160 protein-coding genes, 1 tRNA gene and 2 pseudogenes are annotated in these 171,927 nt (G+C 57.5%); 58 read left to right on the top strand and 105 right to left on the bottom strand.

The window, feature by feature from the left end:
- Positions 1-635: zinc ABC transporter ATP-binding protein ZnuC (znuC, locus tag CBW22_RS21425; protein WP_088517813.1), on the top strand; the 635-nt coding region annotated here is incomplete at its 5' end.
- Positions 632-1,417: a zinc ABC transporter permease subunit ZnuB gene (gene znuB, locus CBW22_RS21420; protein WP_088517812.1), complete on the top strand. Its 786-nt coding sequence runs from the start codon at positions 632-634 to the stop codon at positions 1,415-1,417. The genes znuC and znuB, both read left to right, overlap by 4 nt.
- 6 nt (positions 1,418-1,423) lie before the next feature.
- Here the strand turns inward: znuB and ruvB are convergent, their stop codons facing one another.
- The 6 genes from ruvB to aspS all read right to left on the bottom strand — a co-directional run bounded on the left by ruvB (position 1,424) and on the right by aspS (position 6,968).
- A complete protein-coding gene (gene ruvB / locus CBW22_RS21415; protein ID WP_021509970.1) occupies positions 1,424-2,428 on the bottom strand; it encodes a Holliday junction branch migration DNA helicase RuvB in 1,005 nt (334 codons plus the stop codon).
- A gap of 8 nt (positions 2,429-2,436) precedes the next feature.
- Positions 2,437-3,051 carry a Holliday junction branch migration protein RuvA gene (gene ruvA / locus CBW22_RS21410; protein ID WP_021509969.1) on the bottom strand — a complete coding sequence of 205 codons (615 nt, stop codon included), beginning with the start codon at positions 3,049-3,051 and terminating at the stop codon, positions 2,437-2,439.
- Positions 3,052-3,205: 154 nt separating this feature from the next.
- Entirely contained in the window at positions 3,206-3,733 is a 528-nt protein-coding gene (gene ruvC, locus CBW22_RS21405) for a crossover junction endodeoxyribonuclease RuvC (protein WP_021509968.1), read from the bottom strand.
- A gap of 37 nt (positions 3,734-3,770) precedes the next feature.
- Positions 3,771-4,514, bottom strand: a complete 744-nt coding sequence (locus CBW22_RS21400) for a YebC/PmpR family DNA-binding transcriptional regulator (protein WP_021509967.1) — start codon at positions 4,512-4,514, stop codon at positions 3,771-3,773.
- A gap of 241 nt (positions 4,515-4,755) precedes the next feature.
- On the bottom strand, positions 4,756-5,187 hold the full coding sequence (gene nudB / locus CBW22_RS21395) for a dihydroneopterin triphosphate diphosphatase (protein ID WP_088517811.1): 432 nt from the start codon (positions 5,185-5,187) through the stop codon (positions 4,756-4,758).
- Positions 5,187-6,968, bottom strand: coding sequence for an aspartate--tRNA ligase (aspS, locus tag CBW22_RS21390; protein ID WP_058757509.1), 1,782 nt, complete (start codon positions 6,966-6,968; stop codon positions 5,187-5,189). Before aspS ends, nudB begins: the two co-directional genes overlap by 1 nt.
- A 230-nt stretch (positions 6,969-7,198) precedes the next feature.
- On the opposite strand from aspS, the gene CBW22_RS21385 reads away from it, so the two are divergent.
- The 3 genes from CBW22_RS21385 to cmoB all read left to right on the top strand — a co-directional run bounded on the left by CBW22_RS21385 (position 7,199) and on the right by cmoB (position 9,792).
- Positions 7,199-8,020 carry a DUF72 domain-containing protein gene (locus tag CBW22_RS21385; RefSeq protein WP_088517810.1) on the top strand — a complete coding sequence of 274 codons (822 nt, stop codon included), beginning with the start codon at positions 7,199-7,201 and terminating at the stop codon, positions 8,018-8,020.
- Positions 8,021-8,098: 78 nt separating this feature from the next.
- Positions 8,099-8,827 carry a carboxy-S-adenosyl-L-methionine synthase CmoA gene (cmoA, locus tag CBW22_RS21380; RefSeq protein ID WP_058757507.1) on the top strand — a complete coding sequence of 243 codons (729 nt, stop codon included), beginning with the start codon at positions 8,099-8,101 and terminating at the stop codon, positions 8,825-8,827.
- Complete coding sequence (cmoB, locus tag CBW22_RS21375; protein WP_088517809.1) at positions 8,824-9,792, top strand: tRNA 5-methoxyuridine(34)/uridine 5-oxyacetic acid(34) synthase CmoB; 969 nt, start codon at positions 8,824-8,826, stop codon at positions 9,790-9,792. Before cmoA ends, cmoB begins: the two co-directional genes overlap by 4 nt.
- A gap of 3 nt (positions 9,793-9,795) precedes the next feature.
- On the opposite strand, the gene CBW22_RS21370 is transcribed toward cmoB, so the two are convergent.
- The 3 genes from CBW22_RS21370 to cutC form a co-directional block, all read right to left on the bottom strand.
- The gene (locus CBW22_RS21370; protein WP_088517808.1) at positions 9,796-10,416 is read right to left on the bottom strand and encodes a LysE family translocator; all 621 of its coding nucleotides are present in this window, start codon (positions 10,414-10,416) and stop codon (positions 9,796-9,798) included.
- A gap of 45 nt (positions 10,417-10,461) precedes the next feature.
- Positions 10,462-11,310: a hypothetical protein gene (locus CBW22_RS21365; protein WP_088517807.1), complete on the bottom strand. Its 849-nt coding sequence runs from the start codon at positions 11,308-11,310 to the stop codon at positions 10,462-10,464.
- 168 nt (positions 11,311-11,478) lie between these two features.
- On the bottom strand, positions 11,479-12,231 hold the full coding sequence (gene cutC, locus CBW22_RS21360) for a copper homeostasis protein CutC (RefSeq protein WP_021509959.1): 753 nt from the start codon (positions 12,229-12,231) through the stop codon (positions 11,479-11,481).
- Positions 12,232-12,316: 85 nt separating this feature from the next.
- Here cutC and CBW22_RS21355 point away from each other — a divergent pair, with 85 nt between their 5' ends.
- Positions 12,317-13,456, top strand: coding sequence for a MalY/PatB family protein (locus tag CBW22_RS21355; RefSeq protein WP_088517806.1), 1,140 nt, complete (start codon positions 12,317-12,319; stop codon positions 13,454-13,456).
- Here CBW22_RS21355 and CBW22_RS21350 read toward each other — a convergent pair.
- The gene (locus tag CBW22_RS21350; protein ID WP_058757503.1) at positions 13,453-14,013 is read right to left on the bottom strand and encodes a VOC family protein; all 561 of its coding nucleotides are present in this window, start codon (positions 14,011-14,013) and stop codon (positions 13,453-13,455) included. The two genes, CBW22_RS21355 and CBW22_RS21350, sit on opposite strands and share 4 nt — an antisense overlap.
- A 313-nt stretch (positions 14,014-14,326) precedes the next feature.
- On the opposite strand from CBW22_RS21350, the gene CBW22_RS26840 reads away from it, so the two are divergent.
- A complete protein-coding gene (locus CBW22_RS26840; RefSeq protein WP_007889544.1) occupies positions 14,327-14,449 on the top strand; it encodes a hypothetical protein in 123 nt (40 codons plus the stop codon).
- A gap of 166 nt (positions 14,450-14,615) precedes the next feature.
- A complete protein-coding gene (argS, locus tag CBW22_RS21345) occupies positions 14,616-16,346 on the top strand; it encodes an arginine--tRNA ligase (RefSeq protein ID WP_088517805.1) in 1,731 nt (576 codons plus the stop codon).
- A gap of 57 nt (positions 16,347-16,403) precedes the next feature.
- Here the strand turns inward: argS and flhE are convergent, their stop codons facing one another.
- Genes flhE through flhB (CBW22_RS21330) form a run of 3 tightly spaced genes read right to left on the bottom strand, consistent with a single transcriptional unit; the run spans position 16,404 to position 20,042 of the window.
- Positions 16,404-16,811: a flagellar protein FlhE gene (gene flhE / locus CBW22_RS21340; protein WP_088517804.1), complete on the bottom strand. Its 408-nt coding sequence runs from the start codon at positions 16,809-16,811 to the stop codon at positions 16,404-16,406.
- Positions 16,811-18,898, bottom strand: coding sequence for a flagellar biosynthesis protein FlhA (flhA, locus tag CBW22_RS21335; RefSeq protein WP_021509954.1), 2,088 nt, complete (start codon positions 18,896-18,898; stop codon positions 16,811-16,813). The genes flhE and flhA (CBW22_RS21335) overlap by 1 nt, the downstream gene beginning before the upstream one ends.
- On the bottom strand, positions 18,891-20,042 hold the full coding sequence (gene flhB / locus CBW22_RS21330; RefSeq protein ID WP_088517803.1) for a flagellar biosynthesis protein FlhB: 1,152 nt from the start codon (positions 20,040-20,042) through the stop codon (positions 18,891-18,893). The genes flhA (CBW22_RS21335) and flhB (CBW22_RS21330) overlap by 8 nt, the downstream gene beginning before the upstream one ends.
- Before the next feature lie 641 nt (positions 20,043-20,683).
- Between flhB (CBW22_RS21330) and CBW22_RS21325 the strand changes: the two genes are divergently transcribed.
- The 8 genes from CBW22_RS21325 to CBW22_RS21290 all read left to right on the top strand — a co-directional run bounded on the left by CBW22_RS21325 (position 20,684) and on the right by CBW22_RS21290 (position 29,682).
- Complete coding sequence (locus CBW22_RS21325) at positions 20,684-21,175, top strand: SH3 domain-containing protein (RefSeq protein WP_176428162.1); 492 nt, start codon at positions 20,684-20,686, stop codon at positions 21,173-21,175.
- 85 nt (positions 21,176-21,260) lie between these two features.
- On the top strand, positions 21,261-22,472 hold the full coding sequence (gene icmH, locus CBW22_RS21320) for a type IVB secretion system protein IcmH/DotU (RefSeq protein WP_058757499.1): 1,212 nt from the start codon (positions 21,261-21,263) through the stop codon (positions 22,470-22,472).
- The gene (gene tssM / locus CBW22_RS21315) at positions 22,472-24,586 is read left to right on the top strand and encodes a type VI secretion system membrane subunit TssM (RefSeq protein WP_021509950.1); all 2,115 of its coding nucleotides are present in this window, start codon (positions 22,472-22,474) and stop codon (positions 24,584-24,586) included. Before icmH ends, tssM (CBW22_RS21315) begins: the two co-directional genes overlap by 1 nt.
- A 13-nt stretch (positions 24,587-24,599) precedes the next feature.
- Positions 24,600-25,298: a type VI secretion system-associated protein TagF gene (gene tagF / locus CBW22_RS21310; RefSeq protein WP_058771215.1), complete on the top strand. Its 699-nt coding sequence runs from the start codon at positions 24,600-24,602 to the stop codon at positions 25,296-25,298.
- Positions 25,299-25,331: 33 nt separating this feature from the next.
- The gene (tagH, locus tag CBW22_RS21305) at positions 25,332-26,462 is read left to right on the top strand and encodes a type VI secretion system-associated FHA domain protein TagH (RefSeq protein WP_088517802.1); all 1,131 of its coding nucleotides are present in this window, start codon (positions 25,332-25,334) and stop codon (positions 26,460-26,462) included.
- Complete coding sequence (locus CBW22_RS21300; protein ID WP_058771213.1) at positions 26,459-27,235, top strand: PP2C family protein-serine/threonine phosphatase; 777 nt, start codon at positions 26,459-26,461, stop codon at positions 27,233-27,235. The genes tagH and CBW22_RS21300 overlap by 4 nt, the downstream gene beginning before the upstream one ends.
- Positions 27,236-27,249: 14 nt before the next feature.
- Positions 27,250-28,200 (top strand): hypothetical protein, encoded by a 951-nt coding sequence (locus tag CBW22_RS27065; RefSeq protein WP_058757494.1) that lies wholly within the window; start codon positions 27,250-27,252, stop codon positions 28,198-28,200.
- Positions 28,201-28,266: 66 nt separating this feature from the next.
- Positions 28,267-29,682 carry a serine/threonine protein kinase gene (locus CBW22_RS21290; RefSeq protein ID WP_058771211.1) on the top strand — a complete coding sequence of 472 codons (1,416 nt, stop codon included), beginning with the start codon at positions 28,267-28,269 and terminating at the stop codon, positions 29,680-29,682.
- Between the two features lie 2 nt (positions 29,683-29,684).
- Here the strand turns inward: CBW22_RS21290 and CBW22_RS21285 are convergent, their stop codons facing one another.
- The gene (locus CBW22_RS21285; RefSeq protein WP_021508695.1) at positions 29,685-30,356 is read right to left on the bottom strand and encodes a gamma-glutamylcyclotransferase; all 672 of its coding nucleotides are present in this window, start codon (positions 30,354-30,356) and stop codon (positions 29,685-29,687) included.
- A 238-nt stretch (positions 30,357-30,594) separates the two neighbouring features.
- Positions 30,595-30,825, bottom strand: a complete 231-nt coding sequence (gene chaB / locus CBW22_RS21280) for a putative cation transport regulator ChaB (protein WP_021313035.1) — start codon at positions 30,823-30,825, stop codon at positions 30,595-30,597.
- A 369-nt stretch (positions 30,826-31,194) separates the two neighbouring features.
- On the opposite strand from chaB, the gene chaA reads away from it, so the two are divergent.
- Complete coding sequence (chaA, locus tag CBW22_RS21275; RefSeq protein ID WP_021508693.1) at positions 31,195-32,286, top strand: sodium-potassium/proton antiporter ChaA; 1,092 nt, start codon at positions 31,195-31,197, stop codon at positions 32,284-32,286.
- 751 nt (positions 32,287-33,037) lie between these two features.
- On the top strand, positions 33,038-33,727 hold the full coding sequence (locus tag CBW22_RS21265; protein ID WP_088517800.1) for a hypothetical protein: 690 nt from the start codon (positions 33,038-33,040) through the stop codon (positions 33,725-33,727).
- A 298-nt stretch (positions 33,728-34,025) separates the two neighbouring features.
- Here the strand turns inward: CBW22_RS21265 and kdsA are convergent, their stop codons facing one another.
- Genes kdsA through hemA form a run of 6 tightly spaced genes read right to left on the bottom strand, consistent with a single transcriptional unit; the run spans position 34,026 to position 39,332 of the window.
- Entirely contained in the window at positions 34,026-34,880 is an 855-nt protein-coding gene (gene kdsA / locus CBW22_RS21255) for a 3-deoxy-8-phosphooctulonate synthase (protein WP_021509944.1), read from the bottom strand.
- Between the two features lie 27 nt (positions 34,881-34,907).
- A complete protein-coding gene (gene sirB1 / locus CBW22_RS21250; protein ID WP_021509943.1) occupies positions 34,908-35,717 on the bottom strand; it encodes an invasion regulator SirB1 in 810 nt (269 codons plus the stop codon).
- The gene (locus CBW22_RS21245; protein WP_058757490.1) at positions 35,714-36,112 is read right to left on the bottom strand and encodes a SirB2 family protein; all 399 of its coding nucleotides are present in this window, start codon (positions 36,110-36,112) and stop codon (positions 35,714-35,716) included. The genes sirB1 and CBW22_RS21245 overlap by 4 nt, the downstream gene beginning before the upstream one ends.
- 9 nt (positions 36,113-36,121) lie before the next feature.
- Positions 36,122-36,952 (bottom strand): peptide chain release factor N(5)-glutamine methyltransferase, encoded by an 831-nt coding sequence (gene prmC / locus CBW22_RS21240; RefSeq protein ID WP_058757489.1) that lies wholly within the window; start codon positions 36,950-36,952, stop codon positions 36,122-36,124.
- Positions 36,952-38,034, bottom strand: a complete 1,083-nt coding sequence (gene prfA / locus CBW22_RS21235; protein WP_058780680.1) for a peptide chain release factor 1 — start codon at positions 38,032-38,034, stop codon at positions 36,952-36,954. Before prfA ends, prmC begins: the two co-directional genes overlap by 1 nt.
- A gap of 41 nt (positions 38,035-38,075) precedes the next feature.
- Entirely contained in the window at positions 38,076-39,332 is a 1,257-nt protein-coding gene (gene hemA / locus CBW22_RS21230) for a glutamyl-tRNA reductase (RefSeq protein WP_021509939.1), read from the bottom strand.
- Positions 39,333-39,548: 216 nt separating this feature from the next.
- On the opposite strand from hemA, the gene lolB reads away from it, so the two are divergent.
- The 4 genes from lolB (at position 39,549) to CBW22_RS21205 (ending at position 43,509) form a co-directional block, all read left to right on the top strand.
- A complete protein-coding gene (lolB, locus tag CBW22_RS21225; RefSeq protein ID WP_021509937.1) occupies positions 39,549-40,175 on the top strand; it encodes a lipoprotein insertase outer membrane protein LolB in 627 nt (208 codons plus the stop codon).
- Positions 40,172-41,029 carry a 4-(cytidine 5'-diphospho)-2-C-methyl-D-erythritol kinase gene (ispE, locus tag CBW22_RS21220; protein WP_088517799.1) on the top strand — a complete coding sequence of 286 codons (858 nt, stop codon included), beginning with the start codon at positions 40,172-40,174 and terminating at the stop codon, positions 41,027-41,029. The genes lolB and ispE overlap by 4 nt, the downstream gene beginning before the upstream one ends.
- Before the next feature lie 137 nt (positions 41,030-41,166).
- The gene (gene prs, locus CBW22_RS21210; protein WP_006118899.1) at positions 41,167-42,114 is read left to right on the top strand and encodes a ribose-phosphate diphosphokinase; all 948 of its coding nucleotides are present in this window, start codon (positions 41,167-41,169) and stop codon (positions 42,112-42,114) included.
- 225 nt (positions 42,115-42,339) lie between these two features.
- On the top strand, positions 42,340-43,509 hold the full coding sequence (locus tag CBW22_RS21205; RefSeq protein ID WP_058780682.1) for a GGDEF domain-containing protein: 1,170 nt from the start codon (positions 42,340-42,342) through the stop codon (positions 43,507-43,509).
- Here CBW22_RS21205 and ychH read toward each other — a convergent pair.
- Positions 43,506-43,784: a stress-induced protein YchH gene (gene ychH, locus CBW22_RS21200; protein ID WP_021509933.1), complete on the bottom strand. Its 279-nt coding sequence runs from the start codon at positions 43,782-43,784 to the stop codon at positions 43,506-43,508. The genes CBW22_RS21205 and ychH overlap by 4 nt on opposite strands.
- Before the next feature lie 261 nt (positions 43,785-44,045).
- Between ychH and pth the strand changes: the two genes are divergently transcribed.
- The 3 genes and pseudogenes from pth to CBW22_RS21185 all read left to right on the top strand — a co-directional run bounded on the left by pth (position 44,046) and on the right by CBW22_RS21185 (position 46,845).
- A complete protein-coding gene (pth, locus tag CBW22_RS21195) occupies positions 44,046-44,633 on the top strand; it encodes an aminoacyl-tRNA hydrolase (RefSeq protein ID WP_021509932.1) in 588 nt (195 codons plus the stop codon).
- 107 nt (positions 44,634-44,740) lie between these two features.
- Entirely contained in the window at positions 44,741-45,832 is a 1,092-nt protein-coding gene (gene ychF, locus CBW22_RS21190) for a redox-regulated ATPase YchF (protein WP_021509931.1), read from the top strand.
- 398 nt (positions 45,833-46,230) lie between these two features.
- Positions 46,231-46,845: pseudogene (locus tag CBW22_RS21185) on the top strand (Fic/DOC family protein).
- A gap of 427 nt (positions 46,846-47,272) precedes the next feature.
- Here the strand turns inward: CBW22_RS21185 and uxuR are convergent.
- The 4 genes from uxuR to uxuA all read right to left on the bottom strand — a co-directional run bounded on the left by uxuR (position 47,273) and on the right by uxuA (position 52,263).
- Positions 47,273-48,049 (bottom strand): Uxu operon transcriptional regulator, encoded by a 777-nt coding sequence (gene uxuR, locus CBW22_RS21180; RefSeq protein WP_088517798.1) that lies wholly within the window; start codon positions 48,047-48,049, stop codon positions 47,273-47,275.
- Between the two features lie 74 nt (positions 48,050-48,123).
- On the bottom strand, positions 48,124-49,542 hold the full coding sequence (uxaC, locus tag CBW22_RS21175) for a glucuronate isomerase (RefSeq protein WP_088517797.1): 1,419 nt from the start codon (positions 49,540-49,542) through the stop codon (positions 48,124-48,126).
- Positions 49,539-51,020 carry a fructuronate reductase gene (locus tag CBW22_RS21170; RefSeq protein ID WP_088517796.1) on the bottom strand — a complete coding sequence of 494 codons (1,482 nt, stop codon included), beginning with the start codon at positions 51,018-51,020 and terminating at the stop codon, positions 49,539-49,541. Before CBW22_RS21170 ends, uxaC begins: the two co-directional genes overlap by 4 nt.
- 64 nt (positions 51,021-51,084) lie before the next feature.
- Positions 51,085-52,263, bottom strand: a complete 1,179-nt coding sequence (gene uxuA, locus CBW22_RS21165; RefSeq protein WP_088517795.1) for a mannonate dehydratase — start codon at positions 52,261-52,263, stop codon at positions 51,085-51,087.
- A gap of 364 nt (positions 52,264-52,627) precedes the next feature.
- On the opposite strand from uxuA, the gene CBW22_RS21160 reads away from it, so the two are divergent.
- From CBW22_RS21160 to CBW22_RS21150, 3 genes are all read left to right on the top strand, one after another.
- Positions 52,628-53,929, top strand: a complete 1,302-nt coding sequence (locus CBW22_RS21160; RefSeq protein WP_058771183.1) for an MFS transporter — start codon at positions 52,628-52,630, stop codon at positions 53,927-53,929.
- An 11-nt stretch (positions 53,930-53,940) separates the two neighbouring features.
- Positions 53,941-56,334: a glycoside hydrolase family 31 protein gene (locus tag CBW22_RS21155; protein ID WP_088517794.1), complete on the top strand. Its 2,394-nt coding sequence runs from the start codon at positions 53,941-53,943 to the stop codon at positions 56,332-56,334.
- A gap of 415 nt (positions 56,335-56,749) precedes the next feature.
- The gene (locus CBW22_RS21150) at positions 56,750-57,001 is read left to right on the top strand and encodes a hypothetical protein (protein ID WP_141097340.1); all 252 of its coding nucleotides are present in this window, start codon (positions 56,750-56,752) and stop codon (positions 56,999-57,001) included.
- Between the two features lie 209 nt (positions 57,002-57,210).
- On the opposite strand, the gene fliR is transcribed toward CBW22_RS21150, so the two are convergent.
- The 13 genes from fliR to fliF form a co-directional block, all read right to left on the bottom strand.
- Positions 57,211-57,987 (bottom strand): flagellar biosynthetic protein FliR, encoded by a 777-nt coding sequence (gene fliR / locus CBW22_RS21145; protein ID WP_088517792.1) that lies wholly within the window; start codon positions 57,985-57,987, stop codon positions 57,211-57,213.
- A 2-nt stretch (positions 57,988-57,989) separates the two neighbouring features.
- Positions 57,990-58,259, bottom strand: a complete 270-nt coding sequence (gene fliQ / locus CBW22_RS21140; RefSeq protein WP_058757477.1) for a flagellar biosynthesis protein FliQ — start codon at positions 58,257-58,259, stop codon at positions 57,990-57,992.
- Between the two features lie 7 nt (positions 58,260-58,266).
- Positions 58,267-58,944 (bottom strand): flagellar type III secretion system pore protein FliP, encoded by a 678-nt coding sequence (gene fliP, locus CBW22_RS21135; RefSeq protein WP_254919552.1) that lies wholly within the window; start codon positions 58,942-58,944, stop codon positions 58,267-58,269.
- A 53-nt stretch (positions 58,945-58,997) separates the two neighbouring features.
- Positions 58,998-59,351, bottom strand: coding sequence for a flagellar biosynthetic protein FliO (gene fliO, locus CBW22_RS21130; RefSeq protein ID WP_088517790.1), 354 nt, complete (start codon positions 59,349-59,351; stop codon positions 58,998-59,000).
- Positions 59,351-59,731, bottom strand: a complete 381-nt coding sequence (gene fliN, locus CBW22_RS21125) for a flagellar motor switch protein FliN (RefSeq protein WP_088517789.1) — start codon at positions 59,729-59,731, stop codon at positions 59,351-59,353. Before fliN ends, fliO begins: the two co-directional genes overlap by 1 nt.
- Before the next feature lie 7 nt (positions 59,732-59,738).
- Entirely contained in the window at positions 59,739-60,731 is a 993-nt protein-coding gene (gene fliM / locus CBW22_RS21120; protein WP_088517818.1) for a flagellar motor switch protein FliM, read from the bottom strand.
- Between the two features lie 5 nt (positions 60,732-60,736).
- On the bottom strand, positions 60,737-61,237 hold the full coding sequence (locus CBW22_RS21115) for a flagellar basal body-associated FliL family protein (protein ID WP_088517788.1): 501 nt from the start codon (positions 61,235-61,237) through the stop codon (positions 60,737-60,739).
- A 131-nt stretch (positions 61,238-61,368) separates the two neighbouring features.
- Positions 61,369-62,403, bottom strand: coding sequence for a flagellar hook-length control protein FliK (locus CBW22_RS21110; RefSeq protein ID WP_088517787.1), 1,035 nt, complete (start codon positions 62,401-62,403; stop codon positions 61,369-61,371).
- Positions 62,394-62,849, bottom strand: a complete 456-nt coding sequence (fliJ, locus tag CBW22_RS21105; protein ID WP_088517786.1) for a flagellar export protein FliJ — start codon at positions 62,847-62,849, stop codon at positions 62,394-62,396. The genes CBW22_RS21110 and fliJ overlap by 10 nt, the downstream gene beginning before the upstream one ends.
- Entirely contained in the window at positions 62,846-64,237 is a 1,392-nt protein-coding gene (gene fliI, locus CBW22_RS21100) for a flagellar protein export ATPase FliI (protein ID WP_088517785.1), read from the bottom strand. The genes fliJ and fliI overlap by 4 nt, the downstream gene beginning before the upstream one ends.
- Positions 64,234-64,941 (bottom strand): flagellar assembly protein FliH, encoded by a 708-nt coding sequence (locus CBW22_RS21095; RefSeq protein WP_088517784.1) that lies wholly within the window; start codon positions 64,939-64,941, stop codon positions 64,234-64,236. The genes fliI and CBW22_RS21095 overlap by 4 nt, the downstream gene beginning before the upstream one ends.
- Positions 64,928-65,914, bottom strand: a complete 987-nt coding sequence (gene fliG / locus CBW22_RS21090) for a flagellar motor switch protein FliG (RefSeq protein WP_058757469.1) — start codon at positions 65,912-65,914, stop codon at positions 64,928-64,930. Before fliG ends, CBW22_RS21095 begins: the two co-directional genes overlap by 14 nt.
- Positions 65,911-67,590, bottom strand: coding sequence for a flagellar basal-body MS-ring/collar protein FliF (fliF, locus tag CBW22_RS21085; protein WP_088517783.1), 1,680 nt, complete (start codon positions 67,588-67,590; stop codon positions 65,911-65,913). Before fliF ends, fliG begins: the two co-directional genes overlap by 4 nt.
- Before the next feature lie 240 nt (positions 67,591-67,830).
- Here fliF and fliE point away from each other — a divergent pair, with 240 nt between their 5' ends.
- The 8 genes from fliE (at position 67,831) to CBW22_RS21045 (ending at position 74,898) form a co-directional block, all read left to right on the top strand.
- Complete coding sequence (gene fliE, locus CBW22_RS21080; protein ID WP_058757467.1) at positions 67,831-68,157, top strand: flagellar hook-basal body complex protein FliE; 327 nt, start codon at positions 67,831-67,833, stop codon at positions 68,155-68,157.
- Positions 68,158-68,272: 115 nt separating this feature from the next.
- On the top strand, positions 68,273-69,133 hold the full coding sequence (locus tag CBW22_RS21075) for a CheR family methyltransferase (RefSeq protein ID WP_088517782.1): 861 nt from the start codon (positions 68,273-68,275) through the stop codon (positions 69,131-69,133).
- On the top strand, positions 69,130-70,176 hold the full coding sequence (locus CBW22_RS21070; RefSeq protein ID WP_088517781.1) for a protein-glutamate methylesterase/protein-glutamine glutaminase: 1,047 nt from the start codon (positions 69,130-69,132) through the stop codon (positions 70,174-70,176). Before CBW22_RS21075 ends, CBW22_RS21070 begins: the two co-directional genes overlap by 4 nt.
- A 29-nt stretch (positions 70,177-70,205) precedes the next feature.
- Positions 70,206-70,595: a chemotaxis response regulator CheY gene (gene cheY, locus CBW22_RS21065; protein ID WP_058757464.1), complete on the top strand. Its 390-nt coding sequence runs from the start codon at positions 70,206-70,208 to the stop codon at positions 70,593-70,595.
- Between the two features lie 2 nt (positions 70,596-70,597).
- The gene (gene cheZ / locus CBW22_RS21060; protein ID WP_088517780.1) at positions 70,598-71,239 is read left to right on the top strand and encodes a protein phosphatase CheZ; all 642 of its coding nucleotides are present in this window, start codon (positions 70,598-70,600) and stop codon (positions 71,237-71,239) included.
- Positions 71,240-71,255: 16 nt separating this feature from the next.
- Positions 71,256-72,401: a flagellar biosynthesis protein FlhB gene (flhB, locus tag CBW22_RS21055; protein WP_088517779.1), complete on the top strand. Its 1,146-nt coding sequence runs from the start codon at positions 71,256-71,258 to the stop codon at positions 72,399-72,401.
- Positions 72,401-74,500, top strand: coding sequence for a flagellar biosynthesis protein FlhA (flhA, locus tag CBW22_RS21050; protein WP_088517778.1), 2,100 nt, complete (start codon positions 72,401-72,403; stop codon positions 74,498-74,500). Before flhB (CBW22_RS21055) ends, flhA (CBW22_RS21050) begins: the two co-directional genes overlap by 1 nt.
- Positions 74,497-74,898 (top strand): flagellar protein FlhE, encoded by a 402-nt coding sequence (locus CBW22_RS21045; RefSeq protein WP_254919551.1) that lies wholly within the window; start codon positions 74,497-74,499, stop codon positions 74,896-74,898. Before flhA (CBW22_RS21050) ends, CBW22_RS21045 begins: the two co-directional genes overlap by 4 nt.
- Before the next feature lie 53 nt (positions 74,899-74,951).
- Here CBW22_RS21045 and CBW22_RS21040 read toward each other — a convergent pair whose 3' ends face one another.
- Genes CBW22_RS21040 through fliD form a run of 3 tightly spaced genes read right to left on the bottom strand, consistent with a single transcriptional unit; the run spans position 74,952 to position 77,140 of the window.
- Positions 74,952-75,290 carry a flagellar protein FliT gene (locus CBW22_RS21040; protein ID WP_088517777.1) on the bottom strand — a complete coding sequence of 113 codons (339 nt, stop codon included), beginning with the start codon at positions 75,288-75,290 and terminating at the stop codon, positions 74,952-74,954.
- Positions 75,283-75,690 carry a flagellar export chaperone FliS gene (gene fliS / locus CBW22_RS21035; protein WP_058757458.1) on the bottom strand — a complete coding sequence of 136 codons (408 nt, stop codon included), beginning with the start codon at positions 75,688-75,690 and terminating at the stop codon, positions 75,283-75,285. Before fliS ends, CBW22_RS21040 begins: the two co-directional genes overlap by 8 nt.
- A gap of 49 nt (positions 75,691-75,739) precedes the next feature.
- Positions 75,740-77,140 (bottom strand): flagellar filament capping protein FliD, encoded by a 1,401-nt coding sequence (gene fliD, locus CBW22_RS21030; RefSeq protein WP_088517776.1) that lies wholly within the window; start codon positions 77,138-77,140, stop codon positions 75,740-75,742.
- Positions 77,141-77,485: 345 nt separating this feature from the next.
- On the opposite strand from fliD, the gene CBW22_RS21025 reads away from it, so the two are divergent.
- Positions 77,486-78,595 (top strand): FliC/FljB family flagellin, encoded by a 1,110-nt coding sequence (locus CBW22_RS21025; protein WP_088517775.1) that lies wholly within the window; start codon positions 77,486-77,488, stop codon positions 78,593-78,595.
- Positions 78,596-78,603: 8 nt separating this feature from the next.
- On the opposite strand, the gene CBW22_RS26410 is transcribed toward CBW22_RS21025, so the two are convergent.
- The 20 genes and pseudogenes from CBW22_RS26410 to flgB form a co-directional block, all read right to left on the bottom strand.
- Complete coding sequence (locus tag CBW22_RS26410) at positions 78,604-78,759, bottom strand: hypothetical protein (protein ID WP_176428161.1); 156 nt, start codon at positions 78,757-78,759, stop codon at positions 78,604-78,606.
- A 468-nt stretch (positions 78,760-79,227) separates the two neighbouring features.
- The gene (locus CBW22_RS21020; RefSeq protein ID WP_058757455.1) at positions 79,228-79,734 is read right to left on the bottom strand and encodes a chemotaxis protein CheW; all 507 of its coding nucleotides are present in this window, start codon (positions 79,732-79,734) and stop codon (positions 79,228-79,230) included.
- A gap of 32 nt (positions 79,735-79,766) precedes the next feature.
- Positions 79,767-81,713, bottom strand: coding sequence for a chemotaxis protein CheA (gene cheA, locus CBW22_RS21015; RefSeq protein ID WP_088517774.1), 1,947 nt, complete (start codon positions 81,711-81,713; stop codon positions 79,767-79,769).
- A 14-nt stretch (positions 81,714-81,727) separates the two neighbouring features.
- Complete coding sequence (motB, locus tag CBW22_RS21010; protein ID WP_088517773.1) at positions 81,728-82,645, bottom strand: flagellar motor protein MotB; 918 nt, start codon at positions 82,643-82,645, stop codon at positions 81,728-81,730.
- Positions 82,642-83,529: a flagellar motor stator protein MotA gene (gene motA / locus CBW22_RS21005; RefSeq protein WP_088517772.1), complete on the bottom strand. Its 888-nt coding sequence runs from the start codon at positions 83,527-83,529 to the stop codon at positions 82,642-82,644. The genes motB and motA overlap by 4 nt, the downstream gene beginning before the upstream one ends.
- 36 nt (positions 83,530-83,565) lie before the next feature.
- Positions 83,566-84,141 carry a flagellar transcriptional regulator FlhC gene (gene flhC, locus CBW22_RS21000; protein WP_058757451.1) on the bottom strand — a complete coding sequence of 192 codons (576 nt, stop codon included), beginning with the start codon at positions 84,139-84,141 and terminating at the stop codon, positions 83,566-83,568.
- Between the two features lie 10 nt (positions 84,142-84,151).
- Positions 84,152-84,493 carry a flagellar transcriptional regulator FlhD gene (flhD, locus tag CBW22_RS20995; RefSeq protein ID WP_088517771.1) on the bottom strand — a complete coding sequence of 114 codons (342 nt, stop codon included), beginning with the start codon at positions 84,491-84,493 and terminating at the stop codon, positions 84,152-84,154.
- Positions 84,494-84,954: 461 nt separating this feature from the next.
- A complete protein-coding gene (locus CBW22_RS20990; protein ID WP_088517770.1) occupies positions 84,955-85,683 on the bottom strand; it encodes an RNA polymerase sigma factor FliA in 729 nt (242 codons plus the stop codon).
- 135 nt (positions 85,684-85,818) lie between these two features.
- Positions 85,819-87,441 (bottom strand): methyl-accepting chemotaxis protein, encoded by a 1,623-nt coding sequence (locus CBW22_RS20985; RefSeq protein WP_088517769.1) that lies wholly within the window; start codon positions 87,439-87,441, stop codon positions 85,819-85,821.
- Positions 87,442-87,485: 44 nt separating this feature from the next.
- Positions 87,486-88,409: a flagellar hook-associated protein FlgL gene (flgL, locus tag CBW22_RS20980; RefSeq protein ID WP_088517768.1), complete on the bottom strand. Its 924-nt coding sequence runs from the start codon at positions 88,407-88,409 to the stop codon at positions 87,486-87,488.
- Between the two features lie 26 nt (positions 88,410-88,435).
- On the bottom strand, positions 88,436-90,076 hold the full coding sequence (flgK, locus tag CBW22_RS20975) for a flagellar hook-associated protein FlgK (protein WP_088517767.1): 1,641 nt from the start codon (positions 90,074-90,076) through the stop codon (positions 88,436-88,438).
- 81 nt (positions 90,077-90,157) lie between these two features.
- On the bottom strand, positions 90,158-91,096 hold the full coding sequence (gene flgJ / locus CBW22_RS20970; RefSeq protein WP_088517766.1) for a flagellar assembly peptidoglycan hydrolase FlgJ: 939 nt from the start codon (positions 91,094-91,096) through the stop codon (positions 90,158-90,160).
- Entirely contained in the window at positions 91,096-92,196 is a 1,101-nt protein-coding gene (locus CBW22_RS20965; protein ID WP_088517765.1) for a flagellar basal body P-ring protein FlgI, read from the bottom strand. The genes flgJ and CBW22_RS20965 overlap by 1 nt, the downstream gene beginning before the upstream one ends.
- 10 nt (positions 92,197-92,206) lie before the next feature.
- Positions 92,207-92,833, bottom strand: a pseudogene (locus CBW22_RS20960) (flagellar basal body L-ring protein FlgH).
- Between the two features lie 107 nt (positions 92,834-92,940).
- The gene (gene flgG / locus CBW22_RS20955; protein WP_058757442.1) at positions 92,941-93,723 is read right to left on the bottom strand and encodes a flagellar basal-body rod protein FlgG; all 783 of its coding nucleotides are present in this window, start codon (positions 93,721-93,723) and stop codon (positions 92,941-92,943) included.
- Between the two features lie 23 nt (positions 93,724-93,746).
- Positions 93,747-94,481: a flagellar basal body rod protein FlgF gene (locus tag CBW22_RS20950; protein ID WP_058757441.1), complete on the bottom strand. Its 735-nt coding sequence runs from the start codon at positions 94,479-94,481 to the stop codon at positions 93,747-93,749.
- 8 nt (positions 94,482-94,489) lie between these two features.
- Entirely contained in the window at positions 94,490-95,692 is a 1,203-nt protein-coding gene (flgE, locus tag CBW22_RS20945; protein ID WP_088517764.1) for a flagellar hook protein FlgE, read from the bottom strand.
- Between the two features lie 30 nt (positions 95,693-95,722).
- Positions 95,723-96,388: a flagellar hook assembly protein FlgD gene (locus CBW22_RS20940; protein WP_088517763.1), complete on the bottom strand. Its 666-nt coding sequence runs from the start codon at positions 96,386-96,388 to the stop codon at positions 95,723-95,725.
- A gap of 9 nt (positions 96,389-96,397) precedes the next feature.
- A complete protein-coding gene (gene flgC, locus CBW22_RS20935; RefSeq protein WP_058757438.1) occupies positions 96,398-96,802 on the bottom strand; it encodes a flagellar basal body rod protein FlgC in 405 nt (134 codons plus the stop codon).
- Positions 96,803-96,810: 8 nt separating this feature from the next.
- Positions 96,811-97,221 carry a flagellar basal body rod protein FlgB gene (gene flgB / locus CBW22_RS20930; RefSeq protein WP_088517762.1) on the bottom strand — a complete coding sequence of 137 codons (411 nt, stop codon included), beginning with the start codon at positions 97,219-97,221 and terminating at the stop codon, positions 96,811-96,813.
- A gap of 230 nt (positions 97,222-97,451) precedes the next feature.
- Between flgB and flgA the strand changes: the two genes are divergently transcribed.
- The 5 genes from flgA to gap all read left to right on the top strand — a co-directional run bounded on the left by flgA (position 97,452) and on the right by gap (position 101,074).
- On the top strand, positions 97,452-98,141 hold the full coding sequence (flgA, locus tag CBW22_RS20925; protein WP_088517761.1) for a flagellar basal body P-ring formation chaperone FlgA: 690 nt from the start codon (positions 97,452-97,454) through the stop codon (positions 98,139-98,141).
- Positions 98,142-98,207: 66 nt separating this feature from the next.
- Positions 98,208-98,495, top strand: coding sequence for a flagellar biosynthesis anti-sigma factor FlgM (flgM, locus tag CBW22_RS20920; protein ID WP_058757435.1), 288 nt, complete (start codon positions 98,208-98,210; stop codon positions 98,493-98,495).
- Between the two features lie 5 nt (positions 98,496-98,500).
- Complete coding sequence (locus CBW22_RS20915) at positions 98,501-98,956, top strand: flagella synthesis protein FlgN (protein ID WP_088517760.1); 456 nt, start codon at positions 98,501-98,503, stop codon at positions 98,954-98,956.
- 49 nt (positions 98,957-99,005) lie between these two features.
- Positions 99,006-99,986 carry a GlxA family transcriptional regulator gene (locus CBW22_RS20910; RefSeq protein ID WP_058757529.1) on the top strand — a complete coding sequence of 327 codons (981 nt, stop codon included), beginning with the start codon at positions 99,006-99,008 and terminating at the stop codon, positions 99,984-99,986.
- Positions 99,987-100,063: 77 nt separating this feature from the next.
- Complete coding sequence (gene gap, locus CBW22_RS20905) at positions 100,064-101,074, top strand: type I glyceraldehyde-3-phosphate dehydrogenase (protein ID WP_058757433.1); 1,011 nt, start codon at positions 100,064-100,066, stop codon at positions 101,072-101,074.
- A gap of 38 nt (positions 101,075-101,112) precedes the next feature.
- Here the strand turns inward: gap and CBW22_RS20900 are convergent, their stop codons facing one another.
- Positions 101,113-101,907, bottom strand: coding sequence for a helix-turn-helix transcriptional regulator (locus CBW22_RS20900; protein WP_088517759.1), 795 nt, complete (start codon positions 101,905-101,907; stop codon positions 101,113-101,115).
- A gap of 86 nt (positions 101,908-101,993) precedes the next feature.
- Between CBW22_RS20900 and CBW22_RS20895 the strand changes: the two genes are divergently transcribed.
- Positions 101,994-103,169, top strand: a complete 1,176-nt coding sequence (locus CBW22_RS20895; RefSeq protein ID WP_088517758.1) for a YbfB/YjiJ family MFS transporter — start codon at positions 101,994-101,996, stop codon at positions 103,167-103,169.
- 5 nt (positions 103,170-103,174) lie between these two features.
- Here CBW22_RS20895 and phoA read toward each other — a convergent pair whose 3' ends face one another.
- The gene (gene phoA, locus CBW22_RS20890; protein WP_088517757.1) at positions 103,175-104,581 is read right to left on the bottom strand and encodes an alkaline phosphatase; all 1,407 of its coding nucleotides are present in this window, start codon (positions 104,579-104,581) and stop codon (positions 103,175-103,177) included.
- Positions 104,582-104,826: 245 nt separating this feature from the next.
- On the opposite strand from phoA, the gene CBW22_RS20885 reads away from it, so the two are divergent.
- A tRNA-Ser gene (locus tag CBW22_RS20885) sits at positions 104,827-104,914 on the top strand.
- Positions 104,915-105,641: 727 nt separating this feature from the next.
- Positions 105,642-106,202, top strand: a complete 561-nt coding sequence (hxlB, locus tag CBW22_RS20875) for a 6-phospho-3-hexuloisomerase (protein WP_088517756.1) — start codon at positions 105,642-105,644, stop codon at positions 106,200-106,202.
- 160 nt (positions 106,203-106,362) lie between these two features.
- Here the strand turns inward: hxlB and CBW22_RS26405 are convergent, their stop codons facing one another.
- The 3 genes from CBW22_RS26405 to CBW22_RS20865 all read right to left on the bottom strand — a co-directional run bounded on the left by CBW22_RS26405 (position 106,363) and on the right by CBW22_RS20865 (position 108,581).
- Positions 106,363-106,500, bottom strand: coding sequence for a hypothetical protein (locus tag CBW22_RS26405; protein ID WP_021509915.1), 138 nt, complete (start codon positions 106,498-106,500; stop codon positions 106,363-106,365).
- A 196-nt stretch (positions 106,501-106,696) separates the two neighbouring features.
- Entirely contained in the window at positions 106,697-107,704 is a 1,008-nt protein-coding gene (locus CBW22_RS20870) for an XdhC family protein (RefSeq protein WP_088517755.1), read from the bottom strand.
- Positions 107,705-107,882: 178 nt separating this feature from the next.
- Positions 107,883-108,581: a response regulator gene (locus CBW22_RS20865; protein WP_088517754.1), complete on the bottom strand. Its 699-nt coding sequence runs from the start codon at positions 108,579-108,581 to the stop codon at positions 107,883-107,885.
- A gap of 226 nt (positions 108,582-108,807) precedes the next feature.
- Between CBW22_RS20865 and CBW22_RS20860 the strand changes: the two genes are divergently transcribed.
- On the top strand, positions 108,808-109,428 hold the full coding sequence (locus tag CBW22_RS20860) for a response regulator transcription factor (RefSeq protein WP_088517753.1): 621 nt from the start codon (positions 108,808-108,810) through the stop codon (positions 109,426-109,428).
- 32 nt (positions 109,429-109,460) lie between these two features.
- On the opposite strand, the gene CBW22_RS20855 is transcribed toward CBW22_RS20860, so the two are convergent.
- From CBW22_RS20855 to tssH, 21 genes are all read right to left on the bottom strand, one after another.
- Positions 109,461-109,790: an Hpt domain-containing protein gene (locus CBW22_RS20855; RefSeq protein ID WP_088517752.1), complete on the bottom strand. Its 330-nt coding sequence runs from the start codon at positions 109,788-109,790 to the stop codon at positions 109,461-109,463.
- A gap of 69 nt (positions 109,791-109,859) precedes the next feature.
- A complete protein-coding gene (locus CBW22_RS20850; protein ID WP_088517751.1) occupies positions 109,860-110,486 on the bottom strand; it encodes a response regulator transcription factor in 627 nt (208 codons plus the stop codon).
- 526 nt (positions 110,487-111,012) lie between these two features.
- Positions 111,013-111,504, bottom strand: a complete 492-nt coding sequence (locus tag CBW22_RS20845; protein ID WP_088517750.1) for a type VI secretion system baseplate subunit TssE — start codon at positions 111,502-111,504, stop codon at positions 111,013-111,015.
- Between the two features lie 14 nt (positions 111,505-111,518).
- A complete protein-coding gene (locus tag CBW22_RS20840) occupies positions 111,519-112,301 on the bottom strand; it encodes a type VI secretion system accessory protein TagJ (RefSeq protein WP_088517749.1) in 783 nt (260 codons plus the stop codon).
- 18 nt (positions 112,302-112,319) lie between these two features.
- Positions 112,320-112,958 carry a TagK domain-containing protein gene (locus CBW22_RS20835; protein WP_176428160.1) on the bottom strand — a complete coding sequence of 213 codons (639 nt, stop codon included), beginning with the start codon at positions 112,956-112,958 and terminating at the stop codon, positions 112,320-112,322.
- A gap of 166 nt (positions 112,959-113,124) precedes the next feature.
- On the bottom strand, positions 113,125-113,388 hold the full coding sequence (locus tag CBW22_RS20830) for a PAAR domain-containing protein (RefSeq protein ID WP_088517747.1): 264 nt from the start codon (positions 113,386-113,388) through the stop codon (positions 113,125-113,127).
- A 65-nt stretch (positions 113,389-113,453) separates the two neighbouring features.
- On the bottom strand, positions 113,454-115,844 hold the full coding sequence (locus CBW22_RS20825; protein WP_088517746.1) for a type VI secretion system Vgr family protein: 2,391 nt from the start codon (positions 115,842-115,844) through the stop codon (positions 113,454-113,456).
- 43 nt (positions 115,845-115,887) lie between these two features.
- On the bottom strand, positions 115,888-116,562 hold the full coding sequence (locus tag CBW22_RS20820; RefSeq protein WP_088517745.1) for a hypothetical protein: 675 nt from the start codon (positions 116,560-116,562) through the stop codon (positions 115,888-115,890).
- Between the two features lie 15 nt (positions 116,563-116,577).
- Positions 116,578-116,943, bottom strand: a complete 366-nt coding sequence (locus tag CBW22_RS20815) for a type VI secretion IcmF C-terminal domain-containing protein (protein WP_088517744.1) — start codon at positions 116,941-116,943, stop codon at positions 116,578-116,580.
- 165 nt (positions 116,944-117,108) lie between these two features.
- Positions 117,109-120,345 carry a type VI secretion system membrane subunit TssM gene (gene tssM / locus CBW22_RS20810; RefSeq protein ID WP_088517743.1) on the bottom strand — a complete coding sequence of 1,079 codons (3,237 nt, stop codon included), beginning with the start codon at positions 120,343-120,345 and terminating at the stop codon, positions 117,109-117,111.
- Between the two features lie 10 nt (positions 120,346-120,355).
- Positions 120,356-121,714, bottom strand: a complete 1,359-nt coding sequence (gene tssL / locus CBW22_RS20805; protein ID WP_088517742.1) for a type VI secretion system protein TssL, long form — start codon at positions 121,712-121,714, stop codon at positions 120,356-120,358.
- On the bottom strand, positions 121,714-123,060 hold the full coding sequence (gene tssK / locus CBW22_RS20800) for a type VI secretion system baseplate subunit TssK (RefSeq protein ID WP_088517741.1): 1,347 nt from the start codon (positions 123,058-123,060) through the stop codon (positions 121,714-121,716). Before tssK ends, tssL begins: the two co-directional genes overlap by 1 nt.
- Before the next feature lie 3 nt (positions 123,061-123,063).
- A complete protein-coding gene (tssJ, locus tag CBW22_RS20795) occupies positions 123,064-123,633 on the bottom strand; it encodes a type VI secretion system lipoprotein TssJ (RefSeq protein ID WP_088517740.1) in 570 nt (189 codons plus the stop codon).
- Positions 123,634-123,724: 91 nt separating this feature from the next.
- Complete coding sequence (locus CBW22_RS20790; RefSeq protein ID WP_088517739.1) at positions 123,725-124,210, bottom strand: Hcp family type VI secretion system effector; 486 nt, start codon at positions 124,208-124,210, stop codon at positions 123,725-123,727.
- A gap of 184 nt (positions 124,211-124,394) precedes the next feature.
- A complete protein-coding gene (gene tssC, locus CBW22_RS20785; protein ID WP_088517738.1) occupies positions 124,395-125,882 on the bottom strand; it encodes a type VI secretion system contractile sheath large subunit in 1,488 nt (495 codons plus the stop codon).
- Between the two features lie 31 nt (positions 125,883-125,913).
- On the bottom strand, positions 125,914-126,447 hold the full coding sequence (tssB, locus tag CBW22_RS20780; RefSeq protein ID WP_088517737.1) for a type VI secretion system contractile sheath small subunit: 534 nt from the start codon (positions 126,445-126,447) through the stop codon (positions 125,914-125,916).
- 75 nt (positions 126,448-126,522) lie between these two features.
- The gene (locus CBW22_RS20775) at positions 126,523-127,119 is read right to left on the bottom strand and encodes a fimbrial protein (protein ID WP_176428159.1); all 597 of its coding nucleotides are present in this window, start codon (positions 127,117-127,119) and stop codon (positions 126,523-126,525) included.
- Positions 127,104-129,563 carry a fimbria/pilus outer membrane usher protein gene (locus CBW22_RS20770; protein ID WP_176428158.1) on the bottom strand — a complete coding sequence of 820 codons (2,460 nt, stop codon included), beginning with the start codon at positions 129,561-129,563 and terminating at the stop codon, positions 127,104-127,106. Before CBW22_RS20770 ends, CBW22_RS20775 begins: the two co-directional genes overlap by 16 nt.
- A gap of 239 nt (positions 129,564-129,802) precedes the next feature.
- Entirely contained in the window at positions 129,803-130,555 is a 753-nt protein-coding gene (locus tag CBW22_RS20765; RefSeq protein ID WP_088517734.1) for a fimbrial biogenesis chaperone, read from the bottom strand.
- A gap of 94 nt (positions 130,556-130,649) precedes the next feature.
- Positions 130,650-131,201, bottom strand: a complete 552-nt coding sequence (locus CBW22_RS20760) for a fimbrial protein (protein ID WP_176428157.1) — start codon at positions 131,199-131,201, stop codon at positions 130,650-130,652.
- Between the two features lie 97 nt (positions 131,202-131,298).
- Entirely contained in the window at positions 131,299-133,956 is a 2,658-nt protein-coding gene (gene tssH, locus CBW22_RS20755) for a type VI secretion system ATPase TssH (protein ID WP_088517815.1), read from the bottom strand.
- 544 nt (positions 133,957-134,500) lie between these two features.
- Here tssH and tssF point away from each other — a divergent pair.
- The 8 genes from tssF to CBW22_RS20715 all read left to right on the top strand — a co-directional run bounded on the left by tssF (position 134,501) and on the right by CBW22_RS20715 (position 144,263).
- Positions 134,501-136,381 carry a type VI secretion system baseplate subunit TssF gene (tssF, locus tag CBW22_RS20750; protein ID WP_088517733.1) on the top strand — a complete coding sequence of 627 codons (1,881 nt, stop codon included), beginning with the start codon at positions 134,501-134,503 and terminating at the stop codon, positions 136,379-136,381.
- Positions 136,381-137,406, top strand: coding sequence for a type VI secretion system baseplate subunit TssG (gene tssG, locus CBW22_RS20745; RefSeq protein ID WP_088517732.1), 1,026 nt, complete (start codon positions 136,381-136,383; stop codon positions 137,404-137,406). The genes tssF and tssG overlap by 1 nt, the downstream gene beginning before the upstream one ends.
- Before the next feature lie 51 nt (positions 137,407-137,457).
- Positions 137,458-138,555, top strand: coding sequence for an ImpA family type VI secretion system protein (locus tag CBW22_RS20740; protein ID WP_088517731.1), 1,098 nt, complete (start codon positions 137,458-137,460; stop codon positions 138,553-138,555).
- A 2-nt stretch (positions 138,556-138,557) separates the two neighbouring features.
- Positions 138,558-139,544, top strand: coding sequence for a fimbrial protein (locus CBW22_RS20735; protein ID WP_088517730.1), 987 nt, complete (start codon positions 138,558-138,560; stop codon positions 139,542-139,544).
- A 17-nt stretch (positions 139,545-139,561) separates the two neighbouring features.
- Positions 139,562-140,896, top strand: coding sequence for a GlcNAc-transferase family protein (locus CBW22_RS20730; protein ID WP_088517729.1), 1,335 nt, complete (start codon positions 139,562-139,564; stop codon positions 140,894-140,896).
- Entirely contained in the window at positions 140,890-143,109 is a 2,220-nt protein-coding gene (locus CBW22_RS20725) for an OmpA family protein (RefSeq protein ID WP_088517728.1), read from the top strand. Before CBW22_RS20730 ends, CBW22_RS20725 begins: the two co-directional genes overlap by 7 nt.
- 18 nt (positions 143,110-143,127) lie before the next feature.
- Positions 143,128-143,601, top strand: coding sequence for a DcrB-related protein (locus CBW22_RS20720; RefSeq protein ID WP_088517727.1), 474 nt, complete (start codon positions 143,128-143,130; stop codon positions 143,599-143,601).
- A gap of 62 nt (positions 143,602-143,663) precedes the next feature.
- Entirely contained in the window at positions 143,664-144,263 is a 600-nt protein-coding gene (locus CBW22_RS20715; protein ID WP_088517726.1) for a helix-turn-helix transcriptional regulator, read from the top strand.
- A gap of 142 nt (positions 144,264-144,405) precedes the next feature.
- Here the strand turns inward: CBW22_RS20715 and phoH are convergent, their stop codons facing one another.
- The 5 genes from phoH to putP all read right to left on the bottom strand — a co-directional run bounded on the left by phoH (position 144,406) and on the right by putP (position 150,796).
- Entirely contained in the window at positions 144,406-145,194 is a 789-nt protein-coding gene (phoH, locus tag CBW22_RS20710; protein ID WP_058757427.1) for a phosphate starvation-inducible protein PhoH, read from the bottom strand.
- 574 nt (positions 145,195-145,768) lie between these two features.
- On the bottom strand, positions 145,769-147,049 hold the full coding sequence (gene efeB / locus CBW22_RS20700) for an iron uptake transporter deferrochelatase/peroxidase subunit (protein WP_088517725.1): 1,281 nt from the start codon (positions 147,047-147,049) through the stop codon (positions 145,769-145,771).
- A 2-nt stretch (positions 147,050-147,051) separates the two neighbouring features.
- On the bottom strand, positions 147,052-148,170 hold the full coding sequence (efeO, locus tag CBW22_RS20695; protein ID WP_088517724.1) for an iron uptake system protein EfeO: 1,119 nt from the start codon (positions 148,168-148,170) through the stop codon (positions 147,052-147,054).
- A 51-nt stretch (positions 148,171-148,221) separates the two neighbouring features.
- Positions 148,222-149,055, bottom strand: a complete 834-nt coding sequence (gene efeU, locus CBW22_RS20690) for an iron uptake transporter permease EfeU (protein ID WP_021509909.1) — start codon at positions 149,053-149,055, stop codon at positions 148,222-148,224.
- Positions 149,056-149,311: 256 nt separating this feature from the next.
- The gene (gene putP / locus CBW22_RS20685; protein WP_088517723.1) at positions 149,312-150,796 is read right to left on the bottom strand and encodes a sodium/proline symporter PutP; all 1,485 of its coding nucleotides are present in this window, start codon (positions 150,794-150,796) and stop codon (positions 149,312-149,314) included.
- A 446-nt stretch (positions 150,797-151,242) separates the two neighbouring features.
- Here putP and putA point away from each other — a divergent pair, with 446 nt between their 5' ends.
- Positions 151,243-155,187 (top strand): trifunctional transcriptional regulator/proline dehydrogenase/L-glutamate gamma-semialdehyde dehydrogenase, encoded by a 3,945-nt coding sequence (putA, locus tag CBW22_RS20680; protein ID WP_088517722.1) that lies wholly within the window; start codon positions 151,243-151,245, stop codon positions 155,185-155,187.
- A 155-nt stretch (positions 155,188-155,342) separates the two neighbouring features.
- Here putA and CBW22_RS20675 read toward each other — a convergent pair whose 3' ends face one another.
- The 8 genes from CBW22_RS20675 to CBW22_RS20640 form a co-directional block, all read right to left on the bottom strand.
- The gene (locus tag CBW22_RS20675; protein WP_058774543.1) at positions 155,343-156,425 is read right to left on the bottom strand and encodes an acyltransferase family protein; all 1,083 of its coding nucleotides are present in this window, start codon (positions 156,423-156,425) and stop codon (positions 155,343-155,345) included.
- A 412-nt stretch (positions 156,426-156,837) separates the two neighbouring features.
- Positions 156,838-157,590: an L-cystine ABC transporter ATP-binding protein TcyN gene (gene tcyN / locus CBW22_RS20670; protein ID WP_021509905.1), complete on the bottom strand. Its 753-nt coding sequence runs from the start codon at positions 157,588-157,590 to the stop codon at positions 156,838-156,840.
- On the bottom strand, positions 157,587-158,255 hold the full coding sequence (gene tcyL / locus CBW22_RS20665) for a cystine ABC transporter permease (protein ID WP_058757420.1): 669 nt from the start codon (positions 158,253-158,255) through the stop codon (positions 157,587-157,589). The genes tcyN and tcyL overlap by 4 nt, the downstream gene beginning before the upstream one ends.
- Entirely contained in the window at positions 158,255-159,055 is an 801-nt protein-coding gene (gene tcyJ, locus CBW22_RS20660) for a cystine ABC transporter substrate-binding protein (RefSeq protein ID WP_021509903.1), read from the bottom strand. Before tcyJ ends, tcyL begins: the two co-directional genes overlap by 1 nt.
- Positions 159,056-159,203: 148 nt before the next feature.
- On the bottom strand, positions 159,204-160,190 hold the full coding sequence (locus CBW22_RS20655) for a D-cysteine desulfhydrase (protein ID WP_088517814.1): 987 nt from the start codon (positions 160,188-160,190) through the stop codon (positions 159,204-159,206).
- 131 nt (positions 160,191-160,321) lie between these two features.
- Entirely contained in the window at positions 160,322-160,825 is a 504-nt protein-coding gene (fliZ, locus tag CBW22_RS20650) for a flagella biosynthesis regulatory protein FliZ (RefSeq protein ID WP_031280184.1), read from the bottom strand.
- A 49-nt stretch (positions 160,826-160,874) separates the two neighbouring features.
- Positions 160,875-161,597, bottom strand: a complete 723-nt coding sequence (locus CBW22_RS20645; RefSeq protein WP_021509900.1) for an RNA polymerase sigma factor FliA — start codon at positions 161,595-161,597, stop codon at positions 160,875-160,877.
- 143 nt (positions 161,598-161,740) lie between these two features.
- On the bottom strand, positions 161,741-162,709 hold the full coding sequence (locus CBW22_RS20640; protein WP_088517721.1) for an HNH endonuclease signature motif containing protein: 969 nt from the start codon (positions 162,707-162,709) through the stop codon (positions 161,741-161,743).
- Positions 162,710-163,029: 320 nt separating this feature from the next.
- Here CBW22_RS20640 and rfbA point away from each other — a divergent pair, with 320 nt between their 5' ends.
- From rfbA to rfbD, 3 genes are read left to right on the top strand one after another with little or no spacing between them, the layout of a single operon-like run.
- Positions 163,030-163,896, top strand: coding sequence for a glucose-1-phosphate thymidylyltransferase RfbA (gene rfbA, locus CBW22_RS20635; protein WP_088517720.1), 867 nt, complete (start codon positions 163,030-163,032; stop codon positions 163,894-163,896).
- A 1-nt stretch (position 163,897) separates the two neighbouring features.
- The gene (gene rfbC, locus CBW22_RS20630) at positions 163,898-164,446 is read left to right on the top strand and encodes a dTDP-4-dehydrorhamnose 3,5-epimerase (RefSeq protein WP_021509897.1); all 549 of its coding nucleotides are present in this window, start codon (positions 163,898-163,900) and stop codon (positions 164,444-164,446) included.
- The gene (gene rfbD, locus CBW22_RS20625; RefSeq protein ID WP_088517719.1) at positions 164,431-165,312 is read left to right on the top strand and encodes a dTDP-4-dehydrorhamnose reductase; all 882 of its coding nucleotides are present in this window, start codon (positions 164,431-164,433) and stop codon (positions 165,310-165,312) included. The genes rfbC and rfbD overlap by 16 nt, the downstream gene beginning before the upstream one ends.
- 32 nt (positions 165,313-165,344) lie before the next feature.
- Here the strand turns inward: rfbD and CBW22_RS20620 are convergent, their stop codons facing one another.
- The 4 genes from CBW22_RS20620 to CBW22_RS20605 all read right to left on the bottom strand — a co-directional run.
- On the bottom strand, positions 165,345-166,496 hold the full coding sequence (locus tag CBW22_RS20620; RefSeq protein ID WP_088517718.1) for a DegT/DnrJ/EryC1/StrS family aminotransferase: 1,152 nt from the start codon (positions 166,494-166,496) through the stop codon (positions 165,345-165,347).
- Between the two features lie 184 nt (positions 166,497-166,680).
- Positions 166,681-170,193, bottom strand: a complete 3,513-nt coding sequence (locus CBW22_RS20615) for a glycosyltransferase (RefSeq protein ID WP_088517717.1) — start codon at positions 170,191-170,193, stop codon at positions 166,681-166,683.
- Between the two features lie 170 nt (positions 170,194-170,363).
- Positions 170,364-171,296: a flagellin N-terminal helical domain-containing protein gene (locus CBW22_RS20610; protein ID WP_088517716.1), complete on the bottom strand. Its 933-nt coding sequence runs from the start codon at positions 171,294-171,296 to the stop codon at positions 170,364-170,366.
- A 239-nt stretch (positions 171,297-171,535) separates the two neighbouring features.
- Positions 171,536-171,927 (bottom strand): flagellin (locus CBW22_RS20605; protein WP_254919550.1); only part of this gene is annotated, 392 nt, incomplete at its 5' end.

Raw genomic sequence — 171,927 nt, 5'->3', positions numbered from 1 at the left:
CCGGCAAGTCCACGCTGGTGCGCACGGTACTCGGCCTGCTCGCGCCAGACAGCGGCAGCGTCCGCCGCGCGCCGGGGCTGCGTATTGGCTATGTACCGCAAAAGCTGCACATCGATCCGACGCTGCCGATCAGCGTTGAGCGCTTTATGCGTCTGACGCGCGGCAGTCGCCGTGACGATATTCTGCCGGCGCTGAAGCGGGTGCAGGCCGGCCATCTGCTGCAGTCACCGCTGCAAAAACTGTCTGGCGGCGAAACGCAGCGCGTGCTGCTGGCGCGCGCCCTGCTCAACCAGCCGCAGCTGCTGGTACTGGACGAACCGACGCAGGGCGTGGATGTTAACGGCCAGGTGGCGCTCTACGACTTGATCGATCAACTGCGACGCGAGCTCAACTGCGGCGTGCTGATGGTCTCGCACGACCTGCATCTGGTGATGGCAAAGACCGACGAAGTGCTGTGCCTCAACCATCACATCTGCTGTTCCGGCACGCCGGAAGCCGTCTCGCAGCACCCGGAATTTATCGCCATGTTTGGCCCGCGCGGCGCACAGCAGCTGGCGATCTATCGCCATCACCATAATCACCGTCACGATTTACAGGGACGCATTGTTCTGCGCAAAGGAAACGGCCCGTCATGATTGAACTGTTATTACCCGGCTGGCTGGGCGGCGTATTGCTGGCCCTGGCGGCCGGTCCGCTCGGCTCTTTTGTCGTCTGGCGCCGCATGTCCTATTTTGGCGATACCCTCGCCCACGCCTCTCTGCTCGGCGTGGCGTTTGGTCTGCTGCTGAATGTGAACCCCTATTATGCGGTGATTCTGGTTACCGTCTGTCTGGCGCTCGGGCTGGTGTGGCTTGAGCGACGCCCGCATCTGGCGATCGATACGCTGTTAGGGATTATGGCGCACAGCGCGCTGTCGCTGGGTCTGGTGGTGGTCAGTCTGATGCAGGGCGTACGCGTTGATTTGATGGCCTATCTGTTTGGCGATTTGCTGGCGATCACCCCGGACGATTTGTCGCTGATGGCGAGCGGCGTGGCAATCGTGCTGGTGGTGATGGCGTGGCAGTGGCGTTCGCTGCTGTCGATGACCATCAGTCCGGAGCTGGCGCAGGTAGACGGCGTAAACATTCAGCGTACCCGCCTGATGCTGATGCTGGTAACCGCGCTGACCATTGGTGTGGCGATGAAATTTGTTGGCGCGCTGATCATTACTTCACTGCTGATCATTCCGGCCGCCACGGCACGACGCTTCTCGCGTTCGCCAGAACAGATGGCCGGCTTTGCGGTGCTTATCGGCATCATAGCCGTCACCGGTGGCCTGACCTTCTCTGCCAGCTACGACACCCCGGCCGGTCCGTCGGTGGTGCTGTGTGCTGCGGTACTGTTCATTATCAGCATGGCAAAAAAACCGGCGGCGTGACGCCGGTTACTCTTCGCGGCTGATGCCGAAATGCTTATAGGCGTGCTGCGTGGCCATCCGGCCGCGTGGCGTGCGCTGAATAAAGCCCTGCTGGATCAGGAACGGTTCGATAACGTCCTCGATGGTTTCACGCTCCTCACCAATCGCCGCCGCCAGATTATCCAGCCCCACCGGACCGCCCATGAACTTGTCGATGATCGCCAGCAGTAGCTTGCGGTCCATATAGTCGAAGCCCTGATTGTCCACATTGAGCATATCCAGCGCGCTGGCGGCCACTTCGCCACTCATGTTGCCACTGGCGCGCACTTCGGCGAAGTCACGTACACGGCGCAGCAGGCGGTTGGCGATGCGTGGCGTACCGCGCGCACGGCGCGCCACTTCCAGCGCGCCCTCTTCGCTCAGCGTCAGCCCCAGGCAGGCGGCGCTGCGTCCGACGATGTGCTGCAGATCCGGCACATTGTAGAACTCCAGGCGCTGCACAATCCCAAAGCGATCGCGCAGCGGTGAGGTGAGTGAGCCTGCGCGGGTGGTAGCGCCAATCAGAGTGAACGGCGGCAAATCCAGTTTGATCGAGCGCGCTGCAGGTCCGTCACCGATCATGATATCCAGCTGATAATCTTCCATCGCCGGATACAGCACCTCTTCCACTACCGGTGACAGGCGATGAATTTCATCGATAAACAGGACGTCGTGCGGTTCAAGGTTGGTGAGCATCGCCGCCAGGTCACCGGCCTTTTCCAGCACCGGACCGGACGTGGTGCGCAGATTGACGCCCATCTCATTAGCCACGATGTTGGCCAGCGTGGTTTTACCCAGCCCGGGCGGACCAAAGATCAGCAGGTGGTCCAGCGCATCGCCGCGCAGTTTGGCGGCCTGGATGAAAATCTCCATCTGCTCGCGCACCTGCGGCTGCCCGACATATTCCGTCAGCAGTTTGGGGCGAATAGCGCGGTCGAGGCTCTCTTCCTCAGTGAAAGAACTGCCCGAGACCAGGCGGTCGGCTTCAATCATGCATTACCTCAAATAGCAGCGCGCAGGGCTTCGCGAATCAGGGTTTCACAATCCGCATCTGGTTTGCCAACCTTGCTGACCATACGGCTGGCTTCCTGCGGTTTATAACCCAGCGCTACCAGCGCCGCAACTGCTTCAGCCTCGGCGTCGTTGTTATCCTGCTGTGCCGACGGTGTGGTCAGGGTAAACGCCGAGTCGCCACCAAACAGGTCGCCGTGCATGCCTTTGAAGCGATCTTTCATCTCAACTACCAGACGCTCAGCGGTTTTCTTGCCCACGCCCGGCAGCTTCACCAGCGAGGCGATCTCTTCGCGCTCCACCGCCGTGACAAACTGCTGCGCTGACATGCCGGAAAGAATCGCCAGCGCCAGTTTGGGCCCGACGCCGTTGACTTTGATCAGCTCACGGAACAGCGCCCGCTCCTGCTTACTGTTAAACCCGAACAGCAGCTGTGCATCTTCCCGCACCACAAACTGGGTGAAGATAATCGCTTCCTGGTTGATGTCCGGCAGCTCGTAAAAGCAGGTCATTGGCAGGTGCACTTCGTAACCCACACCGTGCGCCTCAATCAGCACCAGCGGTGGCTGTTTTTCCAGAATAATGCCTCGTAAACGACCAATCACCTGAGCAATTCCTTAGTGTATGTGTAAGCGTCTGAATCATCGGCCTCCTGCCACACCGCGCTCAACCGCGCGCCTGCTGGAGGTAAAATGTCGGCTATGTATATCATAAAAAAGGCTGGATGCATATCCAGCCTATTGAATGGCCACGCTTTTGCTAACCGGATCGCAAACGTCCGCGCGTCAGCACCAGTTTGCTGTCGCTCATGCGCGCCGCATTCTGGCTGACGTGGCAATGGGTGATGGCGATGGCCAGCGCATCGGCGGCATCCGCCTGCGGATTGGCCGGCAGTTTGAGCAACGTGCGCACCATGTGCTGCACCTGGCTTTTTTCCGCGCTGCCGATGCCGGTTACCGTCTGCTTCACCTGACGGGCCGCATACTCAAACACCGGCAGATCAAGGTTGACTGCTGCGACAATTGCCGCGCCACGCGCCTGACCCAGCTTGAGCGCCGAGTCCGCGTTCTTCGCCATAAACACCTGCTCAATGGCGAAGTAATCCGGCGCGAACTGGGTGATGATTTCGCTGACGCCAGCGTAAATCAGTTTGAGGCGGGAAGGCAGATCGGTGACGTTAGTGCGGATACAGCCGCTGCCCAGATAGCTGAGCTGGCGGCCGGTCTGGCGGATGACACCGTAGCCGGTGACGCGCGAGCCGGGGTCAATCCCGAGTATTATCGCCATAGCGCGTCTCCGTATTGCAGGGGTTTGCGTAACGCCATTACAGCGTTTCCGCTACCTCATCAGAAATTTCACCGTTATGGTAAACTTCCTGCACATCATCACAATCTTCCAGCATGTCGATCAGACGCAGCAGTTTAGGAGCCGTCTCGGCATCCAGTTCCGCTTTGGTTGATGGAATCATCGACACTTCAGCACTGTCGGCTTTCAGACCGGTGGCTTCCAGTGCATCGCGCACGCTGCCCAGCTCTTCCCACGCGGTAAAGACGTCAATCGCGCCATCGTCATAGCTCACGACATCTTCTGCACCGGCTTCCAGCGCCGCTTCCATCACGGCATCTTCGTCCTGGCCTGGCGCGAAGGAGATCACGCCTTTCTTGCTGAACAGGTAAGATACCGAACCGTCGGTGCCGAGGTTACCGCCGGTTTTGCTGAAGGCGTGACGCACTTCGCCCACGGTACGGTTACGGTTATCACTCAGACACTCCACCATGACCGCAGAGCCGCCCGGACCGTAACCTTCATAGATGATGGTTTCCATGTTGCTGTCATCTTCACCGCCGACGCCGCGCGCGATAGCACGGTTCATGGTGTCACGCGTCATGTTGTTGGACAGGGCTTTGTCCATCGCTGCGCGCAGACGCGGGTTGGAGCCGGCATCGCCACCGCCCAGCTTGGCCGCTGTCACCAGCTCGCGAATGATTTTGGTGAAGATTTTACCGCGCTTGGCGTCCTGAGCCGCTTTGCGGTGCTTTGTATTCGCCCATTTACTATGTCCAGCCATCTTACATATTCTCCGATCTTTAACAGGGTGCAGGCTATCTTGCTGGCAATCTTGTTCCCCGGCAGTGCGCGCAATCCTCACGTACTCATGTACGCTCCGGTTGCTGTGCGCTGGCGGTGAACAACCTTGCTGCGCCGATGACGCCTGACTGTTCTATTTTAGCGGTGCAAATCTTTCGACTTACACCGTATGTCTGTAATTTAACGATAAAACCACCGGAAAAACGCGCGGTGGCGGGCATTCAGATAAATTCGTCGATTGCCTGACGATTACTCCACGAGCGGGTTAGTGCGGCAGCGGCGGCCGGTGTCAGCCACTGGGCGGCAAGGTGCTCGCTCAGCACTGGCTGGCGTTCGGCGGGCAGCGCCAGCCGGAACCAGTGTTCCCGGTTATGCGTGATGCCCGGCGCATAGCGATGGCGATAGTGCGGAAAGATCTCAAACTCAATCTGTTTGTGGCAATCTTCCAGCACCAGCCCCTCGGCGACGATATCAATCGCCAGCTCTTCAGCCACTTCGCGCTGCGCCGTTTGCGCCGGCGTTTCGCCCGGCTCCAGGCTGCCGGTAACCGACTGCCAGAAGCTGGGGTCATCGCGCCGCTGCAGCATTAACACCCGGCCGGTATCTTGCGCAAAAATCACCACCAGCACCGATACCGGGTGTTTATAGCCCATTATTTCGTCTCTGGAGTGACTTTCTTCGGCGCGATCTGGATACCGAGGTCCGCCAGCGCCGCCGGATTGGCTTCGCTTGGTGCTTCGGTCATCAGACAGGCCGCCGCGGTGGTTTTCGGGAACGCAATCACATCGCGGATATTGTCGGTGCCGGTCAGCAGCATGGTCAGACGGTCAAGACCGAATGCCAGACCTGCGTGCGGCGGGGTACCGAACTTCAGCGCATCCAGCAGGAAGCCAAACTTCTCACGCTGCTCTTCTTCGCTGATGCCCAGAATGCTAAACACCGTCTGCTGCATATTGCCGCTGTGGATACGCACTGAACCGCCGCCCACTTCATAACCGTTGATCACCATATCGTAGGCGTTAGCCACCGCCTGCGTCGGATCGGCCGCCAGCTGTTCCGCCGTCAGCGCTTTTGGCGAGGTGAACGGATGGTGCATCGCCGCCAGGCCGCCCTCGTCGTCCTCTTCGAACATCGGGAAGTCGACCACCCACAGCGGGGCCCAGGCTTTATCATTGGTGATTTGCAGATCACGGCCCACTTTCAGGCGCAGTGCACCCAGCGCATCCGCCACCACTTTGGCACGGTCGGCGCCGAAGAAGATCAGGTCGCCGTCCTGCGCGTCGGTACGCTGCAGAATAGCTTCAACGATCTCCGGCGTCAGGAATTTGGCCACCGGGCTCTGCACACCGTCGAAACCGCTGGCGCGCGCATTGATCTTCATCCACGCCAGACCTTTAGCACCGTAAATGCCAACAAAGCTGCCGTATTCGTCGATTTGCTTACGCGTCAGCGCGGCACCGCCCGGCACGCGCAGCGCCGCGACGCGACCTTTCGGGTCGTTTGCCGGGCCGGCGAACACCTGGAATTCAACGCTTTTCAGCAGGTCAGCAACGTCCACCAGCTCCATCGGGTTACGCAGGTCTGGCTTATCGGAGCCGTAACGGTTCATCGCTTCGGCGAAGGTCATCTGCGGGAAGTCACCGAGGTCGACGCCTTTGATGTCCAGCCACAGCTCACGGATCATCTGCTCCATCACGCTGCGCACCTGCTCAGCGCTCATGAACGAGGTTTCCACGTCGATCTGGGTGAACTCCGGCTGACGGTCTGCGCGCAGGTCTTCATCACGGAAGCATTTGACAATCTGATAGTAGCGGTCAAAACCAGACATCATCAGCAGCTGTTTAAACAGCTGCGGTGACTGCGGCAGCGCGTAGAATTTACCTTTGTGCACCCGGCTCGGCACCAGGTAGTCACGCGCGCCTTCCGGCGTGGCTTTGGTCAGCATCGGGGTTTCGATGTCGAGGAAGCCTTCACCGTCCATAAAGCGGCGCACGAAGCTGGTAATTCTGGCACGGGTTTTCAGACGCTGCGCCATTTCCGGACGACGCAGGTCGAGGTAGCGATAGGTCAGACGCGCTTCTTCGCTGTTGGTCTGGTTAGAGTCCAGCGGCAGCGGTTCTGCGCGGTTGATGATGTTCAGCTCATGGGCGAACACTTCGATGTCACCGGTGGCCATGTCGCTGTTGCGGTTTTTCTCTTCACGCGCACGCACAGTACCGGTGATCTGGATACAGAATTCATTACGCAGTTCAGACGCCAGCTGGAAAGCCTGCTGATGATCGGCATCGAAAAACACCTGCGCGATGCCTTCGCGGTCACGCATATCGATAAAAATCAGGCTGCCGAGATCGCGACGGCGATTGACCCAGCCGCAGAGAGTAACTTGCTGACCCACATGAGACAGATTGAGCTGTCCGCAATATTCTGTACGCATAACGTATCCTTTTAACTTCGCCGCTGCTGCCAGACAGCATCAGGCCGCGTAACCTTCTGAGATGCTGCCGCAAAAAAGGCGGCTATTATAATGGAAAATGGCAGGCAGGATAAGCAGATCCCGCGCAAAGCGGACAAATCGTCAGCGTTTGCCGCGCGATCGGTTCCTGCCCGTGGCAAAACCGGGTAACGTACGGCGCATTTTCCGCGCCACAGCAGGCAGGAGCAGTTTTGACACTTCGTATTGGATTACCGCAATGGCAGCACGCCAACTGGAGAGTATTGGGTATCGAAACCCTGGCGGATTACGCCCGGCTGTTCGGCTGCGTCGAAGGCAACACCACGCTTTACGCGCTGCCCAAACCGGAAGTGGTGCAGCGCTGGTATGACATGACTGACGACGCTTTTCGCTTCTGCTTTAAATTTCCTGACACCATCAGCCACAAAGCGGCGCTGAAGAACTGCGATGAGCTGGTGAATGAGTTTCTGCGCCTGCTGGATCCGCTTAGCCAGCGCATCGGCCAGTACTGGCTGCAGCTGCCCGCCGCCTTTTCACCGGCGCAGCTGACAGATTTATGGGCGTTTCTCGATCGCCTGCCGCGCAGCTTTCACTATGGCGTGGAAGTGCGCCATGCGGCCTTTTTTGCCAAAGGCGAGGCCGAGCGCGCGCTGAATCGCGGCCTGCATCAGCGCGGGGTTAATCGGGTGATTCTCGACAGCCGTCCGGTGCACGCCTCTGACTCGCTCAGCCCGGCCGCCGTGCATGCGCGCGCGCAAAAGCCGCGCGTGCCGACGCATGCGGTGCGCACTGCCGGACAGCCGATGGTGCGCTTTATCGGCAGCGACAGCGTGGAGGAGAGCCTGCCGCTGTTTGATGTCTGGCAGCAAAAACTGGCGGACTGGCAGCACGACAGCGACCCGCTGCTGTTCATCCACACGCCGGATATGGGCGCGGTGTTTCCGCTGCTGCAGGCGCTGTGGCCGCAGCTGCAACAGCTGGAGCCGACGCTGCGCCCGCTGCCCGCCTGGCCACAGCAATCCAGCCTGTTCTAAACGCAGGGAAACGGGTGCAGCCTGCGGCAGTTTCTGCCAGAATAGCGCCCTTTCCGTTTTCTCTCCGGATAATTCATTATGTCTGACCGCGATACGCTATTCTCCGCGCCCATCGATAAACTGGGCGACTGGACCTTTGACGAGCGCGTGGCTGAAGTCTTTCCCGATATGATTCAGCGCTCGGTGCCGGGTTACTCCAACATCATTTCGATGATTGGCATGCTGGCAGAACGCTTTGTGCAGCCCAACAGCCAGGTTTACGATCTCGGCTGCTCGCTGGGCGCGGCCACGCTGGCGGTGCGCCGCAATATTCAGGCACCGGGTTGCCAGATTATTGCCGTCGATAATTCGCCGGCGATGGTGGAACGCTGCCGCCGTCACATCGACGCCTTCCGCGCTGCTACGCCGGTGCAGGTGCTGGAAGCGGATATCCGCGATATCCACATCGAAAACGCCTCACTGGTGGTGCTCAACTTTACCCTGCAGTTCCTTGAGCCGGACGCGCGCCTGACGCTGCTGCAGAAAATCGCTGCCGGCCTCAATCCGGGCGGTGCGCTGGTGCTGTCGGAAAAGTTCAGCTTTGAAGATGCCGACGTCGGCGAACTGCTGTTCAACATGCACCACGACTTTAAGCGCGCCAACGGCTACAGCGAGCTGGAGATCAGCCAGAAGCGCAGCATGCTGGAGAACGTGATGCTGACGGACAGCGTGGAAACGCACAAAGCCCGTCTGAAAAGCGCTGGCTTTGCCCATGCCGAGCTGTGGTTCCAGTGCTTTAACTTTGGCTCACTGGTGGCGTTGAAATGATTGATTTTGGCCGTTTTTATCAGCAAATCGCCACCGGTCCGCTCGCCAGCTGGCTGGAAGTGTTGCCGGCGCAGGTCGCCGCCTGGCAGCGTGAAAACCTGCACGGACATTTTCGCAACTGGGAGAAGTCGGTCGACAATCTGCCGCTGCTGGTGCCGCAGCAGCTCGATCTGCTGCACAGCGTCAGCGCGCAGCATGACGCGTTAACCGCTCGCCAGCGCGCCGGCATCGAAAAGCTGCTGCGTAACCTGATGCCGTGGCGCAAAGGGCCGTTTTCGCTCTACGGCTGCGACATCGACACCGAATGGCGCTCCGACTGGAAGTGGGACCGCGTGCTGCCGCATATCTCTTCGCTGGCGGGTCGAACCGTGCTGGATGTGGGCTGCGGCAGCGGTTATCACATGTGGCGCATGATTGGGGCCGGCGCGCAGCTGGTGGTCGGTATCGATCCGATGCAGCTGTTCCTGTGCCAGTTCGAAGCGGTGCGTAAGCTGCTGGGTGACGATCGCCGTGCGCATCTGCTGCCGCTGGGCATTGAGCAACTACCGGCGCTGCAGGCGTTCGATACCGTGTTCTCCATGGGCGTGCTCTATCACCGACGTTCGCCGCTCGACCATCTGCTGCAGCTGAAAAATCAGCTGGTCAGCGACGGCGAACTGGTACTGGAGACGCTGGTGATTGAAGGCGATGAAAACGCGGTGCTGGTACCGGGTGAACGCTACGCGCAGATGCGCAACGTTTACTTCATTCCGTCTGCGGCGGCGCTGAAAAACTGGCTGGAGAAGTGCGGTTTTGTCGATGTGCGCATCGCCGATTACGCCATCACCTCGGTGGAAGAGCAGCGTCGCACCGACTGGATGACCAGCGAATCGCTGGCGGAGTTCCTCGATCCGCACGACAGCAGCAAAACGATTGAAGGCTATCCCGCCCCACTGCGTGCCGTGCTGGTGGCGCGCAAACCGTAACGCTTAACGCCGCGACAGCGCCAGCTTCGCGGCGAAACCAATAAACACGCAGCCGGTCAGGCGATCCATCACTTTTAACACTGCCGGACGGCGCAGATGATCAGCAAAGTACTGGCTGCCGCTAATCAATACCGCATTCCACGCTAAGCCAATCACCATGTGGGTGAGCGCCATCAGCGTGCACCACAGCGCCACCGATCCGCCGGCCGGGATAAACTGCGGCAGAAAAGTGACGTAAAAAACTCCGACTTTGGGATTGAGCAGGTTACCGGTCAGGCCACGCGCGAAGCAGGTCAGATAGCGCTCTTCCCGCTTTTGCCCCTCCTGCCCGCTGGCCACCGTGCTGCGCGGGTTAAGCAGCAGTCTGACGCCGAGATACAGCAGGTACACGGCACCGATGCCTTTCAGCAGGTTATAAGCCATTTCCGAAGCCAGCAGCAGCGCGCCTAAGCCCAGCCCGACCGCCACGCCCCACACCAGACAGCCGAGCGTAACGCCCAATGCCGTCGCCGAGGCACGCTGCCAGCCCTGCGCAGCCGCTGAACGCAGCACCAGCGCGGTATCGAAGCCGGGCGTCAGCGTAAGCAGGGTAATGGCGAAAAGGAATGAAATAATCAGTGTCATGATGGGCTCCCGGGTTGTGCACAGAACAGCATACGCGACGGCGCATCAATTGTCCGTCGCCGGACGATCCCAGTACTGATATTTGTAGGCCGAACTCAGATGCCGCTCAATGGTGCCTTTGGCAAACACTTCGGTCTCATGCAAATAGCTGAGCGTGCAATTGCCTACCTCATCCCACAGCTGGCACTCATCCACCGATCGCAAAGTGCTGACCGGCGTGGTCGAGGTGCCGTGCAGCCGCAGTTCGCGCCACTGATTATCGTAGCTGTAGGTCTCTTTGCTGCGCGCGCTGGTAGATGCCACCACCAGCCCCTGCGGATTCCAGCGCCAGGTATTCTCGCCGTTGGTCAGTTCATCGCTGCCGCGCGCAATACTTTTTTCCAGCCGGAAGTGTTTATCGTAGCGGTAAGTGGTATCAGTAAAGCCCTCTTTCCCCATGCTGGTAAATTTGTCCGAGGCGCTGATGATGTTGCCGTGTTGCCCCATCTGCCAGCTGATGGTGCCCTGCCGGTTATCCACCACCTCCTCTTTGCCCGCGCGGGTCACTTTAACCAGATAAGCATAGTCAGCCACCCAGCCGCGCTGCACGCGCGCGATATGCTGCTCCATGCTTAGCACCACGTTGCCTTCGCTTTTGTCATAGGTGATGTCAGCCACCATCAGATCGCCGCACTGGTCAAACTGCCCGAGCACGCGCTTCTGCGAGTTGACGTCTTTACCAAACTCCCCGGCCACCACCTGGCGCACCGCGCCTTTGGCGTCGCCGCCCAGCATAATCCAGTTGTTGCTGCTGGTGATGTTTTTGCTCAGCGGCGGGCAGGTGCTGCTGGCGGCCAGCGCCGCGCCGGCAACGGGGAACAGCAGAATCACAACAGCATAAGGGAGGGATTTCATCAGCGTTATCCGCGCGTTAAGCCATAGAGTAATCAAAGCATCTTTTTCACCAATGCGCTATTCATGGCGAAGCGGCAGACAAAAAGAACCCCAGCAAGGAACTGGGGTTTGGTACTTGCAAACATCACGTCAGGTTTTCGGCGTGCTGCGCGGCAAAATTGGTACGGGTCAGGCGACCCGGTCAACGCTCATCTGCATCATGCTCTTCATGGCTTCGACGACATCGCCATCGACACAGGAGCGGCTGAATTCATCGGTTTCCGCTTCAGAACACATCGAGACACCGGCTTTACGGTAGCGCATCGGTGACGCGACGGCGCGGCTGGCGGAGCTGTGGACTTCCTGCAATCCGCTGTCGAGGAACTTTTGCAGATTGCTGAGGCGCACGCCTGCCCCTGCCATAATGATTGGACCGGTGCTGTATTCATTTAGTTCCCGTAATAATGCAATTCCGGTTTCAGCGCTCTGCTGCTGACCGGAAGTCAGAATGCGGGCGATCCCTAAATCAGTCAGCACCTCCAGCGAACGCTTCGGGCTGTGGCACAAATCAAAGGCGCGATGGAAGGTCACCGCCATGCCGTCGCACAGCGCCATAATCTGCTGCATGCGTACCGTGTCGACGTGCGCATCTTCGTCCAGCATGCCAATCACCAGGCCAGGAAAACCCAGCTCGCGAATGCGCGCTACGTCCGATTTCATCACCTCAAATTCGCGTGCGGTGTAACAAAAATCGCCGCCGCGCGGCCGCACGATTGGGTGGACCGGAATGGTCAGTTCACGTTGTGCGGCTTCCAGCATACCCGCCGAAGGTGTCAGTCCGCCTTCACGCGGAGCACTGCACAGCTCCACGCGATCGGCACCGGACGCCTGCGCAGTCATTGCGCAGTCGATGCCATAGCAACAAATTTCCAGTTTCGTCATACCTTGCTCCTTTTCATGACTGCTGGCTCGGGAGGAGTGCATCAGTTAGTCTGCTCATTCAGACAGTTTACGTGGAAAGCGCACTATGGCATTCGATTTTGATCAAGGGATAGACCGTCGTCACAGCGATAGTTTGAAATGGCACAAATATGGTGATCGCGATGTGCTGCCTTTGTGGGTTGCCGACACCGATTTTCGCTCGCCGCCGTGCATCATTGAGGCCATTAAACAGCGTGCCGACCACGGTGTTTTCGGCTATGGCGCGACGCCGCACGGTTTGATTGATATCACTATTTCCCGCTTAGCCCAGCGCTATGGCTGGCAGATTGAGCCGGAATGGATTGTGTTGCTGCCGGGCGTGGTGAGCGGCCTGAATTTATCGGTCCGGGCATTTACCGAGTCGTCGCAGAGCACCGTGGCACCGACGCCGATTTATCCGCCGTTTCGCGCGGCGGCGCGGCTGGCGCAGCGCGCTCAGGTCAATCTGCCATTGCAGTTACAGCAGGATCGCTGGGTGATGCAGCTGGATGACAGCCAGATGCAGGGTAACGAGCGCCTGCTCATGCTGTGCAATCCGCAGAATCCGGGCGGCACAGTCTACCGCCGTGATGAGCTGGAGGCGCAGCTGGCCTTTGCCCAACGCCACGATTTGCTGGTGTGCTCCGATGAAATCCATTGTGACTTGCTGTTAACGCCTGGCGTACAGCACATTCCGTTTGCCTCGCTGAGCGAAGACGCCGCCCAGCGCAGCATTACCCTGATTTCGCCGTCTAAAACCTTCAACATCGCCGGGCTGGGTGCGTCCATGGCCATTATCCCTCATCCCGAACTGCGGAAACGCTTTAAGCAGGTGCGTGAAGGCATCGTACCGGGTGTGGATATTCTGGCGCTGGTAGCGGCGGAAGCCGCATGGCGCGGCGGTGATGCGTGGCTGGCAGACCAGCTGGCTTACCTGCGCGCCAATCGTGACTGGCTGGTGCAGCAGGTGAATGCGCTGCCGGAACTCAGCATGGTCGCGCCAGAGGCCAGCTACCTCGGCTGGATTGACGCCAGCCAGCTGGATGTCGCCAGCCCGGCGCTGTATTTCGAAAAACACGGTCTCGGTTTCTCGCCGGGCCGTGATTTCGGCGACGATCGCTTCGTGCGCTTCAACTTTGGCTGCACGCACGCCACCCTGCAGCAGGCGATATCGCGCCTGCAGCAGGCGGTGGCAGCGCGGCGCTAAGCCTGTTCGCTGGCAACGATCTCCTCCAGCCGCCACGGATGAAACTTGATGGTAGTTTGCCCGTCCGTCACCGCTAAGGTCGGATTGGGCAGACGTTCATTTTCGCCCTGCGGCGTGCTGGTTTTAAACGCGATGCCCGGCTGCGTCAGCGCCTCGTCTGCCAGCAACGCCATCGCACGCATGCCCAGCGTTTCCGGCTCGCCGCGCAACACAATTTCCACATGCTCCCAGCCTTCATGGCGATACAGCTTCTCACCGGGCCACGGCAGCTCGATCACATCCACCTGCCAGCCCGCGATGCGCAGCGGCTGATGCAGCTTAAACAGGCAGATCGGCCGTCCATTAATCATCGCTTCGGAAAACTGCTCGCCGATTTGCAGTAAGCCGGCTTTCCAGCGTTCTGCCGTGGCGAACTGATGACAGCGCACCGCCACGTGGTCTGCCTCGTGCTGCGTAAGGTCAAGGCCGAGGCGTGCCGCAAAGTGTTGCAAAGCCTGTTCAAATCGGGACAGGTCTTGTTTTAAGTCACTCAGTTCTGAAGGAAAATCCAGATTCATACGTTAAATACCTCAAACTCAGTTCAGATCTTTTAATCAATAAAAAAAAAGGGCTGCCGCAGCTTTCGCTTGACAAAATGCTCGGATTCATCCGATTTCACGCCAAAAACCTTCAAAAACCGCATAAATCGCCCCTCTCTTTCGGATTAATCGCGTAATCAGGTCCACACGTTACTTTATAAAAGTGCCCTAACCAACTGTTATTATTAATAATAGTTAATACAATGAGATAACTCTTATTTACCCGCCAATCAATTGCAGTAGCTGACCCTTTCTTATAAATTTGGGTTTCACAACTACAAGGAATGGCCCTATGTCTATGCTCATTGTTGTCGCGGTCCTGATAGCCTTGATGGGATTTGCAATTTCCCGCCACTGGAAGGTGCGTGAAGACAAAAGCGTTAAAAATCCCCGTCGCCACCCGCGCCGCCGTTAATCGGCGCGCGGGCCTGCGTCCACCGGCAGCCATAACCGATTGCTGACGCACCCCAACATTTCACGTATACTTCCCCTCTTATTTTTTCCGTCCCGACACGCACGCGGGATGACGACATCGGCTCGCCCTCAGCTGGCGGGCCTTTTCAGCATATGAAGGTAACGCGGTGAATATTCAGGCTCTTCTTTCCGATAAAGTCAGTCAGGCGATGGTGGCGGCAGGCGCACCGGCCGATTGCGAACCGCAGGTTCGTCAGTCTGCAAAAGTGCAGTTCGGCGATTACCAGGCGAACGGTATCATGGCCGTGGCGAAAAAGCTCGGTCAGGTGCCGCGCCAGCTGGCTGAACAGGTAGTTCAGCATCTGGATCTGGCTGGTATCGCCAGCAAAATCGACATCGCCGGTCCCGGCTTTATCAACATCTTCCTCGACCGCCAGTGGCTGGCACAGCAGGCCGCGCAGGCGCTGCAGCTGCCACGCCTGGGCGTCAGCGAAGTGACACCTCAGACTATCGTGATTGACTACTCGGCGCCCAACGTGGCGAAAGAGATGCATGTCGGTCATGTGCGATCCACCATCATCGGTGATGCCGCGGTGCGCACCCAGGAGTTCCTCGGTCATGACGTCATCCGCGCTAACCACGTCGGTGACTGGGGTACACAGTTTGGCATGCTGATCGCCTATCTGGAGAAGCAGCAGAACGAGCATCATGAAGATATCGCGCTGGCTGATCTGGAAGCCTTCTACCGCGAAGCGAAACGCACCTATGACGAAGACGAAGCCTTCGCCGAGCGCGCCCGCGGTTACGTGGTGAAACTGCAGGGTGGCGACGAATATTGCCGCGCCATGTGGAAGAAGCTGGTGGATATCACCATGAGTCAGAACCAGCAGGTGTATGACCGCCTTAACGTCACCCTGACGCGTAAGGATGTGATGGGTGAAAGCCTGTATAACGACATGCTGCCGGGCATCGTCGCCGATCTGCGCGAAAAAGGGCTGGCGGTGACCAGCGAAGGCGCCACCGTGGTCTTCCTTGATGAGTTTAAAAACAAGGAAGGTGAACCGATGGGCGTGATCATCCAGAAGAAGGATGGCGGCTATCTCTACACCACCACCGATATCGCCTGCGCCAAATATCGCTATGAAACGCTGCATGCCGATCGCGTGCTGTACTACATCGATTCCCGCCAGCATCAGCATCTGCAGCAGGCGTGGACCATCGTACGCAAAGCGGGCTACGTGCCGGAGTCGGTGCCGCTGGAGCACCATGCGTTCGGCATGATGCTGGGCAAAGATGGCCGTCCGTTCAAGACGCGCAGCGGTGGCACCATTAAACTCTCCGATCTGCTGGATGAAGCCGTTGAGCGCGCCCATGCGCTGGTCAGCGAGAAGAATCCGGAGATGAGCGCGGCAGAGCTGAAAGAGCTGGCGGAAGTGGTCGGCATCGGCGCGGTGAAATACGCCGACCTGTCGAAAAGCCGCACCACCGATTACATCTTCGACTGGGACAACATGCTGGCGTTTGAAGGCAACACCGCGCCGTACATGCAGTATGCCTACACGCGTGTGCTCTCAGTATTCCGTAAAGCGGGCATTGAGGCAGACAGCCTGCACGGTGATATCATCCTGACTGACGAGCGCGAAGCGCTGCTGGCGACCCGTCTGCTGCAGTTTGAAGAGACCATCACCCAGGTCGCGCGCGATGGCACGCCGCACGTGATGTGTGCTTATCTGTACGATCTGGCCGGTCTGTTCTCGGGCTTCTATGAACACTGCCCGATTCTCTCCGCGGAAGAGGAAAACGTACGCAACAGCCGTCTGCAGCTGGCTGCGCTGACGGCGAAAACCCTGAAGCAGGGGCTGGATACGCTGGGCATCAAAACCGTCGAGCGAATGTAAGCCTAAAAAAACCCGCTGCGGCGGGTTTTTTATTGGCTATTGGCTATTTGCTATTTGCTATTGGTAATTGACCATCACTTCACTGCTCACCACCCGCAGGCCGGGCGGCAACGCGCCCTGCCCCTGAAATCCGAAAGCCAGATGCAGCGTTTCATCGGCTGCCACGTTGGCGAGGCCGCGCGTGCTGCCGCTGGCGCCGTCCAGCTCCACGCAGCGCTGACTGGCGCACAGCCGCACCAGCAGACCGGATGGCGCCGGGCGGCTCAGCGTGTAGCGCCAGTTCACCAGCGAAATAGTCCCTGGAGCCGCCGAGGGCGCTTTAAGCGCCGGCGACAGCAGCCAGTTGCCGCGCACGCCGAGGCTCGGGCCGCTGGCGCTGGCCTGCCACGCACCGCTGGCGGCTTTGCCCGTTAGCGGCAGCGTCAGCAGCGCCGCCAGCAGCCATGAGAGCGTCACTCCGCGCATTATTTGCCGCCTATGGTTGCAGTCATGCGGATTTGCCGGTTATCGGTCAGCTCCATATTAGACAGCACCACCAGCTGCGGCAGGTTGCGGCGCAGGAAGCGCGCCAGCAGCGCCCGCAGCGGATGGTTAACCAGCAGCACCGGCGGCGCACCGGTCATCTCCTGCTGCTGCAGCGCGGCCTGCGCCTGCATCAGCAGTCGATCGGCAAGACCCGGTTCCAGACCGCCACCACCCTGCAGTGCCTGCAGCAGCAGACGCTCCAGTGTGGCATCCAGTCCAATGACCTGCACTTCGCCGTTGCCCGGGAACCACTGCTGGGTAATCGCGCGGCCCAGCGCGACGCGTACCACACTGGTCAGTTCCTGCGGATCGTTCTGCACCGGCGCATGTTCGGCCAGCGTTTCGATAATGGTGCGCATGTCGCGGATCGAGACGCGCTCGGTCAGCAGATTTTGCAGCACTTTATGCAGCGTGGTCAGGGTAATGACGCCCGGCACCAGATCTTCCGTCAGCTTTGGCATCTCCTGGGTGACGCGGTCCAGAAGCTGCTGCGCTTCCTGACGCCCAAACAGCTCGCTGGCGTACTGGCCGATCAGGTGATTAAGGTGGGTCGCCACCACGGTACTGGCTTCCACTACGGTGTAGCCCTGAATCTGTGCCTGCTCTTTCAGCGCGCTGTCGATCCAGATGGCCGCGAGGCCAAACGCCGGGTCCACCGTCGCTTCACCCGGCAGCGTGCCCGCCGCCGTGCCCGGGTTGATCGCCATCCAGCGTCCCGGATAAGCATCGCCGCTGCCAATCTCCACGCCCTTCATCAGGATGCGATAGCGCGCCGGCGGCAGCTCCATGTTGTCACGAATGTGCACCACCGGCGGCAGGAAGCCAACCTCCTGCGCCACCTTTTTACGGATACTGCGAATACGCCCGAGCAGCTCGCCGTTTTGCAGATGATCGACCATCGGAATCAGGCGATAGCCCACTTCCATGCCGAGCGAATCTTCCAATTGGACGTCGGTCCACGAGGCTTCGACCGTGGCCGGCGTCTCCTGCGTTTTCACCACGCTGGAGGCTTCACTTTGCTTCTTCGGCTGCATTTCGCGGCCGCGCAGCCACCAGGCCAGGCCGAGCAGCGCCGCGGTGAACAGCAGGAACACAAAGTTCGGCATGCCGGGCACCAGGCCCAGCAGGCCAATCACGCCGGCACTCAGCATCAGCACGCGTGGATTGTTAAACAGCTGGCCCACCATCTGTTCGCCGACGTCCTGATCGGTGCTGACGCGGGTAACGATGACACCGGCAGCGGTAGAGATCACCAGCGCCGGGATCTGCGCCACCAGGCCGTCACCGATGGTCAGCAGCGTATAGGTTTCCCCGGCGTGGCCGAGATCCATACCGTGCTGCACCACGCCCACCAGCAGGCCGCCGATCACGTTGATCACCATGATCAGGATGCCGGCGATGGCGTCGCCGCGCACAAACTTACTGGCACCGTCCATTGAGCCGTAGAAGTCCGCTTCCTGGGTCACCTCGGTGCGCCGGCGTTTGGCTTCGTCTTCACCAATCAGGCCGGCGTTCAAATCGGCATCGATCGCCATCTGCTTGCCGGGCATACCATCCAGCACGAAACGCGCGCCCACTTCGGCGATACGTCCGGCACCTTTGGTGATGACCATGAAGTTGATGATCACGAGGATGATGAACACCACGATACCAATGGCGAAATTACCGCCGACGAGGAAGTGACCAAAGGCTTCAACCACGCGCCCGGCGGCATCAGCACCCGTATGCCCTTCCAGCAGGATGATACGCGTTGAGGCGACGTTCAGCGCCAGACGCAGCAGCGTTGAGAACAGCAAAATGGTCGGGAAGGCAGCGAATTCCAGCGTGCGCTGGGTGAACATCGCCACCAGCAGCACCATGATGGACAGCGCAATGTTGAAGGTAAACAGCAGGTCAAGGATGAACGCCGGCAGCGGCAATACCATCATCGACAGGATCAGCATGATCAGCACCGGACCAGCCAGCACCTGCCATTGCGTGTCTTTAAAATTGCCCGGTAAACGCAGCTTTTCGGCCAGATTAGCCATGGTTGGTGTTCTCTCCTGCAAAGTCCATCTCTGCCGGGACCGGCAGATGTTTTGGTTCGTTTGGAATCAGGCCGCCTTCGCGCTTCCAGCGTCGCAGCTGCCAGACCCACGCCAGCACTTCGGCCACGGCGGCATAGAGCGCGCCGGGAATAAACTGGCCAATTTCCGTATGACGATAGAGCGCACGCGCCAGGGGCGGCGCTTCCAGAATTGGTACGCGGTGCTCTTTTGCGATTTCACGAATGCGCAGGGCAATGTCACCGGCGCCTTTGGCAATCACTTTCGGCGCACTCATCTTGCCTTCCTGATACTGTAGCGCCACCGAGTAGTGCGTCGGGTTAGTCACGATGACGTCCGCCTTCGGCACGTCGGCCATCATGCGGCGGCGGGCGGCGGCACGCATCGCCTGGCGGATACGCCCTTTAACGTGCGGATCGCCTTCGTTCTGCTTGTGTTCATCGCGAATTTCCTGGCGCGTCATGCGCAGCTTTTTGAAGTAGCTGTAGAGCTGCCAGAACACGTCAAAGCCAACCATCGGGATCAGTCCCAGCATCACCAGCGCACAGCTGATGGCGGTCATCGACAGGCCATGCTGCAGCGCATTCACCGGCGATTCGCTCATCAGACGCAGCATCTCCTGCCAGTGACTCCACAAATACCAGCCAGCCACCAGCGCCACCAGCACCGCTTTGAGGATCGCCTTCACCAGTTCCGCCCACGTCTGACCGGAGAACATGCGCGCAATGCCCGGTAACGGGTTGAGCTTTTTGAAATCGAATTTGATGGATTTTCCGCTGATGTTGATTCCGCCCAGAATCATCGGCGCGGCAATGGCAACAATCACCAGCCCGGCCATCAGTGGCAGCAGCGCGATCACCGCCTGCATCACCAGGTTGCCGATGTGCGAGACGATAATTTTATCGTCGTTGACCATGCCGTGGTCAAAGCGGAAGCCGGTGGCCACCATGCTGGCCAGCCGTTGCGCCATATTGTGGCCGCCCAGCCAGATGATCAGCAGCCCGGCCAGCAGCATCAGTACCGAAGTCAGCTCGCGCGAACGCGGAATCTGCCCCTCCTGCCGTGCTTTCTCAAGTCGGTGGGGGGTGGGCGATTCTGTTTTGTCCTCGTTGCTCTCTTCAGCCACGACATACCTCAGCTGGCAGGAATTCTGAGCATAGGATGCCAAAACCCTTCGGGTCTAAAGCGCGGATTAAGCGAGAAAAAGATGGGTTTATTTAGCCATAAGTGAAATCAGGCCCTGCGCTAACCTGGTGCGGGCCAATCACCAGCGCACGGTTCCGCGACCTTTGCTGCTCATTACGGATTAAGTGGCGCAGCCAAGCAAAAGCCGTGCCGGACTGGCTGGGTTAATGACACGGCTGCGCCCGGAAATTCCGAAAATCATAAAATTGTTTCGCCGCGCAATCTTTTTTTATCTGAAAAAATAGATAAATCTTATTTACCAATTCCCCTAAGCACCATCAGGGGGCAAATGTCGCGCCGCACGCCAGCCGCGCTTGCTTACGCAAATAAATTAATGCAGCTTATCTATCGTCCCAGCCAGAACGATCGCGGCGTGCCGTTAAGGCGTTTTTTCGCCCGGTAGCACGGGATTTGCCGCGGTGCAATGGTTTGAATTCTCAAAAGTCTTAGGTAGACTTAAGTCAGCACTATCTTTCTGTAATTTGACTGTTTTTTAGTGGCCTTCTCACTGCATAATCTGCCCGCCCGCTGAGTGCGTGCCGGATACAACTCTGCAGCGATACTGATGAAAATTTGAGGATCATGGTGAATAAGAGTCTCTTGCTAACGCTGCTGGCGGCTTTAACGCTGGCGGGATGTAAAGCGCCTCCACCGCCCGTGACGGATGACACCCTGGTCACCAGCGAAGTGAACGGCGTAAAACTGGTTCATCGTCATGCAGTGGCAGCACCCGGTGAATTTACCCCGGTGAATGAGAGCTTTCGCGCGCTGTATGCCGCCTCTGTGATGACCCTGCCGGATTACAGCGGCAAAGTGGTGCGTTATCTGGATAACGCCCAAACCTTTGAGGTGCTGGGTCGCGTCGAGCACAACTGGCTGGCGATTGCAGAAGAACCCAGCGGTCAGCTGATTGGCTACGTGCCCCCCAAAGCTGGCGTGGAGAGCAGCCGCTATGACGCCACGCTGCGCAGCGACCGGCCGCGTCCCCGTCGTACTAAACAGGTCTGCGTGGCCGTGGGCGGCGCCAGTAAAGCATGCCGCACCAATGATACCGCGACCTGGATCTTAGACTGATGATGCAATCCGGCGCATATTGCCCGCAGCACACCGCTGCTTTGCGGGCTAACCGTTCCGTTATTGCCAGGATAATCGAGATTTAATGACTCAGGACTCCCTTGCCCGCGATGGCATTGTCGCGGGCAACGATAACCTTTTGCTGAATGCCGCAGCCCCGATTCTGAATGCCGTCGTGCGTATACGGCAGGCGGCGACGCATGACGATCCCGCCGGCCTGCGTCAGCTGCTGATTGAAGAGATCCGCCAGTTCGAGCAACGCTGCAAGCAGGCGGGTTTGCCGTTTGAGATGATCATCGGCGCACGCTACTGCCTGTGTAGCGTGCTGGACGAAGCGGCGGCGCAAACCCCATGGGGCACGCGCGGCGTCTGGTCCGGCAATGGCATGCTGGTGACCTTTCATAACGAAAGCTGGGGCGGCGAAAAAGTGTTCCAGCTGCTGTCACGCGTGTCGCAAAGCCCGCAGCAGCATTTATGGCTGCTGGAAGTGATTCACTACTGCCTGCTGCTGGGCTACGAAGGGCGCTATCGCGGCAGCGACAGCGGACGCGCACAGTGTGAAGGCATCCGTAAACGGCTGGCGCAGCTGATTGCGGAAACCCGCCCGGCGGCACCACCGCGCGCGCCGCTGGTGGAAGTGCATCCGCTGGTCAGCACCCTGACGCGACCGATGGTGCCACTGTGGGCCTGCGTCACGCTGGCTACGCTGATTGCCTGTTTGATCTACAGCGGGCTCAACTGGCGGCTGGGCAATGCGGCCGAACCGCTGCTGCGCGCCATCTATCAAACCCCGCTGCCGCAAATCATGCCGGGGCGCCGCCCCACCTCACCGCAGGCACTGCTCGATCTGCATCAGCGTCTTAACGACGTGATTGCCGCAGGCCAGCTGGAAGTGAGCGACGGTGCCTTTGGCAGTAAAGTGATCATCCCTGCGGACAAGCTGTTTGCGCCGGACGGTACGGTGGTGAACCAGGTTGGCCGCGCGCTGCTGGCGCACGTAGCCAGCGCGATGAAGACGGTAAAAGGCACGGTGCTGGTATCGGTCTATACCGATAATCGTCCGGTGGATGGCCGTTTCGCCTCCAGCTATGAATTCTCCTTCGCTCGTGCCCGTGCCGTTACGCAACTGCTGAATACGCAGCTGGCGGACGGTCACAGCGTTAAAGCCGAAGGCCGTGGCGACAGCAATCCGCTCTTACCCAATGACAGCAATGAAAACCGCGCCCGCAATCGCCGGGTGGAGATCACCCTGTTTGCGGCACCGGAAACCCTCGGCAATCATCAGGGAGGCCAGTGATGCGCGCATCACTCCAACATCTGTTAACCCATCGCCTGCTGTGGGGCCTGATTGGCGTCACGGCGCTGAGCTGCGTGCTGTGGATGCTCGGTCCGCTGTGGAGCTGGGGCGATACCCGTCCACTGGAGCCGGTATTCCCGCGCCAGCTGGCGGTCGGTCTGCTCTATTTCTGCTGGGTGCTGTTCCAGTTTATTCCCGCCATCTGGCGCGGCTGGTTTAACAGCAAACTGCTCAATCGCCTGCAGGAAATGAGCCACGAAGAAGCGTCCGATCGCCAGGCGACCGAGACGCTGCTGACCCAGCGCTTCAGTGAAGCAGCGCTGCGGCTGAAACGCACCCAGTTTGGTCGCCGGCATCAGAAAAGCTGGCTGGCGCGTTTTCAGAGTCACTATCTGTATCAGCTGCCGTGGTACGTGATGATAGGCGCGCCCGGGGCCGGTAAAACCACCGCGCTGCTGAATGCTGGCCTGGAGTTTCCGTTAACTGACAGCCTCGGCAAAGAGGCGGTACGCGGCGTCGGCGGCACGCGTCACTGCGACTGGTGGTTCACAGACAGCGCAGTCTTAATCGACACTGCGGGCCGTTACGCACTGCAGGAGAGCCAGCGCGCGCGCGACGGCGCCGAGTGGCATAACTTCATTAAATTGCTAAAGCGCTACCGCACGCGCCAGCCGATCAACGGCGTGATCATGACCATCAGCGTGGCCGACCTGCTGACCGATTCCGCCGAGGCACGTCACGCCCAGGCCAGCGCGCTGCGCAGCCGCATGGTCGAGCTGCATCAGCAAACCGGCATTCACTTCCCGGTGTATGTGATGGTCACCAAAACCGACCTGCTGAAAGGGTTTATGAGCTTTTACGGCAACCTGAGTAAGCCGCAGCGCGATGCCATCTGGGGCTTCACCTTTCCGTGGGAACCGGGCAAGCCGCACAAAGATGACTGGCACCGCAGCTTTAGCGAGCGCTTTCAGCAGCTGGAGCAGCGTCTGCAGCAGCAGCTGGCCGACGTGATGGCCGGCGAGCGCGATCTCACCCAGCGCGCCGACAGCTTCCTGTTCCCGCAGGAGTTCAGTTCGCTGCGTCCTTTACTTAACGAATATCTCGACGTGGTGTTTTCCCGCCATCAGGATGAGATTGCCTGGTCGGCGCGCGGGCTGTTCTTCACCAGCGGTACCCAGGAAGGCCTGCCGTTTGACCGCATCATGGGCGAACTCAACCGCAAGCTACAGCTGCCACACACCGGCGAGTCGAGCCTTGCCGCGTGGGACAGCGTTAACCGCAGCAATCCGATTCCGGGTACCAAAGGCCAGAGCTTCTTTATTCGCGACCTGTTAAGCGACCTGGTGTTCCGCGAAAGCGGCCTCGCCGGCAGCAACCGCCACTGGGAGTATCGTAACCGGCTGCTGCACTGGATCGGTTACGGCGCGCTCACCGGCGCGCTGGTGCTTCTCTCCGGTTTATGGCTCACCAGCTACGTGCAGAACCAGCGTTATCTCGATCAGGTCGCGGCGCGTATCGGGCCGATTACAGCGCAAAGTCAGCAGGTTATTCATCAGCCAGCCGATAATATTTTTGATCTGCTACCCTTCTTAAATAACCTGGTGAAACTGCCGCTGTCGGCGCATTTTTCTCTCGACAATCCACCGCTTACCATGCGCGCTGGACTGTATCGCGGTAACCAGGTGAGCGATGCCGCATGGGTGCTTTATCAAAATGCGCTTAAGTCTTTACTGCTGCCGCGCGTGGCCCAGCAAATTACCAACCTGCTGCGTGACGATCCCGGCACCGACAATGACTACAGCCGCAATGCGCTGCGCGCTTATCAGATGCTGTATCAGCCGCGTAACTATGACGGCGAATTTCTGCGCGGCTGGCTGATGCAAAATCTGCAGCGCACGCTGCCGGACAATGTCAGCGCGCGCGATCTGCAGCAGCTTGACTGGCACCTTAGCCAGCTGCTCGATCAGCAGATTCAGTCGTCGCCTTATGCGCGCGACAATGCGCTGATGATGCGTAAGCTTGCGGAAAATCTGAAAAATGCCGGTCAGAATGGCCGTATGCTGGCGGTTGCGCCACACACCGTATCGCAGCGATTGACCGGACACAGTGAGTAATGGTGAGGTAACCATGGCGAGTTACACCGCGCCGGGCTGGTATGGCAAATTACCGGCCACCGGTGATTTTCTGCGCCAGCGGCTCAGTGAAGCCACGGTGACGCCGTGGAGCCACTGGTTTCAACAAGGCTTAATCCACTGGCATCAGCAGGAAGAGGCCAGCACGCAACAGTTTTTACGCGCGCCGGTATGGAATTTTGTCCTGCCGCTATCGCCGCTGCGCCAGCAGGTGCAGCTGGGCTGTCTGCTGCCCTCGTGCGATCGCGTCGGCCGTGCGTGGCCGCTGCTGGCGCTGCACAGCATCCCGCTCAGCGCGTGGCATGCTTCACAGCTGGCGATCTCCGGCGACTGGTATCAGGAACTCGGCGCGCTGCTGTGGCAGGCGGTGCGCGATCGCCACAGCCCGGACGCGCTTGAGACGCAGATTCAGCAGCTGGCTCCGCTGCTGCTGCCGGATAAGCAGCGCAGCGACATCATGGATGTGATTGGTTTTGACGATTTGCCCTGCACCCTGAGCTGGCGTGAAGTGGCCGACCGTTTTGATCCCCAACAGCACATTAGCTACTGGTGGAGTAATCGCAGTGACGGCTTTGCCCACGCCACGCATAAACACAGTGGCCCGCTCACCGCGCAACTTTTTTCGTTATTGTTTAACCCGGCGGCGGGTGCCCAGCCGGGACGTAATGGCCTCTATCCACCGATGTTTGAGTAGGCCAGTGCGCTTGCCTTGTTAACGGGATGACTCATGCAATTTACCATTGTGCAGTGCAATACGGATGTGCCCGCCAAAACCGTCGCGTTTAGCCCGCCTGGCGGGACTATCGGCCGCAGCCAGGATAACGACCTGGTGCTGCCCGACGAATCGCGCGCTATCTCGCGCCTGCAGGCGCTGGTGCACCTGTCGCCAGACGGCGAGTGCCGCCTGACCAACCAGGGCAGCGTCACTTCGGTGGTGCTGAACGGCGTGGCGCTACAACGCGGCTCGCAGGTGCGGCTGCGCCATGGCGATACGCTGCAGATTGGCGAATATGGCCTGGAAGTGCGCGACCCGGCGTGTCAGAACGCACCGCAGGATGATCCGCTGGCGTTTTTTGCTGACAGCGCCGCCGATCCGCTGGGTATGCAGCAGGACGAAAACGTGCCGGAACCGGAAGTCCTGCCACAGAGCGACAGTCCGCGTCACGAACGCCGCCCGGACGCGCGCCTGGCGATCGATCCGCAAAGCGATGCGCCCGTGATGCCAGCCGTGCTGGCAGGCGCCGATCAGGACAAACTGATCGCCGCGCTGCTGGAAGGTATGGGCCTGAATAATGGTCACCAGACGCCGATCACCGAAGAGCAGATGCGCGTCACCGGCCGCATGCTCAGCCTGTTTTCGCAGGGTACGGTTGCCCTGCTCTCTTCGCGCTCCATCCTCAAGCGCGGCGTGAAAGCCGACATGACGATGATCCTTAACGAAGCCAACAACCCGTTTAAAATTCTGCCTTCCGGCAAAACCGTGCTGATGCAGATGTACCAGAGCCAGATGCCTGGCTTTATGCCACCGGAAGCAGCGGTGCGCGATGCGCTGGTGGATTTACAGGCGCATCAGCTGGGGATGATTGCCGGCATTCGCGCCATCATTGCCGCGATGCTGCAGTCGTTTAATCCGCAGCGTCTGGAAGAGGAAGCGCGCAAAGACGGCGTGCTGCCTAAGATGCCGTTCAGCGGCGGACGCAAAGCGGCGCTGTGGGACTATTTTCTCCGCCACTATCAGCGCACCGCGGGCGAGATTGAAGATGACTTCCACACCTTGTTTGGTGAAGCCTTTCTGCATGCCTACGACATGGAAGTGAATCAGTACAAAGATTCCCAGACGCGGACCGAAGACGCATGAAGATGAAGTTTGCCAGCCGCTGCCAGCAGGGTATGCGTGACGAAAACCAGGATCGCACCGGTGCCGAAGTCGATGAACAGAAAGCCTGTTTTCTGGTGTGCGACGGCGTGGCCGGTCTGCCCGGCGGCGATTATGCCGCCCAGCTGGTGCGCGATACCCTGCTGACGCAGCTGCAGCAAAGCGACACGTTCACGCCGGAGAGTACGCGCGCGGCGATAGAAAAGTGTCAGCAAACGCTGGTCAGCGCCCAGGGGAACAATCCGAATTTTTCGCGCATGAGTACCACCCTTGCTGCCCTGTTTATTGACCGCACAACGCAGCGCGCATGGTGGGCGCACGCCGGTGATAGCCGGGTTTATCACTTCCGCCACGGGGTGCTGCATCAGGTGACGCGTGACCACAGTCTGGCGCAGCAGCTGCGCGAAGCCGGCTATGAAAATACCGGCATTAACAGTAATTTACTTTATAATGCGCTGGGTATTGAGCCGGCCCGACCGGCCACCTTTAGCGAGGTGATTGAGCTGACCGATGGTGATGCATTTCTGGTCTGTACCGACGGTTTCTGGCTCAACCTCACCACCGACGAAATGGAACAGGCACTGCGCATGGTAAACGCCTGCGAAGAGTGGCTGGCATTGATGGAACAGGCCGTAAACCGCAGTGTTAAAAGCGACAATCTCAGCGCTCTGGCAATCTGGATTGGCGAACCGCAGGACGCGACGCTGCTTTATTCCCAGGCTGATGCGGCACGTTTTCTGCCGTCACGTTATTGATTGCAAGGATCATTATGAAACTGTGGTTGCCGGGCGTTGCCGCCCTGTTACTGGCCCTGAATGCGCAGGCGGAAGATTACCGGGTGGTCTACTCGCCCAGCCTGTCGCTGGAAGTCTATATCGATAACGTTGCCAGTAATGCGCCCGACGACTGGTGTAAAGAGACGCTGCCGCTGCGCATCGTGTCCGGTAAAAGCAGCGACACCAGCATTCTTACCAGCTTCCTGCCGCGCGTCGGTACGCTGCTGGCGAACCAGTGCGGCCTGCTGGATGAGATCCCCTGGCAGATGACCAGCAAAGAGGGCAGCGTGCTGGCTAACGGCAGCGCGGCAAAACTGCAGAACTGGCGGCCGATCATCCTCAACGACGCGACCGCCAGCGCCAGCGCCAATACCGCAGCGCCGCTGGATTTATCGCGTCCGGCCGACAGCACGCCGCTGCAGCACTTCGCCCTGCCCGGCGGCTGCCATTTCCGTACCTGGTGGGATGAAAACGGCGGTTCGCTGTTTATCCCTGAGAACCCGCAGCAGCATTGCTCAACCGAGGGCTGGCTGGAAGGTCCGGCGGCGATGACGCTGCTGAGTGACGGCAAAACGCGCAGCCAGACGGTAACCTTCCTGCAGGGTTATCCCATCGCCGATCTTACGCTGACCCGCACGCCGCTGGAGGTGGTAGCGGTGAACAAACAGCGCATGATTGTCACGCGGCCCGATGCCAGCGATAGCTGGCTGGTGCTGCCGTTTGATGCTCAGCAGCACGTCTGGCGCTTCAGCGGTACGCTGCTGATTAAAATGGATAAAAACACCGGCACGGATAGCGAAGCGGTGAAATCGCGGGTTGATAGCTTACGCGGCATCTGGTCGCCGCAGTTTATGCCACAGCAAAAAGTGACTGTGTTACTGATTGACACCCTGCACGCCGATCTGGCCGATCCGGCAATTGGTGCCTGGCGTAACATTAATTAATTAGCGGTTGTTGCCCACCGTCACCGGCGTGACGGGGCGCTACAGGACGTGTTCAGAGAGCTCACTATGTCGGCAAACGAAAATCATACCCCCAATGCCCTGCCTGCGGGCTACCGGTTTAACGAGTTTGAAATCAAGGAAGTGATCGGCGGCGGCGGCTTTGGCATTGTCTATCGCGCCTGGGATCATCAGCTGGAACGCACCATCGCCATCAAAGAGTACATGCCGGTGTCACTTGCAGTACGCGGTGCGGATCTGGCGCTGGAACTGCGCGGCGAGCGCTTCCAGAAACTGTTTAATGCCGGACGCAACAGCTTTATTCAGGAGGCACGGCTGCTGGCGCGCTTCAATCATCCCGGTCTGCTGCACGTCCTGCGCTTCTGGGAAGAGAACGGCACGGCTTACATGGGCACGCTCTACTACAGCGGCATGACGCTGAAAGAGTGGCAGCTCACCAGCCCGGACAGCATTGACGAAGCGTGGATTCGCCGTCTGTTACCACCGCTGTTTGGTGCCATTAACACTATTCACACCGCCGGTTACCTGCATCGTGATATTTCGCTCGATAACATTCAGATTCAGGAAAACCAGCTGCCGGTGCTGCTCGACTTTGGCTCGGCGCGCAAAGAGATTGGCAACCTGTCGGATGAAACCGAGATCATGCTCAAGCCGGGCTTCGCGCCAATTGAGCAGTACAGCGAAGAGGGAGAAGTCGAACAGGGACCGTGGACCGATATTTACGCGCTGGGCGCGGTGCTGCATACGCTGATCACCGGCCACGCGCCGCCGGTCAGCGTGGTGCGCTGCATTGAAGATAACTACCAGCCGCTGGTGGAGCGCAAGCCTGAGGGGTATTCGCTGCCGCTGCTGCACGCGATCGACTGCGCGCTGGCGATGAAGCCGGAAGACCGGCCACAAAGTATTGATGCTTTTGCCCGGCTGATCGATCTGCCGGTGAGCGATGTCGAAGCGCTGGTGACGACCTTCCCGGTGACCGCGGAGAGCCAGCCCGTGCCGGAGCCGGTAGCGGCCGTGCCGGAACCGCAGGTAATGGCGGTTAATCATGCCGCCGCCGCGATTGAACCGGTAACGCCGCGCAATGTGCGCCGTTTGTCGCCTGCCCTGCTGGCTGCCGCTGCCGTGGCGTTGCTTGCCGTGGTGGTCGTGGTGTGGAAAGCCAATCGCCCGAGCGACGCACCGCCGGTGGCGGCCAGCAGCGCCCCGGCGGCGACCCCATCAGCGGGCAGCGCGCCCGCCAGCAGCGCACCAACCATGGCGACGGTTTATCTGCAGTTGCAGGCAGGGGAAAATATCGTGCTGAACGGCGAAGCGAAGGATGTGAAACCCGCCAGCAGCGGTTTCGCCTCGCTGAATCTGGCGGCAGGCAGCTATCGTATTGAAGTGCATCACGGCAGCCAGGTGCGCAGCCAGATGCTGACGATTAACCAGCCGGGCACCTGGCTGATTAATCCGGGTAATTGAGGTTAGCCGCGCGCGGCGCTCTGCTGCAGCGCGCGCACTTCGGCCGCAAGGCGCGTTAACGCCTCTTCCTGCATGCCGCGTTTGCCCAATTCCTGTTCCAGCGAGAACAGATACTGCGCGTTGCTGCCGAGCGGACCGCTGGCCTGAGCGATCAGCGGAGCAATGGTGCTGCGGCAGGAGTCGGCTTCATACAGCGGATGACGCGGATCCATGATAAACACCAGCGCCGTAACCGTGCGGCCATCCTCCAGCGTCAGTTCACACCAGGTGGGCAGATAGCAGCCGGTGATCATTTCCCGTTTCCACAGCAGCTCAAGCTCTTCATGCAGGCGCGCTTCCGGCAGGCGAAACGCCAGACCGCTGGTAGAACCGCCCTCTTTCAGCGCCAGCATCCGTCCCGGTGCGGCAACGGTGCCGCGTCCGGCGGTCAGCCGCAGGCAAAAAGCACGATGCCAGCCCTCAAGCCGTCCGGTCGCCACCTCTTCCGCTTCAAAGACCGGGTTCCACATCAGGGAACCGTAGCCGAAGATCCACACCGGGCTTTGATCGGGACGACAGGCAAGCGTGGCGCAGAGCGACGCGGCGCGCTTCTCACAGCTCCACAGCAGCGCTTCGTCAATATCACCAAATGAAGTTTTGCAATCCGCTTTTAGTAAGAATTCCCGGGTTAACACTGCGATCTCCTCTACTGCGCTGACCTTCCTGTCGATATAGCTCCCTGAATCTGCGATTTTACAGGCGGCGCCCGCGGCGTCGACTTAAGACAAGACAGTAATGCATTTGCCATAAACGTTTCAAGATTGACCCCGATCACAAAGGGGAAATTATCTGTAAATAGCATCGGCTGCCTGGCAGGATTCTTGAACGAAGCGCGGAGAAGTGTGAAGCGGGCCGCAGTGGCCCGCGCGGGAGCTAGTGTTTAGGATGCCACTTGTCGTCCTCGCCTTTGGCGTACTCTTTTTTGACCGCCGCCCAGGCGACTTTGTGTGCCACCTGCTCGCGCGATTCATCACCGCGACGATCGTCTTCATCTTTATACTGATCCCAGGCGCTGTTAAACGCCTTTTGGTAGATGGTTTGCGCATGGCCCGGCAGCACGTGGCGCACGCTGTCCGGCAGTTCCCGGTTCGATGAATAAGGCATAGTTCCTCCTGTTTCAGGTTCCCTGTATAAGTCTGGAAGAGAACGGCAAAAACGCAAACCTGCTATTTCATACTTCTGCCAGCAAATAAGGCGGGTAGTGAGGATAAGGCCAGATGATTCAGTTCTGTTCTTCCTCCTTTCACGCAGAATAGATGAGAAACACGCACTATTAACCTGCTGATGAAAAGGGCTAATTTGCTGATTAACGCGAATTTCTCTTCGTTCAGAGAAAAATGACAAAAAGTAAAAACGCGTAAAAAATCTGCGTGAGCAGTGGTGAAAAGTTACACTGCGCTTCGTCAGATGAGTCACTATATTTATCAGGCAGCAATTGCCTGTTTTTGTTCTTTTTGCCGAAGAGGATGGCGCATGGCTGGACATGAGAAGACCCGACACAGCGAGTATTCGCTGATTTTCCCGATTCTGGCGCTGGCGGTGCTGAGCTTTTTTGGCGGCCAGACAGCGCTTCTGCCGGTGATCGGCATCAATTTGCTGGCGCTGGTAGCGATTTTAAGCAGCGCCTTCAGCGTAGTACGTCACGCCGACGTTCTGGCGCACCGGTTAGGTGAACCCTACGGCTCGCTGATCCTCAGCCTGTCAGTGGTAATTCTGGAAGTGAGCCTGATTTCGGCGCTGATGGCGACCGGCGATGCAGCGCCCGCGCTGATGCGCGATACGCTCTACTCCATCATCATGATCGTTACCGCCGGACTGGTGGGCTGTGCCCTGCTGCTTGGCGGGCGTAAATTTGCCACCCAGTACGTTAACCTGGCCGGCGTGAAGCAGTACATGATCGCCATTTTCCCGCTGGCAATTCTGGTGCTGGTGTTTCCTAATGCCCTGCCCGGCGGCAATTTCACCACCGCGCAGGCGCTGATCATTGCGGCGATCTCTGCGGCGATGTACGGCGTATTCCTGCTGATTCAGACCAAAACCCACCAGAGCCTGTTTGTTTACGAGCATGAAGATGAGAGCGATGATGGCGACCCGCACCACGGCAAACCTTCCGCGCACAGCTCGCTGTGGCACACCGCGTGGCTGATTGTGCATCTGATTGCGGTGATCAGCGTGACCAAGATGAACGCCAACTCGCTGGAAATGCTGCTGACTGAAATGAACGCGCCGGAGCAGTTTACCGGTTTCCTCGTCGCGCTGCTGATTCTGTCGCCGGAAGGTCTGGGCGCAATCAAGGCGGTGCTGATGAATCAGGTGCAGCGCGCGATGAACCTGTTTTTCGGTTCGGTGCTGGCCACCATTTCATTGACGGTGCCGACGGTGACCATTATCGCCACCCTGACCGGTCAGCAATTGATTTTCGGCCTTGAGCCGCCGCATATGGTGGTGATGAGCGCGGTGCTGATTCTGTGCCACATCTCGTTCTCCACTGGCCGCACCAACGTGCTCAACGGCGCAGCGCATCTGGCCCTGTTTGCCGGTTATCTGCTGACGATTATGCTGTGATGTTAAATGAAGTGGTCGCCATGAATGGCGACCCTACAGCGCAGGGTGCGCATTCATGCGCATCAGGAGAATCGGTCGCCATAAATGGCGACCGCACAACGCAGGGCGCGCGTTCATGCGCATCAGGTGAATCGGTCGCCATGAGCGGCGACCGTACAACGCAGGGTGCGCATTTATGCGCACCTGGATAGAGATATCTTTACGGCTTAATAACAGCCGTTAGCACATCTGGCCCTGCCAGCTATTTGCTAAAAATTAAGCCTTAAATCGAATAGTTTATTGCTAATTTTCTGTTTACCCGAAGAAGTTAAAATATTCACTGCATGTACTCTGGCTGCCAGTCGTTGTTTATGATTGCCTGTAAACAATCCATACGTCAATTGACTTACATTATTTTCAGCCCCGACACCGTATCAAAATGCTGCTTGTACATTAAAACCTTACCGCTTAGCGATGGACGCTATCAGCTTTAATGTCAACCATGAGAGAAAAGCAGATAATAAAATAGTTGCGATGATCAACGCATCAATGGTCGATAAAAAAATATGAAAAGGGTTCACTAATTTACCTAACAGCATATACGATGATTCGGAAAGGAATCTGAACATGATCTCAGGAATAACAATTGCGTAGCCTAATGTTAAGACAATGAGTAATAGTATCCGTTTCATTTCATGTATGCTCCTTGCAACAAGATGTGATGAGTATATAATCGTTTCTTAAGGATTTCTACAGTAAGGGATGATTAACCATGTCGTATCTGAAATTGAAGCTTCAGGCCGATCGTACCATTGCACTAAATTTTGAAAAAGCACTGGCGCAACTGCGTGAAGAAACGCGAACCGCCAGTACCACGGTTGCCTCGGGAATCGAAAGAGCTAGCTGGTATGGTTCCTGCGTTTTTGATGATTACAAAGATGTATGTAAGCGACTGAGAAGTGAAGATGTTCGTATGTTTTCAGCTCTGCCACAGGTTTTTTCACGACATGATGTCATCCTTGATATGGTTGAAATCTACTTCAGAAAAAAACTTGCGCGTCTCAGTGAACATAATGTTCAAAATCTGGTGCGCCAACTTGCTGAAAAGGCAGCTAATTATACAAGCGGTAAAGCTTCAAAACTCACCATTTCATTTCTTATCGCGCGCATAGTTACCGAATCTAAAGTTTTTAAGAGTTCGCTGGTTGATGTAATTGACCGGACTTCGCTTTATAGTGTCACAGTTTTAAAATTTTATGGGAAAATACAAATCGCTGCAACAGCAGCTCAGCATTTGAAATTTGCGGATCCGGAATATTATTTCGATCTGTATCAACAGAAATTAGAAATGCTTTATTATCTCATAGAGCCTGAAATGTCTAAAATTATTTACTTAAACAAATCCGGCTCAACAAATGATGAGCAAATACTGGCATTAGTAGAACGGTTACTGACAAAATGAAACGAATCTTTTCCTGGTTCTATGCATGGTTAAGTCAGTCTTTTTTTTCACTAATACCGGTGATTGCGGCGGTAGCAGGTGGAATACTTTTGACAGCGCTTTTCCCTCATTATGGGCTGTTATTGACTCTACTCTGGGTCATTGCCATGGGTGCTATCTACGTGAAATATTTTAGATGGTTTTGACGGTCAATTTCAGTTGATACTTTATGTAATCCCTTCGTTGTTAGCGCCTGCGACAGAATTTACCATTCTATTACAAAGGCACCCGCGGGTGCCTTTGCTGTTGCTATGACAAATCAGTTACTGGTATCCAGCTCCGGAAAACTTTTAACCAGATCGTCAATCGCTTTCATCTGCGCCAGGAACGGTTCCAGCTTATCGAGCGGCAGCGCGGACGGGCCGTCGCATTTGGCGCTATTCGGTTCCGGGTGCGCTTCGATGAACAGACCGGCGATGCCTACCGCCATGCCCGCACGCGCCAGTTCGGCAACCTGCGCACGACGACCGCCAGAGGCCGCGCCAAATGGATCGCGTGTCTGCAGCGCATGGGTGACGTCAAAAATCACCGGGCTGTTGTTAGTGACTTTCTTCATCACGTTGAAACCGAGCATATCAACCACCAGGTTGTCATACCCGAAGTTACTGCCGCGGTCGCACAGAATCACCTTGTCGTTGCCGCCTTCGGCAAACTTATCGACGATATTGCCCATCTGGCCCGGGCTGACGAACTGCGGCTTCTTCACGTTGATTACGGCACCGGTTTTCGCCATCGCTTCCACCAGATCGGTCTGACGCGCCAGGAAGGCCGGCAGCTGAATCACATCCACCACGTCGGCGACCGGCTGCGCCTGCCAGCTTTCGTGCACGTCAGTGATTATTTTCACGCCGAACGCCTGCTTCAGCGCCTGGAAAATTTTCATGCCTTCATCGAGGCCAGGGCCACGGTAAGACTTGATGGAAGAGCGGTTGGCTTTGTCAAAAGAGGCTTTGAACACATACGGAATGCCGAGCTTGTCGGTTACCTTCACGTAATGTTCGCAGATGCGCATGGCGAGATCCTGGGATTCCAGCACGTTCATGCCGCCGAAGAGAACAAATGGCAGATCGTTTGCGACCTTGATATCGCCGATACTCACTACTTTCTGTGTCATGCCCTTTCCTTAAATGTCGGGGGACGCTTAGTGCAGCGTCACCTGTTTCTGTTCAATTGCGTGGATCTGCACTTTAATCATCTCGCTGACCGGGTCTTCAGGACACTGTTCAACGAAATAGGTCAAATCGGTCAGTGCGATATGCTCGCACTCCAGCTGGGCGTAAATCAAACCGCGGTCGCGAATCTCATAGGGATCGTCCGGGTCGATTTGCAGCAGCACCTGGCTGACGTTGAGCGCCAGCTCCATCTGCTTCTCATCCATCAGCGCCGCTTTCAGCGTGTCGAGCATTTTGCGCATCACGCTGACGGTTTTCGCTTCGTCGAGGTCGTCAGAATAGAGCTTTGCCGTCGGGCTGATGTTGCCCTTCAGCCACACTTCCAGCGTATGGGTGTCGAGCGTCTCACCGTTAAACGGATTGATCAGCCACATTTCACCGTCGAGCCAGTCGGCACGCAGAATCAGCTGCGTCGGGAAAATCACCGGCATCAGCGGCAGCTCAAGCTCATCCGCAATGTGCAGCAGAATCACGCCGAGCGATACCGCCGTCCCCTGCCGGCTCTTCAGCACTTTATCGATCCACAGCGCGTCTGACAGATTGTAGACGCCGCTGGCACCGCCAAAGCCCCACTGCTGGTAAAACAGATCGAGCAGCTTCTCCAGCTGCAGATCCGCATCCTGTTCGCTACTGACATAGCGCCGCGCCTCTTCAACCAGGTCAGCCAGCTGCTGCTGGACGGAAGGCGCGGAAAAATCATTGCGTATGGCGCAGGTCGCGCCAATCACCGCTTCACTTAACGGTGTTTCACTGTAATCAAGTTGCACTGGCGAGGTCATACTATCCCCAATAACGGCATTTTGGTCATCGCCAGTTTAATCACCAGTAATAATGCGACCACGGCGACTAAACAGGCGACCCAGCGGGTCGCCATGCTGCGCGGGCGACGACTCAATGCCACGGAACCTAAGGCGATGTAGATGATAACCGCTAACAGCTTCTCCGTCAGCCAGCTTCCTTGTGGGGTAAACGGATAAAAGTGGGTAATCAGCACCAGCAGTGCACCGCTGAGCAGCAGGAATGTATCGTTGATGTGCGGCGCAATGCGCACCCAGCGGCGCTGCAGCAGGGCAGATCCGGTGGTCAGCCAGTAAAAACGCAGCAGAAACAGTGTGATGGTGATCGCGACTGTCAGCAGATGGAAATTTTTAATCAGCGGATACCAGCTGGCCATAGTGCTTCCTTAAGTAAGTTGTCCAAGCGTGACGCGCGGATTGCCGCCGTAATCCTCAACGGTGGTGACCGCCTGAAAGCCATTACGGGTTAGCAGCGCGCGTACAGCCTCGCCCTGCTGCCAGCCGTGTTCCAGCAGCAGCCAACCCTGCGGCTGCAACCAGTGCGGCGCGCGTTCAATGATTAATCGTAAATCCGCCAGCCCGGCCTCCTCCGCTACCAGCGCGCTGAGCGGCTCAAAACGCACGTCGCCCTGCTGCAGATGTTCATCGGCGGCATCAATGTAAGGCGGATTGCTGACAATCAGATCGAAACGTTGGGCGGGCAGATCGTCGAACCAGTGGCTGAGCACAAATCCGGCGTTGGTGAGGTGCAGGCGCTGGGCGTTATCCTGCGCCAGCGCAACCGCGGCGGCGATGCGGTCGCAGCCGGTAATCTGACAATCGGGCCGCTCGCTGGCCAGCGCCAGCGCAATGGCGCCGGTGCCGGTACCGAGATCGAGCACCGCGGAGGGCGTCGCGGGCAGCCGCAGCAGCGCCTGCTCCACCAGCACTTCGGTATCCGGACGCGGAATCAGCGTGGCATCACTGACGCGCAGCGGCAGCGACCAGAACTCGCGTTCGCCCACCAGATGCGCAATCGGCTCACCGCGCACGCGGCGTGCCAGTAACGTCTCCAGCTGTGCCAGTTGCGCATCATCGAGCGGGCTGTCATCAAACGCTATCAACCAGCTGCGCGACTTGCCGGTGACAAAACCCAGCAGAATCTCCGCGTCGCGCTTCGGGCTATCGCCTCCGCACAACGCAGCCTGCGCCTGCTGCAGCCAGCGCCGGACGTTCATCACTCCTGCCCGGCCAGTGCGGCCAGCTGGTCAGCCTGATACTCCTGCACAATCGGCTCGATCAGCGTATCCAGCTTGCCTTCCATGGTTTCGTCGAGGCGGTAGAGCGTCAGGTTAATGCGGTGATCGGTGACGCGCCCCTGCGGGAAGTTATAGGTACGGATTCGGTCGGAACGGTCGCCGCTGCCCAGCAGGTTACGCCGCGTTGAGGCTTCCGCCGCCTGGCGCTTCGCCATTTCCGCTGCGTGAATGCGTGCACCCAGCACCGCCAGCGCTTTGGCTTTGTTTTTGTGCTGCGAGCGCTCATCCTGGCACTCCACCACGATGCCGGTTGGCAGGTGGGTGATACGGATCGCCGAATCGGTGGTGTTAACGTGCTGACCACCCGCGCCAGAAGAGCGGAAGGTGTCGATTTTCAGATCGCCCGGATTGATGTCCGGCAGTTCGGCTTCCGGCAGCTCCGGCATCACCGCCACGGTACAGGCGGAAGTGTGAATGCGCCCCTGCGATTCGGTTTCCGGCACGCGCTGCACGCGATGACCGCCGGATTCAAACTTCATGCGACCGTAAGCCCCGTCACCGGTGATACGCGCAATCACTTCTTTGTAGCCGCCATGCTCGCCATCGTTGGCGCTCATGATCTCCACCTGCCAGCGGCGCGCTTCGGCATAACGGCTGTACATACGGAACAGATCGCCGGCGAAAATCGCCGCTTCGTCGCCACCGGTACCGGCACGCACTTCGATAAAGCACGGACGTTCATCGTCGGGATCCTTCGGCAGCAGCAGCACCTGAAGCTGCTGTTCCAGCACCTCGCGCTTGTCGCGCGACAGCTTTAACTCTTCCTGCGCCATGTCGCGCATTTCCGCATCGTCGAGCAGCATTTCAGCCGTTTCGACATCTTCCTGCACCTGCTGCCATTCGCGGAAACAACGGGTGACGTCGCTCAGCTGGGCATATTCACGTGATAACGCGCGGAAACGGTCCTGATCGCCAATTACGCCGGCATCGCCCAGTAACGCTTCAACTTCTTCATGGCGTTCCTGCAGCGCTTCCAGCTTGGCAACAATCGAGCTCTTCATCTAATAGAGGGTATCCCAGTGATAGGTCGTGACAGACCAGATTACTCTAAACCGAGGCTGTCACGTAAGATCTGCAGGCGTTCGCTGTCGCCGTCGCGCGCGGCCTGCTGCAGTGATTTGGTTGGTGCATGAATTAAACGGTTGGTGAGCTTGTGTGCCAGCTCCTGTAAGACTTTTTCGGCATCAGCACCCTGACGCAACGCCGCCAGCGCGCGATCCTGCAGCTCGGCGCGCACGTCGTCAGCCTGCGCGCGGTATTCGCGGATGGTCTCACCGGCGCTTTGCGCGCGCAGCCAGGCCATGAATTCGCCGCTCTCCTGCACCACAATGCTTTCCGCCTGCACCGCCGCCGCTTTGCGCTGCGCCATGTTCTGCTCGATGATCGCCTGCAGATCATCCACGCTGTACAGATAGGCGTTAGCCAGCTTGCCCACTTCCGGCTCGACATCGCGCGGCACGGCGATATCCACCAGCAGCATAGGCTGATTGCGGCGCGCCTTCAGCGCCCGTTCCACCATGCCTTTGCCAATAATCGGCAGCGGACTGGCGGTGGAGGAGATAATGATATCGGCATCGGCCAGGCGGGTTTCGATATCGGCAAGGCCAATCACTTCGGCGCCGACTTCGTCCGCCAGCAGCTGCGCGCGTTCGCGCGTGCGGTTGGCGATCATCAGTTTGCGCACGCTGTGTTCGCGCAGGTGACGCGCCACCAGTTCGATGGTTTCACCGGCACCGACCAGCAGCACGTTAACGCTGCTGAGTGATTCGAAAATCTGACGGGCTAAGGAGCAGGCAGCAAAGGCGACCGACACCGCGCTGGCGCCGATTTCGGTTTCGGTGCGCACGCGCTTGGCTACCGAGAAGGTTTTCTGGAACATGCGTTCCAGCTCGCTGCTCAGCGCATGGTCGCGCGAGGAGTCAGCATGGGCTTTTTTGACCTGACCGAGAATCTGTGGCTCGCCCAGCACCAGCGAGTCGAGTCCGCTGGCCACGCGCATCAGGTGGCTGACCGCCGCGTTGTCCTGATGCCAGTACAGGCTGTTGCGCACGTCCTCTTCACGTAAGTCGTGATACTCGCACAACCAGCGCACCAGCTGCTCCTGCAGATCGGTCTGCTGCTCTACGCTGAGGTAGAGTTCCGTCCGGTTACAGGTAGAAAGCACCACCCCGCTCTGCACCATCGGCTGAGACAGCAAGCTGTTCAGCGCCTGGTCCAGCGTGTCTGGCGTGAACGAAACACGTTCGCGCAGCGCAACAGGTGCGGTTTTGTGGTTGATTCCGAGAGCAAGCAGCGTCATGGTGATTCGGGTTGGGAAGTCCCAATAATTGTCAGGTTTTGTGCTGCGCATTCTACAAGATGCAACAGATCAAGAAAAGCCATACAAAGCCTATGACTGTAATAAGATTAAACTGATCGTGCGCAATTATCCTGACATCGCCATTGACGGCACAGAGACGGATGGTTAGCGTTACCGGTTACGACGTAAAAACGTGTCTGAGGAGACGACCACGTGATGCATTTGCCCCCGCGCCAGCTGTTGCGCCTTTTGCCCCTTGCCAGCGTGTTGCTGGCTGCCTGTAGCATCAACAAACCCCAGCAAGGTCCCGGTCCCAGCACGACATCGCCGCAGTGGCAGCAACATCAGCAGGCGGTAGCGAAAATTACCCAGTACCAGACGCGCGGCGCGTTTGCCTATCTGTCGGATAAGCAGAAGGTTTATGCCCGCTTCAACTGGCAGCAAACTGCTGCAGACCGTTACCGTCTGCTGCTGACTAACCCGCTCGGCAGCACGGAACTGCAGCTCGACGCGCAGGGTTCGGTGGTACAGATTGTCGATAACAAAGGCAAACGCTACGTCAGCAACGACGCGGAGAAGATGATTTCCCAGCTCACCGGCATGGATATTCCGCTGGCGAACCTGCGTCAGTGGATGATGGGTCTGCCAGGCGACGCCAGCGACTATCAGCTGAACAACAACTATCAGCTGCAAAGCCTGACCTACAGCCGCAACGGCCAGCAGTGGAAGGTGAATATCAGCGATTACGACAGCAAGGTGAACCCGCCGCTGCCGGCCAACCTCGAACTGACCGAAGGCGGTCAGCGCATCAAACTGCGCATGGATAGCTGGACCACACAATGATCACCACCTGGCCCGCGCCGGCAAAGCTCAACCTGTTTCTCTACATTACCGGCCGTCGTGCAGACGGCTACCACAATTTGCAGACGCTGTTTCAGTTTCTCGATGTTGGCGACACCCTGGAGATTACCCCGGATCACAGCGGCAGTATCACCCTGCTGACGCCGCTCGACGGCGTGGCCGATGAAGACAACCTGATCGTGCGCGCGGCGCTGGCGCTGCGTGCCGCAGCGGCGGACAAAGGCACGCTGCCGCCGCAGGCCGGTGCCCGGATCGCGCTGCAGAAGCGCCTGCCGATGGGCGGTGGTCTGGGCGGTGGTTCGTCAGATGCGGCGACGGTGCTGGTGGCGCTGAACCATCTGTGGCGCACCCAGCTCAGCGTGGATGAGCTGGCTACGCTTGGCGTGCGTCTCGGTGCCGATGTGCCGGTATTTGTGCACGGCCATGCGGCGTTTGCCGAAGGGGTCGGCGAGCAATTGCAGCCCGCGTTTCCGGCGGAAAAATGGTATCTGGTGGCCCATCCTGGCGTCAGCATCGCCACCCCGGATCTGTTTCGCGATCCTGAACTGACGCGCGATTCACCAATACGCACATTAGATGAACTGTTGCAGCGTCCTTTTCACAATGATTGTGAAGCGGTAGCAAGAAAACGTTTTCGTGAGGTTGATGCGCTGCTTTCCTGGCTGCTAGAATACGCGCCGTCGCGCCTGACAGGGACCGGCGCTTGTGTGTTTGCTGAATTTGACACCGAGTCCGCTGCTCGTCAGGTGCTGGAGCTTGCCCCGAAATGGATGTGCGGATTTGTGGCGCGTGGGCTTAATCTCTCGCCGTTACAGCGTACCCTTTCCGGGCTCTAAGCGTAAACGTGACAGTGTCACCCTGTTCCAGACACTGCACGTGACGCATTAACACACCCGTATGAACAGGCTCAAATGTATTCGCCGGTTATTTTTGAGCGGTTCATTCTCTGGACGCCAAGCCTGAGGTTCTTCTCGTGCCTGATATGAAGCTATTTGCTGGTAACGCCACCCCGGAACTAGCACAACGTATTGCCAACCGCCTTTACACCAGCCTCGGAGACGCCGCTGTCGGCCGTTTCAGCGATGGCGAAGTAAGTGTACAGATTAATGAAAATGTACGCGGTGGTGATATTTTCATCATCCAGTCCACCTGTGCCCCCACCAATGATAACTTGATGGAGCTGGTTGTGATGGTCGACGCACTGCGTCGGGCTTCTGCTGGTCGTATTACTGCTGTAATCCCTTACTTTGGCTATGCCCGTCAGGACCGCCGTGTGCGTTCTGCCCGCGTGCCAATTACCGCCAAAGTTGTGGCTGATTTCCTCTCCAGCGTCGGCGTGGACCGTGTACTGACGGTTGACCTGCACGCTGAACAGATCCAGGGCTTCTTTGATGTCCCGGTGGATAACGTGTTCGGTAGCCCGATTCTGCTGGAAGATATGCTGCAGATTGGTCTGGAAAACCCGATTGTGGTTTCGCCGGACATCGGTGGCGTAGTGCGCGCTCGCGCTATCGCCAAACTGCTCAACGACACCGACATGGCCATCATCGACAAACGTCGCCCGCGTGCGAACGTGTCGCAGGTGATGCACATCATCGGTGACGTTGCCGGTCGTGACTGCGTACTGGTCGACGATATGATCGACACCGGCGGTACGCTGTGCAAAGCGGCTGAAGCACTGAAAGAGCGCGGCGCGAAACGCGTGTTCGCTTACGCCACTCACCCAATCTTCTCTGGCAACGCGGTGGAAAATCTGCGCAAGTCAGTGATTGATCAGGTGATTGTTTGCGACACCATTCCGCTGTCGGAAGAGATGAAGTCACTGCCTAACGTGCGTACGCTGACGCTGTCTGGCATGCTGGCCGAAGCCATTCGTCGTATCAGCAACGAAGAATCGATTTCGGCGATGTTCGAACATTAATTGTTCGCGAAAAACCGGGCGCCCTGCCCGGTTTTTTATTGCCTGTGCGCAGAGTAACATCCCGATAAAGCCGCTTCCGCCGCCACTATTTGCGCGATAAATGGCCTCAAAATCCGCCAATCTCCCCGCCTTCCACTCTTTTTATCAGACAAGCGCATCCGGGCTTTAGCGGTCCAGTGATTAGTGATATTTTTCACCACACTTTTGCTGAGAACTCCGACCACCATGCCACTCGACATTTATACGTTGTTTATTTGCGAGCTCTACGTGCTGGGGTTTCTGAGCATTATTTTGATTTTTGCCTGGGTCGGGGCGCAGTACGATCGGGTGCTGGGTTTTACCACCCTGACGCTAATACTGACGCTTGCCGCCGTGCTGCTCAGTAGCCTGCGCAGCGCCGGTTTGCACTTTTTGCCGGTGGCAGTCGGGAATGTCATCATGCTGCTGGCCTACGGCACCCTGCTCAACGCCTTTCGTACTTTTTGCCGCCTTCCACTCGGTTTTTGCTGGATCACTGGCGCGCTACTGTGGGCGCTGCTTTGTGCCTTTCCGCAGTTCTATCACGGCCAGCCGAAACGCGTGCTGGTCATGTGCCTGCTGTGCATCATCTTTACCGCCGCGCTGATTCGTCTGCTGTGGCAGGCGCGCGCCACGCTGACCGTCACTTTCTGGCCCGCGCAGATACTGCTGTGGATCCACTTACTGTTCCATCTGGCACGCATTTTCCTTGACGATGCGGTAGCCACCCCCGTGCCGGGTGCCATTGGCGGTTCCGGCTTTTCGGTGTATGTGATTCTGGAGTCGATCCTCTTCGTCATCGGCCTGACCTTCACTATCCTGGCGATGGTTAATGAGCGGACGCAGATCGCCCATAAGCTGGCGTCGCTGCACGATCCGCTTACCGGCGTCTGGAACCGGCGCGCGCTATTTGAAGCCGCAGAAAAACTGCTGCTGCGCCACGCACGTTTGCCGCAGCCCTATATTTACAGTGCAGTGCTGTTCGACCTCGATCATTTTAAAAGCATTAACGATCGCTATGGCCATCAGCAGGGGGATCGGGTGCTGGTCGATTTTTGTCAGGTGGTAAAAGCGTTAATGCCGGTTGAAGGTCAGTTTGCCCGGCTGGGCGGTGAGGAATTTGCCGCGTTGCTTCCTGGCGACAGTGAGCAGGCGCAGCGCATATGTGAGCGTATCCGGCTGGCGACACAGCTGTCGCTACCCAACGACATCGGTTATACGGTGAGCATTGGCTTTGCCACTGCCAGCCAGCGGCATCAGGCGTTTCCCGCCCTGCTGGCGCTGGCTGATGAAGCCTTGTATCGCGCTAAAGCCGCCGGACGTAACCGCGTCGAAGGTTATCAGACGCCGCAGGCGGCAATGGCGGAAGCCGGTTAGTGCGTTGAGTGGTGATCGCGACGGCAGCGTTTGTCACCGTAGTGACGCAGCCAGTAGTAGCGGTCTTCTACCCTCTCCCGCCCGCTGACGCGTGCGCCGACCAGCCACAGGAGCGCACCCACGAAAATACTGAACATCGCTCCATGCGCGAGGAACTGTGGCAGGTTGACCGACGGCAGCTGGTTAATGATGGAATAACCCACCCCGAGCACCATGGTTAACAAGCCGAGACACATCAAACCATTACCGACGGTGCGGCAGTGTTGACGTTTCATGATTCACCTCCATCCTTTTCAGCAACGCAGAAAACAGCACGTTTGGTTAACTGGTCATAAGTTTAGGCAATGGCTGGCGGTTAAGATGCGTACAGGATCACACATCCTTCACAATGTCTGACAAAACTTTACCGCCAGCACCTTGATTTCGATAGAAATTGATTAGTCACCTCAGGTCATTAATCTGCCATTACGCCCTTTGTCATCCCCGCCGGCAGGCAGTAAACTATCGCCCTTTCGCAGCGAGACAGGATAAACATCGTGAGCAGCATTAAACTGATTGTGGGGCTGGCCAATCCCGGCGCTGAATACGCGGCAACGCGCCATAACGCTGGCGCCTGGTATGTGGATTTACTTTGCTCGCGCCATAATCAGTCTCTCAAAGAGGAGCCGAAGTTTTTCGGCTACACCGCGCGCCTGTCGCTGGCCGGCGAGGATGTGCGCCTGCTGGTGCCCACCACCTTTATGAACCTGAGCGGCAAAGCGGTGGCGGCGATGGCGACGTTCTATCGCATTACGCCGGAAGAGATTCTGGTGGCACACGATGAAATGGACCTGCCGCCAGGCGTGGCGAAATTCAAACAGGGCGGCGGCCATGGCGGTCATAATGGCCTGAAAGACATCATCAGCAAGCTCGGTAATAACAACAATTTTCATCGCCTGCGCGTCGGTATCGGCCATCCGGGCGATCGTAACAAGGTCACCGGATTTGTGCTCGGCAAGGCACCGGCCAGCGAGCAGAAGCTGATTGACGAGGCGGTCGATGAAGCGGTGCGCTGCACCGAGCTGTGGCTGAAAGAGGACAAGATCAAGGCGATGAACCGCCTGCACGCCTTCAAAGCCAGCTAAGCCAATTCCCGCGCCGCCGCAGGTAATTCTGTGTATAATGCGCGAAAATTTTTGAATCAGTCGGCGCTGTCTGCCAGCGCTGCACACTCAGTGAGAAAGGTAAGATCATGGGATTTAAATGCGGTATTGTGGGCCTGCCGAACGTCGGTAAATCCACCCTGTTCAACGCGCTGACCAAAGCGGGTATCGAAGCAGCCAACTTTCCGTTCTGCACCATCGAGCCCAACACCGGCGTGGTGCCGATGCCTGACCTGCGCCTCGATCAGCTGAGCGAGATTGTTAAGCCACAGCGCGTGGTGCCAACCACCATGGAGTTCGTGGACATCGCCGGTCTGGTAAAAGGCGCGTCCAAAGGTGAAGGCCTGGGCAACCAGTTCCTGACCAACATCCGCGAAACTGAAGCCATCGGCCACGTAGTGCGCTGCTTTGAAAACGACAACATCATCCACGTCTCCGGTAAAGTAAACCCGGCGGAAGATATTGATGTCATCAACACCGAGCTGGCGCTGTCGGATCTCGACACCTGCGAACGTGCCATTCAGCGCTGCCAGAAGAAAGCCAAAGGCGGCGACAAAGATGCTAAGGCGGAACTGGCCGCGCTGGAGAAGTGCCTGCCGCATCTGGAAAACGCCGGTATGCTGCGCTCGCTGGCGCTGGACGCCGATGAGAAAGCGGCGATCCGTTACCTCAGCTTCCTGACGCTGAAGCCGACCATGTACATCGCCAACGTCAATGAAGACGGTTTCGAGAACAACCCGTACCTCGACCAGGTGCGCGCGATTGCTGAAGCTGAAGGCTCAGTGGTGGTGCCGGTATGTGCGGCAGTGGAATCGGACATCGCCGAGCTGGAAGATGAAGAGCGCGACGAATTCATGGCTGAACTGGGCCTGGAAGAGCCGGGCCTCAACCGCGTGATCCGCGCTGGTTACGCCCTGCTCAACCTGCAGACTTACTTCACCGCAGGCGTGAAAGAAGTGCGTGCCTGGACCATCCCGGTTGGTGCCACCGCACCGCAGGCAGCCGGTAAAATCCACACCGACTTCGAGAAAGGCTTTATCCGCGCTCAGACCATCGCATTCGAAGATTTCATCACATACAAAGGTGAACAGGGCGCGAAAGAAGCCGGCAAAATGCGTTCAGAAGGTAAAGAGTACATCGTGAAAGATGGCGATGTGATGAACTTCCTGTTTAACGTTTAAATAAAATGTGCCGTCTCATGAGGTTTCACCGAGCCTCATAGAGAGCGCAAAAACTATAAAATCCATGCAATTGCGTGGATTTTTTATTACATGATTTTTACGGAGAGGGATAAATCGTCAGCGCCAGTCACATCGCACTCTTTACGGCGGCTGGTCAAAATCTCGGCTGCGGCGCTACTTATAGCTCCCCTTACCGAACCACAGTACCTGTTTGATCGAAACGGGCAACCGGGCTGATGCTATTGAGGTACAGCCTGGCTGCAACCAACGGTAATCCCTGGATATACAGCAATTTAACTTATCCTGATGAACGAAAGGTTTCGAGGCAGGAGTGGCTGATAAACCTGATGGACCTAAATATACTTACGCTTCATTTGTCATTATTACAGAGCGCACTCATGAGCCGATACCATGTTGCTGGCAGTGAAGGTAAGTTTGAAAAAGACTCTGGCGAGCAGGTCATGGCCAATAAGCTGGGACTCACCGATTCCACTGAGATGAACGAGGCAGAACTTGTTCTGTTAGAACAACTCTACCAGTGAGTTTTTGAAGAAAACTTTCCCGAAGGAAAACTTAACGTCGCGCTACTAAAAAGCTGGCATCGTCGCTGGCTGGGTAACATCTACGCGTGGGCTGGACAAGAAAGAACGGTCAATATTAGCAAGGGTGGTTTTATGTTTGCGCCCTCTGCACAATTGCCAAAACTGCTGAACGAATACAACAAGTATCTTGCGCATTACACGCCCTGTAACGACATGGACGAAGAAGAACTCATCATCGCTATCGCCGTTACCCATGTCGAGCTGATACTTATACATCCCTTTAGAGAAGGAAACGGACGTTTGTCGCGGCTGTTAGCTGATGTCATGGCGGTTCAGGGAGGATACAAACCGCTGGATTATCAAAGCTGGGAGCAAAATAAAACCCAGTATATTTCGGCTATTCATGCTGGGATGTCAATGGACTACGCACCAATGAAATACTGGGTCAGTCGGGCATTGAGAAGGCACTAAGCCAGGCGAAGATGCGCGAATTTTTTACGCGCGGCTTCAAGTGAGGCCTCGACGCTAGCTGAGGACTGGCCGGTTTCAACAGCCGTTGAGGTTGCTACTGAACGAATGATATCGGAGCGAGAAGGTTTAGCATAACCTGAGTGCGCTTTTTTTCTGTTGTTGGTCATTAAGCCCTCTCTACATCAGTGCAGTTGCGTAAGACACCATAGCCTCAAGAGTATATCAAAGCTTTGAACCAACATCACGTTCCCTCCTGGCTCGGCAATCTGATGTGCCATCAGGCTTCAAACAATCTCATGAGCCCGGTAAATAAACCCCACGCAAGGCGATGAATCGCGCCGCTACGGCTATTATGCGAATTGCGGTTTCATTGACTAAATGGCAGCAACGCGGCCGCGCGAATGTTTTCTGAAGCAGCTACGCCTGGCTAATTATCCGATCCGTTAGTGGCATACAGCGGCCATGACTCAAACAGGTAGCCGTCGAAATCAATGTCGTCCACATCGGAGAACTCCAGCAGCAGCTGCTTGACGTTTTCCAGGTGCTGCCACATCGCCTGTTTCGCCGCGCGCGCGTCTTTCTTGATTAAGGCGGCGAGGATCTTTTTATGATCGTCGAGCCACTTTTTGCGGTAGTTGGTGTTGATCAGATGCCGGTGCAGCTGGCTCCACATCACATTATCTTCACGCCACTGCCAGGATTGTTTGAACAGCTCCACCAGCATGCTGTTATGCGTGGCTTCGGCAATCGCCAGATGGAAATTACGATCGCCGTTTTCACTGTCGTTTACCGCGCCTGACGCCAGCTCACTCTCTTCCAGCGCCAGCGCCTGGCGCATTTTGATGATGTCTTCACGCGTCGCCTGTAACGCAGCGAATTCGGCGATATTGCTCTCCAGCAGCTGACGGGCCTGCAGCATCTCAAACGGACCGGCCGCATTGCAGGCGGTTTGCGCAGCGGCACGCGGTGCCGGCGTGTCGTTGATCACATAAATGCCTGCGCCACGCCGCACTTCAATCAACCCTTCCAGCTCCAGCATAATCAGCGCCTCACGCACCAGCGTGCGCGTGACGTTCAGCAGCATCGCCAGTTCACGCTCTGGCGGCAATCGCTCGCCAATCGCGTACTGTTTCTGCGTAATCATGTTGCGAAGCATCTCGCCCACTTCCTGATAGGGTCGCTGTGCTGAAGCTTGTGGTTTCATAACGCTCTTTTCTGCTGGTTCAGACATTAGGCCGCCAAATTTTCTACCCTGCACTATAACACAGGGCGTGATTTTCACCGTGGGTTAAGGCTGAAGTAGCGTCGGGCGTTATGGAAGCAGATATCCTGCAACATCGCGCCCAGCGCGGCTTCATCGTGCGGCACAATGCCGTCACGCACCCACTCGCCAAACAGATTACACAGAATGCGGCGGAAGTATTCGTGCCGCGTATAAGAGAGAAAACTGCGCGAATCGGTCAACATGCCAACGAACTGGCTGAGCAGCCCCATCTGCGCCAGCTGCTCCAGTTGCCGCAGCATCCCGTCACGCTGATCGTTGAACCACCAGCCAGAGCCGAACTGCATCTTGCCCGCCATGCCTGCGCCCTGAAAGTTACCCGCCATGGTAGCCAGCACTTCGTTGTCACGCGGATTGAGGCAGTAAAGAATGGTTTTTGGCAGCTGGTCATTGGTGTCCATCGCGTCCAGCAGGCGCGCCAGCGGCCAGGCAACAGGATGATCGCCGATGGAGTCGAAACCGCTGTCCGGGCCGAGCTGACGGAACATGCGCGTGCTGTTATTGCGGATCGCACCGATATGTAATTGCATCGCCCAGCCACGGCGGGCATACTCCGCGCCCAGCCACACCAGCACAGCGGTGCTGAACTGCGCAATCTCCAGCTCGCTCAGCGCCGTACCGCTGCGGCGTCTGGCAAGAATGCCATCCAGCACGCTGTCGGCTGGCACCGCAGCATAGCGCAGCGTTTCAATGCCGTGGTCGGCGGCGCGGCAGCCATGGGCGGAAAAGTGGTCCAGACGGCGCAGAAGCGCCACACGCAGCGCATCAAAGCTGTCGATACTGACATCCGCGGCGGCTTCCAGCCGGGTCAGGTAATCAGTGAATCCTTCCAGTTCAATCTTGAAAACCCGGTCCGGACGCCAGCTCGGTGCCACCTCAATATCAAAGCTGCTGTCTTCAGCTATCTCACGATGATACTGCAGGGAATCAACCGGATCGTCGGTGGTGCCCACCATGCGGACATTCATCTGGCGCATAATACCGCGTGCGGAAAATTCAGGCGTGGCCAGCTTCTCCGCACACTCATGCCAGATGCGTGGTGCGGTTTCTGGTCCAAACAGCGTGTCTGTGATACCGAACGGCCGGCGCAGCTCCAGATGCGTCCAGTGATAGAGCGGATTGCCGAGCGTTTTTGGCACGGTCTGCGCCCAGGCGAGATATTTATCATAATCGCTGGTGGTGTTACCGGTGATCAATGATTCCTCTACGCCCGCCGCGCGCAGTGCGCGCCATTTGTAGTGATCGCCCTCCAGCCAGATTTGTCCGAGGTTGGCAAACTGCCGGTCTTCTGCAATCTCCTGCGGATTGAGGTGGCAGTGGTAATCATAGATCGGCATCTGCGCCGCCACGTCGTGATACAGGCGGCGCGCCACCTCGCTGTGCAACAGAAAATCGTCATCCATAAAACGCTTCATTTGGCCTCCGGATTGAGGGATGCAACCGCGGCTCTGGCACCCTGCTGGCACAGGCGGTCATAGGTGTGTTGCAGGGCGGCAACAAAGGCCGGATTGGCGGGTAAGTCGTCCGCGAAGATCTCGTTAATGCCCAGCAGCGCCTGCACGCGGGCGGGACCTGAAGGGGACTGCTGATTAATCCGCTCAAACTTAGCCACCAGCGGATCAGCCACCGGGTAGCGCTCGCCCTTTTCGTCTTCGCCGAGGATATAACGCATCCAGCCCGCGATGCCGAGCAGCAGATGCCGGCCGTCACTGCCGTGGTGCAGATGATAACGCAGCGAATCCAGCATGCGCTGTGGCAGTTTCTGACTGCCATCGCTGGCAATTTGCGCCGTGCGATGGCGCAGCGACGGATTACTGAAGCGCTCAAGCAGTTGATGTGCATATGCGTTCAGATCGCTGCCGGCCGGCATCGTCAGCGTGGCACGCTGTTCAGTCAGCATCAGCGACAGCGCGGCCTGACGGTAAGCGGGCAGCTGCATGGTCTCAGCGATAGTTTCACAACCGCCGAGGTAACCGAGATATGCCAGAAACGAGTGCGTGCCATTCAGCAGACGCAGTTTCATCAACTCGTAGGGGGCGACATCCGGAACAAATTGCGCACCAACGCGCTGCCAGTCGGGACGTCCCGCCACGAAATTATCTTCGATCACCCACTGACGAAACGGTTCGCAGGCGACACCGCAGGGATCGGCGATGCCCAGCAGCCCGGTAATCTCGCGCTGCGTCTCTTCCGTCACGGCCGGCACGATGCGGTCAACCATGGTGCAGGGAAACGTGACCTGTTGCTCAATCCATGCCGCCAGCGCCGCATCCTGCCGTTGTGCCAGGCCGATGACCGCAGCCCGCGCGACGTGGCCGTTATCACGCAGATTGTCGCATGACAGCACGGTAAAAGGCGTTAACCCGGCTTTACGCCGCAAGCGCAGCGCCTCAACGATAAAGCCAATGGCAGATTTCGGCTGCCGGGGATGGGCCAGATCGTGCACGATCAGCGGATGAGTGCTGTCCAGTTCCCCGGTTGCGCCATGAGTGCAGTAGCCTTTTTCGGTTATCGTCAGCGAGACGATGGCGGTTTCCGCGCGGGCAAGCGCGTTAAGAATGCCGTCACAACCGTCCAGCGCCGGGTGCAGCGCGGAGTGCACGGAACCAATGATTTTGACGTCATGACGCGTCGCACCTTGCTCGGTGACGCTGTAGAGCAAATTCTGCGCGCGCAATTGTTCCACCAGCTGTCTGCCGCTGGCCGACATCAGATTGACCTCGCAAATGCCCCAGTCGCTGTCGCTTATCTCCAGCAGATGGTGCTGATAGAGCGCCTGATGCGCGCGATGAAACGCGCCGCAGCCGATGTGCACGATGCGCGGCACCAGCCGCTGCTGCTGCCATGCGGGCCGCGCCACTTTAATGCTGGCGTCGGCAAGGTTGTGTTGCATGTGAACTCCTCAGTGTCCGGCGCGACTGCGCGTCCGCCGGGCAAGCGGTACAGGGCGACCGGCGTCAGAAAAAGGCGCGGTGTATCGCCAGCTCAACGCCACGAATCTCAGCCAGACCTTTCAGCCGGCCAATCGCGGAATAACCCGGGTTAGTTTTCTTATGCAGATCGTCCAGCATCTGATGCCCGTGGTCGGGCCGCATCGGGATCAGGTCTTCCTGCCCCGCATTACGACGGCGCTGCTCCTCTTCGGCAATCGCTTTGATCACCGCAAACATATCGACATCGCCGCCAAGGTGCGCGGCTTCGTGAAAGGTTTTGGGGTTGGCTTCACGCCGGGTTGAGCGCAGATGGGCAAAATAGATGCGCGGCCCAAAACGTTTCACCATGCCGGCTAAATCATTTTCCGCCAGTACGCCGTAGGAGCCGGTACACATCGTGAAGCCGTTGGCCGGGCTGTCGATGGTGTCGATCATCCACTGCAGGTCGTCGGCATTGGAAACGATACGCGGCAGGCCGAGGATCGGGCGCGGCGGATCGTCCGGATGTACCGCCATGCGAATACCGACCTCTTCAGCGACCGGGATAATGCCGCGCAAGAACGTGGCAAAGTGCTCGCGCAGCCGGGCTTTGTCGATGCCGTCATAGCGCGCCAGCTGAGCACGGAACTGCGCCAGCGTATAGCCCTCTTCCGCGCCGGGTAATCCGGCGATGATGTTACGCGTCAGCCGCAGCTTGTGCTCTTCGCTCATGCTGGCGAAGCGCGCAGCAGCCTGGGCTATCTCGTCAGCGGTGTAATCATTTTCTGCGCCCTGACGCTGCAGGATATGCAGCTCAAATACCGCAAATTCAATCTGATCGAAGCGCAGCGCTTTCGCGCCATCCGGCAGCTCGAACGCCAGGTCGGTGCGCGTCCAGTCCAGAATCGGCATGAAGTTGTAGCACACGGTGTGGATGCCGCACTGCGCCAGATTGCGCAGCGACTGCTGATAGTTGCTGATCCACTTTTGGCACTGCCCGCTGCCGGTTTTGATCTCCTCATGGATCGGCACACTCTCCACCACCGACCAGACCAGCCCGGCCGCTTCAATCATCGCTTTGCGCTGCAAAATCTCCTCCACCGGCCACACCTCGCCGTTCGGGATGTGATGCAGGGCAGTCACAATGCCGGTAGCGCCCGCCTGTCGGGCATCGGCGAGTGAAACGGGATCGTCAGGGCCATACCAGCGCCAGGTCTGCTTCATGTCGTTCTCTCCTGCGGGCCTGAGCATCACTCTCAAAGCCCTTCCATTTTGGTTGACCAATTTTACAAGCGAAGCGCTTTCTGAGTCGTAAAAAGTGCCTGCGCAGCGTCAAATTCAGCTTTTCACCGGCGGAAGTCAACCTGATAAATGATTTTGGTTAACCAGATCACAAATACCGCATCAGGCTGGCGACCACCTGGCCTAACTGTGGTTCACTCCCGGCGGATAGTTAAAACAGGACGCATCACGCCACGCCCGGCAATCAAGGGCCAGGGGTTATGCGCTGGCCGGTATGGACTCCACCTCCGGCCAGGCAGTCACAGACGTTGCTCACACATGCTGTTAATAATGAATGGAGAATCCGATGAACCGCAGTTTGAACCCAGGGATTGCCGCAACCGGCACGAAACGCGTCATCCGTCATCTGCGCTGGTGGGTGCTGGTGCTGTTTCTCGCCGGTGTCACCGTCAACTACATTACCCGTAACTCGTTAGGCATTCTGGCACCCGAGCTGAAAACCAGTCTCGGCATCACCACAGAACAATATTCATGGATAGTCGGCGCTTTTCAGCTGGCTTATACCTTCTTTCAACCGATCTGCGGCTGGCTGATTGACGTCATTGGCCTCAAACTCGGCTTCTTGATCTGCGCCACCATCTGGGCGCTGGCCTGTCTGTTCCATGCCGGCGCCGCCAGCTGGTTGCACCTGGCCATTTTGCGCTTTGTCATGGGCGGAGCTGAAGCGGCCGCCACGCCGGCTAACGCCAAAGTGATTGGTGAATGGTTCCCGAAAAAAGAGCGTCCGATTGCGGCCGGCTGGGCCGGCGTCGGCTTCTCGATTGGCGCTATGCTGGCGCCTCCCATCATCTACTTTGCCCACGCCTCGTTCGGCTGGCAGGGCGCATTCCTGTTTACCGGCTGTCTGGCTCTGGGCTGGGTGGTGCTGTGGTGGCTGTTGTATCGCGATCCGGAACGTAACCCGAATCTCAGCAGCGATGAGCTGGCCTTTATTCGTCAGGATAATGAGCCACCGGCGGTCAAACTGCCCTTTTTCAAAGCCCTGAAAACCGTCTCCAGAAACAAGCGTTTTTACGGTATCGCCATTCCCGCTTTTATGGCTGAACCGGCATGGGGCGTGCTGAGCTTCTGGGTACCGCTCTATCTGGCAAAAGACCTGGGAATGGACCTGAAACAGATTGCCATGTTCGCCTGGCTGCCGTTCCTCGCGGCGGATCTCGGCAGTGCAGCCAGCGGCTACCTGACGCGCATCTATACCCGGCTGTTTGGCTTCAGGCAGGTAAATTCCGTTGTCGCCAGCTCGGTCACCGGCGCCTTTCTGATGCTGTCGCTGGCACTGGTGGCGATGACCAAAGACCCCTATGTCGCGATTGCCCTGATCTCAATTGGCGGTTTTGGTCATCAGATCATCTCCTGCATGTTAAGTGCGCTGGTGGTGGAAAAATTTGATAAGGGCCAGATGGCCACGGTGAATGGCATGCGCGGCTCGTTTGCCTGGATCTCCAGCTTCCTGTTTTCGCTGGTGATTGGCGTGACGGCTGACAAAATCGGCTTTAACCCGCTGTTTGTCGCCATGGGCTTCTTTGACCTGATCGGTGCAGTCTTCCTGATTGCGTTTATTGCTGAGCGTCGTTCAGCGACCCAATGAAGTAGGTAACGATGAAAACCTTAAAAAACTGGTCTTTAGCCCATTCTGATCGTCACCATGTGGTGCTTAACGTTGATGGCAAACACCATCTGTGCCTGTACGTGCTGGAAAAAGGTCTGTTCCGCGTGGTGATCAAGCGCCACGGCAACTACAGTCTGGACCGCACCTGGAGCATTGCGCCGGAACAGGATGTTCCGTGGGAAGGGCGTCCGCGCGACAGCCTGGCCGGGTTTAGCCTGCCCGGCTTTACGCTGGAGGAAGAAGCCAATTGTCTGACCATCAGTACCGACACGCTGCGCGTGATAGTGCGTCAGCCGCTGGCGCTCGAGTGGCAGTACCGTGATGCCGCTGGCCACTGGCAACTGCTGACCGGCGATCGCCCCACCAGCGCCTATCAGATCAACGCACACGGCGACGGCGTGGCGCACTATCAGCGCCGCATGGCGGACGACCGCTACTACGGTCTGGGCGAAAAAACTGGCGATCTGCAACGCAACGGCAAACGCTATGAGATGCGTAATCTGGATGCTATGGGTTACAACGCCTCCTCCACCGATCCGCTGTACAAACATGTGCCCTTCACCCTCACGCGGCGTAACGACGTCAGCTTTGGCCTGTTCTACGATAACCTCAGCACCAGCTGGTTCGATCTGGGTAACGAGCTGGATAACTATCACCAGCCGTATCGCCGCTGGCAGGCGGAGAGCGGCGATATCGATTACTACCTGTTTGTCGGTAAGCGGGTGCTGGATATCACCAAAACCTTCGTACGCCTGACCGGCAAAACGCTGTTCGGCCCCAAATGGAGTCTGGGCTACAGCGGCTCGACCATGCATTATACCGATGCGCCGGATGCGCAAAACCAGCTGATGAACTTCATCCGCCTGTGCGAAGAGCACGCTATTCCGTGCGACTCTTTCCAGCTCTCCTCGGGTTATACCTCGATCAATAACAAGCGCTATGTGTTCAACTGGAACTACGACAAAGTGCCGCAGCCGGAAGCGATGAGTCAGGCGTTTCACGATGCCGGGCTGCGCCTGGCGGCCAACATCAAACCCTGCCTGCTGCAGGATCACCCGCGCTATGAAGAAGTCGCGGCTCAGGGACTGTTTATCCGCGATTCGGAAGACGATGTGCCAGAGCGCTCGGTGTTCTGGGATGATGAAGGATCGCACCTCGATTTCACCCATCCGCAAACGGTGGCCTGGTGGCAGGAGAACGTCACCCGTCAGCTGCTGGAAAAAGGCATCGACGCCACCTGGAATGATAACAACGAGTATGAAGTCTGGGACGGCGAAGCGCGCTGCCACGGCTTCGGTACGCCGATTGCCATCAAGCATATTCGCCCGGTGATGCCGCTGCTGATGATGCGCGCCTCGATGGAGGCGCAACAGCGCTTTGCCCCCGAACAGCGACCGTTCCTGATTTCGCGCTCCGGCTGCGCCGGGATGCAGCGCTACGTGCAAACCTGGAGCGGCGATAACCGCACCAACTGGACCTCGCTGCGCTACAACATTCGCATGGGCCTCGGCATGAGCCTGTCCGGCTTGTATAACGTCGGTCACGACGTCGGCGGCTTCTCGGGGGATAAACCCGACGCGGAGCTGTTTGTGCGCTGGGTGCAGAATGGCGTCATGCATCCGCGCTTCACCATTCATTCGTGGAATGACGATCACACCGTGAATGAGCCGTGGATGTATCCTTCGGTCACGCCCGCGATTCGGGCGGCCATCGCGCTGCGCTATCGCCTGCTGCCGTATCTCTACACGCTGCTGTGGCAGGCGCATGCGGACGATGAACCGATGCTGCGCCCGACGTTCCTCGATCATGAACACGATGCCCAGACCTTTACTGAGTGTGATGAATTCCTGCTCGGGCGCGATCTGCTGGTCGCCAGCGTAGTGGAACCCGGCCAGCGTGAACGCCGCCTGTGGCTGCCCGACAACCAGACAGGCTGGTATGATTTCGCCACGCAGCAGTGGTACAGCGGGGGTCAGTGGATCACCTTGCCTGCGCCCCTGGAAACGCAGCCGCTGCTGGTGCGCGCAGGTACGGCACTGCCACTCAGCGAGCGTATTGCTCACGTCAACGCGGCCGCAGACGATCGTCGCACGCTGCAGCTTTATCCATTGCAGGGCAAAGGCGTTAGCCACGGCGAACTGTTCGAAGATGATGGCGAATCCTGGGGCTATCAGCAGGGCAATGCGCTGTGGCTGCAGTGGGAAATGCGCTGCGAAGCCACAGCCATTCACCTTACGTTGCGGCGCAAGGGTGACTATCAGCCGGCATGGCAAACGTTGCAGATTGCCCTGCCCGCCGGTGAACAACGTGCGCTGTTTATCGATGGTGTCGCCGCAGGCGCTGCGTCAGCCGACGTGACGCTGGCGCAGATTTCCCGCAGCTGATAAACCACAAGAGCGCACCGATGTCGGGTGCGCCTGATTAACTTCAGCCCGTTCTTCTCTCCCTCAGCGGCTTACACCACCACGCTATCTGCCCGTTTTCTGTCCCGACGTTATCCCGCTAATAAATCTATCCGGTTTAATACGCTTATTTCACCGCCCTGCTCACCCGATTAATCCTGGTTGCTTACTAATATAATCGCTGCGCTTAATGCAGGCATAAGCGTTTACTGCTGAGGCGATTGCGTAAAACATGACGACGCACTGGCTAAGCCATCGCAATAATATGCCTTAACACGGAAACGCCGCGGTTTAAGCAATATTCAACTGTGGCGCGCTATTAGTCATTAAGTCAACATTAACCGGGTAATTCCCGACTTCTCAAAGGGCCTCTGTGATGAAAAGATTGCTGTTACCGATGATAGCTTTACTTACCAGCCACGCCACCCTTGCCGCCGACGGTCAAATCACGTTCGTCGGCGCGATTGTTGAACCCTCCTGTGATTATGCCGTGACGCGCAGCGTCTCGCTGAACTGCACGCGCGAAGGGATTAAAAAGAGCGAAACCCTGCAGGTTAATCAGGCGACACGAAAGCTGCCTTACGCATTAGGCACAGCGCAGATTACCCGCCAACGCGGCCTGAACTTCCTGGTGGTCGAATATAATTGATGCCGCTATGGCATATTAATTCTGTACCTGATATCGCAACCCCGGTTATTTCACTCGCAACGGATTGCTTCACCCCATTCATTCATGTAAACGCTGAACAGCCTCTGTAATTAGCCCTGGATTGTCCCCCTGCCTATTAACGTAGCGCCAGTACGCAGATTGCCATTGAGCAAGGCGAACGATTGCGCGATTAATTACGCCGAACAGACTCAGCGCAGTCCCTGCACCAGCAGCACCAGCCGGGCAAAGTTCTCGCCCATCAGCGCCTCGAACCACGGACCGATCGCGCCAGTGATCACCCACAGCGCTACCAGGCCGCTGGTCAGCGTGAGCGGAAAACCCACTACAAAGATCGACAGCTGTGGCGTAAAGCGGTTGAGCACGCCGAGCGTCAGGTTGATACACAGCAGCACCATCATCACCGGCAGGCACAGCATCAGCGCGGAGGCGAAGATGGCGGCGGCCGAGGTACTGAGCCAGAGAAAGATCTGGCCGTTGAACGGGGCATCACTGATCGGCAGGGCAACAAAGCTATCGGTCACGATACGCAGCATCCACAGGTGCCCGTTGAACGTCAGAAACAGCAGCGTCACCAGCACATTCAGCAACCGGGCGATGATCGGCATGCTGCCGCTGGAAGGATCGAAGAAGGTAGCAAACGACAGGCCCATCTGCAGGCCGATGACTTCACCGGCAATGCGCACCGCCACGAACATAAACTGAATGCTGAAGCCCATCGCGACACCGATCACCAGCTGGCGCAGCGCCAGCCACAGGCCGTTTAACGAAAACAGCGGCACCGGCTGCGGCGGCAGCTCACCGGCTACCAGTAAGGTGATCAGCAGCGCCAGGCCGATTTTGGTTTTGCGATCGATGCCCTTCTCGCTGAATACCGGCGCGGCGTGAAACAGCGCCAGCAGGCGCACAAACGGCCAGAAATAAATATTGACCGCGTCTGTGAGGCTCTCCATCGGCAGCGTCAGCATGGTCAACCAATCAGGTACGGCAGGCTGCCAAACAGGGTGCGGGTATAATCGAGAAACAGATTCAGCATCCACGGACCGAGCGCGATACCGGTGGCAACAATCGCGAGGATTTTCGGGATAAACGACAGCGTCATCTCGTTGATCTGCGTCGAGGCCTGAAAGATGCTCACCAGCAGACCAGTGAACAGCGCCACCAGCATCAGCGGCGCGGCGATCAGCAGCGCCACTTTGATCGCCTCATGGCCAAGACTCATAATACTTTCGGGCGTCATGCGTTCCTCAACTAAAAAAACTTTTCGCCAGCGAGCCCAGCAGCAGCGGCCAGCCATCCACCAGCACAAACAGCATCAGCTTAAACGGCAGCGAAATAGTCGCCGGTGGCACCATCATCATGCCCAGCGCCATCAGCACGCTGGCCACCACCAGGTCGATAATCAGAAACGGAATGAAGACCGTAAAGCCAATCTGAAAGGCGGTTTTCAGCTCGCTGGTGACAAATGCCGGCAGCAGCATACGCAGCGGCACATCTTCACGGCTGGCAAAATGGCTTTGCTTCGCCATATTGGCGTAGAGCGCCAAATCCGACTGCCGCGTCTGCTGCAGCATAAATTCACGCAGTGGCTGTACGCCCTTTTGCAGCGCGGTTTCCATGCTGATTTGGCTGGCGGAGAGCGGCTGCCAGGCTTCATCGTAGATGCGATTGAACACCGGCGACATCACATAAAACGTGAGAAACAGCGCCAGCCCGAGCAGCACCTGATTGGGCGGTGCCGACTGGGTGCCCAGCGCATTGCGCAGCAGGCCGAGCACGATAATGATGCGGGTAAAACCGGTCATCAGCAGCAGCATCGCCGGCAGGAAGGTGATGCCGCTCAGCAGCACCAGCGTTTCCACCGGCAGCGACCAGCTCTGCTCGCCGGCGCGCGTCAGCACCAGATCGCCATTCGCCGCCAGCAGCGGGCGCGAGGCAAGGAGTAAACTTAACGCCAGCGCGCGCGTGCCCCAGCGTGTCACGCCTGGCGCCCTTTCAGCAGGTCACCGAGCGTGCTGCGAAAATCCACCGCGGCGCGCGACGGCTGCACCTCTGCCTGCGGTTTGTCAAAACTGGCGAGGCAGCTGATCTGACCGGCGCTGACACCAATCAGCAGCTGACGGTCGTGCATCTCCACCACCAGCAGCCGTTCGCGCTGGCCGACAGTATGGCGTTCTGTAATCTGCAACGTGGCGCTGGCCTGCGGCAGACGGCGCAGCGCACCGCTGCGGCGCAAAATCCAGCCCGCGCCAATGATCAGCAGTACGATCAGCGCCAGCGTGCCGCCCACCTGCATAATTAAATTACCCGCCAGAGGTTCACTCGCGTTCATCAGCGGCTCAGCCTGTTCATGCGTTCGGATGGCGTGATGATCTCGGTGATGCGGATGCCGAAATTATCGGACACCACCACCACTTCGCCCTGTGCGATCAGATAGCCATTAATTAAAATATCCAGCGGTTCCCCCGCCAACCCTTCCAGCGTTACCACCGAGCCCTGACTCAGGCGCAGCAGCTCTTTAATGGTCATTTTGGTGCGCCCCAGCTCCACGGTCATTTTGACCGGAATATCGTGGATCAGCTGGAGCTCATCGGAAACGGTCGCGCTGCTTTTGCCTGCCGGCGCGTCGGCCACCGGCTGCTCGTTCATCGCCGCCGCCCAGAGATCGTCTGCGGAGAGGTCAGCGCCAGGCACATTGAGGCTGTCATTCATGGGACGGTTATCCTTTCTTCAAAACGGTAAAACGCGAGTTCAGCATCTGTTCGATCTGCAGCGCATAGTGCTGTTCGATGCAGCCATAGCGGGCGCTGAACACCGGCACGTTATCCACGCTGGCCTCGACGCTGTTGCGGCGTTCAAACGGAATCACATCGCCCACCTGCATATTCATCACGGCCGACAGGCGGGTCGGAATCTCCGCCATGTTCACCACCAGTTCCAGCGCCGATTCCCGCACCTGCGAGGCCAGCAGCGTGCGCCACTGCGCATCTTCCATCACCGAGTTATCCAGCGGCGGGTTGGTGAGCAATTCGCGCAGCGGCTCAATCATGCTGAACGGAATACAAATATCGAAGCTGCCGTGCAGGGACCCAATTTCCACGTGGAACGGCGTGGTCACCACAATATCGTTGGGTGAAGAGGTGATATTGGTGAACTTGACCTGCATTTCGGTACGAATATATTCGGTTTTGATATTAAACAGCGTACTCCACGCACTCTCATAACCGCTCAGCGCCATATTCAGCAGGCGTGAAATCACCCGCTGTTCGGTCGGGGTGAATTCCCGGCCGTCGGCTTTGGTGGGAAAACGCCCATCACCGCCGAACAGATTATCCACCGCCATAAACACCAGGCTGGGTGAAAAGACAAACAGCGCCGAGCCGCGCAGCGGATGCAAATGCACCAGATTAAGATTGGTCGGCACCGGCAGGTTACGCGCAAATTCCAGATAAGGCTGTAAAGTGATCGCGCCGACGGTAATATCGAGGCTGCGCCGCAGCAGATTAAATAATCCCATGCGAAACTGGCGGGCAAAGCGCTCGTTAATCATCTCCAGCGACTGTAAACGTTCGCGTATTACCCGACGCTGTTTATTAGGATCGTACGGCTTAATGCCATCGTCGCGGGTCTGGGCAGCGCGGTCATCGTCCTCACTGCCGCCGCCGTTGAGCAGACGGTCAATTTCAGCCTGAGAGAGCAAACTGTCAGACATGGACATTACCGGATAATAAATTCATTTAATAAAATATCGCTGACCTGTAGCTGCTGGCCGGATGTAATGGGCTGCGCCAGCGACTGCGCAATACTGTTTAACAGCGACTGTTTGCCTTCGGCGCTGACCAGCTGATCGGCACTGTGCTGGGTCAGTAATAAATTAATGCGGCTGCGAATCTCCGGCAGCACTTTTTCCGCCAGACTTTTGGACTCTTTATTTTCCACCCGCATGGTCAGGCCAATATATATCACCCGATTATCGTTTGGCGTAACCGGCTTCAGGCTTACGGTAAAGGTTTTCAGCGGCACATACAGCGGTTCGGCGGGCGGAAGATTTTTTTCCGCCGGTGCGCGATTATTTTGTCCGGCCAGCGTGCCGCTAAGCTGTTTAAATTCCACCAGCAAATAACCCGCCATGCCACAGGCAGCCAGCGCCGCAATCAGCGCAATAATCATGACGGGCGAGCTTTTACGGCCGGCTGCCGGCGTTTTAGGGTTAACCATGAATAAAAGTGCCTTTTAAATAGCGGTCAGAATATGAATCAGTGCGGCCGCTATTGTATTACAGCGACCGTCGCGGCTTATACCGGGATAAAATTTCATTCCTGAGCGCTATTCGCCGCTTGATAACGCCGCTAGACGAAGGTGCTGATCGCGCCTGTCGCGGCGCGATTAACGCTCAGCGTTGCGGACGTTAATCCGGCGCTGTCCGCGTCACCCTCGGGCGGGCGCGCGGAATCTGGCGAAGCGCTGGTGTGCGGCTGTGGCTGCTGCTCAAAGTTGCCGGTGCTGACGCTGCTCTCACCGAGCTGAATACCACTCTCCGCCAGCGCATGGCGCAGCTGCGGCAACGTTGCCTCCAGCGCGGCGCGCACCTGCGGATGATCGCTGAGCACCAGCAGCTGCGCCTGATCCTGCTGCAATCGCAGCGACACCTGCACAGTACCGAGGTCTTCCGGGTGCAGCTTCAGCTCGGCGCGGTGGACGCCCTGCTGCACCATCACCTTCAGCTGCTGACCGATGGCCTGCTGCCAGGGTTCACTGCCCGGCGCGGCCTGCAGCTGAGCACGCAGCACCGGTTCCGCCGCAGGCGCACCGTCGCTGGTGGCGCGCGTCGCGCCGGGCAGCGCCGTCAGCGCAGGCGCGCTGTCCGGGCTGATCACGTCGCGCAGCGGCACTGCGTCACGGGTGTCAGTTACCGTCATCGGGTCAGGTGACCACGGCGTCGTGGGCGGTGCTGGCGTATTGTCTGCTGCCAGCGGGTGTGCGGCTGCGCTGTCAGGATTCATATCCGGCGTCGCGCGCGCCACCACCGGCAAGCGCATGCTCTGTGGCGCCGGCACTGACGCTTCGGTGCTCGCTGGCGTCGGGTGTTCGGTGACGGCTGAGGCCGCAGGCAACTGCGCCACCAGCTGTTGCAGTACGCTGGCATCCAGCTGGGCTGGTACTGGCAGCGGTGCGTCTTCCGCTTCGGCACCCTCTTCCGTGATGCGCGCAGGCGTTAACGACGACGCGACCTCAGGCAGTGCCTGCGGCAACACCGTCGTCTCCGGGCTGCCCAGCCGTTGCGTCAGGAGGGCGGAAAACGCCGCATCAGGCGCTTTGCCCGTCGCACCGCGACCGGCCAGATTACCCGGCGTCAGCAGCGTGAGCAGCGGCATCACAGGCATGTTTCACCGCCTTTATTGCCGGCGCGCTGGGCAAACTCATCCATCAGCTTCTGCTCCTGCCGCTGCAGCCGCTGCGCCTCACGTTGCGTCGCGCGCGCCTGCAGAGTTTCATAGGCGTTAAGGCGCCGTTTTTCCTGGCTCCACAGCACACGGCTCTGACTTACCCGATGCTGGCAGTGCGTAACCTGCTGCACCTGCTGCCCCACCACCTGGTTAAGCGAATGGATAAACGACTGGTGGTTGATCAGATCGGCGATACACATGCCGGCACCGGTAACCTGCTGCTGCAGCGCCTGCTGGTATTCGCGTTCATAGTTTTCCAGCTGGGTGAGCTGCTGCGTCGCCTGCTGCCAGTGCTGCTGCGCTTCGCCCAGCGCCTGCACCCGCTGCTGCACTTTTTTCTCCGCCTGCTCACGCAGAAAATCCATCGGATTGAGCGTACTCATGGTGTTACCTCATCATGCACCGGAAGGTCCGGGAAAAGCTGGTCAAGCTGCGCGCGGGCGCTGGCCAGATCGCAGCGCTGATCGATACCCTGATGCAGCAGCGCTTCCATCTGCGGATAGAGCGCAATGGTCTGGTCGAGCAGCGCATCGCTGCCGCTGACGTAAGCGCCGACGCTCACCAGATCGCGATTACGCTGCCAGCTGGACAGCATCTGCTTAAAGCGCCGCACCTGCTGAAAACGCTGCGGCGAAATCAGGTCGGTCATCGCGCGGCTGATTGACGCTTCAATATCAATCGCCGGATAGTGACCGGCCTCGGCCAGCCGCCTTGACAGCACGATATGGCCGTCGAGAATGGCGCGCGCCGAGTCGGCGATCGGGTCTTGCTGATCGTCGCCCTCGGTCAGCACGGTATAGAACGCGGTGATCGATCCGCCGCCAGCCAGACCGTTACCGGTGCGCTCCACCAGCGCCGGCAGGCGGGCAAACACCGACGGCGGATAGCCTTTGGTGGCCGGCGGTTCACCGATGGCCAGCGCAATCTCGCGCTGCGCCATGGCATAGCGCGTCAGGGAATCCATGATCAGCAGCACGTTGAGGCCGCGGTCGCGAAAATCTTCGGCGATGCGCGTGGCGTAGGTGGCACCCTGCATACGCAGAATCGGTGACACATCAGCCGGTGCGGCGATCACTACCGCGCGCTGACGACCGTCGGCACCGAGAATATTTTCGATGAAGTCTTTGACTTCGCGGCCGCGCTCGCCGATCAGCCCGACCACAATCACATCGGCGGTGGTAAAACGCGCCATCATGCCGAGCAGCACGCTTTTCCCGACGCCGGAGCCGGCAAACAGCCCCATGCGCTGGCCGCGCCCGACGGTAAGCAGCGCGTTAATGGCGCAGACGCCGACGTCGAGCACGGTCTTAATCGGGTCGCGCAGCAGCGGATTGAACGGCGGCGTATAGAGCGCGCCGCGCGGTGCATCCCGTGGCGCAGGCAAGCCGTCGAGCGGCTGACCGCTGGCATCCAGCACCCGGCCCAGCAGCGCCGGGCCCAGCGGCAGCTGTTTGCCGTCAAATGCGCTGGTGCCATTCTCCGCCGGCCACAGCGCGGCACCCGGCACGATGCCGTCCACCTGCTCCAGCGGCATCAGGTAAAGCAGTTTTTCTTTAAAGCCCACCACCTCACAGGCGACGCTGTCGGTGCCGCTGGCGCTGCGGCGTTCAACCTGGCACACCGCGCCAATCGGCAGTTGCAGGCCGACCGCTTCCATCACCAGCCCGGTAGCACGCGTCAGCCGGCCGCACTGGCGCACCGGGGTGAGCTGCTGCAGCTGCGCCTCGCGCCGGTCCAGCACCTCCAGCCACTGGCTAATGTACGCACTCATGGCACCAGATCCTCACGGCTTAACTGACACAGCGCCTGCCAGCGCCGCTCCAGCGTGGCATCCAGTTCGCCTTCGGCCCAGGTAAGGCGACAGCCCCCCGGCAACATGCTGTCGTCCGTGCGGATCTCCCAGCGCAGCGCCTGGCACGACGCGGCAAGGTACTCCTGCACCCACGGCAAATCCTGCGGATGGATCGCCAGCACGGCATCCTGCTGCAGCCAGCGATCTTCCTGTAAATAGCGGCGCAGCTGGTCGCTCAGCAATGCCGGATTGGCTACCAGACTGTCGCCGACAATCTGGCGCGCCGCCGCCAGCGCGTGCTGCAGCAGGCGGGCCGGAATCAGTTTGTTGATCTGCTCCAGCGTGGCCTGAAAACTGGCCAGCAGCGCGCGCGCCTGCTCGCCCTGCGCCTGCAGATCCGCCTGCGCCTTTGCCAGCCCCTGCGCGTAACCGGCTTGCTGCCCCTCCTGAAAACCGGCCTCATAGCCCTGCGCGTGGCCCTCTTCGCGCCCGCGCCGCTGACCGTCACTCAGGCCCTGCTGCTGCGCCTGCTGCCGCAGCTGGCGCAGTTCGGCCTCCAGATGTTCCGCGGCGGGTGCATCGGCGGGAGGCTGCAGCGGCGCGCTCACGCTCTCCGGCGTCAGATCCGCCAGCAGATTGTCCGGCTGCCAGCGCGTCCACGTCGGTCGATCAGACGTAGGCATCGTCGTTGCCTCCCAGCATGATTTCGCCTGACTCGGCGAGGCGGCGCACAATCAGCAGAATATTTTTCTGCTCGGCTTCCACTTTCGACATGCGCACCGGCCCGCGTGATTTGAGGTCGTCGCGCATGATATCGGACTGACGTTTCGACATATTGCGGAAGAACTTCTCGCGCAGCGGCGCGTCGGCGCCTTTCAGCGCGACAATCAGCGATTCGTGATCCACTTCCTGCACGATGCGCTGGATGCTGCGGTCTTCCACGTCCACCAGATTTTCGAACAGGAACATTTCGTCGATGATTTTCTGTGCCAGCTCCTGGTCGAAGTCGCGCACCGCATCGATCGCCGCCTCTTCCTGCTGGGCTTTCATCAGATTCAGAATCTCCGCCGCCGGGCGCACGCCGCCCAGCTTGCTGCGCTTCAGGCTCTGGCCGTGCAGCAGGTTATTAAGCACTTCGGTCAGCTCCTGCAGCGCCGCCGGCTGCACGCCGCCAAAGGTGGCGATACGCAGCATGATGTCGTTGCGCGCGCGTTCATCGAACTTGCTCAGCACATCGGCCGCCTGGCTGCGGTTGAGGTGCACCAGAATGGTGGCGATGATTTGTGGATGTTCGTCGCGGATCAGCTCCCATACGCCCTGCGGCTCCATGATATTGAGGGTTTCGATGCCGTTACCGCTGTCGGACGAGTCGAGGATGTCATCCAGCAGGCTGGAGGCGCGTTCGACACCCAGCGCTTTGATCAGCACGTTGCGCAGATATTCGCTGGTGTTGAGGCTCAGCGCCGCGTATTCGCTCGACTCCTGGCTGAACTCGCGCAGCACCTGCGCAATCTGCTCATGGGTAAACCCGCCGAGATTGAGCATCGCGCTGCTGATCTGCTTCACCTCATGGGTATTGAGATATTTAAAGACGTTGGCCGCCAGTTCGTCACCGAGGGTGAGCATCACAATGGCGCTTTTTTCTGAGGCATTCATGACGGAGTGCGTTCCTTATTCATCCACTGGCGGATCACCAGCGCGATTACGCGCGGCTCCTGCTGCGCCAGATCGCGCAGCTGCTGAGCGGTAATTTCGGTCTCGACGCGCTGCGCGCTTTTCTGCTGTTCGTCGCGTTCAGCGCGCCGCTGCGCGGCATGCTCCTGCTCATGGCGCGCCTGTTGTTCCAGCGCCAGCCGCTGCTGCTGCACATCGTGATGACGCTGCAGCGCGGGCTGCACCGCTTTGCGCCACAGCAGCCATGCCACCAGCGCCACCAGCAGATAACGTCCGGCTGAGATCAGCAGATTGATCAACGCCGGCTCCTGCCACAGCGGCACGCGCTGTGCGTCATCCTGCTCGCTGAACGGGGAGTTCACGATATTGACGCTGTCGCCGCGCGTTGCCGAGAAGCCCATCGCTTCTTTCACCAGCGCGGTAATCTGCGCCACCTGCGCGTCGCTCAGCGCCACGCTCTCTGCCTCGCCGTTTTTGGCCGGCAGAAAGTTCACCACCACCGCTGCCGATAACCGCTCAATGCGCGCGGCGCTGCTGCGCGTATGGGTCAAGGTACGGTCGAGTTCAAAGTTGGTGGTATCGTCGTGGCGATTGTTGTACGGCTGTGCCGGCAGCACGGTGGCGGTGCTGCTGCTCTCTTTTTTGTCGCCGCTTTTACTCTCTTTAGCCGGTGGATTGTTGATTGGCAGGCTGACCGGCGGCGGCGGCTGGTTACTTAACGCGCCCGGTACGCCGCCCACCGGCTGGCCATTGCCCTGCTCGGCGCGGCTGCTCTGACGGCTGCGGATCGCCATTTTTTCCGGTGCGCTGTTCGGCTGATACTGCTCGTTGGTCTGCTCCTGCGTGGTGAAATCCAGCTGGGCGGTCACCTGCGCGCGCACGTTGCTGCTGCCCACCAGCGGGGCCAGAATGGTCTGGATGCGCTGCTGATAATCGGCTTCGATCGCCTGCGTGAACTGACGCTGCGAGGTCTGCACCGCCTGGCTGCCGCTCTGCGTCAGCAGCTTGCCGCGCTGATCGACCACCGTCACCTGCTCAACATTGAGCGCCGGCACTGCACTGGCAATCAGATGGGTGATGGCGCTGACCTGGCTATCGTCCAGCGTGCGGCCATTGTTCAGATGCACCGTGACAGCGGCAGACGGCGGCGTTTGCTCATGCAGAAACAGCGACGGTTTAGGGATCGCCAGGTGCACGCGCGCGCTGCGCACCGGCCCCAGCGCTTCGATGGTGCGCGCCAGTTCGCCCTCCAGCGCGCGCTGGAAATTCACCTGCTCGCTGAACTGGCTGATGCCAAACTTCTCCTGATCCAGCAGCTCAAAGCCGACCGCGCCCCCTTTGGGCAGGCCGAGCTGCGCCAGTTTGAGACGCACTTCATGCACCTGCGCTTCCGGCACCATGATCGCCCCGCCTTCACGGCTGAACTGGTAAGGCACGTTCATCTTGCTCAGTTCGCTGATAATCGCGCCGCCGTCCTCATCGCTGACCTGGCTGAACACCACGTGATACTGCGGGGCCCGTGCCCAGAAAAAGGTCGCCATGGTGAGCGTTATCGCCAGCGCCACGCTGAACGCCAGCACCAGTTTCGGGCTGGTACGCAGGCGGGCCAGCAGCGCGCTAATGGCAGGAGGTGTATGTGCTTTTATATTGGCATTCATGCCGAAACCCTGTGTAAAACAACGCAAACCATTGCGGTATTGCGTAACAGCACCACAATTCAGCGTAAGTCCGGTGAAGGGAAATAATCTGGTGCCTATTATGGTTTAAGCGCGTGTTTTTTTAAGCAGTAATAAGCTTAAACTTCTGTCGGCTTATCGCATTTTTCCCATTCGACAACGCGGTGTTAGGATTTTATCGTCAAATAAAAGGTTTATTTCCGGCATACAGGAATTAAAGGCATGTCCTTTTCAGCAATGCAATCGGTAGTCAGTCAAATTCAAAGCCAGGCAGCACAGCTGGCTGAACCGTCGCGCCGCGCGCCGGACGCGCCCGCCAGCGGTGTGCCGGCCTTTGGCGACGCGCTCGCCAGCAGCCTGCAGCAGCTTAATCATTTGCAGGCAGACGCAAAGCAGCAGAGTCAGCGCTTTATGCTGGGCGATGCCGGTGTGGAATTAAACGATGTGATGATCAGCGGGCAAAAAGCCGCGATGGCATTAACCTTTGGTATACAAATGCGCAATAAGATGGTCAGCGCTTACCAGGAAATAATGAATATGGCGGTGTAAGTCACCGTCATTATTTCGCCAGTAATGTCACCCAGGCACGCTTATTCATTCTCCACTTTTAACGCAGCAGCTTATTAGCCAAGGCTGATATTCTCCGCCTGCGGGTAGGTTTTTCATGACCGATATAAATACCCTGAAACTCAGTCCGGTTCAGCATCAGGTTAAGACCGCACTGACCGACCGGGAACTGTCTAAGATTAGCGCGCTGATTTACCAGCGCGCCGGCATTGTGCTGAGCCCGCAGAAGCGCGACATGGTATATAACCGGCTGTCGCGGCGACTGCGCGAGCTGCGTCTCGCCTCTTTCACCGCCTATACCGACCGGCTGGAAGCGGACAGCCACAGCGACGAGTGGCAGGTGTTTATTAACGCGCTGACCACCAACCTGACCTCCTTTTTCCGCGAAGCCTACCATTTTCCGCTGCTGGCCGAGCACGCCCGCCAGCGCGGCGGCAGCTATAACGTGTGGTGTACCGCCGCGTCCACCGGCGAAGAGCCCTGCTCCATCGCCATGACGCTGGACGCCGTGCTGGGCCGTCCGCTGGCCGGGCCGCGCGTGTGGGCCACCGATATCGACACCGAAGTCCTGCAGCGCGCCCAGGCAGGCATTTATCGTCTCGCCGATATCCACAGCCTGACCGCTGAGCAAAAAAAGCGTTATCTGCTGCGCGGCACCGGCATCAATGCGCAACAGGTGAAGATACGTCAGGAGCTGCTGAGCCAGATTCACTATCAGCCGCTTAATCTGCTCAGCGCGCAGTGGGAGATTCCCGGCCCGTTCGACGCCATCTTCTGCCGCAACGTGATGATCTATTTTGATCAGCCGACGCAGGAAACGCTGATGCGGCGCTTCGCCACCCTGCTGAAACCGGGTGGTTTGCTGTTTGCCGGCCACTCCGAACATTTTAACCAGCTCAACGGCCCGTTCCGCCTGCGCGGTCAGTCGGTGTATTGCCTCGCCGGAGCGCGCGGATGAATAAAATCAAAGTGCTGTGCGTGGATGACTCCACGCTGATTCGCAACCTGATGACGCGCATCGTCGACCAGCAGCCGGACATGGAGATGGTGGCGACCGCCGCCAATCCGCTGATCGCCCGCGAGCTGATCAAGCGGTACAACCCGGATGTGCTGACGCTCGACGTTGAGATGCCGCACATGGACGGGCTGGAGTTTCTGCAGCGCCTGATGCGCCTGCGGCCCATGCCGGTGATCATGATCTCTTCGCTTACTACGCAGGGGTCAGAAACCACGCTGACGGCACTGGAGCTCGGTGCGGTGGATTTTATCGCCAAGCCGGAACTGCGCCAGCCGGGCAGCATGGCGCTCTACAGCGAGCTGGTGTGCGAGAAAATCCGCGCGGCCGCTCAGGTGCGGCTGCGCCGCCAGGAATCGCTGCCGCCCGCCGCACCGGTGATCATGCCGTTACGCGCCGCGCGCGACACGCTGTTTGCCATTGGCTCCTCCACCGGCGGCACTGAAGCGCTGCGCCGCGTGCTGACCACCCTGCCCGCCGACTGCCCCGGCATCGTCATCGCCCAGCACATGCCGCCCGGTTTTACCCGCTCGTTTGCCCAGCGGCTCAATCTGCTGTGCCACATCACGGTGAAAGAGGCCGAGGATGGCGAAACGGTGCGGCCAGGCCATGCCTACATCGCGCCGGGCGATTATCACCTGACGCTGGCGCGCAGCAGCGGCCACTATCAGCTTGCCCTGAATCAGCAGCCGGCGATCAACCGCCATCGCCCGTCGGTGGACGTGCTGTTTCACTCGGTAGCCAGCGTGGCTGGCAAACGCGCCGTCGGTGCCATTCTTACCGGCATGGGATCGGACGGCGCGCGCGGCCTGCTGGCGATGCGTCAGGCCGGCGCCTGGACGCTGGCACAGAGTGAAAAAACCTGCGTGGTGTTCGGCATGCCGCGCGAGGCAATTGCCCTTAATGCTGCCTGCGAAGTCGTTGACCTGCCGCAGATTGGACAACAGCTGCTTAACCGCGCCGGCGCTGTGCCGCAGGCGCGATAACCCGTTAATTGATTGAGAGGAATAACTTCATGGCCAACCCCCACCTGCGTTTTTTAGTGGTAGATGATTTTGCCACCATGCGCCGCATTGTGCGCAACCTGCTGCAGGAGCTGGGCTACAGCAATATTGACGAGGCGGAAGATGGCCAGGATGCGCTGAACAAGCTGCGCGGCGGCAATATCGATTTCGTCATCACCGACTGGAACATGCCCAACCTCGACGGTCTGGAGCTGCTGACCGCTATCCGCAACGACGCCGCCATGCGCACCATGCCGGTGCTGATGGTGACCGCCGAAGCCAAGAAAGAGAACATCATCGCCGCCGCGCAGGCCGGTGCCAGCGGTTACGTGGTGAAGCCGTTCACCGCCGCCACGCTCGAGGAAAAACTCGGCAAAATCTTCGAAAAACTTGGGTGGTAACGATGGAAGGGGCACAAAACAAAGAAGCCACCGATAACTTCAAAGAGATTTTTTCCCGTATCGGACAACTGACGCGCCAGCTGCGCGACAGCGTGGCCAACCTCGGTCTCGATCGCGCCATCATGGAGGTGGCCGAAGCGATTCCGGACACGCGCGAGCGTCTCAACTATGTGGTGGGCAAAACCTCGCAGGCGGCGGATCGCGCGCTGACCAGCGTCGAGATCGCCCGTCCGCTGCAGGTGGAGCTCGGCGAGCGTGCCAGCGCCCTGAGCGCGCGCTGGGATGCCTGGTTTGACGAGCCGCAGCCGCTGTCGCAGGCGCGCGAACTGGTGATCGACACCCGCGCGTTTCTCGCCGCTACGCCGGAAATTACCCGGCAAACCAACGAGCAGCTGATGGCGATCATGATGGCGCAGGATTTCCAGGATCTCACCGGTCAGGTGATTCAGAACATGATGACGCTGATTGAGAGCGTCGAGAACGAACTGATTCAGGTGCTGATTGAGAACATGCCGGAGATTCTGCCAAGTGCCATGCTGCATAACACCAGCCTGAAGAATGGCCCGCAGATCGATCAGTCACGCGCCGGCGTCGTGGCGACCCAGGAGCAGGTGGATGACCTGCTGGATTCCCTCGGGTTTTAAGCGTTCGGGTTGAAACATGGCAGACGAGAGCGACGTCGAAAAAACCGAAGACCCCACGCCCCAGCGGCTGGCAAAGGCACGGGAAGAAGGACAGATCCCGCGCTCGCGCGAGCTGACCTCGGTGCTGTTGCTGCTGGTGGGCTGGGGCTTGTTGCTGTTGGGTGGCGAGCGGCTGGCGCATCAGCTGCTGGCGCTGTTACAGCAGGGTTTACAGATTGAGCGCGCCAGTGCGTTCGACCCACAGCAGATGCTGCTGCAGGCTGGTGCGCTACTTAAGCTGGCGCTGCTGGCCATGCTGCCGCTGGCGGCCGGTCTGTTGCTCACTGCCCTGTGCGCCCCGGCCCTGCTCGGCGGCGTGACGCTGAGCGCGAAAGCCATCAAGCTGGATGTCACCCGCCTGTCGCCGCTGAAAGGCCTGAAGCGCATGCTGTCGGCGCAAACGCTGAGCGAACTGCTGAAAGGCGTGCTGAAAGTGACGCTGGCGGCGGTGGCCTGCGGCGTGTTTCTGCTGGCCAACAAAAACGCCTATATCCATTTGCTGTGGCAGCCCCCCGGCAGCGGCGTGCACGACGGCCTGCGCCTGCTGTCGCGCTGCCTGCTGCTGGTGGTACTGGCCGCGCTGCCGATGGTCGGCTACGACATCTTCTGGCAGCTAATCAGCCACCTGAAAAAGCTGCGCATGAGCCGCCAGGAGATTCGCGACGAATTCAAACAGAGCGAAGGCGACCCGCACGTGAAAGGACGCATTCGCCAGATCCAGCGCAACGCCGCGCGCAGCCGCATGATGGCCGATGTGCCAAAAGCGGACGTGATCGTCAACAACCCGACGCACTATTCGGTGGCCCTCGCCTACAGCGAAGACAAGATGGCCGCGCCGGTGGTGCTGGCAAAAGGTGCGGGCGAAATCGCGCTGCGCATCCGCGAAGCAGCCAGCGCACATGCCATCCCGATGCTGGAAGCGCCGCCGCTGGCGCGGGCGCTGTATCGCCACTGCGAAATCGGTGAAGCCATCCCCGCCAGTCTGTATACCGCCGTGGCGGAAGTGCTGGCCTGGGTCTACAGCCTGCGCCGCTGGCGTAAAGGCTACGGCCTGGCGCCGCAAACCCCTGCTAATCTTCCGGTGCCCGCGGCGCTGGATTTTGCCCGTGAGAACCCTGAGTGATGTCCAGTTTAACCACCAAACTTCGCCTGCCCAATCTGCGCCAGACACAGTGGCAGATCCTCGCCGGTCCGGTGCTGATCATGACCATCATGGCGATGATGATTCTGCCGCTGCCGCCGTTTGTGCTGGATCTGCTGTTTACCTTTAACATCGTGCTGTCGCTGATGATCCTGCTGGTGGCGATGTTCACCCAGAACACGCTGGATTTTTCCGCCTTCCCTACCGTGCTGCTGTTTTCCACGCTGCTGCGGCTGGCGCTGAATATCGCCTCGACGCGCGTGATTCTGATGAACGGCCATACCGGCGACAGTGCGGCCGGTCAGGTAGTGGAAGCGTTCGGCCACTTTCTGGTGGGCGGCAATTTCGCCATCGGCATTATCGTGTTCGTTATTCTGATCATCATTAACTTTATGGTGATCACCAAAGGCGCCGGACGTATTGCCGAAGTCGGCGCGCGCTTTGTGCTGGACGGCATGCCCGGCAAGCAGATGGCGATTGATGCCGACCTGAACGCCGGCATTATCGGCGAAGAGGAGGCGCGCCGCCGTCGTCAGGACGTCACGCAGGAGTCGGATTTTTACGGTTCTATGGACGGTGCCAGCAAATTTGTGCGCGGCGACGCCATCGCCGGGCTGCTGATCATGGCCATCAATATTCTCGGCGGGCTGGTGATTGGCGTCGGCCAGCACGACATGAGCTTCGGCGATGCCGCCACGACTTATACCCTGCTGACCATCGGCGACGGCCTTGTGGCGCAGATCCCCGGGCTGATCATCTCTACCGCCGCCGGCGTGATTGTGACGCGCGTGGCCAGCGAGCAGGATGTCGGCGAACAGATGGTCAGCCAGCTGTTCCGCAATCCGCGCGTAATGGTGCTGGCGGCCGGGGTGATTGGTCTGTTGGGGATGATTCCGGGCATGCCGAACCTGGTGTTTCTGCTGTTTACCGCCGCGCTGCTGGCGCTGGCGTGGTGGCTGCGCGGCAAAGAGGGCCAGCCGGATGCCGCCGCGCAGGATAAAGCGCAGCGTGCCGCTGAGGCGAAAAGCGCCGAGGCGGCGCAGGTGAGCGAAGCCTCCTGGTCGGATGTGGAGATCGAAGATACGCTGGCGCTGGAGGTCGGCTACCGGCTAATCCCGATGGTCGACAGTGACCAGCAGGGCCAGCTGCTGACGCGTATTCGCGGCATCCGCAAGAAATTCGCCCAGGAACGCGGTTTTCTGCCGCCGTCGGTGCACGTGAAAGATAACCTCGATTTGCCGCCCACCCACTACCGCATTCTGCTCAAAGGTGTCGAAATTGGCCGCAGCGAAAGCTTCCCGGATCGCTGGATGGCGATCGATCCCGGCTGCGCCGAAGGTGACATCGCCGGGACGCCGTGCCAGGAACCGGCGTTTGGTCTGCCGGCGGTGTGGATTGATGAAGTGATGCGCGAGCAGGCGCAGACGCTTGGCTACACCGTGGTCGATCCCAGTTCGGTGATCGCCACTCACCTCAACCAGCTGATCGCCACCCACGTCGAGGAGCTGTTTGGCCGGCAGGAGGCGCAACAGCTGCTGGATCGCCTGACCAAAGAGATGCCAAAGCTGGTTGAGGATCTGATCCCCGGCGTGATCTCACTCACCACCTTCCATAAGGTGCTGCAGAATCTGCTGACCGAACAGCTGTCGATTCGCGACATGCGCACCATCATCGACACGCTGGCCGAATTTGCGCCGCAGCTGAGCGATGCCGACGACTTAACTGCCCAGGTGCGGGTGCGGCTCGGCCGCGCCATCACCCAGCAGTGGTTCCCGGGGAATGATGAACTGCAGGTGATTGGCCTGGATCTCAATCTTGAGCGCCTGCTGATTCAGGCCACGCAGAACGGCAGCCCGATCGAGCCCGGCATCACGGAAAAGCTGATCAAACACACGGAGAAAGCCATCCTGCAACAGGAAGCGATTGGGGCACCGCCGGTGCTGCTGGTGAATCAGCCGCTGCGTCTGATGCTGTCGCGCTTTTTGCGCCGCGTATTCCCGCAACTGGCGGTGCTGGCCAGCCAGGAGATCAGCAGTAATCGCAGCGTGCGCATGACCTATCTGATTGGCGGTCCGGAGTGAAAAAGCGCGCCCTGCTGCTGCTGATCAGCGCGCTGCCGTTCGGCGCACAGGCCGCCGGGTCGTGGCAGGCCACGCGGGCGGGTGGTCAGCTGCAGGTTGGCGGTCAGCTGCTGACCACCCCCGAACTGCGCGCACCGCGCGCGCTGCCGCCTGCGGCCAGCGTGACGCAGCTCAGCTGGCGGATTACGCTGCTGCGCGCGGCACCGCCGGGACTGGGTATTAAGCTGTGCAGCGTGGATCGCTGTCTCAGGCTGGAGGGATTACAGGGTACGCTGCGGCCTGGTGCGCACTTTGCGGCGGCCGGTCCGTTTCGCTTTGTTTATAGCGTGGCCAGTAAAGGCGCGCTGTTACCGCAGGTGCAGATCGTCAGTAATCAGCTGACGGTGAATTATCGTTAAGCAACAAGACGCTTTATCAGCCGCTTTAAACGGCAGATAAAACGCCCTGCGCGTTAGTGCATGCGTGTGGGCAACAGGCTGGCATACGCCTGGGTACACTGTTTGCCGCGTCCCAGCGCCACCATCTCCTGCTTCAGCGTCGTCAGCCGCTGGCTCAGCGCCTGCATCATCTCGTTTTCATTATCCAGCAGCGTTTGCAGAATTTGCTTCAGCTCTTCACGCTCGCACGCTTCCAGCGTCGGCTGGTGCTGCATCAGCTGATTGAGCTGCACCACATAGTTTTCTGCCAGCCGGGAGAAGTCCTGCCAGCTGCCCTGACGCGCCATCTCCAGCAGCGACAGGTTCAGTAAAAAAATCTGTTCATATTCAGATGTCAGTCGGGAATTAGCCATGGCGGGTCGCTTTTACCTTGGGTTCAATCTCTTTCCAGGTGCGGGAAAGCGTGGCGATAACGTCAATCGCGGCGGGCAATTCTGCCGCTGAATGGGTGAGATTGGCTTTCAGCAGGGTGCGCGAGACGTAGTCGTACAGACTCTCCAGCTGCTGAGCGATTTCGCCACCGACCTCATGATCCAGCGCCGGGCGCAGACCGTTATCGATGATATTGATGGCGCGCGACAGCATTTCGCCGCGCCGCGCCACGTTGCCTTTCTCAAAGTAGATGCGCGCGCGCTGCATGGCGTTGAGCGCGCCATCCAGCAGCATGGTAATCAGTTGATGCGGTGACGCGCCCGCCAGCTGTGTTTCCAGATCCAGGCGCGCATAGCTGTGCCGTCCGGCCGGTGAATACATAATGACTCCGTTATCTGACCGACGGCGCCGTGCGCCGCCGCGGAAGCTATCACAGGGTGGCAATCACCGAGGAGAGCTGGTTACTCATACTGTTCATCTGCGCCATGGTCTTTTCCAGCGCGATAAACTGCTGCCGATAGCGCTCGACGTTTTTGTCGATCAGCGCCTGGGTACGATCAATCTGCTCCTGCATGCGCTTGACCTGCTCATCCAGTCCATCAGTGGCCAGCTTGATCGCGCCTTTATCCTTTGAGGTGCCATCGCCGAGGTACTGATCGAAGATGGCGTTGAGCTGGCCGGCGATGCCGTTTTTTTCGCCCCGCCCCATGAACATTTCGCCGATCGCTTCGGGATGATCGGCCACCGCCGCATCGAGTTTTTTCTCGTCGAGGCGCATTTCGCCGCTGGCGGTGTCGATAGTGATGCCAATATCGGCCAGCGACGACACCTCTGCCGTGCCCTCACCCACCACGCCGTTAATCGAGGTGCGGATTTCACTCATCATGCCGCGCAGCATGATGTCGCCCATCAGCACGCCGTTGCTGCCGCCGCCGTCTTTTTTCGCGCCGTCCTGGTCAAACTTGCTGGCAGTGCCCACCAGTTTTTGCAGCGCGTTGTACTGCTCAACGAAGCTCTTCAGCGTAGTTTTGATGGCGCTGTTATCTTTGGTCAGGGTGAGCTGTTCGCCTTCCACCTGATCTTTGGATTTGGCCTTGAGCTCCAGCGTCACGCCATCGATGATGTCGGAGATATTGTTGCTGGAGCGGGTGTATTTGATGCCGTCGACGCTCAGTTCGGCGTTTTTGGCCGCGACTTTCTCTTCGATGCTGCCGGTCTGGGTATTGAGCAGGCCATCGAGCTTATCGTCGCCGGTCACCGCAACTGACATCCTGCCGTCTTCTCCGGATTTCTTCGCGGTGAGCACCAGCTGGTAGCCATCATCGGTGCGCTGCACCGAGGCCGTGACGTCGCCATCGGCGTTATTGATTTTTTTGGCGATCTGCTCCAGCGAAGTTTCATCTTTGCTCAGCTCGATATCCAGCTTTTCACCGTCACCGGTGGTGATGGTCAGGGTGCGTGTTGCCTCATCGCCGCCCAGCAGCTGATCCTTTTTCTCCTGCCCCGCCGTCGCCAGTTTGTGCGCGGCGGCCAGCTCGTGGACCACCACTTTATGGGTGTTGGCGCTGGCACCTTTACCGAGCGTCACGGTGAAGGCGTCGTTTTTGCCCGGCGTCAGCGTGCTGAAGCCGTTATCGGTCAATCCCTTTACGCTGTCTTTTAATTTATCCAGCGCGCTGCTGATTTGCCCCCACGCGGATATTTTGCCCTGATAATTGGTTTGCAGAGTGGCGTAAGGTTTTAATCGGGTCAGCTCTGCCTGCTGGATCTGTTCCAGCATTGCGCCGGTATCAATGCCAGAGCCGATACCGAGCGATGAGAAGCCTGCCATATGATTCTCCCTATAATCGAGGTGTGCAGCAATTCGCTGTGTCTATTAAGGACATCGGGGATTGCGCCAATAAGTTTAATTTTTTCCCTTTCGCCTGCACATAAAAATTCACCGCCGCCACAGAGTCGTGCGCTTATCCGGCTATTAATTTTTCACCACCAAAAACAAAGCGCTTAATTAGCGCCAGAAGTGTGCGTATTTCGCAGGTTTGATACAGCGTGCAATTTTTTGCTGAAAAAATATTTTAGGGAATTCATCCAGCACCGATGGAATAGGTAAGCGTCAGCGCGACGCATTGTATTTTCTCAGCACGTTGTGGTTATTTTAATTCAATAAGGAAACATCATGGCCCAGGTCATTAATACCAACGCACTCAGCATGGTTGCTCAGAACAACCTGAACAAATCTCAGGGCTCTCTGGGCACCGCGATCCAGCGCCTCTCTTCCGGTCTGCGTATTAACAGCGCCAAAGACGATGCTGCCGGTCAGGCCATCAGCAACCGTTTCACCGCCAGCATCACCGGTCTGTCACAGGCATCACGTAACGCCAACGACGGTATCTCCATCGCGCAGACCACTGAAGGTGCGCTGAATGAGGTGAACGATAACCTGCAGAATATCCGCCGTCTGGCGCTACAGGCGCAGAATGGCACCAACTCTGAGTCTGACCGTAAGTCAATCCAGGAAGAGATCAGCTCGCGCCTGTCAGAAATCAACCGTATCTCTGAGCAGACCGAATTCAACGGCGTGAAAGTGCTGGGCGAAGATCAGTCTCTGAAGTTCCAGGTAGGCAAAAACGATGGCGAAACCATTGAGATCAACCTGAGCAAAATGAACACCGAAACCCTCGGCCTGGACAAGCTGGATATCTCGAAACTTTCTAACTCGACCAAACTGGCGGCAGGTACCACGCTGAAAGGCAAAGCGGGCGCTGACGACGTGGAAGTGAAGCTGGATGACGCCACGCTGAAAGCGGCGAAAGATGCAGCCTTCACCGCCACCGGTTCAGGTGATATCTATAAATACACCGACGATGCGGGTAAAGATGTATTTGTGGCGATTGGTAAAGATGATAAAGGCGCTGATGTGGCCACTGTCATGACGCCAACGTTTGATGCCGCGGGCACCGTGACCTTCGCGAAAGGCGCCGATGCAACTGAAGAGCAAATTCAGCTGGCTGCACCAAGCACGCTGAAAGACCTGGATGACGCGCTGGCACAGGTTGATACCCTGCGCTCACACCTGGGTGCGACACAGAACCGTTTTGCCTCGGTGATCACCAACCTCGACAGCACCGTGACCAACCTGGCAGAATCCCGTTCACGAATTCTGGATGCGGACTTCGCCTCAGAAGTTTCCACCATGAACCGCGCCAACATCCTGCAGCAGGCAGGTACCTCAGTACTGGCGCAGGCCAACCAGGTACCGCAGAACGTGCTGTCTCTGCTGCGTTAATCACTGATTTACCTGACGGTGCGCATGAATGCGCACCCTACAAAAATACGGTCAGCCGCCATTGGATCGCCATTCATGGTGATCACCAAAAACACGGCCAGCCGCCGTTGGGTCGCCATTCTGGTGATCACCAAAAACACGGCCAGCCGTTGCTGGGTCGCCATTTATGGCGACCATCAATAAACACCGCAATCCCCTGTAGGGTCGTCATTTATGGCGACCGTCAATAAACACCGCAATTCCCTGTAGGGTCGCCATTTATGGCGACCGTCAGACACCCGTCTGATTGGCTAAAAAACGCTGCCCGCGATAATCCGCCGGCAGCCTTTTTTTATGCCGCAAACTGCACGGAATGATGGGGGAGCGGTTACCCGTGCGGTTGCAAGGGCGCCGCAGCGCTGAGGTTTTTACGTCACGCCAGGAGATTCCCGCAGGACGCGGGAATCAGGCCGGGCCGGTCAGGATGACCGATACCGGCCGGTCCGTCCGGCGTGGCGGGAAAACCGCAGGTACCGCGCAGCGGCGCGAGGAGTTGCCCGGCAAGCGCACGGGTAGCCACTCCCTTACCCGACAGACATAAAAAAAGCCGCAACGCGATTACACGCTGCGGCATCAAAGTCAGCCTATCTTAATCAGGCCTGCGCGTTATCTGCCAGGCGCGCAATAATCTGCATCTCTTCGCTATTTAACAGCTTCTCAATATCCACCAGAATCAGCATCCGCTCATTGAGCAAACCGAGACCCAGCAAATATTTGGTCGACAGCGTGGCAGAGAAATCCGGCGCCGGACGAATCTGCTCATCATTTAACGCCAGCACGTCCGACACGCCATCAACCACAATGCCGACAATACGCTCGTGCAAATTCAGCACGATAATCACCGTATCCTGATTAATATCCGCCGCACCGAGCTGGAATTTCACACGCAGATCGACAATCGGCACAATCACGCCGCGCAGATTGGTCACGCCGGTAATAAACTCCGGCGCGTTAGGAATGCGCGTAACGCGATCGTAACCGCGAATCTCCTGCACCTTTAAAATTTCAATACCGTACTCTTCATTGCCGAGGGTAAAAATCAGATATTCGTGACCCATCTTATTATCGACCACCAGCTTATCTGTACCGACCAGATTCATTGCGTGCTCCCGCATTCATTTTTCATTCAGGCTTAACCGTGTTTGTGTTCGAGTTTCTGACTTTTTGCCAGCGTCGACAGACCGACGACATCGAGGATTAGCGCCACGCTACCGTCGCCGAGAATGGTGGCGGCGGAAACACCCGGCACTTTGCGATAGTTCATTTCCAGGTTCTTCACCACCACCTGATGCTGGCCAATCAGCTGATCCACCAGCAGCGCATAGCGGCAGCCGGCGCTCTGCACTATCACCGCAATCTTGTCGCGCGTCTGGCGCGGCGCACCGGGGATCGCAAACACCTGCTTCAGCTCAATCAGCGTCAGGTACTCACCGCGCACCTGCAGCAGCTGCTCATCGCCCGCCAGGCGGTTGAGCATGCTGTCAGACGGACGCAGCGACTCCATCACGCTGCTGAGCGGCAGCACATAGACTTCATCGCCAACCATCACCGACATGCCGTCAAGGATCGCCAGCGTCAGCGGTAAAATAATGCGGATGGTGGTACCGCGATCGGCTTCGGAATGCACCTCGACATGCCCGCCCATCGCCAGAATGTTACGGCGCACCACGTCCATGCCGACGCCGCGTCCGGAGACATCGGTCACCTGCTCGGCGGTCGAGAAGCCAGCGGCAAAAATCAGCATCCACACTTCTTCATCACTGGCATTATCACTGATGCTCAACCCCTGTTGGTGGGCGCGCGCCAGGATCTTCTCGCGGTTCAGCCCGGCGCCGTCATCGGTCACCTCAATGACAATATTGCCGCCGTGATGCTCCGCTGACAGCGTCAGGTTACCTTTCGCCGGTTTACCCTTCTGCACGCGCACCTCAACCGGCTCGATGCCGTGATCGAGGCTGTTGCGCACCAGATGCGTGAGCGGATCGATGATGCGTTCAATCAGGCTCTTATCCAGCTCGGCGGAACCGCCCTTCAGCGTCAGCTCGATCTCTTTCTGCAGCTTACCGCCGAGGTCGTGCACCAGACGCGGAAAACGGCTGAACACGTACTCCATCGGCATCATGCGCACCGACATAACCGACTCCTGCAGATCGCGCGCGTTGCGCTCCAGCTGGCCGATACTGCTGAGTAATGCATGATGATGCGCCGGATCAAGCACCCCGGACAGCTGCGACAGCATCGCCTGGGTAATGATCAGCTCGCCGACCTGATTGATGATCTGATCGACCTTCTCCACCGCCACGCGAATACTGCCTGATTCGGCGGCAGCGGCGCGCGGTGCGGCTGTTGCCTGGCGTGCGCTGACCGTCTCCGCCACCGCGCTGGCCGGCGCGCTCAGAACCGGGGCAGCCGGTTCCGCTTTGACGCTGACGCTGATTTGTCCGGCGTCCAGCACAAAGCACAGCACCGCGCTGATCTCCTCCGCCGACGCCGTGCTGCGCAATTCAACCTGCAACTGCGTGTCACTACTATCCTGCTGCACCACCGCACCGAGGTGCGCCAGCTCTTCCAGCAGCAGCGCCTGTTCGTTTTGCGCCACCTCGCGCAGCGTCACCACCAGCGTCTGCTCATCAGCGCCGGACGGTGCCACGACCGTGACCGGCTGCGGCTCAACCGCCGCGACCGGCGGCTGTTTATCCGCCAGCGCAATCTGGCGCAGCGCTTCGCAGATGGCGTGAAAACTGGCCTGATCGGGCTGTTGCGAGGCTTTATACGCATCGAGCTGACTTTGCATAATGTCTTTGCTTTCCAGAAACAGATTGATGATGTTGCTGGTGAGCGACAGCTTGCCCTGCCGCGCGTCATCCAGCAGGTTTTCCATGATGTGCGTGGTTTCCTGCAACACGGTAAAACCAAAGGTGCCGGCGCCGCCTTTGATGGAGTGCGCGGCACGGAAAATCGCGTTAAGCATCTCTTTGTCAGGCGCCGCCACGTCAAGCAACAGCAGATGTTGTTCCATATCTGCCAGCAGCTCGTCGGCTTCTTCAAAGAAGGTTTGGTAAAAATCACTGACGTCCATTCGGGGTAACCTGTTTACTGTTCAGAGGCGGGCATGGGTTGCGGTGAAATCGCGGGTGATAGCGTGCGCAGCGTGGCAGCGACCTGCGGATCAACCGCAGCCGCGCTGTCTTCCGCCACGATGGCGCGCGCTTTGAGCGCGCTGAGCACCAGCAGGCTGATGCGCCGGTTAGTGGGATCATCCGGCGGCAGATCGCTCAGGCTCAGCATGCTGGCGCTGCCAATCACGCGTAAAAATTTCTGGCTGGCCAGGCCGGCGGCTACCATCACCCGGCGCGAGGCATTGGCGCGATCGCTGGAGAGCTCCCAGTTGCTGTAACCGGCCTCGCCGCCGCTGTAGGGCAGTGAATCGGTATGACCGGTCACGCTAATCTGGTTGGGGATGGCATTCAGCACCGGCACAATCGCCTGCAGAATGCCGCGCATCCAGGGTTCAACCTGCGCCTGGCCAATGCGAAACATCGGCCGATCGCGGGTATCGACAATCTGAATCAGCAGGCCATCCGTCGTCAGCGAGAGACGTAAGTTGGAGGTATAAGGCGTCAGGCGCGGGTCCTGCTGCATCAGCGCCTGCAGCTGCTCAAGGCTGTGCTGCAGCGCCTGCTGTTGTTGCTGCTGGTCAATCTGCTCCAGCTTATAACGCAGCGCCTCGCCCTCCTGCTTCATCGGATCTTCTCCGCCGCCGGGGATGGCACTGCTGCTCAGGCTGGCTTTGTCACCGTGCGACAGCGCCACTTTCAGCGGCGTTTTGAAATAGTCGGCGATGCCCTGACGCTGCTCCGGCGTCGCGGTGGAGAGCAGCCACATCACCATAAAAAACGCCATCACCACCGTCATAAAGTCGGCGTAGGCGATTTTCCAGGAGCCACCGTGATGGGCGTGTTTCTTCGGTTTGCGCTTGCGCACCACGATGATGGGAGGCGGGGAATTCATGATTTTTCTTCCGCACTGCCGCTATCACTAAACTTCACCTGCTGGACATGTTCTTCCAGCTCGACAAAATCCGGACGCTCGGTGGAGAACAGCGTCTTGCGGCCAAACTCGACGGCAATTTGCGGCGCGTAACCGTTCAGGCTGGAGAGCAGCATCACCTTAATACACTGCAGCATTTTGATGTGCTCGGCGCTCTTCTGCCGCAGCAGTGAAGCCAGCGGCAGGATAAAACCGTAGGCCAGCAGAATACCGAGGAAGGTACCGACCATGGCGTGCGCAATCAGGATGCCCAGCTCGGCCGCCGGACGATCCGCCGCAGCCAGCGCGTTGACCACGCCCATCACCGCCGCCACGATGCCAAACGCCGGAAAGGCGTCGCCGATGCTGTTAAGGCTGTGCGCCGGCACTTCATGCTCGTGCTCCAGCGTTTCAATCTCGACGTCCATCAGCGCTTCGATCTCGAAGGCATTCATGTTGCCACTCACCATCAGGCGCAGATAATCGACCAGAAAATTCAGCAGCGTTTTGTCGGCCAGCAGGCGCGGATAGGCGGAAAAGATCTGACTGTTGGCCGGATCTTCGATGTCTTTTTCCAGCGCCATTAATCCGCCGCGCCGGCTTTTGCTCAGCAGCAGGAACATCATCGCCATCAGATCCATGTAGATGGCTTTGTTATAGCGTGAGCCGCGCAGCAGCGAGGGAACGGCTTTAAGCACCGCTTTCAGCGCCTTGCCATTGTTGCCGACGATAAAGGCACCGACTCCGGCACCGCCGATAATTAACAGCTCGGTGGGCTGATACAGCGCGCCGAGCTGGCCACCGGTCAGGGCAAAGCCGCCAAACACCGTGAGCAGAACCACCAGATAACCGAGAAGAACTAACACGTGACTTCCTTCAAAGTAACTGCCGCGCCGCCGGGGTTAGCCGGCGTGCCATTGCAGGGCGGCAAACGGCGCGCTGCACTGGTTGTGCACCACGTCAGGGTATTTTTTTACCGCACGTGACGGCGGAGAACACAGGCTGCAAACAAAGGGATCGCGCGCGCTGTCTTTGGTCACCACGAAGCCGCCGCCGCAGCAGTCGCACTGCTTGTACTGGATAATGCCGCAGTCAATGAAACGCAGCAGCGTCCAGGCGCGGGTCAGCCCCAGCACCTGTTTTTCTCCGGGCGTGGCTGGACACTGTTCGAGATAAAGACGGTAGGCTTTTAACGTGGCCTCAATCGGCCGGAAATGTTCGGTTTTTTGCAGATAGAGGTAAATATTGTAAAACATCGACGAATGAATATTCTGTTCCCACGCCATAAACCAGTCTTCGGAGAAGGGCAGCATGCCTTTCGGCGGCGGCTCGCCGCGCAGTTCTTTATAGAGTTTCAGTAAACGGCGACGGCTCAGCTGGGTTTCACTCTCCAGCACCTGCATGCGTGCACCCAGTGAAATCAGCTCCATGGCAATATTCACTTCACGCACTTCATTAAGAATACTTTTCTCGTTCATCACGATTGCCTTATTGTGCCGCAGCATTGGTTTCACTCAGTGAGTTCAGTAAATTGGTCGACAGAATAATACCGGTATGAATCTGCTGCAGCGCTTCAATACGCGAATCTTTGGTCAGGTTATCAATCACCACATCATCATCGACCCGCAGGCGGCAAATAAGCTGATTGGTAGAAGCCAGTTTAATCAGCTTGGGCAGCGGCAGATTTTTCAGCATATCGATGGTGGCGTCATTCAGGCCGAGGCGAAAACCTGCGGCGACTTTGTCCTGACGGATCAGTTGTTGTGCCAGTAATAAATAGGAAAGATTAATATCGTGGATGCTTTGAATATGTTCGTTATCGTGAGTCATGACGATTTCCTGACAGGCCAGGTGATTAATCCGGCGCTAAGGTCTTATTCCAGGCATTCAGATGCAGGGCGTCCTGAGCAGAATAATGCTCACGGTGAAAACAAGCTCTGACATGTAAATGCGTTATGCCGATGATTCGAAGAAACGTTACAAACATCCCATTTTAATAACATTTCACGTTGCGCAAACCCCATCGTACCGTATTCGTACTGTGACAGCGGCTGAATGATGCAGCTATAAAGTGAATCGGTTCAGCTGAATGTCTGAGCAAATGGTAGCGCATCGATTCTGTCAAAAACAAGAAATAAGACAAACCTTAAATACCGCTCTAACCTTATGATTACCAAGCTTAATGTAAGATTAATTTGTCAAAGATAGCATTATTAAAGCATTAATCCCAGCTGCAAAATGGCGGCCTAACTCTTTAGGATTAATCGGGGAAAAGGTCTTTTCTTACCCGATTACCGCGCCTCGCGGGCATCCAGTCTGGCGCGTAAACGCTTGATGGCCTGGCTGTGCAACTGGCTCACCCGCGTTTCAGTGAGATCCAGCAGCGATGCGACCTCACGCATATTCAGCTCCTGCTGATAATAGAGGCTCAGTAACAGCTGCTCGCGCTGCGGCAGGAATTTAATTTCCGCACTGATGCGCGCCGCCATATTCTGCTGCAGCAGGCCATGCAGTGGATTGAGCTGTTCGTGCTCGGCTTCCGGTTTTTCAAAGGCATCGGCAAATTCCTCCTGCAGTTCGTCCAGCGAATAGATCTGGCTGAGATTGGTATCATGCAGCATGGCGTGATATTCCTGCAGGCTGATACCCATTTCCCGCGCAATCTCTTTTTCTTCCGCCGCTGCCCCGGTTTGTTGTTCCAGCCGCTGAATGACCGCGGCCATTTCTCTGGCATGGGTGCGTACGCGTCGCGGCACCCAGTCACGCTCGCGTAATTCATCCATCAGCGCCCAGCGCACACGCTGAATAATATAGGCGCTTATTGCCACGCCTTTTTTTGGATCGAAGCTGTCAATGGCGGATAAAAAACCCAGCGAGCCGGCCTGAATTAAATCGTCGAGTTCTACGCTGGCCGGCAGGCGTACCTGCAGACGCAGCGCTTCCTGACGGACTAAATGTCCGTAACGCTTCCACAGGTCATTTTTATTTTCAACGCCGCTGGAGGTGTAAATACCGTTCACAATCTCTGATTCTCCTGTAAACCGGAGAGCCATTATTGCGGAGAGGCGCAATATTACAAAGCGTGATAAGGCGTTATAATATTGCGCATTCCGCTGCTTTATCGGGGCGGGAATAACATAGTTAGCGGGAATAAATTAAAATGTTTCCCACTCGGCTTCCTGATGTTTAACCGGACGCAGCGCCGGCAGTGGTTTGCTGGCGCTAAACGCCCCTGGCTGATTATCCAGCGCAAACTGACTGACAATGTTCTCCAGCGTTTCCGACTGGCTCTCCAGATTGCTGGCCGCCGCCGCCGCCTCTTCCACCAGCGTGGCGTTCTGCTGCGTCACCAGATCCATCTCATTAACCGCCTGGGCGATCTGATTGATACCAGCGCTCTGCTCGTCTGACGCAAGGGTGATTTCACCCATGATATCGGTGACCTGGCTGACCGAGCTGACGATGTCGCGCATCACCGAGCTGGCGTTGCTGACCTGCAGCGTACCGGTTTCCATGATTGCCACGGTGTTGACGATCAGCTCATTGATCTCTTTCGCCGCGTCGGCACTGCGGCGCGCCAGGTTACGCACCTCTTCCGCCACCACTGCAAAGCCACGTCCCTGCTCACCGGCGCGCGCCGCTTCCACCGCCGCGTTAAGCGACAGGATGTTGGTCTGGTTGGCAATGCTGTCAATCACGCCGTTGATATCGGCGATCTGGCGCGAACTCTTGCTGATCTGCTGCATGATCTCTTCCAGTCGCGTCATCACTTCGCCGCCGCTGCGCGCGTTTTTGCTGGCGCTGTCGGCCAGCTGGCGCGCGTTATGCGCGTTGTCAGCATTCTGGCGCACGGTGGTTTTGATCTCTTCCATGCTGGCGGCCGTCTGCTGCAGTGCTGAAGCCTGCTCTTCGGTGCGTGACGAGAGATTATTATTACCGTTGGCGATCTCCTGCGCATTGGCATAAATGCGCCCGACGCCCTCACGAATACCGGAAACCGTGGTGATCAGCGACACGCGCATCGCCTCCAGCTCTTTCAGCATCAGGCCCAGCTCGTTCTCATTGCCCGCTTCGATGCGCTGCGTCAGATCGCCCTGCGCAATGCGCTGAATGGAGACGGTGGTATCCGCCATGCGCGTCACCAGCACGCGCTTCACCCAGATGCGCGCCAGCAACAGCAGCAGCGCCGAAATCAGCAGCATCACGATGGCCATGCCGACCATCTGACGATAATCGCTTTCGGCGCTGGCGATCAGCTGTTGGTTATAGCGGTCATTGATTTCACTGTACTGCGCCAGCCGTTCGCGCATCAGATTACGGTTATCGATTTCATGACGCAGGCCCTCAATCACGCTGAGCGGGTTCTCCAGCGAGTTAAGGTTGTTCTGCGCAATCGCCATCACCAGATCAAACTGCTTATCCAGCGCATTGGCCGCGGCCTGCTCTTCGTCACTGTTAAACGGCGTGCCGATGTAGGTATCCATGCCGCGACGCGCCAGTACCAGGCGCTCACGCACCTGCTCAACCGCCTGCTGGCTGACCGGACGATCGAGCGCTTTCTGCAACAGCATGCTGTGGATTTGCGCCAGCGAGCCGTTGATGTTGAACATCGCATCCTGCATCGCGTTATTGTTGACGGTCGAGACCTGCGCCTCTTCGAAGTTGGCTTTGTTGGAGACCGCTTTCAGCACGCTGAACGCCAGCGCCACCACCAGCATGGCGGTGAAAAAGGCGATGATACTGGTGATCGCGGTAGCGATTTTGAGATTCTTAAACATAGTGTCCTCTGACGCCGCTCCGGCGTCTGGTGAAAGATGAAGCCTTAGCGCGTCATGTTGAACAGCGACATTTTTTGCATGCTCTGAAACACCATCATCGAGGCGTTCAGCGAGAATTCTGACATTTTCGACTGGCCAATCAGACCGATCAGAGTGTCGTAATCCGAGCCCACGGTCTGCTCCAGCCGCGCGGTGAGATCCAGCTGCTGGGTGGCTGCCGACTGATCCAGCGCGTCCAGCTGCTGCAGTCGGGTACCGACTTCCGCCTGCAGCTTGCCGAGGTTATCGATGCCTTTGCGCACCGAGCCGCTGACCTCCTCCAGCGTGCTGCGCAGCGCGCTGCGGTCCGCGTCATCGTTAACCGGCTGTTTCAGTGCTTCGATAGCTTTATCCAGCTGCTGCAACAGATCGTCGGCGCTGCCACTCATAAACAGCTCGCGCCCGGTATGGCCCAGCGCCATCTCCACGTTGTCCGCCACCTGGCCTGACAGCGCAGTGTCGCCGCCGCGATAGTTGCCGTTGTCGTCAAACGGCGCCTGACCGGTTTTGTAGCCGGCAAAGATCGGATTCCCCTGGCCGTCGCGCGCGTTGCCCAGATCGCGCAGGCTGTTGCGAATGCCTTCCAGTTCGGTGGCCAGCGCGGCGCGGTCGGCATCTGACACACCGTCGTTGCCCGCCTGCACCAGTTTTTCCGTCAGGTTTTTGGTCAGCACGTTGCCGATGGAACCCAGCGTGTGGTCCTCCAGCTCCAGCGCCGCGCGCGCCGACTGGCGGGCGCTGTCGAAACGGCCGATTTGCGCCAGCGCGTCCTGTAACAGCACCGCCTGCGCCGCCGCGGCCGGATCGTCCGACGGCGTCAGCACGCTTTTATTGCTTGCCAGCCGGTTGTAGATCTCGTTGCCGGCGCTGACGCCGCGCGAAAAGCTGTTGAGATTGTTTTGATACTGGAAAAGTGTGCTCAGACGCATTTCCACCTCCCTTAAATGATTGCGCTTCAGCGCAGGCTTAACAGCGCGTCAAACAACGTGTTCGCGGTTTGCAGCACCTGACTGTTGGCCTGGTAGTACTGGGTGTACATCTGCAGGCTGATGTACTCTTCGTTGAGATCGACGCCGGCAATCGCCTGCTGCTCCATCGCCGCCGCTTCCAGCGCTTTGGCGCTCTGGGTGGCATCGCTTTCTGCCGCCGAGGCGGTGGCGCCGACGCGCCCGACGAGGCTGGAATAGGCTTCGCTCAGCGTTGCTTTCCCGACCAGCGCTTCGGTCTGGATCGCCAGCATTTTTTTGAGGTTTTCATTGTTGGTTTTGTCGTCGGCATCGGCGGATCCCGAGGCGGCAATGCCGTCACCGTTGCTCAGCGCCACCTGCAGGCGCGCCGCCACGTTATCCAGTGGATTGAGGCTAAAGCTGTCGCCCGGACTGGCCCCCGGCGTCACGCTGATGCTCAGGCCGTCAAACTGCAGCGCCCCGGTGTTGGCGTCCACCGTGTGCGGCACCACGCGGCCATCGCGGCTTTTCACCTGCCAGTCACCGCTGTCGGTCATGCTCAGGGTGTAGCCGCCGGTTTGCACCTGGCTGATATCGCTGAAGCTGACATCCAGCGTGGCGCTGCCGCGGTTGTTGCGGTTGGCTTGCGCCACCGGCTGCGGAATGTTGAAAATATCGCCACCGGGCTTGCCCGCCGCGTCGTAACCGTCACGGTTCACCGTGTTGAAACGCTGCGCCATCTGCAGCGCCAGCTGGTTCAGTTCATCACGCGCCTGCAGCAGATCGTTATTGCGGAAGGTAAACAGGCCGCCGAGTTTGCCGTGCGACAACTTGCTCTCATCCAGCCGCTGTTCGTTACCGGCGGAATCGCGGTACATCACCACGGTTTTCAACGGATCTTCCGCCGATGGTGCGGTCGACAGCGTATAAGCACTGTGGCCGTTGACCAGTGGGAAGCCGTTTTCCAGCGTGACGTCGACCCGCCCGGTGGCGCTGTTTTCACTGACGCGAATCCCCACCTGGCCGCTGAGTTTATTCAGCAGGCCGTCGCGCAGGTCGAGCAGGTCGGCCGGCAGATTGCCGGTCTGGCCGTGAATCTTGCCAATCTCTTCATTCAGGCTGGCCAGCTGGCGCGTGACGTCGTTGATGTCGGTCACACTCTGTTCAATCTGGCTGTTACTGCTTTTCTGCAGGCCGTTCAGCGCCTGGCCCTGAGTGTTAAGCTGCGAGGTCAGCGCGGTGAATTGCAGATAAGCCGCCTGGCGCGCCGACGCGCTGGAGGCATCGCCATTCAGCGTTTCCAGCCCTTTAAACAGATTATTCAGGGAAACCGAAAAGTTAGCGTTGTCGTCACCGAACAGCTTGTCAATCTGGCTGAGCTGCGACAGCCGCCCGTCATGCTGCATAAAGCTGCTGTTGGCGTCGCGCAGCTGCTGATTGGCAAAGCCGCTGTAAGCGCGTTCGATGCCGTTAATCTGCGTGCCGTAACCAAAAAAACCGTTGGCGGTGGTGCGGCCACCGGCTTCGCCGAACTGCGCGCTCTGGCGGCTGTAGCCGGGGGTCATGGCATTGCTCAGGTTATTGCCGACAACGTGCAGTGCCGTCTGCGCGGCGCCCAGACCATTTCTGGCCAGATACATCAGATTCATGGTTTCCCCGTACAATCGGTCAAATTGAGACAAATCCCTACTCAACCCATCGGTGATTACAGAAATTTCTGAAATAAAAAATCAGAACAGCGTTGAGAGATCGGTTTGATAGGCGCTGACGCTGGCGCTCACCGTGCTTTTTACCCGCTGCATAATGCTGATCAGTTTGCTGGCGTAGTGCGGATCGGTGGCGTAGCCGCTGTGCTGCAACGCCTGCGCCGCCTGCTCGCCGCTGGCGGCGTCAGTAACCGCCCGGTAGCGCGGGTTGTCAGCGATGAAGCGCGCGTAATCACTCAGCGCCTCGCTGAAGGAGTCATAGACGCGGAACGCGGCGCGGGTTTTGGTCGCGACGCCATCGATAAACTCGGTGGTAGTAATGTCGGTGGTTTTGCCCTGCCAGTCGGGTGAGGCTTTGATGCCAAACAGGTTGTAGCTGCGCTCGCCGCTGGCGGTGCGGATTTCGCCCCGGCCCCAGCCGGACTCCAGTGCGGCCTGAGCAATAATCAGATGGTGATCGATGCCGGTACGCTGTGCCACCGCCAGCGCCGGCTGCATCAGCTGACGGATAAAGTCGTGGCGATCGCCGCCCGCCGCGCTGTTGAGCGGTGCCACCAGCGCGGGCAGCAGGGTCACCGCCGGTTGCGCCGGCTGCGGCGCCAGGCTTTGACTCAGGCGCTGCATCACCTCCGGCACACGGGTGCCTGCGGTCTGGTTCACCGTCTGCGGTAGCTCGCCCATCTGCTTTAGCATCATCTGCGCCAGCCCCAGCTCGCCGCGTCCCGCCACCTGCTGCGCCAGCTGCTGATCGTGCAGGGAGGTCATCATGTCGCCCGCCTGGCTCTGCAGCAAACCGCCGCCGAAGCTGGCCTGACGCATGCTTTTCAGCATCACCTGCACAAACAGGCCTTCCATTTCCCGCGCGGCGCTCTGCATCGCTCCGCGACCGTCGGCGCGCATCTGGCGCTTCAGCGCACTCAGTCCCTGCACATCAAACGCGGCGTAACGGTGTGGCGCGGTCATCAGTTGGTCTCCAGCCGGGCGCGCAGGCAGCCGGCGTTTTTCATTGACTGCAGAATCGACATCAGGTCATTCGGCGTCGCGCCGAGACGGTTTAAGGCGCGCACCACGTTGTTCAAATCGGTGCTGGTATTAACCTGCTGCAGCGAACCGCCCTGCTCGCGCACTGAGATTTCGGTGTTATTGGTCACCACGGTTTCGCCGCCGGCGAAGGGCGTATCGGGCTGACTGACTTCGCGGTTATTGAACACTTCTACCGTGAGATCGCCCTGCGCCACCGCGCAGGCATCCAGCGTGACGTGCCGGTTCATCACTACCGTACCGGTGCGCGAATTGACGATGACTCTGGCATCCATCACCGCCACCCGCAGCGGCAGGTTCTGCACCTCGGCGAGGAAACGCACCTTGGCCGCCGGTGTGGCAGGTACATACAGCCGCACGCTGCGCGCGTCTTCGGCCTGTGCCGCGCCGCTAAAGCGACGGTTAATGACGTCGCTGACCTGCTGCGCCACACTGAAATCTTCCTCGTGCAGCTGCAGGCGCAGCTCGCCCTGGCCGGCAAAATCCAGCGGCACTTCGCGTTCGACCGTCGCGCCGTTATCAATGCGCGCGCCGTTAAGCTGATTGACCTGTACCCGGTTACCGCCGCTCTGCGCGCCGGCACCGCTCACCAGCAGGTTGCCCTGCGCCAGCGCGTAAATCTGGTTGTCGGCGCCTTTCAGTGGCGTCATCAGCAGCGTGCCGCCGCGCAGGCTCTTTGCATTGCCGAGCGATGAAACCACCACGTCTATCTTCTCACCGCTGCGCGCAAACGGCGGCAGCTCAGCGGTTACCATCACCGCCGCGATGTTTTTCAGCTGCATATTGACGCCGGGCGGCACGGTAATGCCGAGCTGCGACAGCATGTTATTCAGGCTCTGGCCGGTGAACGGCGCCTGCATGGTCTGGTCGCCGGTGCCATCCAGACCGACCACTAAGCCATAGCCCATCAGCGCATTGCTGCGCACGCCCTGAATGCTGGCGATATCACGAATGCGTTCGGCGTGAAGCGTGGTGCTGCACAGCAGCATCAGCAGCAGACAGCGCATCAGAAAGGTGTTCATTGGTCGGTGCCTATAGCGGAGAGAGAGAAAGGAACAGCCGCTGCAACCAGCCCATCTGCTGCGCCTCATTGATATAGCCGTTGCCGACTTACTCGATACGCGCGTCCGCCACCTGAGTGGACGGCACGGTGTTGCCGCTGCTGATGGTGCGCGGATTCACCACGCCGGAGAAACGGATAAATTCAGTGCCCTGATTGATAGCAATCTGCTTTTCGCCCACCACGCGCAGGTTACCGTTGGCCAGCAGTTCGGTAACGGTGACGGTCAGCGTGCCGCTGAAGGTATTACGCGCCGCCGCGCCGCCTTTGCCGCTGAAATCATTTTTGCCGCTCATCTCCGCCCGGGCGCGATCGCCGCCCAGCAAACCGCTCAGGGCGTGCGGCACCGCATCAAATCCCAGCCCGGCGCTGCCGTTACGGTTGGCGCTGGCGGAAGAACTCTTGCTGGCGCTGACGTTCTCCTGCAACAGGATGGTCAGCGTATCGCCGACGTTGCGCGGCCGGCGATCTTCAAACATCGGCTGATAGCCGTAATTCATCGCCTGGCCGGTCTGGAAAATAGCGCCGTTGGTGACACTGACCGGTGTCTCCACCGGCGCCGCCGAGGTTGCGCCCTGCACCAGCGGCGCATGCGGCATCACGCTGCAGCCGCTGAGTACCAGACACAGCGCCAGCGCGACAGAAAAAGTTGTTGAGTACGGTTTCATAGCGGATCGTCAGGCGGCCGCGCGCTGCGGCCAGCACATTAAAGTTGCGTCAGGCGTTGCAGCATCTGGTCTGAAGTCGAGACCGCTTTGCTGTTGACCTCGTAGGCGCGCTGCGTCTGGATCATGTTCACCAGTTCTTCAGCGACGTTGACGTTCGATCCCTCGATATAGCCCTGTTTCAGCTTGCCCGCGCCGTTCAGGCCAGGCGTAGACTCATTCGGCGCACCGGAAGACTGGGTTTCGCGATACAGGTTTTCGCCGATGCTCTCCAGCCCGGCATCGTTAGTGAAAGTCACCAGCGAAATCTGCCCGACCACCACCGGTGCGGTCTGGCCCGGCACCGTGACGCTGACCATGCCGTCCACGCCAATGGTGAGCTTGTCCGCTTCGGCCGGCAGCGTAATGCCCGGCATCAGCGTGTAGCCGCTGGCGGTGACCATCTGACCATTCTGATCCTGCTGGAACGAACCATCGCGGGTGTAAGCCAGCGTGCCGTCCGGCATCTGCACCTGAAAAAAGCCCTGACCTTCAATCGCCACTTCGTGGGCGTTATTGGTCTGGCTCAGGTTGCCCTGACTGTGAATGCGCTGCGTCGCTACCGGACGCACGCCGGTGCCGAGCTGCAGGCCGGTCGGGATGGTGGTCTGCTCGGAAGACTGCGCGCCAGGCTGGCGCAGCGTCTGATAATGCAGATCCTCAAACATCGCCCGCTGGCGCTTAAAGGCGGTGGTCGAGACGTTGGCCAGGTTATTGGAGATCACGTCCATGTTGGTTTGCTGGGCTTCGAGGCCGGTTTTCGCAATCCATAACGAGCGAATCATCAGTTGACTCCCGGAAGCGCGGTTTAGCCCGCGCTCAGTAATTGGTTAGCGGCGCGCGCGTTTTCATCCACGCTGCCGATCAGTTTCATGTTCATGTCGAAGCCGCGCGCGGTGGCGATCATCTCGACCATCGCCTGTGCCGGGCTGACATTGCTGCCCTCCAGCGCGCCGCTGGTCAGCCGCAGCGCCGCATCGGCCGGCAGTTCGCCGCTATCCGCGAGAAACAGGCCATCATCACTGCGGCGCAGGCTGTTGATCGGCGCACTGACCAGTTTGAGCCGGCCTGCCGGTGTCAGCACATTGGCCTGATCGCCCGCGCCGCGGGCGGTGACGGTGCCATCGGCAGCGACGGTCAGCGTGGCCTGCGGCGGCACCGTTAGCGGTCCGCCGTCACCCAGCAGCGCCAGACCGGCAATACGCAGCTGCCCTTCGCTGTCGACCTCAATGCTGCCGTTGCGGGTGTAGGCTTCGCTGCCGTCCGCACGCTGCACCGCCAGCCAGCCTTCGGCCGGCAGCACCACATCCAGCTCGCGGCCGGTTTGCTGCACCGGCCCCTGCTGGCTGGCATGCCACGGCGTGGTGGCGGTAGCCAGCGTGCGCGTCAGCACACCGTGACCGGTGACCGGTACCGCGCGCGTGGCGCTGAGCTGGGCGCGGAAGCCCGGCGTGCTGCTGTTGGCCAGATTGCCGGCGGTTACCGACTGGCGATCCATGGCGGCACTGGCGGCCCCCATAGCGGTGTAAATCGCGCGATCCATAGCCGCCCTTACCGCAGCGTCGAGAGCGTCTGCAGCAGCTCAGACTGGGTTTTGATAGTTTGCGAGTTGGACTGGTAGTTACGCTGGTAGACGATCATGTTGACCATCTCTTTGCCCAAATCGACGTTGGACGCCTCCAGCACGCTGCCGTGCAGCTTGCCAAGGTTGCCGGTACCGGAGAGGCCGTTGGTGGCCTGGCCCGATTCCGGCGTTGCCGACCAGGTGTTATTGCCCTGCGACGCCAGTCCGCCCGGATTGGTGAAATTCGACAGCACCACCTGACCAATCAGCTGCTGCTGGCCGTTGCTGTAGGAGGCGATGATCTGGCCGTTATCGCCGACGGTGTAGCCATTCTGTTTGCCTGGCTCATAGCCGTCCGTTTTTGCCGGCTCCATCGCGGTGTCGCTGGCCTGCTGCGTCATGCCGCTCAGATCCAGTTTGAAGTTAAGCGGATCGCCGCCCTTAAAGGCCGCGCCGATGATGTCCACTTCCGCCGGCGTGGTGGTCAGCTCCCCTGCGCTATTGAACTGCAACGTGGTTTCCTGAAACTCGGGGTTGCCGGGCGCTGAGGTATCGCGGGTTTTCACTGTCCACTGGTTGTCGGCGGTTTTGATGTAATAGACATCCACGGTGTGCTTGTTGCCGAGGCTGTCGTAGGCTTCCACCACGCTGGCGAAGTTGTAGGTGCTGGCATCGCTGGCGTCGAAGTCAGCCAGCACTTTGTTGTCGTCGCTGGAGTTGAGGTTGCCCTGCAGGCTACCGCTGGTGGAGGCTTTAGCCGGCATCTGCGTATCCGGGATCTGGATCGGTCCGAGCGGCGAGCCTGGCTGAATGCTGGGTGGCGTGCCGGTGGCCTGATAGCCAGTCAGGTACAGGCCGTTGTTAGTGATAAAGCCGTCGGCGTCTTTGGTGAACTCACCGTTGCGGCTGTAGAAAATTTTGCCCGCGGCATCGGTCAGGCGAAAAAAGCCGTTGCCCTGAATGCCCATTGACAGATTGCTGTTGCCCTGGCTGAGAATGCCGTCGCCGAAGTTCTGGTTGACGCCCAGCACCTGCACGCCCATGCCGACCTGCGAACCGGCAAACACATCGCCGAAGGTGATTGAACCCGATTTAAAGCCGACGGTTTGTGAGTTGGCAATATTGTTGCCGACCACATCCAGCGCCTGCGAGGCGGCATTCAGACCGCTTAAACCCTGAGAAAAGCCCATAATGAATAACTCGTATAATCGCGAAAGAAATTAAAGAATTTGCACGATGTCGCCAATGCCTACCGCGCCATCTTTGCCCAGCTGAATTAATGCGCCGGTCGGGGTAAAAGAAACGCCCTCTACTTTGGCTTTTTTCAGCGACTGAATTTCCGGTGCGTCCCCTTCGGTGGTAGACGCGGAATAGGTCACGCTATATTCGCCGTCAGCCGGCGGAGTCGCGGGCTGGAAGTTGGTTAAATCGTCCAGCGTATATTTATTGACGCCGGCTTTGACATTTTTCAGTTCGGCGGTATAGGTATTGCCATTGGCATCCTGCAGATTCACTTTTACCGTTTCGGCATCGCTGCCCAGCGCAAAAGCAAAGTCATGATTTGCGTCGTCACCAAATCCAACGCGGGTGTCGCCTTCGATATAGACGTCGCGCCCGACCCACTCCGCCACATTTAACTGCTGCATGCTGCCCACTAACATGCCGACGCTCTCCAGCGTGCTGTTTAATTTCTCTACGCCAGCGGCGGTATTAAACTGCGCCAGTTGTGAAGTCAGCTGGTTATTATCCATTGGATTAGAGGGATCCTGGTTTTGCATTTGCGCCACCAGCAGCGTCATAAAGCTTTGCGTCAAATCATCCGTGCTGGTGCCGCCGCGCGTCCCGTTGACATTGTTATTTCCGTTCATCACCGGATTGACGGCCATCTTCGTTCCTTACTGACCGATAGTCAGAGTTTTTAACAGCAGGGACTTTGCCGAATTCATCACTTCAACGTTGGCCTGATAACTGCGCGAGGCGGCAATACTGTTCACCATTTCATGGACTACGTTGACGTTCGGCATATGCACGTAACCGGCGTCGTCGGCCAGCGGGTGGTCCGGCTCGTAGTGCAGGCGGTCCGGCGCGCTGTCTTCCAACACCTCCGTCACCTCCACGCCGCCAGTCTGCTGGCCGGCCTGCGGTTTGACGCGAAACACCACGCTGCGCGCGCGGTAAGCTTCGCCGTCGGGTCCGGCGATACTGTCGGCATTGGCGATATTACTGGCGCTAACGTTAATGCGTTTACTTTGCGCCGACATGGCGGAACCGGTGATATCAAAAATAGAGAAAATTGACATGGAACAAATTATCCTTGCAGCACGCTCATCATTTTTTTAATTTCCCCGTTGAGAAAGGTCAGCGATGACTGATATTTCACATTGTTGTCGGCGAATTGCACGCGTTCACGATCCATGTCTACGGTATTACCGTCGGCGCTGGGCTGATCCGGCACGCGGTATAAAAGTCTGGCATCCGGCAGCACGCTGGTCTGCGCGGCAATATGTCCTTTAGCGGTGATCGCCAGCGTCAGGCTGCTGTTATTTACGCTATCCGCCTGTACGCGCGCCTTTAATTGTTGCGTAAAATCAATATCGCGCGCCTGATAGCCAGGCGTATCGGCATTGGCGATATTGCCCGCCAGGATTTGCTGCCGTTGATTGAGTAAACCCAGCGCCTGCTGTTGAAAATGCAGCGCATTACTTAGCTTATCCAGCATCGCTCACCTTTCCGCCGTTAAAAATTGACGCGTGCATTCTAGTGGCGCAGCTAACAATTTTTATACTGCGAAGAAATCGCACAAATATCCGCAATTAGCCGGATAAATTTTTTTGCTGCGCCCGACCCGCGTGAAGCAGATAATCAACCGCAGAAGTGCGACCATATTCCGCCATTCATTAAGCGGCGGTTGCTTTATACTGGCGTCCTCTTTTTTCAGGTTATTTCGCGATGAATGCGTTTCCTTCACCACCTCTGGCGCTGACGGTGGCGCTGCTGTGCTGCGCTCCGCTGGTTTCAGCGCAAAGCACACTGGAAAACCAGCTCAGCGCCTGGGTGCAGCAGCATCAGCCGATTGCCGCAGACGTGGCGGTACACCAGCAGGTACGGCTGCTGTCGCGCGGTAAGGCGCTGGATACGCTGTGCGCCGCGCCGCAGTTCAGCGCGGTCGGCCAGCCGGCGCGGATGGTGGGTAACCGCACGCTGACCGCACAGTGCGGCAGCCGGCGCTATTTTCTGCAGGTTGAGGTCAGCGCCACCGGCAGCTGGTATGTGGCGCAGCGCGCGCTGGCACCGGGAGAAACGCTGAGCGCGGATGATCTGCGCCGCGTCTCCGGCGATCTCGCTGCGCTGCCGCCCGGCGCGTTGTTACAGCAGCAGGCGCTGATCGGTCAGGTTACGCTGCGTGCGCTGGCAGCGGGACAGATTCTGACCCAGGGCCAGCTGCGCCGCAGCTGGCGTATACGTCAGGGAGAAGAGGTCGATATCGTGGCGCAGGGTCAGGGCTTTCGCCTGCGCAGCAAAGGCAAGGCGCTGAATAACGCGGCGGTCGGCCAGACGCTGGCGGTGAAAACCGCCGCCGGTCAGCGCGTGCAGGGCGTGGTGAGTGCGGACGGAAAAATTTTACTCAGCCTGCCGTAATAAATTTTAGATTTTTTCGTTTGCCCCGATAGAAACAGTAAAGCCGCGAAAAAACAGGACCTATCTATGAGCATTGACAGAACGCAAACCACGTCGCCGGTGCAGAGCATCAGCACGCTGGCCGACCTGCGCACCGCACCGTCAGCGCGCGAGCGTGCCGAACCCCGCAGCGTGCGCAGCAGTGACGATCACGTCAGCCTGAGCAGCTACGCCCGGCAGGCCACCGCAGACGACAGCCGCGATATCAACAGCGCCCGTCTGGACGCACTGCGTGCCGCGCTGAATGACGGCAGCTATACCCTTGATACCGACCAGATCGCTGCCGCGCTGGTCGATGAAATGTTTAACGGGTAAGTACGATGACGACCACCGGGGACACCCTGAGCAGCGTGCTGCAGCAGATGCAGACCGCACTGGCCGAACTGGCGCTGGTATTAAAAGAGGAAGTGGCGCAGCTCAACCGCAGCCAGATCAATCCGGTCTCGCTGCAATTACTCACCGACAGCAAAAGCCAGCTGCTGGCGACGCTACAGCACTATGACGACTGCCGCCGTGCCGGTGAACAGGCTGAGGGTGTCGCGGCGCCTTACGCAACCGACAGCGCGCTGGCGGCGCAGTGGCGCAAGGTGCTTGAGCAGGTGCACGCTAACAACCAGCATAACCAGCGCGTCCATCAGCTGCTGGAGATGCACCGCAGCAAAACGCAGCAGCTCAATCAGCTGGTGCAACAGGCCGGTGCCGACCAGCGCCTGTACGGTGCCGCCGGAAGCGCCCCGTCTGATGGCCGCGGCCGGGTATTCAGCTCGCGCGCCTGATAGCCCTTGCTACATTGACTTCTTTCGTGGCGCAGGTACATTTTACGCCATGAAAACCTTTCTGATTATTGTCCCGGACGGCGGCATGCTGTTCGAAGCGGCGGGTATCGCCGACATCCTCATGCACGCCAACCTGCACCTGCCGGTGGGCGTGGCTGGCGCACGCTATCGCATCAGCATCGCGACCACGCAGCCGCATCAGGTGATCCACGGCCAGTCTGGTCTCAATCTGCTCGCCGACCTCAAACTGGCTGAACTCGATCCGCGCGAACGCTGGGACACCATCATGATTACCGGCCGCGGTGATAACCCCGAAGAACGCAACATGGTGGTGGACTGGATTAAGCTGGCTGCCCCGCAGGCGCGCCGCGTGGTGTCGATTTGCGGGGCGGCGATGCTGCTGGCGGAGGCGGGATTGCTGGATGGCCGGCGCGCCACCAGCCACTGGCGTTTGCTGGACACGCTGCAGGCCAGCTATCCGCGCGTGCAGGTTGAAGGCGGCCCGCTGTATATCCAGGATGGCCCAATCTGGACCTCTGGCGGTGTCAGCTCCGGCTTCGATCTGACGCTGGCGCTGGTAGAGGAAGATTTTGGTTTCAGCGTGGCGCGCGACATCGCACAGGATATGGTGATGTATCTGCGTCGTCCCGGCGGCCAGATGCAGTTCAGCCGCTTTCACCTGCAGTCCGTCAGCGAGTCGGGGCCGATTGCTCAGTTGCAGAGCTGGATCGCCGCCCATCTGGCGGAAGACCTGTCGGTGGAGAAACTGGCGGCCCAGGTGGCGATGAGCCCGCGTAACTTTACCCGCGTGTTCAGCCGCGAAACCGGCGTTTCACCGGCGCGCTATGTGGCAGAAGCGCGGCTGGCGGCGGCGCGCGAGCGGCTGGAGCAGACGCGCGAGACACTGGAACGCATCGCCACTGCCACCGGCTTTGGCAGCAGCATTAACCTGCGGCGCAGCTTCGAGCGCCAGCTGCATCTCACGCCTAACGAATATCGCCAGCGCTTTCACAGCCGCAAAATGGCGTAAAGTGATCCTTTTTTGTCGTTTACGCCAGCGCGCCTCCGCCCTACAGTGACTGCAGTAACTTCACTAAGGAGTCAGTCATGATCAAGGTAGGCATTAACGGTTTTGGCCGTATCGGACGTAACGTATTCCGCGCCGCGCTGGGCAGCAGCGACATCGATATTGTGGCGATTAACGATCTCACCGACAGCAAAACGCTGGCGCATCTGCTGAAGCACGACTCCCTGCTGGGTCGGCTGCCGGCAGAAGTCAGCGCTGGCGACGGCGAATTGCGCATTGATGGCAAACCAGTGCGCGTGTTCAGCGAGCGCGATCCGGCCAATATTCGCTGGCGTGACGTGGGCGTGGATATCGTCATCGAAGCCACCGGCTTTTTTACCGAGCGTGACAAAGCCGCGGTGCATATCACGCACGGCGGCGCCAAGCGCGTGATCATCTCTGCGCCGGGCAAAAATGATGATTTGACGATTGTGATGGGCGTCAACGACCAGCGCTACGATCCGCAGCAGCACTTTGTGGTGAGTAACGGCAGCTGTACCACTAACGGCCTGGCGCCCGCCGCGCAGGTGCTGCATCAGGCGTTTGGTATTGAGCACGGTCTGATGAACACTACCCATGCCTATACCAACAGTCAGGCGCTGCATGACCAGCCAGAGAAAGATCTGCGCGGCGCGCGTGCGGCGGCGCTGTCGATTGTACCGTACTCCAGCGGCGCGGCTAAAGCGCTTGGCCGGGTGATTCCGGAACTGGAAGGCCGCTTAACCGGCTACTCGCTGCGCGTGCCGGTGCCGGTGGTCTCGGTAGTGGATCTGACGGTAACGCTGAAACGCGACGTGACGGCCGAAGAGGTGAATGACGCCTTTAAAGCCGCTGCTGCTGCCGGCCCGCTGCAGGGTATCCTCGGCTACAGCGATGAGCCGCTGGTCTCCAGCGATTATCAGGGCGATGCGCGCTCATCGATCATCGACGGCTTATCCACGCTGGTGATTGGTGGCAACCTGGTGAAGATCCTTGCCTGGTACGATAACGAATGGGGCTTCTCCAACCGTCTGGTTGACCTCGCGCGCCTGATGGCACAGCGCGGTCTGTAATCTCCCCGGCGGCGTGCGCCCGACCCGCGCACGCCGCGCTAATGCGCCAGATAAAAGATCAGATGCATTCCCGGTGCCTGCTCAATTTGCAGCGAGGTAAAGGTGTATGTCTGCATCCTGCCTTCGACATCAATCAGGGTTTTATTGCCCGCGCCGATTTTCCCCACATCATGGTCATTCCACAGCGTGCGAAACCCGGCGCTGCGCGCCAGCAAATCCTCGATCACCACTTCGAATTCCTGCGCCTGATTGCTGGCGGCATAACCGGCGCGAAACGCCGACAGCGTATGGCGTGCCGCCTCTTCCCAGCCATAAATGCGCTGCTGGTAGGCTTCACTGATGAACATCAGCTTGAGCGAGTTGCGATCCGCCGGCGGCAGGGCCGCCCAGTCGACAATCAGCGACTGCGCTGCCGGATTCCAGTAGACAATATCCATGTTGGCGCGGCGCACAAATGCCGGATGCGGGTCCAGCGCATCCACCATCGCCCTCACTTCAGGCGGCAACTCATGACTGAAGGGTTGCGAGTGTGCGTTACCAAACACCAGCGCTTCAAGATACTCCTGCTCGGTAACCGAGAGATGTAGCACTTTGCCGATGCGCTGCAGCGCGGCGGGCGAAATACTGATGTCGCGACCCTGCTCGAGCCAGGTGTACCAGCTGACGCTAACCGCCGCCAGCTGTGCCACTTCTTCGCGCCGCAGTCCGCTGACGCGCCGGTTTTGCCGGCTGAAGCCATAGATCTGCGGATCAATACGCGCGCGCTGGCGGGTAAGGAAGTTTTTCACATCTTCACCACGCGATTTGACGGTCTGGGTATGACCTGTAGTCATAGGATAAACCACCCCATTTTTCACTGACTGATTGACATTTACTATCACCGGACAGAGTAAGGTATCTCAGCGGAGTAAAGCAAAGTATGTCAGCAGATTCAGTTTCCGCCGGACGGCAAGCAGTCCGGCACACCCGGGTGAGCCTGATCACCATGCTTACCGGCATGGTGACCCTGATTGTGGTAATGGGTATCGGCCGCTTTTCACTTACGCCGCAGATCCCGCTGATGATCGCCAACGGTCACCTGACCCTCTCCAGCGCTGGTGTGCTGGCGGCGATGAATTACATCGGCTATCTGCTGGGCGCACTGCACGTGAGCCGCATCACCGCCCATCACGCGCGCTACCTGAAGGCCGGTTTGCTGGCCACCGCGCTGGTGACTCTGCTCTCCGGCTTTAGTCATGCCTGGGTGCTGCAGTGTCTGTTCCGTGTGGTGGCGGGTATCGGTGGTGCCTGGGCCCTGATTATTGTCACCTCCTGGACGCAGATGGTGCTGGCACAGCAGCAGGCCCCGCGCATGTCCGCCGCGGTATTTGCCGGCCCGGGAGCCGGCATCACCCTGAGCGGCGTGCTGGCGTGGCTTATCACCCGGTTACACCTGAATGACGATCGCGCCTGGCAATGCTATGGCGTGGTAGCGCTGGCTGGCGTGCTGCTGGTGTGGCGCGCGCTGCCCGCGTCGCTCCCCGCCCGGCAGCGGGAAAGTGCGCCGGCGGCTCCAGGTCGCGCGGTAAAACGGCTATGGCTGGCCTATACGCTGGCCGGTTTCGGCTACATTTTGCCCGCGACGTTTCTGTCACAAATGGCGCACAGCCTGTTTGCGCAGGGTCAGCTGGCAGCGCTTTTCTGGCCGCTGTTTGGACTTTGCGCAGTGGCTGGTGTGGTGCTGATTATGCTGTTTTCAGCGCGCCTGAATACGCGCCTCAGCCTGGCGTGGGTTATGATCCTGCAGGGGCTGGGCGTGGCCAGCGGCGTGCTCATCCCGGGCGTGAGCGGGCTGCTGATCTCAACGGTGATGGTCGGGCTGGGATTTCTTTCGATTATGCAGCTGTCGATGCAGCTGGCGCGCGCCGTCTCCAATATCAGCGTGGCAAAAACCGTGGCGATATTGACGTCAGGCTATGCCACTGGCCAGCTAATCGGGCCGCTGATCTCCGCTGCCAGCGTGCAGATTTTTGCTTCCCTGCACCCCGCGCTGCTGCTGGCCGCTGGCGGACTGGTGCTGGGCGGGCTGCTGGTGCTGCGCATCCGCCCGCACTGACGCGCTTACTTCAGCGCCATCGCCTGCTTCAGCGTGAAGAACAGGTCGGTCTGATCGGTGAGGCCGACCACATTCGCCGCGTGTGGACCGTAGGCCGCGATGCGCAACTGGGTGCCGGTGTGCTCCTGGGAATCCTCTTCCGAGTTACCATAACTGATGGTCATCACTGCGCCATCTTTGGTGTTGAGCGCCTGAGTCAGACCCGGCGCTTTAGTGCCGTTTTCGACGATCTGGCTGCTGTGCGCGTGATCGGCGGTGACCACCACCAGCGTATCGCCGTGCTCGCGCGCATACGCCAGCGCCACCTGCACCGCCTCATCTAAATCGACGGTTTCACCAATCTGACCGCACGGGTTAGCAGCGTGATCCTGCTTATCAATCGACGCGCCCTCCACCTGCAGGAAGAAGCCGTTGTCGTTGTGGCTGAGCAGGTCGATGGCTTTTTGCGTCATCTGCGCCAGGGTTGGCATTGATGCCGGACGATCTTTGTTGACCTCACAGGTCACCACCGGCTTATCCAGATTGCCGTGATAGCTGGCTTTCGGCCCCTGCCAGCGCACCGGCATGTTGCCCTCAGAGAACAGCCCCAGCAGTGGCGTCTGTTGATTCGCCTGCTGTACCGCATTCAGCGCGGCGAGATTATCGACCAGCTGGAACCCCCGTACTTCGGCCTGCTCGCGCAGGGTTTTCCCCTGGTAGTCGCCCGCCTTAGCCCGCTCAGCGAAAGATTTGGCGCCGCCGCCCAGCGTGACGTCGGGACGGGTTTGCAGCAGCTGCTCGCTGATCGATCCTTTCCCGCCCTGCTCCAGCGCGTTACCCGGACACAGCTCAGTGGTTTTTTCCGGGCCGTAGCATTTGCGCGAGGTAACGTGCGCCATCAGCGCGGCCGGCGTGGCATCCTGCAGTTCTGCGGTGGAGACGTTGCCGGTGGCTTTGCCTGCTGCTTTCGCCAGTTCAAGCAGCGTGACCTGATCTGTGCCGTTGACATCGACGCCTATCGCACCGTTATAGGTCTTCGTGCCGGTGGCCCAGGCGGTGGCCGACGCGGCAGAATCCGTTACGTAGTTTGGCTTATGCGTTTTCTTGTCCAGCGAGTAATGGGTGTACTGGCCGGTGAGCGGCAGCGCATCAATACCGGGAAAGAAGCCGCCAGCCCCCATGGCCTGATTGCGCGCCGCGGTGATTTCGGAATCGCCCATGCCATCGCCAATCAGCAGGATGACATTTTTCGCCGTGCTATTGCTCAATGAGGCTTTCAGCGCCTCGGTCTGGTCGCCGCTCAGGCGACGCGCGCCGCCGTGCTGGGTGATATCGCCGGTGGCGGCGCGTTGATAGCTGGCGCTCTCTGCCAGCGCGGACGGGGTGGTGAGTGAAGCCAGCAGAGAGAGCGTGAAAAGAGGTAAGCGTTTCATTTATCAGCATCCTTATCCGTAGATATAACCAAATGTTTCCGCCGACAAGTCTGCGACAGTGCGGTGACACTTTTGTGTCAGTTAAGGAATGTTTTGATGACACAAGCGGCAAAGTGGAGAGGCTTAAGGCAATCTGCGCAGAGGTTAAGCGAATAGAAAAAAAGGAGAAAATAGCCCTTGACCCTTATCGCTGAACTCCCTATAGTAGCGCCCCGTTGACCCAGTGCGGTCAGCAAACAAAATGTGGTGAGGTGTCCGAGTGGCTGAAGGAGCACGCCTGGAAAGTGTGTATACGGCAACGTATCGGGGGTTCGAATCCCCCCCTCACCGCCATCATTTATATAAAAGTGCCCAGTTAACAGCTTGGCATTTTTATTTGTATATTCTCCCGACCTGGGGGGATGAGAATCCCCGATGGGGGTTCGACAACTGGCGCATGCCAGTTGGACAGCGGAGCCTGCGACGCTGCCCGCAGGGTGAGCGAAGCGAATCAATCCCCCCCTCACCGCCATCATTCAGAGAAGAGCCTGTACGCAAGTACGGGCTTTTTTCTTTTATATTCTCCAGACGTGGGGGGATGAGAATCCCCGATTGGGGGTTCGACAACTGGCGCATGCCATTCGGACAGCGGAGCCTGCGACGCTGCCCGCAGGGTGAGCGAAGCGACAAAACGGCAGGATAGCCGTTTTGCATGGCTGCAAGCCACCCGAAGGGCGAGGCACAGGGATGTGCCGAGTGACATCAATCTCCCCTCACCGTCATAATTTATATAAAAGTGCCCAGTTAATAGCTGGGCATTTTTATTTGTCTGTTATCCAACCGCTTTTGTGCCACAGGACGCATAATCGAAAGAACCCTTTTCGCTGCAATATCGCGTGGGCAGCGGACCGTGTACTCTTACCGGAAATTCTGCAGGGTATCCTTTTCATCCACTGATGATGTCGCTGAATTAAGAGGGAATGCGCTATGACCAGACTGAAAAAGCACCGGCCATGTTCCGGCCACTCTTTTCACTGCTTAATGAGACGGACGAACCATTGCCTGACGGGAGAGCGTTAACATGGCCGTTCAGTCAAACGTATCTCATATTCTTAACGAACTCGCGCACAACGCCCGACAGATAGACGAGAGCCAGGCGCAGGCATTGATCGCACATATTCGCAGCGCGAAACACATTTTCCTGCAGGGCGCCGGGCGCAGCGGCATTGCTATCCGCGCGTTCGCTAACCGTCTGTTGCATTTGGGTTTCTCTGTCAGCCTGGTCGGTGAAATCTCGTCACCCCACTCCAGACCTGGCGATTTATTGATTATTGGTTCTGGCAGTGGCGAAACCGCGAGCCTGAAAGCGCTGGCGCTGAACGCCGTTGAGCGCGGTGTCGATGTGGCACTGATTACCCTGAAAGCAGATTCAGGCATCGGCAGACTGGCCAAATGCGTGTTGGTGTTACCCGGCAACGTTAAAACCGATAACGCACGCAGCGCCGGACGATTCTCGCAGCCAATGGGCTCGGCCTTTGAGCAGCTTTGCTTCATCACCTTTGACGCCATGGTGCTTGAAATCATGCATCAGTGCGGTGAAACCAGCGAGAGCATGTTCAGCCGCCATGCGGACTTCGAATAACAGCATAACGCGTTCCCGAACGTCGCTGATTTATACGCGGCATACCTGAGAGCGAAACCCTGTGTGCTGCCACGGTGTTACCGCTGATACTGGTGTACAGGTTAGATAATTTATTCTGTTTATATTTAAGCGTAATTGATTTCCCTGGTGCCGGACTCAGTTATTGATGTGGATAAGGCCACGCATGATCGAGGCCGGTTGATGACAGGATGCCCGTGACGGCCAGCCAGGCGATCACCAGCGCGAAGACAATAATTGCTGTAATTTCAATTGATTTAATCCAATGACGCTTAGCCATAAATACCCCTTCTCAGTTCAGGTGTTTGTACACGCTTCTCTGAAGATAAGATGTTACCGGTAAAGCGCAAGCGTTGATCACATCATGAAACATAAAGCACAGCTTATTGATTATTTTCGGCGCGAAAATTTGGCATAGCCGATTGCCCGTCTGCTGGCGTCCTGCTGCATCCGGGTTTTTCGTGGGGTGAGTGATGTTATCCTTCAGACGCTGCGTGCACCGGGCTGAGCGCATCCGTTGCCGCTAACCCATTTTTGTGACGCACAATATCCGCCATGATTGCCAGCGCGATCTCCGCCGGGGTTTTGCTGCCGATATCCAGCCCAACCGGTGCGTGAATGCGCTGCAACTGCGCCGGCGTCAGCTCCGCAATCGCGCTCAGGCGCGCTTTGCGTTTGGCGCTGTTGCGCTGCGAGCCCATCGCACCGAGATAAAATGCCGGCAGATTGACCGCTTCCATCATGGTGAGATCGTCAATACGCGCATCATGCGTCAGCGAGAGGATCGCCGTAGCGGCATGACAGCCCTCGCGTTCCAGATACACTGCCGGAAACTGCTGCACCAGTTTGACGTCCGGCGCCAGTTCGGCCGCCATATTGCTCAGCACCTCTTCACGGTGTTCACAGACGATGGTTTCGAATCCCAGCGCCAGCGCGAAGTTGGCACAGTAAACAGCGACGCTGGAGAGTCCGGCAAGGATCAGGCGCGGCGCGGCACTCAGGGTCAGAACGATTTCACCGTCAGTGACCTGGGTGCGGGTGCGGCGGGTATAAGGCGCCGGCTCGAGCGCGTGACACGGCTGCGGCAGCGTCAGGCGTTTGGTGATGGCTCGCGCGCCGGTCAGCGCATCCTCCAGCTGCTGTAAATAGCGCAGCGTGGCGGCACCGGCTGGCAACTGTTCGACCAGAATATCCAGTACGCCGCCGCACGGCAGCGCGCGGTCAGGCGTGTCGCCCCCCTCACCGTAGCGCACCAGTTGACTGGCGGCAGAGAACGCCTGCTGCTGAACGCGGGTGATAAAATTCTCCTCGACGCAGCCGCCGGAAAGGGAACCGCTGTAGCGCCCATCGGCGCGAATCACCATCATCGCGCCCGGCGGGCGCGGCGATGAGCCGTACGTGCTGAGCACGGTACACAGCCACACCGGCTGCGCTTCCGCCCACTGCTGCGCCGTTCTGATTACCTGCACGTCAGGGTGATACATGCCTCTCTCTCCGCTTAAGGTGTTGTGCCATGTTTACTGACGCTGCAGGCGCTGCGTCAGGCTGGCGGGTTAGTGTCGCGTACCCTGTCATTCTGTGATCGCCGATCGTCCGGGTCAACGTGTTGCAGGATTCAGACCCGACAAGCATAACAACGGAGGGATGATCCCAGCGCCTGTGTTATGCCGTGTCATCCGGTTCGCTGCTGCGATCGGCATACAGTTTAAATAGCTCAGAATCAGAGCCGAGCCCCAGTTTTTTCTTCGCCGCCTGTTTATGACCACTGATGGTTTTGGGGCTGCGCTGGAATTTGTCCGCGATTTCTGTGGTGGTCATGCGGTTGAGAAAACAGCGTATCACGTCAGCCTCGCAGGGCGTCAGCAGGTGGCTCAGGCGCTGATGAAGGGGGCTGATTCTCCCGGGCGGGGAATTTTCGCTGACCTGCACGGGCAACTGCAGGTTAAGACTGGCAGAAACATAGCGCTCACCGGCGGCCACGGTATGAATCGCGTCAACGTAGCGCGGGCTCTCCTCACCTTTATGAATATAGCCTTTAATTCCTGCCTGAAAAGCCGCGCAGACAATCGCCCGACTGGCCACCGACGAGACCAGTAAAACAGGCATATCGGGATGGGAGGTGTGAATTTGCGGCATTAGCGCCAGCCCGTCAGGCTCACTTTCATCAAGCCGGTAATCCAGTACGACTACATCCGGCGTCGTCAGCCGTAAATGTGCCAGTAATTCATGGCTACGGGTAAAACATCCCGTGACATGCAGGGACGGATATTGCAGTGCCATTATCTCAAAGGAATAATGGATCAACGGATGATCATCCAGCAGCGCAACGGAGATTTTTTTATGCCGGTTAATAAATGTCATCACACAGCCCTATGACGCCCAGGAATAATGTCATCATAGCGATAGCGACTTTTAAGCCGGCTCATCCAATACTTATCTGGCTGTAAGGAATATCTTACCTGCCCTGTTCTGCCCGTAAAGTCCACTCTCTTCCGATGATTTATTTGATGCTCTCTGGCAACATTATTCATGCAATGTGCGATGCCGACTGCGCATATTCAGGGCTATTTTTACACCAGGCGAGTTTATGAAAATAATTATTTATGATGCGCATCCCCTCATGCGTGATGGACTTGAACATCTGGTTGTGAGCCGGGGTGACACGGTGATCGCTTCGACTTCACATGCCGCCCCTTTAGTGGACGCGGTGGCGGCGGGTCAGGCCGATCTGTTGATTATCGATCCCCTGTCGCTGCCGGCGCTGGCACTGGACGAACTTCGCCTCAGCGCGCTCAGAGGAAACGATTTGCGCTGCCTGGTGTTTACTGCGACAGAAAGTGCCGCCTGGCTGCTGCGCGGTGCCAGCATTGTCCTGCTGGGTTGCCTCAACAAAAGCGCGGGTCTCAAGGCCATCAATGCGGTGCTTAACGGTCTGGCCGCCAGTCGCCAGGCGGGGTTACCCGTGGCGTGCTCGCCGCAGGAGCCAGCAGAACACGCGCTGGATGAGCAACATTTACTCACCACTCTGACCCGGCGGGAACTGCAGATTTTACGGCAGTTAGGGGGGGGCTTTACCAATAAGATGATCGCGGATGAAATGGGGCTGAGCCCGAAGACCATCAGCACTTACAAGCGCAATATCATGCATAAATTAAAAACGCGTAATGCCAGCGAGTTAATTCGCTTCGCTCAGCAGCATGGCTTCTGACAAAACGCGATGAACCGCACCACGCGTGCTGATTAGTCATTTTCTTCCGTTACGTCAGCCAGTGTAATGGCATGGCGCAAACGCAATAAATAGTGCTCCAGCCGCTGCTGCAAAGCCTTATACATTACATCAGGAACCGCCGTTTTGGTGGTGCCATGGCGGCACTGCGCTTCAAAATGCAGACAGGCCTGTGCCAGGCGAGTCTGATGGGCAATGCGCAAGCTGCCCGTCATGCGATGAACCAGATCGGCGATCCTGATGTTATCGTCTGGCAAGCTGAGTCGTTTCATTTTTGCCAGGTCCTCTGTCAGTGTCGTGACCATTAACGCCATCATGGTGTCTTCAAACTGGCGATCCATCATCAGCCTTGCCGCCTGTCATCATGGTTTATGTCGTTATTTTAACATGGGTCTGGTTATTAACTCTGTCAGTTAAAGCAGCTGATTGCGTCGGGCAAAATCAATTAATTCCACCACGGTTTGCGCATTGAGTTTATGCTTCAGACGATGCTTATACGTACTGATGGTTTTTTCACTTAATAGCAGCCGATCGCCAATTTGTTTATTGCCCAGGCCTTTCGCGATATGAATGAGCACGCTTAACTCACGGTCGGAAAGAGTATTAAGCAGGGTGCTGTCACTGCACTCGCCGGCTGGCAGCAGCGGCGTGGGTTGATCATAACGGGGAAAATAGCTGTAGCCGCGCATCACCACCCGGATAGCATCGGTGAGTTCGCTGAGACCATCCATTTTGGTGATGAAGCCATCGGCGCCGGCCTGCTGACAGCGCTGCGCAAAATGGGCGCTGACCTGTGACGTCAGGACCAGAATTTTTAAGGGCAACGCCAGGGCGCGTAATCGCTCTAAAACCTGCAATCCATCAATTCTGGGTAATCCGATATCCAGCAGCACTAAGTCGGGCAACAGATCGCGGGTTTGCTGTACCGCATCCACACCATTGTCAGTTTCTGCCACCACCAACATCTCCGCTCTTTCCAGTAGCGTTTTGACTGCGAACCGAACCACAGGATGATCTTCCACGATGATCACTTTTTTCATTTTGGTCTGATGCCCTGGCATTAAATGAGACAATTAGCTCAAATGAAACGTCGTGCTAAGTCAGGCTACGATAGCGACACACCCCGGAATAATCTGTAGGAGATCGCTTATTATTGTGCTGCCCCGGCCTGATTAAAATAACATTAACACGATGATATAAAAGCATTTCCGTCAAACACAAAGCATTTAGCCCAGCCATTTAACATCAGGATAAGGAATAATGGGAAAAGATAATACTTGCGCTGACAGGCGTGGCAGGGGCATTTTCGCCCGCAATATTGATAACGAATAACTAACATTATTCACCACCCTGACGTGAAAGTCAGGGCGATGGGCCAGTGATAACGCCGTGGTTGTTGGTTTTTAGTGAAACCTGGCTTAATAAGCGGAATTTCAGAGATCAGCAGCAACATCAGAACATAGCTACCAGGTTGCCAGCGTGACGATGAGAAAATAGACAGCGCACTGCCCTGCTGACGTTTGCTGCACCCGCTATTTCACCCGCTCGTGCTGTTCACTCTCCCGCTCAGGTTAACTGCAGATTAATGTTTTCGGTTTCGACTTCGTAGCGTGCACCGAGACACAGATCAAAGGGCTGAGGTGACCATTTTACCAGGGCATGAATCGTGAAGCTGATAATCCCCTGCTTTATTGGCGCGCGCCGCTCGCCATTCAGGCTGACGATAATGCTGTCCGCCAGCAGTCGGGGTTCAAAACGAATCAGTGCTTCGCGGATGAGATGCTCAAGTCGGTTCCAGTTATGGGTATTTGAGTAGCTGCCGACTTGCGGCGAAACGCCATAATTGAGCACCGAACACGCCACTTCACGATGAATACCCTCATCGAGCTGTGGCTCAATATTAGCGTTATTCAGGATTTCACTGATATTGGCCAAAATTAACGTCTTCATTTTACGCTGGTCAAAATGGAATTTGTCCCAGGTTTCCTCACGTTTCCTCGGTTCGTCATCCAGCAAACGTTCCAGCAGGCAAGGCAGATACGGTTTTTTCTCTTTCATCTCATCCCGCCCACTTAGCGATGAATGTCGCCTGCCTCAAACAACGCGTATTCACCGCTGCTGGTGATCCACATTTTGCGGCCGTGGCCGGTAAAACGACCGTGTGCATTTTCATGCCACTCGGTCAGTGTCCCGAGTAAAAAACGCGCATCGCTGTCGCTGGCGAGCGGATAGCGCGCCGGAATATAGCCCTTATGGCTGCGTCCGTTCACGACTAGCGTTGCCGGTGCCCAGACGAGATCGGTCAGCGCTGCGGGTTTTTCCACGCTCAGCCGATCAATTTCCGCAAATGGCACCCAGCGATAACCGCCGGCTGAGATAAATTCACACACCGGACCCAGCCGATCGTCCCCATCAGCCATCCACGCAAAGTGGTCCATTTCATCACTGTAGCCGGCCAGCATACTGGCCGCTTCCAGCGCGCTCTGCCTGACCTGCTCACCTTCCCCACCCTGACCGGCGTGGTAGAGCGCATTGGCTTTGTTCAGCAAACCACACCACTCGGGGAGCGCATCGCCCAGGTTGCCGGCTTCACGCTCGCCGGTCAGCACCAGGCCACGTAATCGCTCGCTCAGAATTAAGTTTTTGTACAGTTCACACTGGCGTATCGCCTCAGGATCGGTTTTCGCCACAATCTCCAGCTGGCGGAGCGCGCGGTCCCAGTCAGCCTGCAGGCAATAGAGTTTACTTAGCTGAATGCGTAAATCGCTGCTGACTGGGTTAGCTTTCACCGCCGCCACCGCCTGCGCCAGAGTCTGTGTAAGAGCCTGCTGACCAATCAATCCGTTAATATTCATCTCTATGTCCCTCCGGTTTTATAAGTGGCTGTCCAGCTCCAGTTTATAAAGCTCACGATAAACCAACTCAGATACCGCGCGTTTTTCGATCTGTTTAAGATGTTCCGGGGCTAACTCCCGTAATAACTCAACGGATATCACCGCTTCATCTTCAGGCAGATCCTGCGCATCGATCATCAGATCTTTAAATATGCGCGCCATCATGACGCTGTTATCGATAACGCATTCTGAAACCGTCTTATTTTTTATTTCGTCCTGAATATGCAGGCTGTCACTGAAACGCTCGGGTGCCGGCGTGTTATGCGGCTGATTGTCACGCGCGATATTTTGCTGTTCACCCCACAGCAGATAGTGCTTATATTCCTGCGCCAGTGATTTCAGCGGATCATCATCACGCAAGCCTTCGCTCACGTACCCGGCGGCCTCACGATAAGGGGTATAATGCCCACCGTGATTGATCAGTGATGCCAGATCAGGAATCGTTTCATCAATGGGCAGCAAGTGGCTAATCCCGTCTTCAGCGGGATCGTCACAGACCTCGAGCAGAAATTGTCCTGCCTGTATCCGTGCCCCCACTTGCAGCGTCAGTGTTTCCCCCAGCGCGAGCGGCTGCCCCTCCACCCGGCACACATACTCCTGCGCTTCTGCGCCAATCATCAGCCGCTGATGACGCAGCCAGAATAACGTCTGGCTGGCATCGGCCAGTCGCTGTTCGCTAAATTGCCCGGTTATCACATCGAAACAGAGCGGCTGATGAACGTTATGGTGTGGCAACAGCGCAACGCGGCCAGGCCGTTCTGGCCAGACGATCTGAATTTGCATGTTATCCGCCAATCAGCACATTGCCGGAACCCGACACAATCTTGGCGCCGCATGCTGTCGAATCTGACAGACGCCCGGCGGGCTGGTTATTGATCAGCACCGTACCCGATCCCGAAGCCACCACGGTTGAGCCATCAATGCTGCAGACTGCGTTACTGATGCCGACCGGGGCCGCAGGCAGACTGTTGATCATTACATCACCTGAGCCACTGACAATGGTGCCGCCATGGCTGATTGAGTCGCTGACACGGGCAGCAGGTTTCATTTTATGCTTCCTTTGCATGAGGGAGATAAAGGGGAGGAAAGCCCTCCCCTGATGCACCGTAATGGTTACGGCTCCGGTGTCGCCGAGCCGGTTGGTGTCGGCGTTGGTGTCTCTGTCGGCGTCGGCGTTGGGGTTTCTGTTGGCGTCGGCGTCGGGGTTTCTGTCGGCGTCGGCGATGGGGTTTCTGTCGGCGTCGGTTCCGGCGTCTGGGTCGGCTCTGGCGTCTGAATCGGTGGCCAGACCGGCAAGACCGGCAGTGGCAGCGGTAACGCGATGCCGCCCAGAATGGGTCGGGCTTTCATCAGCCCACCGAGCCCCGCCAGCCCGGCCAGACTGGCCAGCCCAACGCCACCGGCAGCGACGGCGGCAGAATCACCCGGGTTAATTTCGACAATACCGCCCTGAATCACCACGCGTGATTTGCCGACAATTTTAACGGTATTCGCAGTGAGGATGGCCTCTCCGCCCGCGCCAATGCTGACCACGCCGCCGACCGCCAGGGTGGCCGCACCGCCTACGCTGATCATGTGCGCGCCGCCAACGTTGGTCAGCATCGCGCCGCCGACGTTGATCATCTTGGCGCCCCCCACGTTGGTGGAGTGTGCTGCGGCGACCGTCATGCTGTAGGTGCTTCCGACCTGCACGCTGGCGCTACTGCCGATCATTTTGCTGTAAGCACTGGCGACCGTTTTTGAGTAACAGGAACCGACAACGATGTCGCTGTTTGATCCGATCTGCAGGCTGGAATTAGAACCGATGGCGTAAGTCGCGTTGGCCCCGACATTTTTGGTGTAATCGGTTCCGACCACTAATTTACGGTTCGAGCCAACGCTGATATCTGAATCCACGCCAATCGTCTGCGTTTCATTGCGTTTGGTCAGGCGATCCATATCACGCTCGGCCTGCTCCCAGTAATACTCCTGACCAGGCTTGTCCTCAAAACGCACGCCGTTGTAATTGGCTTTGCCGCCACCGATGGTGCGGCTGATCAGGCCGCTCTGCGTGGCGTTGACCGGCAGATCCCACGGCGGCAGGGTAACGTTGTTATACAGATTGCCCATGATCAGCGGACGGTCAGGGTCACCGTTGATGAAATCAACAATCACCTCATGACCAATACGCGGGATGTAGATGCCGCCAAACTGGTTACCGGCCCACGCCTGACTGACGCGCAGCCAGCAGGAGTCGGATTCACGGTTTACGCCATAGCGGTCCCAGGTAAAGCGGACTTTTACCCGGCCATATTCATCCGTCCAGACTTCTTCTCCTTCTGGTCCGACAACGATGGCATTTTGCGGTCCGTAGGTGCGCGGTTTTCTTACCGTCTGCGGGTGGCGATAAATTTTGCTGGTGGGCTGCACGCTGAACTGGCAGTTAACACTGTACGTCGCTTCATCGGTGACCTGGTTAATTTCCTGAATCTGCAGGGCGCTGGTAATCACCATGTAGTCGCGGTTGACCTTCTCAACCGGATAGCCCACCAGCGAGAACCAGGTCCCGCATACTATCCCCCGCAGTTCACCACTGCCTGACGAACGCGAACCTCTGCAGCCGCGCTCTTCAGCCCGGATGCGCGCCAGCTGTTCGCCAATCGCGGGTTGCTCATAATCTCCCGGCCAGTGAAACACCTCCATTTGGTTGAAGCTGGTTTTTCTCGCTTTGACATCCACCGAGAGAATATCGGCGCGCGATTTGGTGAAGTCATAATCATTGGTCACCCAGCGACCGCTGGTCAGCATCTCCTGATGTTCAAACACCGCGATATACTCTGCGTCGGCCTTCGGTTCATCGGGCAGGTAATCAATGACATGATAGGCGGCGCTGTCGGTCGCTTTGTGCGCGCCGACATGGTCGACCAGAATCAGCTTGTGTTTCTGCTCCTGATGCTCATAGAACCAGTAGATGCCCCACTCTTCCATCAGTCGTTCAATAAAATCGAAGTCGGTTTCACCGTACTGCACCTGATAATCCAGCGTCGGGTAACGGGCAGTGAGGCGCTTTTCAAACGAGAAAGCGTAGTCAGCCAGCACATCCTCGATAATCTCGACGACATTTTTTTGCTGGAAAATTTTAAAGTCAGTAGTGAGCGTGGTCAGCCACAGCCACGGACGGATAACAATTTCAAACAGCGCCTGGTTGGCATCACGCCCTTTGTAGCGAGCCTTTTCCACCAGCCCGGAGAGTTCACGCCTGCCGCGGCCGACGCCGGGGAGATTCCCCAGCCCGTTACCATCCAGTTCGATACACACGGTCATCTCTTTGCCGATTAAAGCTTTAATATCCACATTCGAGGCTGCCTGCCACGGAATCAGTGGATTTGCCGGTGTTTTCACCAGCAGCGTATAGCTGTAAAGGGTGGAGAACGCTTCTTCGCCCTCTATGCGGTTTAAAATCAGCGCCGGTTCACCCAGTAACATGGGCATCGCCGGGCTGCTAAGTGTTATCGTCCTCGACATAGTCATTCCTGTTATACGATGGGTAGTGCAAGCGCCTCAGCGCTCATGCCACGGGGTTAGCCAGCGATTTCCGCTGCGATTCAATCAGTTGTCCATGGCGATTTTGCCGCCAGAGCCAGAGATAGCCGGCAGGTAACAGGCAGTCAGGCCAGTGCCGCCAGGGCATGACATCGCCCCCCTTTTTTCCTTCCAGCACAAAATCCGTTTCACAGCGCAATTCACTCAGGCGCTGGCGCAGCTGAGCATGTTGCGTTGCTGGCCGGAGAAGTTGCTGCCAGCGCGGCACGAACATATGCGCCAGCAGCTCGCGGCAATCCGTGGCAATCTGTTCGCTCATCGCCCCCCGTTCTCCGTCCTCACGCCATGCGGCCAGCGCACGCATCATCCAGAACGGCAGGCCGGGCTCCAGTTTCAGCAGGCGCACCAGATCGGTGCCACGCAGCAGCACGGCGACCATCGCCCTCGCGCTTTGCCCTGCGTCGGTCACACACGCGCCGGTCAGGTACAAGCCGGGTGATACGTGGTGTGCGGGCATGACGAAGCACCAGGGATATTTCGCCAGCGCCGGCTGCGACAGCAGCGAAGGCATGGCCAGACTGAGCGACGAACTGAGCTGTGCTAGCTGTGCCGCGCTTTTTCCGCCCTGTGTTTGCTCATCAATAATCCCGGGCAGCAAGGCCAGTAAACGCTTAACGGGAACACCGCGTTTCATCCACATTTCCGCGTGTTCTCCTTACCCTGGGCAACGCATGTCGCGCAGGATCTCCTGCAGGGTGTGTTTACCGTTGTCGAGACCGGCAATCTCCAGTTCCACCGGCTTGCCTCCCAGCGACCATTGATAAATTTGCCCCTCTCCGCGCTGGCTGGTGCTGACACGCTTTGCGCTGTCCAGCCAGCGCAGCACTGCCCATGCACCGTCAAAAGTGAGGTCGGGCATGGCAGACGAGGGAAGCCGCTGGCCTGTCATTCTGACGGCAGCGTGCAGCCCGCCGGCTGGCCAGTGCAGCGCCTGCGTAATAACCGGGCCATGCGAATAACGCAGCGTTTCTGCGCCGATGTTCAGCGTCAGCTGAGAGATTGCCGGTGACAGGTAATGCACCTGGGTGGTCAGGTTGAGTGATACCCTGCGCCCGCTGGCATCAAAGAAGGCGTCGCGTATCGCCGCTGCCTGCTCAAAGAAATCCAGCCCCTGTCCGCCTTCGCTGCCTTTGTAGCGCCATGGGGAAGTGGATGTATCGACTTTGTCAGCAAGATGCTGTTTGAATCAGCCATCCACCACGCCGTCTGTCGCAAAGAAACGCTCAAATTCCGCCAGCGAAACTTCCTGCCGGCCCGGGGCAAACGGATAACGTCCCTGCAGGGTGTTACGACACATCTGGCCGATGCCATTGTCGATCGCCGTCACGCTCAGTTTGACAATGCTTTTCCGGATGGTCTCATTGGAACGCCTCAGCAGCGGCATCAGGATGCCTTTGACCGGCTCCGGCCAGGTGCGCGACTCTGCCGCCAGTCTGGCACTGTCCGGTCCCATTACCGGGATATCGCCCTCATCCAGCGCGCTGTTATAAACCACGTAGCGGGTATACTGATCGGTCAGCAAATTCATCAGCCTGTTCAGCCCCACGGTCTGATTGGGGTTGACGCCGCCGCTGCTTTGCTCGCCGCCGACAAAACGACGCAGCGAGCTGAACGGAAAGTCCACATACTGATTCACCAGGCGCTGCTCGCGGAAATCGATACCCTGTTTGACACGCGTCGCCTGCTGCACCAGCCGGCCGGTGCGGATTTCATGCTGCAGGGCATCCTGCAACGCTTTATCGCGGCTTTCCGCCAGCGTCGTCTCCATTACCGCGCGCTCCAGCAGGCTGCGCAGCGGAGAGTTATCGGCCACCAGCGTTCGCAAGAGCGCCACATCCAGCGTGAGATTTTGCTGCCCGCTCATAGGAATGAGCCGGATGGCCGACAGGAAACGCTGCCAGTGCTGGCTGTACTCCTGCAGATAGAGCGTCAGGACCTCATCACGCAGCGTCAACGGGTTGACCACCACCGCCGGCTTTCCCAGCACCCAGCTATCCTCACGCTGTAAACCGACCAGCGACGTGGCGAGCTGCTTTTTTACCAGGTTACGCCAGCCATCCCGGGTAAAGAGGCCCGGCACGCCATCCTGGTCATCTGCCGGCGGCATCAGCTTAAAAATCATCGGTGCCTGCGGGTCGACCATCGCCTGCAGGGTGACATTGGGGGGCGCTTCGGCCATCATCTTTTGTTTGAAATGTTGCCAGATGCGGGTGGTTTGCGGGCTCTGCGCCAGCAGGTCTCTGGCGCGTTTCACCAGCACCGGATCGAGCTGGCGGGCTTTCTCCTGCCAGCCGCGCGAGGAGAACAGCGCATTCAGGTGGCTGTCAAAAGTGGATTGCTCGCCATAAGCCTCAATCTTGCCGGACGCTTTCCACTGCTGGTTGATCTGCGCAAGCAGAAAAGTGCGATCGCTATCGCCCTCCCCCCTGAGCATCAGGTAGAGCTTCAGGGCATCCCAGGTGGCACCGGTATCGTTTTCAGCAATCGCGTGGCTTAACGTGGTGGCCGCCTGATCCTGCAGTTTAGGCAGTAAGGCATTTTGTAAAAAGAAGGTGTAGAGCTTGTCTGCACGCCGATCGATGGTGCCCGGGGTATACAGACCGTAGCGCCAGTTCAGCGGCGGGTTATCAATATCCAGCCCCAGATACTGATCCAGTGCCTGAGTGCTGTACAACACGCCAGGTAACAGCTGCTGTTCCGGGTGCGTGACATAATCCTCCACTTTTTCAGTGAGTTGCGTTGTACGTACCGCAAGAGTGGCGAGGTAGTCGCGGTTGAGCTGAAAACTGGTGACGATGCCCCAGACCAACCAGACCGTGAGTAACACCGCCGCGAGATGCCCGGCAAGGTTTTGTAAGCGATCCCGCGTGCGCATCCGCAGGCTGGATCGGACCAGATCGCCATCGGCACTGATGACCTCGGTGAAAAGCTGGCGCAGAAAGTAGTGTTTGCCCCAGGCGGCAGCATTGATGACGCCCGCTTCTTCCCGCTTAATACTGTAAGAGGTGGCCGTGTCGGGAGACTGGTTGTTCACCACATTACGCCAGCGCTGCACCACCGTATTATTATTGAGCAGCCCTTTATCGTCCGGCTGACAGCTGCTGATAAAATAGATGCCGCGCAGCGTGGTATTAAACTGGGTTTCGTCGTAGCGCGAGGATAAAAACAGATGCTGTAACATCTCCGCTACGCTGTGTGCCAGTAAACGAAAGTCCTGCGGTAAGGCATACATCTGTTTGCGATCGGTAACGTCATACTCTTCCAGCTGGCGCTGGCACAGTGTGCTGCTCAGACGCGCTTCCAGTTTACTCAACGCGTTAAGGATGTCGTTGCTCAGCTCAGCCGCGCTCACCGGTGACTGACGATCAAAAGGCAGCGTGACCCCCAGCACCTGTTCCCGCTCAGCGGCCGTCAAATCGCGAAAATAGGCGCTAAACCCGGTCAGCATATCCATATGCGTGATGTTGACGTAAACAGGAAAACGCAGCCCGAGTTTCTCGCGTGCTTCACTCAGGCGCGCACGCAAGGCCGCCGCAATAGCAAGGCGCTCCGCCTGATTCCTGTGCAGGATATCGGCCACGGAGAGGGCGACCACCACGCCGCTGATGCTGCGTTGCGGGCGGTATTTTTTTAAGGCAGCCAGCACACCCTGCCACTCCTGCCGGGCTTGTGGGATATCCAGCAGATATTTGCCGGCGGTATCCAGAAACAGAGCCTCGTTGGTATACAGGCACTCGATATTCTCTGTCGGTGGGTTTTCGCGCCCCTGGCGATTAAGTTGATCGGGTAACGGAAAATCCAGCCCGGAAGAGAACAGCATGGTGGTTTTGCCTGCGCCTTCGCTACCCAGCACCATAAACCACGGCAAGCGGTTTTTGCTGTCTGTAAAGCTGAAAAAGCGGCGCCACAGCGGCAGCGCGCGATGAATACGCTGAGTGTATTTAACGCCGGCAGCGATGGTCTGATTGATGGCGCGCAGGTCGGGTTTATTGCCGGAGGTCACGCGTTGGCTGCGAAATTTATTCAACAGCTCCGGATTGACCGCCAGCGCCTGTAAAAGGCACCACAATCCCCACAGCGCAGTCACCACCAGCAGCAGCGCTATCACCGTCCAGCGATGCGCCGGGCTTTTTAACGGGTAACGTTCGCCCACCATGATGTGCGGACCGATGATCCACACCAGCGCCATAACGAACAGCGCGACATCCACAAACAGCGGCAGGCGGTACCAGCGCAGGAGCAACATCACCAGCAGAAGAACCAGCATAATGACACGGCTCTCAACGCTGGCCCAGGGCGTCACTTCGCCAAAGCCAAACCAGGGCCCGAGAAACCAGACTGCCGCCGCCAGCACCGCAAAACACGCGATAAGCGCGAAGCGTCTTAAGCCTGTTCCTGAAAATATTCGATTCAACACTGACATGTTTTGTCCATTAATAATTGACTAATATTTCGACGCGGCGGTTCTGCGCTCGCCCTTCTGGCGTGGCATTGCTGGCAACGGGATCGCTGTCTCCCTTGCCTTCAACCTGAATGCGATCGGCCGTGATACCGGCTTTCTCCAGCCATTGCGCCACGCTGGCGGCACGCTTTTCAGCCAGAACCTGGTTATTGGGAATGCCGGGCTTATTGATGGGCTGCGAGTCGGTATAACCGACGATCAGCGCTTTACCCTTCACGCGATGAATTTCTTCTGCCACCCGACGCAGGACATCCTGGGTGCTTTCCATGACGTCGAAGGTCCCGGTTTTGAACATGCCGTCGCCGCGGAAGATCACCAGGCTGCGTTCCGGCGTTTCGTCCACACTCACCAGCTTGCGTGCAATCTCTTCCTGCAGCAGAGTGGCCAGCCTCAGGCGGGCAACCGGCTGAGGTGGAATCACTTCCGGCAAGCGCGCGGCAGCATCAATGCGCGTAATAACCTGGCTTTCGGGGATCAGAAGGTGGTATTTCGCATAGATGAAACTGCCGGCAATGATGACCCCGGCGAGTAACGCGCTAATACGCACCGGAATGGCATAGTCAAAGCGCTTAGCGCCGCCCCGCAGCGGAATGGCATCAGGCGCCAGCAGTGCGCCGCGATCTTCACGTGCGCTTTGCAGTAACGTCAGCAAGCGCTGGCGAATACGGTTAAGCTGGCGTTCGCCGTTCTCAACAATGCTGTAGCGTCCCTCAAAACCCAGCCCCAGAATCATCAGCTGGATTTCCAGCACATCGGTATATTCCTGTGGCGATATAGAGAGCCGGCCAACCAGCAGGAAGAACTTAACGCCGCCGTCGTTATCACCTTCGAAATGGTTCAGCAGGTTGCTCTGCGACCATTTCACCTCCTGGCTCCACGGCAAGGCGAGGACGGCTTCATCCAGCGCGGTACACAGGCAATAGCGCACGATGGCCATTTTTTTCCATGAGATATCCGCTTCATCACAGACCACGCTGAACAGGGTGATCTCTCTTTTCAGCGTCTCTTTCAGCAGGCTGGCTTCCTGATGGCCGTTAACCTGTTCGGGGATTTCACTCAACGCCCGCAATAACGGCAGCGCGGCTTCCAGCAGCGGCGACGCCGCGCTTTTCACGCGATTCACGCGCTCATGAATGCTTTCACTGCGTAACCGGCTGCTGTCGTAGCGCTCGCTTGTCGCATCGGGCTGAGGCGTCGCGCCAGCCGTGACATCAGCGAAACCGCCGGAATCATCGAGTAAGAAATGCCCCAGCCCCTGACTGCTGCCCTCACCGGCAGGCGGCGCATCAAACAAGCGGTGGTTAAGGCTGAAATCGTTGTGCTCGCTCATCAGTCACGAATTCCCCACAGTTCCATCTTCAGGCCGGGGAAATCGCCTGCCACGTGCAGGGCAATCGCGCCGCTGCTGGCGATACGATCCCAGAAAGGTCCGCTCTTGATCAGTTCAAAATAGACATGGCCGGCACTGTAAGGAATCTGGCGCGGCGGCACCGGCAGCGGCTGAATCTCCAGTCCGGGTAAATGGGAACGGACCAGCTCATGCAGCTGCTGCGGCGCACTGAATTTGGCCTGCGACAGGTACTGATGCTGCAGGACATCCATGGGCAGCTGAGCGGAAACCGCCACCACCAGATTACTGAAACCGCGCAGTTCATTCGGCAACACATTCGCCGACCAGACACCATTGCCCCGTGCTTCCAGCGTGATCATCTGGCCAGCACGGACCAGGATCTGGTTAAGCTGTTCATGGATATCATCCACCAGCGGGCGGATGGAGGTGTACAGACTGTCATGCTTATACCCCGGAGCCGGGTTTGGACGGCGCGTTTTTACCCGGATGAAGGTAGAAAGTTCACCGGCAAACTTCGCCAGTTCCTGATACAGCATGATGGGCGGCAATTCCGGGATAGTGCGCAGATGGTCAAGCAGCGGTTCGTACTTATTGAAAATCTGCAGCAACAGATAATCGACAATTTCTGCACTGGCGCTGGCTTTGCCATCGCTGTTTGACAGGCGGGTGGCCAGCATGCCAGCACGAATTTTGATTAAGCCATTGAGATGGGTCAGCCATTCGTTCAGCAACGCATTGGCACCATAGCCGGTGACCGGGGGAATATGATCTTCGGTGTGCAGTAAGACGCTCCCATCCGGCTGAATGGCACGAACCCGCGTGAGCGGCAAGCCAATCCATGACTCGGTCATTTCATGCTCTGCCACCAGACGTAACCGCAGCTGTGCCAGCTGCACCGGTTTCGCTCCCTGGTGGATCGCATTAGTGTCACTGACTTCCGTTTCATGGCCGCAAAAGCGCGCCAGCGAACTGTTGTCATACTCATCAAAAATGGTTTCATTGCTGTTATCCAGACGCAGCGGCACGGCCAGATAAATCATTTTGCCCAGATGCTCAGGGGCGATAGTCAGCGGCAGCGGTAACTCCGCATGCCCGGGCATATCAAACGGTGTGCCGTCCGGCAGCACGCCGCTGGCGGCGCGCAGCACCAGCTTGCCGTATGACAGCGCTTCCCGGTCAATTTCATAGGCCGAAAAACCCCAGAAAAAAGGCGTAATCGTCATTGCCCGCTTGTGGGAATAATATTCCAGATAACGCTCCTGCTGCTGAAAAAGCTGCGGACGCAGAAATAAGCCTTCACTCCAGACAACTTTATTTGTTCTCATGATTTAATTTACCGTTTTAACTGAAGTGGTCAGGTTATCCATCCTGACAATAATGTGCGGCAGCCAGGCTTTTTCACGATAAAAAGGGCGCAGCATCTGCTGATACCAGCGAGGTTCAGGCTTAACAGGGAGGATATAATTCACCTTCCAGAGTGAATCTGAAATATCCCGATAAGCGGTAATAATGCCCAATTGTTCAACTTTGTCGGAGAGATCAAAAATCTGGTTTTTCTTTTCACCGGGTAAAATGATGGTGTCATAAATCAGCTGCGTCTGGCGCGACAGTTCAGGATCGCTATTCTCTGTCAGCGTAATAAAATCGCTGGACATAAAGGCCTGCGGCTGAGTGAGCTGGTACACCATTATCCGCAAAGGATTCGCTTCCCCTTCGCTGTTTTTATTAATATTGCTGGCGGCAACAAAAGTGACCTCAACCGATTCCGCGCGTGCACGGTTATGATGTTTATCTGCACTTTGACAGGCCGACAGGATGCTTATTACAGGAATGATGAAGATGATCACCAGCCAATGCCGGAGGGAGGCGAAATTATGCTGCGTATTGTTATTCATCATTATATCCTCCTTGATCTGTATAAAATATTTTTGATGATGCGCGTAAATAACCCTGCCACATGCTGGGTGGCAGGGCTGAAACCACGCTTAATTAAGCGTGCTGGTTGGCCTTAACATCGTAAGAGGCAGAAATCACGCCCGACTTATGACCTTCTGCATTCTGCGTCACGTAATCTTCAGTCACTTTCGTGAAGGAGAAACGCACTTCTTCACGTGGACGCGTTTCATCCTGATGTGAACCGCCCATCGCTACGGAGGTGATGATGACGTCAGAGAATTTCAGAACCAGATATTCCAGTGGATTGCCACCGGCTTTACGCACGGTGAACACGATATTCTTAATATGCTTACCGGTCAGACAGTAGCTCACCAGGTTTGGACTGGCTTTGTCGGTATAGTGCTGGAAAACAAAGTCCGCAACCGTTGCGCGGCCGGAACCGCCCCCTGAACCACTGTGCATATTAGAAGGCTGACGCACATCCCAGTTCCATTCCAGAACCTGGATTTCATCCTTATGCACGGCATCCAGAGATTCGCCATCGATGCCATCAATTTTAATAAACATATCTTGTGCCATAATTTCCTCTCAAGCACTGGTCGTATTGAAATAATTCAATGACTCGCATTGAATGATAAAAGAGTGCCGCGCCAGATAAACCGGCGTGCATTCTCTTTGAATGCAAAGTAATGTTTTACTTTGACTCTTAATTATCCGGCTCAGACATTGTCCTTAATATCCATTGTCAAACCGGATAGTTAATTCAGACGCCGCTTTTTACCGACGGCAGTTTGGCAACCATACGCAGCGATACCGTTAATCCTTCCAGCTGGAAATGCGGACGCAGGAAGAATTTGGCGCTGTAATATCCCGGGTTCCCTTCAACATCTTCAACCACGACTTCAGCCGCGGCCAGTGGGCGGCGGGCTTTGATATCGATCGACGAGTTGGCCGGATCGCCATCGACGTAATTCATCACCCAGTCATTCAGCCAGCGCTGCATATCATCACGTTCTTTGAACGAACCAATTTTGTCGCGCACGATGCACTTCAGGTAATGGGCAAAACGCGAGCAGGCAAACAGGTAAGGCAGACGCGCAGAAAGCATGGCGTTAGCCGTGGCATCGGCATCAGCATACTCCGCCGGTTTTTGCAGTGACTGCGCGCCAATAAACGCGGCAAAATCCGTGTTTTTGCGGTGCACCAGCGGGATAAAACCGTTTTTAGCCAGCTCGGATTCACGGCGATCGGAAATCGCGATTTCGGTAGGACATTTCATGTCCACACCACCGTCATCCGTCGGGAAGGTATGACAAGGCAGACCTTCAACCACACCGCCACTTTCAACACCCCGGATCATGGTGCACCAGCCGTTCTCTTTAAAGGAACGGTTGATGTTCACCGCCATCGCATAGGCTGCGTTAGACCAGACATATTTGCTGTGATTTTCCCCGTCGGTATTCTCTTCGAAATGGAACGCGTCCACCGGATTGGTGCGCGTGCCATAAGGCAGGCGAGACAGGAAACGCGGCATGGCCAGGCCGATGTAGCGGGAATCTTCAGACTGGCGCAGGCTGTTCCAGGCGGCATATTCCAGATTCTGGGTAAAAATTTTCGTGAGATCGCGCGGATTTGACAGCTCCTGCCAGGAGTCCATCTGCAACACATTGGGCGAAGCACCCGCAATGAATGGCATATGCGCTGACGCTGCCACTTTACCGATTGAAGAGAGCAAATCGACATCGGCAGCGGAGTGGTCGAAGTAATAATCCGCCACCAGACAGCCATAAGGTTCGCCACCCAGCTGACCATACTCTTCTTCATAGATTTTTTTGAATAGCGGACTCTGATCCCATGAGGTGCCTTTATAGCGCTTCATGCTGCGGCGCAACTCATCTTTTGAGACATCCATAAAGCGTAATTTCAGCTTCTCATCGGTCTCGGTGTTGTATACCAGATGGTGCAGGCCACGCCAGGCGCTCTCCAGCGACTGAAACTCTTCGTGGTGCAGAACGAGGTTAATCTGATCGGATAATTTGCGATCAATTTCAGCGATAATAGAGGCAATGCTTTTATAGGCATCATCAGACACCGTTACAGTATTTGCCAGCGCCTGCTCGGCCAGGGTTTTTACCGCACCTTCAACGGCAGCTTTGGTCTGATCGGATTTCGCTTTAAATTCTTTATTCAGCAGCGAACTAAAAGCGCTGGCCTGGGCGGCAGCATCAACGGCTGCGCTGTTTTTTTCCATTGTTTGTGAAGCAGACATCTTATCTCCTTATTTAAATCGCAGCGGGGTTGGCGTCCGTGCTGTCACTGTGCTTTTTTGGCGCAGAAGCCAGAGAATTTAAGAGCGCTTTGTCTTTCAGCAGCGTCATCACTAATTCTTCAGCGCCCGCTTTACCGTCCATATAGGTCTGCAGGTTGGCAAGCTGTGTGCGTGCTTCCAGCAGCTGGGAAAGTGAATCCACTTGTCGGGCGATAGCATCCGGTTCAAAATCGCTCATGCTTTCGAACGTGACATCGATCATTAACTGACCTTCACCGGTCAGGGTATTCGGTACCGCAAAAGCCACACGGGGACGCATCGCTTTCATGCGCTCATCGAAGTTGTCAATATCGATGTCCAGGAACTGACGGTCGGCCACCGAAGGCAACGGTTCAAGCGGCTTGCCAGACAGATCGGCCAGTACACCCATCACAAATGGCAATTCAACTTTCTTTTCTGAACCGTATATTTCAACGTCATATTCAATCTGAACGCGTGGCGCACGGTTGCGCGCAATAAATTTTTGCGAACTATTCTTGTTAACCATAATAACCTTTCTGCATTTTTAATTTAGGTATACCCGGTAAACGCCCGGAACCAGTAGGTGCTCATTCTATTGCTGTTATTTGTAAGTCAGGTCAATGGTGGAACGTGTTTGCACTCGCCCCGCATTCACGGCGCCATTACTCTTCGCGTAATAACTGGCAATAAAGTACTGAGTCACTTCATTACCGCTAGCAGGAATAACATATTCCTGATAACTGGTATTATCGTCGATACGCATTTGTGTACCGGCAATATTCCGTACCCGTACCTGTACATCCCGACTAAAATCATTACCGGTGCCATTAATTAAATTCTTTGTGACGGAGTCCGACGCTTCACCACCGCGGGTGGTGAAGCGCATTTCAATGGTGCGGTTCACCGGGCAGTTGCGGAGTGCGATGGGAAACGGGGTACTTCCGACTTCGGCACCGCTTTTTTGCAATGATTTTGCCGACACCGCGGGCAGATTTACGGTACCTGCTGTGCCACCGTTATTGACATCCACTTCACAGGTGCGCCCCAGAAACGTGCCGGTGAAGCTCACCGCAATCCTGCAGCTGCCTGCGACTGAACAATCTGCGGCGCTGACTGAACACGACGTCGCCAGTAAAGCGAAAAGAAACCGCACCAGATACCGGTCAGGGCGATGAGTGCCGATCAGTTTTTCAGACATACCACCTCCATGGTAGAGATAGACAGGACGGTGGCGGCTTCCTTCACCACGGGTGCCGCATTCTGCGCCACACATTTCAGTTTTTCGCTGCCTACCTGCGCCAGTAAAGGGTTCTGCGCCGGGTTCCAGCCGCGGATAAAGGCCTGTCCCCCCTGACCGACCACACTCTGGTTCAGCCCGTTGCTGTCATTCAGTTCGGTGCCGATAGGCAGATAGTTATGCGCGCCATCCCGCACCGTCAGGATCAGCGGTGCACCTGAAATGGTGTTCATCTGCACCGCTATCGCCGCGCCCTGACGCGGATAAATTCGCGCCTCGTTGTCCAGTACGTCGACCGTTTGCGGCAAACCTTTCGCGTCCAGCTGTACCGCATTCTCCCGGTAGGGATAGAGCGAAGGCTTAATGGCGTAGCCGAACCGGTCAACCTTCGCCCCCTGACCGTTTAACAATCCGGCACCGGTCGCCCCATCGGCGTGGACGATGGCAAAGGCCGCATCATTAATTGCCGGTCCGAGGGTAACGCCACCGGCATGGGCCACCATGCTGCCGCGCATAAAGCCGGCCAGCTGCGACGTATTACGATCCACTGTGGTGCTAACCCCTGCCTGACCGTACGGTGACTGGTATTGCAGATTACCGCTGGCCGCTTTGCCGCGTCCGTTGGTGCCCGCGCTGACGCCCACACCGTAAGTCAGCTCATTCTGATCGCCCTGATAACCTGATGCATTTGCCTGAAACTGCGTGCCGTTCAGATTACTGTTGCTGACTGAGCTATACAGCGAACTGAACAGTGGCTTATTGATTGAGCTGAAGCCAAGCGGCACACTGACTGACAGCTGAATGATATTTTCATCTCTGCCATTGCCCGCCCGGGTACGGGATCCGGTAATGGCATAACTGAATTTTTCCAGCGCATGATTAAAGCTCACCGAATATTGTCGCGAGTTGGCCTGCTGATTCCAGTAACTGGCGAGACTGCCAATAAACCACAGCGATTTATTTTCATCGAGACGCTGATTAATGCTGGCGGTGAAGCGGTTCTGGGTGCGGTAATCAACGTAGGTATCCTTAAAACCATTAGTTTCCCCCGCAACGAATCCCTGCCGCGCCAACGCCGTTTCCCGAAACGTATAATAGCCTTTCGAAGTGTAGCGATACGCTGCCAACGTAATATTGGTATCCGTCGGCCCCAGATATTTGCTGTAATTTAGCTGATAGCTGTGCCCTAACCGTTGAATATTGTCTTTCAGCACGCTGCGGGCGTTGATAACGTCAAATGAGATGCCGCCCAGCGCGGTATTAAACGCCTGGCCGATACCAAAGGCTTTGTAATATTCACCAATCAGGGCCCCACCATACAGGGTCCAGAAATTCATTACGCCGCGGTGATAGGTTGCCTGGAAGACATCCGGGTGCGCTTTGATATCGGTTTCATCCAGCTGCCCGAGTGACACCGAGAAACGCGATGCGCCTTCACGTAAAAGCATCGGCGGTGCCGAAAACGGAATAACCTGTTCTCTGGTTCGACCATCCGCTTCGGTTATTTTCATGATCAGTTCACCACCGTAACCCATGGCACCCAGGTCGGTAATGGCGAAGGGGCCGGGCGGCACCATCGTTTCATACAGCGTCTGCCCGCGCTGCGTAACCGTAATTCTGGCGTTGGTTTCAGCGACACCGCGTATTATCGGAGAGTAGTTGCGCATCTCCGTCGGCAGCATGCGCTCATCTGTTTGTAACATCACACCCCGCAGGCTGTAGCTGTCAAACAGATTACCGTTGCTGCTGGTCTGCCCTGCCGTCAGCACGGCTTTTAGCGGCGTAATATCCCGCTGCACATAGGTGTAAAGGTTTTGCACAGACGACGGAGCCCGATTGCTCCAGTTAACGTTTGAGCGTTTACGCAGGCGCCATTCGCCAAGATTAACCCCGCCGGTTACCGCCAGGTTACCGCTGCTGGTTGCACTGCCTTTGCCTAATCCCCAATTGTTGCGCCAGACATTGGCAGCATAGTCGAGGTAGCCTACAGTCTCGCCAGTCTGCCACAGACTGGGATCGACGTAATCATCGCTACGATGGCGCACATACAGCTGGGGCACGGTTAAATTGAGTTCGAAATCACCGCCGTTATAGTTACTTTTTGTTCCAGGCACCCAGCGCTCAAGAATAAAACATTTGTCGTTACCATCCGGCGCAATACGTTTTAGCTGCTGCAGTTGTTTTTCATCAGGAATAATTCCCAGCTGGCTCAATTGACCCGCACTAAAACAGGCCTGCACCTGTTTATTTGCATTTTGCTGGACAAACTGAAGTTTCAACCTGCCGCGGACATTCTCATTCACATACACGATGACGTCATAAACACCGGGTAAAGTCGCGTTTTGTTGCGAGAAACGCGTAATATCAATGTTACTTCCATGCAAAAAATCACTGTTAAAATCCATTGTCGCTGGCTCAGGAGAACCTGAGGTGGAATGTGGCGCATCCTGTGCCATTACCGGGCCTCTGGTTATGATGGCCATCAGTAAACTCATTTTGATCAGTACGCTTAATTTTTTTAAGCGACTGACAGCATTGACTCCTGAATTTTTGCCCAGCTCCACAGTCAAAACTCCTTTTAGCCCCGCTTTCCAACCCTGAAAGATCCGTCACCCTCAACAACCAGCAATTATTCTTTTATGTTTTACTTTGCCTGTTTGATAAATTGCCCACCGGTCAGCCTGAGCTGCGTAAGCACGGCACCGCCATAATCATTCATATACTGGAAGTCCATTGAGGTGATCCCGCTGACTGATTTCTTATTCTGAGGGAAATAGGTCTGCTCAGAGTGAGGCGCGACCATGTCAGAATTCAGTTCAGTAGTTTTTCCGCCAGTTAGCGCATTTACAGAATTAAAAGAAAAATAGTACGGTGTCGGATTTTTAACTTTTATTCCCTCACCTTTATTAACATCGCGCACCAGACTCCACTCAAGTTTGTCTACCTCTGTTGCGGGTGAACCACTGAGCAGCGCTTTGGGGCGATAAAAAATCTTAATGCGTGTGCGGAAGGCAATTTCCAGCTTTTGTCCCGACTGCTCACCCGTTGCTTTCGGCGGTATCTCCAGCAGGTTGAACCAAAACAGCGACTCCCTGTCCTGCGGCAAAGCCATGCCGTTATAGACCATACGAATGCTCTGGCCTTTATTGGCTTCAACGCGAAAAACCGGTGGCGTTAAAATAAAGGGAACTTTACTTTTTTGTACGTCGACCTGCGCATCACCTTCATCAACCCACACTTGTGCCAGTGCAGGATTCTTATTGATATTAATGGTGCGCACATTCACTTCATTCTGATCACCGGGGAAAATGATGCGCGTCCCGCTTATCACAATGGAAGAAAATGCCGGGCTTACCGCACTGAATAATAGCGATACCAGCAGAATATTTTTAAACATAACCCTCATCCCGATACGTGGCTGAATACACAATTGCAGGAATAAACTATTGCTAATACAGTGGCGCCCTTTGCGGGCAGCCACTTTATCAGGCTTATTTATAGGCCAGGGTGTACAGCACTTTCGCATATACCGGACCGACGGTAGAGGCACCTGTCGCGTAATAACCACCCGCGTAAGTGGTGGTGGCTTTACCATCATCACTGATGTTGAAGTATTTACCGGTGCTGCCCACAGGCAGGAAGCCGGTGCTCACCCCGTAGTCATACAGGCGAACTTCAACATTCTGCGCTTTGTTGGCATCCGGTGACGCGTTGGTGAGGTTCTGCGTTTCCGGGTTGGCGCCCGAACTGCCGTTAGCTTCAAAGTGCACGGCAACCTGGGTTGGCCGATCAGCCGTACCACTTACCGGACACTTTTCAACGCGAATATTAAATGCTGTTGATCCCGTCTGATCACCCGCTTTCGCCAGCGCAGAACGGTTCACCGTTGGCAGGGTAACCTGCAGCGCTTCATCACCGCTCACGATGCTACAGGTGTTATCCGTTACTTTACCGTTAAATTCGACATAACCGTTATCCACAGCGGCTGCATTACCCGCAGCCAGCAGAGCCAGAACGGCAATTGACGTTTTCAGCTTGCGCATCTTAACTATCCTTAAATTTTTTGCGTTAAAAATAAGTACGTTTGACATTTCATGTCAGGAATCACCTGACCAATGAAATTCTTTGCCGCTGTGCCGCTTAATGTTTTAGCGTCACCACATATTCATCGTCGTTTCTGTCCAGCGTAATAACGTTATTTTTCAGGCTTGCCTGCTGGGCGAGAATGGCTTTACCCAGTAAAGTGGTAATCGTCTGTTCAATAATACGAATCAGTAACCGCGCACCGGTTTCAGCCACGCAACACTGCGCCACAACATATTCCACCACCGCATCGGTATAGTGCAGTTCACACTGATATTGTCTGGTGACACGTTCCTGAATACGCGCCAGATGTAAACGAACAATCTGACCCAGCGAACTATGCTGTAAAGGCAGGTAGGGCACCACATTCACTCTGCCCAGAAATGCTGCCGGAAATACCTTTAGTAATTCCGCTTGCAGTGCGGCCAGCAGTCCTTGCTGATCGGGCGCCGTTTCTTCATCGCTATATAACCGGGTGATTAATTCGCTGCCGGTATTGCTGGTCAGCAACAGCACGGTATTTTTAAAATCGATGCTGCGCCCTTCGCCATCTTCGAGCTGGCCTTTATCAAACACCTGATAGAAGAGTTCATGCACATCCGGATGCGCCTTTTCAATTTCGTCCAGCAGAACCACGCTGTAAGGGCGACGACGTACGGCCTCGGTCAGTACTCCGCCTTCGCCGTAGCCGACATAACCCGGCGGCGATCCTTTAAGCGACGAGATGGTGTGTGCTTCCTGATACTCGCTCATGTTGACCGTAATCAGGTTTTGATCGCCACCGTACATGCTTTCCGCAATCGCCAGCGCAGTTTCGGTCTTGCCGACACCCGATGGCCCAACCAGCATAAAGACGCCCAGCGGTTTGCGTGGGTCAGCCAGGCCAGCGCGTGCCGTCATAATGCAGTCGCTCAGCTGAGCAAGGGCGGCAGGCTGTCCAATGACGCGCTGGTTGAGGCGTGCTGGCAGTTCCATGACTTTTTTGACCTCATCTTTCAGCATCTGGCCGACAGGAATGCCCGTCCAGTCACCCACAATGCGCGCAATGACGGCTTCATTAACCTCGGCCTGAACGAGTTGCTCATCAGAGATTAACTGTGCCAGCTGCTGCTCTTCCTTCTGCAACGCTTCTCGTCGCGCTGTCAGCGAGGCGGTATCACACTCATGTTGCGCCAGCGCACCGGCGATCTGCTGTCGCAGAGACACAATCCGGCCGACGCATTCGCGCTCGGCCTGCCAGCGTTTTTCTAAGGCCTCACCCGCTTCCGACCACGCCTGCAAGGCAGTATTCAGCTCGGCGATACGCTCAGAGGCATCACGGCCAAACTGATGGGCTTTCGCCAGCGATTGCAGCTCGGTGCGCGCGGTTTCCTGCTGCCAAATCAGGGTTTGCAGCCTGGCCGGGGCGGTAAACTGCGCCACGGCAATGCGGGCACAGGCCGTGTCCAGCAGGCTGATAGCCTTATCAGGTAGCTGCCTTGCCGGGATATAACGATGGGATAAGGTGACGGCCGCCTGCACGGCTTCATCGGTGATCCAGACACCGTGGTGCTTCTCCAGAGCCGGGACCAGACCGCGTAACATCGCCACGGCGACATTTTCTGGCGGTTCAGCGACCTGCAACACCTGAAAACGGCGCGTCAGTGCCGGATCTTTCTCGATGTGACGTTTATATTCACTCCAGGTCGTGGCACCGATGGTGCGCAACTGGCCGCGCGCCAGCGCCGGTTTAAGCAGGTTAGCAGCATCACCGGTACCGGCATTGCCGCCCGCGCCGACCAGGGTGTGAATTTCATCAATGAACAGCACCACAGGCTGAGGTGACGCCATTGCTTCCTCAAGTACGCCTTTCAGGCGCGCCTCAAACTCACCTTTCATGCTGGCACCCGCCGCCAGGGCAACCACATCCAGGGTTAACAGACGAACGTTCTCTAACGCTGGCGGCACCGCGCCGGCGACGATCGCCTGTGCCAGCCCTTCGACCACCGCGGTTTTTCCTACACCCGCATCTCCTGTTAACAGGGGATTATTCTGACGACGGCGCAGCAGGATATCGACCATGGTGGCGATTTCCTGGTTTCTCCCCAGCACGGGATCGGTCTTGCCTTCACGTGCCAGCAACGTCAGGTCAGTGGTGTATTGCGCCAGTGAAGCCGTTGCCGCCTGCCCCATCGCCTGGCTGGCTTCGCCGGGCATTGAGCCCTGGTAGAAGGCCGAGCCATCGCTGGCGTCTTCTGTCGCTTCCGGTGATTCACGCGTGATGTAGTTAAGCTCGCTGGTCATGACGTCCAGCGCCACTTTTTCCAGCGCAGGTGCCATCCCGAGCAGTGTACGGCGCAGCTCCATGTTACTGAGCATGGCAATCAGCAGGTGGGCGCTGCGAATACGGTTATCGAGACACTCCAGGCTGGCACACACCCAGGCGCGCTCAATGGCCAGCTCGATATGATAGGAGAAGTCAGAGATTGAGCTGGCGCCGGTTGGCAGGCGAGCCAGCGCCTGCGTAAAGCCGCGTTCAAGCTGTTCCCCGTCAATGTCAAAATAACGAACGATGTGTTTAAGATCGCTGTCTCCGTGGTGCCAGAGCTGATTCAGCCAGTGAACTAACTCGACGTAAGGATTACCGCGCAATTTACAGAAAGTGGTGGCACTCTCAATGGTTGCGAAGAGCGTTTTATCCAGCTTGCCAAATAAATTTTTTCTGATGATAGCCACGTTCATTACCTTTTAAACGTTGCATATGCAGACGGGTTAAATCACCTTGCTGTGAACTCGCCGTACCATGCCGATGCTTTGTGCATTCATGGCGATGAAATTTAACGGCTCACCCTATTATTGTGAACCCCCTAAAATCACATTGGGAATAAAATTAACAAAACTCCTAATGGCGGGACATTTAACGAGAGTCAACTGAGACTTTATTACTACTTCAGGTTTGAATGATGGGAAAAAGGAGCGAAAAAAATCACAATAAGCCATTGATAATAAATCAAATTAAATGATTCTCAGTATGCGGGGGCAATCAAAAAAAACGCCATCCTTACCAATAAGCAAACTCCTACAGCGACGTAATCAATAACCTATTTATTGCTTAACCCTTTCAAATAAAATAAAACCTTTAAGATGTACTGAGCAGAAAACTTAATATTGATCTCATTTAGCCCCAGACAAAAAGTTTTATTTCCATTTAACTTTCAAAAAAAATAAGCATCACTGAATAGCGGGCATCAGAAAACAGACAACAAAGCAGAGAACGCTCATGGACACTAACTTTCTTGATTATTACAACAAAGAACTGACGTTCATGCGTGAAATGTCACGTAATTTTGCTGCCCAGCATCCCAAAATTGCGAAACGGCTCGGTATGCATGGTATTGAAGTCGCCGACCCGTTTGTTGAACGGTTGATTGAAGCATTCTGCTTTATGTCCGCCCGTACGCAGGTCAAACTGGATGCTGAATTTCCGCTGTTTACCCGCCGGTTACTGGACATTATCTACCCCAACTACACCGCCCCCACTCCTTCAATGGGTGTGATTCAGTTGCAGCCGAGCCTGAAAGAGGGCGATCTGACGCGGGGCTATTGTGTCCCGCGCAACAGCGCCTTTCTTACGCCTATCGCCCCTGGCGAAGTGACGCGTTGTGAATTTCGCAGCGGCCAGGACGTGCAACTGTGGCCATTTACCGTGGCCGAAGCGCGTCTGACCAGTTTGCCGCCGGATATGCCCTCTCTGGAACGACATCGCATTCCGGCGCATTGCCTGAAAGAAGCCTTGCGCATTAAATTAAAGCTGCCCGCCGGCATTACCTTCTCACAGCTGGCAGCACTTGACCGCTTACCTTTCTACATTGACGGTGATGAGCGCATCGTCTCGCATATTTTTGAAATGCTGCATGGCAGCCATGTGGCCACGATCATCCGGGGTGCGCATGATGGTCAGGTGGTTGACACGGTGATCAGTAAAGAGGCGCTAAGCTTTGATAGCCTGTCGCCCGAACAGAGTTTACTGCCGGTTTCGTGGAATATTTTTCATGGTCACAATCTGGTACACGAGTACTTCTCGTGTCGTCAGCGCTTTTACTTTTTCACCGTGACCCAACTCGCCAGCGCCGTAAGGCAGAACAACGCGGACGAAATGGAGATCATCATACTGCTCGACCGGCAGTCACAGGCGCTGGCCAGTCACGTCACCGCCTCACGCTTCCTGCTACATTGCACCCCGGTGATCAATTTGCTGCCGCGGCGCATGGACAAGCTGGAGATCAACCGCAAGCTGAATGAGTTCCACGTCCTGCCGGACCGCAGCAGGCCGCTGGATTTCGAAATTTATGCTATTGAAAAAGTGTTTGGACAAAAAGCGGAAAGCAGCCAGGAAGTGAACTTCCATCCTCTTTTCCAGACGCGCCATAGCGACAAAGGCAACTATGGCCGCTACTTCTCTACCGTCAGAAAAAATCACGCCGGCAAACCTAATACACGTAAATACGACACGCGGACTGCCTATGCCGGTACCGAGGTTTTTTTATCGCTGGTTGACCAGCAGAACGCCCCTTACAGCGATGACATCCGCTATCTGTCGATTGAGGCGCTGGTGACCAACCGCGACCTGCCGCGCCTGATCAGCGTCGATGGCAGCTTTTCGCTGACCACCACGGATTCCGCGCCGGTTAGCGGTGCCCGCTTTCTGTTTCAGCCCAGCGCGCCTCGCGCGCCTTTTGCTCAGGGCGAATCAGCCTGGCGATTGATTCGCCAGCTCAGTTACAACTATCTGCCGTTGTCTGATATGCCGCACAGTGAAGGCGGTGAGGCGCTACGCAATATACTGCGCCTGTTTGTTAATAACGCCGACCACGAAGCCAATACCCAGATAGACGCGCTGGTAGGCTGTAAAAGCGAGCCGGTGATTCGCCGTTTACCGGGCAATGGCCTGCTGGTTTACGGCCGCGGTATCCGCTGTTCGCTAACGCTGGATGAAGAAGGATTTTCCGGCATCAGCCCCTATTTGTTCGGCATGATTATGGAGAACTATCTGGCGCGACACGCAGCGATTAATGTCTTTACCGAGACCGAATTGCTGACCATGCAGCGCGGGCGCATAGGCTGGTGGCAACCCCGACATGGACGCAGAGGCGTGTTGTGATGGCTCATCGACCGGCAAACGCCCCTGTACATGGACTTGATAACTGGTTTGATGAAGCTACCCCCTGGGACAGCGGCTTTATCAGCCTGATGCGCATGCTGGCGGCGCGCTCGCCTGAGCAACCCGAACCCGGCACCGCCGCGCTACCCGCCAGTGAGAATTTCACCCTTGGCCAGACGCCGTCTATGGGTTTTGCCCCGCGCGAAATTGAACACGTCAGCCAGCAAAAAGGCAAAACGCATATTCAGCTGTTCGGTCTGGGTGTGTGGGGTCCACAGGGCGCAATGCCGTTGCATCAAACCGAGCTCGCCTACAGCCGTAATGAGCAGCACGATCTGGCGCTAACGCATTTTGTCGATCTTTTTCATCACCGCGCGTTAGCAAAGTTTTATCGTGCCTGGGCCCTTTCGCAGGACACAGCATCACTGGATCGTCCGCAGGAAGAACGCTTTTCCTTTTATACCGGTAGCCTGATGGGGATTGACCCGCAGGAACTCGCGGAGAGTGTCCTGCCCCGTCACCCTCGCCTCTCTGCCGTCTCTCATTTGGTTCGTGAAGCGCGTAATCCCGAAGGCTTGCTTGGTGCGCTGCATTACTACTTTGCGCTGCCGGTGAAAATGCGCGAGTACGTCGCGCAATGGCTCACCCTGCAAACAGACGATCAGACGCAACTCGGTATCGGCAACGAGTCTGCGCTGCTGGGTGACGGTGCCATCCTCGGGAATACCGTTCTGGACCGGCAGCACAAATTCCAGCTGATTTTCGGTCCGTTAACCCTGCAGCAATATGTGCGTTTCAGCCCATGGGGAGAGGATCTGCCGGTGCTGTGTGAATGGGTTCGTCAGTTTGTTGGGTTTGAGTACGCCTGGGAAGTGAGCCTGGTGCTGGCAGCCAGTGAGGTACCTTGTGCAGCCCTCGGGGAAACCCATCAGCTGGGTTATACCAGCTGGCTGGAGCGTGATGATCAGGATACACCGCTGGCGGGCATGAGTTTTGAACCGGAGACACACCACAATGCTTACTGACGCGCTGGCTACCCGATTCCTCCTTCTACACCCGCTAACTAAGGAAAGCCTGTGAGTGATTATGAGACCCCGGCGTGCCCGGTGTGGTATCAGCCATTACTGAAGCCGGTGCACGACGATTTACCCTGCGGTACCAGCCTGGAAGATGATGCTGCGTTTCTTCTGCTTGAAAGTCGCTTAGCGCCCAGGATGGGGGCGGAATATGGCAGCTTCGTGGAAGCCGTCGATCCGATCAACTGGGCAGAAATTGAACGTGAAGTCAAAACGCTGTTAACCCGCAGCCTGGATTTACGCCTGCTGATCATCCTGATCCGTTGTCGGTTGCGCCGTATCGGCGTGGCGGCGCTGGATGAAGGATTGTGCGCGCTCATCTGGGCATTACAACAGTGGCCCGGGCAGATCCATCCGCAGTGCTATGAGGAGGGGATATTTGAACCGATTATGCGCGCTAACGCGCTGGCCGAGCTGGGTTCACACGAGGGTATTCTGGCTGATTTGCGCCAGCAGCCATTGCCGAAAGTGGCCGGTTTACAGCTCAGCGTGCGGGATGTGGAACGCGCAAAGCTCACGCCGCATGCTGAACAGGCGCTGGATGAGAACGCATTAGCACTGGCGATGCTGGGCTGGCAGGAGCAGCAGTCGGACGCCATCATTTCACTGCGCAACGCAGAGGTTCATCTTGTGCAATTACAGGGGCTGTTAACCGCGACGCTGCGGGAAGATGCGCCCGCTTTTGACGATTTGCTAAAGCTGCTGGCGCTGTTCCGCAGCGCAGATACCAGCACGACGCCGGTCACGCCTGCCGTCGCATCCCCTGAGCAGGCGCAGGAAGTCGCTGCTGAATACCTGCCGGAGGTGAATACGGAGGACGAGGAGCCTGAGCCGGCACCTGCCACGCATAGCGGGGCGAACGTGGCTGCCCCGCCAGCGAGCATCCCGGTTCCCCCGGTGCGCGGCATTCAGGACCGTACCGATGCATTGCTGCGCCTGCGGGAAATCCAGCAGTGGTTTTTACGCAACGAACCCAGCAGTCCGGTCGGTGACATGCTGGCCATCACCGAACAGATGGTGGGTAAGCGTTTTGCGGAACTGCTGCAAATTTTGCCGCAGGAATTGATCGCCCGACTGAGCCAGGGACAGGAGAGCTGAGGATGACATTACGCAATAGCATCATACTGCTGGCAGCTACGCTGCTGAGCCAGCCGGCAATGGCGGCCTGCCAGTGGGATCCCGATCCGGCATTTGGCGGTGAAAAACCCACCACCCTCACGATCAGCGGCACCACCCTGTATGTGGATGCCAATGCGCCGGTCGACGATATTATTCAAACACTCAATTCCAGCATGCAGGCGCGCCAAATCAGCTACATCAATTGTGTTCCCGGCGAGAACTACGGCAAAACAGCGCTGCCGCCCTTACAGCCAACCGGCATGGCACGCTCTTTCACCACCAATATTGCAGGGCTGAGCGTAAGGCCAGCCTGGACCAACGCCACCGGGGCCTTCGGTTACTATCCTTCTTTTCAGACGATGCCAGAGAAGCGTTTCAATTATCCGGTCAACTCCTATTTCAGGCTGGAATTCATCAAAACCGCACCGCGGCTGAAGCTGAAAGATCCCAAAGGCGACATTGCGCTGAATGCCGGCGTCATCCTGCGAAACTGGATCACGGTCGATACGCCTTCCACTTATGCCCAGTTACTGCAGATTGGTGATATCCGTATCGTCAGCATTCCCAGCTGCAGTCTGGATGGCCCGCGTACGGTGGATTTTAATGACGTCAGTGCCAGCGATCTGCGGCGCGGCGTGGTTCGCGACCTGAACTTCAGCCTGACATGCGCAACCGACTATGGCTCGTACAGCGCGACCGCGTCTTTGTCTGCGGCGTCGCCTAACAGCGATGGCACCATACCGGCAGCCGACAGCGCCGGAAACAGCGACCGTATGAAAATCCAGGTCACTGACAGTAATGACGGCAGGATGCCGGCTGACGGCACGCTCGGTGAGACACGCGTCAACGTGGCCGACAGCGTACCGGTGAATTTCCGCTGGAAAGCCACGCTGCTGGAAGGCAACGGTACGCTCCCTGAGGATGGCAAGCTCACGGCCCGCGCCGAGATCCTGCTGGTGGTGAACTGAACTTCTATGCCGCTGATATGAAAACTCATCCGACTATTTTCGTTGCTATCGCCAGCTACCGGGACACGGAACTGGTTCCTACACTGCTCGATATGCTGGCTCAGGCGAATCGGCCCGAAAGGCTGCATATTGCGGTGTGCTGGCAGGATGACGGCGATGTCTCGCCTTTTACGGCGCACGGTTTTAGCTGTCAGCAGGCTGGCACCTGTGCTGGGCATGTGCGCTATCGACTGGGCAAAAAGGCCGCAACCATCGATCTCATCGCCGTTGATTATATGCAAAGTCAGGGAGCGTGCTGGGCCAGACATCTGAGCAATACCCTGTTCGCCGGGCAGGACTATCACCTGCAGATTGATTCACACAGCCGTTTCATTGCGCACTGGGATGATGAAATGATCACGATGCTGGAGAGTCTGCGCGCGCAGAGCGCCCGACCGGTGCTGAGCCATTATCCGCCGCCCTATACGCCAGGCCAGCAGGCCAGCGAGCGCAGCACTACGGTCAGCCGTCTTGTTTTTAGTCAGTTTAATGACAAGGGAATTGTTACGCTGAAATCAGCCGCCATGCAGGACGACAGTCCGTGCTACAGCGGCTATCTGGCTGCCGGTTTTATCTTTGCCGATGGCCATTTTGTGGAAAACGTTCCTTACGATCCGCAACTGTTCTTTAGTGGTGAAGAGATTTCACTGGCGGCAAGGGCCTATACCCATGGCTATGACCTGTATACCCCCGGCAAAGTAGTGCTGTGGCACTACTACGGCAGAAATGAAGCACCCAAATTCTGGGGCGATCATACCACTGAAGCCAAAGAGCGTAGCCTGATTACTGCAGCGTGGTGGGAGCGCGACGCCACCTCCTGCCAGCGCATCCGCTGTTTACTGGGCATCAGCCAGCAACCGCTCGATCTCGGCCAATGGGGGCTGGGTCAGCAACGCACTTTGCAGCAGTATGAGCAGCGCATCGGCATCAACTTTCAGCAACAGCGCCTTCATCCGCCGATCAGCGACGCAGCTGACCCGAGCGTGGCCGACCCGCTGCCAGACGCGGCGGCCGCACAGCAGCAGAACGGTAGCCAGCAACGCCAGATGAAGCTGCCACGGGCCGATGTCGATCGGCTGCGTGAAGAGGTGCTCTGGTGGCAACTCAGCGTACATCGGGCTAACAACTCGCCGCTGATGCAGCAGCAGTTCTCCCCCGCAGAGATTGCAATACTGCCAAAGAGCGATGAGGGCGAGGCGTTTGCGCTCACGGTGGTGTTGAACGCAGATTCGGCAATCCATGCACACTGCATCCGCTTGTGTCCTTACATAGACGGTATCGGCTGGGGCGAAATTCGGGAGCAGATATGGTAAACACCCATCCCGCACTAACCGAACTGATTGTCAGCTGCACGCTGCTCAGGATGCGCGGCATCATTCCTTCGCTGCTGGATCTTGAGCAGCAGTTGCGGCAAACCATCACCGGTTACAGTCGTTATCTGACCACGAAAGATTACCCTGCGGCGGAGGTGGACGCCTTACAGCGCCTGATGTGCCGGGTGATTGATCAGGCGGCAACCGGTTGTCTCGCCGCGCAGGGACTGAGCTGGAGCAACTATCAGCTGGCACCCGGTTTTTATGGGCACTATGACCCGGATATTTACCGCCACGCCCACAGCCAGCTGTTACTGAGTTCCGCCCACGAAGAGATCACGGCCGCCGCGCTGACGCTTTACACCCTGTCACCGCAGCCCTTACCAGGCAGCGAGCGGCTGCCCGTCCGCTCTCACGTTACCCGGGTTTTAGCAGAGCAGCAGGAAGCGGACGTGACTGATGAAACCGCACCGGTTGTGGCGGCTGTCACTGGTCCGGTCTGGCGCTGGAAAAGGCTGGCACTGCAACTGGTTTTATCCGGTTTACTGCTGGGGCTACTCTGGTTTGGATGCCGCATGCTGCAAAACGGGAGCCTGCAAATGGGCGTTCAGAAACGCAATCTGCTGTTGCTCGCCAGCGCGCTCATTATCATTTCTGCCCTGGCATGGCTCACGTCCGACCCGCTCACTGCTAACCTGCTGCTGGCCGGATTCGTCATCCTGGCCATCGCGCTGATCGTCCAGCAAGTGCGCTGGGAAACGCGCGCATTGCCTCAGCCACCGCAAACAGCGCCACCTGAGTCCGATAGCCCGGCACCGGTGGTTCTGATCCTCGGGCCCTATGCAAAAAAATGGTTCACTGAAACCAATTATACCGACAGCGCGCGCTTCAGCAGCAATGCCGCCTGGCTACTGATTACCACGCCTGATGAGCTGAACCGTCGTCTCGACTATTTTCAGCACCATGCGCCCGCTACCGACGTCGTGACGTTTTTCCCTTTTCTGCCTGACGGCCACGACAGCGTGGAGCTCATCAATGACCAGCTGATGCGCTGGACGCGGGATTTTGCCGGCGTGATGGCGGCAACCCAACTGCCCTGCTTTGTCGCGATATACGCGCAGTTAAGCAGCGAATTACGTAAGCATTCGCCAACCAATACCCGCTGGTGCGGCGAGCTGGAGGTAAACCGGCGCGAGACGCGTACGCTGGCTGGCGAGTGGGCGCGCGTCAGACACCAGCTGATGAGGCAGGATGATGCCAGCGCCAGTGATCGCCAGCGCGCCGCACTGGGCAGCGAATTACTGGACTGGATGGAGCAGCAGCAGATTGTTACTACGCTGCAGCACATTATGACGCACTCTCCGCTGCAGCTCAGTGGTGTGCTGCTCTGTGACTATGGCTCTGGCTTTACCCGCCATGGCGCATGGTCATTCTGGCTTGAAGAGCGCTACGGCATCCTGCCGCCGCTGTGCAGCCGGGTGTCGATGTTGCCCTTGCCCGTCGTGCGGCAGCGCCGTTCCGTCAGCGCGCCGCTCCCCGCGCCGCTACCGCGCTATGGCCAGCAACCCGCCTGGCTGTGGAGTCTCGGTCTTGTCACGCTGCTGCTGGCAGCGCAAATCAGCGTCGCTGGCTGGCGTGGCGACCAGCAGCAGCGGATCTACGCCCGCACTATCGCCTCGTTGCAGGTACCGGATCAACTCTCGGTGGCGTCGCTGCAGCAGAATCTCGTTACGCTACAGCAGCTGCGTACGCAGCAGGCGGCGTGTGGCGCGCAGCGGTCAATGCTGAGCTGGGGACTGAACCCGTGTCACGCCCTTGCCCAACAGGTTGAACGACAGATTAACCGGTTGCAGGCGGTCAACGTGATGACGACAGCCGCTACCGTGCCGTTGTTTGAGCCCGGGAAGGCACGCATTTCCCCGCAGGCGCTTTCTCATCTTGACGCGATAGCGCAACAGATCGCGCGGTTACCGCACACCCAGCTTTTAATTATCGGACACGCTGACAGCACCGGCGATGACACCCTGAATGCTTCCCTTTCGCTGGAGCGCGCCACTGCCGTGCGTAACTGGCTGGTAAATAAACATATTGACGCTGCACGCATCCGGGTGCGTGGCGCTGGGGCAGCAGAGCCTGTCACCAGCAATACGACAGCCACCGGTCGTCAGGCAAATCGACGCGTTGAAATTCTGCTGTTCCCCACCACCCCGTAACTATGGAGCCCGTTTGTTATGAGTCACAAAAGTATTATGTATCCAATTACGGAAGGCGTATTCATGACGACGCCGCCCGTTCTGGACCGTTCTATTCAGATTCTGATGTTCCGCGATCCGGATGATAAAGAGTACCGCATTGTCATTACGCGCGCGGCGCTGGCGGAAGAGCAAACGCAAGAGCAGTGGGTTGAAAAGGAGATGGAAAACCTGCGTTTTCGCCTGCCGGGCTTTCAGACGGAAGGGAAAGTGTTAAAACACCAGATTGGCCCGGCTAAGCTTGATGTCATTCAGGTGGCAAACCGTTATCTGGATGAGGGGGAAGTGGTCCGTCAGGTTCAGTCAGTGATCAAATTACCGCAGCATCATCGCTATAACCCCGTCGGCCGTGACGTGCTGGTTTTTACGCTGCAAACCAATATTGATGAGTTTACCGATTATCAGCGTAAACATTATGTGCAGATTATAAACAGCTATTCGCCGGCCCTGTAATACGGCCAGAAGCGATATCGAAAATGATTTGAAGGAATCGTCATTATACAAGGAGCTGTATTATGTTAGCCGTCGCCGTTGAGTCAAATAATGTCTATTATCGTCTCGGTCTTATCCATCTGATTGAACAAATCAGCCAGGTTAAGCCGCTCGATGATTATCAGATTCTGCCACAGCACGTTCCGCGGCTGAGCGAAACGGCGAACATCATTTTCACTGAAAACGCGGCGATCATTAATAGCGGCCTGCACAATAACAGCAGCGGCAAGTCGCCGGGAAAAGCTGAGCACGGCGCGGCCTTCCACCTTACCTTTAACGCGGCAGGTTTGTTCATTGAAGATGCCTGTAATTTTATCAGTCGCATTTTTACCGCTGCCGGTTTAATCCTGGCGGGCATGGATCAACGTGAATTCTACCGCTCGCTAAAAGTACGTAAAAATGCCCAACTGTCTGATGCGGAGAAACGGCTGGTGATGCTGAGCGGGTACGGGCACGATATTGTTAATATCTCCCGCATCATGCACTGCTCACCCAACAGTTCCTATACTTACCGCCGCAACGCGATGAAAAAACTGGGCATGGATAATCGGCTGCAGTTTTATAAATATGTGCAGGTGCTGGCGCGGTTTAAACAGCACAATAATATTTTCATTTGCCTGTAGGGGCCAGATATCTGTAACTGATGACGGCCCGCGCCGCCCTGAACCGATGCAGCGCGCGGTGTTGACCGTCTGATTGCTGACCGGCACAAAAAACCCGGCTTGCGCCGGGTTTGCTTTGATTCTCACTCATTGTCGCGATTGATTAACTGTAAGCATGCAGCGTGCGCTGGCACAGTGCCGAGCGAACGCAGTCGTCTTTACCGAAACGCACCACGCCAATCATCTCATCCTCTTCGAAGCGCGCCAGCGCATCGGCAAGGCCAGATTTGACGCTGGCGGGCAGGTCGCACTGGGTGATATCCCCGTTGACAATCACGGTGACGTTTTCGCCCAGGCGGGTCAGGAACATCTTCATCTGCGCAGCGGTGACGTTTTGCGCCTCATCCAGAATCACCACCGCATTCTCAAAGGTACGTCCGCGCATATAAGCGAAGGGCGCAATCTCTACCTTGGCGATTTCGGGTCGCAGGCAGTACTGCATAAAGGAAGCGCCGAGACGTTTAACCAGAACGTCGTAAACCGGTCGGAAATAGGGGGCAAATTTCTCGGAGATGTCTCCTGGCAGGAAACCGAGATCTTCATCCGCCTGTAAAACCGGGCGCGTCACAATGATCCTTTCGATGTCCTTATTGATCAGGGCCTCGGCTGCTTTCGCAGCGCTGATCCAGGTTTTACCGCAGCCGGCTTCACCGGTCGCGAATATCAGCTGTTTCGTTTCTATGGCGTTAAGATAGTGCGCCTGAGCATCGTTTCTGGCCTCAATTGGTGACCGGTCACGCACATCGCGCGCCATGCCAATTGCATCCAGCCCACCCATCTGCACCAGCGAAGTGACCGATTCTTCTTCACGCTGACGATGACTGCGAGAGTCACTGCGAAGCACTCGGCGGGCTTCACGACGCGCTTTGATCACTGCTTTCTGTCTTCCCATAGTGGCACCTTACAGTTGGTTTCATTTATCGCGGCGGATCACCCGCGGCGATGATTTGAACGCTTTAGAGGTTTTGTTGGCTTCCTTGTAAGCCGTATCGAGCCAGTGAGAAAAGTGTGCAACAACGCCGAAACGCTGCCGCGCACCGGTAAACATCGGAAAAGAATTCGAAGGCGATAAAAGAAAGGTGAAGAGGATTCTCACGCGGAAGGCAATCCCCCGCAGCGTACTGCGCTAGCTGAAGTGTATTTAACTGTCCGTATAAGGACCGGGCCATGCGCGAACTCCAGTGGACTTAGCCACACAACTGACGACGCTATGACTAAAGTTCATCATATTTCCGCCGATTTGCAACACTATTTTTACTTTACGGCAAAGAAAACCCGCGTGGCGCTGCCTTAGTCCGGTGCGCTTAAATTAAATTAATAATAATATTCAGTAAGATAGGTAATTCAGCACTTAACAAACTGTTTCAGAAAATTCGGACGTCACAGCGAGACAGGAGAAATTTAAGGCGGGCTTAACAGCAGCGCCTGGCACCGCGAACGGCGGACAAGCGCTGTACATTAATTAATCAGGCTTCGAGCAACGGCTGCCCCAGATAATGATTTTTGTCCGCCACGCCGGGCAAAACAAAAAAGTATCCGCCGCCGATGGGACGAATATATTCTTCCAGCGCTTCGCCGTTCAGCCGTTTCTGCACGGTAATAAAGCCTTTGCTTAAATCGTGCTGATAACAGATGAACAGCAGCCCCATATCCAGCTGCCCTGCCCCGGTAATCCCCGAGGAATAGCTGTAGCCGCGCCGCAGCATCAGGCTGCTGTCGGTTTGCGGCGTGCGCGGATTGGCGAGCCGGATATGCGCATCCAGCGCGATAATCTCGCCGTCCGGATCGCGGGCGTAATCCGGCACGTCATGCTCGTGCTGCATCCCCAGCGGCGCGCCGGACAACTTCTCACGACCAAAAATGGTTTGCTGCTCGCCCAGCGGCGTGCGGTCCCACATTTCAACGTGAAAACGGATGATGCGCACCGCCTGATAGCTGCCGCCGTGCGTCCACGCCGGTTCCTGCTGTTCCGGTGTCACCCACAGCAGCTGGTCCATTAACTGCGCATTATGGGTATCCGGATTGGCGGTGCCATCTTTGAAACCCAGCAGGTTAATCGGCGTTTCGCGCCCTTTGCTGCGTGCAGCGTGATCGGCGATAAAGCCGTCGCGCCGCCAGCGCACCGCCAGCAGATCCGGCGTGTGCTTGATGATATCGCGCAGCGCGTGAATCACCGTATCCTGGGTATTGGCGCAGATCTGAATCAGCAGGTCGCCATGACACTGCGCGGCGTCGAGCGAATCGTTGGGAAAGCGTGTCATCGTCTGCAGCTGGCTGGGCTTATGCGCGGCCAGCCCGAAGCGCTCGTCGAACAGTGAATGCCCCACCGACAGCGTCAGGGTCAGGTTATCGGGCGCAATGTCCGCACCGAGGATGCCGGAGTCGAGCGGCGGCAGCTGCGGATTGGGCACCGCCGGCGCCGGTCCGCCGTGGGTGAGAAAGGCAAAGCGCTGCGTCAGCAGCCGCAGCAGGCGTTCCAGTTCGGCTTTATCACCGGCCAGCACATCAAACGCCACCAGCATCATAGATGCCTGCTGCGGCGTCAGGATGCCGGCCTGATGAGCGCCGTAAAACGGTTGCGCCTGCTGGCGCGCGTCAGGTGCAACCGTGCCGGGTGAGAAACTCTCTGCCGCGCTGGCGGCATGGAACGGACAGCCGCCGCCCAGTGCCGCCGCGCCACCCAGCATGCCCAATCCCTGTAACAGACGACGACGCGACGGTTGCGCCGCGTCATTTTTTTTACTCATGATTAATCAAGACCTAAAGTGCCGCGCAGCAGGGAGAGATCTTCCGCCAGCGTGGTGATGGGCCCTTTCAGCGCATTACGGTCGCTGGTGGTCAGCTTTTCATAGGAGGCAAAACCGTCTTTGGTGCGGTATTTGCTGAGAATGCCATCCACCTTCTTAAAGTTCGCGTCCACTTTCGCCAGCAGCTGCGGATTGGCTTTTTGCAGCAGAGGACGCAGCAGATCAACGATTTTCTGTGCGCCGTCGATGTTGGCCTGAAAATCGGACAGATCGGTACGGCTGTAGCGATCTTCCTCACCGGAGATTTTGCTGGACGCCACCTCTTCAATCAGGCCTGCCGCACCACCGACCACTTTCGCCGGCGGGAAGGCCAGCTCGCTGACGCGGGTTTGCAGATCCTGCACATCCTTATACAGCTGGTCAGCGAACGCGTCCGCGCCTTTGGTAGTGTTGTCGGCGAACAGCAGTTTTTCCAGCCGGTGGAAGCCGGTAAATTTCGGATCTTCCGCTTTTTTCTCGAAGTCATCTTCACGCGCGTCAATGCTGCCGTCGAGGTCAGAGAACAGTTCGGCAATCGGCTCGATGCGCTCGTAGTGCACGCGCGTCGGCGCATACAGCGCTTTGGCTTTTTCCACGTCACCGGCTTTTACCGCGTCGGTAAAGGCTTTGGTGCCGGCCACCAGCGCGCTCACCTCGCCCATCACGTAGACTTTATAATCAGCAATCGGCCCGACCAGCTGCAGCACGTCTGGCTTGCCGTTGCTGGCGGTTTGGCTGTCACCGCTGACCACCAGCTTGCCTTTCGGATTGGTGAGCAGGCCGCAGGTCATGTCATATTCACCCGCTTCCAGGTTGGCGGTGAGCTTCTGGCTGAAGCCAGGCGCGATGTTTTCGCGCTCTTCCACCACCATCACGCCTTTGAGGATTTCCCACTCCAGCGCTTTCTGGCTGTTGTTTTTGATGATGAACTGGGTTTTACCGGACTGCACGTTGAGCGACATCGGCTCGCACTGCTTGTCAGTGACCGTCACCGTGACCTGCGGTACGGCAGCGGCAGAAGCGGCACCGGACAGCGCCAGCATGGAGAGCAACAGCGCCTTACGGCGGAAGCGAATCGTCATAGTCATATCCCTGTTACATGAAGGTACAGGCGCACGCGCGCCTGCGAAAAGTTAGCGCACCGACCGTGCAGCGCTGGGTGCCGGACGCGCCGGGAAGAAAAACAGCAGCAGCGCCGGGATCAGATAAATCAGCCATACCGCGACTTCGCTGACGCTCGGCGCTTCCTGATAACCCAGAATGCCTTCCAGCAGCGTGCCGAAGATCGAATGGGTCGAGAGCGTATTGCTGAAGTCAAACGCGGTGGCCTGGAAGTGGTTCCACAGTCCCGCCTCATGGAAGGCGCGGATCGCCCCCGCCGCCAGTCCGGCCGCCACCAGCAGGATGAACAGGCTGGTCCAGCGGAAGAAATGCGCCATGTTAAGACGCACGCCGCCGTAGTAAATCAGCATGCCCAGCACGATGGCGGTCGCCAGACCCAGCACCGCGCCAATCGGCGGCGCATAACCGACATCCTGGGTGAAGGCCGCCAGCAGAAAAAACACCGACTCCAGCCCTTCCCGCGCCACGGCGAGAAACACCATCAGCACCAGCGGCAACCCGCTGCCGCCCGGCTTCTGCAGCGCCTGATCGACCGATTTTTCCAGCGTGGCTTTGATATTGCGCGACACCTTGCGCATCCAGAACACCATCGAAGTGAGGATCACCACGGCAATTACCGCCACGATGCCCTCGAACAGTTCCTGCTGTTTCTGCGGGAACTCACCGGTGGTTTCGTTGATGAAAATACCCAGCGCGAGGCACAGCGCTGCTGCGATAAACACGCCGGCCCACATCGCGGGGAACCACTGGCTGCGCTGGGTGCGTTTGAGATAGCTGGCAATCAGGCTGACGATGAGCGCTGCCTCAAGACCTTCGCGCAGCATAATGAGAAAAGGGACGAACATCACCAACCTCTTGAATGTTAAGGAGGGTAAACCTTAGGTAAAAATACGTAAAGTGCGAACGATATCGATTATCATTATCGCGGATGAAAATACAAGTCACCGCGCGAAATTAATTTTGCTTTTGCGGGTCAGGGTGCGATGCGGGAAAGTCAGGGCGGAGTGACAGATTAGGCGATGAATCGCGCGCAGAGGAAGTGACACTAACAGTGCGGGGAGCACGGCACTCGCGCTCCCCGCTTTACTCAGGCCAATACCGTTATTTGGTGTTGTATTCCGCTTCGGCAGCAATAAAACGCTGCTGCGCTTCAGCCGACGGTTCGCGACCGGCCAGGCTCACCACGGCAATCGCGATGCTGGCGAACAGGAAGCCCGGGATGATTTCATACAGATTGAGCCAGGCGTACTGCTTCCAGATCAGCACCGTGGCGGCACCGATAATCATGCCGGCCAGCGCGCCGTTGCGCGTCATGCGCTGCCAGCACACGCCGAACAGCACCACCGGACCGAATGCGGCCCCGAAGCCTGCCCAGGCGTAGCTCACCAGGCCGAGCACGCGGTTCTCCGGGTTGGAAGCCAGCGCAATCGACACCAGCGCAATCACCAGCACCATCAAACGGCCAACCCACACCAGCTCTTTCTGGCTGGCATTTTTACGCAGGAAACCTTTATACAGGTCTTCGGTCAGCGCGCTCGAGCACACCAGCAGCTGACAGCTCAGGGTCGACATCACCGCCGCCAGAATAGCTGACAGCAGAATACCGGCGATCCACGGATTGAACAGAATACGAGCCAGCTCGATAAACACGCGCTCGCCGTTTTCGCTCACGCCCGCTGCCTGATCCGGATGGTTCTGGAAATAGGCGATGCCGAAGAAGCCCACCGCGACGGCGCCGGCCAGGCACAGGATCATCCAGGCCATGCCGATGCGGCGTGCGGTACGGATTGAACGGTGCGAGTCTGCGGCCATGAAGCGCGCCAGAATATGCGGCTGGCCGAAGTAGCCGAGACCCCAGCCGAGCAGTGAAATCACCGCCACGAAGTTGAGGCCCTTCAGCATATCGAGGTTTTCCAGGCTTTTCGCTTTAATCACGGCCAGCGAATCATCCAGGCCACCGACAGCGATAATCACAATCACCGGCGTCAGAATCAGGGCAAAAATCATCAGGCTGGCCTGTACGGTATCGGTCCAGCTCACCGCCAGGAAGCCACCCACCAGCGTATAAAGAATGGTTGCTGCCGCGCCAGCCCACAGCGCGGTTTCATAACTCATGCCGAAAGTGCTTTCAAACAGGCGCGCACCCGCCACGACGCCCGAGGCACAGTAAATGGTGAAGAAGATCAGGATGACCAGTGCCGAGATGACGCGCAAAATTTTGCTGTGGTCTTCGAAGCGGCTGGTGAAAAAGTCTGGCAGGGTTAAGGCGTTATTGTGATGCTCGGTCTGCACACGCAGGCGACCCGCAACAATTTTCCAGTTCAGCCACGCGCCAATCGTCAGGCCGATGGCAATCCAGCTCTCAGAGATCCCGGAGAGAAAAATCGCGCCCGGCAGTCCCATCAGCAGCCAGCCGCTCATGTCCGAGGCCCCGGCCGACAGCGCGGTTACCACGCTGCCCAGGCTGCGACCGCCCAGAATATAGTCGTCAAAGTTTTTGGTTGAGCGGTACGCGATAAAACCAATCAACACCATCCCGAGGATGTAAATGATAAATGTCACCAGCATCGGTGTACTTACTGTCATCTGTCTCTCCACTTATTATTTGATCTCTTAAGAGAAATCTTTTTTCCTGCGTTACCGGAACGGGATAACGTCAGGGCTTTACCGCATCCAGAGAAAGCGATTTCTCATAAGGCGCGGTATCCTGCCGCAAAGGTGCGACGCGCACAATGCATTTAACACAGCTGTTACCTGGGTTTCACCTGACTTTGCATTTTTCATGCTCACAGGTTGCGCCTGTTCACATTTTAAGTTGCACCAGATATCAGCCAGGATGCGTTTTGTTGCGGTGGGTTGCAACTCTGGCGAGATTCTTGCAGCAAGTTCTGTGCCGCTTTTGCTGTGTTAACAAAAAAGCCGGTTAAAAACGTGCAACCGAGGTCACATTTAACACGGTTGCACAAAGTTGCAACATGAGTGATAGTGCAGCCCACGCTGAAGTTGATTCACACTTTGAGGACGAGGAAATCATGGGAACCACCACCATGGGGGTGAAGCTGGATGAAGCCACCCGCGATCGCATTAAACTGGCGGCGCAAAAGATTGACCGCACGCCACACTGGCTGATCAAGCAGGCAATTTTTAACTATCTCGGCCAGCTGGAAGCGGGAGAAACGCTGGCGGAGATCCCGCTGCAGCTGAATGATGCCGCAGACGATGAGCGCGTGCCGGAAGAGAGTTTCCAGCCTTTCCTCGACTTCGCCGAACACATTTTGCCGCAGTCGGTCAGCCGCTCGGCCATCACCGCCGCGTGGCGTCGTCCGGAGACCGATGCGGTGCCGATGCTACTGGAGCAGGCGCGTCTCCCTGCCCCGCTGGCAGAGAAAACCCACCAGCTGGCATACAGTCTGGCGGACAAGCTACGGCACCAAAAAGGGGCAACCGGACGCGCCGGCATGGTGCAAAGCCTGCTGCAGGAGTTCTCGCTCTCATCGCAGGAAGGCGTGGCGCTGATGTGCCTGGCGGAAGCGCTACTGCGTATTCCTGACAAGCCCACCCGCGATGCGCTGATCCGCGATAAAATCAGCAACGGCAACTGGCAGTCCCATCTGGGCCGCAGCCCGTCGATGTTCGTCAACGCCGCCACCTGGGGCCTGCTGTTTACCGGTCGTCTGGTCTCCACGCACAATGAAGCTAACCTGTCTAAATCGCTGAACCGCATCATCGGCAAGAGCGGCGAACCGCTGATCCGCAAAGGCGTGGATATGGCGATGCGCCTGATGGGCGAACAGTTCGTCACCGGCGAAACCATCGCCGAGGCGCTGGCCAACGCGCGCAAGCTGGAAGAGAAAGGCTTCCGCTACTCGTATGACATGCTGGGCGAAGCGGCACTCACCGCCAGCGATGCCAAAGCCTATCTGATCTCCTATCAGCAGGCGATCCACGCTATTGGTAAAGCCTCCAACGGGCGCGGCATTTATGAAGGTCCGGGCATTTCCATCAAGCTGTCGGCGCTGCATCCGCGCTACAGCCGCGCGCAGTATGAGCGGGTGATGGAAGAGCTTTATCCGATCCTGAAATCGCTGACGCTGCTGGCGCGCTCGTATGACATCGGCATCAACATCGATGCCGAAGAAGCCGATCGCCTGGAGCTGTCGCTCGATCTGCTGGAAAAACTCTGTTTTGAGCCGGAGCTGGAAGGCTGGAACGGCATCGGTTTCGTGATTCAGGCTTATCAGAAGCGCTGCCCGTTTGTGATTGATGCGCTGGTGGATCTGGCGCAGCGCAGCCGCCGTCGTCTGATGATCCGTCTGGTGAAAGGCGCTTACTGGGATAGCGAAATCAAACGCGCGCAGATGGAAGGCCTCGAAGGCTATCCGGTTTACACCCGCAAGGTGTACACCGACATCTCCTACCTCGCCTGTGCGCGTAAACTGCTGGCGGTGCCTAACCTGATTTATCCGCAGTTTGCCACCCACAACGCCCACACGCTGGCGGCGATCTACCAGCTGGCGGGCAACAACTACTATCCTGGCCAGTACGAGTTCCAGTGCCTGCACGGCATGGGCGAACCGCTGTACGAGCAGGTGGTGGGCAAAGTGGCCGATGGCAAGCTGAACCGGCCGTGCCGGATTTATGCGCCGGTCGGTACCCACGAAACGCTGCTGGCCTACCTGGTGCGTCGCCTGCTGGAAAACGGCGCCAATACCTCGTTCGTCAACCGCATCGCTGACAACACACTGCCAATTGACGAGCTGGTGGCCGATCCGGTGGCTGCAGTGGAAAAAATGGGGGTCGCAGAAGGCGCCATTGGCCTGCCGCATCCGAAGATTCCGCTGCCGCGCGATCTGTATGGCGACAAGCGTGTTAACTCTGCCGGTCTGGATCTGGCCAACGAACACCGCCTGGCGTCACTCTCCAGCGCCCTGCTCTCCAGCGCCAGCCAGCCGTGGCAGGCTCAGCCGATCATTGATGGCGAGCTGGGCACCGGCAGCAGCCGCGCGGTGATCAACCCGGCCACGCCGGCGGATATCGTCGGCAGCGTGCGGGAAGCCACTCCTGAAGAAGTCTCCTGTGCGCTGGATGCCGCGGTGAATGCCGGACCGATCTGGTTCGCCACGCCGCCGCAGGAGCGCGCCGCGATCCTCGAACGTGCCGCTCAGACAATGGAAGACCAGATGCAGCAGCTGATTGGTTTGCTGGTGCGTGAGGCGGGTAAAACCTACAACAACGCCATTGCCGAAGTGCGCGAAGCGGTGGACTTCCTCTATTACTACGCCGGCATGGTGCGTGACGATTTCGATAACGAAACCCATCGCCCGCTCGGTCCGGTAGTGTGCATCAGCCCGTGGAACTTCCCGCTGGCGATCTTCACCGGCCAGATTGCCGCCGCCCTGGCAGCGGGCAACAGCGTGCTGGCGAAACCCGCCGAGCAGACGCCGCTGATTGCCGCGCAGGCGGTGCAGATCATGCTGGATGCCGGCGTACCGGCTGGCGTGCTGCAACTGCTGCCCGGTCAGGGCGAAACGGTGGGTGCGCAGCTGACCGGCGACGAGCGGGTGCGCGGCGTGATGTTCACCGGCTCAACCGCAGTCGCCACCCTGCTGCAGCGCAATCTGGCTGGCCGCCTCGATCCGCAGGGTCGCCCGACGCCGCTGATCGCCGAGACTGGCGGCATGAACGCCATGATCGTCGACTCTTCAGCGCTCACCGAACAGGTGGTGGTGGATATCGTGGCGTCCGCGTTTGACAGCGCCGGCCAGCGCTGCTCGGCGCTGCGTCTGCTGTGCATCCAGGACGATGTGGCTGACCACACGCTGAAGATGCTGCGTGGTGCCATGGCTGAATGCCGCATGGGCAATCCGGAGCGTCTGTCGACCGACGTCGGTCCGGTGATCGATGCTGAAGCCAAAGCCAACATCGAGCGTCATATCCAGGCGATGCGCAATAAAGGCTTTACCGTGTATCAGGCGGTGCAGGAGCATCCGCAGGACAGCAAAGAGTGGCACAGCGGCACCTTTATCAAACCGACGCTGATTGAGCTCGATCAGGTCAGCGATCTGGATAAAGAGGTGTTCGGTCCGGTGCTGCACGTGGTGCGCTTTGCGCGCAACAACCTGCCGCAGCTGATTGAGCAGATCAACGCCTCGGGCTATGGCCTGACGCTTGGCGTGCATACCCGAATCGATGAAACCATTGCGCAGGTGACGGCCGGGGCGAAAGTCGGCAACCTGTACGTTAACCGTAACATGGTGGGCGCGGTGGTCGGCGTGCAGCCGTTCGGCGGCGAAGGCCTGTCGGGCACCGGTCCGAAAGCCGGCGGTCCGCTCTATCTCTACCGCCTGCTGGCCCATCGTCCGGACGGTGCTCTGCGCATCACCTTTGATCGTCAGGATGCCGAACGGCCGGTGGACAGCAGCGTGCGCACCACGCTGCTGAGCGCGCATCAGGCATTGCAGTGCTGGGCACAGGATAAGCCGGAGCTGCTGGCGCTGTGTCAGCGTTACGATGCGCTGAGCCAGGCCGGGACCGTGCGACTGCTGCCAGGCCCGACCGGTGAGCGCAACACCTTTACACTGCTGCCGCGCGATCGGGTACTGTGTATCGCGGACAATCAGCAGGATGCGCTGATTCAGCTGGCGGCGGTCACCAGCGTCGGTAGCCAGGCACTGTGGCAGGATGACGAGCTGCATCGGACGCTGCGCCAGTCGCTGCCGGCCGCGGTGCAGGCGCGCATCACGCTGGCGAAAGATGTGCTGGCGGCGGAGTTTGATGCGGTGATCTATCACGGCGATGCCGATCAGCTGCGCAGCCTGTGCGAACAGATTGCCGCCCGCGAAGGCGCGATTGTGTCAGTGCAGGGCTTTGCCCGCGGCGAGACCAATCTGCTGCTGGAACGTCTGCTGATTGAGCGCTCGCTGAGCGTCAATACTGCGGCCGCTGGCGGCAACGCCAGCCTGATGACCATTGGTTAAGTAAAGCAGGATCGCCATGGATGGCGTAATGGAGATCGGTGAAGGACACCGCAAGTTACAATAAGGCCGTAGCGGCGCTATTCATTGTGCGATGAATCGCGCCGCTACGAAACGTGCCGTCGTTTTTGTATCAATTTAAAGCTTACCAGCGAGCATCACGCCACCGACTTACTGCGTTTCAAACCAATCAGCGTCGGGAACACAAACAGCGACTGCCCCAGCCCGCGGTTGGTCAGCGACCACACCGCTACCGAACATAGCGAACAGATGCCGACAATTGCCAGCGGATAGAAGCACGCCCACAGCAGCGCAAACCACGCCTGCTCAAACAGATGATGGCGCTGCGCAAACAGAATCGCTGACATGCCGAAGAACTCAATAAAAATGCGGTGGATAACGTAGATCTGTAGCGTGTTGCGGCCAATCCAGTTGAAGTAACGCATGCTGAAGTGCGCGTTGAGCCAGCGGCACGCCGCCACGCTCACCAGCACCGCGATGATGCACATGAACAGGCTCTTATCGAGGCCAAAAATCACGTGCAGACCGGACAGCGCCGCCAGCGCGGCCCACGGCAGAAGGTTCTCGCGGCGCAGCTGACTCAGGCGCAACATCAGCGGGCTCCAGAACGCGCCCAGCAGGAAGAACAGGAAATACTGCGCCACGCTCTGCGGTCCCCAGTAGGGAATGATCTTCTCCACCGCCAGATAATTCAGCACCACCGCCGCCACCAGCAGCGCCACTTTGTGCTGACGGAAGATTTTGGCGCACAGGAAGTAGATCGCCAGACCGTACAGGTACCACGAGGTGCTCATCGCCAGGAAGGTCAGCTTAAGGAACTCCAGCAGCGAACCGGCGTAAGCCGCGTTGAGGTTCTGCGAGATACGCTGGCCGGTGATTTCAGTCGAAATGCCGACAATCGACCACCACTGAATAAAGCCCCACAGCACATAGAGATAGAACAGATTGGTAATGCGGCTGGTAAATACTTGTTTCCACGGCCGGTTGAGAATGCCGTTGGTGGCAAGCAGGCCGGAGACGAAGAAAAAGGCGGGCATACGCAACGGTGATAACACCGTATTAAACTGCACCCATATTTCCGCCGGGATCCAGCCGGCGCTGAGATATTTAACCGTGCCTTCAAAGCCGGGTAATACGGTGTGATACAGCACCACCAGCAATATGCACACCCCTTTCAGGGTATTTACCCATGCAATATCTTCTTTCCTGGCGTTATTCATATTTTTGACTCCTGCTGCGGTGTAGGTCTTAAAGGAGAAGAATGAAGAAACAGGCAGTGAAGCCTTTATGGTTATTCAACGATTATTCAACAAGCAGCAGGGGCTGACTCTAGCGAAACTCCTAAAACTTTTTCGCTGGTCCTGATATAACAATACTTTACAGTACCAGAGATAAATTGACCGCCCGGCGGGTTAGCCGTGAATAGCTGTTATTTAAGCATTCATGGCATAATTTGACGGTGCGCCGCGCACGTAATGCCGCGTGGAAATTAAGAACATTCCGCAGCGGAGTAAACCAGCATTAATTATATCGCCGGGAAATAAATTTATTAATGCGTCAAAAAGGTAAGCGCGATATTTAATATTTTGCTAGAGGAAAAATAATTCGGGCCAGCGAACCGGCCCGGAGAGATTATTGATTGAGAAACTTGTCGAGAAATTGCCGGGTGCGTGCCTGCTGCGGATTGCTGAACAGCGCTTTAGCCGGGCCCTGCTCCACGATACGCCCCTGATCCATAAAGATGGCGCGATCGGCGACGTCGCGCGCGAAGCTCATCTCATGCGTGACGATCACCATGGTGCGTTTCTCCTGCGCCAGCGCGCGGATGGTGCTGAGCACCTCGCCCACCAGTTCAGGATCCAGCGCCGAAGTTGGCTCATCGAACAGAATCACCTGCGGACGCATCGCCAGCGCCCGGGCAATCGCGACGCGCTGCTGCTGACCGCCGGAAAGACGGCGCGGGAAACTCTCTTCCTTACCGTGCAGACCGACCTTCTCCAGCAGCGTGCGTGCGCGCGCAATGGCTTCCGCCTTCGCTTCGCCTTTGACGATCACCGGCCCTTCAATGATGTTCTCCAGCACCGAACGGTGCGGGAACAGATTGAAGTTCTGGAACACAAAGCCGACCTGCTGGCGCAGCTGCCGCACTTTATCCTTCTGCTTATGCAGGCCGAGGCTGGCGTCGATGCTGATGTCACCGACTTTGACCTGACCGCTTTCCGGCACTTCCAGCAGATTAATACTGCGCAGCAGCGTGGTTTTGCCCGAGCCGCTCGGACCGATGATCGCTACCACTTCGCCGGGCGCGACATCGAGGTCGATACCGTGCAGCACCGTCTGGCCGTGAAACTGTTTCACCAGCTGACGCACTTCAATTGCACTCATCTTGCCTCCCGATCCTGACGATTGACGTGCGCTTCCAGCCGGTTTTGCAGCGCCGACAGCACCGTAGCCATCACCCAGTAAATTAGCGAGGCCGCCAGATACATGGTGAACACTTCCAGCGTGCGCGAGGTGATCAGCTGCGCCTGCCGGAACAGCTCCGGCACCTGAATGGTGGCCGCCAGCGAGGTATCTTTCACCAGGCTGATAAAGCTGTTACCGAGCGGCGGCAGCGCGGTGCGCGCCGCCTGCGGCAGAATAACGCGACGCAGCGTCTGCCACGGCGTCATGCCGATACTGGCGGCCGCTTCCCATTGACCACGCTCAATAGCCGCAATCGCGCCACGCAGCGATTCCGAGGCATAGGCCGCGGTGTTGAGCGACAAACCAATCATGGCTGACGGAATCGGGTCGAGCTCAATGCCAAACTGCGGCAGACCGTAGTAGATCATAAACAGCTGGGCAATCAGCGGCGTGCCACGAAAGATCGACACATAAAAACGCGCCAGCCAGTTAACCGGCCAGAAGCGTGACAGGCGCATCAGCGCCAGCACGAAGCCGAGTATCAGGCCGAAGAACATCCCGCCGATACTCAGCTGCAGCGTGAACAGCGCGCCCTTCAGCAGAAAAGGTGCTGAATCCAGCACCAGCTGTAAACTTTCCTGCATTATTTCGTGACGTCCGCGCCGAACCACTTCTCAGACAGCTTGCTCAGCGAGCCATCTTTCTGCATGTCGGCAATGGCACCATCAATCGCTTTCAGCAGCGATTCATTGCCTTTGCGCAGCGCCACGCCCGCTTCCAGACGGGAGAACGCCGGGCCAGCCACCGCCATGGTATTGCCGGTTTTCTTCACCAGATCCAGCGCGGCTAAGCGATCGACCAGAATGGCATCAACGCGGCCTGAACGCAGATCCTGATATTTGGTTGGGTCATCGTCATAGGTACGGATATCCACGCCTTTAACGTTGTCGCGCAGCCACTGCTCATAGTTAGAACCGAGACCCACGCCGACTTTCTTGCCGGACAGATCTTCCGGTTTGGTGATGGAGCCCGCGTTCTTCTTCAGCGTCAGCGCCTGCACGCCGGAGATGGTGTACGGCGTGGAGAAGTCATACTTCTTCTTGCGCTCGTCGGAGATGGTCACCTGGTTGATCACCACGTCGATACGTTTGGAATCCAGCGAGGCCAGCATACCGTCCCATTTGGTTGGTTTAAGATCCGCTTTCACGCCAAGGTGTTTTGCCAGCTCCTGGGCAAACTCGACTTCAAAACCGGTCAGCTTGCCGTTTTCATCCTGGAAGCTGAACGGCGGATAGGTGCCTTCCAGCCCGACGCGCAGCTCACCTTTGCTCTTGACCTGCGCCAGCAAATCTTCTGCCGCAAAGCTTTTTACGTTCACGCCCGCCACCAGTGCGACCGCCATCATTCCCATCACCAGCTGGCGACGAATCGGAGAGAAAGCCATGTTTACCCCATTATTGTGATGTGTTGTGTGCTTATGGTTGATTAACGCACATTTTGGGCGCGGCGCTTTATCTCGCAATAAAGGGTGCCGCTCCGGCATGTGCTCTTTGTAATAACCGCTGGATTATAAACCTTTTTTTGCTGCTGTCTCATACCGAAGGATGATAAGCAAATAACGCCGGTGCGCCGCCGGTATGCACAAACAGCAGCGGCCCTTCCCGGCGGAAACGGTTCTGGCTGATGCCATCGATCAGACCCGCCATCGCTTTGCCGGTGTAGACCGGGTCGAGCATAATGCCCTCCAGCCGCGCCAGCAGGCGCACTGCTTCCATGCCTTCGTCATTGGGTTCGCCGTAGCGCGGCGCAAAATAGTCATCCCACAGGGTTACCGGCGCACGCGCTTCCAGCTCCAGCTGCTGTGCCAGCGCGCTGCGAATGCGCTCTACCACCGGCAGTTGCGCCTCGATCTTGCGCGACACCGTCACGCCCACCAGCTCGCTATTCGGCAGCAGTTGTTCCAGACCGACCGCCAGCCCGGCATGCGTCCCGGCACTGCCCGACGCCACCACCACCGCAGCGAAATCCACCACGCCTTCGCTTTGATGGGCGATCTCCTGCGCGCATTCGACGTAGCCGAGCGCGCCAAGCGCATTCGAGCCGCCCACCGGCACAATGTAAGGCCGGAAGCCCTGCGCTTCCAGCCGTTCCGCCTGCTCTGCCAGCTGCTGCGGTGGATTGTGCAGCGCATCAACCATCACGACCTCGACATCCATCAGGTCCAGCAGCAGGCGGTTGCCGTTGCTCAGGTAGTTGGCGGCGTCGGTGCCAATCGGGTTCTCCAGCAGCGCTACGCACTTCAGGCCCAGACGCGCCGCCACGGCTGCCGTCTGGCGCACGTGGTTGGACTGAATCGCGCCGGCGGTCAGCAGCACATCGGCGCCTTCCCGCAGCGCATCGGCAGCGAGAAACTCCAGTTTACGCAGCTTGTTACCGCCCAGCGCCACCGGCGTGACGTCATCACGTTTAATAAAGATATCGCGTCCGAGGTAATCAGACAGGCGTGGCAAATGCTCTAACGGCGTCGGTGCGCCAAGCAGTTCAAGACGGGGAAACTGGTTCAGAAGATGTAAGGACAATGCAGCCTCCATTCGGGCAATGTGCAGTTATCCTTACAGTGTTGCAGAAGATGAGAAAAGTCGCATCCGGAATTGATCTCGACGCGCCCCGGTTGCTGGCATGCTCACCAGTAACCGGGGCTGAATCACCCTTAGCCGCGCTGCCAGCCTAAGAACTGGTCATATTTGCGCAGTGCAATACGGTAGTTATTGTTGCCCGCATCGGGCAGATCGTTTTGCAGACACTCATGCCAGCTGTTGCCCCGTAACCTTTCTGCCGGGAAATTTTTCGCTTTCAGCATGTCATCAAGACGACGCAGACGCACCACATATTCACGAATGGTACTGTGACTCATCTCGGTCTGCTCAAACAGATATTGTTTGAACGCCATGATATCGAAGTAATTCGGATGGGTATTACAAAAAATATCGCTGCAGAAACGGCACAGCGCCGTCAGTTCCGGCTGGAGTTTCATCCATACCTGATCGTCAATCATCTGGTCCATGCGTGCGATGGCCTCTTTATTGATGATCTGGCCGCGGAACACTAACGCCATACGGTCTAAAACTTTGCCACAGTGTGAACAGTTGCTTTGGCTGTGTTTGTAGTCTTTAAGGTAGCGACTTAACGGTCTGGCTTTAACTTTGGCTCCCATTGCTGAGTCCCCGGTTTTTTTATTTTTGGTTCCCCAGGAACTGAGTCTGTTAGCGCGCTCCCGTCAAACGGGCCCGCAGGCGTTTGATCGCCTGACTGTGCAACTGGCTGACGCGGGATTCCCCCACTTCCAGCACCGCGCCAATCTCTTTCAGGTTCAGTTCTTCCTGGTAGTACAGTGTGAGCACCAATTTTTCGCGTTCAGGCAACGCCTCAATCGCTTCAATCACGCGTTCACGCAGGTTTCCTTCCATTAACTGATGCAACGGGTTGGCTTCCTCATGCCCCTCCGTGACCAGTTCCGCACTGTCGCCGTGTTCTTCCCGATACTCGTCGTACGAGAAAAGCTGGCTGTTATTGGTATCCAGCAGAATCTGCCGGTACTCTTCCAGCGAAACATTCAACCGCTCAGCCACTTCCTGCTCGGTAGCCGCGCGCCCCAACGCTTGCTCTACCTGATGCATAGCGCCGGCCACCTCGCGCGCATTACGACGTACGCTGCGTGGTGCCCAGTCGCGGCTGCGCAGCTCATCCAGCATTGCGCCCCGGATACGCTGCACGGCGTAGGTGGTAAAGGCGGTGCCCTGCAGCGCGTCATAGCGCTCCACGGCATTCAGTAAGCCAATACCACCGGCCTGCAGCAGATCGTCAAGCTCAACGCTGGCTGGCAAACGCACCTGCAGGCGCAGCGCTTCATGCCGCACCAGAGGAACGTAGCGCTGCCAGAGCGAATGTTTATCCATCACGCCATCGGCGGTATAGAGATCGTTCACGTTGACTACCCTGCGTTAATAAAGTTATCGGCATGATTATCCAATTCTGTAGCGGTTTCGATTGGCAGAATAGGCAGGCAAAAGCGAGGTTATTTCAAATTTGTTATGGATGGCGGTGGATCGCACCGCCATTGTGCGCAGGTTCAGCGCAGATTACGCAGCCGCTGCCTTGTGCCAGGCGGGACGGCGTCCCACAGCGCACAGGTTTTGCCCTCAAGCGCCTGATAAAAAGGGCTAATGGACTCGTCGCATTCCAGCGCGGAATTAAACAGCACCTGACCGGTTTCTGCGTCAATGCTAATCATTTTGTTGATAAACAGCCGCTGCAGGTCGCTGCGCAGGAACAGGCCGTTGTCGACGCTGTTATCCGCCAGAAAGCCCTCTTCATTCTCCTGGGTGTCGATATGGCAGGCTTCCACCCACGGCCAGCTGTGGCGCTCGGTTAAGCGCGTGCCGGTAATAATGCAGGCACCATAGCGCGCTTTCACCGCCGCGCTGAACTCCGCCTGGCTGGCGCGCTGGAACACTTTCGCCTTGACGCGCCGCCCCACTTCGGTACCCGGCATTACCGCGCTGGGCATTTTCTGCTGCGGCGTGCTGAGCACCACTAAAAACTGGATCTTGCGCGACAGCGGGAAACAGGGATGCGCCTGCGGATCAAACAGCTGCCAGTACTCATCCTCTTCGGTCTGACGCATCAGCACCAGCTTAAAACCGCGGCTATTGAGCAGGTTTTGCGCTTCCGCCGAGCGGGGATCGAGCATCGCGTACACCCGGGTTTCGCCGATCACTTTCCAGCGTCCGCTTTTACGCGCTTCATCGTTACGACGAAAATAGAGAAACGCCTGCTGGTTTTTAAGGTAATGCTCGAAGCGGCGCAGGTAGTTTTTGCGCTCGTTATCGTCGGAGACGAACAGCAGATCCTCCAGCGGACTGTTCAGCTCCTCCTGCGCAAACAGCGCGCGGATCACCAGATTGCGGTAGCTGGTTGACGGGCTGAGCAACCCGCGGGCGGTGAGCTCCTTCTCCTCCGGATGCTGCTGCGCATAGCGCAGCGCGATCTCATCGAAGGTCAGTTGCTCACCCGGTAACAAGTCATAATTGAAGCGCATAGACACCCCAGAAACAGGAAAAATAGAGCGTAAAAATTGGAATGATTCTGAAGAGGGTTATCGGCAGCTCTCACCCAGGCTGTAACAGGATGGTTACTTTTTTGAGGTTATGATGCGCAAGGGGAAATCGTCTGCCGCACAACAGCCCAATTTGATTTAGCTCAGCAGGAATGCCCACGCGCTGCTTTTCTCTCCTTCCGCTTATCCCCGGCAATGCCCGCTTTTTTATCGGTTATTCGCGCCATCAATTATTCCTGCGCGCTCGTATGCTCACAGCATGACTCTGTGGAGAGCAGAGACGCGTAATAAGGAAGGCAATGATGAAAGGTATAGTGCTGGCGGGCGGGACAGGTTCCCGTCTGCATCCTGTAACCTGCGGCGTATCGAAGCAGCTGTTACCGGTTTATGACAAACCGATGATTTACTATCCACTTTCGGTGCTGATGCTGGCAGGCATTCGTGACATCCTGGTGATTACTACCGCTGAAGATCTGGCGGGATTCCAGCGTTTGCTGGGCGACGGCAGCCATTTCGGCGTCAATCTGCAGTTCGCGGTGCAGCCATCGCCCGATGGCCTGGCGCAGGCGTTTATCATCGGTGAGTCTTTTATTGCCGGTGAGCGCTGCGCATTAGTGCTGGGCGATAACATTTTCTTTGGGCAAAGCTTTGGTAAAAAGCTCGAAGACGTGGTTGCGCGCCCTCAGGGCGCTACGGTATTTGGCTATCAGGTGATGGACCCCGAGCGCTTCGGCGTGGTGGAGTTTGATAAGCAGTTCCGCGCGCTTTCCATTGAAGAAAAACCGCCACAGCCAAAATCGAACTATGCCGTCACCGGCCTCTATTTTTACGATAAAAACGTCTGCGCCATGGCGCGGGAAGTTCGCCCTTCTCCCCGCGGCGAGCTGGAAATTACCACCCTCAATCAGATGTATCTCGACGATGGGTTGCTCAACGTCGAAGTGCTGGGACGTGGCTTTGCCTGGCTCGACACCGGTACCCACGAGAGCTTACTCGAAGCGTCACACTTCATTCATACCATTGAAAAGCGCCAGGGCTTCAAAATTGCCTGTCTGGAAGAGATCGCCTGGCGCAAGCGCTGGATTGGCAGCGAATCGCTGCTGAAGCGCGCCGCTTATCTCGGCAAAACGCAGTATGGTCACTATCTGAAGATGCTGGTGGAGGAGTGAGATGGAGGTCATCACCACGAAAATTGCTGATGTCAAAATTATCCAGCCTAAAGTGTTTGGCGATGCCCGCGGCTTCTTCCTCGAAACCTTTGAGAAGCGGCGTTATCAGCAACTGCTGGATATCGACCTGGATTTTGTGCAGGACAACTACTCCCGTTCAGCGCGTAACGTGCTGCGCGGGCTGCATTTTCAGAAAACCCAGCCGCAAGGCAAACTGGTGCGCGTGGTACGCGGCGCGGTATTTGACGTTGCCGTCGATATCCGTGCGGATTCGCCCACCTTTGGCCAATGGACCGGGCTGGAGCTGTCTGAAGAGAACAAAACCCAGCTGTGGATCCCGCCGGGTCTGGCACACGGTTTTGTGGTGCTCTCCGAGGTCGCTGACTTCGAATACAAATGTACTGATTACTACAACCCACAGGATGAAGCCTGCCTGATGTGGAATGACGCTGAAATTGCGGTGCAATGGCCGGTAGCGACGCCTCTGCTATCGGTAAAAGATCAACAAGGACTCTCCCTGCAGGAGTTAGTGCAATGCGCGTTTTGTTAACCGGTGCTTATGGCCAGCTTGGCCGTTGTTTACTGGATCGGGTGCCGGCAGAGTGGATCCTGCTGGCCTGTGGCTCTGCCGAGTTAGATATTACCGACCGCCCGGCGGTGGAACGGGTGGTGAAGAAATTCCGTCCCGATGTGATCATCAATGCCGCCGCGTATACCGCGGTCGATAAGGCTGAAACCGACCGTATCCGCGCCATGAAGGTCAACGCCATCGGCCCGGAAAATCTCGCCATCGCCGCTCACCAGCAGGGCGCCCGCTTGATTCATCTCTCCACCGATTACGTGTTTGATGGCAGTAAAAAAACGCCTTACACCGAAAACGATCTGCCCTGCCCGATTAATTTCTACGGCCTGAGCAAATGGGAGGGTGAGAAACGCGTATTCTCCGTGCTGCCGGACGCCGTAGTGATTCGCACCTCGTGGGTGTTCAGTGAGTACGGTGCAAATTTTGTCAAAACCATGCTGCGGCTGGCAGAAACCCGCAGCGAAATCAGCGTGGTGAACGATCAGTTCGGCTGCCCGACCTATGCCGGCGATCTGGCACAGGCGATTATCACCCTGGCATCCCGCGCGGAAGCCGCTGGCGTTTATCACTACTGTGGCGATGTGGCGGTCAGCTGGTGCGAATTCGCCCAGGCGATTTTTGTGGCCGCGCAGCGGGATGTGCTGGTGAAAGGGATTGGCAGTGCGCAATATCCGATGGCGGCGGCAAGGCCGGCAAACAGCGTATTGAATACCGCGCGGATAGCGGCGCTGGGGGTTGAGGCATCGGACTGGCAAAACCGCGTGCAATCCGCCTGCTTAGCCGGTGATTCAGCCACCGTTCAGCCCGTTCCTGACATCACCGCCCTGCAATAAATATAAAACAAGGCGTCTCAGACGCCTTGTTATTATCCCACCAGAGGTAACGCGCGGCTTGTTAGCTTTTGCTCAGCCAGGCGGTGAATGATTTGCACAATATTTTCAACTTCGGCCAATGCTAAGCCAGGATAGACCGGCAAACATAACACGCGCTGAGACATTTGTTGTGCAATCGGTAAGGCCGCTTCATCAGCGCTAGGTAATCCACGATACATCGGGAAACTGGTGATCAGCGGATAGAAATAACGGCGGGCAATAATGTTGTGCTCACGCAGATGCGCATAAAGCTCATCACGACTCAGCGGAAAATCTTCCGTTACCATCACCGGCAGATAAGAGTAGTTCCATTCAACATCAGCCGGAATATGCGGCAGCGTAATGCCATCGATTTCCGCGAGCAAATCATAATAGTGCGCCTGAATACGCGCCCGCTCCGCTAATGCCTGGTCGATGTGCTTTAACTGCAGCAGGCCAAAGGCCGATTGCACCTCGTTCATCTTGCCGTTAATGCCGGTCGCCACAATGGTGGTTTCATCTGCAAAGCCAAAATTCTTCAGGTAATCGATGCGCTTTTTGGTTTTAGCATCCGGGCAAATAATTGCGCCACCTTCAATGGTATTGAAAACCTTCGTTGCGTGAAAACTTAAAATCGACAAGTCACCATAATTCAATATGCTGTTGCCGTTTTTACGTACGCCAAAGGCGTGAGCCGCATCGTAAATGACTTTCAGCCCGTACAGGTCAGCGATGCGCTGAATATTCTCCACGTCGCACGGATTGCCGTAGCAGTGCACCGGCATAATGGCTGTGGTTTGCGGTGTAATGGCCTGCTCTATTTTGGAGGCATCGATATTACAGCTTATCGGGTCGATATCGACAAACACCGGGGTTAACCCATTCCACAACAGAGAATGCGAGGTGGCGACAAAAGAATAAGGTGTAGTGATGACTTCACCGGTAATACGCAGCGCCTGCAGCGCAGTCAGCAACGCCAGCGTGCCGTTGGTAAATAAGCAGAGATGCTCAACACCTAAATAGCGTGCCAGTTCCTGTTCAAGTTGCTGATGGAAGGGCCCGCCGTTGGTCAGGACTTTATTCTGCCAGATCTGTTCAAGGTAAGGCATGAACTCTTCCAGCGGTGGCATAAGCGGGCTGGTTACATACACAGGTTTATTATTCATAATCGTTCACCTCAGCAGAGTGCCTTTTCACACCAACCCACCTTTGAAGGTTGATAGCCGGGTCATTCCCTGCAGAACAGGTATTCGCCTCAGCCAGTGATGAGGCGGTGAATGACCGCAGAGTGTGGTGTTATCCAGATAGATTGAAACTGCATTGACCCGCTGCGGTGCAGCAGGTCAAAAATTAACGCTTCAGCGTCCAGGCTTGTGACCAGCTTTGCAGGTTCTCGCCTTCCAGCATCCAGTCCTGGCGAATTTCCTGCTGCAGCCTGGCGCCCATTTGGGCACTCGCTGCGGGGTCCAGCAGATGCATATTGATGGCGTCCACCCAGTCTTTGTGGCGGTTCTTCACGCGCGTGACGGTTAAATCACCGCGATAACACGCCACATCACTGCAAATCACCGGAATGCCGCAGGCACCATATTCCATCAGGCGCAGATTACTTTTACAGGTGTTGAAAAAGTTATCTTCGACAGGCGCTAACGCCAGGTCGAGATTAAGCGAAGCCAGTTTGGCCGGATAACGCTCAATTTCTACGCCGTGGTGATATTCATGAATAAAAGGCCGCAGCTTTGGCGGGCACATGCCAAAAAATACCCATTCAACGTCATTAGCAAAATGGCGCACTACATCGACAATCATTTCCAGATCGCCGGTATGACTGGAGCCCCCGGCCCAGCCAACGCGTGGTTTTTTTCCCTGATTGCGCAGCGACTGCAGCTTGCCCCACCAGTCATGCGAAAGACGGTTTTTACGCACCACAATATCGTGGTGCATATCCGCGAACGCTTCGGCTAGGGGTTCGGTGGATACGACAAAGCGATCCATATAACTCAGGCTGCGCCGCATCAGTTTTTTAACATCGTTGCCAAACTGTGAGCGATGATGATTTTTGAGCGGAATATTGGGCAGGTAGTCGTCGAGCTCATAAATTTTGAACGCCTGCGTATGCTTACTGACTTTCTCCAGCCATTCATGGAACTCGGCGTCAATCCGACGCTGGAAAATCAGGCTATCGGGCGCGAAGCGATTGAGCTCGGCAACATTTATCAGCGTGGAGGAGAGTTTGCCATCCACCAGGCCGGCATCGCGCATCGCCTCATAGGGCTTGATGATGCGATAGTAACCACAACCGGCAAAATCAGCCATGAAAGGCATAACCACCGGCAATGGCCGCCACGAAAGCGGACGCCATGTCAGTTCGCTGTCGGAGGACACGCTAAAGTTGATGTTATTGAGCGTCAGGTTGGGGTTATACGCCGGATCCTGGGTCACGATGGCCTGCCATTTCTGCAGCTGACGATCTTCTTCCTGGCTTCGACTCTGCGTGTCGATCGTCAGTTCAGGATTAACCTGCCGCAGCATACGCACGTACGGTGTCCAGACCGTCATCAACCCGGCTTCGCGCACGCGCAGACAGAAGTCGACATCGTCGAAATGCTGCAGCGTCTCATCCAGACCCTCAACGGCGCGAAACACCTCGGTACGCACCATCATCAGATCGCCTGACACCGCGCTGTAGTTCTGGTCGGCTTGCAAACGCGCCATGTGTCCCGCGGTTTCATGGCTCTCACCATAGAACGGCTCACCTACCAGGCCGTTAATCCCCAGCACATAACCGGCGTGGCGTACCTGACCATTTGCGTAGATTTGCCGGGCGCCAACAATAGCGACTTCCGGACGTTGTGCATGGTTAAGCAGGTTTTCCAGCCAGCTGTTATCAAGCATGGCCAAATCGCTACTCAGCAGCAGCAGGTAATCGCCTCTGGCCACAGCGGCGGCGGCATTGACCATTCTGGCGCGATGAAAACCGCCCTCAATCTGCAATGTGCGAATGCGTGCCGGGTCGATCTCAGCGATACCGCGCAGCCATTCGTCCTGGGCGGCACTTCCGCCCTGAGCAGAAACCAGGAGCAATTCATAATTCTGTGAGGCGGTTTTTTCCATCAGCGAGGTGACGCAACTCACCAGGTTCGCCAGGTGATTACTCACCAGGACGATGATGGAAACCGGGGCCGACTGCGGGTGACTATAATGCAGCTGATACACATTGTGTGGGCTCAGGCTGACATCGGCCTGTGCGTAGCCGCGGTGCTGCAGGTGGGTGCGGATAAGGGCGCGCTCTTCATCCACCGGCTGTCGTAATGAGGCGGTCTGCACTAACGGCTCAGCCAGATGCCCAATCACATTAAAAGGCTGGCTTTCGATGGTGCGCAGAATCACGTCCAGTTCAAAACAGCCCGGCCAGTGCGTGGCAAACCCGCCAGTCTGTTGCAAAAATTCGCGGCGGAACAGCCAGTGGCAGGCCATTCTCGATGGGTTACTGAGCAGCAGGTCAAGATTAAAGTCAGGGCGGAAGGATGCGCCAACCGGACGGCCATTGACCGGATACACCTCATCGGCATAAATCAACTGGCAATGACCGACCTCCGGCAGCACCGTTCCCAGCGCCTGCAAACCTGAGGTATACAGTTGACTGCCGGCCCGTAATACTATCAGCCAGTCGAAATGTCCCTCTTTGGTCAGCGTGTTGAGCGCAGCGACTACCTGATTGTCGCGCACATCAATACGCTGCACAGAGGCCGGAATAAACGATTGATACGGTGCCGCCAGCACCACCGGCTGCAGGCTCAGGCCGGCCACAGCGACATCCAGGCTGGCCTGTGTCAGCAGCCACTCGGTCTCAGTCGCGTCGCGCACATCAATCACCACGGCAATACGTGCGACCGGCTGACTGGCAAGATGCTGTGCAATCAGCTGTTGTTCGATGGGCCGCAGTGTGCGTTGACGGAACCACTCGGCAAAATGGCTCTCTACCCGCGCATTCTGCAGCGCCGTTGTCAGGTCAAACGGCTGGAAGTCCTGCTGGCTGCGCAGCGTGGCGTGACGAATCCAGCCCTGCGGCAGCTGCTCATCATACCAGCCCAGTTTTTTGATCTCTTCCGGAAAGCGCTGGTGAGACTGACTGGCAATGTTGCCATCGAGGCGCGCTTCCTGACTGGTTTGCTCACGCGAGATACGAATCTGCGCCAGCACCTGCGGTGAATAGACCAGATGACCATGACGTAGCAAGCGCAGGTAAATCACCAGATCGGCAATGAACGGTAATCCTTCATCGATCAACGCATGCAGCTCGCGCGGCTCGTCTACCAGCTTGCGCAGCGCCGCGCTGCGCACCAAAACGGCACTGGGTTCCCCGATAAAGTTGTTCAGGAAATCAGCCTGCCAGCGGGCCATATCCTGACCATGAAAAATCGTGTCTTCTAATACCGGCGATACACTGTAAATCTCGTCTGCCATCGCCTTACCGACGGAATCAATGCGATTACGTCTGGCTGTCGCCATCACCGCTTGCGGTACCTGCGACAGCGCCGCGACTAATTGCGACACGGCCTGCGGCAGAAGTACATCATCATCATAAAGGAATTTTACGTATTCGCCTTTGGCGCGACGTATTGCCTGACTGAGGTTGGCGATTTCGCCTAATGCGGGATGATGATGCTGGTAATAGATGGGAAATTTACTGTTTACCTGATACGCACTGACAATATCCTCGATTTTTGCATCAGGACAATCATCGCCAATGATGATTTCACAATGAGGGTAATCCTGTGCTAATGCACTTTTCAGCGCCAGTTCAAACCAGGTGGCTTTATAAGCAGGGATGATTATGCTTACCAGTGCGTTCGCGTTCATTGTCGGTTGTATCCTCAGCCTCGGCGATAACTCACGTCTGTGTGACGTCTCTTTCAGCTCAGAATACGCGGCGCGCCCGGAAACAATCGCGCCATTATCCAGTAAAAAAGCGGTTAATCCCGCCCATAAAAAAGGCCCCCAGTTGGGGGCCTGATCTGCGTAAGAAAAAATTAACGCAGCAGAGACAGCATGGTCTGTGGCACCTGGTTAGCCTGCGCCAGCACAGAAGAACCTGCCTGCTGCAGGATCTGCGCGCGCGACATGTTCGACACTTCTGTCGCGTAGTCAGAATCCTGAATACGGCTGCGTGCAGCTGACAGGTTGTTTACGGTGTTGTTCAGGTTGGTGATGGTCGACTCAAAGCGGTTCTGTGAAGCACCCAGCAGGCTGCGCTGTGAGTCAACAGATTTGATGGCCGCATCGATGTCTGCCAGTGGTGTGGTACCAGAAGCTGCACCAGACGCGCCGCCGGTGACCGCGCCTTTCAGCACGTCAAAGCCCACTGCTTCAGTAGAGCGTGCGGTACCGTTAACGGTATCGCCGGAAGCCATCGCACGGGTGTTCAGTGCGGTGCCGCTGGTGCCCGCTTTCGCCAGGTTGTAACCATCGCTGGCGCTGATGGTGATGGCGATGGTTTCGCCGTCTTTTGAACCCACCTGGAAGCTGTAGTCGGTAGAGCCGGAACCGGTGTTCAGCACTTTGATGCCGTTGAAATCGGTCTGCGACGTTACGCGGTTGATCTCTTCCATACGCTGGTTAACTTCAGCCTGGATGGAGTCGATGTCTGAGGCCGAGTTCGAGCTGTTCTGCGCCTGCACGGTCAGGTCACGCACACGCTGCAGGTTGTTGTTGATCTCGGACAGCGCGCCTTCAGCGGTCTGAGCCAGTGAGATACCGTCGTTGGCGTTACGGGCAGCAACGGTCAGGCCGTTGATGTTAGAGGTGAAGCGGTTAGCAATCGCCTGACCTGCAGCGTCATCTTTTGCGCTGTTAATACGCAGACCAGAAGAGAGACGCTCAATAGCGGTACCCAGAGAAGCCTGAGACTTGGACAGGTTGTTCTGAGTCGTCAGCGACAATGTGTTGGTATTAATCACTGCCATAGCAAGTTTCCTTTATTAAGAGAGATAATTCAGCCCTTCAGGCCTGCGGTTCAACACCGTATTAAAGTTATCGACAGGCTGCGCAAAAACTTCACTCTTTTTAATATTGATTTTGTCGTCTTTGCAGAAAAAAAATAGATCTTAATAATCAGAAAATTAGCAACGCCGCTGTGGCTACCCTCTTCCGGAAATAAAAAAAACGGAGCCAGCTGGCTCCGTTGAAGTCTGCGTGTTTACGATTAACGCAGCAGAGACAGCATGGTCTGTGGCACCTGGTTGGCCTGCGCCAGCACAGAAGAACCCGCCTGCTGCAGGATCTGCGCGCGCGACATGTTCGATACTTCTGTCGCGTAGTCAGAATCCTGAATACGGCTGCGCGCCGATGACAGGTTGTTCACGGTGTTGTTCAGGTTGGTGATGGTCGACTCAAAGCGGTTCTGTGAGGCACCCAGCAGGCTGCGCTGTGAATCGACGGCTTTGATAGCGGAGTCGATGTCTGCCAGAGGCGTGCTGCCGGACGCTGCGCCAGACGCGCCGCCGGTGACTGCGCCTTTCAGCACGTCAAAACCAACGGCTTCAGTAGAGCGCGCGGTACCGTTAACGGTATCGCCTGAGGTCATCGCACGGGTGT

Source organism: Pantoea sp. VS1 (assembly GCF_002207995.1).
GTDB classification, from domain to species: Bacteria; Pseudomonadota; Gammaproteobacteria; order Enterobacterales; family Enterobacteriaceae; genus Pantoea; species Pantoea dispersa.
This window is presented reverse-complemented; position numbering and strand designations above follow the sequence as displayed.

What these genes read in the sequence shown, in the direction of transcription:
- znuB (WP_088517812.1), top strand. Translation starts at nt 632, where the DNA reads ATGATTGAACTGTTATTACCCGGCTGGCTGGGCGGCGTATTGCTGGCC.
- ruvB (WP_021509970.1), bottom strand. Translation starts at nt 2,428, where the DNA reads ATGATTGAAGCCGACCGCCTGGTCTCGGGCAGTTCTTTCACTGAGGAA.
- ruvC (WP_021509968.1), bottom strand. Translation starts at nt 3,733, where the DNA reads ATGGCGATAATACTCGGGATTGACCCCGGCTCGCGCGTCACCGGCTAC.
- CBW22_RS21400 (WP_021509967.1), bottom strand. Translation starts at nt 4,514, where the DNA reads ATGGCTGGACATAGTAAATGGGCGAATACAAAGCACCGCAAAGCGGCT.
- nudB (WP_088517811.1), bottom strand. Translation starts at nt 5,187, where the DNA reads ATGGGCTATAAACACCCGGTATCGGTGCTGGTGGTGATTTTTGCGCAA.
- aspS (WP_058757509.1), bottom strand. Translation starts at nt 6,968, where the DNA reads ATGCGTACAGAATATTGCGGACAGCTCAATCTGTCTCATGTGGGTCAG.
- cmoA (WP_058757507.1), top strand. Translation starts at nt 8,099, where the DNA reads ATGTCTGACCGCGATACGCTATTCTCCGCGCCCATCGATAAACTGGGC.
- cmoB (WP_088517809.1), top strand. Translation starts at nt 8,824, where the DNA reads ATGATTGATTTTGGCCGTTTTTATCAGCAAATCGCCACCGGTCCGCTC.
- CBW22_RS21370 (WP_088517808.1), bottom strand. Translation starts at nt 10,416, where the DNA reads ATGACACTGATTATTTCATTCCTTTTCGCCATTACCCTGCTTACGCTG.
- CBW22_RS21365 (WP_088517807.1), bottom strand. Translation starts at nt 11,310, where the DNA reads ATGAAATCCCTCCCTTATGCTGTTGTGATTCTGCTGTTCCCCGTTGCC.
- cutC (WP_021509959.1), bottom strand. Translation starts at nt 12,231, where the DNA reads ATGACGAAACTGGAAATTTGTTGCTATGGCATCGACTGCGCAATGACT.
- CBW22_RS21355 (WP_088517806.1), top strand. Translation starts at nt 12,317, where the DNA reads ATGGCATTCGATTTTGATCAAGGGATAGACCGTCGTCACAGCGATAGT.
- CBW22_RS21350 (WP_058757503.1), bottom strand. Translation starts at nt 14,013, where the DNA reads ATGAATCTGGATTTTCCTTCAGAACTGAGTGACTTAAAACAAGACCTG.
- CBW22_RS26840 (WP_007889544.1), top strand. Translation starts at nt 14,327, where the DNA reads ATGTCTATGCTCATTGTTGTCGCGGTCCTGATAGCCTTGATGGGATTT.
- flhE (WP_088517804.1), bottom strand. Translation starts at nt 16,811, where the DNA reads ATGCGCGGAGTGACGCTCTCATGGCTGCTGGCGGCGCTGCTGACGCTG.
- flhA (WP_021509954.1), bottom strand. Translation starts at nt 18,898, where the DNA reads ATGGCTAATCTGGCCGAAAAGCTGCGTTTACCGGGCAATTTTAAAGAC.
- CBW22_RS21325 (WP_176428162.1), top strand. Translation starts at nt 20,684, where the DNA reads ATGGTGAATAAGAGTCTCTTGCTAACGCTGCTGGCGGCTTTAACGCTG.
- icmH (WP_058757499.1), top strand. Translation starts at nt 21,261, where the DNA reads ATGACTCAGGACTCCCTTGCCCGCGATGGCATTGTCGCGGGCAACGAT.
- tssM (WP_021509950.1), top strand. Translation starts at nt 22,472, where the DNA reads ATGCGCGCATCACTCCAACATCTGTTAACCCATCGCCTGCTGTGGGGC.
- tagF (WP_058771215.1), top strand. Translation starts at nt 24,600, where the DNA reads ATGGCGAGTTACACCGCGCCGGGCTGGTATGGCAAATTACCGGCCACC.
- tagH (WP_088517802.1), top strand. Translation starts at nt 25,332, where the DNA reads ATGCAATTTACCATTGTGCAGTGCAATACGGATGTGCCCGCCAAAACC.
- CBW22_RS21300 (WP_058771213.1), top strand. Translation starts at nt 26,459, where the DNA reads ATGAAGATGAAGTTTGCCAGCCGCTGCCAGCAGGGTATGCGTGACGAA.
- CBW22_RS27065 (WP_058757494.1), top strand. Translation starts at nt 27,250, where the DNA reads ATGAAACTGTGGTTGCCGGGCGTTGCCGCCCTGTTACTGGCCCTGAAT.
- CBW22_RS21290 (WP_058771211.1), top strand. Translation starts at nt 28,267, where the DNA reads ATGTCGGCAAACGAAAATCATACCCCCAATGCCCTGCCTGCGGGCTAC.
- chaB (WP_021313035.1), bottom strand. Translation starts at nt 30,825, where the DNA reads ATGCCTTATTCATCGAACCGGGAACTGCCGGACAGCGTGCGCCACGTG.
- chaA (WP_021508693.1), top strand. Translation starts at nt 31,195, where the DNA reads ATGGCTGGACATGAGAAGACCCGACACAGCGAGTATTCGCTGATTTTC.
- CBW22_RS21265 (WP_088517800.1), top strand. Translation starts at nt 33,038, where the DNA reads ATGTCGTATCTGAAATTGAAGCTTCAGGCCGATCGTACCATTGCACTA.
- kdsA (WP_021509944.1), bottom strand. Translation starts at nt 34,880, where the DNA reads ATGACACAGAAAGTAGTGAGTATCGGCGATATCAAGGTCGCAAACGAT.
- sirB1 (WP_021509943.1), bottom strand. Translation starts at nt 35,717, where the DNA reads ATGACCTCGCCAGTGCAACTTGATTACAGTGAAACACCGTTAAGTGAA.
- CBW22_RS21245 (WP_058757490.1), bottom strand. Translation starts at nt 36,112, where the DNA reads ATGGCCAGCTGGTATCCGCTGATTAAAAATTTCCATCTGCTGACAGTC.
- prmC (WP_058757489.1), bottom strand. Translation starts at nt 36,952, where the DNA reads ATGAACGTCCGGCGCTGGCTGCAGCAGGCGCAGGCTGCGTTGTGCGGA.
- prfA (WP_058780680.1), bottom strand. Translation starts at nt 38,034, where the DNA reads ATGAAGAGCTCGATTGTTGCCAAGCTGGAAGCGCTGCAGGAACGCCAT.
- hemA (WP_021509939.1), bottom strand. Translation starts at nt 39,332, where the DNA reads ATGACGCTGCTTGCTCTCGGAATCAACCACAAAACCGCACCTGTTGCG.
- lolB (WP_021509937.1), top strand. Translation starts at nt 39,549, where the DNA reads ATGCATTTGCCCCCGCGCCAGCTGTTGCGCCTTTTGCCCCTTGCCAGC.
- ispE (WP_088517799.1), top strand. Translation starts at nt 40,172, where the DNA reads ATGATCACCACCTGGCCCGCGCCGGCAAAGCTCAACCTGTTTCTCTAC.
- CBW22_RS21205 (WP_058780682.1), top strand. Translation starts at nt 42,340, where the DNA reads ATGCCACTCGACATTTATACGTTGTTTATTTGCGAGCTCTACGTGCTG.
- ychH (WP_021509933.1), bottom strand. Translation starts at nt 43,784, where the DNA reads ATGAAACGTCAACACTGCCGCACCGTCGGTAATGGTTTGATGTGTCTC.
- ychF (WP_021509931.1), top strand. Translation starts at nt 44,741, where the DNA reads ATGGGATTTAAATGCGGTATTGTGGGCCTGCCGAACGTCGGTAAATCC.
- uxuR (WP_088517798.1), bottom strand. Translation starts at nt 48,049, where the DNA reads ATGAAACCACAAGCTTCAGCACAGCGACCCTATCAGGAAGTGGGCGAG.
- uxaC (WP_088517797.1), bottom strand. Translation starts at nt 49,542, where the DNA reads ATGAAGCGTTTTATGGATGACGATTTTCTGTTGCACAGCGAGGTGGCG.
- CBW22_RS21170 (WP_088517796.1), bottom strand. Translation starts at nt 51,020, where the DNA reads ATGCAACACAACCTTGCCGACGCCAGCATTAAAGTGGCGCGGCCCGCA.
- uxuA (WP_088517795.1), bottom strand. Translation starts at nt 52,263, where the DNA reads ATGAAGCAGACCTGGCGCTGGTATGGCCCTGACGATCCCGTTTCACTC.
- CBW22_RS21160 (WP_058771183.1), top strand. Translation starts at nt 52,628, where the DNA reads ATGAACCGCAGTTTGAACCCAGGGATTGCCGCAACCGGCACGAAACGC.
- CBW22_RS21155 (WP_088517794.1), top strand. Translation starts at nt 53,941, where the DNA reads ATGAAAACCTTAAAAAACTGGTCTTTAGCCCATTCTGATCGTCACCAT.
- CBW22_RS21150 (WP_141097340.1), top strand. Translation starts at nt 56,750, where the DNA reads ATGATAGCTTTACTTACCAGCCACGCCACCCTTGCCGCCGACGGTCAA.
- fliR (WP_088517792.1), bottom strand. Translation starts at nt 57,987, where the DNA reads ATGCTGACGCTGCCGATGGAGAGCCTCACAGACGCGGTCAATATTTAT.
- fliQ (WP_058757477.1), bottom strand. Translation starts at nt 58,259, where the DNA reads ATGACGCCCGAAAGTATTATGAGTCTTGGCCATGAGGCGATCAAAGTG.
- fliO (WP_088517790.1), bottom strand. Translation starts at nt 59,351, where the DNA reads ATGAACGCGAGTGAACCTCTGGCGGGTAATTTAATTATGCAGGTGGGC.
- fliN (WP_088517789.1), bottom strand. Translation starts at nt 59,731, where the DNA reads ATGAATGACAGCCTCAATGTGCCTGGCGCTGACCTCTCCGCAGACGAT.
- fliM (WP_088517818.1), bottom strand. Translation starts at nt 60,731, where the DNA reads ATGTCTGACAGTTTGCTCTCTCAGGCTGAAATTGACCGTCTGCTCAAC.
- CBW22_RS21115 (WP_088517788.1), bottom strand. Translation starts at nt 61,237, where the DNA reads ATGGTTAACCCTAAAACGCCGGCAGCCGGCCGTAAAAGCTCGCCCGTC.
- CBW22_RS21110 (WP_088517787.1), bottom strand. Translation starts at nt 62,403, where the DNA reads ATGCCTGTGATGCCGCTGCTCACGCTGCTGACGCCGGGTAATCTGGCC.
- fliJ (WP_088517786.1), bottom strand. Translation starts at nt 62,849, where the DNA reads ATGAGTACGCTCAATCCGATGGATTTTCTGCGTGAGCAGGCGGAGAAA.
- fliI (WP_088517785.1), bottom strand. Translation starts at nt 64,237, where the DNA reads ATGAGTGCGTACATTAGCCAGTGGCTGGAGGTGCTGGACCGGCGCGAG.
- CBW22_RS21095 (WP_088517784.1), bottom strand. Translation starts at nt 64,941, where the DNA reads ATGCCTACGTCTGATCGACCGACGTGGACGCGCTGGCAGCCGGACAAT.
- fliG (WP_058757469.1), bottom strand. Translation starts at nt 65,914, where the DNA reads ATGAATGCCTCAGAAAAAAGCGCCATTGTGATGCTCACCCTCGGTGAC.
- fliF (WP_088517783.1), bottom strand. Translation starts at nt 67,590, where the DNA reads ATGAATGCCAATATAAAAGCACATACACCTCCTGCCATTAGCGCGCTG.
- fliE (WP_058757467.1), top strand. Translation starts at nt 67,831, where the DNA reads ATGTCCTTTTCAGCAATGCAATCGGTAGTCAGTCAAATTCAAAGCCAG.
- CBW22_RS21075 (WP_088517782.1), top strand. Translation starts at nt 68,273, where the DNA reads ATGACCGATATAAATACCCTGAAACTCAGTCCGGTTCAGCATCAGGTT.
- CBW22_RS21070 (WP_088517781.1), top strand. Translation starts at nt 69,130, where the DNA reads ATGAATAAAATCAAAGTGCTGTGCGTGGATGACTCCACGCTGATTCGC.
- cheY (WP_058757464.1), top strand. Translation starts at nt 70,206, where the DNA reads ATGGCCAACCCCCACCTGCGTTTTTTAGTGGTAGATGATTTTGCCACC.
- cheZ (WP_088517780.1), top strand. Translation starts at nt 70,598, where the DNA reads ATGGAAGGGGCACAAAACAAAGAAGCCACCGATAACTTCAAAGAGATT.
- flhB (WP_088517779.1), top strand. Translation starts at nt 71,256, where the DNA reads ATGGCAGACGAGAGCGACGTCGAAAAAACCGAAGACCCCACGCCCCAG.
- flhA (WP_088517778.1), top strand. Translation starts at nt 72,401, where the DNA reads ATGTCCAGTTTAACCACCAAACTTCGCCTGCCCAATCTGCGCCAGACA.
- CBW22_RS21040 (WP_088517777.1), bottom strand. Translation starts at nt 75,290, where the DNA reads ATGGCTAATTCCCGACTGACATCTGAATATGAACAGATTTTTTTACTG.
- fliS (WP_058757458.1), bottom strand. Translation starts at nt 75,690, where the DNA reads ATGTATTCACCGGCCGGACGGCACAGCTATGCGCGCCTGGATCTGGAA.
- fliD (WP_088517776.1), bottom strand. Translation starts at nt 77,140, where the DNA reads ATGGCAGGCTTCTCATCGCTCGGTATCGGCTCTGGCATTGATACCGGC.
- CBW22_RS21025 (WP_088517775.1), top strand. Translation starts at nt 77,486, where the DNA reads ATGGCCCAGGTCATTAATACCAACGCACTCAGCATGGTTGCTCAGAAC.
- CBW22_RS26410 (WP_176428161.1), bottom strand. Translation starts at nt 78,759, where the DNA reads ATGGCGACCCAGCAACGGCTGGCCGTGTTTTTGGTGATCACCAGAATG.
- CBW22_RS21020 (WP_058757455.1), bottom strand. Translation starts at nt 79,734, where the DNA reads ATGAATCTGGTCGGTACAGATAAGCTGGTGGTCGATAATAAGATGGGT.
- cheA (WP_088517774.1), bottom strand. Translation starts at nt 81,713, where the DNA reads ATGGACGTCAGTGATTTTTACCAAACCTTCTTTGAAGAAGCCGACGAG.
- motB (WP_088517773.1), bottom strand. Translation starts at nt 82,645, where the DNA reads ATGAATTCCCCGCCTCCCATCATCGTGGTGCGCAAGCGCAAACCGAAG.
- flhC (WP_058757451.1), bottom strand. Translation starts at nt 84,141, where the DNA reads ATGAACGAGAAAAGTATTCTTAATGAAGTGCGTGAAGTGAATATTGCC.
- flhD (WP_088517771.1), bottom strand. Translation starts at nt 84,493, where the DNA reads ATGACTCACGATAACGAACATATTCAAAGCATCCACGATATTAATCTT.
- CBW22_RS20985 (WP_088517769.1), bottom strand. Translation starts at nt 87,441, where the DNA reads ATGTTTAAGAATCTCAAAATCGCTACCGCGATCACCAGTATCATCGCC.
- flgL (WP_088517768.1), bottom strand. Translation starts at nt 88,409, where the DNA reads ATGCGTCTGAGCACACTTTTCCAGTATCAAAACAATCTCAACAGCTTT.
- flgK (WP_088517767.1), bottom strand. Translation starts at nt 90,076, where the DNA reads ATGAATCTGATGTATCTGGCCAGAAATGGTCTGGGCGCCGCGCAGACG.
- flgJ (WP_088517766.1), bottom strand. Translation starts at nt 91,096, where the DNA reads ATGACCGCGCCACACCGTTACGCCGCGTTTGATGTGCAGGGACTGAGT.
- CBW22_RS20965 (WP_088517765.1), bottom strand. Translation starts at nt 92,196, where the DNA reads ATGAACACCTTTCTGATGCGCTGTCTGCTGCTGATGCTGCTGTGCAGC.
- flgG (WP_058757442.1), bottom strand. Translation starts at nt 93,723, where the DNA reads ATGATTCGCTCGTTATGGATTGCGAAAACCGGCCTCGAAGCCCAGCAA.
- CBW22_RS20950 (WP_058757441.1), bottom strand. Translation starts at nt 94,481, where the DNA reads ATGGATCGCGCGATTTACACCGCTATGGGGGCCGCCAGTGCCGCCATG.
- flgE (WP_088517764.1), bottom strand. Translation starts at nt 95,692, where the DNA reads ATGGGCTTTTCTCAGGGTTTAAGCGGTCTGAATGCCGCCTCGCAGGCG.
- CBW22_RS20940 (WP_088517763.1), bottom strand. Translation starts at nt 96,388, where the DNA reads ATGGCCGTCAATCCGGTGATGAACGGAAATAACAATGTCAACGGGACG.
- flgC (WP_058757438.1), bottom strand. Translation starts at nt 96,802, where the DNA reads ATGTCAATTTTCTCTATTTTTGATATCACCGGTTCCGCCATGTCGGCG.
- flgB (WP_088517762.1), bottom strand. Translation starts at nt 97,221, where the DNA reads ATGCTGGATAAGCTAAGTAATGCGCTGCATTTTCAACAGCAGGCGCTG.
- flgA (WP_088517761.1), top strand. Translation starts at nt 97,452, where the DNA reads ATGAATGCGTTTCCTTCACCACCTCTGGCGCTGACGGTGGCGCTGCTG.
- flgM (WP_058757435.1), top strand. Translation starts at nt 98,208, where the DNA reads ATGAGCATTGACAGAACGCAAACCACGTCGCCGGTGCAGAGCATCAGC.
- CBW22_RS20915 (WP_088517760.1), top strand. Translation starts at nt 98,501, where the DNA reads ATGACGACCACCGGGGACACCCTGAGCAGCGTGCTGCAGCAGATGCAG.
- CBW22_RS20910 (WP_058757529.1), top strand. Translation starts at nt 99,006, where the DNA reads ATGAAAACCTTTCTGATTATTGTCCCGGACGGCGGCATGCTGTTCGAA.
- gap (WP_058757433.1), top strand. Translation starts at nt 100,064, where the DNA reads ATGATCAAGGTAGGCATTAACGGTTTTGGCCGTATCGGACGTAACGTA.
- CBW22_RS20900 (WP_088517759.1), bottom strand. Translation starts at nt 101,907, where the DNA reads ATGACTACAGGTCATACCCAGACCGTCAAATCGCGTGGTGAAGATGTG.
- CBW22_RS20895 (WP_088517758.1), top strand. Translation starts at nt 101,994, where the DNA reads ATGTCAGCAGATTCAGTTTCCGCCGGACGGCAAGCAGTCCGGCACACC.
- phoA (WP_088517757.1), bottom strand. Translation starts at nt 104,581, where the DNA reads ATGAAACGCTTACCTCTTTTCACGCTCTCTCTGCTGGCTTCACTCACC.
- hxlB (WP_088517756.1), top strand. Translation starts at nt 105,642, where the DNA reads ATGGCCGTTCAGTCAAACGTATCTCATATTCTTAACGAACTCGCGCAC.
- CBW22_RS26405 (WP_021509915.1), bottom strand. Translation starts at nt 106,500, where the DNA reads ATGGCTAAGCGTCATTGGATTAAATCAATTGAAATTACAGCAATTATT.
- CBW22_RS20870 (WP_088517755.1), bottom strand. Translation starts at nt 107,704, where the DNA reads ATGTATCACCCTGACGTGCAGGTAATCAGAACGGCGCAGCAGTGGGCG.
- CBW22_RS20865 (WP_088517754.1), bottom strand. Translation starts at nt 108,581, where the DNA reads ATGACATTTATTAACCGGCATAAAAAAATCTCCGTTGCGCTGCTGGAT.
- CBW22_RS20860 (WP_088517753.1), top strand. Translation starts at nt 108,808, where the DNA reads ATGAAAATAATTATTTATGATGCGCATCCCCTCATGCGTGATGGACTT.
- CBW22_RS20855 (WP_088517752.1), bottom strand. Translation starts at nt 109,790, where the DNA reads ATGATGGATCGCCAGTTTGAAGACACCATGATGGCGTTAATGGTCACG.
- CBW22_RS20850 (WP_088517751.1), bottom strand. Translation starts at nt 110,486, where the DNA reads ATGAAAAAAGTGATCATCGTGGAAGATCATCCTGTGGTTCGGTTCGCA.
- CBW22_RS20845 (WP_088517750.1), bottom strand. Translation starts at nt 111,504, where the DNA reads ATGAAAGAGAAAAAACCGTATCTGCCTTGCCTGCTGGAACGTTTGCTG.
- CBW22_RS20840 (WP_088517749.1), bottom strand. Translation starts at nt 112,301, where the DNA reads ATGAATATTAACGGATTGATTGGTCAGCAGGCTCTTACACAGACTCTG.
- CBW22_RS20835 (WP_176428160.1), bottom strand. Translation starts at nt 112,958, where the DNA reads ATGATTGGCGCAGAAGCGCAGGAGTATGTGTGCCGGGTGGAGGGGCAG.
- CBW22_RS20830 (WP_088517747.1), bottom strand. Translation starts at nt 113,388, where the DNA reads ATGAAACCTGCTGCCCGTGTCAGCGACTCAATCAGCCATGGCGGCACC.
- CBW22_RS20825 (WP_088517746.1), bottom strand. Translation starts at nt 115,844, where the DNA reads ATGTCGAGGACGATAACACTTAGCAGCCCGGCGATGCCCATGTTACTG.
- CBW22_RS20820 (WP_088517745.1), bottom strand. Translation starts at nt 116,562, where the DNA reads ATGTGGATGAAACGCGGTGTTCCCGTTAAGCGTTTACTGGCCTTGCTG.
- tssM (WP_088517743.1), bottom strand. Translation starts at nt 120,345, where the DNA reads ATGTCAGTGTTGAATCGAATATTTTCAGGAACAGGCTTAAGACGCTTC.
- tssL (WP_088517742.1), bottom strand. Translation starts at nt 121,714, where the DNA reads ATGAGCGAGCACAACGATTTCAGCCTTAACCACCGCTTGTTTGATGCG.
- tssK (WP_088517741.1), bottom strand. Translation starts at nt 123,060, where the DNA reads ATGAGAACAAATAAAGTTGTCTGGAGTGAAGGCTTATTTCTGCGTCCG.
- tssJ (WP_088517740.1), bottom strand. Translation starts at nt 123,633, where the DNA reads ATGATGAATAACAATACGCAGCATAATTTCGCCTCCCTCCGGCATTGG.
- CBW22_RS20790 (WP_088517739.1), bottom strand. Translation starts at nt 124,210, where the DNA reads ATGGCACAAGATATGTTTATTAAAATTGATGGCATCGATGGCGAATCT.
- tssC (WP_088517738.1), bottom strand. Translation starts at nt 125,882, where the DNA reads ATGGAAAAAAACAGCGCAGCCGTTGATGCTGCCGCCCAGGCCAGCGCT.
- tssB (WP_088517737.1), bottom strand. Translation starts at nt 126,447, where the DNA reads ATGGTTAACAAGAATAGTTCGCAAAAATTTATTGCGCGCAACCGTGCG.
- CBW22_RS20775 (WP_176428159.1), bottom strand. Translation starts at nt 127,119, where the DNA reads ATGTCTGAAAAACTGATCGGCACTCATCGCCCTGACCGGTATCTGGTG.
- CBW22_RS20770 (WP_176428158.1), bottom strand. Translation starts at nt 129,563, where the DNA reads ATGGATTTTAACAGTGATTTTTTGCATGGAAGTAACATTGATATTACG.
- CBW22_RS20765 (WP_088517734.1), bottom strand. Translation starts at nt 130,555, where the DNA reads ATGTTTAAAAATATTCTGCTGGTATCGCTATTATTCAGTGCGGTAAGC.
- CBW22_RS20760 (WP_176428157.1), bottom strand. Translation starts at nt 131,201, where the DNA reads ATGCGCAAGCTGAAAACGTCAATTGCCGTTCTGGCTCTGCTGGCTGCG.
- tssF (WP_088517733.1), top strand. Translation starts at nt 134,501, where the DNA reads ATGGACACTAACTTTCTTGATTATTACAACAAAGAACTGACGTTCATG.
- tssG (WP_088517732.1), top strand. Translation starts at nt 136,381, where the DNA reads ATGGCTCATCGACCGGCAAACGCCCCTGTACATGGACTTGATAACTGG.
- CBW22_RS20735 (WP_088517730.1), top strand. Translation starts at nt 138,558, where the DNA reads ATGACATTACGCAATAGCATCATACTGCTGGCAGCTACGCTGCTGAGC.
- CBW22_RS20730 (WP_088517729.1), top strand. Translation starts at nt 139,562, where the DNA reads ATGAAAACTCATCCGACTATTTTCGTTGCTATCGCCAGCTACCGGGAC.
- CBW22_RS20725 (WP_088517728.1), top strand. Translation starts at nt 140,890, where the DNA reads ATGGTAAACACCCATCCCGCACTAACCGAACTGATTGTCAGCTGCACG.
- CBW22_RS20720 (WP_088517727.1), top strand. Translation starts at nt 143,128, where the DNA reads ATGAGTCACAAAAGTATTATGTATCCAATTACGGAAGGCGTATTCATG.
- CBW22_RS20715 (WP_088517726.1), top strand. Translation starts at nt 143,664, where the DNA reads ATGTTAGCCGTCGCCGTTGAGTCAAATAATGTCTATTATCGTCTCGGT.
- phoH (WP_058757427.1), bottom strand. Translation starts at nt 145,194, where the DNA reads ATGGGAAGACAGAAAGCAGTGATCAAAGCGCGTCGTGAAGCCCGCCGA.
- efeB (WP_088517725.1), bottom strand. Translation starts at nt 147,049, where the DNA reads ATGAGTAAAAAAAATGACGCGGCGCAACCGTCGCGTCGTCGTCTGTTA.
- efeO (WP_088517724.1), bottom strand. Translation starts at nt 148,170, where the DNA reads ATGACGATTCGCTTCCGCCGTAAGGCGCTGTTGCTCTCCATGCTGGCG.
- efeU (WP_021509909.1), bottom strand. Translation starts at nt 149,055, where the DNA reads ATGTTCGTCCCTTTTCTCATTATGCTGCGCGAAGGTCTTGAGGCAGCG.
- putP (WP_088517723.1), bottom strand. Translation starts at nt 150,796, where the DNA reads ATGACAGTAAGTACACCGATGCTGGTGACATTTATCATTTACATCCTC.
- putA (WP_088517722.1), top strand. Translation starts at nt 151,243, where the DNA reads ATGGGAACCACCACCATGGGGGTGAAGCTGGATGAAGCCACCCGCGAT.
- CBW22_RS20675 (WP_058774543.1), bottom strand. Translation starts at nt 156,425, where the DNA reads ATGAATAACGCCAGGAAAGAAGATATTGCATGGGTAAATACCCTGAAA.
- tcyN (WP_021509905.1), bottom strand. Translation starts at nt 157,590, where the DNA reads ATGAGTGCAATTGAAGTGCGTCAGCTGGTGAAACAGTTTCACGGCCAG.
- tcyL (WP_058757420.1), bottom strand. Translation starts at nt 158,255, where the DNA reads ATGCAGGAAAGTTTACAGCTGGTGCTGGATTCAGCACCTTTTCTGCTG.
- tcyJ (WP_021509903.1), bottom strand. Translation starts at nt 159,055, where the DNA reads ATGGCTTTCTCTCCGATTCGTCGCCAGCTGGTGATGGGAATGATGGCG.
- fliZ (WP_031280184.1), bottom strand. Translation starts at nt 160,825, where the DNA reads ATGGGAGCCAAAGTTAAAGCCAGACCGTTAAGTCGCTACCTTAAAGAC.
- CBW22_RS20640 (WP_088517721.1), bottom strand. Translation starts at nt 162,709, where the DNA reads ATGCGCTTCAATTATGACTTGTTACCGGGTGAGCAACTGACCTTCGAT.
- rfbA (WP_088517720.1), top strand. Translation starts at nt 163,030, where the DNA reads ATGAAAGGTATAGTGCTGGCGGGCGGGACAGGTTCCCGTCTGCATCCT.
- rfbC (WP_021509897.1), top strand. Translation starts at nt 163,898, where the DNA reads ATGGAGGTCATCACCACGAAAATTGCTGATGTCAAAATTATCCAGCCT.
- rfbD (WP_088517719.1), top strand. Translation starts at nt 164,431, where the DNA reads ATGCGCGTTTTGTTAACCGGTGCTTATGGCCAGCTTGGCCGTTGTTTA.
- CBW22_RS20620 (WP_088517718.1), bottom strand. Translation starts at nt 166,496, where the DNA reads ATGAATAATAAACCTGTGTATGTAACCAGCCCGCTTATGCCACCGCTG.
- CBW22_RS20615 (WP_088517717.1), bottom strand. Translation starts at nt 170,193, where the DNA reads ATGAACGCGAACGCACTGGTAAGCATAATCATCCCTGCTTATAAAGCC.
- CBW22_RS20610 (WP_088517716.1), bottom strand. Translation starts at nt 171,296, where the DNA reads ATGGCAGTGATTAATACCAACACATTGTCGCTGACGACTCAGAACAAC.